The following is a 196,098-nucleotide window of genomic DNA, read 5'->3' as shown; positions in this document are numbered from 1 at the left end:
CTGGCAGATCGCTGGCCCGGATGTCAAACGTGATCGATTCGACGTCTTAAGTCCCTCTACCGAGTTGGACAGCACTCTCGCCCTGAGCAGCACGCGTATTCGACAAGCAATCGGTCAGCTTGATCCTGCTGCTCAAGCAGGAGAACTCCCTGCGATCCTTCGCACAATCCAAACTCAACTCATGAGCGCCCAAAGCACCGAACTGGTGGCCTTGTCGAAAGAGGCACTCGCTCAACTCCGAAGCATGATCGGAGAAACCGACGAATTCGTTTTCCCCAACAGTGGTCTTCGCAGCGTGGAGATTTCGAATCGCTTCTACCAAACTGCGAAGTTTGCTCAGCTCATGCTCCGATTGCGGCAAGATCCAGAACTCCGCGACTCTCTATCCCAAGGCTCCTTAAATCCCGGAAACACACTCCCGGGGGGTCAATTTCAGGCTGCAGACCAGCACGTCCAAGAGTTAACTCTGCGCGACACCTTTCTTGACCCCCTGCTCGCGTCGATCCCCACCGGCATCTGGGCTTTCAGCACCAAACGCCTACGCGCTCCCTACGTATTCACCCTCGGCAGGGTCGTCCAAGACGCGCCCGCAGTCAACCTACGCATGAGCGACATCTTGGCGAAAGATCCGGCCGACCGGGGCACCGTCAAGCCTCTCGATCAAACCGCAGACCCGAAAGCGTGGGGACAAGCCGTCGACTGGTGGTGCATGAAAACCAACGCCATATTTACTCGCGTCGCCGACATCACGGAGTTCACCGACCACAATGACGATGGCGTCTACCTCCCCGAACTGCATCTGATGTGGCTGATGGACACACTCGAAACATTCAAACGGGTTGCCGAGGTCGCAAACTCCTGGCACTCGGCATTCGGAACCACGCTCACCACCTACACCGCTCTGGACCTGATCGCCGAGACCTGGCACGGAACAAACGACATGGCGAAGCTGGTCGAACCCGATACTGTCAGCGACGCGCTCTCCCGAGTACGGGCCTCAATTCCCGTCACACTGCATCCCATCCTGCTGCCTGCCGCCGAAGCCGCCGGCAGAGCACCCGACCTCATCTTCGACGGCTTCTTCCAAAGCAAGCAACACGAATCAGACACTGTCGAGATCGTTCTTCCTCCTTCACAGAAAGGAAGCAAACCACGACGAGAGCAGTGGTCGAAGAAATCCGCGATTCGTCAGCTCGTCCGAGCACGCCGCAACGCCACACACGGCTTCGTAGGTAAACCACACTCAGATCCCAACATCCACGTCCTCACACAACACAACGGAAAACTTCCCTCCGAATTCGCCATGCTCCCCTACCTCCATCTCCTCGACATTCTGTGCAACCCCGACGAACTTCTGAACAAAGCGATTCCCCGATCAATCTCAAAGTTCTTGCCTCGCAAACAGAATCGAGGAACATGACGCGTACCGTCACTCGATCTAGATCAGCGATGTGACGGGGCGTTAGCGAATATTCCTGATCTGTCGGCCATGAACAGCCCCGCACCGCCACCTCAGCGAACACTGGGACATGCCCATCACCGCGTATCACCGCCCCTTTAGGTGAGTCCGGTGCACACGAAAGTTGAACTTAACAGCCATCTGAATACCATTACGGTCAACAGACGCTTTCTGTCTGCACACCAAGATCCTTGGCTCTCACAACGCTGAAAGGCAACGACATGACCGAGACTCCAGTTGCACCCGCTCCCTGTCCCCCCGGCAGACACACCCCAGGCGGAACCTGCGACTGCGTTGCATGTAATCACCACATAGCAGCATTCGCCGCCGACTTCCGCGAAAATGGCACCGGTGTTGAATTGTTTGGCTGCCCGTCGGATCGTCCCGAGGCGCCCTGATATCACAATCGAATTCTCGGTTCGGCGAATGTTGTAAACGACGGTCGAAAGGCCCCGACTGGCAACCTTCCTCGCACCCGCACAGAAGGACCGAGAAACCATCATCCGGGCCAGTCAACCGTGCACGCGGCAATCCTGACGACGCCGCTTTGTACGCTCCGATGATGACAAGACCGGACGATGACGCACTGGAAGCCTGGATCGAGCAATGCGTCGCGCACCTACGAGATGCAGAAAACTTCGATGTCTACAGACCCCACAAAGACGAGTTCCTCCTGCTCTATGGTGTCGCAGTTCGCGTCATGCGCTATAGCGACGCCTACCTTCGCCTAATAAGGTCGGGGTGCGCCGGGGAAGCAGTCGTGCTGGCGCGCACTGCGCTCGAACACGCCGTCACGCTCCAATGGGTCTTCATCGTCGACGGAGGCATCAAACGGTTCCAGATCGATGTCCGCCACGATCGCCACGACCACTACCGCAACCTCGCCAAATGGCTCAACCATCAGGAACTTTCAGAAGCAGCAGATTCACTCGAATTACCACCAGACGGCAAACGGCTACCACCATTCATGAACATGCTCCGGGAACTCGATCATGAGAAATTTCTCGAAATGAGCTACCACATCCTGTCTCAACAAGTCCACGTCACCCACGCCGCCGTAGCTCAATTCCTCGAGCAAGGCGACCAGGAACTGCACATCAACTACGATCCGAAGTACGGCTACCAATACCAGGCGACTTACGTCGTGGCGATCTCATGCATGCTCGCTCGATGGGTCGTAGCAAAGCTCACCGACGACCCCCAACTGCTCGAACTGCTCGACAAAACCTCAGACAACCTCACCCTCCCCATGACTCTCATCGATAACATCGAGGAGAAGAAGCGGCGTAGTGGACTTTCCGAGGCGGCGCCGTAAAAGGTATCCCCGATGATTACCGTCATTTCGGCAGACCGAGATCGCTCAACGGCCCGGCAGGGGGCCACTGAAACAAAGCCCCCAACAACCCGCTGGTCACTCACAAAGCGGTCGGTCGACTGCTCCCGAGACCGCACCCGAGTCTCGGACGTTCCGCAACCGTGACACCCACCGCGCCCGAGGAATTTTAGGTTGTCAACGTCCTCCACTGCTGACTACATACGCTGTGCATGACGTATCGCTATGGAAGACGGCATAACCGTCAGACAGGCAGCCCCGCACGGTATATAACCGATCACCGATGATGAGCGAATGAAAGACGCCAACGACGACGCCCTCTGGGTGCACCGGCTGATCGACGCAGCGCGGCGCGGGGTAGTACTCGACCTACAAGCTGGAGCGCCGGCCACGCAGTACAACCCCTCCACAGCACATGAGTGGCCCCTCGACCGCAGCATTCCCGCCAGCGCGATCCGCACCGTCATGTCCGAAGTGATGCGCGGCGAACACCCTGACCTCGATCCACGCGGCCTACGCATCCAGGGAGCCCGGATCACTGGCCCGGCCGACTTCACTCATATCACCTTCAGCTATCCACTGCATTTCAGCAGGTGTTACGTCGACGAACTACTCGACCTCGGCTACACCAAGCTGGGAGCTTTGCTTCTCTCGAAGTCGCATCTGCATTCGCTGTCCCTCTACGGCAGCACCATTTCAGGCGACGTCGATGCCGACGACATCACCACAACAGGCGAATTCAACGCCCTCGGTGCGACCATCGAAGGTCACCTACTCCTCGATGGCGCAGCGCTATACAACCCTGGGCAGCACGCACTCACCCTCCATCTCACAAAAATCATCGGTACCGTGACTGCTCAACGGATCACCACACACGGCGAAATCCACGCTCAGGCAGTGAGCATCGGTAGCACATTCATCTTGAATGACGCCGTCCTCGACAACCCGTCACACCGAGCTGATCAACACGTGCTCCTACTCGACGGCGCAACCATCACTGGCGACCTACACGCTGAACGGATCACCACACACGGACACATTCGCGCGGTAAATGCGACGATCGGTGGTCAACTCAACCTGCACGGTGCGGGCCTGCACAATCCTGGAAAAGATGTTCTCACCATCGAGGGCGCCTCAATCACCGGTCATGCAGTCGCAGACCAACTCACAACCTACGGCGGGATCGAGGCATTCGGCGCGCACTTCGGTTCCCTGCTCTCACTGAACAGCGCCTTCCTCCACCACCCGCCGCATGGGCCTGGCCAACACGTCCTCAACATCGACGGCGCAACCATCACGGGCGGAATCTTCGCTGACGACCTTGCCACCCACGGCGAAATACACGCAATCAGCGCCAATATCGGCGGCCAGTTCAAACTGAACGGCGCGAACCTCCGCAACCCCTCGCGAGACGCACTAGTCCTCAACAACGCAACTGTCACCGGCGGAATCTTCGCTGACGAACTCGACGTCAACGGACGAATTCTTGCGGTAGGAACCAACATCGGCGGGCCGGTCATCCTCAACGGTGCAGATTTGCGCAATCCTTCGCAGACGCTCATCCTCCTCAACGGCGCAACCATCAGGGGGGAGGTCGTAACTATCGGTCTTCGAGCGCAGGGCTTCATTTCTGCGAGCGCCGCACTGTTCGAGAGCAGTCTCGACCTCGCATACGTGGAGCAGCCCTCGAGGAATACGCCTCATCTCCGAGTCCAGTTGAAAACCGCCACGATCAAGCGTCTCGTCCTCCCCGTAGGCTCCATCCACTCTCTCGACTTGTCCGGATCGAAGATTGAACTGCTCGTCACTCCACTCGGCACAGAACCCAAGTATCGGGTGAACGCGACAGGGTGGACGCTGGGTGATGTCGAAGGGAAAATTCGCACCGATCACAAGGCCGCCACACGGTGGCTTTCACCAGACTCAAACGCGTGGCTTGTCGAAGGCGACAGCCCCCAACCATGGCATGCACTCGCTGCGGTGTACGAGCGCAACGGACACCCCGCAGAAGCCCGGCGACTGAGGTTCACAGCAGCGAACAATGTCACCAAAACCGCTCCCCCAACAACGAAGCTCATGCGGTGGGGCTACCGACTCGTCGCCGGCCACGGCTACTACCCACTCCTCGCAGCACTCTGGCTACTTCTCGTATTAGCCGGAGGCATCACGCTCATCGACATGAACCGACAACACTTCGTGCCCAACACAATCGGCGCCGCCACCACGATCACAACCAGTGCAGCCGAAGGCCCGACAGACACGACCATCACCGGGGCCGACGACTGCTCGACCCACCCAAAATACCCATGTCTGGATTCGTTCACCTACGCCCTCACCGGTGTCATCCCCGCAGCAGCCGGCATCACCCGCCCCGACTGGGCAGTCAGCTCCACCGCGCCGGTCACCGTGAAGCTTGGCCTCCCTGCTTTGAGGATCCTGGCGTGGATCTTCACAGCGATTCTGCTCGCCGGTGTGACCGGATTGCTCCGGAAAAGCTCCTGACCTCGATCTCACCCGCGTGCTCCCATATGGGCACTATGGGCATTTCGGACAAGGAAGGGGGTGGGGGTCATGGCTCATGCCGAGACAGAACGGCTCGGCTCGACACGGCGATGTGCGGGACGCAGCGTCTGTCATCAAATAGGTCGCGTCCGAATACACGGTTTTACAGCGGAGCATCGTCGTTTGATTCGAAGAAAAGGCGAATCATCTCGGCGCGGCTTATCGATGCTCACCGCGTGTACGTGGCACGAAAAAGAGATGATCGGACCGTACGAGCCCAGACGTTCCGGGTGTGACGTGGCTGGTGCGATCGAGGACGTCCCGGAAGCCCCGCCGTCCACAGAAACGGTGGTTACGGTTCCTGCGAAGACGGCGCAACCAGCTGGGCAAGTTCTCGAAGCGCTCGAGTTACGCGGTCGACAAGATCTTCGAACTGTTTACTCGGTGACAGCTTGTCCCAACCCTCGGCAGCTAACGCAGCGCTATACCGTGACCCCTTCAGATGCGCCGCTCCGGATGATCGCATGCTCTGCAATAAGCGAAGCGGACCGCAGAGTTCGTCGACGTCACCACCGAGTTGTTCGATCCACGACTGCAACGCATTCAGGGATGTCTCGGACTTGTCCGCCCCGGCCAGCTTACGAATTGCTTTGACGTCAATGGCATCGACGACTGCTTTGGTCAGCATGAGGAAACTGAGATCGCGCTGGCCTATGGAATCGTTGGTGCACAAGGCCAACCCGCTGAATTCGCGTTCGTCGTGTTCGCCGAGCTTCTTGTACAGTTCGACTCCGTGCGTGGCAAGAACAGCACCGTTGAGGTCACTACGTGCCCGCCTCAAATAGTCGAGATTCGGCCGCGAATCGTCGACATCCCATTGGCCCAGGACATCTCGCCGAAAGCGAGCTTCGGAGACGTGGCCATCACGAGGTGGGACGTTGTGCTGCAGCCAGTGGTCACGTTCGGATTCAGGAAGCTGTTGTTTGATGTCACCGAGCCAGAGCTGTACGAGACCTTCGTCATTGATGTCAAGATCCAGACCCCACAGGTTCAAACACCACAGACGGGTACGGCTGAGTACGTACGTCTGCGTGTCGTCTCGATACCGAGTGAGGACTTCGGCGTCGAAGAACACCGGTGTCAGGAAGTTCGGCTCTCCCGCAGGAGAACGTCCGATGTCGTCGTCGACATCGCACGTCCACCGGACCGGTTCGCCGGTGCCCGAGTCTGCGCCAATGATGAACTCTTGAAAACACTCGGGACGAAGGGTGTCGTCCGGCCCCTCGCCGATCTGTGCGAACGGCAACACGACGTTCTTGCCCACAATGTCGGAGAAGAAGTTCCGTTCAGCCCCACCCCAGCTTTCGGTAGCGCAGAAGTCGATGCTTGCGGTATCCGAACGGTGCTCGAGCGCGATGCGTTCGACGTCGTCGAGGGTCGAGTACACGGTGTGGTGGTGTTGCAGAAGCAGACTCATCTGCCGGGCGGCGAGGTAACGACGCAACAGTGGTGCGCTGACTTTGACGTCCCAACTGTCGTCATCAACACGTGTGGTCGTGACGACGTTATGTTTACGTCCAGCCTCATCTAGACGGATCCAATGCCCACGATCTATCTCGATAAGTCCGAGCCACCACACGAACGACAAGGACAATTCGATGGTGGGCTGAACATACCTGTTGTGGCGACGGGCATGGGCGAAGAAGTGCCGAGTGTAGCCATGGCGAATGTTCGTCAGGCCGTCGTCGAAACCAGGATCGTCGCCGGTCCAATTCCACGAGTTGCCGAGTTTGTCGTCCCAGCTGGTGTGCGTCAAGGCATGTTCGATCGCGTCTTGTTCGACCAGAGCACAGGTGATCGTGCTGTGTTCGCCATTGTCGATGGTGCTGTGCAACACCGAAATCCACCCGGTCGGTGCGGGGTCCAGAAGCCGAAAGAACTTTGTCAGCTTGAGCGGATTGGGTAATGCGTCGTAGCGAGCAACAGCATCAGGATCAGCGTTCGTCCACATCCCCGCATCGTAGGCGTTTTACTCCACACACCAGGCACTCAGCTGACAACCCTTCAGGGGCGAGTGGAAGCATCCGGAACGTCGCTGAGATGGCCGACATCGTCGAGCGAGGACATCGAGCAGCCTGCGCGAAACCGAGCCGAACCCGCGGTCACGGTCAGGACCAAAATTCGGTAGCGGCGTAACACTCACCAGACTAAAGACGCTGCCGCAGCCAGTCGGGCATACTGGGGTCGTTCACTTGCCACGACTGCTGAAACGTCTCGTCGTTTTGCCAGGTGTTCTCGTTCCCATCAAAGGACTTGAACCTGTTGCACTTGTACTTGACGACGGTGTCACCTTCCAACCGGTACTCGTTATAGTAGTAGTTTTGCTTCCCGTAGCCGTTCCACTCTTGGGTTGTATAGATCGTCGTCATGGAGAGAGCGTAGCGGTGGCACGGGTAGGTTCCGCGTGTTCGTGGGAACGTGGGGCCTTGGCCCCTCGTGGTGTCCTGGGCACCACGCATTCGAAGCTCGAATTCCCAGCACTTTGCGCAGCAGCAGGCGAAGCCACCGCCGCCGGAGGGACTGGAGTACGTGCCGCGAGTGATTGTGACAGACAAACTTGGCAGCTACCAGGTCGCGCACCGTGAGTTGATGCCCTCGGTGGAGCATCGCAGTTCGCGGTATTTGAACAACCGCGCCGAAAATAGTCATCAGCCGACCCGGCAGCGGGAGCGGGTGATGCGGCGGTTCAAATCACCTGGCCACGCGCAGCGGTTCCTGTCCGCGTTCGGGGTGATCGGATCGCACTTCCGTCCGAGACGGTATCTGCTTTCGGCCGGTGATTACCGGCGGGTGATGGCTGATCAGTTCGCCGTATGGCGCGAGGCTACCGGTAGCGCCGTCGCCGCCTGAAAAGGCGCCGGCGACAAGGCCATTGTGTCACCACGCATCCGAACACACTGTGCCACCGAACATTCAGGTTAATGTGACAATCCCTACCCAAAGCTCAAACGGCAGCTGATGTTCGGACTCGACCGCCAACCTCCAATACGGATCATCGGTGCGGGAACCGAACTCGTCGCCCTGCGGACTGCTCGCCAACACCGGCGCATCGTCACCACCGACCGCAAAAACCACCTCCGGAGGCTGGTTGCCACGAGGATCGAACGTCACTCGAACCTCGACGAGATCAGACACCCTGATTTGGCGTTCCGACGGTTCTCCCACGTTGTAGGCATTCGCGAAGTCCCGGGCCTTGGTCTGATCGTCCAGCAGGACTGTTGTGAACGGTCCATCGGTGACCACTGCGCTCCCCGAGGCTAACCGGCCGTAGTGCTTGTCCTCGTCGAATCCGAAGGATTCGATCCGCGACAGTGTGATCGACAGGTGGGCTCCGTCGGGCAATGGAACCGCCCCGGACACGTTCACTGTCCGACCATCGATGGTAACGTCCGCGGCCAACACGATCGGCGGAGAGTCTAGGGGTGCAACTCTGAATCTAGTCGCGCCCCTTGCTGCGAGAGAAATTGCCGCCGTGATTGAGGCACGCAATTCACCGTCTATCGCGGCAACTGCACGCATCCTTCTCAGCAACGACGGAGGAGTAGAAATGTCGCCGGAAGACGCCGGTATCCAAGAAATCCTCGACCACATTCGCAAGTTTGCCAAGTATCCTTTCACTCGAACGGAAAATGCGGCTTCATCGGAAGATACCCTCCTGCAACAACCCACTAACGCCCTATGATAAGAATTTCGCGCGAAAAAAATTCTAGAATTACACAGAATTTGGAAAGCGAAATAAGGCGACTCTTTCCTTCAAAAATCGCTTTACCAAGAGCGAATTAATTACTCACCCTGACATGCCCCGTCGATATATCCTAGTTTTCCATCCTCAAGAAATTCGCGAACCAACTCATTGCCACGAAACCACTTTAAAGCAAGCGCCGCCCACTGACGGCTACTAATTTCACCGTCGACTCGAAAAACTTTTCGATAAATTGCATCTTTCGTGACTCCAACCCCAAAGTTGCCCCCGAACTGATTCTCCAAGAGATTCGCATAACTAACCTCATCGAATACCTTAACTGCGCCATCGCAGTGAGTGAAAATCCCGTTCTCCAGATTGCGAATAGCATGAAAATATCTAATCAAAACCTTGCCGTCGACACGCGGACAGACTTCGGAAACTCGCTCCTCAATCTCAAAGTGTTTTAAAAAATTATTGGATTCTTCATCGCCCCTGCACTCACACTTCACAATTACATAGTTGTAGTTCACGCCTCGCGATCCCCCTTCGAAATCGCCCTTCACCACTGTTCCATGAGCCCGCGGATCATTCAACCACTCCTCCGAAGGAATATTTTTTGGTCCGTAGACATGATCCTTCTCGAAGGATTGTAACCACTGCTCTTCAGGCATAATTCGACGCTCATCCAACGCAATTCTGGCGATATTGCCAGAATGACTCGCCTCCACAGCGAGGAGTTCTTCAATCAGTTCGGAATTCATATTTCCCACGAATGAACGTCGAAGCAGCTGATGATAGTGCAACACATGGTCCTTCACTCTTCCGATTTGACTATTGCCACGCACTAAACTCACAAGAACAAGACCGGATTTGTCAAGCCCTGCAAATAGTTCAGGATGCTCAACAAATACTCGACTATTCGAGGAACCTCGCTTAAGAATAACATCTGGTATAGAAAAATACAGAGGGCTCGTTGCCTGCTCTATGATCACTTGGCCGACCGGCTCGAAATCCGCCCCGAACCAAGCGGCCAGATCCAACTTCACAGATTCATCAAGCGTATCAATGTATTCATTCACATGCAGCAAAATTCTTGCATTCAAATCGTCAACGAATGGATATATATTCAAACCCAGAATATTAGGATCAATAGCGTAGTCGAGCATCGCTTGAATCAGGCAATCAAATAACTCATCATCGACTGATGCATCTCGAAGAAACTGCCGTGCATCAATACATTGGAAATTTACCATCCGCTAACTATCCCACAGCTGTGAATATATTGCTAGCGCTCGAATAAACATGCCAGAATCGAAAAATATTCGCCGCCGACTCATACCTATGCCACCAACAAAGATCCGTCCCTCATCGTCGGGTTTTTGAACAGCGGCGTGCAGGCTGTTCGCCGCCAACAAGCGTCGAGGTCAGCTCGGTGACGTCGAACTGCCTCTCAAGGACACAGATAGACGCTAAGCGCCAAACAACTCCGGTGATCGTCTACCCAAAGGGGACGGTCTGGATAGCCCGAGATCAAGCGCGAAGCGCGGTGATCTTGTCGGTCATACTTTAGGCATGACGAACGAGGGTATCCCGATTCAGATCATCACCAAAGGGTTCATCCGCGAGGGTGATCCTAGCGTCGATCCGACTTTCGTGCCCAACGCGATCGACCAGTACTTCCAGCACTGGATCACGCCTCAGCTTGGGGAGAGCGTGGACAGAGACTCCATCACCAAAGCGTTGATCGTTCTCGACGGCAGTGAAGCTCACGTCACCGTCAACGACGATGTGCGGTTCTGGGCGATCGCCGGTGAGCAGGATGAGATTGTCGATCCAACCGAATGTTTCGTCGGACAAATCACCAGCCTTCTCCCTGATGGTGTGGATCCGCGCCTGCGCTGGATGGGCTTTGCAACGGCAATCGGCGGTCGCGCACTACCGCTTGATCTTGTTGGCAATATCGATCGTGTTACACCGCTGCTGGGCAGGGCTCATGATTTCCTGCGTTCCGCAAAAATGAGTCTTGACGCGGATCTACTTGCACCTTCAGTCGAGCAGTTGTTCTCGGCGGCTGAGCTGTCAGTCATGACGCTGATTCAGCTCGACGGCTGGGACGATAAACGGAACCACAAGAATCGGGACAACTGGATTAAGGCCCAGGTAACCGATCGCAAGGTACCGGAGAGCTTTGGCGACATTTACTCCACGCTCTACTCGAATCGGAATAGCGCCCGGTATGGCGAGGACGAGCTGACGTTCGACATTGCCGAGGCGGAGGACTTTATCGGCACCATCGGGCACATGATCGAGTTCGCGCGCTCCCGCCGCAATGACTTGTCGCACGACGACGAATAGACGACTTAGTCGCGCCACTCGATGGTCACGCGCGCCTCCAAACCGGCGAGCTGGTGCACACGCTCACGGTCCTCGAACTGCTCACCGTTTGGTGTGCGAGCGGTCACGAAGTTCGTATCGGCCGCGTTCCCGACGGGGCCAAGGTCAGACACAATGTTCGTCGTGTGCCCGGGCAACCCTCCCCGGATCTGCGAGATGAGGAACTTAAGATGATGATCATGAAGGCCTACGCAGACAACCCCAGTGTCTATGGCGCTCGCAAGATATGAATATCGTTGCGATGCAAAGGTTTCGACGCGGTGGGGTGCACCGTTGATCGTTCACCGAATCACAGGAAAGGCGAGATCGGTAATATCACGAGACACTGGGCACCGTCACGACTGTGTCGGTTTTGTGGGTCTCGCGATCGGAATTAAATGCTCGGCCGCTTACTACTGTGGACCGAATCGAGGCCCCAAATACGTGAATGCCGGCACCTCACTGGTCGCACCAGAATTGGGGGTGTTCCCGCGTCGGGAGTCGCCGACAACGGGAATCGGTCGATTCTCGATGACACAACGCCCATTCTGGCCAGTGCCGAGCTTCGGCAAGTCGCCTTGTTAGGCGTTGCGAACTCCACGCTGCTAGGCATTGTGTGTACAGCACTCGACCTGATCAGGGACGGTCTAGCACTGAAGTCACCTTTCGACGGAAGCCTGTCGACGTCTCGACTTCGGCACGACGCCATAGGGTTATGGCATGTTCCCCTTGAGTAGGTCCGGCCTGATCTAGAGTCCTGATTGCCCTGGTAAGGGCGAAGAAGGGACGACAAGGATCATGGCGGGACGCAAACGTCACTCGGCGGAGGACATCGTGCGCAAGCTGCGCCGGGCCGACGAGTTGGCCGCGGAAGGCAAGAACGGCGAGGAGATCGCCGCTGCACTCGAGGTGTCGGCGGCGACGCTGTACAACTGGCGTCGCCAGTACGGCGGCATGGATGCCGATGCGGCGAAGGAACTCAAGGAACTACGGGAGCAGAACAGCCGGCTCAAGCGGCTGCTCGCCGACGCCGAGTTGGAAAAGGACGCCCTGCGGGAGATCGCGAAGGGAAAATTCTGAGCCCGACCGCCAAACGCGCCGCGATCACCATGCTTACCGACACCCTGCAGATGTCGGAGCGGTCCGCGTGCAAGGTCGTCGGGCTCTCCCGATCGGTTTACCGGCGGTTGCCGTTGGCGCAGACACCGGACGACCCGGATGCCGACCTGCGCGCAGAGCTACGCAGATATTCCCGCAAGCATCCGCGGCACGGCTTCCGTCGAGCGTGGGCATGGTTGCGCTACGACCAGGGCGTCGAGGTGAACAAGAAGAAGATCCACCGCCTGTGGAAGGAAGAAGGGCTGCAGGTCCGGCGTGCCCCGCGCCGCAAACGTGCCGGCCTGTCCTCCGTTCCGATTATCGATGCGGATGCTCCGAATATTGTGTGGGCATTGGACTTCCAGTTCGATTCGACCGTCGACGGCAAGACGGTGAAGATCGCGTCGATGGTCGATGAACACACCCGGATGTCGTTGCTGAACATCGTGGACCGCTCGATCACCGCCGACAGGTTGATCGAGGGCTTGGAGAAGGCATTCGCGATGTGGGGTGGGCCGCCGCTGGTGTTGCGGATGGACAACGGGCCGGAGTTCATCTCGGAAGCGCTGCGGGACTTCTGTGCTGGGTCGGTGGGGATGTCCTACATTCCGCCGGGCACGCCGTGGAACAACGGGTTCATCGAGTCGTTCAACAACCGGCTGCGCGATGAGTGCCTGAACCGCAACTACTGGCCCACTCTGCTCGAGGCCCGTGTGGTGATCGAGGACTTCAAGGACGACCACAATCACCGACACCGTCATTCAGCATTGGGTTACAAGACCCCCGCCGAGTACGCTGCCGGATGCACCCACCGGCACCAGCCCGTGGCGTGCGAGATCGACTGATCGACTACACATAGGAACCGGCTCTAGAACCGACCGGACCGACTATCGGGGACCTGCCAGTTACGTCGGGCACTCGGCGAAGTCACTTCTGTTCCCGTTCGCGCTGCACTGCACGAAGGACCCCGACTCCGATTGAACCGACTAGACCAGCCGTGGTCACAAGCCTTGCCCATCGCGATCGCAGTGCTATCGCAAGTCGAACTCGTCTCGTCCCACGTTTCCACACATAAGGCGGAGACTTTCGAGCTTTCCATCCGTACGGACAAAGCTTTCCATCCGTACGGACAAACTGTGGGAACGAATCGTTGAAAACATCACTGTCAAAATCGGATTCGAACGAAACTCTCAACCAGCGACAACTAGACGGAGCTGGGTAGAGGATCCATGGGTCGACATCGACGACCGAACTAACTCTCACACCTACCCTGACGTCCTAGCCGTAGATGGGGAGCACTTGTGGATTATCGATGCCAAGTACAAGTAGCGCGACGGAGCAAGCGCACCTAGCCGCGACGACCAGTACCAACTGTTCGCTTACAGCCGCCTGGCATCGAGCACCGGCTCGACAAAGATCTCCGCTGTTCTCGTCTACCCAGGCATCCGGGAAGTGCGCCGTTGGTCTCGCGGCGGCGACAACGGCGCAACGCTATATGCGTGTAACGTGCCGTTTCCCCAGCCACCAGACCTGCAGAATTCCCAGAGCTGGGAACAGTACCTCGGCCGGACTGCGAGTCGACTCTCTGGTCAGCTTGATCAATGACTGCTCGTGCAAGCACCACCCACAGCCACTGACGACGACGCCAGGTTCTGCACCAGATCGGGCCAGCGTGTGGATCGACTGCAGTGAAGTGTGGATCGACTGCAGTGAAACGGTCCGTCCGATGATGTGCGCTCCGCCACGTGAGTCATTGGTGCTGCCTGAGTAGCCGACGATTTCGAGGCTACGACAGATCGCGCCCGGTGACTCGTCGCCGATGGAAAGCCTCGGTTGATCCCGCGCTTTCTGACGCCGACGCTCGCGTAGTACCAATGCGGGATTTGAATTAACTGAGATTCAGGATGAGGATCGCATCCTCGTCCCTCGTCGACAACGTGACGTGACAGCACTGATCGTCGACGACGTGGCGGCCGCCACCTTCTGAACGCGGATTCCGACAACGCCTATTGCTGCCGCTGGAGGCCGTGATTGAGTAACGACATTCCTAAGTTCCGATTCGTGGAGGTTGTGTGAGCGTACAGAAAGACGGATTGGAACAGTTCGTCGCCGAGGTGCGTCGCCGAGGCGGGTCTGCAACCCGACTAACGGGCGCGGAGGCGCTTGTCGAGGTCCAGGCGGGTGCAGGCCGCCCCGTGCGAGTAAAACTCAAAACAAAGCGGCGCGGCGATTGGCAAGCGCAGAAGTCCGACGCGAATCCACGACCAGAAAATCCTATTGACGCGTGGGTGTTCGTCGATGTCAACTACCCCATCGGTAGCGCACCCATCGTCGCTGCTGGATGGGTGCGCGATGACATCCAGTCGCAGGTGCAGGAGTGGTTGGCAGCTGATCCACTACGTGATTCTACGAAGTTACGTCATCACAAGATCCCCGAAGCACGAGTCGCCGAGTGGCGCGGCCGTTGGGACATCATCGGTTTCCCGACACCAGCCACGTCATCGGGGGATGTCACCGAAGACAACCTCGGTGCTTGGGTGTTCAAGTGCAACCCCAAAGTGTGGGACCTCCGGCAATACATGAAAGACGGAAACGACTCGATCGACGACTGGAGCGTGGTCGACAACTACCGATCAGAAATGATCCGCAACGGTCAACGCGCCATCCTGTGGGCAAGCGGCCCCGAAGTCGGGCAGACACCACGAGGCATCTGGGGCATTGGATGGACTACAGGGCAACGCTATCCATCAGTTGACGAAACGCAAGGCTACTGGACCGACGAGGACAAAAGGCACAGTGTCCAATGGTTCGCCCCGACGGATATCACCTTGATGAAGGAGCCCCTGACAGCAGCTGAGATCCGCGACTACAGCGGTCTTGAGGACCTGGAAGTATTTCGCTCTCCCCAAGGGGCGAACCCGTCGTGGATATCGAAAGACCAACTTGCACGCCTGCATGATCTTCTCGAGGGGTGGCCTGAACACGAAGCAGGATCGGGCGAACCCATCACGGTTGGTGCAGGAGGAGCCGGATTCGGTGATCCCCAAACGAACAAGATGATCGAAGACGCTGCTGTCGATACCGCCACCGATCACTACACCAACCTCGGCTACGAAGTCGAAGATGTCGGCGCACGCAGCCTCGGCTGGGACCTTACCTGTATCCACGCTTCCGGAGACATCCGCCGAGTGGAGGTCAAGGGTGTTTCAGGGCCGACCCCGTCTATTCTGCTGACCAGCAATGAGATCCGTTCTGCCCGTGAGGACGAGAACTGGGAGCTCGCTGTGGTGACACGAGCTCTGACCAAACCGACGCTCGCGGCGTATACGGCCAGCGAAGTTCTGGAGCACGCAGAGGGCTTCGTCTATCGAGTCGACTTGTAGGTGGCGGCGATCCAAAGAAGGTGCGGCATCCGATTGACGACCCACGTAGCTCGATGTCTGCGCACGGACGTCAGTGTCCACGGCGGGCAGTCGAACTGTCCTCCCGAGTTCACATTTGAGGCACTCGGCTGGGCACGGCATCAGCGTCTGGCGACGCTCTTGCCGCGGAAAGAAACCCACCGAGCTGTCTGAACAGGACAGAGACCGTCGACAGAGCGCACCGCACGGGGAGGACGCGGGTGTGCGAGGCGTGCAGTAGGTAGTTCCGAGGACCACGCCAGCCTACTTGGAAAGAGCGACTCCGGGTCGACGCTCGAAACCACGATGACGAGACCGTACTGTATACGTCCAACGGCACAGTACGAGGCTTGATGTCTTCGCCCGAGCCTGTCTTGAATTCCGTGTACTTACGGCTCGACCCCCGACTGAGATCGACCGGGTACCGCTGCTCGTTCGCTGCAAGTTTGGCGCGGGCTGTGTCAAATACGTCGACACCGACGAAGTCGGCAAGGGATATCAATGATGTTGCAACGGAACGTAGTCGGCGATTCAACTCCAGTTCGGTCATTCGCGACGGCAACGCTGTGTGTGTCGATTCTTCCCATTGGAAGACTTCGAGAACGAGGCCTGTTGATCCGTTCAGTCTGCACACGGCCTGAGCAAGGGCAGCTGGAATTCCAGCAATCGGGCACAGCTCCGAAGTCTCGGTGTGGGACAGAGCGGGGCCGAATGCTTCGGCCGGATCGATGCGCAGGACATCGCAGAGTCGCAGCAGATAAAGCGCGACGTCGCCCACTTCGTTCCGCAACCGTGTGTGGGCGACACCCATGAGCTCGATGGTATCGGTGTCGGTTTCGAAGAGTGGGTCGATTTCGAGGCAGAGCTCTCCGACTTCCCCACCCAACGCCATCGCAAGGTTTTTGGGTGAGTGAAACTGTTCCCAGTCGCGTGCGATCGCGAAGTTGCGTTGCGCTGAGATCAGGTCGTCGAGGGTGCTCACGACGTGTCACTGCACTTCGGTCGATTCTCCCAGCTGCCAAGGTTGGGGTGTGCGGCGCCCGCCAGGAGAAACTAAACGGCTTCGTTTCGGATCGGAACACGCCGGTCCACTAAGTCGAAGCCGTATTGCGCATACGCAGCGGCCAGACCGGCGAAGGCTCCTGCTCCTGAACGGGGCGATCGCTGAAGATCGATAATCGAACTCCTCACGACGCGGTGATCTGCTAGTTACCCGACACAATGCACGCATTCTCGCAAACTGCCATTGACTGCGATCCTCGTTTCTCACTGCCACCTCCGTTCTCACGCGTTTCTCACAACCGGTTATAGTTCGCACGATTCACCGGGACCCGCTTCGCGATCACTCGAACATTGGACACTCATGGCACATGGCGACTTCTCTATGGCTACAAAAAGACTGATTGCTGCACGAGCAGGACACATGTGCTCAAACCCCGACTGCCAACGCCTTCTTGCCGGGCCCGATCTCGAAGTCGCTGACGGCTACATGCGATTAGGGCAAATAGCGCACATCGCTGGAAACAAAGACGGTTCTGCGCGGTACGACGCGTCCATGACACCAGGCCAGCGGGCAGCCGCCGAGAATGGGCTACTACTGTGCGGACACTGCCACGACCATATCGACAAGAACAACGGCGCTAGTTTCACCGTCTCAATGCTCCAAGAGTGGCGAGAAAGCCACGAAAAGACGGTGAGAATGATCTTGGAAAACAATCGGCCGTTCATGCCTTACGTTATCCGCCTCGAACGAGATACACAGGTGGCCCAGCAAGTTCTCGACTTCCTCAACACTCGCGACGCACTGACCCAACAAGAGTTGTTCAGGGAAGACTGGTGGGAAATCGTTCGATCTTTCCTCAATATTAAGAAGGAACTCGCTGACCTGGCGAAGTCGGTCGAGGTTGACAGGCAGATTACGAAACACATTCTCTCCGTGCAGAAGCAAGTAAACACCTTTCTACGTTCAGTGAAGGTCGATAGAACGACCACACAACCCAAGTGCGGCATAAAACGCGCGGAGTTTCACCTGGAGGAGGTGCGCGATCACATCGGCGATGCCCTCGGCGCGTTGGCAGTACGGTACGACCTCGACGTTCCGCATCCCCTCTCGACGATTCTTCCGCGTCAGCTGAAGCTGGGCACCGGCTTTCGCCCATGACCCTCACGCGCGGCAGTAACAAATAGATCGAACTGACACAGGTCCGCGCTAGCGCCCGAGGCCCTACGCCCCGCGGGTCGCCCTTGTGCACGAGGAGGGGCCAGGGCGTTCGACTAGATTTTTCGATGGGCCCGACGGACTTCCGCTGTGATTCACAACGTGACCGGCCATAGAGTCGTCACCGAGCTGCATTCATCATCAACGGGCGAACCGCCCGCCTGTTCGCCGCAACGCACCGCGACGACATCCATTCTTTTCTCCGCACACGACTCGCCCCGAGCGGAACCGATCCGAAGTATTCGGCAATTTCGGCTGTCACCAACGTATTCGGGCACGGACTGCATTGATACCGTCGCCGTACGAATCCACATAGAGTCCCGAACCCGGCACGTATCGTGAGTCCAAGGCGGCGTGATCGTGGGCCATGAACACAACGTCGGGACGTCCCCCGTTATACCGGCTGTAGACGGTGTAATTCCAGTCGTCGGGTGCGTAATCATCGTTCCACTTCAGGCGGGCCACAGGGACGAATCCGGCCTCGGAATAGATCCTCGGTAGTGCTGTGTCGAAACAGTCCAGTCGTCGTCCGCCTTGCTGGACGGCTACGGCGAGCATGGATTTCGCGGCGCTTGGATATTTGCTGTCCCGATGTGAGAAAGCAGAGACGATTTCGTCGTCGTTGAGTGCGATGCCGGAACGGCCGTCGTCGGTCACGAACAGCCGCATATTCTCGTATTGGCCTGTGTTGTAGACGTGTACGGATGAGGCGAAGCGGTTGCTGACTTTGAGCTGTTCCATTTGCTGCTGGTAGAGATCGGCGTCGGAGGGCGCCAACTCGTACAGGTCCGGAGTGCTGTCTCCTCTGTGTCGAAGCTGCTTGGCTCGAACGGTATCGAGCGTGTGGACCTGTGTGGGAATGACCTCGCGGTCACCGATCAGAAGCCGTGGGCTTCGGCTTCCTCGATCGCCAGGTCGTCCCATTCCTGTTCGATCGTCGCCCGTGCGTTGTCCGGCAGTTCCGGCGTCCATCCCCTGCGACGCCAGAACGCTTCGCGTTGCTCCTGTGTCAGGGTCGGTGTCTCGTTCTCGGTCATGGCTATTGTCCTTCGATTCGTCGTGGGTGAATCCTGAGACTGCTCTGATCTGCTGTTGACGTTGCGCTTTGCCTGTTTCGAGGCGATGCTGCAGCTTTTCTCGCTTACCTGGATCGTCCTCCGCGCCGAGCTGAGTGCGCAACTCGGTTTGTCCGCCTGGGGTGGCGTCGTATTCGGAGGATCTGGCGTCGAGGTTTGTTTTCGCAGCGTCCAATCTCTGTCGGTCACGGGTGTCCGCGGGGTTCGCGTCGAACAATGTCTGTGCGGCGTCGAGCCTGCGGCGGGCTCTGTCGAGCCGTGCTCGAACGTGCGGGGTGCAGCGGGGGCCGGGGTACTTCTGGCACATCTATCGGCTCCCCCGATCTGCCGCGTCGACGAGGCGACCGAGCATGGCTCCGAGGTTTTCGGCGGCGATGTCGACGAGTTCGCCTTTATCGGTGAGGTATTGGTCGCGGCGCAGTTCGATCATCACCGAGTACACGTGGGGATCGGTGTTGTAGTGGTCGAGTGGTACGTACGTGCCGGAAAATGGGGTGTCCATTCCGATGTCTTTTAGTGGAGAAAATGCGGCGTAAGCGGCCTCTACAAGCCAAGGCGGCGTGTGGTGTGGGTCGATGCCGATACATAGCGCAGGACGCTCGCCGTCTGGGTGCAACTCGTACGCCGACGGCAATGTCGGGTAGGAGTGGACGTCGATGATCACGGCGCGGCCAGCGGCGGCGATGCGGTCCGTCACCAGGTCGGACATCGCGGCGGCGTAGGGATGGAAGTAGTTATCGAGCAGTGCATCTCGTGTGATGTTGTCGGCGTTGCGCAGGACGTCTCCGTTGCAGGTTCGGGTGTACACCGCGCCGCGGCCGACGGCGTTGAGTTCTTCGCGCTCGTCGGGGAATCGTTCGGGATCGATCACCAGCCGTGAGAGGTCGTTACGCAGTGTCCACGGCTGGAGTGTCACTGATTGCGCAGCGTGCTGTGCGATCACGTCGGTATGCGCGTCGGTGATCTCGTCGAGTTCGGCGGCGAGTTGATCGCCGGTGACGGCCAGGGCCGAGCAGATCTCGGATGGAATGACGCGCGAAGCGTGCGGGACGTGCAAGATCACAGGCGAATATGCGTCGCCCGCGATCAGTGTTCTCGTGTTCACGAAATCTCCTTGGCAAGTGTGGAACTGATGCCGGTTTAGTTGATGACGTCGACGAACCAGCGGCCGTCGAGTTCTTTGGCGGTGATGGTCTGTGGGAACTGTGCGGGCGGCTGGCCGGGGCGGATTTCGGTGAGAGCGACGGAGTAAATCTCGGCCGTGATCGATGTGATGCGCACGCAGTGGGCGGTTCCCGTTGGGACGGTGTCGATTCCGGCTTGGATCTTCTCCTTCGCGGGCAGGGACGTGTCGGGGGTGGCGAGTGCCCGGACGGCTGTTCCGGAGCGGGTGACGTAGTAGGCGTGCTCGAACGCTGCGATGACTCCGGCGCCGCTTTTCTGGTCGCCGGGGTCGGTGCGGCATGCGGTGGCGTCGGTTTCAGCAGCGGCGGGGGCGGGCGGGGTGACGTCGAGGGTAGGTGCCGTTTCCGAGGTGTCTGTCTCGTCGGCGATTCTCTCCTGAGCACGCTCGTCGTTGCCGGAGAGAAGTCGCAGGATGAACCAACCGAGCAGCGCGACCACGACAATCAAGGCAGCGACGTAACGCAGACGAGGCGATCGAGAATCCCTCTTGCGCGGTAACTTCGGCGGCGTCGGAGGCTTGGGGGAAGAAACGGTTGTGGTTGTGCCAGAGCGTGCGGGCATGGGCGCGCCACCGAGCAAATCGATCACTGCGGGGTGCCTTGTCGTGTTCGTCATCGCTGTCGTCCTTTCGGTGCTCGCGCCTGGGTCTGCAGTGGCGCATGGACAAGTTCAGGGCGGGCGGCGCGTTGCCGCCCGTCCTGAACGGCTCTGATCGTGCGAGCTTTACGACGGAATACCCGCGCCGACTGCGTCGCTGATCAGCGAGGACGCCAGGCCGGGAGTGGCGTTGGTGAGGAAGTCCGTGAGTGCGGTGTCGACGTGTTCGATGATCTGCTTGCCTCCGGGCTGGGCTGCGACGAGGTTGCGGGCCTGTTGGTCGATCGTGGGGGCCGTCGCTACGGTATCGCGGACAGTGGTGGCTACGGCCTCACCGATGGGGCCGGAGTTCTCCCACTCTGCGAGCACGTCCTGCGTCTGGCTGGTGACGGCGGGTTGGTCGACGTCGGGGACCTCGATTTCGACGGGTTCACCGAGATCGCCTGCGCCGTACGCGACGGCGGCGGTGAATCCTGCTATTCCTCCGCCCAGACCGCCGAGAACGAATGCGGGGGCTCCGGCGAGGAGGGCGCCCGTACCGGCGCCGACGGCGGTTCCGGCGAGCCCGCCCGCTACCCAGCCGATTCCGGGGACGAAGACGTTGCCCAGTCCGAGGCCGATGTTTCCGCCGACGGTGCCGCCGATCAGCGCTCCTCCGATGGCGAACGGGGTCGCGAGACCGATTCCTCCGGCGAGGGCCCCGGCGGCGGCACCGCCTACCTGAGTGGCGGCGTCGCGGCTGGCTTTGTCGACGGGGACGCCGAAGGAGTTCCAGCCGGTGGCGACTCCGGATTCGATGATGGCGGTGGTGTTGTTGGTCCGTTCGAGGTCGACGTCGGAGACCCAGTTCGGTTGCGCGATGTGGAAGGTTCCGATGCGGAGGGTGTCGCGGGGGGCGATGATCGGTGCGACGACGTCGACGGGGCCGGGGAGATGGAGCTGGGTGTAGTCGGTCGGTGTGGTGTCGGTGTAGGTGGGTGGTGTGTAGGTGTTGGTGTCGTAGTCCCAGTTCGGTAGCGGCTGGTAGTCGACGTTCTGGTATTGCGCGGGTGGGTCGATCCAATAGATGGGTTCGGCGGGGGCTGGAGCTTCTGTGGCCGGCGGCGGGGTGGGTTCTGTGGTCACTCCGGACTGTCCGGCGCCGTCGGTGATTCCTGCTTGTCCTCCTCCGTCGGTGATGCCGGCTTGCCCGGGCGCTGCGAGTGCCGGTGGTGCGAGCGTGATTCCGGCGGATATTGCTGCGGCCGCGACGACGGCGATGATGCTTTGGCGGGCGAGGGCGCGGCGGCGGTGTCGGCCGTGTTGGTGTGCGCGGCGGGTTGCTCGGTTTCCCACGGTGGTGTCGATGCTCATGTGGTGCCTTTCGTTCAGGAGGGTGCGGATGGGTGCCGGCGGGGGTCTGGTGTGCGGAATCCGGCTGATAAATGGGTCAGTCAGCGGTGTGGGCGATGAGGTCGATGACGGTCGAGGCAATCACGGTCAGGGCTTCGGTGGTGCTGCGCCGGAGCTTCGAGGGCGAGATGCGCTCTCCGGAGGCGAAGAGTGGCTCGAACGGCATCCGGGCGACCGAATGGACTCCGGCGTCGAGAAAGGCGTCGACAGCGTCGATTTCGACCATCGGTGCATCCCCGGGTCCGTCGGTGATGACGACGATGGTGCGAGCCATCATCGCCGAGCCTGCGGTGGCCGCGAGGTCGAGGAGCATGCGGTGCGCCGCGGCGGCGGCGTCGCGGCGGAGCGGTACCGGTACGAGGAGGACGTCCGCGCGGCTGGTTGCCCAGTGCCAGCTACCGGCGAGGCGGTTGTTGCCGGTGTCGGCAATGAGGATCTCGCGGTACTGGGACAAGATCTGCGCCGCCGCGTGGGCGTCGTCGTATCCGAGACCGGATCCGTGGGCGCCGTTGTTTCCGGCGACGATGTCGTCCCCGCTCGGTTGGCGGGTGAGGTACTGCGAGAGCGCCGAGGGTCGGATGCTGCCGGGCGCGGCTGTCTCGGCGGCGATCAGTGAAAGCACGTCGTGTCCGCCGCCGGGTGGGATGCTGACGCGGTCGGCGAGGCTGCCGCCGACGTCGGCGACGTCGACGCAGACCGTGGTTGCGGCGCCGCGGTGTTCGGCGATGATCGCGTTCAGCCCCACCGCGAGTGGGGTTTTGCCGACGCCACCTTTCGGGTTGGCGATGGTCACGATCGAAAACCCCGGGAGGGGGCCGGCGATGGATGCGATGGCGGCGCGTCGGCGCATTTCGGCGGACTCGGGTTTCGGGGCGATTCGTAGGTTGAGGACGGTATTGAGTCGACCGCGTAGTCCGGCGCAGGCGGGCTCGTGCGAGCCGGCCGCGATCTCGGGTGCAACGAGCACGGATGTCGAGGTCGGTGTGCGCGCCGCGGGGACTGGCCGGGCATGGGTATCGGCTCCCACGGGTGGCGGTGAGTCGTCGAGGGGTGTCATCGCCACCGTGACCGGTTCGTCGACATGATGATCCGGCCGCGTCTGTGGTGTGTCGGCGGGTGCGGGGATGGGTCCGGTGGGCAGCGATTGCGCCACCTTCCCGTCCGGTGCGACGGTGAGTTGGCGGGAGCGGCCCGCTTCCTGCACGGTGACCTCGACGGGTGAGCCTGCGTCGGCGGAGTGCTGTCGGCTGAACTGTGCGATCACCGCGTGGATCGACTGCCCGTTCTCGGCGGACAGTTCCACCTTCTCGTCCCCTGCCCCGCTCACGAGTGCGGTTCGCTCGGAGGTGATTTCGATGGCAAGGGCCGACATCACGCGGTGGTTCCGGTGAAGGCTCCGACGCCGGAGAGTTCGGTGTCCATTTCGAGGACGATGGTGTCGGCCTTGTCGAGGGCGGCCAGAGCGTCGTCGCGGGCTTTACCGTCGGGGAGTACTTCGATGATCTGGCGGCGGGTGGCGACGGCTCTTTTGATTTCGTCGAGCCGCGGAGCGGTCAGTTCCTGGTCTTCGCTGAGTTTCGGTAGCCATGTGGGGATGGCGTTTTTGAGGACGCGGCGAAGTTCGGTGATGACGGGGTCGCCGCCGCCTTTGGGTGCTGCGAAGGGGTTGCGCAGCACGGTGATGTCGTCGGCGGTGGGGGTGATCGATTGGGAGATGCGGCGGCTCATGGGCGGACCTTTCGGGTGAGAGTTGTGCAGGTGTGTCAGCGAAGTCGAGTCGCGGGGTCAGGGCGCGGGTGCGGTGGTGTCAGGTTCGGGGAGCAGTACGACTTCGTGGGGTCCGTAGGTGATGTGGTTCTTGACCCGTCCGGCGGCGTGGAAGGTCAGGGTGGTTTCGGTGACGGCGCCGCTGTCTTTGTCTCGGATGACAGTGACCGCGGCGACGGTGGCGGGGTGTTCGTTGCCGTGTCCGTCGTCGACGAGGACGGTCATTCCTTGCGTGACCGCGGCGGCGGGTATCGCGTCGGCGAAGTCATCCCCGGCGTCGGCGGCAGGCGTGTCGTCGTGGTGGCCGAGGATGGTGGGCTCGGGAGCTCGGCCGTAGGCGCGGGCAGCGACGGCGACGGAGCGTTCGGATTCGATGAAGTGGCGCAGTTCGGTCGAGTAGAACGCGATGTGCGGTTCCTGCTGGGGCCGTAGCCCTTCGATGATCTTCTTCTCCGAGGTCGAGAGTTGGTTCCATTTGTTGGGGTGCGGGTCGACGTTCGGTGTCCACCACATCTGCGCATCGACGGGCACGCCGTCGTTGCCGAGGGCGACTCCGCGGCCGGGGACGGAGGTGTCGATCTCGCGGCCGATCTGCGAGTCGCCCCACAGCATCATCGCGCCGTCCTGCGAGAGGTTGCCGAGGGAGATGCGGGTGCCGAAGTTGTCGCGCGCGTTGCCCGAGGCTCCGCCGAAGAGGGACGCGTCGGGTCGTTGCACACCGAGCAGGAGCCGGATACCGGCCGAGCGTGCGAGGACGGCGAGATCGGCCCACGCACCGAGTGGGTCGAGTTCTTTGAGGAGTTCGCGGGTTTCGTCGTCACCGGTTTTGGCGAGGCGCTGCCATTTGCCGGAGAGGATGAAGAACTCGTCGAGGACAGCGATCAGGAGCGGAAGTTGGGACGGCTCGATCTTCTTCACGTGAACGTAGTGGTTGCGGGCCATCATTTCGCTGTGCAGGGCACGCACGAGCATCGCGGACCGGACGGCGTCGTAGACGATAGCGGCGCACCCGGGGTAGCCCTCGAGTCCGTCGAGTTCGATCATTTTCGGGTCGACGCCCAGGAACGGGATTCCTCGTCGCGATGCTTCGGTGAGCAGGGTGCGGATCACCGATGTCTTGCCGCCGCCGGTGGGGCCGACGATCAGGCAGTGAGGTTTGTTCGACTTGGTGGAGATGTCCCAGAACATGTTCACCTCCGATGCTGCCGTCGCGTAGGGCAGGTGGCGCAGGTTCTCGTCGACCAATTCGAGAGGGTGATCGACGCGGGTGGGTAGTGGGGCGCGCAGGCTCATCAGGAGATACCCCTCGGCGGGAAACCAGTCGGTGGCCCAGGTGCGGCCGGATTCGTGCTCGCCGGCGAGGGCGGCGAGGGCTTCGTCGACCTTCTTCTGGAATCCGCGTGCTCCGCTGGAGAGGGTGGGTGTGAAGGTGATCTTGAAGGCGGTTTCGACGTCGCCGTCGAGCGCGGCGACGCTCACGGCAGGCTCTTTCAGCGGTCCGTCTTTGAGGGAGTTCGCCAGTGCCTTGTGCCGCGGTGATCGGAGGTCGGGTTGAGTCAGCGTGCGGGTGATGCGGATTCGGTCGCGGTGGGCGTCGTGGACGACGGTGTAGGTCCATTTGCTGGTGTGCCTGCTCGCGGAAGCTCGTACTGCGGTGGTGAATTCGTCTAGCTCTTTCGGACGGATGATGGCGCCGCGTGCCAGTGCGATGGTGGCGTTGCGCAGGGTGGTGATGCCGGGTGGGTATCCGATGGTGATTTTGACCGGGGTGTGGCGGGTGCTTTGCCGGAGTTGGGCGTCGAGTCCGGCGCGGTGGCGGTGGGTGAGGAACCATGCGATATCGCAGGCGAGCAGGGCGAGCGTGAGAGCGGCGAGTGGCCACCGGTATTGGTGGACTGCGGAGACTGCGCTGTCGACCTGGGGGTTCGCGAATTGTTCGGCGAGTTCGAGGAGTCGCGGCGCGAGAAACGCGAGTGTTGTTGCGATGACAGCGAAAGGCGCCCACGCCCTGTACGGGCGGATGGCGGACTCTCCCGCCTGGCCTGTTCGCGCGTGGGGTTTGTCGGAGCCGAAGAGGTCGACGAGAAAGTCTTTGAGCGGGTCCTGCTGGCTTCTGCTCACCGTCTACTCCTCTCACTCGAATCCAGTCCACGACGGTCGTCGCGGGGGTGTGTGGGGGTGCACTGTCACAGACCGCGGGAGCGATCTCAACCCGCCTGTGGATAACTTGTTTCGCGGGCGCGTGGCTGGAGCGTGCGTCACATGCACCGAAGTGCGATACCGGGGCGCGATAAACACCCTCCACCTCTACCCGCTGCTGATTCTGGTTGTGGTGCTGCGCATTACCGATCGAACACCCCGCGAAGGCATCGTTGCTACACCGTTGGGGGACTTGTTCAACCACCTATTCGACGGGCCCGATGACGATGTACATCTCGGGTGGTTTGTGTCTTCCTGCGCCACTGTTCGTCGACCCCTTTCAGGCTCTCGAACCCTCGCTTCGTGAGGTACACAACCCAATGCGCGAACGCCCGAGCACGGTGTGGACGACACTGCGGCAGGCGCCGTGCCAGAATGATCCGGCGATACTCCGTACAGAACCCTGACCAGCAGTTGATTGAAATATGTTGGCATGAAGCAATTTTGAGAAGTACACTCCCCCTAGGCCCGAAGGGCCGGGGGGAGTGACCCCGGAGGGGAAGCGTGAATCGGGCCCCTGAATTCCACCTCCGATCGCGACCTCTGCAGGCACCCTAAATGCGGGACTGTTCGAGCACGGGGTGCGCAGCCTGCCACACGTGCGTGCTGAACACGCTATGCGTGCAGAGCATGCACACCACGCAGGTGGTGGCGGGGAACCGTTCTTCAAACTTCTGATCATGGCCACGGCGCGGGTGCCTCGAGCAAGCTCGAGCAGGGGCGACTCGCACAGCTGGCGGACACATTCCGAAAATGGTTCTGTGCCAGGTTCTTCAGGCGGACGAAACCCACGAAGCGCAGCGAGGGAGACACGTGCGGATCTCCATGGTCTGCGACGGGTCCGTCGACGATGCCCATTCGCAGCTCTCTGCCGCTCCACTGAAGGAACCCTCCCGTCGAGGTCTGGGAAGTCTCCCGCGGACACCCGCAGCGAAGACCGTTCCGTGGCCGCGCTCCCCCTGCATTCGAGGTCGTTCCCGCGATCGCCGAGAGATCCCCGACGGGGTGAATCGCGACACCTGAACACACACCCCCACGCGACGACACGCGCCAGCGCTGATCGACAAACCCGCCAACCGCGGAGCCGAAAAAGTTATCCACAGGTCGCATTGAAATTCCGGCCACCACTCTTCTACGTTTCCGCGCAACCACATTCGTGGGGTCTGGTTACACCACCGTGTTGGAGAGTGCTCATGTTTTCTCTTGCTTCCACCGTGATCGACGTGTCGATCCCGCCGACGCATCCACCGCACGCCGCATACGCGGTGACCCTCGCTCAGTCGACGGACGTCAATACCGGTGGTCTGCGCGCGTGGATCAAGGACAACATCGTCTTCACCATCCTCATCGCCCTCGCGTGTGTGGTTCTCGTCGGTGGACTCAAGGGCAATTTGTCGCGGGTCTTCACCGTCGGTGGACTCGGGTTGTTCGGGCTTGCCTACCTCGGCATTGCGACATCCGAATCGGCGGCCACGGGGATCGGCAATTGGCTTCTCGGGCTCGTCGGTATCTCGACCTAACGCTGATGCCTGCGCAGAGACCATTCGAAGGGGATGCTCGGTGATCGACAACGACGACCTGATGTACCGCGTGGACCGGCACTACCTCGGGCCGACCGGTTATCCACTGCCCGTGCGGATCCGCTACACGGCCGGCATCGTCGGCGTGGTTGCTTTCGTTGTGGTGTTCGTGATCGGTCGCGGAATTCTGCACGTCCCGCTCGGGTTCAAATCGCTGATGGTGATGGCCGTGATCACGGTGTGGCTTACGACTCGGATCGCGACGTTCGTCACCCCGGACCGCCCACTGCGGTCGGTTCTCAAGGCCGCCCTCAACGACCTCGTTGCGCCGCGCCCACCGAAGCGCGGTGCACCCGTGTTCATCTCGCTGCCTGAGCGGTTGACTACAGGAGAACGTGCCGTCGTACCTGTTCGCCTCGACGGTGAGGATCACCGATGACCTTTCCCGAGAACGACATTGCGGCTCTGTTCGATCCGAAGCTCGACGACCCGGTTCCGGTCATTCCTCCCGGTGCCCTCCCGCCGTCGTGGGCAGCAGTGCAGTCACATGCTCCGCAACCGGTGCGTGCGTGGTCCGAAGCCGAACCCGCACACGCTCCGGATGGTTCTGAACACGACCACGGCGAGGACGACACCGGCGGCCACGCCTCCCTTGCAACCGATCCTGACCACGTCGCAGACAAAGCGCTCGGCCGTCAGCGTCGCCGCACAGGCAAGAAACGGGCAAAGTCGGCAACAGATCGCGACAAGGCCGCAGCGAAGAAACGTGCAGACCGCGAACGAAAAGCTGTACGCCTGAAACTGACCGGCACATCAGCGAACATCACCCGCACCGCGACCACGTCCACCGCATGGTTCGTCCAACGCCAGGGGCCGTGGAATTTCCGCACCACCGGAAAGCAGCGCCGCTTCATCCAGGACGAAGCGATCATCCTGACCAATCTGCAGAAGGCCGGCGTCAACAAGGTGCATCGCCGCCTCGTGCGCACCCCGTTCCCCGTCGCACAGTGGGCGGTCGATCACGACACCTGGGCCACCCCGATTCCCGATGTTCCCGGCGCATTGTCATGGGCGGACTACCTGCGCGGGCAGCAGCATGCGATGTTGTGGTCCAACGCGACGATCAAAGGCCGCTACTGGGGTATCGAACTGCCGCAACGCTCCTCACTCGGCCAGGGGTTGGACTGGACCGCCCGGATGCTGCGCCACCTCGCTCACTGGCCACTGCTGGGCAGAGTGTGCACGGGGGTGAACCGCTGGGCCGACGACGCCTTCGACCGGGAGCAGAAGGCCCTTGCCGATCACCTCGCCGCACTCGAACGCATCATGTCCGGCCGCGGTGTGAAAGCAACCCCGGCCACACCGGCCGCGATCGACTACTTGCTGCGCCGATCAGCGACCATCGGTCTCCCTCTGGAAGCTGGCGGTGCGATCGCCGGCGCCGGAGACTGGGAAGAAGCCGACGTCGCCGCCCTGGAAGATCTCACCGACCTCTCCCTCACCCCAGGCGACGGGTACACCACCGTCTCCGGCGTCGTCGACGGCCGCAAGTACACCGGCGTGGTGATCGTGCTGACGATCGGCCGCATGGCTCCCCTACCGATTCCGGAACGGATGTTGCCGTGGCAGATCATCGGGGACCCGTCCGGTGAACCTCTCGAATGGTCCGATCGCATCGAGCTGCACGACAAAGCGAAAACGATCCGCACCATGCGCTCGCTGACCGGCAAGATCGAATCGCAGTTCGACCACTACACCGTCGAACACGATCAGGTCCCGCCGAAAGAGTTGGCGGAGCAGCACGCCCGCGCACAGGACGTGATCTCCGACGTCGAAGAAGACCATTCCGGACTCTCGACTCGAACCACCGGGTGGTACCGCCTTGCGGTGGTCGGCACCGACCCCGACGATGCGCGGCAGAAAGTCTCCGATCTGCAGGAGATGTACTCACCGCACATCGCGCTCGAACAAGAGCACGGCCAATACCAGTTGCTGCGCGAGTTCATACCGGGTGAGCCGCAAGCCAACATCGCCAACAAACGGCACATGGATGTCGAAGCAGTCGCCGCCGGGATGGCGACCGTCAGTGACCGGGTCGGTGACCGCCGCGGCGTCGTACTGGGCGAGACCGGATCCATCTCGCCGCGCCCGGTGATCTGGGACCTGTTCGCCGCACACGAGATCAAGCACAAGTCCGGGCTGACGCCGATCGTCGCCGTACCCGGTTCAGGAAAGACGTTCCTGGCCGGCATGATCGTCTACCAAGCCGTCAGAGCCGGCGCGTACGGCGTTGTCCTCGACCCCTCCGGTCCGCTCGCTGCGTTGGCCGGTCTACCGGAGTTTCGCGACATCGCCCGCGTCTACGCCCTCACCGGTCGCGATTCACGCGCTGGCGCCTTGAACCCGTACCGGGTGATCACCGATCCGCGTCGCGACGATCCCGAGTACGACGCCCGCAACGTCGAGTTCGCCCGGGATGCAGATCCGTTCGCGGCGGCGCAGTCGAAGTTCGATGCGGATATGCGTGCAGCCGCTGCCGAGCGTGTCGAGGTCGCCGTCTCGGTGCTCAAGATGATGCTCACCGAACGGCATCTGCATCTCGAGCACACCGAACCCGTGCTGCACATGGCCGCGAACATGGTCGGCGGCGACAGCAACCACAACCTCCGAGAAGTGTTGGCCGCGATCCAATCCATCGGAGTGAGCGATCCGGACCAAGCCGTCAAAACCTGCGCGAACGGGTTGTACCAGCAGCTCAGTTTGATGTCGGAACTGACCGAAGCGCGTGTGCTATTCCCGGAGGAAGGCACGATCGGCAGTGGAGCGGATGCATTCGACGCCGACATCCGACTGACGATCCTGACGATGCCGGGCCTGCAGCTACCGCCCGGAGGCACGCCGTCCTCGCAGTGGACACCGCAGCAACGGATGACGGCGCCGTTAATGCACATGGCCGCGTGGCTGGCGAACAGACTCGTCTACGAAAAGCCTCGCCACGTGCGCAAGGTACTCTTCCTCGACGAAAACAAATACCTCGAATCCACCGGCGCCGGCCGCACACTCAACCTCCGAATCGCCCGCGACTCACGCAAATTCAAGGTCCGTGCCCTGGTCTGCTCGCAACTTCCGGATGATTTCCTCGGATTGGACGGCAGCGACGACAAGACCGCCCTGACCTACGAGGTGTTCGTCGGTGACGTCGGCGGTGATCCGCACGCAATCGAAGGCGCCCTGAAACTGCTCAAACTACCCACCGGACAAGGGTTCGAGCAGTTCCTCGCTGAACTGGGCAGCGGCGGCGAGGACACACTCGACGAGGACACCGACACCTCCTACCAGGACGAAGCACGGCGCTGGATGATCCGGATGGCCGACGACGTGGAATTGGTGCGTTCGAGCTGGATTCACTACGTGCATCTCGCGCATGTGTTCGCGGCGCTGAATTCCTCGACGGCGAAGAATGCCCTCGGCGGCGCCGCATGAACGCCATAAGGCGGCTCAATCCGCCCTCGGCAGAGCTGGATGAGGCAATCCCTCACCGATCGCGCGTTCGGGCGCTGACCGTCAATCTGGCGCGGGTTCTCGCCGTTCTGGCGTTGGTGCTGGTGCCCCTCCTCGCCCTGGGTGGGCCGATCGCATCTGCCGGCGGATTCGACTGCAAAGACGTCCCCTCCCCCGAGTTCCCGAATTCGGTGATGGCTGCCGAGTTCGATTCCTCGAGCAAAGACCGCGAACCGAAACAGGGCGGCACCGGCTACGAAACCTACGGGTGGGCCGGGTTGCGCTGGTACACCTACGACCTCGGCTGCGGCAACGACCTGGTCCGCGCACCGGACGCAGTCGCGGACACCACCCTGGGCAACACGTTCCTCGCGATCGGCAAGGGATTCGCTGCTGCAGCGTTCTGGCTCGACGACCAGACGAAGACCGGAGCAGCGGCCGAAGAAGCCGGGATTGCCCCGGCGATGGTGCAGTTCGATCAGATCGTCGCCTCGATCTCCAACGGGATGCTCGGTGTCTACGGAACGTGGCTGGGTGTGGCTTTGATGGTGGTCGCGACGATCATCATCTGGAACGCCCTCAAATCAAACGCCGCGGCCGTGACCCGCACCGTCGCGATCGCCGGCGCTGCAATGGCCATCGGAGCACTGTTCGTCGGCGCACCGCAAAAGGCCATCCAGGTCGCCGACGACACCTTCGGATCGGTCATCACCGACACACAAGGTCAGATGCTGTCCGTGTCCGGAAACACCGGAGACCCCCGCAATGTGCTGATCGACAAGATCTTCCTCGACGACTGGCGCAAGGGATGGTTCGGCGCGAATTTCAACGACCAGGAACTGCAACTTGGACCGAAGCTCCGCGACACCCTGGCATTTTCGTACGCGGAGCAGCAGAACGTGGCCGGCGACAACGAGGCTGCAAGTGAGCTTGCGAGCAAAAAGGGAGAGGATTTCGAGAATAATCTGGTTGAGAAGCTGAAAGATTTGAACCTTTCCTACAATCAGTTCCAGGGCAAGGACTCCGGACGCACCGGCACAGGGTTCATGGCGATGATCAAACTCGCCATGCCCTCCATCCTTTGGATCGGTGCATCCATCCTCAAACTCACTGCGCTACTGGCTATTCGACTCGCAATTCTCTTCGCACCGATCTGGGTTCCGATCGCCGCCGCACACGGCGGCACCCTTTCGCGCGTGTGCCGCATGATCGCCACCGCCTACATGTGGGGCGTGGCCGGCGCAGTCATCATCGCGCTGTATCTGATGGCACTGGTCAAGCTGTACGACACCGACAACGGTCTCGTCGACGGCACGTGGCGGCTGTGGTTCATGGTCATCTTAACGGCGGTGTGCTGGTTCATCATGCGGCCGTTCAAGCGGATGACTCAGACCTTCACCCAGAACCAAGCGGGCGCACTCAATCGCAAGGCTCGTCACGCTCAGACGTCGATGAAGCAAAAGTTCTTCAAGGCCGGCAGCGCCGTCGTGGGCGGTCCCGCGGCGTCGATGGTCGAGGAAGGTGTCGGCACGCTTCGGAAGGCGACCAAACGCGGTGGTGACCTCGACAAGGATTCGGTGACACCAGTGCGTCCGGAAGGACGCGAGTTGAATCAGCGACGTCGCCACGAGGTCGACAAATCGCGTGTCGATGCACGCAAGACGATGGATCGCCAACAGCGTCTGACGGATTCACGGAAGGACACCCAGGACGTCCGACGCGGAAGCCTCGCCGATACCGCCAAGAATTCCGCGGGCACCAAGCGGCCCATGTCGGATCGACCACAAACCGCCGGTCCCGCTGCCAAACCTAGCCGCACCGTCGCTCGACAGCTGATCGGAATCGAGGCCGGTTCACCGCGCAGCACTTCGTTGGTGAGTGAGACATGGGACGGGGGTCCGCGGTCGAGTATCGCGCCGATGAAGGTGTTCACTCCGTCCTCGCGGGATGCCCCCACCGGAACTCCGATGCCTCGATCGGGTGCGACGCGCTCGAGCTCGTCGACTCCTCCGCGGTCGACGGCACGACTGTGGACGCCGTCGTTGACCTCAGCAGGTACTTCGTCCGATTCGACCGACAGGTTCAGCTGATGCCCTCCAGCACAGCCAATCCCGTCCTAGCACCGATCCGGCGGTGGGTTCTCTATTCGCGCACCAACCTGACGATCACGATCGTCTCTGCGTTCGGTGTGCTGTTCGTGGCGGGAGCGGTGTTCGGCCAGTCCCCCGCTCCGTCGAATACCGCCTCGAAGATCCCGGCCGCCGCCGCGACGACTGCGACGAACGCAGAATCTGCGGCGCCGGGTCTGAACTACGAGTTGACCGAGGTGACCGAATCCTCGATTGCCGGCAAGTCGATCGCGTCGGTGGCCGAGAGTGCACCGGCGACAGCGATGGCCTACGCGCATGTCTACGTCGATCAGTCGCTCTCGACCAGCGAATGGAAGACCAAGCTGAGCTTGCACACCGCCGAAGCGCCCGGCGTGACTGTGGTCAATGCTCGTCCGATCGTGCCGGTCGCGATCACCGGTCCGACGCGCAGTGAGATCGTGGCCGGCACCGGCGGTGAGAGCGCCGTTCAGGTCATTGTCCCGACGCAGGCGGGGAATCTGCGGGTCACCCTGAAAGCCTCGGACACTGCCAAGGGTTCGACATGGCAGGTCCAGATGCCGCTGCCCACCCTGGACCGCAGCGAGATCGACAAGCTCGGCGCACCTTCCCTCGCGAACCCACCGACCTCGGAAGCTGCCACAACCACCACGACTCCTACATCGCCCACCTCACCGAGCATTACCTTGACCACGACGCCGACATCGACCGCCTCGGTCGCAGTTCCCTCGGTAGACCTCGGACCGGCGCCTGTTCCTGTTCCTGGCCCAATCCCGATTCCCGACCTCGACACACCGCTCCCGGGAACGCTGTGAGTCGCCGCAGTGGAGCGGTGGCCCTGATCGTCACCGCGGCCACCGCCGCGATCCTGGGGCTGTCCGGATGCACCCCTCAGCCGGTGTTCCCCCACAACCGTTGCGGCGGAACCTCGTCGAGCGAGCGAGACGACAAGGGATCCTCTACCGGGAACACCGAACTGAAAGCATCGGGACCGATCACCCAGCCAACTAAGGAGGGAACGACGACGTTCACTTCCCCGTTCGGGCCTCGCTGGGGAACCGAACACAAAGGCGTCGACTTCGCCGGCCCCGTCGGGACACCAATCTACGCGGCGCTCGATGGCGTCGCGGTCAAGGCCGGCCTCGCATCCGGGTTCGGCAACTGGATCGTGCTCGACTCGCTCGTCGACGGCAAACCCGTGAGCACCGTCTACGGCCACATGTTCGACGACGGTGTCCTCGTCACGGAAGGCCAGCAGATCAAGGCCGGCGACCACATCGCGAACATCGGAAACAACGGCCAATCCACTGGCGCACACCTGCATTTCGAATACTGGGACGGGGGACGGCTGCAGGGTGGAACCGCTGTCGATCCGATGACCAAGCTCGTCGGAGCCCCCTCGCCCGCTGGCGAGGCGAGTAGTGATTCTCCTGCCATCGAGCTGGCCGCGTCATCATCGTCGATCGATTGCGCTGGCTTCGGCGTGGAAGGTGGCGGCGATCTCAAAGCCGGATCCGTCCCTCCCGAGATGGAACCGTGGTTCCGCAAAGCCGGATCGCTCTGCCCCCAAATCAAGCCCTCACTGTTGGCAGCAGACGCGAAAGCAGAATCCGGGTTGGTTCGCGGACTGACCTCCGAGAGCGGCGCTAAGGGAATCACACAGTTCATGGACCCGACGTTCGCCTCGTACGGTCAGGACGACGACCGCAACGGCAGGATTTCCATTCACGACGATGGGGACGCGATCATGGCTCAAGGCCGATACTTCTGCACCATCGCGGCCCAGCTCGACGGATGGATCGCCGACGGATCGGTCAAGGGCGATCCGAAATCGCTCTACATCGCTTCTTACAACGCGGGCGAAGGCGCAGTGAAGAATGCGGGCGGAATGCCCAGCGGCGGCGACTACACCACCCAGACACAGCCCTACGTCGCGAAAGTCCTTGCATACGAAGCAGAATTCGCGGCACCCGGCGGTAGCGGCGAACTCGTCGTCTCGCCCGGGTCGGCGTCCGGATCGCAAGTCGTCGAAGCTGCCCGCCAATTCCTCGGCACCCCGTACGTGTGGGGCGGCGGCAACATCAACGGCACCACCGGCGGTGGATTCGACTGCTCCGGACTGACCAGTTACGCCATCTACACGGGAACTGGAAACAAGATCACGCTGCCCAGGACATCCGAACAGCAGTGGAAGGTCGGAGTCGAGATCCCGATCGACCAAGCACAAGCCGGGGATCTGGTGTTCGGTTCGTGGGCCGGAACAGGTCCCGGGCACGTCGGCATCGCGATCGGCGAAGGCCAAATGATCCATGCTCCTACTACCGGGGACGTCGTCAAACAAGCTCCACTGCAGAGCGATATGAAAGCCAGGAGGGTACTGTGAGCAACGCACGCAAGCTGGTTCTGCTTGCCGTCGCTGTCCTCCTTGTCGGTGGACTGGTGTACTTCCTCTCCGGTCGGGGCAACGAGACGGAAACCGAGACAGCCGAGCAGATCGCCCCAGCACCGGCGCCTCTAACCATTTCGACTTCGCCGGCTCCGACAACAATCGATGTCGCCGTAGATCCGGATACGGAGGCGGCCGAAAAAATTGCTCGCCAAGCACTTTCCGTGGCATTCACCTGGTACCCGGCAACGGACCGTAGCCCCACCGATGGATACGCACGCGCCCGGGAATGGTTCACCGACACCCTGGCACAGACCCTGCTCGTCGACACGCACACCGAACGAGGACCAGGAGCACAGTGGAACCAATGGGCCTCCGGCAACGCCAAAGTGGTCGCCGATGTGACTGTGGGTTGCTCCGGCTGCCCACCAGATACCGATGCACTCGTCCGGCGAGTCGCCACCATCCGCCAGACCGTAATTACCGAAGATGAGACCAATCTTGTTGTACCGGAAACGACCGTGTGGGTCACGCTCTCCAAGGAGGTTGATCAGTGGCGCATCGACACCATTCAGTACTGAATAACCCATCCACCGACACAAAGAAGTGGAGGATCGTCCGTCGAAATCCAGTCGATAGACGACTCAAAGAATATAGTCGAATATCACTTGTACACAATACTTTTCATGTCATGCGCTACGCCCATCACGTTAGATCTGTATCGACGAGGAGACTCATGAAAAGACGTATTACTGTAGTCGCGGCGCTCCTTACGTTACTGCCACTCCTGCCTGCATGCTCGACACCAGCGACACAGAGGGTCGCCACCCCCAACCAACCCTCCAGCACAGACGGCGACCGAATCGGGGTCGTGACGCCGGCCGAATCCTCCCTCTGGCCAGGAAACTTAGCGATCGGCGTGGGAGACATCCAAAGCAATCAATTCATCACGACACCGGCTCCCGACCAGGTCCAAGCTAGGTGCATCGGAGCAGGAGACAATCTCACAATCGGCATCACCGCACCTAACGGCTGGAACGCCCTACTTACGCATGGATCCCAAACCATCGCCATCGAGAACAGGGAACTCGACTACCCCTTGCAGGAATTCACCACTCCGCAAAGCGCACTCGACAGCGAGAGCGAATCGAACAACAAGTTCGGAACGACCGACCTCTTCCCGCCTGGCGTGACGTGGGATCTCCCGCAGCTCGGCGACGTCGAGATTCAGTTAAGCCAGAAGACACCGCCCCACTGGCAAATCCGAGCAAGGGAGAGAGTCACCATCGACATGCACGTACGATGCGAAGGGACGTAGCCGCACGCTTAAACCAGGAACGATACCGCCGAGGGCCCTATAACCGGCAATAGCCGATTCTCATTGATACGCCAGCATCTGTGTCCAGTTTCGTTGCCGGATAGTGTGTGTAGGTGAGCTATTTTGATGGTCGGGTTGTCGCAGTGACAGGTGCAGGTGCGGGGGTGGGCCGCCAGCTGGCCATTCAGTTGGCAAGACAAGGCGCGACACTTTCGCTGATCGACCGCGACCAACATGCACTCAATCAAACGATCAGCCTGATAGGCACGCAATCAGGTGTAAGCTGCACGTCGGTTGTGGACGTTTCCGACCGTGACGCTATGCATGCCTGCGCCGCTGAGACATTCGATGCTTTTGGGAGCATTGACGCAGTATTCAACAACGCTGGCGTCCTCTACACCGGGGACGTGCTCGATGCTGAGTTCGATGACTTCGCACGTGTAATGCGGACAAACTTCTGGGGTGTAGTCAACGGATCAAAAGTGTTCTTGCCCTATATATTTCGATCGAATGAGGGAAACATCGTCAATGTTTCCTCTGCATTCGGTTTGATGTCGGCGCCCGGATACTCGGCATACAACGCAGCCAAATTTGCCGTCCGAGGTTTCACCGAATCGCTGCGGCAGGAGATGTTGATTCTGCATCCGCAAGTCAAGGTGTCTTGCGTCTTCCCTGGTGGAATCAAGACCTCGATTGCACGGACTGCCCGTATGGCTGCGCCGATAGACAGACAAGCAGTCATTGAGTCCTTCGAACACAGCATCGCGAGAACCGAACCGGACAAGGCCGCACAGATTATCTTACGTGGCGCAAAACAAGGACGCCCCCGGATACTTGTCGGCTCAGACGCTCGAATCATCGACGTACTGACCAGAATCTCCGGATCTGGATACCAACGCCTGATACCGGCCACGAATAGGGCAAATCGCTCCTAGCCTGCCCCAACGAAGTCCGTATGAGGACATTGCGCCCACCAGCCTGGGACCTTTTTCCGTTATCGACGGTTACATGTACAGAAGAATTTGCGTAGTGTTCGTCTGTTCACAATCCGCGGGGAGAGGAACGTCCACTGTGACAACAAAATGGTTGATGATCGAAACATTCGGCGACGCTGCACCATCCATTGTTGGGTTGGGTAGCGCACCACGGCGATTCATGCCAATCGAGAGAGTATTGAAAAGTAGAGACTCACTCGAACTTGTGAAGCGGATCATCGAGGAAGTCAGTGCTTCACCTGGACAAATTGATCGGAGATCAGCAGACGGGCAACGTCGCCTCATCGTTGAACCCCTGATCACGTTCAGCGGTCGCTTGCATGGAATACATCTGTGGTTCGGAAGATCGAACGAAACAGTACCCGAACATGATCCGGCTGGCGCATGGCTATTCAATCTTACGGCAGGCAAAGCAAGCGGGAGCGTCGCCCTACTGGATTTGTACGGTGTCCCTGAGGACGAACGCCACACAGAGAAGGCGATGGCGGGCGCGTTCACACGATTGCGGACAAATCATGACGAGAGCGACGCACTGTCAAAGATCGTCCAGTCGCAACCCGGAACGGTTCACCAAGCCGTCTGGACGGTGGAGAGGGATGATGGAGAACTGCGAGCAGCTCACTTCTCCTGCCGAATGCTCAAAGAGAACGATCCGGAAACAGGTCAACCCCAAGTGATCTTGCGCGGGATTACTCAAGATATCGGACCAGCAGTAGAAGTAACCTCCGCACCTCCTCCGGTGGTTCTCGAATACAGAGTGCTAGAGGCGGCAACCAATGACGGAGAGTATCGAGCCATCGTCAATCTCAAGACCCTGCAGTTGATTCGATGGGTCGGCGACGCCATGCCGGGACTTGCATGGGAATCGGTTGACGATCAGGTCGAACCCAGCATTCATCCGGACGACTTCCACATTGCACTTGCGATGTCGGAAGGTCTCGCACGGGGCAAGACCCGCGGAGTCATTCGTTTCCGCCAATTGAGCGGAGCCTGGAAAACCTATGCGGTGGAGGCAACTCTGATGATGCTCGACCAGCATACGACGGCAGGCCTGGTCATGATTCGCGAGGCAAGTTCTCCGGAATAGGAGAGGCCCATGCATCTGGCATAGCGCCTTCATCCTCACTGGTCTGAAGATCATCTACGATTTCACCTCTGCCGCAATTGATTCGAAGACTTGGACCAGTCCCGGCCATCAGCGCGTGATGCCGATGAAAATCGACTTCGGCGGCGTCGCGCGCAATGATCACCGAATGTTCAAGCGTTTTGGGACCTAGTACCCAAGATGCTTGCGGCCTATTGCGGTAGAACACTAGGCATTAGTAACGTGCAACTGCGCGCCCTTCAGGGGCTCCGGCAGCGAGTGGTTACAGGTGACTCCGCCAGGTAGCGCGGACGGTACTAGTTACCGCTCGATCCCGCACCTGAGACTCAACCGGAGGCCCGTTTGTGCCGCACACACGTCGACTACCTCAGTTGCCATGTCGATGCCCTTGCTTACCTATGCAGGTACCCCAGCAGGCCGAGTCCTGGCACGCTCGTAGCTTGCATGCAATTCAATTGCACTGATTCCCAAGGCATCCGCCAACTTTTGAGCACTCGCAGGCGTCAAGAGCACTTCGCCTCGCTCTATTCGCGCGATCATCGAGGTGCTGATGCCCGTGAGCTTTCCAAGCTGAGGTTGCGTAAGCCCGAGGAGGATGCGCCAATCTCCGGGGAACCGTTCATCCTCCGGAACTATTACCAGTTCACTCATAGGGACATCAAGCGTGCGGGCAACCAAGGCCAACGTATCAACCTGAGGACTCCGGTTGCCGGACTCCCATTGCTGCACAGTCGCGCCGCCCACCCCAGCGCGACGAGCAAGATCTGCTCGACTGAGGCCTTTGCTCTCACGCGCACGACTAAGTCGCGCGGGTTCGAACCCGCGCATAACACGGCGACTCATGTGGGCATTCCGTTCGTCATTGCTAGACACCATGCCGCACCTCCTCTAGGGTCTAAACGTGCATGACTTTAATCGATGCAATTGTTGTAATAGGTACACGGCAGCAAGTCCGCATCTCACAGCCAAAGGGGTGATCTGACACATCGAAGAAGTTCCCCCGGTCGCTACCAACGACCAGGGGAACGATGTCCAAACGGGTTGGCGCCCGTCCAGAGTGTTCTTCAGTTGCAGAAAGGATTCTGCGATGTCTATCTTAGTGGACCCATCAGGTCCGGATGACGTGTTCCGCAATCGGTATGCAGCTCTCTCCACACTTGCCCTTCGTCGGCTTGTTGCGCGGCATTCGTCGATCGGCGGGCGTTGCGATGGTTGCGGTTTCAGTGTTTCGGAGCTTGTTCCGTTGTGCCCGGAGGCTGCGGCCGCGTTGCGTGAGTTGACGCACCGTGAGGGCAGGGGAACATCTGCGGTCGAGTTGCCGCAGTTCAGTACTGACGATCTTCTTCGGGTTGCTGCTTCGCATCATCCTGATCGGGTTGGTCGGTGCGCGCGGTGCGGGTTCGTTTTCTCTTCGGAGTGCGATGTGTGCCCGACTGTGCGAGCTGTTCGTGTGGAGTTGGAGGTTCGGGGCGTGGTGCCCATTCGCGGTGCCGAGCCCGGCAAAGGGTTGTGCGCGGGAAAGTCACCGTCGTGGGAGATGGATGGCCGCACGGTGGCGGAGTGGCGCCGCGCAATCTCCTCGTGCGAGGCGTGCCCGTTGTTGGCGCAGTGCCGCATCGATGCGGCCGCGTCGGTGGAGCGCGGTGATGGTCCACAGCGAATGATTATGGCGGGCAACGCGTATGACAGTCACGGAAATATCGTCGACGGTGAACGCTTGGGCCTGTACGAGTCGTTGACGACAGCAACGCGCCGGCGCAGGGATGCGGGGGTGGCCGCGTGAGGGCCGCGGTGCCGCCGCCGACTGTGTTGGCGTGCGCGGTCGATCCTCAATCGTGGGATTTGGATGAGGGTTCGTATCGCGCGGGTGTGGATGCGCAGGCTGAGTGTTTCCGGTGCCCTCGTTTGGCGGATTGCCGGAAGGAGTTGTCGTCGATGGTGGCGGCGGATACTCCGCCTCGGTCGATGATTTGGGCGGGTGTGCCGTTCAGTCATCGTGGCCGGCCAATTACCTCGGATGCGGTGTTGCGTTCGTACTACCGGCGGGTCGACGGTCATCGTGGCACTTCTCGTGGGAGCGCTGCGTGACCCCGATAATGGGGTCGTTCGATCCGGTCTTCACACAGCCACTCGACACAGTGGCATCGGAAGAGTCTGCGGCACTGATCTTGACGTCGTTCGAATCAGCGTGGTCCGTGTACGGAATCCTCGCCGACACCCACGGCCATCTGCCGGTACGGGACCGCTACGACCGGTTGTGGATCCTCGTCGAAGTCGCCGGCCGCCTCCGCAGTCGACGCACCTTCATTCACGATCATCCGGACACCGGTGACTCACCTGATGTGTACGGGTTGATCGACGTGGACTCCCGCGCAGTTCTTCATGCCCGCGATCTGATCGACGCCCACGGCCCGTTGAGGGCCGACCCCTCCCATGCCGCGGTCCTCGCACCTATCCGTACCGGTGCGACGGATTCCGCGCAACTTCCCACCTGCACATCAGTCTCGTTCGACGTCACCCGATTGGACTGCCCCACATGACAACACACCGCTTGCTCGACGAACTGAACAGCCCCCACCGCCCCCTCCCGGACATCATCTACGGGATGAGTACCGGGGCCCTCCCCTCCCCTGCCTCGACCGGCCTTCCCGCCGAACGATGGCAATGGCTCGCGGACCTCCTCACCCACCCGCTCTGGGGACTGACCGCGATCGTCGACGGACTCGACCACGTCTGCGCCCCCGTCGCCCGACTGTGCCAACTCACCGCCCACCCCATCCACCCCCTCAACGTGCGAGAACTGTGGGCTGCAGAACAACTCCCCACCACCGAACTCATCGCAGCGCATTCCCCGCACGAGGACGGTCACTGGGAAGTCCTCAACACTGCCCTGGAGCTGATCACCGACGGACTCGACCACTGCAACGGACTCGAACACTCCGGCGTCGAAGCAGTCACCTCAGCATTCACCGCCGTCATCACCGCACAGGACGCTGTCACCGCCCGCACGACTATCACTGCGGCCGTCGAACACTGGATTCATCCCATACGCACCACCGCATCATCTGTTTCCACACAGTTGGGGGCAGCATCATGACAACAACCCCGCATCGATCGCCGCTGATCGAATCCATGATCAGCACCGCCTCCACAGCGCTCCTGAAAGAAGTAGGCATCACCTTCCCCACCGACGCCGAGATGGCCGAGGTACGACAACTCGCCGAAACGATCGTCCGGGACACCGTCGACGCCCTCGCCGGACCTCGCGAGTTGTCGGTCGGGTTACGTGACAACCTCATCGACGTGGCAGATCTCGTTGCCTCCGATCCGGAAACAGCGTCGGTCGATCAGATTCACGAAGTCGCGGTTGCGCTGCGCGGGCTTCTGGATCTGCACATCCCCGTGCGATCGAATCATTCGTGATCGCGCTCGTTCTCGCTGTCGCGTTGGGGTGCGCCGGTGTTGTGGGGGCAGTGTTTTCGCTTCGCCCCACACGTTCCTGACATTCGAAACGCGACAGATCCGCACATCAGAGGTCGGCGTCCGACACAGACCGCCAACGGCAACTGACCTCGATAAACACCCGGCCTGACCCGAACACCGCCAAAAAAGGGAGCCCCGCCACCACACAGCGTGACATCCGAAAGACCTTGACACACAACTCCATAGACGCAGTCCAGAAACGACGAAACCCCCTTACGGGGGTTCGCCACACACTGAGCCAAAGCCAAATCAACAGCAAAGCCATGCCCGGCTCGCTGTCACTGATGAAGCCGAAGTAACCGCTCCGCCTTCTGCACTGCACTACTTCTTCACGCAACTGAAGGGATTTACCTGTGACAGGTACATCTCAGGGTAACGCACACCCTGAACCAGCTTCAACACTTCCACACAACACAATCCTCGACCGCTCACCATCAACGCGCCACACCCCCATCTCCGACGACGAATGGGCCCACGCCGTACAACAAGCCACCGAAAACGTCACCCGCATCGAAACACTCAACCGAACAAGCAACCAACGCGGAAACTCCTGGTCCCTCCCCATCCCCGACGGCACCTACAGCCGTACCCCCACCTGGACCAGCCGCACACACTGGCAACACCAAGTCCGCACCCTCCTCAACTCCCCCACCGGCACGAAACTCTGCACAAACCACACCATCAGCACCGAAGTCGTCTTCGCCGTCGCCGTCATCCACGCCTCCCTCGCTGAGAGCGCAACCGGACGCTCAGTGACCGCCTCACGCGAGACCATCGCCCACCGTGCAGGAGTGAGCGCCTCCACCGTCAAACGCGCCCGCCGAGTCCTCACAGCCCTCGGAGTCGCAGTAGAACTCGTCCGCGGTCGCTACCTCAGCCGCCTCGAAGCCATGGCCGCAGAATCACACCACGGCCCCCTCTCTGTCACGATCAGATGAGACACTTGCAGTGAACGAAGTGCTATCACCGAGGGCATGACTGGAGCGCCACCCATGAGCAGTCCGAACCCCATATCGACGCCCGAAAACTCGGTGGACCCGGCCCCGAAACCAACCCGCCGCACCTTCACCGCCGAATACCGCAACAAAATCCTCGACGAATACAACCAAGCACCGTACGGCGAGAAATCTGCAGTTCTCCGCCGTGAGGGTCTCTACCAGTCGCAACTGCGCGAATGGAGCGGGACACGGGGCAGCAAACGACCTGCCAAAGTTAAGAGTGAAAACATCAAGGGACGCAACAACACTGACGCTGCAGATCGAAAAGAGATCGACCGCCTCACCCGAGCGAATGCCCGCCTTGCCAAGCAATTGACGCAGACGGAGGCCGCGCTAGAGATTATGGGAAAACTTCATACGCTCTTGGAGTCCATCTCCGAGAGCACGGACACGCCGCCGCTGCCGAAGACGCCCTGACCAGTGCGTTCGACGAATTGATGGCGGCGTCGATCCCCACCCGCACCGCCTGCGCGCTGATCCGGCGCTCCCGCGCCACGCACTACCGACATCAGCAGCCCCCGATTCTCGGCCCCAGAAAGCCTCGCACAATCCCGGACAATGGTCAGGCGCTCACCGCCGCCGAACGGGCTCACGTGCTTACGGTCATCAACTCCGACAAGTATTCTGACCTGGCGATTTGTCAGATCTACGCCCGTGAACTCGACGACGGGAACTACTGGTGCTCGACCTCGTCGATGTATCGCATCGCTTCCGAAGCAGGACAAAATCGTGAGCGACGCCGGCTCGCAACGCATCCGGCGAAGGTCAAACCGGAACTGCTCGCCGACGGGCCGTCACAGGTGTGGACCTGGGATATCACCAAGCTCCGCGGACCGACGAAGGGCGTCTGGTTTCACCTGTACGTGTTGATCGATATCTACTCCCGATACAACCCGTCCTGGATCGTCTCGAAGCACGAAAGTGCCCAATTGGCAGAACAATTCATCGCTGAGGCAATTGAACGCAACGGCACCACTCCGCACACCGTCCACGCTGATCGAGGCGTGTCGATGACGTCGGGCTTGGTGTCGGAACTGCTCACCAACCTCGGCATCGTCCGGTCGCATTCACGGCCTCGGATCTCGAACGATAATCCATTTTCGGAGGCCCAGTTCAAGACCTTAAAGTACCTACATGACTTCCCGAAATCGTTTGCATCCCTTACTGATGCGCGAGAGTTCCTGGAAGGATTCTTCAACGAATACAATCACATTCATCATCACTCTGGAATTGGCTGGCATACGCCGGCGTCGGTGCATTTCGGCACGGCGAGTGCCATCGACGAGGCCCGTCAGATCACGTTGACTGCTGCATTCCATGCGAATCCCGCACGGTTCTCGAATCGCCCGGCGCCACCGAAGATCCCGAAGGTCATCTACATCAACGAACCTGCGCTTGAATTCCAAAACACCTGATCGTCAGTGTCTCAGTTGACTTGATTTATACCGGCCGCCGCCAATTCCGCGCTGCCTCCACCTGGGCACTCACCACACCCCGCCCGGTAGCAACGACCGTCACCCCTCCCTTCACAAAACCCAGAAAACCTTCCCGAGCCACACTGCGCACCAACGCATACCGGTCCAAAACCACCACACGGAACCATCCACAATCCGGTCACCGTGACCCCCTATCCCCCTCCGGGGGATTTGCACTTAAAGCTCTTGCTTTCAAGATCTCACCAACGCGCGCACAAACGCACGCGGGCAAGACAACACACCAACCAACAACCACACCCCGACCCCTCCACCTCCAACGCGCAGCAGCCGAACTCATCGCCCACGCACCAACACTGAAACCAGCCGGCCACATCGGAACAATCTGCGACACCCTCCAACAAACCGGAATCGACACCACCCGATGGACCGGCCGCGACATCGCACACCAACTCACCACAGACACCCAACAACGAGGCTGGACATGGCCCAACCACATCCCACGGCCAAGCGAATTCCTACGCTGGCGAACGACCCAACTAGATTGGACCGTCAGCTCGCCGACGGAACGAAGGCTCGAACACGATCGCCTTCGACGCTCGGAACAATCCCAACGACGCGCAGAATTCCGCAAGCGCGATGCGAGCAGAGCGACGGAAACAACCCGAATCGAAATCGTTCGAACCTTCCAAGCAACTCAGACCCCTTTCCGTCGAGAACTCACGACGACCACGCGCTCGATCTCTCATCGTGGGCACACGAACTGAGCGGCAATGTTCGCGAATCGTCTCGCTACCTCGCGCTCTGCCTGCCTCCTGCACCTCGACGGCGAACCTGTCGGAGGCCTCTGACAGGCTCGTACCCAAGGTCGAATTCACAGGGGAAGTAGGCGGGGGATGGAAAACTTGGAGCAGTGGGCCGAAAAGCGAGGGCCTTTGATTGCCATCACAGAAGCAGGCGAACTCGTACGTTCACACCTCGCCTCGAGCTCGAAAATGAGGGTGGTCATCACCGGAGAGTGCCGCGAACTGAAGCCACTAATGTCCGGATGGACCATGGAACTCGCAGTCCCCGTTGACCGAGCCGTAGTCAGCATCCCCGTACAGTTCGACCGCCCAACGACAGACGCAGTACGCAAGTACCTATACCGTCACACACAGCGAAACTTTCTCCAGCACTTCACCGTAGGAGCCGGAGTAACCATCGCCGGCGACCTCACCTACCATCCCGCCACTCACAGGCTGGTCTTGCAGGCACGGCAAGCGCAACCCGAGAAAACAATTCAAGGCCCAGTGAGTGCCGCCGAGAAGCTGCACCTCACCGCCCTGCAGCAGCTGACCCATCGCGGCGACATTCCCAAGGGTTCATGGCCCGAGAAGCTTGAACGTGTCACAGTCCTGTCTCCCGACAAGTCCAAAGCAGTCACCGACATTCAAGCAGTCATCGAAAACAAGGGCAAAGGAACCATCCAATTCCCAAAGTTCACGCATGTACCCGTCTCGATGAACCGCCACACTGTTGCAGAAAAACTCGTCAAGGCCCTCACAGCTATAGACCAAGGAAGCGCCGACCTCATCCTAATCACTCGCGGCGGAGGCCACTGGACCGATCTCTGGTCATTCAACGATCCGGAACTCGCTCGCGCCATACACCAATGCCCAGTACCGGTCATGGTTGCGATCGGACACGCCGCCGATCACACAAGCAACGCGGAACGTCTTGCAGTAGATCGCTTCCCGACTCCAACAGCTTTCGGACACGAACTCGTCCGCAAGCTGTACGCCAGGAACGGCCCGCGCAAGCCACGCGCCGCAACAGTGCCTGCGCCCACCTCACAAACCGCAACCGCACAAACACAACTCGACGCGCAGCGTGAACGCTGTCGAGAACTCGAACAGATGAACGCGGTGAACTCCTCGCACGCGAAGGAATGGCGCAGTGCCTTCCTCAACGAACTACACGCGAGCGGGACCGCGCGAGTGAAAAATCACTGGGCAACCGTCGCACTCGTCACAGCGCTGACCGGCGTTACAGCCGCCATGATCGCCACCGGCATCTCCGAAAACCTAACTGCCACCACCGTCATCCTCATCGCAACAGCCGTCATCGCCGCCTTGTGTTGGCGGCACCGACGACAGGCAGACGCCCCGCCGCGGTCCGCTCGAACATGCACAGTCCCCGTTGAGTCCATCGAATGGATCAGCGCAGCAAGGAAAGCCCGCACTCCACGACGCCACAGAGCTGTTTGGGCGCAGGTCCCTGCCAGCCTCACGAACCCGTGAAATCACCCACTTCGACAACTCGTTCGAGCAACGCCACACATGGATGGTTCAGGCCGTGGCCTTGTCCTTGCCGAGCTGCGAGACCCGCGAGGGGGTGATACCCAGCATGACGCCGATTTCGCGGACGGACAGACCGCGCTGCCGCAGGTCGTGGACGACTACACGTGACTGGCGCGAGGCTTCGTCGACCACTCGCTGAGCGGCTGCGTTGAGCTCCCGGCTGTCAACTTTTACACAGTCATCGCGTTTGCCGGCCAGCAAGAGATTCCCGCCGACGAGGCGAAGGCCATCGAGGAAGCTCCGCCGCAGCGAGGCGGAGCAGCAAACGAACCCGAGGCAATCACCGTCATGCGTGACGCGATCGCCGATCCGGTTGACCCGCTCACCGTGGAATAGATTTCGCATCCCCTGATTTCGGGGGTGTGTGCCTGTTATCAGGCGCACATCCCCGACCTCACAATATGCCCGGAAGATGGTAGATCTGTTCGTCTCGCACCGCGAAATCCATCACTGCCTCGTACGCCTCCGGAAGGGGTAGCCGACACGTTCCATCGACGGGAAAAGCAACCCTGACAGCGCTTCCTGCGGCGTCAACCAACCACACCACAGGTGTGGGAATGCTCGAGGCTGTGGGGCACTCACCGACCCACGGCGATTTGAGTGACTCTCGATTAAGCTGCGCCACAACGTGCGTCATTTCCCCCGTTCCGGTTGTCTGCGAAAGCACTGCCTCGCTCGAATCGTCTGTGTATTCGAGGAATTGGCACACCACCACCGATGTCGGCTCAAAGTTGTCAGGAACCGTGCCCGCAGGAGGTAAAGGATCCGACAACGACTCCGGGGGCTGCACCGGCACAGGGATCGCCGCCGCCAGCACTTCCGGCGCCAAACATGTGGCGCGATCGACCACCACCCCCAATGGCAATGCCACGGGTTCGCGTCGCTCGTCGAGGATTCGGAAGGTGATCACTCCGCCCACTGCGAGAACAACGACCGAAACCATCGTTATGAGCCCCACACGAGATCGCCGCATACCTAACACTATGCCGACCAACTACTGGACACTGGACACGTTCAAACCCGATCTACAAGATGTCGACTTTCACCGGCCTCGCTGGCTCGAATGTCCTGATCACAGGGTGGTCCGGCCAGCGCTCGTTCCAATGATCGGTGTTGAACACAGCGCCTTCTTCAGCCGGGCAGGCTCGTGTGCGGCGTCGACGGTCGGTGCGATTGTTCGCCAGACTGACACCCCTACCTCTTCGCGGATCTCCATCCGTCCTGTGCGCCGTTGGAATCCCTTGCCCAGGGCCGCGACGTCGAGCTGGACGGAAGTCACCCGCCCGCCCCCGCAGTCAGTAACGGATTCGACGAACATCCAGTCGTAGGATTCACTCTCTTAGAACTTGCCGAGGTATCGAGGGATCTCATCTCCCGGCTGCAACTCGCGGACATATTTACTCGGCCACCAGCGTCTACCCCCGTCGACTAGGCACTCCGCATCTTCGGCATGGTCACGCAAGTCCGGAACCGTATCCCGACATGGTCGCCGCCGGCACCGGAACCATCCTTGTGACCACCGGTGGAGGTTCGATCAGTCCGATGCCGTTCCTGGGAAACCTGAACATCGCCGCTGCGGGCCTTCGCAACTGGGTGCTGAACCTGCACAACGCTCTCGAATCCAAGGGCGTCCACGTTGCCCATGTCGGCATCACCGCCCTCATCGGGGCAGGTCATCCGGAGGCAGAACCGGACGTCATCGCGAAGGCATACACGGCGTTGTACGACCAGCGCCAGGACGCCGAATTGCACTACGTCGCCTACGACGCATAACCCCTCTCGCCTCGTCGAACCGAGTCTTCCGAGGAAGACACCGAAGCAGCAGAGCCGATCTGCACGACGTGAGTGCCGCAAAACGATGCCAGAGCCGCGCGTGAAACACGTTCATGCGGAGTCGATATGGGTCGAAAGCATGCCGATCGGCGCGAGTCCGCCGTCCAGCGCACAATCAAGCTTCATCGGTGTCTCCGCAGGTTCATCGACGTCGCGTGAGGCGAAAAGTGTTGCTGCACAGCAGTTGCAGAGGTCTATTGGTAACCCTGCATATCAGAACTCGCCGTATTGCTTCACGCTCACGCCGGCGTACGGGCGGGGTGCAGCCCTCTCTCAGCGTGCAGAAACTATCCCAACCCGAGATGGGGCCTTCGAATCCGTAAGTGCAGACAATAGACGATCGCAGCTGTCGCTGTCGTGGGCAATTAGCCACCTGCCCCACCCGACACCCACGTCCGTGTCGGTCACCGGGCGGGGTGGGGCGGAGTGATCAGGGTGTGGGCGGCTACGAGCTGCCGAACAGGTTCCCCATCTCCACGCTGCCGAAGAACCCGCCGCCGGGAGGCGGGGTCGTGACCAGGGTGACCGGCTCGCCGTCACCGAGATTGAATGCGTCGACGGGCGGGGTGTCGGGGGTCATTGTGCGGAAGGTGTCAGAGTCGCTGCAGCCGGCGACGACGAGGTAGTCGCCGTCGGGCAGCGTCGTGGTGTACGTCGCCGAACCTCCAACGACCGGCACGAACTGCGGCTCGATGATGACGACAGTGGCGGGGTCGTCGGTAACGCGGACCGCGCAGCTCAAACTGATCCCGTCCGAGGCGACACCGGCGAATTGGACAGTGATCACGTTGCCGTTGGCGGTCACCTCGGCGTTGCCTGCGAAAACGACGGCTCCAGCCAGGGCGGGGTTGGCAATCAGAGCAAGAGCGGTCGCGCCGGATACGGCAGCGGCGGCAGCCAGGCGGCGTGCGGGGAAATTCATCAGGGGCTCCTTGCTATGGGTGATCAGGACTGATCGGTTTGATGCTGTCACGGTAGTAGTGTCCACGCGTGTCTTTGCCATAAACCCACTCCCGCGACGAACCGAATCGAGGTGCTCGCCGATGACACCAGAAGGGCGGGAGCATGCCGTCGATGCTCGCTACCGGGTGGTCACGGCGGCAAAAGAATTCGTTCTACGGATGGCTTTCGAGTACTGCATAAACTGGAGCGCGGTTGCGCGGTGACAGCGCGAAAGATGCTGCGGCGCAGTATATGCAGGGGTTAGAGTGACATAATTGTTATCGGCGCAAGTTTCGTTATCGATAAGGCGTAGCCGGCACATTCACCGGCTGCGTTCAACCCACCGCCTGAACGAGGTTCGGGCTACTCACCCGGCTCGACGTGGACCCCACACGGACCGTATTCGTCGACGACGCACAGATCGCCGTCGACGGCGCGGCCGCTGTCAGAATGACGACAGTCCTGCATCACGACACCCGCTCCACCATCGCCCAGCTCGATACCCTGCTCACTTGATTGTCGACACCGATCGAGCTATTGAGCAGCCGTCAGGAGTGCACGGCTGCCGGAGGATCGGCCGACTCCGAGAGCCTTGGCGATGGCGTCGAGGCTCTTCCCTTGTTCGCGGAGGGTGCGGGCGAGTTCGGTGCGCTCGGGTGTCATGACGGTGGGCCGACCGCCGTGTCGGCCTTGCCGGCGGGCGGTTTCGAGGCCGGCGTGGGTGCGTTCGACGATCATGCGGCGTTCCATTTGAGCGAGGGCTGCCATGATGTGGAAAAGAATTCGCCGCCTGCGGTGGTGGTGTCGAATCCTTCTGTGAGGGAACGGAATGCGATGCCGCGTTCGCCGAGGTTGTGGACGGTGTCGATGACGTGGCGGACGGATCGTCCGAGGCGGTCGAGTTTCCAGACGACGAGGACATCGCCGTCGTGGTCACGTAGGTAGTTCAGGCATTCGGTGAGCTGGGGGCGCTGCGTTTTGGAGCCGGATTCGTAGTCGGTGAAGATGCGGATCGCGCCGGCTTGGCGGAGTACATGTTCTTGCAGTTCGGGGTTTTGTTCGAGGGTGGAGACGCGGGCGCATCCGACGATGCTCACAGTCTCGGTCCTTCTGGTCGGCTGCTGTGTTGTGGGATGGTGCGGCTGTTCATGAGTTGCTGGTCGACCTCGGGGCTCCAGTGGGTGTGGAGCTTGGTGGTGTCGAGGTCGGCTAGTTCTCGCTCCGGAGCATCCGGCTTCGGCGTTGGCCGGATCTCGGTCGACTGTGGTTCATGTTGTGGTGCTTCGGGTTTGATCTGACTTGCCCAGGTGCAGGTCTGTTCGGGCATGGTGTCGTAGTGCTCGATCATGGACTGCCAGTGCTCGGGGAAAACCATGGCGTTCTCGCGGGGTGCGGTGGCGATGGAGTCCGTGGGCACTTCGGTGACGGGTTTTATCGCGGGCCGTAGGACGTCGGCGAGGATGGTGCCGCCATCGATGTAGGCGAAGTTGCGGGCGGCTTGGACGGCGTCGACGCTGAGTTCGCGCCATTCGATGGCCCATCCGACATCGCGGGCAGTCGCCGGGGTCCGGGTAGATGCACATCTGCGTGTCGTCTGTCGTTGCAGGGCAGTCTGTCGTTGCAGGGCAGTCTGTCGTTGCAGGGCAGGAGGTTTGGCCGCAGTCGCAGTTCGTCTCGTTGCTCACCGTTTTTCCTTTGCTCGAGGTTGGTGGGTGGTTGTCGTTACTCGGCGTTGACGCACTGTGCGGCGTCGTTGTGCATGCGAGGGCAGGAGTAGTCACCGCACCCGCAAGTCAGTCCGGCGTAGTGGATGGTTGCCGCGCTGTAGTCGTCGCCCTCGGTGTAGTCGTAGTCGTCGCTCATCGGTGACCTTTCGTTCGAGGCTGGGGACTAATCCCGTGCCCCGCCAATTTTTTTGCCCTTCTGGCATAGGAGAGTTGTACCGGCATGAGGTGGCCGGAGCGCAACTGGTGAGCGGAAGAGTTTTTCTGCGAGCTTGCGAGTTCGGGTTGAAAAAGTCTTTCGAGCCGAAGGCCGGAGCGAAGCGGAGTCAGCGGTTGCGCGCAGGTCACCGCCGGTCAAGATCGGAAGGCCAGAAGGGAAAACAAATAGAACGCTTTTCCAGAACGGAGCGAAGCGGAGTTCTCTTCGGGGGACACCGAAGGTGGCCCGCCGCCGGGCAGGCGTCGGGCATCGACGACCGCATGTTTCGGTTCGGTACGTCGTCTCCGCGAGGGTGGATGCGACGTAGCGTGGCGTCATGTCAGCTATCACGATTTACACTGTCGGGCACTCGACGCACCCGATCGACGAGTTCGTCGATCTCTTGGAGACGTACGGGATCAGGAAGTTGATCGACGTCCGTACCATCGCCAAGTCCCGGCACAATCCGCAGTTCGGTGAGGCTGCTTTGGCGGCGAGCGTGCGCGCGCGCAAGATCACGTACCGCCGTATGACGGCATTGGGCGGTTTACGTCATGTACGCAAAGACAGCGTCAACGGCGCCTGGCGAAACGCGTCATTCCAGGGTTACGCGGACTACATGCAGACGGATGAGTTCGCCGACGCGATCGACCTGCTCGTGAAGCGAGGCCACAACAGCGATGCAGCAATCATGTGCGCGGAAGCTGTGCCGTGGCGATGCCATCGCTCGATGATCGGTGATGCGCTCGTGGTGCGCGGTGTCCTCGTCCTCGACATCATGACCAAGAAGTCGGCACCTCCGCATACGCTCACCTCGTTCGCGCGCGTTGACGGGTCGCGTGTGAGTTACCCGGCCTCGTCGGAGACGTCGCCTTGAGCGTACTGGGCTGAGTGGGCGCGGTGACGAAGTGAGCCGACGAGTTTCCGCAGACACGGAAACCCAACTACCCGACGGCATGATCCATTGTTGGTGATCGCGCGCTCGATCCGGCCACGTCCCCGCGCAGTCACGAACATATGCGGTCATTCGCTCTCACAGCGACCGTTGGTACAGGAGGTTCGTTGTCGACTCTCGCCGTGAGGTCGACGAGGTACTGCAGTCGATCACGGAGTACAGATACGTGTATCGAACGGACGCGTTCGTGCTTACCTTCTGGTCGTACCTCACCACTTGTGGATTAGTGCAACCCTGTCAGCAATGCGGAAGACGTCGTGTGCACAATGAATGAATGCCACGTTCAAGCCCCCTTTCCGCTTGGAAGTCTCTTCGCGAAGGTAACGAGCGATTCGTCAACGACGCGTCCATTCACCCGAGCCAGGGAATCATCGACCGCGCGAAACTGGTCAACGAACAGCATCCCACCGCGGTCCTGTTCGGTTGCGGTGATTCGCGCGTAGCCGCCGAGATCATCTTCGATCAGGGTCTCGGCGACATGTTCGTCGTCCGCACCGCAGGTCACGTGCTCGACGATTCGGTGCTCGGTTCGATCGAATACGCCATAGACGTGCTCGACGTGCCACTCATCGTCGTCCTCGGCCACGACAGTTGCGGCGCAGTGAAAGCCACTCTCGATGCCTTGGACAAGAACACGGTGCCCGACGGTTTCATTCGTAGTGTGATCGAACGCGTCGCCCCCTCGATCCTGATGGGCCGTCGCGAGGGATTGTCCACGGTCGACGAACTCGAAGGTCGTCATGTGGTGGAAACAGGGTCGTTGATCATGCAGAGGTCGCGGATCATCGCGGAAAAAGTGGACAAAGGCGCCTGCGCGATCGTCGGCGTCACCTACACATTGTCCGACGGGTATATGCGTCTTCGAGGCACGGTTGGAGACATAGGAGAAACCGTGCCAAATACTGGGGGACTCGACGCCCCCGCTGCCCGCTGACTGAGGGACCTGTCAGCCGGCCTACCGACGCGACTGCGAGCCTTCCAACTAGATTTCGGTGATTTCCCGGTACGCCGACGACCTTGAACGCATCTGATAACGAGGTCACTTCAATGCTTGCCTCGACCCCGGAGATGAGGGAATATGCCGGAACCATTGGCTGAGTTGCTCAGGGACATCCGACGATGCACGCTCTGCGCGGACCACCTGCCGTGCGGACCGCGTCCCGTGCTGCAAGCAGGCTCATCGGCTCGGCTGCGTGTGATCGGCCAGGCGCCCGGCCGCAAAGTCCATACGACAGGCGTTCCCTGGGACGATCCTTCAGGTGACCGTCTGCGCACGTGGCTCGGTCTGACGCCCACAGAGTTCTACGACCCGGACAAGGTAGCCGTCATGTCGATGGGCTTTTGCTATCCAGGCAAAGCCAGGTCGGGCGATAAACCACCGAGATCCGAATGCGCATCTCATTGGCATGAGGCACTGAACGATCGTTTGCTCGACGTCCGACTCACGGTGTTGGTCGGTCAGTATGCGCAGGCACATTATCTACGTGGTCGGCGCAAGCCGACGCTGACCGAGACCGTGAAAGCAGCGAAGGATTACCTGCCGTTGGGGTATCTTCCCCTCCCACATCCTTCTCCGCGCAACCAGCCGTGGCTTGCCAAGAACCTGTGGTTCGAGAAGGACGTGTTGCCGATCGTCCAGACCGCAATTCGCTCGCTCGCCCTGTGAGAGATCTTTTTCCTTCACGTAGAGGTTCAGCGCGAAGCGCGAACACATCTGTGTTCGTCAGTGATCAATTGACCGTCTACATCACCGAACCAATACCGGACGGACCTCTCGGACGCTGAGCTCACCCCGTTCACACGCCGCGCCGGCGCTACACGCTCTCGCGCCTTACACACTGCCCCCGGATGTGTCGCCAACTGCCATTTCACTGAGAGCATGCCGAGGCCGCGCAGCGAGGGGCCGTGTCTCATCCGACATACCAGATTTAAGACATGGTCCCGGGGAGCAGATACCAGGGTGAAGAAGACTTATTCACATGGCGGACATGGCATTCATCAAAGGTGATTGCAGGACGGTTCTCGCCATCACGTCCGGTGGATCATCCATCCCACAGCGCGTGTACGAGGTCGACCCGTCCGCCACGCATGAGCGTCCCTTCGCCGCGCAGTAGGACGAGAGCACTATTGCCGTGACAGGTAGCGGGAGTGCCGTTGGCGTAGACCACGCGATGCCAATGTGTTTCGTCCGCCCAACGGGTCATGACCTGCCCGACTTGGCGAGGATGCGCGTCGACGGTGTCAGCGATCAGTCCGTATGTCATCACTCGTCCTGCAGGGATACGGTCGATGATGTCGAGGACGCGGCGAGCGAACGGCGAGGGGCCGTCTTCGAATATTTCGGTCGACAGCTCAGACATTGAAATACTTTGCTTCCGGGTGGTGCAGGACAAAAGCGTCCGTGGACTGCTCGGGATGCAGCTGCAGCTCCTCGGACAATTCGACGCCGATTCGTTCGGATTCGAGCAACGCAACCAACTTGGCTCGATCCTCGAGATCCGGGCACGCGCCGTATCCGAACGAATAACGAGCGCCGCGGTACTCGAGATCGAAGTAACCGGCAACCTCGGTGGGATCCTGCTCCGCGACGGTGTGACCCTCGGGAAGCACTAGCTCTTCACGGACGCGTCGATGCCAGTACTCGGCCAGAGACTCCGTGAGCTGGACACCGATTCCGTGAACCTCGAGGTAATCGCGGTACGAGTTCGACGCGAACAACTCGTTGGCGAAGTCCGCGATCGGCTGACCCATCGTCACCAACTGGAACGGAAGAACGTCGACCTGCCCGGTCGCTTCTGCGTCCTTGCGCGAGCGAACGAAGTCCGCGATGCACAGGAAGCGGTCGCGGTGCTGGCGCGGGTAGGTGAACCGGAACCTTTCGGGTGCATCCGGTTTCGGCTCGGTGAGCACGATGACGTCGTCGCCCTCCGAGATCGCCGGGAAGTACCCGTACACGACCGCGGCATGCGCGAGGATGCCCTCGGACGTCAACCGATCGAGCCAGTACCGAAGTCGCGGACGGCCTTCCGACTCGACCAGTTCCTCGTACGTCGGACCGTCGCCCTTGCGCTGACCGCGAAGGCCCCACTGGCCGAGGAAAAGAGCGCGCTCGTCGAGCAGCCCCGAGTACTCGGACAGCGAGATTCCCTTGACGATGCGCGAGCCCCAGAAGGGAGGTGTCGGCACCGCGATGTCGGTTGCGACATCGGAACGCTCCGGCAGGACCACGGGAACCGCTGCAGCCTTACGCTTTTCGGCGATGCGCTTGGAACGCTCGTGACGTGCCTTACGCTCGGCAGCCTTCTCGCGAGCAGCGATGGCCTCCGGGCTGTCCGGCGCCGGGCCGCCACCACGCTTGGTCGTCATGATCTGGTCCATCAAGTTCAGACCCTCGAAGGCGTCGCGGGCATAGCTGACGTCGCCCTCGTACACCTCCTGCAGGTCGTTCTCGACGTAGGAGCGCGTGAGCGCCGCACCACCGAGCAGAACCGGGAACTTCTCGGCGACTCCGCGTGCGTTGAGTTCCTGGAGGTTTTCCTTCATCACGACAGTGGACTTCACGAGCAGTCCGGACATGCCGATCACGTCGGCTTTCTTGTCCAACGCGACGTCGAGGATGGTCGCGATCGGCTGCTTGATACCGATGTTGACGACCTCGTAGCCGTTGTTGCTCAAGATGATGTCGACCAGGTTCTTGCCGATGTCGTGAACGTCGCCCTTGACGGTCGCGATCACGATGCGACCCTTGCCGTCCTCGTCGCTCGCTTCCATGTGCGGTTCGAGGAATGCCACGGCAGCCTTCATGACCTCGGCCGACTGCAACACGAACGGCAACTGCATCTGTCCGGAGCCGAACAGCTCGCCGACGGTCTTCATGCCCGAGAGCAAGGTCTCGTTGATGATGGCCAGCGGAGGCTTGATCGTCATCGCCTCGGTGAGGTCGTCGTCGAGGCCGTTGCGCTCACCGTCGACGATGCGGCGTTCGAGCCGGTCGAACAACGGAAGTCCCGCCAGTTCCTGCGCACGGGACTCGCGCGCCGACGCTGCCGAGACACCCTCGAACAGAGCCATCAGCTTCTGCAGCGGGTCGTACCCCTCGCTACGACGGTCGTAGACGAGGTCGAGTGCGGTTTCACGCTGCTCGTCAGGAATTCGGGCCATCGGCAGAATCTTGGACGCATGAACGATCGCCGTGTCCAGACCTGCCTCGGTGCACTCGTGCAGGAACACCGAGTTGAGGACCTGACGAGCGGCCGGGTTCAAACCGAACGAGATGTTCGAGATACCCAGGGTGAAGTGGAGTTCCGGGTACGCAGCCTTGAGCTGACGGATCGCTTCGATGGTCTCGATGCCGTCGCGTCGCACCTCTTCCTGACCGGTCGAGATGGGGAAGGTCAAGGCGTCGACGATGATGTCGGACTCGGCGAGTCCCCAGTTTCCCTTGATGTCCTCGATCAGACGCTTGGCGATGGCGACCTTCGTCTCGGCGGTGCGAGCCTGGCCCTCTTCGTCGATGGTCAGGGCGACGACCGCCGCGCCGTGCTCCTTGACCAGAGTCATGATCTTGTGGAAACGCGATTCGGGGCCGGCGCCGTCTTCGTAGTTGACGGAGTTGACGGCGCAGCGGCCACCGAGGTGCTCGAGGCCGGCTTGCAGCACGGCAGGCTCGGTGGAGTCGAGCATGATCGGCAGCGTCGAGGACGTCGCCAGGCGGCTGGCAAGTTCCGACATGTCGGCGGCACCGTCGCGGCCCACGTAGTCGACGTTGAGGTCGAGCATGTGTGCGCCGTCGCGGGTCTGGTCCTTGGCGATGTCCAGGCACTTCTGGTAGTCCGCGGAGAGCATCGCCTCGCGGAAAGCCTTGGAGCCGTTGGAGTTCGTGCGTTCGCCGATCATCAGGATGCTGGCGTCCTGCTCGAACGGCACCGCCGAGTACAGCGAAGAGGTGCTCGGCTCGTGGATCGGCGTGCGCTGGGCCTTCTCGACCTGACGAACCGCGTCGGCGACCGCGCTGATGTGCTCGGGCGTCGTACCGCAGCAGCCACCGACGAGGCCGAGTCCGAACTCGGAGACGAAACCACTGAGGGCTTCGGCCAATTCGTCGGCAGTCAGCGGATACTCGGCACCCTTGGGGCCGAGCTGCGGCAGGCCGGCATTGGGCATGACCGACACCGGCAGCGTGGAGTACTTGGACAGATGACGGAGATGTTCACTCATCTCGGCCGGCCCGGTGGCACAGTTCAGACCGATCATGTCGATACCGAGTGGCTCGAGTGCCGTCAGCGCCGCACCGATCTCACTGCCCAGGAGCATCGTTCCGGTTGTCTCGACCGTCACGTGCGTGATGATCGGCAACCGCAGTCCGAGTTGCTCCATCGCACGCTGGCTGCCGAGGATTGCAGCTTTCACCTGAAGCAGGTCCTGGCAGGTTTCGACGAGGATGGCGTCGGCGCCACCGTCGATCATGCCGAGCGCAGCTTCGGTGTACGCGTCACGCAGGACTGCGTACGGTGCGTGTCCCAGGCTGGGGAGCTTGGTTCCCGGTCCCATCGAGCCGAGTACGAATCGGGCCATGCCGTCGCGGCCTGGTCCCATCTCGTCCGCTACTTCACGGGCGAGAGCAGTGCCTTTTTCCGCGAGTTCGCGGATCCGGTGAGAGATGTCGTAGTCGGCGAGGTTGGGCAGGTTGCAACCGAAGGTGTTGGTCTCGACGGCATCGGCACCAGCGGCGAAGTACGCACGGTGGATGTCTTTGAGCACGTCGGGACGGGTGTCGTTGAGGATCTCATTGCACCCCTCGAGGCCGAGGAAGTCGTCCAGGGTGAGGTCCGCGGCCTGCAACATGGTGCCCATCGCTCCGTCGCCGATGACAACGCGCTGTTTCAGCGCATCAAGCAGGGCAGAGTTAAATGGGGCAGACATGCCGCCGACAGCGGACTCCGAGGAATCAGTGGCGATCGGATCTTTCGTCTCGAAACCGTTCAATGCATTTACCTAACAGGACGATTGCCATCGACACGTAGAAGTACCGCGAACCGTGCACGCGGGTGATGCGGGGCACAGCTCGCGACCGGAGCATGGTCGATGACGAAGCAGAGTAAGAAATGACGGTCACATCAGTGGCCGCGGTCGGCCGTCGATACTTTCAGATTGTTTTAGCGACCGTCAGCAGTACGCACGAGGCCTCCAGCGCTTCGAGAGAATGCCGAGCATTCGGGACGATCAACAGATCGCCGGATGATCCCTCCCACGCATTTTCGTCCGCGCACAGGCGTACCCGGCCAGTGAGGACATAGACGGTCGCTTCCCCAGGGTTCTCGTGCTCGTCGAGTTTTTGCCCCGCGGCCAGCGCGATGACGGTTTGACGCAGGACGTGTTCATGGCCGCCGTACACGGTACGAGCGCTACGGCCACTCTTCGAGCTTCCCGCCTTGTCGGCGAGTTGGCGAGCGAGCGCTGTCAATGACATCTTCTCCACGATGTTCGCTTTCTTTGCATTTATGCGGTGCTGGCCAGGGATTTCACTCGTTCTCGACTAGTCCGGCCATGAGGAGGTTCCTCAGTTGGTTCATGGGCATTTCGGAGGGCGTTAAATCAGGGCTGCTGCGGCGGGGGTGGGGGATGATCTCGCGCGGTGAGGAACTTGGCGGGGTCACTGCCGGCGCGGGCGCCGCTATCTAACCATCGGGCGAATCCCCTTGGATCTCGACGTTCGATTTCGTCGAGAAAAGCCTCGCGGGTACGCGCGAGGTGCAGGGCGTCCGTGACCGAGGGCGATGTCGAGGGATCGCTCTTCAGGGCGGCAAAGCTCATTCGCCAACATCGGCACAGGGCTTCGTTCGACAGTTGACTGCAGTCCGGCAGCGGATGAAGCGGCACATCGACAGGGCGTGGGTGGATCAGTGTACTCCTCGGCGAGCGCGGCGGTGACTGTGTGCACTCGACACTGTCGCGAAGATAGCAGCATACCGGAGCAGAGGTGATGGCCATCAGCAGTATCAACGGTAAGGCAGCAGCGCCGGCGAGCGTGATCAATCCGATGACAGTGACCACTCCTGCCGCCCACGTAGCACCGTCTCGTAGCGCAATCGGAAGGAGATTTCGCGGTGGTGGGGTAGTACGACGTGTGATCGGTCGCAGCCAGGGTGAACCCCCTCCGATCAACACTGCGGCAATCACCGCCGAGACCAGAACGTCGGTTTGGACGGTGACGGCTGCGGCGATCCCCCCTGAAGCGGCCAGGATGACCGCGGTAATCCACCAGATCATGCGATAGATGCTCATGGGATGTAATCCGTTGTGGTGAGGAAGTTTCCGGCTGTTCATTTCTCGATGCGGTCCGCCGAAACGGGGAACATCTTCGATCGCGCGAGCACGTCAGTGGTCCAACAATGTATGAGGGAGGGGAATGTGACTGTGCGAGTTCGATATTGATAGACACCGGCTGTATGTACCTGGGCATCATTGCCGCTCCAGTTGCGCGAGACACGTATGCGCGGTGTCCCAGGGGGTGAGCGTGCTCTTGATCTGACGTGCGCCGAGTCGTGTCAGAACGCCGCGTATCAGACCGAGATGTAAGGAGCAGACAACGGAGGGGTTCTGTCGGGCGACGCTTTCGAACGGACAGGCGTGCAATCGGATACGCGTTCGGGAAGTCGAGGATTCGAGTTCCGGATCGAACCCCATCTCCGCGAACAAGGTAGTGACGACGACCACCGCATCTTCTGCGGATCGACCGTTTCCGGAGGTTTCGCCGAGATCGTCCAGCGCCCACTGCCGACCCGCAGCCTCGGCGAGCTGTTCCGGATCACCGTCCGCGTGGCGTGCGAAGTGCGCCGCCAAAACGTGGGCCAACTTTTCGTATCCGGAGGTGATGCCGAATCCTGACCCGAGTGGATTCTGTGCCCGGTAAAGCTGGCGCGGACGCCCTCGGATGACGTTGCGCTCGGTGTCCTTCGCGATCAGACCGACTTCGATCAACGCATTGAGGTGGAACCGAACTGTGCTCACATGCAGGCCGCACAGATCCGCCAGTTCGGTGGCGGTCATCGATTCCGCGGCAGCCCGCAAGGCATCCAACAGTTGAACTCGCCGCCCAGACGCCAGCACTGCATGGGTGCCGGCGCGCGCAGAACCGGTTCCCTTTCGTATCGCCATACTGTAAGACTTTAGAGGAAAGATTTCCTTAAAAATAGGCAGTGCCCCCGGAGGTCGCTCATGACATACGTGATCGCAGCACCATGTATCGACGTGTTGGACCGGGGGTGCGTCGAGGAATGCCCGGTGGACTGCATCTACGAAGGAGCGCGGTCGCTCTACATCCACCCCGACAGTGAGACTGTTTGTGCCGGTGTTTTCGGATTTCCTGACCGTTAACGCATGGAGACGAGAGAATGCTGGTGCCGGGAGTTCCCAGTGTTCCTGACCCGCACTCCGATCGACGATCGTATGTCTTTCCTTGGATTTGTCGGTTCCTGGGAACCCCCGGTGAGGCGCTACGCCTCACCGTCGGGGTGACCTGAGGAGAGCCTGCACCACCAGGTGCTCATCACTGTCTTGTCCGCCGGTTCGGTCGATGCGCGGCGCCGCCTTGCTCATCGGTCAACGGAGAGGAAAGCGACATGACAAGGATGCCTGACAAAGCCGATCTCGATCAAGACCGGGAAGTGTTCGCCGGAGTCGATACCCACAAAGAACTGCACGTCGCCGCGGTGATCGATACCGACGACAACGTCCTCGGAACTCGCAGTTTTCCGACCACCCGAAACGGGTATCGAACCATGCTGACCTGGATCGGCGAGTACGGCAATCTGATCCGGATCGGTATTGAGGGCACTGGCTCCTACGGAGCTGGGCTGACCCGCCACCTCGCGAAAGCCGGCGTGACGGTACTCGAGGTGGACCGCCCCGATCGCTCGGACCGCCGCCGTAAGGGCAAAAACGACGACCTCGATGCCATTAACGCAGCGCGTGCAGCCAAAACCAACCGGCGCACCACCACCCCGAAATCGAAAGACGGTGCCGTCGAGTCACTTCGTGTGTTGAGGGTGACCCGAGCCCATTCGGTACGAGAGCGGCGCAGTGCGCTGCAACTATTGCGGATGACGATCATCTCCGCTCCCGACGAGCTGCGCGAGCAGGTCCGCGATCTGACGCGGATGCAGCTGATACGCCTCCTCGCCGCGTGGCGGCCGGATGTCTCGAACGCTACCGATCCTGTGACCGCCTACCGGGTTTCGCTGAAATCCCTGGCTCGCCGCTATCTCGAATTGACCGACGAGATCGCCGATCTCGACGAACTGATCAACCCGATCGTGAAAGCCCTCGCACCTCAACTACTCGAGCGCGTCGGAATCGGTATCGAAGTCGCCGGACAAATGCTTGTCACCGCCGGCGACAATTCCGATCGAATGAAATCCGAAGCCGCGTTCGCGATGCTATGCGGTGTCGCGCCGCTACCCGCATCTTCTGGCATGACCCAACGCCACCGCCTCAATCGCGGCGGTGACCGCCAAGCCAACCGAGCCTTGCATCTGGCCGTCATCGGCCGCATTCGACTCGACCCGAAAACCCAGGCCTACGTAGAGAAGAAAACCAGCGAAGGCCACTCGAAACTGGAAACCATTCGGTGCCTGAAACGCTACCTGGCTCGCGAGGTCTACTACCTCCTCAACCCTGGACCGCAGACCATCACCCCGAACACCCGACACCATCGAAAAGCAGCTTGACTCTCAGGAGAGCATCGAATGCATCGACTGCGGCGCGTGCGAACCGGTCTGCCCGGTCGAGGCCATCTCGTACGAATCCGACGTCCCCGCCCGCTGGGAAGATTTCATCGATGACAACGCCCGCTTCTTCCATCGGCCACTGCCCGGTGCGTCCGAGATGGTGGGATCACCGGGAGGATCCATGAATCTCGGTCGCGTAGGTGTCGATACGGAATTGGTAGGCGGGTACCCGCACTCGAATCGTCCGGATATCGGACCGCCATCTCCCGCGCAGTGAGGAACGGCCATGACTCCCGTTGTGACAGAGCTCCTTCCTTCGCGGCCTTACCCGAAACGGCGGGGGCTCAAGGGCACGTTCCTCTATTCCGCTGCCACTACGACCGATCCCAAACAGCTGGGCGTGATGTATCTGGTCACCTCGTTCGCCTTCTTCATGCTGGGCGGATTGATGGCCCTGCTGATCCGGACCGAACTTGCCGTCCCCGGTCTTCAGTTTCTCTCGAACGAGCAGTACAACCAGCTCTTCACCATGCACGGCACGATCATGTTGCTGCTCTATGCCACTCCGATCGTCTTCGGCTTCGCGAACTACATACTTCCCCTGCAGATCGGCGCACCGGATGTGGCGTTCCCGCGACTGAACGCACTCAGCTACTGGCTGTACCTCTTCGGTGCGCTCGTCACCGTATCCGGATTCCTCACCCCCGGAGGTGCCGCCGACTTCGGATGGACGGGTTATTCCCCGCTGACCAGTACCCTGCATTCACCAGGTGTCGGCGGGGATCTGTGGATCATGGGACTCGCACTGGCCGGCGTCGGGACCATCTTGGGTGGGGTCAACATGATCACCACCGTGATCTGTCTGCGTGCACCCGGGATAACGATGTTCCGGATGCCCATCTTCACGTGGAATGTCTTCATCACCATGATCCTGGTGTTGTCGGCTTTTCCTATTCTCACTGCAGCGCTGATGGGACTGCTCGTGGACCGACACTTGGGCGGGCATCTCTTCGATCCCGCCACCGGTGGTGCGATCCTGTGGCAACATCTGTTCTGGTTCTTCGGACATCCCGAGGTGTACATCGTGGCGATACCGTTCTTCGGTATCGTGTCGGAGATCTTTCCGGTCTTCTCCCGCAAGCCGATCTTCGGCTATCTCGGACTCGTCTACGCGACGATCGCCATATCGGCACTGTCGGCGGCAGTATGGGCACATCACATGTTTGCCACGGGAGCCGTTCTGCTGCCGTTCTTTTCGATGATGAGTTTTCTCATTGCCATACCGACCGGGGTCAAATTCTTCAACTGGATCGGAACGATGTGGAAAGGACAATTGACCTTCGAAACGCCGATGCTGTTCTCGATCGGGTTTCTGATCACCTTCCTCTTCGGAGGTCTCTCCGGGGTGATATTGGCGAGCCCGCCGCTCGACTTCCACGTCACCGATTCGTACTTTCTCGTCGCACACTTCCACTACGTCCTCTTCGGGACGATCGTCTTCGCCACGTACGCCGGGATCTATTTCTGGTTCCCGAAAATCACCGGACGATTCATGAACGAACGACTCGGTAGGTGGCATTTCTGGACGACCTTCATCGGTTTCCACACAACCTTTCTGGTGCAACATTGGCTCGGCGCCGAAGGTATGCCGCGCCGATACGCCGATTACCTGCCCTCGGACGGATTCACCACGCTGAACACGATCTCCACGATCGGTTCGTTCGTTCTCGGCGCATCACTGTTGCCGTTCGTGTGGAACGTGTTCACGTCCTACCGCTACGGCCAGGTCGTCACGGTCGACGATCCGTGGGGGTACGGCAATTCGCTCGAATGGGCTACAAGTTGTCCGCCGCCGCGGCACAACTTCACCGAACTGCCGCGGATCCGCTCCGAGCGTCCCGCATTCGAACTGCATTACCCGCACATGACCGAACGAATGAGGACGGAAGAACATGCAGGTAGAAGGAAGGCTGTCACCTCCGCAGTGAACGAACCGAACTCGATCCCGTCCGGTGAGCCTGATGACCTATGACAGAAGCGGCACGCTACGCACAATTGATTTTGCCGGTCTTCTGGCTCGGGATGGTCGCTGCGATTTCCTTCCTGGAAGCACCGATCAAGTTTAGTGCTCCAGGAGTGAGCCTGGCCATCGGGCTCGGGATCGGCCGGAAGGTCTTCACCGCACTGAACGCCGTGGAGTTGGTTCTGGCACTGATATTGGCGGCATCCTGCATGGCCGCGAAACCTGACGCACCCGCGTTGACGTTCTTCGTGCTGGTCGCACTGGTGCTCGTTGTTCAGGTTGTGGTGATCCGGCCGCGGCTCTGTAGACGGTCCGACCGGATCCTTGCCGGAGGAGACCTACCACGTTCGACGATGCATCTGGTGTACATCGCATTCGAGTTGGTGAAGGTGGTGTTGTTGGTCAGCGTGATCATGTCTCTGTTCCGGGTGTTGTCCGCATGTCTTCACTGACACCCGGACCACTTCGATGAAAGGTTTCCGATGAGCGAATGTATTTTTCACATAGCCCTTGCTGACGACTGGGAGGGCGCTCAACGATTCGGAGAATATGAAGGATCAACCCGCGCAACGACTCTTGATCAAGTCGGCTTCATCCATGCTGCCACTGCTGCGGATCTCGACTATGTTCTCTCGACAGTGTACGAAGACCTCCGACTTCCACTGGTAGTGGTGGTTGTCGATCAGGATGCCCTCCTTGCTGCGGGGGTCTCGATCAGGTGGGACGAGCGCAACCCATCGCCTCCTGGTACAGGCACGCGGGTTCCAGGGATCTTGGGAGCACTACCGCTGGATCCGGACATCGTCCTCGATGTTCTCCCGATCGAGGAAGTCGACGAGAAATGGGTGGTTCCCGACGTGTCCGCATATACGCTCCGAGATGCGACGCGGTAGTCGACAAAAACCAGGTAAGCCGACTTTGCGGCTAATAGTGGTGCGTAGGGTCAGGTCATCGAACAATTTTTTGGTCACCGGTATCTCGCCGGTGTCGCTGACAGCGTTTGGATGTGACCGATGGTCGACTCCACCGATTCACCTACACCGCCGAGTGCGGCTCCCGATGCTGCGCGGACTCCTGCTGTGGCGCACAGCTTCCGCACACAATTGACCCCAGGTGCGGACGTCGTCGACCCCGTCACGTGGGCGGGTTCGGTACCGTACGCCACCGGCATCGCACCTCGCATGCGCATCGGCCACAGCAGATGGTTCAACCTGCTCTGGCTGCTCCCTCTCGGATTCGTCGTCCTGATCGGGGCAGTCGCAGCGGCGCAACACCTGCGCAGCATGTCGTCCGTGCAGGTGTTCATCGAGCAGCATCCCGGTGCGAGTGAGCCCGGTCCAGGCGAAACGTCGGCCCTCCCCGCATGGTTGGGTGCGCAACACTTTCTCAATCTGTTTCTGATGGTCTTCATCATCCGGTCGGGAGCACAGATCCTCACCGACCACCCTCGGCTGTACTGGACTCGCCACAGCACACCTGGCCGGGAATGGTTCCGTATCCAGAAACCTGTTCCTGCCGATCCCTTTTGGACAGCGAAGAAGGACTCGATCAGCCTGCCCGGACAAGTGGGTTTACCGGGGATCCGGCACTCGATCGGCCTGGCCCGGTGGTGGCATCTCGGCACCAACACGCTGTGGCTGCTCAACGGTCTGATCTTCTACGTGTTGCTGCTCGTGACCGGGCAATGGCGGCATGTGATTCCGACCAGCTGGGACGTCTTCCCCAACACCATATCTGTACTTCTGCAATACCTTTCGCTCGACTGGCCGACCGAAGATCACTGGATGGCATACAACGGACTGCAACTGCTCGCCTACTTCGTCACGGTCTTCGTCGCCGCTCCGGTCGCGATGATCACCGGGTTGGGTATGTCGCCGGCGTTGTCCACCCGTTTCAGGCGGGTCAGCAAAGTATTGAGCATTCAAACTGCCCGCTCGCTGCACTTTCTCGTACTGATCTGGTTCCTGGCGTTCATCGTGATCCACGTGGCGATGGTCTTCACGACCGGTCTGCTCCGCAACGCCAACCACATGTACGCGTCGAGGGATGACAACAGCTGGATCGGCTTCACGATCTTTGCGGTCTCGATGGTGGTCGTTATTGTCGGCTGGGTTGCGGCAACCCCGTTCACGCTGCGTCATCCACGGGTGGTTCAGCGAGTGGGTTTCGCGCTCATCGGACCAGCGCAGCGCTTGTTCGAGCACGTCGACTCCAAGCCGGGCGAATACACCGAGAAGGACATCTCCCCGTACTTCTGGCACAACGGGCAGTACCCCGAATCCGAGGAGTACCAAGCTCTTTTGGTCGGCAACTTCGTCGACTACCGGTTGCGGGTCAACGGACTGGTCGAGCACCCGGTGGAATTGGACCTGGCTGACCTCCGCGCACTACCACTACAGGAGCAGATCACCCAGCATTTCTGCATCCAGGGATGGTCGGGCATCGCCAGGCGGGGCGGGGTGTCGATGCAGACGATCATCGACCTTGTGCAACCGAAACCGGGCGCGAAGTGGGTGGTGTTCTATTCACTCGGTGACGGACCGGACGGGGGTATCTACTATGACGCGCACCCGATCGAACAGATGGGATACCACCTGACGATGCTTGCCTACGACATGAATGGAGCCCCCTTGCCGTTCGGCCATGGTGCACCGCTGCGACTCCGCAATGAGACGCAACTCGGTTTCAAGCAGGTCAAGTGGCTCAAGGGCGTGGAGTTCGTCGCGGACTATTCCGACGTCGGTGGCGGCTTCGGCGGGTACAACGAGGATCATGAATTTTTCGGGTACCGGCAATCCTTGTAAACCTGTCCTGCAGACGACTGCTGTGATGTGAGATATTCGTCGACCGCAAAGGTCGATCAACGGACAACGCAAACACGACACCCGGAAAAGGAACAATGCGACAAGCGAAAAGTCAGCCGCACAGCGCTCGCTGACGACGCGGGCGGAAATGCGCGCGCTTCGGAGAGTACGAGGATCCACTCGGACCGATGTTCGACCGGACCGATTCATCGCTGTTGTCACCACCGAGCACCTCGGCGAGGTGGATATCCGGGCTTACCGCGCCCTCAATTCTCCTCTGGTAGTGGAATTTCCATCGGATCCGGGATCGGCCTCGATTCCGTCGCCCCTGAAAAAGCGTTGCCATCTGACTCCTCCGCGACCTTCCGAGGAGAAGCCCGGTAATACAAGTGCCACAAAATCTTCGGCAGAAAGATCGTGGCAGACAGAACCGCGCACCATGGAGCCGAAGCCTCCACGTGCGATCTCGGGCGTGACCGTTGGCGAGTCGCTCGACGCAAAAAATATACGACGGACTTCGGCGGCGGACCGATTCCAGATCAAGTCCACCGTCGCTACCCCCGTTGACAGTTGCCGTTCGGGTGCGATGTACGGTGAGCGAACCACCGGTAGCTTGAGGTTAGCGATAATCCGAATCGTACTGCTACGGTGAGCTACTTGAAAGTTGTTCGTTCTTCATGAGGTCGGGGCCGAATGGAGCTCCATCTGTAATGAAACTATGTAGCACAGTGCATTTCCGGAACGAAAGTCCCTGTACATCATTTGTTCGTCGTTGCGTTCGACGCATCGATCGGCCTCACCGAGATCCGATCGACGCTTGCGGGATCATTGCAGCACCGTTCCGCGTTGCCGGTATCAGCATCAAAGCGGTGGCACCATGACGAACAGGTGTCGGCGCGAAGCGGCATTACTCGCCGTGTTTCTGGCCCAATTCGAACCCGTAGCCGAGGGACAGAAACCGACCGTCACTCGCCTCACCGCACGTGAGATCGACCAGTGGCGAGAGGACTACGCGCAAGCGCTGCAATGGTCAGCTGCAACGAGTTTCAGCGCAAACGACGTCGCCGCCATCAAGGAAATGCGTCGACGGTACGGTTTCACCTCCGCCCTCTGAGCGTGCGCTACGGGCCGATGTGCCCGGTTCGATCTTTCGTCGACAAACCAATTTTGCACGATCGGTGCCGCTTCACAGCGTTCTCGACCATGTCGACGTGATGCGTTGAGGCTTCGGTTGAGATCCCCCTCACATAAATAGTCATCTCAGATACGAATTATGTAGGTTCGGGTCATGCAACTGACGCAGTTCACCGATCTGGGATTGCGCGTCGTCATGCGGTTGGCCGTACTCGACGCCGATGCTTCTCCCAGTACGCGGGTAATTGCGGAGCAGCTCAACGTGTCGTATTCCCATGCCACCAAGGTGGTTACACGGCTCGGTGAGCTCGGCATCGTGACAACCAGGCGCGGCCGCGGCGGTGGGCTTTCCATCACCGAACTCGGCCGCACCGCCACCATCGGCTGGCTGGCCCGACGCCTCGAAGGCCCGGGTGAAGTCGTCGACTGCGAAGGCGACAAGCCGTGCCCACTGCGCGCCGGTTGCCTCCTTCGAAGTGCATTACGCGACGCTCAGGAAGCGTTCTTCGTTTCACTCGACGCGGTCACGATCGAAGACGTCATCCGGCAGCCGTCCAAAACTGTTCTGCTTCGCCTCACCACCCGGAGCGACGAAGCAAGCTGATCAACGTCAATTTCGACCGAACGGAGCAGCTCATGCTTTCCCCACAGTCAACCGAGGTCATTCGCGCCACCCTTCCCGTGGTCGGCGCCGCCATCGGCGATATCACAACCCTGTTCTACCGCACGATGTTCGACGCACATCCTGAACTCGAACGCGATTTGTTCAATCGCGGCAATCAGAAGCAGGGCGAACAGCAGAAAGCTCTCGCCGGCGCCATCGCAGCATTCGCGACGCTTCAGCTCGAGCCGGACAGCGCCAAGGTCGATCTCATCCTTTCTCGTATCGCTCACAAGCATGCGTCGCTGGGAATCACCCCCGACCAGTACGCAATCGTGCACGAACACCTCTTTGCCGCAATCGTCGAAATACTCGGCGATGCAGTCACTCCCGACGTCGCAGCAGCCTGGGACGAGGTCTACTGGCTGATGGCCGAAACATTGATCACGATGGAGCGAGGCCTCTATCAGCTCGTCGGAGTCGAGGCCGGTGACGTCTGGCGGACGGTGCGAATCACCGAACGGGTATTGCAGTCCGCCGACACCGTGTCACTGACACTAACCTCACTCGACGGCAGCGTTCTCCCCACCTTTGCTCCCGGACAGTACCTTTCGGTCGGGGTTACGCTGCCCGACGGCGCCCGCCAGATTCGCCAATACAGCCTGTGTTCGATACCGAGCAGCGCAGACTGGCGGATCAGCGTCAAGCGAATCTCCGGAACTCCCGATGGCGAAGTGTCGAACTTCCTCTACAACAACGTATTCGAAGGTCAAGAACTCTCCGTCACCACACCTTTCGGCGATCTCACCATGCCGGACGACAACTCACCGCTCCTGCTCGCGTCGGCCGGAATCGGTTGCACACCGATGATCGGCATGCTCAATCATCTCGTGGACACCGGCGCTGACCGTTCGGTATCTGTCATCCATGCGGATCGATCCATCGCCGATCATGCTCACCGAGCAGAACTCAGCACACTCGTCGAGAAGATCCCCGCCGCAACCTTGCATCGTTGGTACGAGGATCTCGGCACGCACATACCGTTCGGGTCGGTTCACGAAGGACGGGCCGAACTTCGCGATATCACTATCGAACCGGATACCCAGGCGTTCCTGTGCGGGCCGATGCCGTTCATGTTGGCGATGCGCGCATCGTTGCTCGAACGGGACGTCCCGTCGCAGAATATTCACTACGAGGTCTTCGGGCCCGACAGCTGGGCCAATACCTGAGCGGAGCCGACATGACGGAAGATCAACCGGTGGAAACTCTTTCGCGCTGGTCCGATTCGGGAGCGACGTGGCGGGTTCTACGGCGCGCCCCCACATCGATCACGATCTCACTACGACGCTGCGACGGGGGCGAGGAAGTGCAGCGGCTGACGTCATCCGATCCCGACCTCCTCGCGTGGATCGGTAACCGCTCCACCAGCGAGGACTGACCGAACCAACGCACCCCTCCGGCGGGCACGTTATCCGTGGAATCGTTGTGCGATCAGCTCTCGGGGTAGTTGCTCTGGGCCCGGGTAGGCGACGATGACACGGATGCCGTCGGGATCGCAGCCGTCGACGAAGGTCACTCCACCGACTGTCTGGGTGAAGGTGGAGGCATCATATGCACGTAGACGCTCACTGATGCGCGTAAGTTCCTCTTCTGTATCGGCGGACCACATGACGTAGTGGACGCCGATGTTGCTCATGTTTCGCCGGGATGCGCCCTTTTGCACATACATGTAGATCTGAAAATCATCCGGCGTCAGAAGAAGCACGGCATCACGTTCACTCAGGGCGACACGGCAGGCAAACACGTCGCAGTAGTAACTCACCGACCGATCCAGGTTGGCTACTTGCATCACCGACGAGGTAACTTTCGCGGCAGCACACATTTTTCTCCCCTACTCCCGAACAAGCCAGAGGTCTTCACAGTACCGTCGCACTCGGTGCAGTGGCGCGTGCAGCAGAATCCGCCGTTGAAGTCGGTCAGATCGTCCGCCAACTCCCGCTCCGAGGTGCAAAGTTTCCTCGCCCGCGAGCTCAACGGCAGCCGTTGACGGTATCGCTGACGTGAATGACGGAACGTCCGAGCCGGTCGAGTTTCCAAGCGACGAGGACGGCGCCTCATCCTCGCGTAGGTAGTTCAGGCCTTCGTTGAGCTGGGGCGCCGCGTGGGTATCAGCGGGCACACCCTGCTACCGCTTCAGTGGTAACGAAAAGTGGTCGGTGCCAACTCTTCCGCTGAACCCTACTCTGCGGCCGTCAGGTCTTCGTCGTTCGCGAAGATCAGTCGTCCGTCGTCGAGTGCGATCGCCCACCGCTGTACCGGAGCCCAGTCCCGCCCCACCGAACCTCGGTCGATGATCATGTCCGCGTAGTCCTCGATCACCACACCCGTGCAGGCCACGCTGCCATCAGCATCGAAGCCTGGCACCCTGATTCGTACACGAGAACCCACTGTGAGCACGTCTTCGCTTGTGCCTTTTTTGTCGGTCATCTGCCTGATTCTGGCAGAGCAACTACGTGGCAACCGCATCGGGACTTCGGCCCAACAAGTGGGGGTGCAGTTCGGCGCGTCTGCCGGACGGCGATTATTGCTCGCTGGAACTGTTACCGCAGCACGCCCGAATGCCGGTCAGGCATATTCCTGTCGGTACGCGCTCCTACAGTCAGTCCGGATCGAGTGTCAGGAGCACGCGATGACGTTCGTGAGCGATGCTTCATTGCCGCTGCCAGGCATGCCCGACAGCGCTCCCGCGCTGCCGGCGTTCCAGATGACGTTGATCGGGCAGCCCCAACCGGTACGCATTCCCGAACGTCTGTGGCGTTCCTGGCTCGACGACCCTGCCGTCGTTTCCCGCTTCGAGTCCAAACGCTACCGACGGCGTCAGCATCAGTGCTGGCCGTGGATCGGCGGGGTGTCCTCGACCGGGCATGGCTCCTTCCGGGCGGCGAGCCTGCCGGGGCCGTCGCGGCGTGGGACCGTGCCGGCGCATTTGTTCGCCTACCAGCTCGAATACGGTGTCATCTCGAGGCTGGGCTGGTCGGGCACCGACGACGCGGTGCTGTGTCATCAATGCGACTTCGCCGGCTGCACCAACCCGGCACACATGCAGTTGGGAACCAATCGCAGCAACCGCAGCGAATACGAGCTTCGGCGACGCAACATCGCCAGCCCACTCGCCGACGTCCGCGGACCCGCAGGTCGCACTCGCGGTCCGCGGACCCGCAGGTCGCACTCGCGCCATCGCTACCGCGATCCGTATTGGGATCGAACAGAACATAGGAAGCGACGTCATCGAAGGGTGCATCACTGCGGCCGAGGCTGCAGGACGTCCGCTCTCACTCTGGTAGCGACTCTGCCACTCGATACCAGACGAAGATACGTTTCACTCTGAACGCATCTCGTTGCAGTGCAACGAATTTAATCAACAGAATGACACAATCCAAGTTGTCGACAGTGAGTCGGCAATGCCGATCGGAAAGGTGATTCTTCGGGAGGCAAGCCCGTGGGACCTCGATATCGACGGAGGTACGCTGCGGCATCTGTAAAAAGCGATGTACAACTACTGCCAATTTGTCATTAGATTCGAATCGATATGAAGCAAACCGTGATCAGAGCACGAACACGTCACAACCGGATACGTCACCCGCGCGGAGAGCACACCCAACCGAACAACGCTAGTACATGTAACCTTCATTGCCTGTAACTTATTGCGGTATAACGCTATACATCTCTCGTACGCACGACTAACCATCAAGAGAACGGCACCATGCCGATGACGCTGCTCCATCCGCTCGTTACCGTGATGTGCTCATGACCGCCGACAACGACGCCCACCACAACCTCCACCCCGAATCCGGTCGCATTGCGCACACGTGGTGGGACCGCAAACGCTACTGGTGGCCACTCGGACTACTGATCCCGGCCAGCCCGTTCCTGTCCTGGATACTCGTCGAACATTTACACCTGGGACTGTTCTGGGCCACGGGGGCTTGGATTTTGCTCCTTGTAGTCCCGGTCGTCGACCTCGTCGCCGGCCCCGACGGGCAGTCCCCACCCGACTCTGTGATCGCGGCACTGCAGAATGACCGCTACTACCGGTGGTGCACGTATCTGTTCGTGCCACTGCAATACGCAGGTCTCGTCTTCGCCGCCTGGTGCTGGTCGTATGCCCCGATGGCGACCGGAGAGAAGATCGCGCTCGCCATGACCGTCGGCGTCGTCGCCGGCGTCGGTATCAATGCCGCACACGAACTCGGCCACAAGCGACAACCTCGAACGCTGGTTGGCGAAGATCGCTCTCGCCCAATCGCTGTACGGACACTTCTACGTCGAGCACAATCACGGCCACCACATCAAGGTCGCCACACCCCATGACCCGGCGAGTGCCCGCTTCGGGGAGTCCTTTTGGATGTTTCTCCCTAGCATCGTCGTCGGAGGACTGAAGTCGGCGTGGGGGATCGAGACGGCACGCCTGCGCCGTCAAGGAAAAACGGTGCTGTCCCCGGCAAACAACATCCTCCAGGCGTGGGCCCTGAGCGCTGCTCTGTACACGATCGTGACCGTGACCTTCGGATGACAGATCCTGCCCTGGCTACTGCTCCAAGCCGCTGCGGGCATCACATTCCTCGAAGCCGCGAACTATCTCGAACACTACGGACTCCTGCGCGCCCGGCGAGACGACGGCAGCTTTGTCAAAGCCAGGCCCGAAGACAGTTGGAACAGCGATCATCTCGTGTCCAACTTGTTCCTCTATCAATTGCAACGACACAGTGACCATCACGCGAATCCGCGTCTGCGCTATCAATCTCTGCGCAGTGCTCCAGCCGCCCCGCAGTTGCCGGCCGGGTACGCGGTGATGATCGTCTGCGCCGCCGTACCACCGCTCTGGCGAACCATCATGGATCACCGTGTCTTGGACTATTACGACAACAACCTCGACCTCGTCCACACCGAGGCCACTCGATGACCCACGCCACCCGGAAACCCCACGACGCCGACTGTCCCGGAACGAATCCGGACAACAGCACCGAGGCACAGCGCCATCACGACGCCCGCACCAGACTCATCCGCGCGGCACCGCGTCCGGAGGTCGTTGCCGCCGCGCACTTCCTCCTGCACCAACCAGACGCGCACCTGTACCGGCGCCGCTACCTCGAACTCCTCACCCACACCACCGGCCCCGACGGCACGGTCACCGAATACGCCGCCGCCGAAAAATACCTCCTCAAGGTTCATTGAAATCATGTCGGAGGGTTGAGGTTCCCGATCGATGGGAAGGCGTCCGGCATGCTCAACGACATTCCCCGCTCGCCACCTCACCGACACGGACCTGCCGCGCGGACCGCTGATGTCGTTCTCGATCTTCTCGGACAGACCGCTGTGGACGGGGCGGCGGTATCGGTGTTCTCCGGCACTGCCGGTGACCTTGTCTACGCCACCGACGACATCGCCGCGCAGGTCGACGAACTGCAATTCATCCTCGGCGAAGGCCCGACCGTGGAGTGCTTTCGCCGTCTACGTCCAGAAGTGCACCATCACGACGCGAGCGATCACGGTGCGGACGAATGGCCGACATTCGCCGCGGACGCTTACGCACTGGATGTCCGGACCGTCCATGCGTTCCCGCTAGTCATCGACTCGGTACCCCTCGGGGTTCTGACCGTCTACATCAAGAACCCTCGGTGCCTCACACCTGAGGAGGAGAGGATCTGCGTACGCTGCGCCCGGTCACTGGTCAGCTATGTGTTCACCGACCTTACGCGAACGCCGTATCTTGCTACCGGCCCCTACGGTTTCTCGCGAGCCGATGTGCATATTGCAAGTGGGATACTCGCTGCGCGCCACACCATGTCGATCGACCATGCATTACGTCGCCTGCAGTCGGACGCCCGCGCCCAGCATCGCCGCGTCACGGTGCTGGCACGTGAAGTCATCGCTCATCACACCGAGACGAATACGACATGACATGACATGACATGATCATCACCTTCGCCACCAAAAGCTACTATGTAGCTAACTCAAGGATGGGTGGTGGGCCATGATGGGGAGCGATCACGTGTTCGCCCGCCAGCTCAATGCGCTGGTCGCCCGCTCGGCCGTCCGTACAACCAACACCATGGTTGCGCAGGCACTGACCGATCAAGGTTGTCCGATTTCGGCTCCGTATCTTCCTCAACTTCGTAATGGTGTCCGACGGCGGCCAGCCCCGCGATACATCGAACGGATCGCCGAGTACTTCGCAGTGCCGCTCTCGTACTTCTACGACCTGCCCTACGAGCGCAGCGATGACAGCGGCGAGAATCGAGACCGCGAACGCATGGCGATATCGGAGATTGACGACGACGACGTTCGCCGCCTCCTTCTCCGCGCTCACGGTTTGAGCCCAGAGGCGATGGACCTTCTGTTGCAGTTCGCCGAACGGCTGAACGTACTCGGTTAGGGTCTACGTCCAGTTTCACGTTTAACAGGGGACTATGCGCGCAGTGAGACCACGTCCGGTTGTCGCGCTTCTTTCGCAGCGAGGTTCTCGGTTATCTAGATTCCTGCTTGTCCGCTCAACGCTCGGATGATCTCAGCAGCCACTGTCGTGAGGCGAATGTTCTGTCGCTGCGATTGCGCGGCCAACATCTCGAATGCTTGGTCCTCGGTGATTGCATGCATGACCATCAACATTCCTTTGGCCTGTTCGATGTGTCCGCGCGATTTCATCGCCGCCCGCAGGCCTGCAATTTCGGTTTTCCATTCTTCTCCCCGCCTGGCCTTCCACACCGCACCCTCCACTGCGGCGATGAACACCTGCAGCAATACCTCGTCGATCTCGTCGAAGCCGTGATCGACGAAGCTGTACAGGCCCAGTACCCCGACGTGAACCTCGTCGATGAACAACGGGGCCGAGAGATAGCTGGCGACACCGACCTCGGAGACGCGCTGCGCGAAGTCCGGCCACTTACGAACCACGCTGTCATTGTCTGCACGCACGGGTTGGGCCGTTCGGGCAGATTCCACACCCGGACCCTCGTTTATCCGGTATTGCTCGTGTTCGATGTCGAAAACGCGGGCATCGGTACATGCCACTGTCTTAGGTTTCGTGCCGCGGTGAGGGACAAGAACGACGCCCGCCATGTCGGCGCTCGCGATTGTTGCCACCAGCTGCTGACAGAATGTTTGAATCAGTCTTTCGGATGCACTCGCGCTCACCTGCACACTGAATCTGTCCGGCGACTCGAAGATGTCGTCCGCGAGCGGCTGACCGGACGATGAGATACCGGATGTGTCAGCGGCAGCCTTTGCTGATGAATCGTCCATTTCGGTCCCATCCCGCAGCAGAACTGCGGGTGAGCGTCCTGCGCGTACTCGTCGTCGCGCGGCGCTTGTTTCACCGAGATGTCGATAATACTTCAATAGAAAACACGATTCGATGCTAGGTTCGCGCGGATGCGCGTTCTGGCTCGATGCATACCGAGCACGAGTACGCCCGATCGAGAGTTGGCCCGCCACTTGGATCCGTGGTCCAGGAGGCGGACCATGCGGGTCCGGTTGAGTGTGACCACGAGGCCGAAAAGCGCACGTAAAGTCGAGCCGTAGCACGCTGTGCGTTCGTGGTGGCCCACCGATTGGTGTTGTGAGCATCCGATCGGTGGGCCGTGCGTGCCAGCGAGGACCAACATGCTGACACGCAGTATCTGAGGCCCTGATCGGTGGTTCGTCGTCAGCCACCGATCAGGGCCTACCCTCGTCGATAGGAGAGAGTGCAGTCTTGTCAGGCTCCGTTGCGCGAACTCACCGGTGTGCGCATGTGAGCGGGCAACGATTCTCGCCCCTTCTGCCCAATTCGCCGATCGATGAAACATGGCACCTTCGAGCGTCGATGCCGCGATCGAACCATCGCCTTATTTCCCTGCGGACTGTCCCGCGTTCTCCATCGCTACCGAAATTTCGGCAGAAACCTGGCGAAGGTGATCGAGCCATTGTGCATAGCACCAGTCCTCGGTTTCCGGTAACGCCGGCCCACCATAGTGATCGAGGACCTGACCCCGGCGGCGAGGTAATCGAGGGTCGCTGACACGCTCGATGAGTTCGGGAGCCTCCCAGCCACACGAACAGTGAGCCCGCCAGCCGATGGTCGCACTATCCGGAACATACGTACCGTCCGCGAGTCCTAGCCCACGGACACTGAACGAAACCGCCGCACGGTTTCCCGTCACGATTGTGACGGGAGAGCCTTCATGCACATCATCGACACTCTGCCAACACATTCTGACCTCTATTTGTCACGAGAAACGTGAATTGTCTTGACATGACCCAGATGGCTTGCCATACGGAAGCTCCCACTCTGGCTTCGTCAATGCGACATAGGGCGGGACGAGGTTCTGACGTAGTGAAGGTGGACCGCCAGTAGGGCTGTTTTGATGCTCGATCTCACCACTTCCACCGGGATGTCGTCGGCCTGAGCGATCTGCCGAGATGTCATGGCACGGTAATAACTCCGGTAAAGATCCTTCCTCTCCCGATGTTGCACTGTCGGCCAGAACGACTCCAGCGTTATCTCATGTTCACGAGTTACATTCTCTCCCTGCCGACGCGACTCCTGCGCGTCGGCGAAGTCGTCAGCAATCGGCTGGATGCGTTCGTGCTGCTGAGACCGCATGTCTGCCACTGCCAGTCGATGAGCGATCCGAAGGACCCATGCCGTCGGCGAACCGCGTTCGGCTCGGTATCGGCTGGCAGTCCCCCACACTTCGGCACAAGTTTGGTGTGTGATTTCCTCGCTCCGCCGATGATCATCGATCATGGGGGTGATCAGTCCGTAAACCCGGCCGCCGGTGCGATCGTAAAACTCTGCGAACATCTCTCGCTTACCGTTATGCCACCGCAAGCAGCAAGCGCACCGGGATGCCGTCCTGCACGGCTGTTCCCACCGCATTCACAATGCCGGGTTGTGGCGCCTGCTGCCGGTCACGAGTTCGGACTCGGGCCTTCCAGGTTCCAAGTCAGGTACAGTTTTCCGGATCTGGTTCGGGCGGTGTAGAAGTCACGACCTAACCTCCCTCGTAACTTCCCTCGATAGCCCGCGTCGATGCCTCGGACTGCCGGAGCGTGTCGGTCAGCGTCGCGCAGAACGCCGGTAAATCATCGGGGTTGCGACTCGATATCAACGTATTCGGGCCAGAAGTACAAACGACCACTTCTTCATCCACCCACGTGCCGCCCGCATTCGTGATATCGGTACGCACACTAGGCCACGACGTCAGCGTACGACCAGCGACCACGCCGGCTTCGACCAGCGTCCACGGTCCGTGACATATCACTGCGACAGGCTTGCCTGTGTCGAAGAAACTCCGGGCGAACGCCACCGCTCCTGGATTCATGCGAAGGAAATCGGGGTTGGCTACACCGCCGGGTAGGACGAGAGCGTCGTATTCCGACGACTTCGCCAACTCGACCACCACATCCACGTCGAAGACGTCAGCTTTGTCGAGATGATTGAACGCCTGAATAGTTCCGGATTCTGTCGAAACAATCGACGGCTGAGCGTGTTCGGCAACCAATGCATCCCACGGGTCCGTCAACTCGATCTGTTCGACTCCCTCCGTCGCCACGAGGAATGCCACTTTCTTTCCTGCAAGTAATTGGCTCATGCTTGAACGTCCTCCCTCATCTTTGTCACACACGTTGAGCGACTGCTCAGCTGGATGCGCCCTCGGTGTCGTCGAAGAACGACCATTCGCCATCATGGTGGACTTCCATGCGCCATCCCAGTTCCGAGTTGTCGGCGCGAGAATCCACAAACCAGGCATGCGCATCGTCAGCGCTGTCGATCTCGCGCGTCGCGGTGACGTCGCCTGCAGGACTGATCACTCTGTAAGTAGCCATTCGGGTCGGCTTCCCCAGCCGACGTTTCTTCAATCATCGACCGCGACGACGGCGTATCAACCCGTACCGTCACCATGGACGCTCAGGCGCTGACCCCGCGCGTCGTACGCCGACTGTACGGTTCACACACGAAGTGCGCGAGGCGATCAGAGAGGTCGCTGGTATGCGACCTGAGCCGACAGAAGCAGATTTACGACATGGGGATCCCCGTATCTCGCCTACACGCAAATCGTCGGCGATCATCTCACGCCGGGGGGCGGAGCCATCGGAAGTCCAGACACATTACCACACCCATGCCGATACTCGGCATCACCAGCAACAGAACAAGGTTCAGCACTGTGTTTCCGCCCTTCTATCGAGCCTGCAGTCAGGCCGCCGTCACGCCGCGAAACGCAGTGGGTTTCGATTCGCGTCTTGTCGCAGCCGTGGAATCCTTAGCACGCGGCTGTTCTTCGACATCTCTTGCCACAGAGCGGTCTTCGGACGGCGCGATTCCCACGATCTCGCGCCACCATGTTTGGCGTTCTTCGGATTCCGTCCACACCGCGACATCCACCACGAGTCCTCCTTCCCCGACCTCCGATTTGTTGCCCAACTCACACATCGAGGAAACGTGACTCACCTGCAACGGGTCTACGCAACTCCGGCGGCATTCTGGGTGTGGGCGCGAGAACATCGGGTGCCGCGATGCCCGCCCGGAGGCAGCTTCGTGGGCAGCAAACCACGATCGTCGTAGCGCTGCACATGCAGTCCTTGACTGCTTCCGCCGTTGGCGGCGGTTGCAGCGAGGATGGCCTGGTTGTCGGATTCGAAGAACCCATCACCGGTCGACCCGTCCGCGAGCGTTATCTTGTATCGCTCCATCACGCCACCCTCGTTTTCAATGCAAAACAGTTTTGTAGGCAGGGCTTTCGACATTTCGGCGCCCATCGGCACTGCAGTAGCGCACCTACGAAGAAGACCGGTGCCCGAACATTCGAGTCGACGCCGCACCCAGCCAAGTTCTGAGGTAAATACTGTAGATTTGGGTATATCACTAGGATCAGATCAGTTCAAGATATCGCGGAGAACTTGATCAGGTAGGAGGCACGGTGCCTCATACTTTCCCCGCTATTCCTGGCCTCTATGGAATCTCCGTAGTCACCGAGCTGTCGGGTTTCACCATCGCGACACTGCGCCTCTACGAGCAGCATGGGCTGATCACTCCAGCCCGCACACGGGGCGCACACGCCGTTACAGCAACGCTGACCTCACGCGACTTGGTCGCATTGCGGAACTGATCGCAGACGGCATCAATCTGGCCGGCGTCGGGCGAGTGCTCGAACTCGAAGCACACACCGCCTCACTGCAACCACCATAGAGCCGGATTGTGGTGCGGCATCGGCTCATACTGCACGTCTTATCTGCAGGTTGAGCCAGTCGGAGATCCACTGGATCGCGTTTCGGCCGGCGTTATCAACGACGAAGAAGTTGTAGTTCTGGTGTGCTCCGGATGCGAAGAAGGACGCTGCGTCGAGCCCCTCCTTTACCAGCGATGCAAGGTCATTGGCGCCTTGGGTGCGGGACATCGAGCTCAACGAATCCGCCAGTGCTGGAAGGTCCAGATTCTGTGTCTGAGTAGTCCTGGTGGCCGTCGAGGACTGCTTGCCGAGCAATGTCGGATCAGTCTTCGTAACTTTGCCGGAGAGCATGTTGACCGCGACAGAAGCCAGTTCGAGTCCGACCGGGACGAGGCCGGTCATAGCAGCTCCGGCTCCGAGCGGGTCCGGGAGCTGTCCAGGCGGTGGGAGCAGCTTCTCGACTGCGGCCCAAGTGATTTCCTGAACCTGGCCGACGAGGTTTGCGAGCTTGATGATGTCGACGCCTCCCAGGTTCGACGCGACGAGCGCCGCGACTTGCGAGTAGCCGGACGGATCCGGAATTACCGCCAGAACCTGCGAGACCCAGTTCAAATCGACACCTGCGGCCAGCTTGAGCAACGGGGAGAACTGGTTGTTCAGATCCCCTGTGACCTTATGGGCGCCCTGCGCATCGAGCGCAGCGACCTTCTGGGGGAGAAGGTTCAGGTTCGCCAGGATCGCGGGCATATTTAGGGATGCGACACCGGTTGCGAAGTTGAGGACTTGGTTGACGACTACGGTGGGTTTGAGCACGGAGAGTACTCCGGACGCTGACCCGAGGACATCGCTCGGTGTCGCCAGGAGCGGCGCGATCTGACTATTGAGGGTGCCAGCAGCAGTCGATAGCGAGCTCAGGTCCCGAGATGTCGCCGGCAGTGTCGTGGAGCCCTTACTGGCGAGCGTGCTCGCGGTGTCGGCGATCGCGGTCACTGTCGAGAGCGCACTGCTGAGATCCGATTGGTCGGCCTTGTCTAGAACGTGGCCGGCATTGTTTTGGGCTGTTCCGGCGGGAGCTGCAGCGAGCTGCCCGTTCGCCGCAGGATTGGCGGCACCGGAGCCGAGTAGTTCCGCGAGCGAACTGATGGTGTTCGCCAGAGTTGTCGCGCTGGAGGCGACCTTCTCGAGGTCGACTGTGCCGTCCGTCTTCGAGAGTTCACTGGTCAGATTGCCAGTGGCTGTGGCGAGGCTGGGAAGGTCGGCTTGGGAGAAATCCGAAGCCAGCGCGGTGGCCAGGTGTGAAGTGTCGCCTACCTGGCCGTCAACTCCAGCACTCGGAGCTTTGGTGAGCACCGAACCCAGCGATCCGAGCAGCGGGCTCGAACCTTTTTGGATCGAGCAGTAGAGGTCTTTCGGATCGCAGATCGACGCGACCCGGCCCGACAGCATCCCCATGCCCTGCGGCCGCGGATCGGCGATCCCCTTTCCTGACGGCTTCGGGCCGATGACTGCTTCGCCGTTCGTTCCGGAACCGGGATCGGCGAGAAGCCCGACCGCGAGGACTTGCTCTGCCTTGATGGGGCCGGAGCCGTTGCCGATTTCAGAGGCAAGATCACCTGCGATGTCCGCGCCCTGGGAATAGCCGGTGATGGTGAATTTGGTGTCGGAGCATTTCGTTGCGATCTCGGCGATCACGTCCTTCGCCCTCGTCAAACCATCAGATTTGCTGTCTGCGTAGGTTTTTCCGTTGTCGAAGGCTCGGGCCATGTACGGCAGAGTGTGGACCTGTGCCGCGCTACCGTTCGTGTCCGCGATGCTGTGGGCGATCGGTTTGAGCATACCGACCGGGATCGAGGGATCGGCGTCTTCTGCGGTTTCCCAGGTTCCGGGGATGAACAGGTTGAAAGTCTTCGAGCATCCGTTTGATTGGGCGGACGCGATGCCCGGCGACATCAAAGCGATGGAGGCTGCGACGACTGTTGCCGTCATCAGTATGCATACCGGACGGTGGATGGTCGAACCTAGGAACGGCATGAGAACCTTTCTCTACCAGGGAACACGATGTACCTGTCCGCGCGCGGACAGGCCTGACGCGCCCGATTTCAGGTGAGGGCCGCTATGGTGCTGGACGTATTCACTCCGATAGTGAGACTGTTTGTGCCGGTGTTTTCGGATTTCCTGACCGTTAACGCATGGAGACGAGAGAATGCTGGTGCCGGGAGTTCCCAGTGTTCCTGACCCGCACTCCGATCGACGATCGTATGTCTTTCCTTGGATTTGTCGGTTCCTGGGAACCCCCGGTGAGGCGCTACGCCTCACCGTCGGGGTGACCTGAGGAGAGCCTGCACCACCAGGTGCTCATCACTGTCTTGTCCGCCGGTTCGGTCGATGCGCGGCGCCGCCTTGCTCATCGGTCAACGGAGAGGAAAGCGACATGACAAGGATGCCTGACAAAGCCGATCTCGATCAAGACCGGGAAGTGTTCGCCGGAGTCGATACCCACAAAGAACTGCACGTCGCCGCGGTGATCGATACCGACGACAACGTCCTCGGAACTCGCAGTTTTCCGACCACCCGAAACGGGTATCGAACCATGCTGACCTGGATCGGCGAGTACGGCAATCTGATCCGGATCGGTATTGAGGGCACTGGCTCCTACGGAGCTGGGCTGACCCGCCACCTCGCGAAAGCCGGCGTGACGGTACTCGAGGTGGACCGCCCCGATCGCTCGGACCGCCGCCGTAAGGGCAAAAACGACGACCTCGATGCCATTAACGCAGCGCGTGCAGCCAAAACCAACCGGCGCACCACCACCCCGAAATCGAAAGACGGTGCCGTCGAGTCACTTCGTGTGTTGAGGGTGACCCGAGCCCATTCGGTACGAGAGCGGCGCAGTGCGCTGCAACTATTGCGGATGACGATCATCTCCGCTCCCGACGAGCTGCGCGAGCAGGTCCGCGATCTGACGCGGATGCAGCTGATACGCCTCCTCGCCGCGTGGCGGCCGGATGTCTCGAACGCTACCGATCCTGTGACCGCCTACCGGGTTTCGCTGAAATCCCTGGCTCGCCGCTATCTCGAATTGACCGACGAGATCGCCGATCTCGACGAACTGATCAACCCGATCGTGAAAGCCCTCGCACCTCAACTACTCGAGCGCGTCGGAATCGGTATCGAAGTCGCCGGACAAATGCTTGTCACCGCCGGCGACAATTCCGATCGAATGAAATCCGAAGCCGCGTTCGCGATGCTATGCGGTGTCGCGCCGCTACCCGCATCTTCTGGCATGACCCAACGCCACCGCCTCAATCGCGGCGGTGACCGCCAAGCCAACCGAGCCTTGCATCTGGCCGTCATCGGCCGCATTCGACTCGACCCGAAAACCCAGGCCTACGTAGAGAAGAAAACCAGCGAAGGCCACTCGAAACTGGAAACCATTCGGTGCCTGAAACGCTACCTGGCTCGCGAGGTCTACTACCTCCTCAACCCTGGACCGCAGACCATCACCCCGAACACCCGACACCATCGAAAAGCAGCTTGACTCTCAGGAGAGCATCCAATGCGCCCTGTGAAGATCTGAGCTGTGCGAGGGCCGGGTGATCCTGCGTCTAGCGCGCATCCACGCCCGAGTCGCCGTTCCTGCGAGCTGAGGTGTCCAGTGGAGGCATGTCCGGTGGGCGTTCCCAGCAGCGCTGGGTAAAGATGGATGGGTGAATGCTCCAGCCGAACTGCCCGCCGACTACGCCCAGCTTCTCGACCATCTCAAGTCGCAAGTTCGGCAAGCGCGAGTTCGCGCCACCCGAATCGTCAACACCGAACTGCTCAGCCTGTATTGGGACATAGGGCACGCGATCGTGCAGCGTCAAGAGGCCGAGGGCTGGGGTTCAAAGGTGATCGACAGGCTCGCCGTCGATCTTCGATCGGCCTTTCCCGACATGCGTGGGTTGTCGCGGACCAATCTGAAGTACATGCGGCAGATGGCGAGCATCTGGGGGCGCGATGCAATTGGCCAACAACCTGTTGGCCAATTGCCGTGGGGTCATGTGACGGTATTGCTCGACAAGCTGGATAACCAGTCCGACCGCGACTGGTATGCATCAACGGCTGCTGAACACGGGTGGTCGCGCAATGTGCTGCAAAATCAGATCAACAGCGGTTTACGGCGCAGGATCGGTGCGGCACCGTCGAATTTTCAGGACCATCTTCCGGCCGAGGATTCCGATCTCGCTCAGCAATTGGTGCGTGACCCGTACGTCTTCGATTTTCTCGACATCACCGAACGTGTCGCGGAGCGGGAGCTGGAGTCCGCGCTGATGCGTCGGCTGGAGCAGTTCCTCCTCGAACTGGGACACGGGTTCGCCTTTGTTGGACGCCAGTACCATTTCGAGGTCGGTGATCAGGATTTCTATATCGACTTGCTGTTCTTCAACTGGGTGCAAGCGAGGTTCGTCGTCGTCGAGTTGAAGGTAGGCAGGTTTGAGCCGGAGTATGTCGGGAAGCTCGGCTTCTATGTTTCGTGGATCGACGACAACCTCCGCAACAAGGACATCCACGCCCCGACTGTGGGAATCTTGCTCTGCGCCGGCCGCAACGACAACGTCGTCCGGTATTCACTTGCCGGGACAACTGCACCCCTCGCCGTAGCCGACTACACCTATGAGACTCTCCCCTCCCAGGTTCGCGATCTCGTCCCTACCGACGACGAGATCGCGGCAGCTGTGGAAGCCACTGTCTCCGAACTCGACTCCCAACTGCCCGTCAAACCTGACAACTCCGGCTGAGAGGCGCCATTCGATTCCGAACCTGGCCGACATATCCTCTGGTGCCGAGATCGCTACCGGTGTTTCGCACGAGGGTCTGCGAATGCGATGCCTGGTCCTGCCCGGTGCGTCGAGGGGCAGGGCAGGCAGTTCTATGTCCAGTCGATGTGGACGGATTCGATGGAATCGAAGTGAAATCCGAAAGTGTCGCCGTACTGGTCGAATCCCTTGTTTTCAGGGTAGTCCATCGTGGCGTGACGTTCGAGGATGGCAACCACCCGGGCATGATCGTCGTTGGCCAAAGCCATGGCGAGTTCTCGTGTTTCGTCGAGACTGAAGGGGCTGTCGGAGTTCGCGAAGTCGAGGGTACGCACTCGATAGTCGTAACCTTCTTCGGAACCGTTGCGGACGGACACTCCCCCGCGGACTCGGATGGTGGCCTTTTTGGGTTGCCCGTCGGGTCGTAGGACGCCGGCGCGGTCCATGATGTCTCGGGCTTTGACGTTTTTGAGTTTCTTTTTCGCGTCAGCGCGCAGTTCGTTCGTTTCGCCGGAACGGTAGCGAGCGACCGCTGATCGTGAACGGCCGATTTTCTTTGCGACAGCGTCGATTCCGCCGAGGCGTTCGATGGCGGCTCGCCGTTGTGCACGTTCGGTGACGTCGGGGTGTGGGATTCGTCCTTGCTGCGCCCAGCGGCGCAGTGTTCGGTCAGAGGGTGGCTTTCTTCCGGCGTCGACAGCTGCTTGCCGTAGGCCTTCTTTGCCGATTTCGGTACGGAGCTGGCGTACGGAGACTTTGCTGGTGAGTCCGGCCAATCCCCCACTTTTGACCGATTTAGATTTTTCGATACCGCTGGTCGCTGCTGTCGAGACGGATACGTTGAGTCCGTCTAAGCCGACGGTCTTCTGTGCGGGTTTGGTTGATCGCGGTTTCGGAAGATGCAGGGCCACTATATGTTTCCTTCATCTTCGTCGGTGAACGCAGCTTTGAGTGCGAGGTTGATCTCGTGGGTGTCGCGTGCGTCGGTCAGCATGACGGTTATGTTTTCGGTGAGCGGGGCGCTCTTTTCCAGAGTCATTTTCCCGAGTGCGTCACTCTCGTCTGCGATGTCGATGCCCGGGGGCAGGGGGTAGACCCAGGAGTCGGTGACGGTGCGCAGTGGCCAACGCCCGGTTTCGCGTGCGATGCGCATCGCGACGCGGCGGCCTCGCCAGCGGCAGTGTGCGATGATCGCGGCTCGCCAGAGCGGTTGGTGGTGGTGTTGCATTTGTTTGGCGGTCCACATGTCGGGGTTGACCATTCGGCCGATGTAACCCTTGTAGCAGGCGCCGATGAACCGTTTCATTGCTGTGTCGCCTGTGTCGACGGCAACTTTGCGGGCTTCTCTCAAGATTTTCGCCCACTTGTCGAGGGCTCGACCCTGTTCGGGGTAGACCCATGCTTCTGCGATGTCGAGGTCGTCGAGTTCTGCGCCGATTCCGCCATCGGCGATGGAGGTTTGCAGTGCGTCGAGGCTGACGGTGGTGATCCAGGTCTGCACAGGTTGGTCGGCGAGCATGTGTGGGTGAGGCAACGGTAGAGCGGGTGGGAGCGCCAGCATGTCACCCGGCGGGAGGGTTACACGCCAGAGCCCGAACGGGGTTTTCGATTGCCGCGCAGCGTCGAGCGCGTTCTCGCCGCGAAGATGTCGAGGTTTTCCGTAGCCGAATTCGAGCATGCCAGCGGAAGCGAGGTACGCAGCTCGTTGGTCTATCGATACCAGTTGTGTTGCGTCGGAGAGTTCTTCGAGGTCCGGGATGCGGGTCCATCCGACTGCAGGTTCGAGATCTCCGCGGGGTTCGCCGTCCAGCGGTGGGACCGGTCCACCGACAGTGACGACGATTCCTTTACCGCTGCGGGTGCGGTCGCGTTTGATCTTGTCGACGATGGCGGCGCCGGTGCGTGCTGGGGTGGGGCCGGGTAGCACGCCGAGGTGTTGTGCGCACCAGGCGAGTCGGCGTCCCAGTTCCTGCGCAGCGGGGAGGTCGTCGTCGGGGAGGTAGGTTCCGGCGGTGGGTGATCCGAGGATCCCCATGTCCCCCACGCGATTGCCCCATCCGAAGTCTTTGTTCCAGTAGGTCCACACGTAGGGTTCGATGAAAATGTCGACCATGGATGTGAAGTTCCCGGTGGTGCGGGAGAGGTGAACGACGTGGCCGGGTTCTCCGCGGAGTTCCCATCCTGCGGTCAGCATTGGGGTCAGCGTGGCATGGAGGATCGCGGTGAGTTCTTCGGCCGCGCGGGTGCGGAGGATTTCCATGTCGTCGACGTCGTCTTCGCTGCCTGGGTCGATGATCCATCCGAGCATTTCGCAGGCTTCGATTCCGACTATCCAGATCTGTGCCGGCGCGCCCAGCGGGGTGAGCGTTGCCCATCTGATGAGTTTGTCGAGTTTTTCGATGGAATCGACTGGGCCGGTGAGCGTGTGGCCAGATGGTGCGTAGGTCCCAGCTGCCGTGACAATGACGGCGTGACCGTCTGCCGCCTCGCTGGCGGGAGGAAGGGCGGCCGGTTCGGTTGCGTCGAGTTCTGACGCCTGGGTGGGTTCCGTTTCCATTTCATTGGAGCGCTCATCCGGAGGGGCGACGATGTCGTCGGTCCAGGGGTGCTCCGCAACCCCGGAATCCGTTTCGAGACAAGCGGTGTCGTCAACGTCGAACAGAGAAGGCTGATCGGGTTCGGGAACTTCGTCCGAACGAGTAGCGGATTCTGGTGGCTCGAGCTCGAATAGCGTGAACTGCTCCCCTTTCTTCAGCGCCATGTTTCATCCTTTCCGTTCACTGTCGTCATCATTCGAGATCGAAGGCGGCGCGCACGGCTATGGACAGTGATTCCTCTTGCGCTGGAAGAAGATAACCGATGATGTTGCCGAGTGCACTGACGGGAATGGTGGTGATGTGGTCGCAACTGACCACCGCGTCGGTGGATAGTCCGTTAGCGACGCTGACGGACACCTCAGTGGACAGTCCTCGGATCTCGCCGGTGATGGGCGCTACTGTGACGGTCCCGAGGTGTGGACGGACCATCTCTCGGGTGAGTACGAGGACCGGCCGAACTGTGTCTAGCTTGGCTTCGTGAATTGGTCGCATCAGGTCGAGCCTGTTGGCTGTCGATTCACGGCGTGGTGAGCGAGGGGGCTCAAATCATGTTCGGATGTTGCGGCCGAGAGGATCTCCGCGTCTCGTGCGGCTATCTGACGGCGACGCTCCCGTTCGAGAGCGCGCAACACTAGTGAGGCTCGCGAGGCGGCGCGATGTTCCCTGACTTCGTCGTCGAGAAATTCCACGATCTCGTCCGGTAGTCGTACCGCGATCTGCGTGCTCATATGCTGATGGTACCGAAGTGGGATTCGTTTTGGTACCACCATCGCTTGCGAGTTCTGGAACCGATCATTTCAACGGGAGGCAAGGGCCAATGAAGTACTCAGCGACCCCGACGCGGCACATCTTGCCACGCACACGGTTTCCGCTGTCTTCATCGGTCGATCTCTATCTGGTGTTCTTCAGTCTCAGTGACGGTCCCATCGATGGTTACGTCTCCACGTCGGTACGGCTCGGATCGCTAAAATATTCGCCATGGGACAAAGCACTTCGGGGATTCGGCTCTCGATGTCAGGCACTTTGTCACTCCTCTCGACGACGCGACTGCCTCGCTACCGTCGAGGAATGAGCAGTACACCGTGCACACGGTTGGCGACGTCACCGCGAGGATTGAGTCCGGTTCCTCTCCCCTGCTCACGACCTCGCCAGCGCGCGGACTACGCATCTGAAATCAAATACGCGTTCACTAAGTCGTCGATGCGTGAAGTGAAATCTCCAGAGTCGCCAAGTACCTGTATGACTTGAACTGCGCCGATAAATCCCGCGCACAGATTCGCGGCCAGGCGCTCGGCGGCAGAGGCGGGAAGCTGTCCGTCTGCGATCGCAGTATCGACGAGTCGGCTGACGAGTTCCACCCACTCACGGAACGCGGGTGGGGCAGTATCGAGACCTGCTTCTGTGGTGAGCCTGAGGCCGGCTCGGGCCAGAGCATCGTCGGTTATAAGCGCCGCTGAACCGTTGAAGAATGCAGCCAACTTCTCGATCGCTGGTCTTGCTGATTCGTCGGTTGATTGTCGGATTCCGCCGAGCGCGGTCAACCAGTCGTTGATGAGTTCTCGCGCGATCGTTTCCTTGGAGTCGAAGTGGAAGTACACGGCTCCTTTCGTGGAGGCAGCCTCCGCAACGATGTCGTTCATGGAGGTAGCGGCGTACCCATCGATCGAGAATGAGCGTGCAGCTGCCTTGAGGATCTTGGCCTTCGTCTCGTGCGCTCGCTGTTGTCGGGGTCGCTGGCGCGGTTCGGGCGGAACGATCACGTGGTGTCGGTCGTCTGGGTCGGTCAATGCGGGTTCCTTACCTGCAGTCTGTGGGGACTCTGCTGTGGTCAACCCCTCCATGATGATGCAATTCCTGGCGCTCTGGAACCTTGGCGTTGGCGGGTTGCGGCGCTGCTCACGTTGTAGTGACGAGTTGGTCGGCGAAGTGAACATCGGAGGCTCGCATGTCGATGAGCGGCGGGTTGTCGAAGCCAGCCGCTCGGGCCGCTGTATCGAACTTTTCGTATCGGCGCCACGAGGTCGATGTTGCAACGGGAGGGTTGGACGTCTGGGCGATCAGCTCCCAGGTGAGAGTCGGGTCTGCAAGCTTGCGTCGTGCGGTGTCCTTGACAGCGTCGGGCAGGTCCGATGTGGCAATGAACCATTCGAGTTCGGCGTGCTCCGCCGTCTTTGCGTTCGACGGTTCCGGGTCCACTGAGGACCTCGTTTGTTCGGAGGGGCTCGGGTGCGGAGCGCTTTCCTGCGCGTCATGCGTTTCTGCGACGCCTAAAGAATGCTGGGCTCCTACGGCTGTTTCGTTGCGCATGACGACGCTTTCCGTAGCAACCGTACCCACACCTGCGGCAGCATTGTCGATCTCGATCTTGTAGTCGGAATATGCAATACCCGTTGCTTTGATCAGGATTCCCAGACCGTGCGTGAAGGCGAGTACGAGCACCGGCGGAATGACCGCGATCATGGCAGCAACGGCCGGGTCGAGAGGTGTGTAGCCGATACTCTGACCTGCCGCGACGGCCTGTTGCGCAACTGTTGCGGAGTGGAACGCATGGTAGGCGTTCCCGAGGATGCTGATCGCGACCACCGCAACAGCAACGTAGAAGTACTTGTCGCGTCGATGCATCTTCAGTTTGCTCAGAATGACGATGGCGACGGTGGATCCGAAGATTGCACTGTCAACGATGACGGGAAAGATCCATGCGAGGTTTTCGGGGATGGTTCCTTGGCGCGCGAGGTCCCGTTGGACTGCGAAGGAGAGGACAAATGCGCCTGCGGTGATCCCGGTTGCGATGAAAATCGCGATGAGAAGTGCGGCGATCAGTGCTCCAAGCTGGATCCGCGCTGCGCGCAGACTAAAATCACCCATGATCGGGTTTTCCTTCCTACAAGGGGTGTTCTCGGTCTGGAGTCCCGCTGGTTGCCGCCGGCGGGACTCCTCCTGGTTTCGGAAAACTTTCTCTGGTGGGAACTCCTTGCGTTTCGTCGGCGTTGCGTGTGGTGACGGTTGACAGCGATTTCTGGCGGTCGTATCCGAGAGTCGACTGATGCTTTTTGCGTCGCACTCAAAGCACGTCGGCGATGTCGTTCCAGCTGCGTGCCTGTTGATCTCAGAGGGACGTGGGGTGGTCTGCAATTTTGCGTGAGAATTGCGTGACTGCAGCGGATTGTTCACGCAATTTGCTGCAGGCTTTGCGCTGCCAAGGCTTCTAAGTTCTACAGAACGGACCGTCAGCAGACGAGAGGGACATGGCATAGCGCGCGCACAGCAAGGACTTCCCGCCCCGTCGGTTCTTCTCCCGCCCGCCCCCGACAGCCGTTCTCAATATCGAGGTCCTTGGAATGTTCCCCACATATGCCTACTCGGTTGTCGTGCCAGGCACCTCTAATTAGGTCTTCCAGCCGAAGCACAAGATGTTCCCACCCAAGGGCCGAACTCCACAATCAGGAATTAAGACAACTCATCATGCGTGCACGCAGTGCACGCCATGCACGCGATCCTCTTATAGTCCCCTGGCCTTCAAGTATTCGTCCAGCGCGGCCTCGGTCATCGATGCCTCGCTGATTTCGCGATCGCCAGTCTCGTACCGCAATTTGTCGACGCCACGCCGGAGGCGATCCTTGGTCGAAGGTTTGATGCGCGTGTTGTGGGTCATCGACAACTTCTCCTCCTCATCTTTGCGGGCACTGAGATCCGCTGAAGGCGATGGTGGCGTAGCTGCAGGTGCCGCAGGGGTCGCGTCTCCCCTGGGCGGACGTTCCGGGATGAGTTCAGCCGGATGTGTCTTACGAATTGCAGGTTCCCGCTTCACGCTCATGCCGGGGCTCCGATCACGATGGGCAACTCAGCGAGCAAGTCACTGTAGGCAAGTTGCAGCGTCAATGCTTTCCCACCCTTGAACTGGTGAATCGGAGTGCGATTCGAGTGCGCGTCCTGGCGGGCCGCGAGTTCCGGGATCGATGTCTTGGCGACGAGTGAGCCGTAGGTCTCCCGTAGCTCACTCTCTCTGAACTCATGTTCGCCGGTGGATCGTTTACGACTGATCACGATCTTGTCGAATTCCAGCTTCGGGTTCGCCCGTTTGCGAACGGTGTCGATTGTCTCTTCGAGCTTCTGAACGCCACCGACACTGTCGATTGTGGGTTCAGTGATCGCGACAACGCCATCTGCTGCAATAAGAACCGCGAACAGCACCTTGCCCATATTGGGAGGGCAGTCGAAAAGCACAGCGTCATAAGGAGAAAGGTCGAGCCCTTCGAACGCAACGTCTAGGCGAAACACCAGGTCATTCGACCCATCCGACTCGATTTTGCCGAGCTCTTCGTCTGCGGGAATGAGGTCGACGCCATCCCATGGGGTGGCAATGATCGCCTCGGCTGCAATGCCTTCCCTGGTCTGGTTCATGAGGTGGTAGGCCGTCATCATGCCCTCTTCGAGAGTGACGCCGAGGCCGCCGGTCGTATTGCCCTGTTGGTCCATGTCGACGACAAGTACTTTTCCGCCGACCGCGGTGATGGCGCTGGCAAGCCCGAGAGTGGAGGCCGTCTTGCCTACGCCACCCTTCTGGTTGCCGAGTGCGATTTTGCGTGGCTGCATTGCGGACCTTTCATCGAGGGCGGTGACACTTGCTAGGCGTGCATTGCGTGTAAACCACGCGCTGCATGCAATATGTGCATTGCTTGCTGTGTGCGCAATCCACGCTGCACGTGGGATGCATGCAGACTGTGCGTTACGAGCAATCTAAGCATTGCATGCTAAGTCTGCACCGCTCGCGAAACACGCACATCGTGCATTACGTGCGCGCGTAGCATAACACGCATGCCATGCGTTACATACAAGCCACGCACCCTGTGCGTGTCATGCACCAGTTGCATCAATTGCACTCCTTGCGTTCATTGCGCGCCATGCTCACCACGCGTTCGTTGCAACCAGTGCATGTCGTGCTTGCCACGCTATCCATGCGTTTCTAGCATGTGTTGCGCGCCTTGCACACGATGCATCCCTCGCACTCCAAGCATCCATTACATGCAACGCACGGCACGCTTTGCACGCAGCGCTCGCGATGCTAACTCCGCACGCACGCGGTGCTCTGCATGCTATCCACGCAGCGCACGCAACGCATGCACCACGCGTTATGTGAAGTAGGCACGCATGCCATGCAGCGCTAGCCGAACACGCCTTGCGTGCATTGGACGTCTTTCAATTCTGCATGCAACGTTCGCAGTGCATGCATTGCGTGAACACCCAGAATAGCAGGTCAATGCACTCACTGGCATCGAACGTATCGAAACATCACCCGCGCGCGACACACATTGTTGCGAAAACTCGGCGACAGAAAGCAACTTGGCTGCCACGATTACCAGATAGCGCGACGTTCCAGACACCGAATCGAAATGTGCGACAGTCCGTCTCCGTCAGATTTTCGCGGAAGCCGAAGGGACGCTATTGGGCAGCCAACTAACTAAAGGCGAATATATCGGAATCGGCAATCTCCGATGTGCGCGCAGAACAAATTGCTCAACCGTCGCGAGCGTTCTTTCCCAGCCATCCGCCAATGCATCGCCCTTGCAAGGATGGAAGGAACGGGCCAAACTCGCGAGGCAGGTAAGACAGCCTGCCAATTCAGAAACTTTCTGATGTCCGCGCCGCGGGCATGTCAATGGAAGCCTGTACCCCGCTGAAGGCCAGAACATATTTCATTCCATCAGGGTCCGAACATCGAGGCCAGAAGCACTCACATGAACCGCACGGATCGTGCAGTGAGACATGCATGGGCCGAACAACCGCACTGATCGAGGGGGAGGGGCCCAATTCTATTGAGAGATACAGCAGATTCACTGCAAGTCGGCGTGGTCATCTAACTCACGAAAAAACATTGCGCAATCATCTCAGGACACAACGGGGCCCGCGGTGAAACGAAATTTCTGCGCGAAAGGTAGGTCGCGGTGTGAACCCTGAGGTGTAAGGGCAAGGGACGTGTCGAGATCCGGATCAGTCGTAGTTCGGCCGAGGTCGAATGACCGAAGCGAGTCCGAGCAGACATTAACTTTACGTCACAGTGACGAAATTAGGAGGGGCGACGGGGTAGGGAACATCCGTTTCGTCAGGCTTGATTTCGCCGCTTTGCGAGCAGAACTTTCTGGTGGGTGGGTACATTTCGAATACAGCGACGCATGAATCGCAACGCCGAAACACACGCACTTCTCGACCGAGTGGGGGAGGGGATGGAGACAGCTTCTCGTCTACCAGTATCCCGTGCCCGATGCCGGTGCTGCCGTGTCGACGGCCAGGACCGACGCAAGATGGCCCGCCGTTTCACGCAACAGCGCGCATGCCATACATGCAATGCATGCCTTGCAACGCACGCATTGCATGTATGGCATGCGCGACCAGGATGCCTCGCAAAGCATGCGTCACACGCAGTGATTGCACCATGCTTTTCTGCACAAAAGGCCGTTTACCTGCGCAAATAGAGATGCTCAGTCAGGTACATGTCTCGAAGAGATATGACCGATAGACGATTCGAATACCTACGGGCGCGTCTGCATTGGAGGAAACGGCAGTCGGTTGAACCTCTTCTCGAATATTGAACCCGTACCAACGCCGCGTTCTTCAAGCGCAGAGAAGCGAACCGTCAGCCCGCCATTGTCTGGTTCAAGCAGGGTCAGTTCTCCGAAAATGGCTGTGAACTCCACGTATTAGATCAAAAAGTTGACCTCCTGGATCTTTGTGTCTCGATCAACCTCGCCATGAGTATTTAGACCCCGTGGCGATCAGAGTGCCGTGCCACGGACCGCCACACTTCTTGGCAACGCTTGTCGATCATCGTGAAGCGTGTTTTTCGGACGCGTATTGCTTGGCCGGATTGGGGCCAGTAAAGCCTCAATGCTGCTGCTTGCATGTCAGGTGTGCCCGAATGCTGGCTAGGATCTTGGCGCGGTGCTCCGGGTTCGCTGCCATTTTCGTACGCTGAACATGTGAGCTTTCAAGTAATTCTTGTTCCCTCTTTCGCGCCAGGTCGGCCGATTTACGCTGTTCACTGGGTGATTCTCCGGTCCAGTCGATCCCATCGAGCCTGCGTCTGAGATATGCCAACGGTGAGCTCAGACTTGATCTTGTTGGCCAGATCCACCCCCGATCTGCTGTGTCTCGGGAAAGGGTCTGTGCAATGTCACGTCCTGTCCATCGCGTCGTATCGATCTTGACATCGCGGAGAAGATCACAGATCGCCCCGATATGTCCGGGCGGTCTGAGAGCCGGCGCATGGTTGACGAGTTCGGCTGCAGTCCTCTGAAGTGCCAGAGGCCGGGGTGTGATCCGAGAAGCGCTTCGTTTTTTTGTTGTGAGCTGGGCTCGCGCATGCGCGCGTTGGTGAGTTCTTCCTAACGGAAGAACTTCGAAAGATAAAAAACCAACACTAGATAGGGTGTCAGTTCCTATCGGCCCTGGTCGACTGCTGTGGGGCTGATCGACGCGATTGACGTCGGGCCTCAGAGAGTTGCGAGCCCTGTGGCGGGTTGCTCTTTCAGAGGCGCGAGACGGTCGCGTCTTGGAGAGTTTGCGCTGAGGTGTCGTTGCCACGATTGTTCGAGGGGATGACAGTGACCATGTCGATGCTGCGCGTTGCTGTTGGCCCCCGTGATGGGCTTCAGCAGCCAGAAATTCTAGGGTTTTGAGGTTCCGTCCCCGGACGTGTTCGATGCCCATTCCCAGAGCGATGAGCACTCGCCTGGCGCGGTTGACAGAGGATTCGCTGACTTTGGCGCGGGCAGCGATCGTCGATTTCGCTGCGGAGACCCCGCGGCCGGTGTGGGATTCGGCGAAATGTGCGTGAGCTTGTGCCACTGCGTAAGCCTTGTCGGGCTTGATCAGGTGGCGCGCGCACAGCGCCTTGCCGGCCGGGCTGGTGGTGTGATGCCGGAATTGGCGGAGCCATTCCCTGCGTGATGTCCACACTGGAACGCGTGCTTGTTCCGTTGGTTCGACAGGTAGGGACCAAGACCGTCCTCGCTGGTCAGTGGACTGGTTGAGTTGCCGTGTAGCGGATTCGAGGCGCGCGATACGTGAGAGAGCATTGTCGACTGCCGCTTGCCATTCGTCGACTTCTGTCGATTGAGGGACCGTGGATTGGGTGTCGATGCGCGACACGCCGAAGGTTGGTGATATGGAATGAGTTGGGCTGTATTCAGGGTATGCGCTACCCTGAGACGTACCTGCCATAGGTAAGTCCCTTCCAGGGGATGCAGTACGAGCAGAGAAAGCGCTAACTTTCGAAGCTCACCTCTCGAGAATGTTCGAGAACAGATGTCGGAGAACCTGCCAGTTCTCAGTCGACGTCAAGGACCTGCCAGTCCTTATTTCGCCGCGATGCGGTCCGCTCCCAATCACCCCCTTCGGGGGCCTTTGTGCTTTTCAAGAGGTCTGCGCTGTTTAGTTAGGTATCGGGGCACTTCGTTCGTTGTCGGCTAGGGGCGGCCTCCCTGTCTGCGGATCCGCTGTACGCGCGTTACGGCCGCGGTTGTTCGGGAGGTCTGTTCGATCCGGCGGCCGCACATCGGTACCGCCATGGGTACGGTGCTGGCTTGCTCGGATGGGACACTCGGCACGCAGAAGTGTGATCCGGTCGCCATGAAAACTGAAATGTGATCTGGACGTGCCAAAAATGACACCGTGAACACGTCCGCGAGTATGGCGGAATTGCGTTTCTGCGATATCATCGAGTAAGCACCGCCTCTTCCTTTCGAGGTAATGGTGGTCACCGCCTCTTCCTTCACTGGGTTAGTGGTGGTCAGGGAGCTGGGAAGCTCTCACAACCGCATAAACGGACAGCCCCCGATGCCGCCAAGCCCTGGGGGTTGTTCGCTGTCTAGGTATAGTTCATGCGCCGACCGCAAGTTGCTCGATGCGACGCAGTGATCCAGCTGCCTCGACCTCGAGAAGTCTCAGCTGGTCCGGATGCAGTTTGTCGATGATGTAGTCCGGGATGTCCAGTCCGTGGGTGATGGCCAATATGAGCACGGAGTAATCCCCAGCAGGGATTCCGAGTTCGGCGGCCCGATCCTCGTACACCTTGTGCTGCTTGAGGGGAGCACGAGTCGCGATGTGTCCGCGAGGTCCCTTGTTGTGCTGTGCCATGAGGAAAGACTAGAACCAATCTGTAACTGATACGGGTAGGCGCGCTTGTTCGGTGTGTCGCGTGTGGTTGATGTTGCCATGGAGTTCTGAGGGATTTTGCGGCGGCCCGCCTGACAGCCCGCCGCCGGCCCGACCAGGGAGGGGCTTGACGGACCATCTCTGAGGCTTCGCTGAAGGTGGAGTTTGGGTGCGTTGGCGTCGGCGGTTCGATGATGGGTCTAGCGTCGGAATCGGGTTGGATTCTTCGCGAGCGGATGGAGATGCTTGGCTCTCATGCTGTCAGACGCCGGGGAGGTTCATGTGCGACTGAACGCGGGGAGGGGTTATGTAACCCGCGTGTTGCACGGCGCTTCCGCAGGCTGCTGCCGTGTGTCGTGGAGATGGATGGAGACGGGGGTCTGTGGACAGTCGATGGTGCGTCTGCGAGCTCGATGGCTCGGGGCACGTGTCGAGAGGAGCACCTGAAAGATCCGGAAAGGCACCTTAACCTGTCAGCTGCCGAACGTAGGTTTCCAGCGGGGAGGGTTTGTGCCTTCGTGTTCGCCTGCGAATCGTGACGGGACTTCGGTTGGAGGAGGTCGATCCGCGTATATTGTCACGCGGAACGCTCTTTATCGCAGTTGCGCAGAGGATTTCGTTCACCGGATTCGAACATTAGAGTCGTGCGTCGTTCGACTTCCGTGAGTACATTGCTCGGATCGACGTATTGACGGTGCGCTGTTCGCGCACTCGAAGGAATGCTTCGCATTCCGTCAACATTCGTTTCTCAGGACTCAAAGGTTCCACAACGCCAACAGTTCGGCCCGAAGACTGAGCGAGCGAACGTAATGGTTGGACCGCAGTTGTGCGCTGGGGTACCCGACATCGACTAGATACCTCTCGGTGTCTGCCACAGGAAGCGGTAGCAGGTCGTTGCGAACGCGAAGAAAGCATTGAAATTGACTGGGGGAATCTGGTATTCGATCCTGGTTGGATATCACGACAGCGGGTGGTAATAGCAAGTCGTTGTCCGTGGAGATGCGGATGACGACGTCCCCACGTGCCATGCTGCTTGGTTTTCCGAGTCTGAGTGTTTCGAGTCGGTATCTCACGCTCGGATTGACCGAAAGATGCTTCGTTGAAGTCTGTTTCACAGCTGCGATGCGCACGGAAGAACTGTTTTCGTGATCGCTGTCTTGCCTGATAAAAACTCGGTTGGTCGGAGTAAGGGGAAAGTCGTTGTCGAGGTTCTGCATTCGGCCAGTGATGCCGGGTATGGGTACGGCACGCCCGATCGCCCATTCGCGCGCGGCGTTGTCGATGAATATTTGTTCTACAGCAGTGGTTTCGTCGATATTGTTGATGAACGCGCGACTGTCGGCAACCACTTGGGGGTCATCGGAAATGACGACCGCTTCATGGGTGAATGTGGAATTTTCGGAAGCATTCGGCGAGCCGATTACAGCTCGTTGGTTCGTCACGATGACCTTGGCGTGCAGTGTTGACGACGACAGGATGCGAACGCCCTTGCTGAGGTAATGCGCAAGAACGGCAGGTGAAGTGGCGTGGGCGCGGATCGCCGCGGTAGAAGCATTGACGATCAGAAGGTCTCCACTGCGAAGTGGAAGTAGTTCGGGCGCAAGGTGTCCGAGATAGGGAACAGTGGCATAGCGTGGGCCTCGCGTGCGGATCGCGCAAGTGATGTGTGGCCACGGGTTCGGTCCGTGGAAGCTGGTCCCCATAGCCTAGAACGGTAGCGCGAATCGGGCCCGATTTCTGGCGCCTGCGTGAAAGCTGCCGTTGTTCTGCGTCGTCTCCGGAGCAAAAGAAACTTCCGGATATTTGAGATCTGTCGTGGAGGTCGAAGAATTTTGTAGCGATCAACCCTGCCGGGTCAGACGGCGTTGAACCCCAGTGCGACTGCAGCGCTGTCGATTCGGTGTGCGATTTCGTTACGGGACGGTGGCAGTGATGGCGCCGGACGGGTGGGAAGGGCTTGCTGCTTGTTCGAGCAGCGCCCGCACAGTGCACCGGGAAATTTACCGCGGTACGCGATCCCGCGGGGGTGAGGGCGGGCGTGGTGGATCGTGCGGGCTCATGCCTGCAGGGGCGTGTAGGCCTGAGCGCGTAGGCGCTCGTCGTGTGGATATCGGGTGGCTGATGTAGAGTCGCTGGCGGGCCGAGTCGATTCGTGATTGGTGCTCGAAAAGTAAACGCGCAGAGAATTTCTCGGAATTCTAGTCTAGGTCGAGCGGCGTGGTCTTTATGAACTGATGGACCCGTGCCTCGTGACGGGGAAGCCGGGCGTGTTGGGCTGCAGTGGAGGTTCGTCTACCACTCTTTGGCAGCCTCTTGTCGCGAGTTCAGGTGAGGTGGCGGCTGGGATGCGTCAGCGTGGCTTCGGCGCCCCATCAGATAACAGGCGGTAGGGCCGGCGTGATGGTTGTGAGCGCAACGTAGGACATTGCACTCACTGGAGACGTTGTGGGGAAGAAGATTCCGTTGAGATAGATCCATGAGGTTGCGACGGCACCGGCGATCAGTGCTGCGATTGTCACGGTGGTGGCTGCGCGCTCGCGGAAGAGGAGCATCACGGCCCCGACGCTGGGCTTTCGGCTGGGTCAGCGCGGATAACCTCTGGCTACGGTGCGTGCAAGGATACCGAGCGTGGCTTTGAGAGATCCTTCGGCGATGACGGGAAAGATTCCTGCTCGCCGCCAGGTGGGACCGATATCAGACCAGTCGTAGTACGAGGTCACGAGGGAACTGTGGCCGTCGTCGGCCGGCTCGATCCGATATCCGTAGACGTGCCCCGATCGGAGGCCGGACAGTTCCGAGGATGGTCCATGCTATTCCGCGTTGGGGAACAAAGGTTTTGATCGTCACTGTGACGTCGTACTGTCCCATGGGTAGGTCGCCCAGAGCTTCGCGATCCATGTGGACGACGAATTCGTCGCCGGTCGCGGTCACGAGTTCGCCATCTGCGCCCATCAGCACTCCGGATCCGTCGATGGCGACGTGCCCCTGAGGGTCGCAGAGGACCGCGAAGATCGATGCGGGGTCGGCACCGATGGTGCGCTGTACTTCGATCCGTTCGCTAGTCATGTGGCGAATGCTGCCATACCGCCGATCGGTCACCGAGGTTTCTCTCGTTCGGTGGGTGCATTCATCGGCTTCGGTCGGCGAGGCGGGGTGATGCGCGGACATGTCGGATGCTGTCCACCACGATCAGCCCCGCCACAGCCACTCCGGTGACGGCCACCAGCAGTGGGCTCAGTTTCGTGACAACTGGCGGTCTCGAGTTTGTACTGCACCAGCGTCAGCGGAACCGGAACCACCCCTGCAGCGCCCGGTAACGTGAATTCCGGAACGGGCGGCATCAACATCAACATCGCGAGCGTGGGACTGCCCGGATGTGACCTCGAAGGTCTGCCGGCAACGATCACCACGTCGGGTCCCTGGGCTCTGAACGTCAACGCCGACAGTGGATCACCGATGGGAAGTATCAAAATCCTCAACGGTGGAGCTCGCGTAGTCGCTGGTAGCTGCGTCATCGACGTCACCGCCAGCACTGCCGGCCCCGTGCCCTACGCAACACAACACATACCGTCACCGCCAACAACACCGGAACGGTGAACTTTACCTCCAACGGGGGAAGCGCATCAGGCCGGCAGCAGGGGCCGGAACAGCGAAGATGACCGGGGTGCTCAAGTTCAATTCCACGCCCGGCATCACCGTCACTCCCCGACCCGGAATGTAGTTGCGCCACAGCCACACCCGCCCTAAGAGGGTTATGCGGGTGTGGCTGCGGCGTACTGTTCGCGTAACCGTCCCCTCGGCACAGGTCGCTGCCTGAGCAGGAAGATTCACAGAACACATGATCGTTTGGCCGAGGACCCGCCCGATCTCTCGTAGTGTTTCGCCGCAGCAGTGAAAATCCCAGATCACCTTCTAGTGCTTCACCGAGAACCTCAGTGTCTTACTGCCCATCCACGGTCATGCATCATCTCACCAGTAGTGATGAGCTGACCCTGTTGAGATTAAGATCGTAGTCGGCCGACGAATCGATCCGAATCGACGCTGTGACTCGGAACTTTGTGGCCCAGTGGTAGGTAGAAATGGTCGGAAGCGGCTGTGACGGAACGATTGACGGGCGAGTTCCGAGTGTCGGGACACTTTCAGTGTCCCGCTCGGTGGCGGTCAACTCGATGTTCGCGATAAGCGCTGATCGCTTCAAAACTGCATTCCTGCAGACCGTTCGATCGATTACGCGTGAAGGTGGGACTCACGGTTTTGGGTGAAATTCCGAGTAAGCGTGCTACTACTTTTCCGGAATAGCCTTCGGCAGCCCGTTCGATGATCTGTTCTTCGCGCTTACTTAATCGCATCACGGTCGCCTCCTGCGACGGCATGGATGGCGCGACGGGAGCGACTCACGATTTGCGTCCAGTGAGGACATGGAGGCAAAAACGGTGCACAACAACGTGGTCGCTGCAGATATGGAGTTGCCGAATCCGACTTCATCACGGGTGCAGGGGTGATCCTGGCCGTGCGCGATGATTGCCAGAGTCCGGCGCGGCCGGCGATCGAGTATCGAATCCTGAGCTGGTACCTCGTTCGTCAGATGTGGTACTGCAGATGGATGTGCAGTCGAGTACCTGCTGATTGACTCTCTCCCGGAAGGGAGTCGTCAATGAGTACATCCGTCAACCGAAGCCGTTGGTCGATCGTTGCGTTGTCATGTGCCGGAGCGGCATTGGTGGCCGCGTTCGTTTTGGGCCCGGCCGCGTTGTTACGCGGACGCTATCCGCAGTTCCAGGATTAATCCGTCATGAGTGAGTTGCTCGGTCGCGGCTTGGTCGACTACTGGGGTAGCGGGGTCCGCACTTATCCTCGAGGCTTGGCGGAGATGGTGGACTACTGGTTCGAGTGGCACGCGATCAACTCGCCATCTCGGTGCTGCTGACCACGGTTCTGTGCCTGCTCGCGGCGACTCTGTGGCGACGATCTCTGACGGCCGGCGTCGGTTGCGTGGTCGCGGCGACCACTACGACTGTGCTGTCATTGTTTTCGGTGTTTGTGGCTGTGCTCAACATCCAGTCGACGGCCGCACCCGTAATCGCGCTGCTTCCGATGGTCTCCGCTGACAACGCGGACGGGCAGACAGCGCAGTCTCTGATCGAGAACGGTGTGTAGAGCGGAGACTCCAGACCGCCACTGCTCGAAGATCGGTCCCTGCTTTTCGATGCGATAGAGCGCATATTGAAAAGAGGACCGAGCTCCACCATCTGGCAGTGGTGAAGTTCAGGCACGGTCCCGCTTTGGTGAAATCTAGATGCGGGCTATCGGGAAAATTTTTCACTCCTGGTCTGAAGTGCAGTTGGGACTGGAGTGGACGCTGTTGTGGGGAAGCGGTGTCGTGGATTCCCCGCAACAGCGGTCAGTGGGCGAACGCAGCCCTTTGGGGTCGATCGGCGTTGCTCTTGCGCAGTTGTTCGACGACTTCGTTGATGGCGGTGGCGAGTTTGTACGCGAGATCTTGGCTGAAACCTTCTCGTAGCACGATCCGCAAGACGGCAACATCTTCGGCGTCGGCGGGCATGGTGTAGGCAGGTACTTGGAATCCGCGTGCCCGGAGTTCGTGGGAGATGTCGAAGACAGTGAAGCCTGGGTCGTCGACGACTTCGAAGGACAAGACTGGAATAGCGGTGCCGTCGGTGATGATCGCCATGTTGTCGATCTTGGAGATTGCAGCGGAGAGCATTAGCGCGGTGTCACGGAGCGATTCCATGATTTGGGTGTATCCGGCGACGCCGAGGCGGATGAAGTTGTAGTACTGGCCGACGACCTGGTTACCTGATCGAGAGAAGTTGAGGGTGAAGGTCGGCATGTCGCCGCCGAGGTAATTGACTCGAAACACCAGATCTTCCGGCAGATGTTCTTTCGAGCGCCAGACAACGAAACCGATGCCAGGATAGGTCATGCCGTACTTGTGGCCACTGACGTTGATCGAGACCACACGTGGAACCTTGAAGTCCCACATCAGTTCTGGGTGCAGGAACGGGACGACGAAACCTCCACTGGCAGCGTCGACGTGGAGGGGGACGTCGGGACCGCCGTTTGCGGCGATCTCGTCGAGGGCTTCGGCGATCTCGGCGACGGGTTCGAGTTCGCCGGTGAATGTCGTGCCCAGGATAGCGACCACGCCGATGGTGTTCTCGTCGACGGCGTCACGGACCTGTTCGGGAGTGATGACGTAGCGGCCCTTCTCCATGGGTAGGTATTTCGGTTCGACGTCGAAGTAGCGACAGAACTTTTCCCAGACGACCTGGACGTTGCTGCCGAGGATGAGATTGGGCTTCGTGGTGTCTTTACCTTCTTGTTCGCGGCGCTGGCGCCAGCGCCATTTGAGTGCGAGTCCGCCGAGCATGACAGCTTCGGAGGACCCGACCGTCGAAACCCCCGTCGCGGACGCAGGGTCAGAGGTCAGCCCTTCTGCATGGAAGAGGTCGGCAACCATGTTGACGCAACGAGTTTCAATCTCCGCTGTCGCGGGATACTCGTCCTTGTCGATCATGTTCTTGTCGAATGTCTCGGCCATCAGCTTGTCAGCCTGAGGATCCATCCAGGTAGTGACGAAGGTCGCCAGATTCAGTCGGGAACTGCCATCGAGCATCAATTCGTCGTGGATAAACCGGTACGCCGCTTCAGGATCCGACTCGGCCTTGGGCATTCTGAGAGCCGGAATCGGATCGGTACCGAGCCGTCCCGTGTACGCAGGAGCGAGGGTTTCGGTGGGAGCTGCAAAAATATCTGACATCTTTCTCCTCCAATAGTCGAACGAGCGCTTGCGGATCAGTCGGACAGTCGAGTATCGACTCGAATGTTGTTGTATTGCAGTGAATTACACTTCGATTGACGGGTACAGGCGTTCCATGGTGTAACGCCTGTTGCGGCGAACTGAGAGTGCGCTGATAGTTATCGAGACGAGCAGAATGCCGGTTAGGACGGCGATTGCTGTCCAGAGTCGCGAATCGACGTGTTCGGCGGTGATGAGTTGGCGCAGTCCGTTCACGGTGTAGGTCATCGGGTCGAAGGGATGAATGTATTGGAAGGGTGTAGCTGTAGTGGGCACTGGATAGATTCCGCCGGCGGAGACCAGCTGCAGCATCAGGAATGCCAAGGTCACCACCCGGCCGACTGCGACTCCGAAGAGAGCATTGAACATCTGGATCATCGCCAGGTAGGTCGCCGAGACCAACATCAGGAACAGGATCGTTCCGGGAACGTGTTTGACGTCCAGGCCCACTCCTATGTGTACTACGGCGTACATCGTGATCACTTGGAGGATGCCGATGAGCAGCGCCGGCCAGTACGAAGCCAGAACCGTTCGATAGAGGCCGAGATTACTGACAATTGCACGGGATTGTAACGGGGTCAACAACATCCAGGTAATGATGCAGCCGACGAACAGAGCCAAGGAGAGGAAGAACGGCGCGAATCCAGTGCCGAAAGTGGGTGCCTCGTTCGTGTAGTCCTGCTTGAGTGCGACTGGTGTGGACAGGGTGTCCGCGGTAGCGGTGCGTTGCTCGTCGGTCCAACTCGGAACTTGTCCAGCGCCCTTTGCGAGTGCCTCTGCCAATTGGCCCGAGCCCGATTGCAGCTCCACCATCCCCGAAGCTAACTGATCGGCTCCGCTCGCGAGCTGGTCGCTGCCGTCGGTCAACTGGATGAGCCCGGAGTTCAAAGTCGTGGCTCCGGAACTGAGCTGGTCGGCGCCGTCGCGTAGTTGCCGCACGTCCGAGGCGAGTCCGCCGTTTTGCAGCAGAGCGAGTCCGGATTGCAGGGGACTGGATGGATCCGTCAACTGGTATTCGAGCGCGCGTGCATCATCGCTGAGTCGCGCTATCTCTGCCTGTATTGCGGCAGTGTCACTTTGGGGCTGTGCAACAGCGAGAGGTGTGAGAGCTGCGACGGCCTGTTGTGCGAGCGGGTCGGTGCTGGGTCCGAGAAGGTCAAGCACCCGCTGGATTGCCGGGGAGACCGTAACTTGTGGCGGTTGTGGGAGGCGATCTCCTAGCGCAGTCAGCGATTGCCGCAGCTGCGCCGCTTGGGCTCCGAGGTTGGGCACGTTACCGGAGTCGAGGGCGTTGAGCAATGGATCGGCGACACCGTCGATCGCCGTGGCGAGTTGCCCGGCCCCGGCTGCGAGCTGCGCTGAACCATCGCGTGCGGTGACCATGTTGGTGGCGAGTTCGCCTGCGCCGGAGCTGAGTTGATCGGCCCCACCTTTGGCTGTGTCGATACCGGCTGCGAGGGTCTTCGCTCCGTCGGCAGCCTGGCTCAGGCCCGAACCGGCGGTCTGCAAACCTGTCAGGACCTGGCCGACGCCTTGGGCGCCGATTGACGAGTTGACCTGGTTGATGACCTGTTCGGACGCGTCCTGCCCGATGATGGTGGCCAGATAGTTATTGGCGTCGTTGAAGGTGAAGGTGAGATCGGCCTTCTCGGGGTCGTCGCCGTTGGGGGACTCGACAGCGTTGCTGAAGTTCTCCGGCAAGGTGATCGTGAAATAGTACTTGCCGCTGGAGAGTCCGGCTTGGGCTTCTTGATCCGAGACCTCTGCCAAGTCAAGTTGTCCGGAGGCGATGAGCGATTTGACGACTTGATCGCCGGCGCCGACTTGTTGGCCTGTCGATGTTCGTCCCGAGTCGTTGTTGACAATCGCTGCGGGGATCTTGTTCACCTCGCCGAACGGGTTCCAGAACGCCCACAGGTACATGGCGCCGTAGAGCAACGGTAACAAGATGATGGTGACGATCGCGATTCGTGGCAGGGTGCCGCGGGAGTAGCGTTTGACATCACTGCCCAGAGATATACCTGCGAGCATCAGTTACTTTCCTTCGGTCATGACGCCGATATCTCCGGCCCCGAGCAGTCCGTGCATGTTCACTACTGCGTTGACGCCGGTATCTGGTGGAAGTGTGTTGACGTCTGCGGTGATCACCGACTGGTGCTCACCGAGTGCGACAAGCCGCTGCAGCAAAACGGCTCTTTCGAGATCGTCGGCGAGCTTGTCGACTCGGCCCACCACCAATAGCGGTGGGCGTTTGGTGTTCGCGACGGCGATCCGCAACAACATTTGCTGGATCTCCGGGAGGTCGTCGACGAAGGCATTGAGCGGTGGTAGGTCGACGTCACCAAATGTTCTCGCACACATGTCTGCGACTTCTGTCTCGCTCACGCGGGGAACGAATTTGTACCACGGGGAATCCCATCGCAGTTGTTCGGTCACCATGTCGCGTACGGTGACAGAGGGCCGGACTTCGTCGAGCTCGTTCAGACATGCGATCGCCGAGATGGCCAGTATTCGGCTCGGATTGTCGTAGCCGTGTACCGCTAACGTCCCAGCGGACAATCGCATTCGTCCGCACAGTGCCATCAGCAAGGCGGTTCGCGCCGCTCCGGCTTGGCCGGCAAGAACCGTCACACCACCGGCGTTGATGTCCAAATCGAGTGGACCGAACACGTGCCCCCAGGGCCCATGCACTTCGATGCCCCGGGCCGAGATCAAGGTCCCCGCAGCGGGTTCTGTGGGTGTCTCCCAACTCTCGAAACTAGTTTCAACCAACTGAGGCCTCCAGCCCTGAATGCTGCACGGCGCCACTATCCCTACGCCTATGCGAGACAGTTCCGTTGCGGAATCCGACCGCAGTGGGATCGTCACGCGTTGATATCGCGCCTCGACGAGAGATGGCGACGAGATGTGTCACAGAGTGTTTTTTACGACCTGGCCGTTCTTGACAATGACAGTCAGGCTCTTGTTTGGATCTGCGAGCAGGCTCAGGTCCTCGAGCGGATTGCCGTCGACGAGAAGTACATCCGCCCAGGCACCCTCAGCGATTACTCCGAGTGGCGCCTGTCGGTAGGGGTCGCGTTCGCCGGCGAGGCGGAAGAGTTCAGCATTCCCGGAGGTGAGCATCCGAAGGGCGTCGACATTGCTGTAGTGATCGCCGAGTCGTGCCGCCATTTCGCTCTGCCGCGGTGCGAGTTGCGGCTCGAGCAACAGGTCCGTGCCCCACGCTGTTTTGACACCGTGTTTGCGGGCCCAGCCGTACACATCATCTGTGCCGGTGCAGATTTCGCGATCTTTTTCCGCGCGGTCGGGATCTGGATAGTGATGATCTCCCAGCGCGAAAGGCTGCATCGAAAGCCAGATGTCCTTCTCGGCCATCAGAGCGATCGTCGCCTCGTCGGCGAGATGACCGTGCTCGATGGACTTCACGCCAGCCTCGACGGCGCGGCGAATGCCGGTGACGTTATAAACGTGTGTGGCGACGTAGGTGCCGTAGTCGGTGGCAGCGTTCACTGCCGCACGAAGTTCAGGATCGGTGAACTGAACCGTGTAGAGGGGGTCGTACATCGACGCTGCGCCGCCCGCCGACCATCATCTTGATCTGGGATGCGCCCTTTTTGAGTTGTTCGCGAACCGCAGCGAGCACGCGCTCGGGACCGTCTGCGACGCGCATGAAACCGATCTGCTCGGCGCGAGACTGGTTGCCGCCCAGAGCGGTGGGGCATTCGTAGACGAAGCTGAAGTCGCCGTGTCCGCTGGTTTGGGAGATCGCGGCCTGGGAGGGGTAGATGCGCGGTCCCTCGAACAGGCCTCGATCGATGACCGATTTGATGCTGCTGGTCTCGCCGGCCATGTCCCGGACCGTGGTGAACCCGCGGTGCAGCATGTTCTTTGCTTCAGCTAGGCCGTTGAGTGCGATGTGGGCTTCACTACCGGTCACCATGTCGACGTACGAATTCGCGTTACCGACAAGGTGAACGTGGGCATCGCTCATGCCGGGCATGAGGACTCGATTCCCGCCGTTCACGACAGTGGTCTCGCGACTCGGATCGTCCCCGACAGGCGACTCCGACACCGCGACGATCGTGGTGCCGTCGATCAGAACGTCCCCGGCAACAAGGGACGAGGAGGTGCCGTCGAAGACGCGGACATTGCGAAACAGCAAACGATTTCCAACTCGAGGATTGGCTGTCATAAATCGGACGTTAGCACCCAAAGCGGAGTCATGCTTCGGTAAAGTAAAAAACAATCAGATGGTTTGAATTTGTTGCTGTGTACCCGCCATGGGTGAATCGAAATCAGTGCCTGATGACCTAGGTCCCGATTGGAGGACTTTCTGTACGGAATCCAAGTACACTGCAGCACATGCTGATTCACCCGACCATTCGAATGCAGTCGTGGGGATTCGTGATCGGATCCGCACTCTTCGCGCTCGGGTCGGCACCCTTCCTGTCGGTCTTCTTCGGTGCCGCACTCGCCAACAGTTTCTTCTTCGCGGGCTCCTGGTTCTTTACCTGCGCGGCGTTCGTTCAGTTGGTGCTGGCCGGGCCAGCAACCACCACCGACTCGGGGCGTCCCGCGATTCGGGCGGTCTGGCTGTCTGCGGCTGTGCAGTTACTCGGGACGATCTTGTTCAACGTCAGCACCGGGGCTGCGCTGCACGCGCTGACGCTACGAGGCGAGATGCACTTGGTCTGGAATCCGAACGCGGAGGGCTCGATAGCCTTCCTCGTCTCGAGCGGACTGGCCGTCCTCATCCTGTTGAGGGAAGGAGCTTACTGGGCACCGCTATCGAAGGAATGGCAAAGTGTGTGGCTGAATACTTTTGGATCCATCGCATTCGGAGTCTCTGCGATCGGCTCGTTCGTCTTGCGAGACGGGAACACATTGGATCCGAACATGGCTAATATCGGAACCTTTGTCGGTGCGGTGTTCTTCCTGCTGGCCTCCGCAGTCTTCCTCGGAAAAAGCAGCCGACCGGCGCATTCCATGGCACAAGCAGTCTAGCGCGCCAACCGGCGCTCAATATTGAGAAATTCGGTAAGACGGAGAGGATTGCCGGCTTATCCTCCGGCATTTCCTCGATCAAGAGCTTCGATCCGTATCAATCGGCATGAAGTGGGGCGCTCTCCATGAGTTCGGAAACCAGGAATAGATCCGCACGATCGCTGCTCACCTCCCGTAATCTCCTCGCCTCGCTGTTGGTGGTGCTGTCGCTGATCTTCATCCTCAAGAACCGCGCCGCGACCACGATCTAATTGTTCTGGGTATCTGTGCAGTCCCCGCTCTGGCTCACCCTCGTCGTGATCCTCTTCCTAGGCTGGATTGCTGGCCTGTTGACCACTCGGCGCACGAAAACCATCACCTGAACCTCGAGGATGGACAATGGTCGCAATCCGGAAGGTCACAGTCCTCTGTACTGGTGTTTGGGGATCGCAGATCGCATTGCAGAGAGCGGTCAAAGGGTTCGCCGTCCCGGCCTCCGGTATCAGCGTGGTGGCGGTTGACGCTGCACGTGGACGGGATTGGGAGTTTTCGAGGCGTACGAACGCGATGTCTCCGGGGCTACTGATAGTTCAGCCTCCGCCGCCGAAAGTATCCTATTCACAGCAGTTCTCGACGCTGCCGTGACCGACGTCGATCTTCTCTCGCATCACACTTCGCTAATCCGGTGTGGCGATTCAATTCTGTCGAAATTTGGAGGAACCGCTGAGACCGATACGGCATCCTTCGCCGCTATGGCCGGTTTCGCGAGTGTCATCGGAATGGCTCAGATCAAGCTGCACAAGGAAAAGGGTGGTCGCACCCTGAACTCGCTGCTCGTGCCGTTCCTCAATGCGGCGGCCGCGCCTGCGGCCGGCGAAGATGCGGACCTGGTTGCGGTGGACCAACGTCAAAGATCGCCACCGGTGCCCCGCTGCGTCCGTTTCCAGATCTACGACACCATCAGCTTCTGCCCCGCACAACGTCTTGGCTCACGGTGACGCTGAATCGCACGCACTTGTGGCGTTACTGAAGGCGTTACTGAAGGAAAACTGCCTCGACAAGAGGACACCAAAGGGAAACTCGGCATCTACTCCGGTGAAGAGTCCTATCGCCAGACCTCTAAATGAGATGGGGAACAATGTATTACAGCAGTGGAGACTACGAAGCGTTCGCGCGGCCACGCAAGCCTGACGGGGTGGACGGCAAGACTGCATGGTTCGTTGGATCGGGGCTTGCATCGCTTGCCGGTGCAGCATTCATGATCCGCGACGTCCGGATGGCAGGAAACAACATCACCGTCCTGGAGCGGTTGAAATTGCCAGGCGGTGCACTCGACGGGATCCAGGCGGTGCACTCGACGGGATCAAGGAACCGGAGAAGGGCTTCGTCATTCGCGGTGGTCGCGAGATGGAAGATCACTTCGAATGTCTGTGGGACCTGTTCCGCTCTGTCCCCTCGATCGAGGTCGAGGACGCCAGCGTGCTCGACGAACTCTACTGGCTCAACAAAGACGACCCGAACTATTCGCTCCAGCGCGTCACAGAACGTCAGGGCGAGGATGCGCACACAGACTTCAAGTTCAATCTGAACTCGAAGGCGCAGAAGGACATTATGAAGGTCTTTCTCACTTCGCGTAGCGAACTCGAGAACAAGCGCATCAACGAGGTGTTCGGTAAGGATTTCCTCGCAAGCAATTTCTGGTTGTACTGGCGCACGATGTTCGCGTTCGAGGAATGGCACAGTACTCTCGAAATCAAGCTGTACCTGCATCGATTCATCCATCACATCAAAGGCCTGCCGGACTTGAGTACCCTCAAGTTCACCAAATACAACCAGTACGAGTCTCTCGTGCTGTCGCTGTACACGTGGCTGCTCGATCAGGGAGTGAATTTTCGGTTCGATACCGAAGTCACCGACATCGACTTCGATATCACGGGTGAAGTCAAGCGGGCCAAACGCATTCACTGGAAATCCGAGGGTGTTATGGGTGGGGTCGACCTCGGTGACGGCGATTTGGTGTTGACTACCATCGGCTCGCTCACCGAGAACTCGAACAACGGGGACCATCACACGCCGGCGAAACTCGACGAGGGCCCTGCTCCAGCGTGGGATTTGTGGCGTCGTATAGCAACGAAAGACCCCGCATTCGGGCGACCAGACGTCTTCGGTGGGCACGTCGCAGAAACCAAGTGGGAATCGGCGACAGTGACTACATTGGATGCCCGAATCCCGGAGTACATCGAAAAGATATGCAAGCGTGACCCATTCAGTGGGCGCGTAGTTACCGGCGGCATCGTGACAGCACGAGATTCGAAGTGGTTGATGAGCTGGACCGTAAACCGGCAACCGCACTTCAAACAACAACCCAGGGATCAGATCGTCGTCTGGGTCTACTCACTATTCGTCGACGTCCCCGGTGACTACGTCGACAAGCCGATGCAGGAATGCACCGGCGAGGAAATCACCCAAGAGTGGCTCTATCACATGGGCGTTCCAGTCGAGGACATCCCGGCACTTGCGGCCAATGCGGCGAAGACCGCTTCAGAGATGATGCCCTATGTCACTTCCTTTTTCATGCCCCGTCAGGCCGGTGACCGGCCTGCGGTTGCACCGGATGGTGCCGTCAACTTTGCCTTCCTCGGCCAGTTCGCGGAAACAACACGCGACTGCATCTTCACGACGGAGTACTCGGTCCGCACCGGGATGGAGGCCGCGTACAGCCTGCTCGGGATAGAACGCGGAGTCCCGGAAGTTTTCGGCTCCACCTCATGGCTTCGTTAACCGGATCGTCGAGAGCGGTCGATCTCGGAGCACAACGCGTTGTCGCAGTCCTTGTCGCCGGTGCGGTCGCTGTCGTGCTGTATTTCGTGCTCCCAATTATCACAAGTGGCTGGACCGGGATCACACCCACACAGAAGCGTGAACGAGGCGACTTAAACATACAGTCCTGCAAGGGATTCCGGCGCAAGACGATCGAGTCGGGGACTGTGCTCACTTTGATGCACTGGTTGATCCGGCAGCGGCATTTACGATCCCGCAAAGAGGCGGTTTCCGACTCTTGCTTGCCCCGTTAAGCAATCCGTCCGCCGTTGCGGGCGATCTCGCGTGCAGTCGTGGCCGGGGATCTTCCGAGTGACTTGGCGATCTCCGCCCACTTCGCTGAAATCTACGGCGCTGCTCAGCGTCGATCGCTGACCCTGATGCGTTGACCTTCAAGGATGCCCACGCCGGGCTTGTGTCCTCGATCTGCATGATCGGTGATGTGGTGTGCGATACCAGCTCGTTAGCCGTTCACGAAGCGATCGCGTCGAAATGCGGATCGCAGACCATGACCCACACCCTGTACTCGGCCTTGTCGATGTAATGCTCGGCAGTGGGCAACGCCTGGCAGTACGGCACCGACTGCAGTGGTCAAATGCTGTTCACCGCGCTGGGGCACAGTGCAGTGACACGCTCGCATGGCGGGCTCAGTGCCGATCAGGTTGTCGTGTAGTCCGGTACGCATCTGTGGGCCGGTTTCGTCGCAATCCGCGGGGCCGTGGGACAGGTGACGAAGGTGGGCAAGTTCGTCGGAACGCTGTTCTCCGATCCGGTCGAGGTCGGCACGTTGGATGTCAACGACGAGGGTGTGGAGATCCTCGATTTCGTCGTCCCGGATGTCCCGGCAGGTGGGCATCATCTGGAACTGCGCGGCGACGACGGCAGCGTGTACCGAATGCCGATCCTCGTGACGGATACGCAGGTCACCGATGGACCCGGGGGGCATGTCGTCGACGGCTCGACGGTGCACGTTCCCAGCGGCTCCGGGACGGGAAGCGTCGGCAGCTCTGGCAGCATCTTCGGAAGCTGACGAACCCCCTTCCTATCAGCGATCGTTGTCCCGGTGCCGCGAAGGTACCGGGACAACAGTCGTCTCGGTCTGACGTATCCCCCGGAATCACGTTGGCAGGCACTCAGACGCGGGAGCGTTTCAGCGTTTGCGCCTGCCGCCCAGCGAAGCGGGGGAGGGGTGCACATGGGGGGGCAGTCGCGGGAGACGGGCGTCCCGCCTCCCGTCGAGTGACCAGCCGGTCGACGGGCGCCCGCAGGAAACATAACTGCGAAACCAACTACGGCACAAGGAGTCCCCGATTCCGAGGACGTGTCAGGGGTGTCCGCGGGACCAGAGAAGTCCGGCGAGTGATGCGATCTGTGTGCGGTCGATGCCTGTTCTGACTCCGAATGGGAACCCTGCCGACAGGCCTCTCGATCGCGTGTTCAATGGACGTGGAGTCCTCGGACTCCACTGGCAGGCTGGTATGTCGGGGTCCCGATTGGGCAATGAGCCCCACGCGTTATCGCACTCGTTGTAGCGGAGTGCTTTTCGCGGTCGATGGGGGTGTGCGTGGTGTGGGTTTTCGATGATCGGTGGGCAGGAGGGACAACGGCGCGGGCAAGGCGCCGACCGCGGTGGGAGCCGTCGTCGGGGCTGTGGGCGGCGCACTTGTACAGGGCGCGCGATGGTGCTCGTGCAGGAGCTGACGCTCGCGGGGCGGGATCCAGGGTCCTTCGTAGACGAGGAAGTCGCATCCTCGGCACTGGGTTCGGAAGTAACCTTCGCTCATCGATCGGATACCTTTCGTTATTTCTCGGCGACGAGTCTCTGCCCGCGCGTGGGGGACACCGACGTTCACGATTGCGGGGGGGAAACCGTAGCGTTGCCGCATTCGAGTGAGCGCCGCGATGTCTTCATCATTGACCTGTGTCGCGGCCGCCCAGGCGAGGCTGTCGGCGTAGTCGCGTCGACGCTGTCGTCGTTCCTCGGGCGTGAGTGCCGTAGCGGCAGTGTTAGGGTCGGCGCAGCTCGAATCGGTGTTCTCGAATTGCGCGAGGTACGCGGCGAGGACGGCCGCGTCACGCCGAAATCTACTCAACACTGCTGCCTCGCCTCGACATGGCTGCACTCGCGCCGACTCCACGACGTGTCGGAGGCAAGTTCTATTTCAGGCATGGGACGTCACACTCCATTCGGTCCCGACCTTGTGAAGACAGTGCAATCTTTGATCGGTGCGGACCTTAGCATCACACCGCAGCGGATCAGTTATCTACAAGCTATCGGTTAGGTGGCCGTGCTTCCAACCCTGCGTCGAGATTTTCAGGTAAGCGTGGTCGGGCAGACCCGCGCATCTCGCGTGGAAGACGATGCAGTTACCTGAGTCGAGTTCGGAGAGAAGGACTTTCGCTCGCACACCCGTATCGTTCGCCCCCATTTTTGGGGTCTCGGCAGGCTCTGCCGTGCGTACTACGGTCGAGCAGTCAAGTGGACGACCCAAAAGACGACCCCATCAGGGGCGGCAACGCGGCCTCGGCAGCCTCACTGGCGCCGGTTCGGCCGTCACCGATCTGCAGTGAAAAGGGACAAACGATGCATATTCGAAGGTTTATGGGAACAACAGCAGTGATCGCCGAAGAACCGGTAGACGAGGATTGTCCGTTCCCGTTCCGGCAGAGCTAGGAGTGCCGGCCGGAGTGTTTCGTGGTTGTCGATCCCGCTCTCGGACGCGAACCCAGCGTCCCCGAACTCGCCGCAGAATTACGCGTCGAGCCCGCCGAGATCGCGAACATCGACCTAGCCGGAGATTCCTACCACTCCGCATCCCTGGACGCCGTGGCCTCACACGACGGCGCCTCCATCGCAGACGCCCTCGGTGACTACGACGCAGCACTCGCACCATCGCTCTCCGTCTCGGCAACACCTGAACAACTGCCGGTACTGCGCTCACTGGTGCGGACCGTAGCTGCGCACTACGCACTCTCGCTGGACGGCCTCTCCGACCTCGTTCTCGCCGTCGACGAAGCGGCAACCATCCTCATCACACACACCCCACCCTCCAGCACCCTGACGTGCGCGTTCGACCCGGAAACCGACCCGACCGCTGTGCGCGTAACGCTCTCCACGTCGACAACCGGGCAGATCACCGCCAGCACCTCCTCCTTCGGATGGCACGTCCTCGAAATCCTGACCGACGCAGTAGTCCTCGAACAACTCCCCCCGCCACACCAGGGCAGAACTGGGCCACCACCATCACCCTGACCAAAGGTGTGCAGGGGCCTTCGTGACCCCGACTACCCGGGAAACCAACGAATACACCCACGTCCCAGACCTGTTCGTTAGCGCGGGATGCGGTAACAGCGCCAGAACCTCGCGGGGGCTTGGGTGTATCGACCGTGAACGTATGGCACTTCCCTGGCGGTTGATCCTGCTCAATTCCGACCAGGAAGGATATGACTGTCGGGTCCAAGCGAACTGACGTCTTACTCGGGCCACCGTCGGGATAGCGAATACTCGGTTCAGCGGCTTCACAGGGTCGGTGCCCGTCTTGCGCCTCTCGGCAAGTGGCCGCTCGAAGCGGCATTTCTTTCGGTGGTACCCGGGGCAAAGAACGTCAGCACCGACAGCCTCTACAACGAACACCCGCGCAGAGTTATTCGCGCCGCTGACCAGCGCAGTAGCTTATTTCCTGGTGATGATTGTCCGCAGCACGAAGCGGAACACCACTGCGGTACCGGCTCCGACCGCGATACCGGCTACCGCGTCGCTGAGCCCCGAACGCGGTTGCCGCGAAGTTGCTCTGTCAGTATTAGGAAGATGACCGACAAAAACGGCAAAAGCAAAGATGTGACTGCAGTAGGTTCCCGTGTGCGAATTACGGTGTCAGACTCCGATGCCGGTGGCACCGTGGCATGCACGGGTGTGGTGATCGAGGACTACGAGGACATGGTCATCGACCGCGGTTCGGTGGGGCGGGACTGGGCTCCGGTGCAGCGGTGGGCGATCGCACTCGATGACGGGCGCCTGATCTTCGCGAACGACGACGACCTGACGCCGGCAGAATAGGGCGCATCGGAAGCCCGGAACGCTTTGCGAGTCCATTCGGCAAGAGCAGCGTCAGACCCTGCTGCCCGAGGCTGTTTGGCGGTCGCCTAGCAAACACCACGGAAGCGCAGGTCGAAGTGTCCTGTGGTCGGTGCGGCGGAAATCGTATGCAGGTTCCCGGTGCGCCCCGCGTGCGAGCAATCGGACGATGTTGGCCTGGTATATCTCGGCGTCGGCATGGAGAACGGGATCACTCTCGAGTCACAGGTTTGCAGGATGAATCGGTTCGTCGTACATACGACGGAAGAGTTCGGTACGGACGCCTTTGAGCCAATCTGCTGCTTCCTTCGAACCGGGTTTGTCTTACTTGCTGAGCTGTGTTGCTTATACCAGTTGCCACCAGATCATACTTTGGTACGCTTAAAGTATGACCACGAAATTCACCATAAGTATCCCTGACGAGGATGCGCACCTACTTGACGAGTATGTGCGTGATCACGGACTTCGTGGCCGGTCGGCAGGAATTCGAGCCGCACTCCGCCTACTCTCGACGTCCGGACTCGAACGTGACTACGCCGCAGCCTTTGGTGAAGGTGACGTAGATGAAGTGTGGGACGCTGTCACAGCAGACACCGAATGATTCGCCGCGCGCATATTCACTGGGTGGATCTGGATCCCGCGCAGGGCAGTGAAGCGGCGAAACGACGACCGGCGGTGGTGGTGAGCAACGACCGGGCCAACGCTACTGCAGAAAATCTCGGCAGGGGCGTGATCACCGTGGTTCCGTTGACTACCAATACTGTGCACGTGTTTCCGTTTCAGGTGATTGTCGAGTCCGACGAGTCAGGTTTGGCGCGAGCGTCGAAAGCGCAAGCGGAGCAAGTGCGTTCGGTATCGGTTCGGCGTCTGGATCCTGAACCTGTCGGCAAGGTCGGGATGGAGACTTTCGCCGCACTCGAGGACGCGCTGCGGCTGCACCTCGATCTGCAGTAACTTGGTGCTGTTTGGACCGGGTGATCGCCTCGATCGTCGGGGTGCGGTTGCCGAAGACCCTACGTGGTCTGCTCTGCCCACTCGCTGCTTGCTTCCCTTGCCAGCGCGGCAGTGAGAGTGCGTCCGACGAGCGGCAGGACGACTCGGCTTGCTAGCAATTGGTCTCGATACAGCGAACGAACCGAGGGGCGGAACGCCTAAGGTGTGCTGGTCCATCCGTCCGGGGTGTGAAGTACTCCGTTCACTCGCACTGGAATAGGGGGTCCTACGGTGTCTCCTACTGTGCGGCGGCGTATCTCGTCGAGGATTTGCTTGTTCGACATTTGTTGCAGCGACATCCTGGTCGGGGAGAGAGGGCGGTTCTCTTCTTCGGTCATGTAGCCGGCGGCGATCAGCACGTCTTGTATGGGCGCATCGAACAACACTGCGACCTGCCGAAGAACTTGCGGGGACGGCGATCGCACGATCGTTGCCCAATGACGCAGCAACGACGGATACACCCCTAGCGCCCGGGCAGCCTCCTCGTTGCTCTCGTAGCCCCGAGCATCGATCTGATCACGAATCCACACTCCGAATCCTGTCCGCATGGCCTGAATTTTTTCATGGATTCGTGGACTCGATATCGGTGTGGCGCTGCTTACTGAATTCTCCCGGGGGGCGTGAGTTTGGACGACAGTCCTTCTGTCGTGATGGTGCGAAAAGCTCGGTGGCTAGTCGAGTCGTTCCGACACCGACTCAGGATGCTGCTCCTACGCCGATGCCGCGATGGACACTCAGCGGTCATCGCGTCCACGGGTACGGCGCTGGCCTCTGACTCGGTATCGGCTGAATCACCAGGGTTTTCGTTGGTGTGGTTGCCACCTTGAGCGACGGTCATTTCGGATTCGGGTTTCATCGTCCTTGGTTCGGCACGTACACCGCGTGTCCGGTATCGGGTGCACCACCGCCATACTGCCCGCCTGTCCTGTAATCGCTTCTCTCGGACCTCTGAGTCATCGACGGATTCGCGGATGCACCCCTCATTCAGTGTGCACTCCTGACCTATCACGTCTGTCGTCGGAATAGTGGACGAAGATCCCAAACATTGAGCACTGCAGGAAAACTGGCATTTCGGGTTCGAATTTGGTTAGCATCTTGTTGCTGCGGTGATTCTGAGTGGTCAGTTCGTCCGCGCAGGGCCTGCCCTCCGGCTGTCCACTCGCCGGGGGCGGCGGGCTTCTACCTCGTCCCGATTGTCACACGTTCCGAATATGTCGGGTGCGTGGCGACGGTACAGACCCGGCCTTCGTCGGAGAGTGAGGAACTTGGTATGACCGCCAATGGATCATCTGCCAAAGCGCTTCGTGATGTGCGGCGGGCACAGTCGAGACGAAAGCTGGCGGGCATCTCATGTCTTCGGTCTCTTTACTTCGAGCGCCGGTTGTTTCTTCGTCCGTGGTGATGGCTTGGTCTGTTCACGACGTGGTGGAGTGCCAGCCGGCAGGCCGGGCGAGCGTGATCGTGCTAGGTGAGGCGCGGGTGGGAAGAGTCTTTCGGGACGGGAATCGCGGGGTCGTGGTGGTCAAACATTCGTCCTGCGTGGCTCGGCTTTTGGTGGACTGGACAATCAGAGGAGCCCTGTCTTTTTGAAGAAGCTAGTGACAGCAGCGCTGTCGGTCATGCTGTAGACGTCGATTGTGAGGCCGGTTTCCATGTTGACGTAACTTCCCGATACTTGTCCGGTGGCGCCGTCACTGATGTTGACTCCTGCTGTGCGGGAGTCGTTTTCGACCAGGGTGTAGTTCCCGTAGTCGTATTCGCCGTATCCGAGAAGTGTCTTTTTTGCTTGTTTCAGGTCGAGGCTGGCTGTGAAGCGATTGCCGTATTCGGAGAAACTTTCGGCGAGTTGATTGGATTTTTTGATATCGCAGCTGATCACGAGGGCACCGTCGGTGGTGAAGGTGGATTGGCGACAGTTTTCGGAGACACTGCTCAAAGCTGTGGGGAGGGCCGCCTTGACGGTGCCGGCGTCGGTGACCGGTCCGGCAGTCGTGGTCGTTGAGGATGTGCTGCCAGCGGCTGCTGGATTGTCCACGTTCGAGTTGCCCGGTGACGGGCGCAGAACGATCACGGCTGCCACGATTGCGCCGATGACGACGAGAGCGCCATGATCCTGCCGATTGACTTACCTGGAAACGCGCAGCTTCGAAACATCAGGCACACGCTTCCGGGCAGGGGATGCGCGCGGGCGATGGGCGTTCCCAGCGCCGTTGGACTCGCGCCGCTTTGCACGATCAAGTGACCAACCTGACGGCGCTCGTGGCACTGGAGTTGGTGCAGTGCAGCTGGGAAACCGACGGGCGTTCGACGGTTCGGAGCGTCGGACGATGAGTTGCCGGGGGCCATGTTGTCTTCGTCAAGCGGCAGTCACGGCGAGTGATCGATAGGGTTCATGGTTCTTGAGCATGGCGTAGAGAACATCGCAGCGACTTCCGGCGAGGCAGATGGGCAGATGGGCGGCGGTGTGCTTCTTTCCTTCGACTCGTTTTCGGTCGTAGTAGGTGCGACTGGCAGAATCGTGCAGCACGACGAACGCCGAGAGGAACAGGACGCGTTTGCAGTCGCGGGAGACGGGCGTCCCGCCTCCCGTCGAGTGACCAGCCGGTCGACGGGCGCCCACAGGAAACATAACTGCGAAACCCACTACTGCACAAGGATTTCCTGATTTCAGGGTCATGTCAGGCGCGCCGGCAGCGCCAGGGATGTCCGTTGAGTGATTCGATCTGTGCGCGGCGGTCACCTGTTCTGCTTCCGGGTGGGGAGCTCGCTGGCTGATGATCGGCGCGCATCGAACCTTGGCACCGATGCTGGAGTCGCTCCGTAAGAGAAGCAGCGTCAGTGCTACAGACTGTGCGTCGTAAGGTTGGTCTCTCACGGCGTGCAGAGCCCGCCGGCGTAGCACTCACTTGTGAGCTGGCGGGCACCACCGTTTTCTGGCGGCATTGCCTGAACCGTCTGTATCGACGAGTCGTGGATCACCGTAGAGAATAGATGTGGTGGTCAGTGGCCCGCCGAGGAGAGTGTCGGCTCCCTCGGCGGGCCGGTGGACTTCTGCGGCGAACCGTGCGGTTCGAACACGCCCGAAGCCGGCCGAGGCGACCGTCCTGCGACCGTGAGAACTGGTTCCCGATCGGTGCCGCTCTCAAACAGTGCCGGATCAGGGGCGGCTCTACTTGGTCGCCAACTCCGGGCACCGGTATGCCACTGCTCTTTCAGCGACACGAGTCATCATCTCCGCACTGACCCCGGTCTCGGTCGCCATCGCGGCGGAGACGGCCCCCAGTGCTCCCGGCCCTTGGGCGTTCTCCATGTCCAGACACACGATGTTCGACATCTGCTGCGCCGCCACGACAGTGACCTGCTCCCCGGTGATGGAGGCGAAATCGGCAGCGAGTTGGGCAGCTTCCTCGGGGCGTTGCTGGATTTGCGCTTGCGCGCCCTCGTTCATCATCTCCCCGAATTCGTCTGTAGGAGCGGGGGCGGAAGAAGATGCGCCGACAGTGGGCACAGCAGATTCTTGCAACTCCGGTGGAGTCTCGTCCTTGTCTGCGCACGCGGTGATTCCAACGGCTATCGCGGCAACGACCAGCAACTTCTTCATGCTGGTCATCTCATCAGAGAAACCCGCGCACGGATACCCGAGCTCTCTTTCTGCACGTGGATGCCCTCGTGTGAGTGGGCGTCGATGGTGGACTCGAGGAGGTCGACGGACCACGGGTTCTCCGGAGCAATGACCGATCCTTGAGAGGTCCATTCCGGTTCTCGTAGTCCCGGTGCTCGAAACCAGCTGTGCTGTTCTCTGAACTGATTTTCTTGGCAGGGTCTTCTCGGCGAGACCCCTTTTCGGTCCTCACCCGGTTGCAGCATGAGGCGACGGTTGCGGTGCTCGCACGAGCGTCAGCACGACGGTAGACAGGGTGCCCCTGCGGCTTGCATCTTCGTTGGCATCGGGCAGCCGCGCCAAGCACAGCTCGCGGTGATGCTGTTGGACCTCGTGACGCTCCCGGGGCGTGATCCAGTCACCTTCGTAGACGAGATCTCCGCAGTATCGGCACCGCGTAGAGAAGTATCCTGTGGCCGGATTCGGTGCGTTGATCTTCGAGATTCTGCACTCCTCTCGCGTAGAAGGGGCCCTGCCTCCGTATCGACGTCGCCGTCGTTCCGCCGGGCCTCCCTGGCAACCGCCGCACGCTTCAGGTGGCTGCAGCGTCCCCGTTTCGCGCAGTGGGGCTGCTCAACCGGAGCGTATCGAACGTCATGTGAATCATCAGGGAAGGGACGGCGCGCGAATCTTTCGAATATGTCCCGGGTAGTCCGTCGGAACGGTGTGGTCGAACCCTACGAAGAGTGGAAGGTGTATCGCCGGCTCATCGCATCGAGGGCCGCGTCGTCGTCGTCGGAGAAGGCAGTCGCCTGCGCCCAGATCAACGCTTGCAGGTAGTCCTGATGGCGTTGGAGGAGTTCGTCGGTTGAAAGCCCTGCATACAAGGAATCATTCGGTCTCTCCTTGGCTCTGGCGATGCCGGCGAATTGCGCCAGGTACGCTGCGAGACCAGCAGCGCGGCGACGACGACTTGCAGGCATGGGGGTTCACCTCAGCTTCGGAGCGGACGCGACTACGAAGACCGCGGCGACCTCTCACACATGTACTCATGCAATTTGTCCCCTCCGCTACCCACTCATCGATACTAGAGCTATCGACAGCACATCGACGATCGTTACAGTGAATGAAAAGATGTAATGGATCGCGCGTCGGAACGGCCCCGGAAACGTGTTGGGTCCGGTGCGTCTCGATCCGGGTGATCGGAGGGACTCACCCGCCTGATGTGAAGGCTTTTTCCACGCTGATAGTGACGGACAGTTCGTTCGCCGCGGGTGGTCCTGCGGGTTTTTGGTCGAGTGTGGCGTTGTCGACGAGGGCGGCGAGCACGAACCATCCGAACGATGAACTAAGGGCGTCGACCGGAGAGTGGGTGGTGGCGGTCAGGTATACCCGCAGTGAGTCGGGACCGCTGTCGACGACGCACACCACAGCGCTCGCGCTGCGGGCGTGACTGACGAGAATGGCAGCGGCTTCGTCCACGGCGAGGACGAGATCATCGAGTGAATCTCGCGATAGAGGATGACGAGAAACGATTGTGCGCACCATCGACCGGAGCACCCACAGGTGGTCGGGAGAGGCCGGAACGGACAGCGACAGGGACGAGGCGGTCGGTGAGACGGTCGCCTGCTCGAAGCACATGGGCATGGGGCTCCTGTTGCATGAGAAAGGTTGCGACCCCTGCGATGTCCGCGATCGCACCCTCGAACGAGGAATTTGATCCCCGTCCAGTTAACCGGAATGTGCAGGCCCCAAACATGGGCACAGCTCAGCAAGAAGGGCATGTCGACGGCCATCGTAAGCTCCCCACTGGCGGCCATTTATGGCGCATTTTGTGGCCATGGTTTCTCCCCGCGTACGGCCAGATAGTTCCCCACCTGCTGTGAGTCAGATTCGGTCCCGGCAACGCTGGGTGGATGAAATCGAGCAGGGAGATCATGGAAATTTTGGAGGCGTACGACCTCACGGGTAGTTATCGGGCGGCGGCGGAGCTGGCTGGGTGTGATCACCACACGGTGGCCCGGTATGTGCAGATGCGCGCTGCGGGGCAGCCGCCGGACCGCCGGCGGCATCGAGCGCGGGCGATCGACGACTTTCTGCCGAAGATCGAGGAGTTGGTGGTCCGCTCGCAGGGCAAGGTCCGCGCGGATGTCATCCACGAACGGATCGTCGCGCTGGGGTTCACCGGCGGTGAGCGGACCACGCGCCGGACGGTCGCGGAGGCGAAGGCCCAGTTTCGGGCTGGTCGGCGGCGAGTGTATCGGCCGTGGGTAACCGAACCTGGGCTGTGGTTACAGTACGACTTCGGTGACGGGCCAACGATTTCCGGCCGGAAGACGACGTTGTTCTGCGCATGGTTGGCGTGGTCGCGATTTCGGGTGGTGATCCCGATCTGGGACAAGACATTGCCGACGGTGGCGGCGTGTTTGGATGCGACATTCCGCCGCTTGGGCGGGGTTCCGGTCTATGTCCTCACCGACAACGAGAAGACCGCGACGATCGATCACGTGGCCGGGATCGCGGTCCGCAATCCGGAGATCGTGGAGGTGGCACGGCATTACGGCACGACGCTGCGGACGTGTTTACCTGCTGATCCGGAGTCGAAGGGAGGAAGTGAGGCGACGGTGCGGATCGCCAAAGCCGACCTGTTGCCGAAGGAGGTGAACCTGCGCGAGCAGTATCACTCTTTCGGTGAGCTCGAGTCGGCTTGCCGGCAGTTCTGCACCGACGTCAACACCCGCGTCCACAGCTCTACTCGGCGGCGGCCGGTCGAGCGGCTGGCCGAAGAGTTGCAGCGGCTGCATCCGCTGCCGAAATCTCCGTTCACCGCGGTGTTCGGCACTACCCGGCGGGTGAACTGGGAGTCGACGATCTCGGTGGAAGGGGTGCGGTATTCGGTGCCGCACACGTTGATCGACACTCGGGTCTGGGCCCGCTTCCATGGTGAGGAGCTGATCGTGACCGCCGTCGACAATGATGGCGGTGCAGTCGAAGTCGCGCGGCACCGCCGCGGCCAACCCGGTTCACCGGTCCTCGACAACGACCACTACCCACCCCGCCCAGACCGCGACGCCGCCGACCGGGTGCCCAAGCCTCGTACCGCCGCCGAGCTCGCCTTCCTACAGTTGGGCCAGGGTGCCAACAGCTGGCTGGTCGAGGCTGCCGCCGCGGGAGCGCGCCGCATCAGGGCGAAGATGGCCGAGGCCGTGGACCTTTCGAAGCTGCACTCCCCGGACGCAGTCGACAGAGCGTTGGGGACGGCGGCGATGACCGGCCGGTTCGCCGATCGGGACCTGATCTCGATCCTCGACTACCAAGTCACCCACGAACACGCTGATCCGGTCCGTCGCAGCGAGAACCACACTCTGCAACCGGGCACCGCCGCCTGGTCCACCTTCGGCCAGACACCAGCGCCGGCCAGCCCAGCCACTACTGACGATGAAAGCGATGACGCCTGATGAGCACCCCTTTGCGCACTGTTACCAGCGCTAACGGCGACCCGTTGGCCGAGGCGATCGACCTGACTAAACGCCTGAAACTGCCCCATATCCGCAGGTCCTTGAGCGATATCATCCCGACCGCGAAAGCCCAACGCTGGGACCCCGCCGAAGTCGTGCGGGTTCTCCTCGCTGAGGAAGCCGCCGGCCGGGACCGGGCGAACCTGCACACTCGCCGCAAACGCGCGGGTTTCCCTACCGGCAAGACCTTCGGCGACTGGGACGAAACGAAATCGTCGATTCCCCGCGCCACCCAGGACGCGCTCCGCACCCTGGAGTGGGTCGGGCGGCGTGAATGTTTCTGCGTCTGTGGGCCTTCGGGAACTGGCAAGTCTCACTTCACCGAGGCACTCGGGCAGGCCGCAGTCGAAGCTGGGCTGGCGGTGTCTTGGTTCACCATCGAAGACCTCGGTGCCCTGGTCCGCCGGCACCGTGCCGACGACTCCATCGCCCGAGCCCTGACGAGGATCATCCGCTCCGACCTGATCATCGTCGACGACATCGGTCTGCTCCCGGTCTCTGAAGACGCCGCCGAAGGATTCTATCGCCTCGTCGACGCTGCCTACGAACGCCGAGCGATTGCCGTCTCGAGCAACCTGCACCCCTCCGGCTTCGACGAGATCATGCCCAAAACATTGGCCACCGCCACCGTTGACCGGCTCCTGCACCATGCGCACGTCGTCGTCACCGACGGCGACTCCTTCCGCCTCACCGAAGCCACCACCGGCAAGGGGGTGAAGCCCTTCAGCTAACCCAAATCAGAAAGCGGGTGGGGAAAAACAACTGGCCGCCACCGGGGAGAACCCGTGGCCACCAGCGGGGAGAACTACTGGCCGCCTACGGGGAGAACTTCGTGGCCATTGACAGGGCACATGTCGCTGACCGCCGAGGCGACCCTCTGCGCGTCGGGGTGACAGCGATTTCGTGTCTGCACGTTTTCCCGTCAGCTCAGAACTGCGGTCACTTCGGATTCCATGAGAATTTCAGGTTGGACGATGGACGAGCCGAGCTGATTGCAAGAGGATGCACCGGCACAATCACACCGTGCAGTGCATCGCCCGGACACCGGTGCAGCTCCAGCGCGTGAGAGGCCCTCGGTGGCCGAGGCAGTGATCAGTTTCAGAGAACGACTGAAGGTTCGGCGCGACATCATGACCGAGACGATCGCGTCGGCCGGAGCCGGCATGATGCCTGTGTGTGGGGCGCCGCACTCTCGATGAATTCTGCCGGATATCCGCATCAGCCGCGGAGCCGACGAACTGCGAACCGGATTACGGTTGTCTTTCAGCTAGGTCAGTGCTTCGCCCACCACTTCACGGCTCTGGCGGGTGCCGCCGGCGGAGGCTAATGCCGCGCCGTCGGGATCGGCTTGTTCAGGGGTGCGGGTCCCTGCGTGGTGCAGGTTGGATCGTTGCTTCGAGTCGGGTGAGCCGTTCTTCCAGGGCGCTGGTGACGGCGAGCAGTCCGAGCAGGGTGGGTTCGGTGATGTCGCGACCATGCTGGGCGTGATCGAGCAAGGTGGTGCGAAGAAGCTGGCACATGGCGGCGTCATCACTGATGGGTAGTTGTTCGAGTGCGGCGGTCAGACGCTTGGCGGGGAAGGTCACGGGTAGCTCCTGCACATGTCAATCATGCAGGCACAAGAGATGAAGTGACTGCCTGTCGTGGGGTGGGTGGTGCGCTGGAACCGAGGCGGAAAGCAGCGCACCACGAGCAGGAATGCTACTGCGTCAATGCTGATCGGCTGTTACCCCGGGGGTGAGGAGTGCTCTTGCCCTGCGGTCGGCGGCGACCTCGGCGCAGGGTTGGCTAAGGACGCCGGGCTCTTCGAGGGAACGGCATCGACGGCGTTCAACGGAGTGGCAGATTCGGTGAGGGGCGTAGCAGCAGCTCCGTCTACTTCTCGATGCTCAGCGTGAGTCGAGAGTGCGCCACAGTGGCGGGGTGTCGTCGCCGTCGCTGTTGGCGAGGGTGCGGATTCCGTCGGCGTTCCGGGCGAGGATGTCGGCGAAGTAGGAGCGGTTGGCTTCGTCGAGTCCGTCGGGGAGGTTCGCGCCGCGCAGGATGGATGCCGCGGGCCGCATCGAGGTACCGGGCGATGCGCAGGAGCAGTGGACGTGGGGTGGGAACGAGGGAGGTGCGAGCGTCGGCGGTGATCATGCCGAGGGTCGAGAGCAGTGACAGCCCGGTGACGGCTTCGATGTCGTCGAGGTTGATATGGGCAACTTTCAACGCTTCGGCCAGTGCTGCGGTGGTGAGTCCGACGGCGGCAAACAACATGGAAATACTGCGTTCGAAAGCGATGAGGTCGGCGCCGGGGGCTTCGTCGGAGAGCGAGACCGCCAGTGATTGGGCGAATGCAAGGAGACGCTCATCCGTGAAGGCATTCTGCGCGGTACGTCGGCTGACACCCATCAGTGTCATGTGTTCGGAGATTTTGCGACCTGCACCGGACATCTCGTCGGTTACGCCCGCGTCAGCACTGGGCACCTGACCCTTGGCGGACAGCATGACGCAATCAAGGCTGCCGGTGGCGGGATCGGACCCGCTGCCGACACCGCCACCACGTTCGGCTCGTCCCGGACTCGCTGCTGCTTTCGACTATGTCCGTGGGCTATGGCGTGGTGTTTACCGGGCCGGGGCAGGTGAGCGTCGATAAACGCTCGCCTGCCCCAGGTTGTATCGGGGCCTTTAGATCTGGTTGATCCACCCGATGCGTGAGCTGTCGAAGGAGAGCAGTGTTTCCATGAGCACCACGTACTGTCCGGAGGCTGCCGGATCGTCGAAACAAACGTCGCCCGCGACCCGACCTCCGGGAGCTAGCTCACCCGATTCCAGCGTGGAGCGGCCAGAGACGAACGTCGCGTCTTTTGAGACACCGTTGGGGTCCTGCAATTTCCAATCCCAGTAACCATTGAAACTTTGCTGCTTGTCAGTGCCGTTGACGATGGTGACGTTCGTGCACAGAAGGGAACCACCATATGAACGCTCTGCCGACTCCAGAGGTGCAGCGGTGATTTGAATGCCCTTTTTATCGACGGTCGCTCCGGCGTCGGCGCCGGTGTCCTTGCTCGACTTTCCTGGGAAATCCAAGCTGGCTGCACTTTCGGAATCCGCAGAACTTGATCCGTTGTTATCCACCACCGTCGCCTGCTCGTCATCCCCACCAGCGACTGCGGCCACGCAACCTACGAACAACAATGCAACGATCGCCAGGATGATCCATAAACCCCATCGCTTCTTTTTCGGGGGTTGCTGTGGCGATCCGTATGGCTGCTGCGGCATCCCGTACTGCGGGGGTTGCTGTCCGTATGGCTGCTGCGGCATCCCGTACTGCGGGGGTTGCTGTCCGTACGGCTGCTGCGGCGCATTTTGGGGGTCGCTGCTGTTAGCTGGGTTGTTCGGGTCGGGATTCATGTGTCCTTCTTCTTATGTTCGCAGAGTTCGCTCGCAGCTCCCTTGCGGTTTAAAATTCGACTAGTTCTACCATTGCGATGCGACAAATACCTCTTTTGATCGCAAAATTACGTTTCCCGAAAAAGAATGGTGACGCGGATTTGGGCTTTCCGCTGAGCTGGCCGATGCGCCACGTCTGGACAACCTTCGACCGTACGAGGTGGTGTAAGTGGTTTTCCGTCCGACCGGTCTGGTATTCATAGCGGATGAACAAGACATTCGTAGCTGTCCTCGGTGCTGGCGCGCTACTTCTCGCAGGATGTGGGAATGATGGCGAGGTTGAGGTGGCTGCATCAACGACGACATCCGCTGCGGCGACTACGACAACCAAGGTTTTGACCAAGGATGAGAAGTTCGCTGCGCAGTTGAAGGTTTACGGGATCTACCCAACTGCCGACCAGGTACCACTGTTGATCCCGGCAGCAATCGGCAATTGTGACGCGCTTGTGTCGATGACGGTCCCCGACGATCAAAAGTTCGACAAGATGACTGAGCTGTCTATGCAGCTCGCGAAGATGCAAGGAAAAACCTGGCTGCAAGAGAGAGCTGCAGCAGAAGCGTTTCTTCGTGCATCCGTCGAGGCGTATTGCCCGGAGAACGCCGCTCTGTTGCCAGCGGCCTAACTTTTCCGTAGGGCGTTACGCGAGGGGGACTCGGTGTCGCCAGGGCTGTCGCAATGGTGCACTCTGGCCCGGATAGTGGCTGACTTACACGGATAACTTTAAGCGGGTGAGAGCGTTTTCGGCACTTCACGGACGACCGAGAAACCCTTCAAACTCTCCTTGTAAACAGAAGTGGCCCTTGACTATTGGTCCGCGCGGATCAATAGTGGGAGCCCAATCCTTGTCAGACTCACCAAGACCTCAGTCTTCGGCTTTGGGATGTCCTGCGCGGGGCGGCATTGACCCTCAAGGTGCGGTGGCGCGGTGGCAGTCCAGGGTTGGCCGGTCGAGGGCCTCGCCGCGGACGTGCTCGGGTGCCGGCCCCGAGCAGATGTACCGCGTTTCCCTCCGACAATGCTGATTCTTCGAAGGTGTGTTGCTCGGTGGCTTTGTGGCCATATTCCCGCCCGGCTTTGGCGAGTTTGGTATCTCGTGAGCCGTCTACCGAGTGCTCGCGGACTGGTCACCGGTCTTTCCTTGCGGGCGAGCGCAAAAGGCAGGCTTCCAGATCCCCTGTTGGGAACCGTCGAGAGGAGGCAACGATGGATGATCAGCCGCAACGACGACGGAGCAACAAGTTTCTGATCGACTACCCCCTGAAGGACGTGACTGTCGGTCGACGTTTCGGTGGACTGCCCGAGGGCAAGGGCCGTTGGCAGCGGATCTCACACCTGGGTGTTCTGTGGACGGACGACAAAGAAGCTCTGCAGCTGGGCATACTCAAGAGTCAAGACAATGAGCTGGCGAACGCTCTGCGTCGTCGGATGGTGATGATGGCTGTCGACGGCATGGCCGCGACCGCAGCGTTCGACGTGATCGCCAGCGAGAACGGCAAGTACATGATCGTGCACGGTGATCTCGCGGACCGCGGCGAAGACAACTTCTGGAACTAGCCGACAGTTCAGTCGAGATGAAAATTCACTGTGGAAACGGCGCTCTCAACCAGTGCCGGCCGGGCCCGATTGTCCCAGCGATTGCGCTCTGCCTCGTCGGGGGATGGTTGATCAGGAAGGAACCCGAATCCGTAACCGCCAGTCGAAAACCGAGATCGTTTCTCGATCGGGTCCGAGTAGCCGGTTGTTGAGGTCAAGTGTGGCTACTGCAGAATAAGTCCGGGCCAGGTGGTTAATCTGTTTTTCTGCACTTAATGTATCTCGCGGTCACCCTTAGTTCTTTGTGGAATTTAGGGTGGTCCTTACCTGTGCAGACTGCGACGTAACAACCTAATCCCGTGGATATGGATACTTGCGTAATTTACGATTTGCAATTTCGAGGAAGGCATCAGAATGCAGCCCGATCAGCAGCCGAAAGACGGCGCTACGGTCAACGGACATGGGGCAGGGCAAGAGCGGTCTATCCGGCGCACACGGATCATCGCCGGAGTCTTGGTCGGGCTCATGGCCTTCGGAGCAGTCGGAGCTGGCGGCTACCTCCTCGGTCGATCTCAGGACAACAGCCCGGCGGTGGCTGGTTCAGATACCGTTTCGGTCTCTAGTGATAGCAGAGCTGCCGCACCGACAACAAAAGCACCGTCACGTACGCAGATCACTGCCGCCGACTTTCGTATAGATACGACGGTCCTGACGAAGAAGTGTTTCGGGTCGGCAGGATGTAACGTGACTTACACGATCGAACCAACCTTTCTTGGCGTCACTAGAGATCTTGAAGGTCGAAGCTTCAAAGTGATCTACGAAGTGACCGGAGGAGAAGACCCCGAGATCGGGAACTTCTCGCTGACCGGCACGAACATGCGCTACACCGAGAGCTCACGGATTTCGACCCCGTCGTCCGATGCTGTGTTGACGGCCCAGGTGACATCAGTGGTTGAATCCAGCTAGCTCTGGTTTCAATTTGAGAAGACCGCACACAGAGTGAGCCTTCAGCACAAATAGTGGTGTCTGGAGGCTTGTTCACCTTCATCCTGACCGGATTACGGAGCAGTCCACGGTGGGTAGGTGGGTGAAGTCGGTCTGGACTGAGACATATCTGGCCAACCGACCTGGTGGCCGGAACGTGTCGAAATTGGATCGGTATTCGACGCTTCTGTGAAGCACTTATATCCCCTGTGGACTTGAACAATAATTGGCGGCGTTCTGTGATCGCTATTTGGCGTCATCGGCTACCAGGGAGTCATCAACCGCGACTGAACCCGGCAGAAGTCCCAGCCAAGGCGCCGGGCGATAGAACGTCGCTCTGAATCTTCCGAGGCTGCGTAAGACCTCGGCCGCTGTCTGTCCGCTGTGCATGAGGCTTCGGGCATTGCGTATTGGGCTTTCGGTGATGATTCGCGGGCGAGCGCGTCGAGCGCCGAGAATCATCTATCTTGATAAATTAGTTCGAGACGAACGCTGACACTGCTTTTGGAATTCGAACGACATGAACGACCGAAGGTCGATTTACGAGCAGGCATCTCTTCAGCACGACGGGAACTGGTGGAGCAAAGCAGGGCCGATGTTGGAATCTGCTTCCGCTGTGGCTACTCAGCCTACGGCGAGTCCCGCGGCCACGAGGTCGGGCAGGCCGCGCGCGGCAAGCGTTTCCCAGATTTGGTAGTCGTCACTCGGCGCGATCGCGCCAGAGCAGGGTACAGCTATCACGTTCAAACCCGCATCGCAGGCGCTGCGCAGCCCGGCGGGAGAATCCTCGATGGCGACCGAGCCGGATGTGGGCAGATCCAGCCGTTTGAGGGCGAGCACGTACGGATCGGGGACTGGCTTGTGCCTGGTCACCATGTTCGCCGTCACGATTTGAGCGAAATAGGGTCGTGGTAGCTGTTCCAGGATGTCGATGACATTCATCTCGAGCGACATCGTCACCAGAGCCTGCCGGACGCCATTCTGGTGCGCAGTCTCGAGCATTTCTAGAGCCCCAGGCCGCCACAGGACTCCGTCCTGGCGATTCAGGGTTCGCATCCGTTCAGTAAGTGCCGAGGTGAGCGAGCCTAGCGTGCCTGCCGCTCCGCGTTCCCTCAGCATGCCTGCCAGCATCGGGATAGCACGACCGGAGATATCCACCGGTGACGGCCTCCACTCTTTAATACCCGATTCCTCAGCGATCTCCCAGCAGACGGCCGCCCATCGTTGCTCGCTGTCGATCAGGGTCCCGTCGAGGTCCCAGAGCAGGGCGCCTCCGGACTCAGCGGACACGCGATAGCGATCGCTCGATGCGGCGGCCGGTCTCAGCGTCGAAGAGCTGCGCGTCCTCGTCGCCGAAGCTCAGCGACACGGAGTCGCCTCGACGCACGCGCACGCTCTGGTCGGTACGGACTGCGAGTCTGACATCGCCGACCGTGACCTCCAGGATCCGGGTGGAACCTTCGAAGATAGTGGTGTGCACAATGGCAGTCGCATGGTACCGGCCCGTGCTGTCGATTCGCACGTGCTCCGGACGCACTCCGACCCTCACCTCTCGGGCGGTGGTGCGCTCCTCAACGTCACCGAAGATAGTGCGGTAGCCGCCATCGACTGCCGTTCCAGGGAGAAGATTCATCGGAGGAGACCCTATGAAGCCCGCAACGAACACCGTCGCCGGCTCGTTATAGATTTCATCGGGCGTGCCAATCTGCTCGAAGCATCCCTTGTTGATCACGGCAATCCGGTCGGCCAAGGCCATGGCATCGCTCTGGTCATGCGTGACGTGGATCGACGTCGCCCCCGTCGTCCGCATCAGATCGGCGATTTCCTGGCGCAGCGCGATGTGCAGCTGGGCATCGAGCCCGGACAGGGGCTCGTCGAGTAGCACCAAGCGAGCCTGCCGGGCGAGAGCTCGGGCGAGGGCGACTCGCTGCCGCTGGCCCCCCGACATTTGCCGGGGTTTACGGTCGAGTAGATCCTCGATATCCATCCGCTTCGCGAACTCCAGACCTCGCTGACGCGCCGCGGCACGATCCAGACCCAGGCCGTGCCGAAGGCCGAGGGTGATGTTCTCGAGCGCGCTCATGTGGGGGTAGAGCGCGAAGTGCTGGAAGACGATGGCTACATCGCGTTCGTGGGGCGGGAGATTCTGCTGGGGTTTCCCTCCGATTAGCACGTCGCCGGAGTCAAGCGCCTCGAGTCCAGCCACAATGCGAAGCAGGGTGGACTTCCCCGATCCAGAGGGCCCGAGGATGACGAGGGATTCACCGGCGGCGACCTCGATTGAGACGTCGTTGACCGCGGTTACGCCGCCGAATTGTTTGACTAGATGGCGAAGGGAAACCTCAGCAGACATGTTCGTGCTCCTTTGTTTGTTTACTTCGTGAGTGCGCTGATGCGATCGGCGGTGCTGGGAACGACGTCGTTGACGTCTTCGCCCTGGTCGACCATCGACTGCACCATGTCCTGCAGGTACTGGTTGGTGCGTCCAAGGTTTTCGCCAGCCCAGCCAGATCCGGCAACCGGGGTGCCCTCGTATCGCCAGGCGTAGCCGAGCGGGCCGTCGGCCTCGGGGCGCTGGAGCAGTTCGGCTTTGGCCTCGGTGTCGACCGGGATGTAGCTATTGGCCAGCGAGCTCGTCAGGATGACCTCAGGGTCGAGCATGGCGCCGATCAGCTCGTTGCTGAACGCAGCCCGGCAGGCATCGTCGGAGAGCACCATCCAGCCGTTACCACCCGCGGGGAGCTTCGCGGTGCCGCCGTCAGGGATCGGCATGTCCGAGATAGTCCAGTCGAACGAGTCGCCGATGCTGGCAGCCACGCTCGCGCCCACGGCGGGCGTGGCAAAGAAGTAGGCCACGTTTCCCTGCGTGAACTGGGCGATCGAGTCTTGCCAGCTCACCTGGTCTTCGAGCTTTTCGTCGCCGATGGTCTGATAAATCTTGAGCGCTGCCCGCCCTTCCTCGCTGTCGAAGCCCGCGGTGCCGTCCTTGTTTACGAACGTGCCGCCACCACTGCCGACGAAGGCCTGGACAAACCACCAGGCGATGTTGTCACGAGGGATCTGGATCGGGGTGGAGACGTCCGTCTTTTCCTGGATGGCACGCGCGTCCTCGAGGACTTCAGAGTGGGTGGTCGGCAGTGCGTCGATGCCAGCGGACTCGGCGAGGGTGGTGTTCGTGTAGAGCACGGGCACCGAGATCTGGAAAGGAGCGACGTAAGTCGTACCGTCGACCGTGCCGACGCTGAGATAGTCCCGGTCGTAACTGTCGCGGAGCGAATCAGTGTCAATCGCCTGTGGGCTGTATTTCTCCACCCAGAATTTGAGTTGGTCCAGGCCAAGCATGATCACGTCGGGACGGGATCCAGCGGCGATGTCAGCGACGACCTGCTGCGTGAGTTCGTCGTAGCTGGTGCCCTCGGGAGCAGCCTTGAGGTTGACGGTTAGGCCTGAGTACTTCTTCTCCAGCGTCTCCTTGCCAAGCTCGGCGGCGGCTTGACCTTGGCTGGCGTATTGGGCGGAAATGGTGACGCCGCTCGGATCGCAGGAGCTGACGTCGACCTGCGCGCTCGGAGCGGTCTCCTGGGCGGCCGAGCAGCCGGTCAGGGCGAGTGTGGAGGCAATGAGGCCAGCGCCAAAGGCGAGAGCTCTTCTGGGTACGGGCATGGGGATACTCACAATCTGTGCGGAGGAATGAAGAGGTGGTGAGGAGGTGGATAACGGGAGGTATTTGCGAGGCGTTGGACGTCAGCCCGGGAGTTCGCCGCCGGCTATGCCGCTGACGAACTTGCGTTGGGCCACGATGAACAGCACCACTATCGGCAGGGTCACGAGCAGGGCTGCCGCGGCAAGTTCGCCGTAGGAGGTGCCTGTCTCGGCCTGTTGGAACACTGATAGTGCGAGAGGAGGTGTGTAGAGCGAGCTGTCGCGCGCTACCAACAAGGGCCACAGATAGTCGTTCCAGTGCGTAAAAATCGACAGCACCGAGAAGGCCGCGATCGATGGCATCGACGTCGGGACGACGACACGCAGCAGGGTGGAGAACACGCCGAGGCCGTCGGCCTTCGCGGCCTCGAGCAGTGCGTCGGGGATCGTGACCATGTATTGCCTGAGCATGAAGATCCCGATGGCGCTCGTTGTGAAGGGCAGGACGAGGGCGGCGAAGGTGTTTGCGAGCCCCACCGAGCCGATTCCGAGATAGAGCGGAAGCGCGATGGCCTGGGTGGGGATCAGGAGGCACGCGAGCACGATCGCGAAGGCAGCATCGCGGCCACGGAAGCGCAGCTTGGCAAAGGCGTATGCCGCGGGTATGACCGTCACGAGCTGTGCGGCCAGGATGCCAAGGGTGACGAGTGCGCCGTTGAGCATGGCTTGGCCAGGTGGCTTGGCCCAGGTTCGCTTGGTCCCAAGCGCGGGTGAAGTTGCCGAGGTCTAGGGATTCGGGAAGCAGCTGCAAGCCATCGAGCACGGCCTCGTCGGCAGGAGAGACCGACATGCGAAACATCCAGACGACGGGAAATACCGAGATCGCGGCGAATACGGTGACCGCCACAATCTGAATGCTCCTGCCTATCAAACGTCGGGTGCGGTGTGTGGTGCGCATTAGAGTTCCTTGTCTCCGAGGAAGGCTCGACGGCGAAGCACGCCAATGAGCACGAGAACGACCAGTAGCAGTGTTGACACTGCAGCCGCTTGACCGAGGTCGAAGTAGACAAAGCCGAGTCGCCAGGTCATGGTCAGGATGGTTTCCGTAGCCCCGAGCGGTCCCCCGCCGGTGAGGACGTTGACTGTGTCGAACACCTGCACCGCCTGCAGAACGGCCATGACTGTTGCAAACACGGTCGTCGGTCGAAGCAGGGGCAGTGTTACGCGACGAAACGTCGACCACGGGCCGAGGCCATCGGCGGCGGATGCCTCGTAGAGCGCCGTCGGGATGCTCGTCAAGCCTGCCAAATAGAAAATCATGACAAACGACGTCAGCCGCCAGATTCCAACCAGTGCCACGGTGATCAACGCGTACCTGGAGTCACCAAGAAAGTTGATCGGGGCTAGGCCGACCAGCGCAAGTGCCTCGTTTACAAAACCGCCACGGTTAGCGAAAATCCAGCGGAACACCACGGCCATCGCGACCATGTTGGTGGCGAAGGGCAGGAATAGGAGCACCTGAAGAAGTGGCCTGGCCCGCCGAAACGAGGCAACCAGAAGGGCCAGGCCCAGTCCGAGGACCAGGCTCGGGATGATCGTCATCGCTGAATACAGCACGGTATTCCAGATCGACTCGACAACCGCGGGGTCGGAGAAGAGAGCCGTGTAGTTCTGCAGCCCAGCCCAGCGCCACACAGTTCGGTCGCCGAGGTCGATTTGGAACAGGCTTCCCACGAGCGCAAGAACGCCGGGCAGTAGCAGAAAGAGCCCGATCAGGATCAGCGCTGGCAGGGCAAGCGCCCAGCCGCCGATTCGTATGCCCCTCACAAGCGTTCCCCCGCGAGCGTGGCGAGCGGGTAGGCCGCGAGAAGACCGTCACGATGCAGCGCGACGGCCGTGCCGTCGTGCACGACCAGCGGAGCCAGGATCGGAACTCCGGTGGCGAAGCGGCCCAGCTCGTCACCCGTGCGCGCGTCTAGCGTGACGATGTCACCGTCGAGCGCCGGGATCAGCAGCCGGTCGCCCACCGTGGTCGCCTGGGCGAAGAGCGGATGAGGACTGCGCCGGTAGGTCAGGAAGCACTCGTCGGAGTCGGCCGCAATTTCCGTGCGCCAAAGCTGCTCGCCCGAGACGGGGTCGAGCATCGCGACAGCGCCGCCGGCGTCGACGACTAACACGCCGTGGCTGCCGAGATTGACCCCGACAGGGTTCCACGGCACTGAGGTCGGGTACGACCAGCGTATTGCGGAACCGGACGCCGAACGCCGGAAGACATTCGTCAGTCCAGTGGCGATCAGGTCGCCCGTTGCAGGGTCAACGCTGGGGGTGCGTATCGGCAGGCCGGCGCCGCTCGTCAAGACATCGAACAAGCCTTCAGCCACCACCTCGTTAGAGTTCGCGATCGTCTCGCCCGTTTTCGGGTCAAGTCGTACGGGCGTGCTCGGCTCGGGAAACCCCGCCCAGAGCACCGTCGTCAGGCTGCCGTTCGCTCCCGATCGGTCGACTACCGGGGCGCTGAGGGTGATGAAGATCTGATACGCGGCGATGTCCGATCGCTCCCACACGATCTCGCCTGTGCTCTGGTCGAGGGCTCGGAGTGCAGCCTGGTCGCCAACCAAAACGAGTCCGTCGACGAGTGTCGGTGGGTAGAAGCCAAAGCGCCGAAGCGGGTCCGATGTCGGCCGCTGCCACAACATCTCACCCGTGCTCGGGTCGTGCGCCCACGTCGTTCCAGACACAGTCGAGCTGATGATAGCCGCGGTCCCGGCACCCGCGGGCGCGCTACGCAGCGGAGCGTCAAGACTGGCCTGCCACAGGGGCTTTCCCGAGCAGGCGTCGTATGCGGCCAGCGCGCCGCGGGCCTCATCATCGAGCGCGAGCGGTACGAGCACCCGACCGTCAGCAACGATGAAAGGTGTGCGCTGTCCAATCGCCGGGGTCGATGTGCTCCAGAGTGCCTGTGTGGTGCGGGCCCAACCTGAACGGGTGTCGGATTGTGGAGGATAGGTTTGGTGTGACCCTGTGGTGATCCGCTCGCCGTCCCACACAACGATGCGATATGTGGCCGGAGAGTTGTCTACACCGCCGAACATGGCCGGAGGGGTGTTCACGTGCAGCGTGGGGCCGCTCGCGACGACCCGGGAGGTGTGCCGGTGGCCGGAGAACGTCGCGATCGGGGCACTGGGCAGCCCGTCGAGAATGGAGCGCCACGGCTGGTCGTGACAGAGCATGATCCACGGAGTCCCGGTCGCGAGCATCTCAAGGTCGGCGCGTAGCCAGGTGTCCTGGGTCTCGTGGTCTAGACCGAGTTCATGCGTGAACCAGTCCACGGCAACGACGTGGAGGCCAGGTAGATCAAACGAATACCACCTGGGCCCCAGGTAGTCTTCGTAATGCCTGGGCTCCCCGGAATGGATGGCATAGCCGTTGCGGCTAACCAGATCCGTCGGATCCGGAACGAGATGGTCGTGGTTTCCCGGGATCGCGTAGACAGCCAACTCGGTCGTTGCGGTCGCAGCGACGAAAGCTGCGAATTCTTCGGGCAGACCACGGTCGGTCAGGTCTCCCGTGACGACGAAGGCCTCGAGTCCCGGATGAGCCGCGGCGATCTCGCGGAAGGCCTGCGACAGGCGTTCGCCGGTCCCGATTTCGGCCGGTTGGGGATAGCCGGCTCCCGTGCCGAGGTGGGTGTCTGTGAGATGTGCAAAACGGACGGGCAGCTGCACCGGAGCTGGGCTGAGGGTGAATACCGGGTCGATCGCGCTTGCGCCGACGTACCATCGGTCGACCCGCCATCCAGCCGGCCGGGTAATGAACACGGGTCCGCGGACCTGGTCAATCCGAAATCGCCCATCCTCGTCGGTGCGAGTGACCCGTAAGCCGTCGCTGACGACGACTCCTGGCATCGGTGAGCCTGCATCACTTAGTACGGTGCCTTGCATAATTTCCCTCTCTGCGTCTCTCGGCCGTTAGATGCGGTGAGAGTTAACGACTGCCTCGGATGCGGCGCGCGCTTCGGGCGCGCCTTCGAGCTGCATAGCCAGGACGCTGTAAATGGCGTCGATCAGTGACAGGTGGACGATTCGACTAGTCATGGCCTCGACCCGATAGCGTGTCTCCGAGCTACCCGCGACGAGCAAGAGGTCAGCGAACTCAGCCAACGGTGAGCTGAGGAAGCTGGTGATTCCGACAACGACCGCCTTTGACCTGACGGCCGTGCGGGCGACGTCCAGCGTCGACGTCGTTGACCCCGTGTGGCTGATCACGAAACAGACGTCGCGCTCATCAAGGCCGCGGGCGATCACCTCTTGGGCAATGAAGTCAGGGGTGAACGCGGCGTCGAGCCCAAGTGTCGTGAAACGGTAGGCAGCGTCTGAAGCGAGCGGGGCCGAAGTGCCCACCGCGGCGAAGCGCACGCGACGTGCCTTCACCAGCGCAGTGACAATAGCTACGACTGTGCTCGGGTCAAGATGCGCCGCAGCATCCTCAAGCGCAGCACTATTCTCGCGCAAGGTCCCCAACACGGTCGCGGTAACCGGATCGTCGTCGTGTGTCGCGGCCGGGCGCTGGGGAAGGACGGTCTCGCGGGAGAGAAGCAGCTTGAATTCCTGAAATCCGTGCAGGCCGAAGCGCTGGCAGAACCGCACTACCGAGCCGACGGACGTGCTAGAGACCTGAGCCAGTTCGGTCACCGAATAGGTCATAACCGAATGAGGGTCAGCACGCACCACTCGCGCGATCTGCGCCTCGGATGGCGAAAACGCAGCCGAATCGCGACGGATCTGCTCGAGGATCGGCTGCTCATCAGAGCGCCAGAGCCTCGACACTGTCTCAGGCTGTCTATTCATGGTGCTCACGCTAAGAATCGCGCGTGACCGGTCAGTGACACCCAATCAAACGGCGGATGAACTTTCCAGATACTCGCTGTTCATGGAAAGAAACTCCAGAGACACCCCTCTGATCATCCCAACGCAGAGTTGCCAGTAGTCGCGCAGGAACATTCAAAATCTTTGGTCACCCGGCCGTGAAGATCACCGTACCGAGGGGCCAGGCAGCCGTCCTGGGCTCCGAAAACGCAGCCACGCCCAACACACCGAGACCCCGGAACCGAGCGCCCAGGGCATTTCATTCTTGATCCTCTTCCAGCTGACGTTCCTTCTAAACACCTTTGTGCTGATCGACACGCTGCACAGTTGGTTGAGCGGTTTCGTCAAAGTCAGCGCGGTCGGTCGCATGATCACGACGGCAAGTTCGCGAGCGATATCTGGCTGGCCCTTACCGACGTCGCCGTGATCGTAGCGATCTCCGCGCGTCTGACCGTATGGGCGTACGTGTGGAAGCCCTAAATGTCAGGGTGCACAACTTCCGTGATGCGAACCCTGACTCAGCGTCGAAATTGGTCGCCTTCAGCCACGCTAAGCGCAAGGCGACTTTTCCGGCCGACACTCTGCCTCGGGAATCTAAAGCTTTTCGAGACACGAGTTACCTCTTGCGCGCCTCTGTAGGAGGTGGCGGATTTCCGGGGCGCCATTTGTCTTGGAAAGATGTCTTACCGTGAAATGTCTTTCACGCGCCACTTCTAGCAGTTTCTGAGGCAGAATGGCCGGGTGAGATATCTCGGGTATACGCGGGTCAGCACAAGAAGCCAAGACGCGAAGTTGCAGGTCGACGCCCTGGTCAAGTCGGGCGTGCAGGAGCGGGACATTTTTGCTGACGTCACCTCGGGCAGTCGGACCGCTATTTCACGTCCTGGGATAAAGAAGCTGCTCGAGTACGCCCAGCCCGGAGACACCGTCGTGGTGTGGAGGGTCGATCGCCTCGGCCGGTCCCTCATCGATGTACTCAACACGGTGAAGCTGCTCCGAGAGCAGGACATCCAAGTGAAGAGCATCTCGGACGGGATCGACCCGTCGACAACGTCGGGCCGGCTGATGCTGAACATGCTCGCCACCTTGGCCGAGTACGAACGCGAGCTGATCACCGAGCGTGTGAACGCAGGAATCACCGCCGCCCGAAATAGCGGCACCAAGTTTGGTAGGCCCTTGTCCGATCCCGCGGTCGTAGCCGACAAACTCAAGCTCGTAACCGAGGCCCGGGCGAAGGGCCGGACCGCGGAGGATGCGGCAAAGCTCGTCGGGTGGAGTCGTGCCACTTTGTACCGGCATCAGCAGGCCTTAGCGGCCCGCGAAAGCTCCACTGTGTAGGTGACTTGTGGACGCGGCCGAGCGGTGGCGTGTTCTTCGGCTGCATGTCGAAGACCAGATTCCGCTCGCGGTCCTTGCCCGGGAAACCGGGATCTCCGCTCGAACTCTGCAGCGCTGGCACCAGCTCTACCGCGCAGGCGGCATCGCATCACTTGACGCTCATGCGCGTATAGACAAAGGTGCCCGACGAACCTCAGCAGAGACGGTCGCGTTCATCGAACGACTGGCGCTCAGTCGGCCGCGCCCGAGTCTCGCCACGCTGCATCGTCTCGCCATCACCGATGCTCAGGCGCGTGAGCTGCCGCCGCCGAGCTATGCGACAGTGAGGCAAATCGTCCAGGCCCTCGATCCGGCACTTGTCACTTTGGCGCTGGAGGGGCCAGTCTCGTACCGAGACAAGCACGAGCTCGTCTTCCGGCGCCGCGCGGAACACCCCAACCAGACGTGGCAGTCCGACCACACTGAACTCGACATCCTCATCGTCGGCGCTGACGGAAAACCTGACCGACCGTGGCTGACGACCGTGATGGACGACTACTCCCGTGCGATCTGCGGATACATGGTGTTCAGCGGAGCCCCGTCAGCTATTAACACCGCCCTCGCCCTCCGGCAGGCGATCTGGCGGAAAACCGACCCGACATGGGCAATGTGCGGCATCCCCGACATCCTGCACGTCGACCACGGCTCCGACTTCATCAGCCACCACCTCGAACGAACAGCTATAGCTCTGCACATCAGGATCATCCACTCGACCGTCGGCAGGCCACAGGGTCGCGGCAAGATCGAGCGGTTCTTCGGCACCGTCAACACGGAACTCGTGAGCGCGCTCCCCGGCCACCTCGGGCCGGGTAGCCGGGCACCAACTCCCGTCCTCGACCTTGCCGGGCTCGACCGTGCGATCGGCGAATTCATCGGCACCTATAACGACCGGACCCATCGCGAGTTGGGGATCTCACCGCGTGACGCCTGGGTCGCTGACGGTTGGCTGCCGCGAATGCCCGACAGTCTTCAAGAACTCGACGGACTGCTCCTTACTGTTCCGAAGAACCGAGTGGTGCAACGTGACGGCATCCACTTCCAAGGCCAGCGCTACCTGGCCCCAACGCTCGCTCCGTTTGTGGGGCACACCATCACGATCCGGTACGACCCCCGCGACATCTCCGAGATCCGCGTGTACGACCGGGACAATTTTATCTGCACCGCAATCGACGAGGCCCACCCCAACCTGCGTCTCAGTCTCCGCGACATCGAAACCGCTCGTCGCGCCCGCCGCAAGCAACTGCGCCGCGCGATCAACGATCGCATCCCGACCGTTGCCACCCGCGAGGAACCTCGCGCCCCTGAACCGACAAAGCGGCGGCCGAAGCTGCGCACCTACGAAGAGGACGAGTGATGAACCAGGCATTCATCGTCACCAAAGAACACCGACGCTTCACCGAGTTCGCCAACGCCGTGCGGAAAGAAAAGACCATCGGCATCTGTCACGGCGCTGCCGGCGTCGGGAAGACGAACTCCGCCCGTCGGTACGCGAACTGGGAAGCGCTCGAGCCCTACATCAACGAATGGGGTCCCAGGGGTGATCACGATGCGAAGCATTACGCCCTCGCGAACCGATCCCGCACCGTCTTCTACACACCGGAAGTGCTCTGCCGCCCTAAAGACCTTATGCACGACATCGATCATTGGCAGGTGAAAGTTGGGATTTGCGCCGACGAGCACCTCCGCTCCCTCATGCCGGAGTCGGAAAGGGTCAGGCAGAACGATGTCACCCGCCTTGTGGAACTCCTCATCGTTGACGAAGCGGAACGGCTCACCCCCACCGCCCTCGAGCTGCTCCGCGACCAGCACGATCGCACCCACCTCGCGATGATCTTGATCGGCATGCCGGGCATCGACGAGCGATTCCGCCACTACCCGCAGCTCTACAGCCGCCTCGGATTCTCACACCATTACCGCGCTCTCGGACGCGACGAACTCCTCTTCGTCCTCGATCGCCACTGGAAACGACTCGGCAAGACTCTCGACCCGGAAGACTTCACCGACGCGCAAGCGATTGCCGCCATCGAGCGCATCACCCGCGGCAATTTCCGCCTTCTCGAGCGACTTTTCCCTCAGATCAACCGGGTATTGAAGATCAACCAGCTCGACACCATCACGGACGACGTCATTGAGGCTGCGGCCAGCATCCTCGTCATCGGCAACTAACGACACGGAGCGATCAAAGAAAACCGCCAAAGAGCGGCAAACTCCACATATATCCCCAGTTCGTACTGAGGGTGAGGTGTCGAGATCTCGTGTCGAAAATCTATGTCGAATAAACCGTTGGCTTTGCGTTTTCGACAGACGAGTTTCTTTCAGGCTGCCCACCAGGCGATGACGATGGCGGAGAGGATGCAGCCGAGTATGAGCGCAGGTTCGACTGGCACGCCGAGTCGTTCGTGCAGCCGTGGTCGGTGGGTGCGAGGCGACGCCGGGGTTATGTAGTGGTGCTGACGGGTTGGATCATGGCTTCGAGCCTGGTGAGTCGTTCTTCGAGGACACCGGTGATAGCGAGCAGTCCGAGCACGGTCGGTTCGGTGATGTCGCTGCCTTGTTGCGCGTGTGCGAGCAGCGTCGTGCGCAGGAGCGAACACATGGGGGCGTCGTCGCTGATGGGGAGTTGCTCGAGTTTGGCGGTTAGACGCTCGCCGGGGGAGGCCATGGGTAGCTCCTGCACGTGTGGATCATGCAGGCCGATCGAAAGGGCGACTGCCTGCGCGGTGGTAACGGGTGGTGCGTGGTGCGCTGGAACCGAGGCGGAAGCAGCGCACCACCAGTGTGTGATGTTACTGCGTCATTGCTGGGTGATCGGTGCGCGGGAGGTAAGTGACGGCGCACCCATGGACGCGATGGACTAACTCGGTACCGGTTCACCTGAAGGCGGCGAGGTACTCCTCGGTAGTTCAATGCTCAAGTAGCTGTAACTGTGCGAAGACTGGTAACCGGGGTGGGTGCCACGTAAATTTTCGGGGGCGGCATCACCCGGTCCCCAACGGGTATGGCGAACGCTCCGCCGGTAGCCACCTCTGGTCTATCGGCGGGCGAGCCGCCCGCAGGTTTTGGCGCGAGGACTGCGTTTTCCGCGAGGACTGCGTTTTCGCTGCGCCGGGGGTCAGCGTGGGTTGGGGGTGCGCCACAGGCTCGGGGGGTCGCCGTCTTCGGTGTTGGCGAGGGCCCGGATTCCGTCGGCGTCCTGGGCGAGGATGTCCGCGAATTGCTGTCTGTGGGTGTCGTCGAGTCCGTCGGGCAGGTTCGCACCGTCGGTGATGGATGCCGCGGCGCCGTCGAGGTAGCGGGCGATCCGCAAGAGCAGCGGGCGTGGGGTCGGGACGACGGAGTCGTTCGCATCGGCGGTGATCATGCCGAGAGTCGAGAGCAAGGACAGCCCGGCGACAGCTTCTTTGTCGTCGAGGTTGATGTGCGCGACTTTCAAGGCTTCGGCCAGCGCCGCGGTGGTCAGGCCGACTGCAGCGACGGGCATGGAGATGCTGCGCTCGAATTCGATCAGGTCGGCGCCGGGGGCTTCGTCGGAGAGGGACACAGCGAGGGACTGTGCGAACGCGAGGAGACGTTCGTCGGTGAAGTCTCGCTGTGCGGTCTGGCGGGTGACTCTCATCAGCGTCGCGTATTCGGTGACTTTGTCGTCGAGGATTTTCCGGGCTTCGGTGTCGGTGATCGTGAGCCCGAGATCGAGCAGAGCGGCCCGGAATTCGGCGGATCGGGTGTGGAGCCAGGTGGACCGAGGACTCATCGCTGCTCCCTTGAGGTGAGGCCGTGGTTGTTCAGGTGAGCTTAGATCCGCCGCACATCATGGGAAGGAAGTGGCCGCCGAAACACGCCGGGTGGTCGCAGGTCAGCGGAATCGGGTGCGCTACATTTCCCTCCGCGCCATCTCCGCCCGAGGCGGCGACGGAATGGGGTTCGCCGAGATGTGACCGCACACTTCCCGGTGGGCTGTCCCCTCGAATCGTGTGCCCGGCCCTTCAGAGGGCGCACTCGACCCACTCAGCTGGTACTGACGCCCAGCTGGGTGGGTCACCTAGAGGTGTGCGGCGTGTTTTCCTTTTTGCCGAGTGGGTCCAGGTGACCGTGGCCGAGTACGCAGTGTGTATCCGAATTCGGTCTCCGCAGCGGGTTTCTCGTCGTTCCGTCGAAAATCTGTCTGTATGAAGTACCTACGTCGAATATCGTGTCCATCAGTTTTCGGACGGTACTCGAGTGCGGATGCCCGGACATTCACACCATGGAACTTACCCAGTGAATGAGTGGATGAAAGTCGGGCGAGAGTGTCGAGACCGCCCCCGGAATGGCAGCTCCGACCTGCTTAGGACTGCCGGACTTTCTAAATCAATTGTCGAGTATTTCGCGGCATTGTTCCGGGGTGTTGCCTTGCCGCAGGCAATCCGACCACAGGACCTGGGGATGGTTCGGCGGATTCGTTACTGTCGACGTGCTTGTCGTGGTCCGAGGAGTGCCGGCTGTTGGCGGTGCATCGGTCATTCCGGCGTCGGCCCGAGGATCGGGGAAGGTCATTCCGAGTGAGTTGGTGCACGTGGTTCCGTCGCAGGATCCTCCGTTGGCGGTGATCTCGCTGACCCGGCTGATCGCTGCGGGGCTGGCGCATTCGTCCGTCCAACCGTATGTTCCGTCCGTGAACGCGGTGTTCGGACCGGGCGAGGTGCAGTAGTCGATGTGCTTGGTCACCACCGGCGTTGACGAGTCGATGAATGTCGCCTCCGCTGTGGGCGGTTCGACGATGGTGTCCGTCGTGGTCTCCACCATCGCGGCACTGGAAATCGGTGTGAGCGTCCCTGACGAGCTCGGTGTCGTGGCAGTCGCAGTTGCTCCCTCATACGAGGCAGGTTCGGTGGACGAGCCCTGGTCGCTGCACGCACTGAGCGCGAGAAGCAGGATCGGCGCTGCTAGCCAGGACATCTTCATTGTCATTGAGATCACTTCATTCTGCGGACGGGCCGGCGTGTGGTGGCGGAGAGGACGGGTGTCAGCGGAGCATTTCTGCGTACGCTTGTCGCCGCAGCTGTCGAAGTTGCCGCCCATCGGCCAGTTGCCAGTCCCTCCAACCGTGCCGTTGCCGGCCCATGATGTCCGTCAACGGCGCCGAGGGCGGCCCGTAGCGTTTCCCGTCGACGTCGAGGGCCCCGTCCCGCGTGATCGTTGCGACGTAGGTGAGCCCGCGGCCGGTATCGTGATACGTCAGCTGGTCGCCGACCTGTAGATGGCCGAAGAGCATGAGCTGCAAGATGTCATCGTCGTACGCGATCGGGGCGGAAGACGGCATGATTCGATCGGATTGATGTGTGAGCATTGAGAATTCGGATGTCGAAACGTCGCCGTCGTACGAGATCGGATTCGGCTCGTCAGGTTGTGCGGTTGCGGTGGCTGCACCCGCGAGACGATGTTCCGTTGTAGGTGTCGGTATCTCGACTTTGTCTGCATGTTGGTTTCCCGAGCCCACGAGGTTTCCGATCCCGCGGCCCACCCACCCGAGCCCGGATCCGACTCCTGAGGCACCGGCACCGATCGCTTTGCCGGCCGCGCCGGCGACAGCGCTGCCTGCGGACGCTGCCCGACTTCCGACTTCCGCCAGGGCGTCGACGACGCTGGGACTCTCGTGGTCGGTCCATCCCATGACCTGACTGCCACGTGCCTGCGCGAAGTCGTCGAGGTCGTCCTTGAGTTTGACGATGTCGTGTTTGAGATTGTGGGCGGCGCCCCACCGGAACCCGTCGAGTCGGTGCATTTTTGCAAAGTTCGACAGTTCCGACCGCGCGTGCAGCAACAGTTCGCCGTCGCGTTCGAAATGCTCTGCCAGCACTGTGCGTGCGTCGTCGAGCACCACCTGCAGATGCTGCGGCTCGGTGGCCTGCACGCGCGCGATCCGCAACCGCTGCCACAGATAGAGCGACTGCTCACCGACCACCAACAGGTGCAGGGATTCGCCGAGCCGGTTCTCTTCGATTGCTCGGCGGAGATAGTCGGCGCGGTCCTGGACCGGGCGAGTGGCATCGAACCCGGCCAAGGTGCGTTTGACGTGTTCTCGGAGTCGCTCGATGGTCACATTCAGGGTGGGCCGGAGTCCGGCTACAGATTCCCAGTCTGCGGTCGGCAGTGTTCCGTGTTCGTCGAGGGTGGTGACGAGCCGATCCAGGGTTGTGAAATGACCGACCACGTCACCGACTCGGGAAGCTTGGGCGAGGGCGAGGAGTTGTTCGACTTTACCGTCGACGCGGGCGATCGATTCGTTCACCGATGCGATGGCCGCCGAGAGGGCGACCTGCACCGCGATGAGTTGGAAGGACAGTGCTTGGGTGGGGCCGAGGGACACTTTCTGCCATTGCAGTTGCTGACGGAACTTCCCTGCTTGGTCGACGACGGTCATTCGGAAGAACCCGCTGTCACCCGGCAACGCTTTGTACGTCTTCAATGCCTGGACGCTGTCCGGTGACAGTCGCACGAACTGACCGGCCTGGGCGGCAATAGATTTCGCTCCGACGGCAGCGGCGGCGACATTGGCCATCGAGGTTGTGCTGACGCCGGAAACATCGAGTGCCTCGCCGGCGAGATCGGTCAGGCGCGCGAGGTATCCGGCTACGACCTCCGGGTCCCCGGCAACGAGAATGCCTTCCGGCTCGACGGAGACAGCGAGTTCGCTGCCAGGGCCGGCGCCCTCGAACAGGTCCATTGCAGCAGTGCCTGGTCGAGTGGGCTCTGATGGTGAACTGTTCGACGAGGGTGTCTCGTTCATCGATGTCCGCTTTCTGCTGGTGTGGTGGTTTCCGGTGGAAAGCATCCTGGCGATGTCGGTGATGGCGGCGTCGAATCGTTCCCGTCCGCCGGCCGAGTTCAAGCCACGATCGGAGCAATGAGGAATGTTTCCGGCTCATCCCAATCGGGGGTGTAGGAGTTGGGGTCTGAAGCCGCCGGTCTCGAGCAGGCTTCGGGCGATGTAGTTGGTCAGGTTGCGGAACCCGAGTGCGGAGCCGCGCAGGTGTTCGAGCCGTCCGTTGAGCGCCTCGGTCGGCCCGTTGCTGGTGCCGGGTCGTTCGAAGTAGGCGAGCACGTCAGCGGCTCGCTTCTTCAGGGTCCGGCCCAGGGTGGTGAGCTCGGTGAGCACCTTGGGGACGCCGGCGCTGAGGTCGGTGATCAGCTTCTCCATGAGCTCGCGGCCACGTTGCCGGTCCTCGTGGCGATAGGCGGCGATCATGCGCTGGTAGACACCCCAGGTCGCCTCGACCTCGACGTGAGCGTCATCAACGAACAGCGCGCGTAGCCTGTCGCTCTGCTTGTCGGTGAGCAGGTCCGCGCCGGTGTGCAGCGTGCGCCGCGACTTGTAGAGCGGGTCGTCCCTGAACCCACGGTGCCCGTGGATCGCGAGTTGGACCCGGCGCCGGCACCTGTCGAGGGCGTCACCGGCCAGGCGCACGACGTGGAAGGGATCCATCACCGTGACCGCGTCCGGGATCTCCTCTGCAGCGGCGGTCTTGAACCCGGTGAAGCCGTCCATCGCGACCACCTCGACCGCGTCACGGAAGGCGTCGTCGCGGTCGGCGAGCCAGGTCTTGAACGCCGCCTTCGACCGGCCCTCGACCATGTCCAGCAGCCTTGCTGGGCCGGCGCCATCGCGGACCGGGGTGAGGTCGATGATCACGGTGACGTACTTGTCGCCACGCCTGGTGTGGCGCCAGACGTGCTCATCGACGCCAATGACCTTCACGCCCTCAAACCGCGTGGGGTCGTTGATCAGCAGCCGCTTGCCTTCAGCCAGGACCGCGTTGTTGGCGGTGTCCCACGCGACCCCGAGTCTCTCGGCGACACGGGCGACGGTGAGGTGTGCGACCACGATCCCTTCCAGCGCCCACCGCAGCCCGGTGCGCGAGAGCTTCGCGCGTGGCTCCGCCGCGGCGCTGGTGTCTTGGCGCCACACGTGTCCGCAGTCGGCACAGCGGTAGCGGCGCACTACAACTTCCAGCACGGTCGGTCGCCAGCCCAGCGGCTCGTGGGCCAACCGCCGGATCACGGTGTCACGAGCAGCGCCTTCGCTGCCGCACCGTCGGCACCACTGATCTGGTTCCACCACGCGGCACGCGAGGACCGCACGATCCGGTTCAAGTCGTTGTCCGGTCACGCTCAGACCGAGGCCGTCGAGTCGAGCGAAGGCGGTCAGGTCAGGGCGGCCGAAGCCGGCCGGCGGGGTAGCGTCGGACACGTCGAGGTCTTTCGGATGGATGGCGTAGGAACCTCCGTCGTCGGGAGACCTCGACGTCTATCTGCGGACCGACGCGCCCGGCCGACCTACACCGTCATCTGAGAAGACCCCTGAAATGTCTTCGACGACGACGGGACCGGCGAGGAGGAGGGCGCGGTGAGCTAAAGGAATGGAGCTTGCTCGGCTTCGACGCCGCCGCAAGCTCCGGTGAAACGGTCGGTACTGGTCGGTCGTCGTCGGTCACCACCGGATGGCGGCGTCCCCCACGCTCGGCGTTTGCGCAGGTCAGCGGCTCGTTCGCCCAGTGGGCGCATCAAGCGATAGACGCAAAGCCGACGTGATTAGGTCGTCGGTTCGATTCCGACAGGCGGCTCCGGCGAACAGCCCCTGACCTGCGGAAACGCAGGGCAGGGGCTGTTCGGTTCTGGTGGTCGCGCGATGCGCTGGCCTCACGGCTCTGCCCGACACCGACGTCGCTCTCCTCTGCGACGGACCCCTCGCCGGCTGAGCGCTCGCGGCCGGCATCCTGTCCGTGTGCCGATAGGCCTCGTACCGCTCGGCAACGCAGCGTGGCGTTGCGTCGCGACCTGGCGACGGCTCGGCGGGGCGCGATCGTCTCGTGCGTTGGCGGACTACGGGAGCTTGGACGCGAGGACGTCGGCCGCCAGGATCTCGGGTGCTGCGCCGAGGAGGTGCTGGTTGGCCATCAGGGCTGCGACGATGGCGCCGTTGGCGTGGGCGTCGCGAGCGGCCTCGTCGGGGAATGCATCGAAGATCCAGAAGGTGTCGGCGTGGGTCCTGACCGCGAACCAGACAATCGTTCCTACTTCTTCGTTGGCGAGCGCGACAGCGCCGGCGAGCAGATCGGCGAGCGCGTCGTGCTGTCCATCGGCCGCGACGATCTTGGCGACGAAGGCATACGGAAGTGATGCGGGTGTGGACATGAGGGGTTCTCCTAGGTGTCGAGGTTTCTTGGTGAAGCGAGTTCAGCGTATGACGAGCAAGGGCATGTGAGAAGTGGCGTATACGGCAGTATTGCTATTGTTCGCGCCATGCGTATCGGACTGATCGCGATCGACGGCTGCTTCGGTTCGGCTGTCGCGTCGGTCATCGACATCGTGCGGGTGGCCGACGGAGCCCGCGGTGATGTCGACCCGCGGATCGACCCGATCGAACTCGCCATCCTCGGACCGAAACGGAGAGTGACCACGACGGCATCGATGACCCTGTCGGTGGACCACCCGCTGTCGGAGTCCGCAGAGTTCGACGTGGTCGTCGTCCCTGCGCTTGGAACCCTCACGGCCGTCGCTACCAACGACGCCCTCCAGAGCCGAGATGCTCGTTCGGTCATCGCCTCGCTCGGGCGCCTCGACGACGCGACCACCCGGATCGCCGCGGCGTGCACCGGCGTGTTCGCTGTCGCCGAGACCGGACGGCTGCATCATCGGCGGGCGACGACCAGCTGGTTCCTGGGGCCGGAGTTCCTGAAGCGCTATCCGACCGTCGCCCTCGATCTCGACACCATGGTCGTGGTCGACGGGAACCTCGTCACCGCCGGCGCCGCGTTCGCCCACATCGACCTCGCGCTCTCACTCGTGCGATCGATCAGCCCCGACCTGGCCCAACATGTCGCCAAGCTCCTCATCATCGACGAGCGTCCGTCGCAGGCGGCCTTCGTCGCCTACGAACATCTCCGGCACGAGGACCCGATCGTCGTCGAGTTCGAACGCTTCGTGCGCGCCCGCCTGGACGAACCGTTCAACGTCGCCTTCGTCGCGCAGTCGCTCGGCACCAGCCGGCGCACCCTCGAACGACGAGTCCGTGCGGCGCTCAACCTCACTCCGCTCGGCTTCGTCCAACGGCTTCGCATCGAACGAGCTCGGCACCTCTCAGCAACCACGGACCTCACCTCCGCCGAGATCGCGCTACGGGTCGGCTACGCGAACGCCGAGACTCTGCGCTCCCTCCTGCGTAGGGAGCGACGCCGTTCCTGACCTATCGCCATGCCTGTAGCCGGTGTCCTAGTGCTCGACTGGAACCACCTCTCAGCACGTCGCGTCGACGCTCCTGCGTCGCCCCTGGACGACCCACTCGACACGCCCGCAGCACAGGCCATGTGACGTGTCCCGGCTTCCCGGACGGTCGGGGTTGGGTGGCTGTGATGTCGTTGCGTTCTCGTAGAGGGGGTCAGCAGACTCGATCAGGGTCGATTGGGATGAGACGCGAAGGCGGTCAGGTCAGGGCGGCCGAAGCCGGCCGGCGGGGTAGCGTCGGTCACGTCGAGGTCTTTCGGATGGATGGCGTAGGAACCTCCATCGTCGGGAGACCTCGACGTCTACCTGCGGACCGACGCGCCCGGCCGACCTACACCCTCATCTGGGAAGAGCCCTCAAACCCGTCTACACGGCTCCGTCGGAGCAGGCCGCGCTCGACCGATTCGCAGAGTTCAGTGACAAATGGGAGAAACGCTATCCCGCGATCATCAGGCTCTGGACTAACGCCTGGGCTGAGTTCGTGCCGTTCCTACAATTCGACAACGCCATCCGGCAGGTCATTTACACGACCAACGCCGTCGAGAGTGTCAACGCTCGAATCCGCAGGGCTGTCAAGGCCCGTGGACACTTTCCGACCGAGGCCGCGGCCTTGAAATGCGTGTATCTGGCCATCATGAGCCTCGATCCCAAAGGCACCGCCCGCCAACGCTGGTCCAACCGATGGAAGGCAGCACTGAATGCCTTCGAGATAACGTTCGACGGACGGCTGTCTGCCGGACGAAAGTAGTTAGAAACCAATCAATTACACCGTTTTCTGGACAGACCCGCGAGAAGTGCGACAGCCCACCAGGACTGCGAGGCCTGCGTCCGATTTCCACGCGATGCGTTCGTCCGGGTGCTGTTCGGTGATGGTGGCGTCGAATTCTCGTGTTTGTCCGGCTATTTCGAGGATCCACTGTGTGTGCACATCGTCGGTTTGTCGAATTTCCCGTACTCCGGACATGAAGTGCAGGTCGGGACGGTCCGTGTTCAGATGATGAGGTTCGAAGCGTTTCGTTTTCAGACTCGCAATTGGGGTCAGGTTTCTGGCCACATGTCGTATGCGGGCCATGATTCGCCCGAGCCGGTCGTTGTTGACCCGTCCGGCGGCCTCGTTGAGCTGTAGAGCGGATATGTGCAGTGCGTTGTCAATCGAGGCGTTCTCGGTGTTCGTTGGGTGTCATGCCGGTGGTGTCGCGGAACGCTCGGTAGAAGGTGCGGGGGTCGGAGAATCCTGTTTGTCGAGCGATGAGGGAGACGGGCCGGGAAGGGTATTTTCGTAGTAGGTGCTGGGCGGACTGGATGCGCGCTGCGCGGAGATATCCCATGACTGTGTGGTCGGTTCCCTGGAACAGGCGGTAGAGGCTGCGGCGGGAGAGTCGCATCGCGGTGGCGATGCGTTCGGCGTCGAGGTCGGGGTCTGCAAGGTGGGCATGGATGTAGGCCAGAACCTGATCTCGTCGTAGGAAGGCGGGTATTTCGGCGGCAGAGCGAACCGGTGTGACGAGACTCAGTAGTGATGTGGCCAGTGAGGAGGCGTGAGTCTCGAGCAGTGCGGCGCCGTGGGGATCGCTGTCTTGGTGTTGGGCCAGTTGGGTGAAAAAGGCTGCGACGGCGGACATCGCTCCTGCACAGCTCATGGTCGTGGCCAGGATGTCTGTGGTCCGGTCGATGCCGGCGAGCGCGAAGGCTCGATCGGCGGGCACCTTGACGATGACCTGTTCGTAGGGTGCATCGGCGCGGAAAGCGAAGGGCAGGGAACTGTCGTAGATGACCATGGATCCTGGCGGGACTACTGCAGTGTGTCCGGCCTGTTCGATGACGCAACTTCCGCGCGTCTGGAATGTGGCGAACAGATACTCGTCCTGTTCCCGCCCTTGGGCGATTCGGCTGCGATTGCGGTGTGTCTGCTCGGCGGTGGCTCGTTTCGTGGACAGAGTGAAGTTCGTGTATCGGCCGAGACGGACATCGCCGTAGAAGTCGGGGTCGGCGGGGTCGGTGCTGACGTCGACGTAGGCATGGCGCCGGGCCTCTCGCCAGTAGTCGATGACACCGTCGTCCGGCGCCCGCGAGGTCGACAACGTTTCGAAGTGTGGCAATGAGGGCTCGTCTGCATCAGCCATGGCCGGATCACCTGCCTTACGGATACCACTGAGTTTACTGAGCCGCGCGGGAAAGTCCTGCGGGTCGGGGAGAGAGCGAGCCGGCCCTGTGTCCGCCAGTCGGGGGGCGATCACAGGGCCGGAAATCTACGCGTGCTGCAAAACGCTCAGGCCGTGAGCATTCCGTGCTGTATTGTGCTCAGACCGTGAGCTTTCCGTGCTGGATCGTGCTCAGGCTGGAATCATTCCGTGTGGGTCGATGATGAACTTGCTCGATGACCCCTGATCGAAGGTCTCGTAGGCGGCGGGTGCTTCGTCGAGGCCGATGACCTTGGTGTTGAGCATTGCGCTCAGATACGGCATGCGGTCCCACAGGATCGACATCATCAACTCGCGGTTGTAATGCATGATCGGTGCCTGCCCCGCGGACAGGCGCGGTGACTTGATCCAGGCCTTGCCGAATTCGAGCGGGAAGATGCCTTCCTGTTCGGCCTTTGTCGGTGCCAGAGGGTCGGGGCCGTAGACGCCGATGACGCCGGTGGCGCCGCCGGCACGGGTGGCTTCGAGGACGTCGTTGATGGCACCTGCCGGCTGAGGCTGATTGGACTCCGAGCCGATGCCGTGTGCTTCGGAGCCGACATAGTCGACGCCACAATCGACTTCGCGCTCACCGAGGATGGCCTCGATCTGGTCGGGCAAGGGGATGTCCTGGCTCAGGTCGATGGTCTCGCAGCCGTTGTTCTTGACCAGGTCGAGTCGGTCCTGATAGTAGTCGCCGACGATGATGCAGGATGCGCCGAGAAGGCGTGCTGCTGCTGCGCCGCAGCGTCCGACCGGCCCGGCGCCGGCGATGTACACCGTTGAACCTGGTTTGGCCCCTGCCTCGATGAGTCCGTGAAAGGCGGTGGGAAGGATGTCCGAGAGCAGGGCAAGATCGAGGATCTTGTCCATGGCCTGGTCCTTGTCCGGGAAACGGAGGAGTTGGAAGTCCGCGTACGGGACGAACAGGTATTCGGCTTGTCCGCCCACCCAGTCGCCGAGATTGAAACCGTATGCGCCGCAGGAGACTGCAGGATTGACGGTTTCACAGACATCTGTGCGGCGAGCTTTACAGTTGCGGCATCGTCCACAGGCGACGTTGAAGGGGACCGAGACGAGATCGCCTTCTTTGAGGAACTCCACGTCGGAGCCGACCTCGATGATCTCTCCGGTCATCTCGTGGCCCATGACCATACCCTGGGGGACGGGGAAGGACCCTCGGTAAATGTGCAGGTCGCTGCCGCAAATGTTGGTAGCGACGATTTTCAGGATGACGCCGTGGGGCGCTTTTCGTCCGTTCGGCATCTCCAGCTTGGGGAAGTCGAGTTTCTCGACCTTCATGGTGCCGGGGCTCTCGAACACCACTGCGCGGTTGCTGTCTGCCATGCTGTCGCTCCTAACCTGGGGGATCCCTGCACGCTGCGATTCGGGACCCGGTTGTGGTGGCGTGGCCACCGGGGGACCTTTCGAACGTATGCGCACGTGGCGATACGTGTCAGTGACCTTGCGTGTCAACTGAGTGACGATGTGTGCCAGGAGTGCTGTGGGGTCTGCCGCAAGGCTCCCTTCCTTCGTTATGGTCACCGGCATGACAAACCGTTCCGAACATCTCGCCGAGGCCGATGATCGCTGGAGGCAGGGTGTCGTGGTGCGGGGAGCTCGGCAGAACAATCTCGCCGACGTCGATCTCGATGTTCCTCGAGACCGTCTGGTGGTGTTCACCGGTGTGTCCGGCTCGGGGAAATCCTCGCTGGCGTTCGGGACACTGTTCGCGGAATCGCAGCGGCGCTATCTGGAGTCGGTGGCACCGTATGCCCGTCGGCTGATCGACCAGGTCGGTGTACCCGATGTCGACGTCGTCGAGGGACTGCCACCGGCGGTTGCACTGCAGCAGCACCGAGGCATCGGTAATGCTCGATCGAATGTCGCCAGCGTGACGACATTGGGCAGTCTCGTGCGGATGCTCTATTCCCGTGCCGGGTCTTACCCAGATGACCAACCGATGCTCTACGCGGAGGACTTCTCGCCGAACACCGTGCAGGGCGCATGTCCGACCTGCCATGGCATCGGGCGCGTCTACGAGGTCGATGTCGACAAGATGGTCCCCGATCCCACACTCAGCATCCGGGAGCGCGCGATCGCTTCGTGGCCGCCGGGCTGGCCGGGTGGCAACCTTCGCGACATCCTGGTGTCACTGGGATACGACGTCGACTCTCCGTGGAAGAAGCTGCCGAAGAAACATCGCGACTGGATCCTGTTCACCGAGGACCGCCCCACCGTTCCTGTGTACTCGGGATTTACCCCGGCACAGACTCGGCGAGCGATCAAAGCCGGAACCGAACCCAGTTACGAGGGCAATTTCGTCGGCGCCCGGCGGTTCGTGCTCGATACCTTCGCGAACACCAAGAGCTCGATCGTCAAGAAGCGGGTCTCTGAGTTCGTCACCAGCGAGGTATGCCCGATGTGCCAGGGCAAGCGGGTCAAGGCGGAGGCGCTCTCGGTCACCTTCGAGGGCCTGGATATCGCCGAGTTCGCGTCCTTGCCCCTGGCACGACTGGCAGAGATCGCGCGCACTGTTGTGTCCAGCGACTGGCTACCCGAGGCGGCAGGAGAAGCTCTCGACGAAACCCGACGAGCCGAGGCCACGCGACGACGTGTCGCATCGGGAGGATCGGCGCACACCGCCGCTCCCGACGTGCGACGCACCCCGAACGTGTCAGCGGAAAAACAGGTGGCGGCGCGGCGCCTGCTCGACGACCTCCTCGAAAGAATCCAACCCATCATCGACCTCGGGCTGGGATATCTGTCACTGGACCGGACGACGCCCACACTCTCCGGCGGAGAGCTGCAACGACTGCGCCTGGCGACGCAGCTGTCCTCGAAGCTGTTCGGCGTCGCCTACATCCTCGACGAACCTTCGGCGGGACTGCACCCCGGCGACTTGACGGCGCTGCTGAGAATTCTGCACGGACTTCGTGAGCGAGGAAACAGCGTCCTCGTCGTCGAGCACTCCCTACCCGTCATCCGAGAAGCGGACTGGCTGGTCGATATCGGTCCCGGTGCCGGCGAGAACGGTGGACGCGTGCTCTACAGTGGAACACCCGCCGGGCTGGCCGACGTACCGGACTCGGTCACCGCACGCTATCTCTTCGACACGTCGGAGCAGGTGCGCCGCCAGCGGCGTACCCCCCGCGGGTGGCTTCGCGTCGAAGGCGTCGAGCGCAACAGTCTCCGCGACCTCACCGTGTCTTTCCCTCTCGGGGTCTTGACCGCGGTCACCGGAGTCTCCGGTTCGGGGAAATCGAGCCTCGTCAGCCAGGCTCTACCAGCGTTGATCAACGCTGAACTGGGCCGGCCCGCCGCGCCCGATGCCAACGTCGAACCGCGCGACGACACCGATCTGCTGCTCACCGGAGATCAGGGCGCGGTCCGCGGCCGCATCGAGGGCACGTTGGGAGGGCTCCGTCGGGTGGTCGCCATCGATCAGCGCCCTATCGGGCGCACACCCCGATCCAATGTTGCAACCTACACCGGCATGTTCGACCACATCCGAAAGCTGTTCGCCGCAACACCTGCGGCCAAGAAACGGAACTACAAACCGGGGCGGTTCTCCTTCAATGTCGCCGGTGGCCGCTGTCCGACCTGCGAAGGTGAAGGCTTCGTGATGGTCGAGCTGCTTTTCCTGCCCAGCGTCTACAGTCCGTGCCCGGACTGCAATGGCACTCGTTACACGCAGAGCACACTCGAAATCACCTGGCGGGACCGCAACATCGCCGACGTTCTCGCGATGAGCATCGACGAAGCCCACGCCTTCTTCACCAGTGAGAACGACGTTCTTCGCTCGCTCACCGTCCTACGCGAGGTCGGGTTGGGTTACCTGCGACTCGGACAACCCGCCACCGAGCTGTCCGGCGGCGAAGCTCAGCGTGTCAAGCTGGCATCCGAACTCCAGCGTGCTCAACGCGGCGACACGCTCTACATCCTCGACGAGCCCACTGCTGGGCTCCACCCGTCCGACAGCGACAGACTGCTCGCTCACGCGCAGGGGCTCGTCGACGCCGACAACACCGTTGTCATGGTCGAACTCGACATGCGCGTCGTCGCCCAGGCCGACCACGTCATCGACCTCGGACCGGGAGCGGGCGCCGACGGCGGACGTATCGTCGCCACCGGTTCCCCCGAGCAGGTAGCTGCCACTGCCGACAGTGCGACTGCCCCCTATCTACGAGCGGCGCTGGAAAACACAGGCGCCGGCACTACACAACACTGACCTGACCGCGCACCACCGCCTGGACTGAACGGCGATAAGGATCAACTAGTGATGGCACGACAGGCACCGAAACCCCAAGGCCTGCGTAATCAACTTTCCAACTCTCTCCGGCGTGAGTCCGGCTCCGCGGTGCTGCTGCTGGTGGTAACCGTGATCGCCCTGCTGTGGGCAAATTCGCCGGCTTCGGGCGCGTACTTCGACCTCTGGCATCAAGGCGCCGGATTCGAACTCGGCCCGGTGGCGTTGCACATGAGCCTTCACCATTGGATCAACGACGGGTTGATGGTCGTCTTCTTCTTTCTGATCGGGCTCGAGGTACGCCAAGAGTTCGCCCACGGGTCATTACGTGATCGAACCCGCACTCGTATCGCCGTGATCGCCGGAGTCGCGGGGGTGTGTCTACCCGCCGTCATCTACGCCGTGATCGTCGGCAGCGGAGACAGCCTGCAGGGTTGGGGGGTGGTCGTCGGCACCGATACCGCCTTCATGCTCGGGGCCTTGGCGCTCCTCGGGCCCGCACGATCAGGCCAACTGCGAGTGTTTCTCCTTACCGTCACGGTGGTCGACGACTTCCTCGCGGTGTCCATCATCGGATTCGTATACAGCGAAAACATTCGCCTGATTCCACTGCTCGTTTCCCTGGCATGCCTGACAGCATTGTGGCTACTCGGGCGGGCGCGACAGTGGCGAGCCGCGCCATACATTCTCGTGGTGATCGTGCTGTGGTTCAGCACGATCGAGTCGGGTGTTCATCCCTCGCTTGCCGGAATGGTCGCCGGCCTTCTGATTCCCGCGTACCCGACACAGCGGCACAAGGTGGAGGCGGCTCGAGAACTGTTTCGTGACTTCTGGCAGTCTCCGAGCGCCGCATCAGGTCGTGCAGTGTCACGTGGACTGGCCAAAGGCACAGCCGTCAACGAGCGGATACACGAATACCTCCGGGTACCCACCGCGCTGATCGTGGTACCGATCTTCGCTCTCGCCAACGCCGGCGTCGACCTGCGTGGCGGACTGCTCGTCGAAGCGTTCAGTGCCCGTGTGACCTGGGGAGTTGTGCTTGGCCTGGTTCTCGGCAAGCTCCTCGGCATCGGAGCAGCCACATACATCGCTGTCCGACTCGGAGCGGGCCGATTACCGCAGGGGGTCGGCATGGGCAGTGTGATGGGCGGATCTGCGCTATCGGGGATGGGATTCACCGTATCGCTGCTGATCATAGGTTTGGCTTTCGGCACATCTCCCGAACTGGCCGGGCAGGCGACCGTCGGCGTGCTCGTCGCCATGGTGCTGGCTGCAGTACTGGGTGCGGTGATCTTCCGCGTGGCAGCGACCAAGCTGGGTGAGGCCGAAGCCGATCTCCCCATCGTGCTGGAACCTCCCGTAGATCCCGAGATCGACCACATTCGTGGACCCGAAGACGCCCAGCTGACCCTTGTAGAGTTCGTCGACTTCGAATGTGGATTCTGCGCACATGCCACCGGAGGATGGGACGACCTGCACGTCCACTTCGGCGACGATCTGCGCTACGTGGTCCGTCACCTACCGCTGGTGGACATCCATCCACACGCACTGGTTGCCGCACATGCAGCAGAGGCCGCCGCACGGCAGCACATGTTCTGGGAATGGCTGGACTTCGTGTTCACCCGCCAGAACGCGCTCGCGCGAACCGATCTCATCGGCTTTGCAGCCGAGATAGGACTCGACGTCGACCAGTTCGTCGCGGACCTCGACAGCGACGCGGTCGCCGAGCGCGTACAACGTGACATTTCCAGTGCCCAGTCCAGTGGTGCCCGAGAAACACCGACCTTTTTCGTCGAAGGCTGCCGAATAATCGGAAGCTATGACGCGCGCACCCTCACCAAAGAACTCGAGCACAGCCGCCGAGGCGCTCGCACGTCCCTGCAGTAGACGCCGGAGAGTATCGCCCTCAACGGCACCGTCCTCAACGCCCGACGACTTCGCTCGGATTCCCGATGTGATCGAGACGCTGATCGCGCGAATCAGCCGTCTTCCCCAAACCGTCACCTGCCGCACGTGGTCAGAGAACGCCGACGAAGACGAGCCAGTGGACTGCCGCACGGAATGCGGCAGCGAAGGGCGGGCCGACGAACAGCTCCAAATCCAACATCAACGACGGGGATTCATCGGCAGTGCCCACCGGGCCGGCACGGAGCGTTGTCTCGGACCGCAGACACGCACATCCTCCGGCATGAGCCCGGAAGACACACGCGACCAGATCAGCAGAAAGTTCATCGTTGATGTCTCCTCGCGGTTCCGTGCTCGTCGGAATGCGTGGCGCCGCGGGACTCGAGCTCGTCCTGAACGAGTGCCAACCGGATTTCGTCGCATCGAGTCCGATCCTTCTGCTCAGCGAGCCGGGCAGCTTCCTCGACCAGCTCGGAATCCGTCATTCCTCGCCTGACATCCTTCACCGCAAAACCTCTCGAATAGTTCGTTTCGGTGTGGATACCCAATTACCTGGCGATCAACAGACGCCGACCGGCAGCCCGCGATGTCGGATGGTCGCTAGGTGATCTCAGTGTCGACGCCGTCCAGGTTGCTGCAACTTCGCCTATTTAGATGGCGGAACTATCCTCGCGGCGTCCTACGGCTCGCGATCAAACCAGTCATCGACGTGCCGCAGTGATCGCTGCGGCACCCCGCGGTGCCGCCATGGCCTTCTCCGAGCACTAACAGACCGTGGTCGAGCACTACGACACCATGCCTCAACAGACCTACACGTGGTCGAGTTCGATCAAACCCGAAGCATCACAGCAAAACCCGAACTCGGCCAAGTTGCGCACCTTCTTGGAGTCCTGAGATCGGTCACCAGCTCATGAATAGCCGCACCGTCCCACACATGGCAGCAGAGGAGAAGGACTGAGACTGTGAGCACCATCGGATACACCGGTGTCTTAGAACAAACCCCGAACTGCAGCAGTACGCACTCCGCCAAGCCGGAGCGATCTGTATCTTCACCGACTGCGAATCCGGCTCGAAAACGCAGCGACCCCAGCTCGCCGAACGCCTGAGCTACCTACGCGGGAATGACGGTGTCGTCCTCGTGGTCTGAACTCGACAGGCTCGGACGATCCGTTTGTCGCCTCATCGGCACGTCCACATTCTTTGCGAACACTGCTCCGTATTCCGTTCTTTCGCAGAAGGATTCGGCACAACCACCGGCGGGGTCGTGAATTCTTCTCCCGCATCATGGCCGCTCTCGCCCAAAGGTGGGCACCACATGATCGTCGAATGCGCTCACGCCGGCCTCGAAGCCGTCCGGCGCCAAAGCCGACACGGTGCCCGCCCAACCGTCATGACACCCGAACGTACCGAACGGGCCCGCTCCCTCTGTGAGCAAGGCAAGAGTCTCGACGCTATCGCCTCCATGCGGGGTGTCGGCAGATCTTCGATCAGCAGAGCGCGTTGACTTCCTCTGGTGGTAGCGGACTTTCACAAATCTGGCGAGAGCACATGATCGGTGCCGGTCGACTACTCGGTGATGATTGCCCGTCAGCTTTGTCGCGTGTCGGGGTGGGGCGGTATGGAACCGTGGATCGAACCTGGTTGCACCCCTTCGACAGCCGATTCGGTGTCAATCTGGCTTTCCGCTGATCTGTTTGACCTGCTTCGTGAGGTCGCCGAGTGTCATCGCCACTCCAGAAAACGTTTCGGAGTTCTCGCGACGTGGCGGTGGTAGCCGGCCGATGAGATCGGGTTGGTAGGTGTGGGGGAGTGCTGCTCCCGGACTGTCCGCACGCGCCCGGGTTGCTAGTTGGTATCGACCGGGAATCCGACCAGGTGCATACCGGTAATGCGGTTTATGGTGGGAAGTGCGAGGCCGCACGGATATTGACCGCGCACGAAAAGGGCTGTCTGGGTTGTGTGCTCAACGCAGATGGCATCCCACCGCCCCGGCTCGACGTGCAGGGCCGGGGTCCTGGGGGTGTGCGGTCGTTGAAATCGCCGCAGCTGCCTTGTTCGTGCCAAACCATCCATCCGATTCGAGAGCTGTTGCAAGTCAGCATGAGTCGGTCGGAACGTTTCGTCGGACCGGCATCGTCAACTTAACTGGGCCTCCGTCAGGGATGATCAACGGATGAGTCGGGGAGACGAGACAAAGGTGGATTCGACGCGGTCACTCTACAAACGGCACCGCTATCCTGCGGAGATCATCGCGCACTGCGTGTGGTTGTACTACAGGTTCGCCTTGAGCTTGCGCGACGTCGAGGAGTTGATGCTCGCCCGTGGCATCGTCGTCTCGTACGAGACGATCCGTGCATGGTGCGCGAAGTTCGGGCCCGAATACGCGCGTGGCCTGCGCCGACGCGCTCCCGAACCTGGCGATACATGGTTTCTGGACGAGGTGTTCGTCAAGATCGGCGGCATCCGGAAGTACCTGTGGCGGGCGGTCGATCAGGAAGGAAACGTCCTCGACGTCTTGGTCCAGTCACGACGCAACGCGAAGGCTGCGAAACGTTTCTTCGGTAGGCTGATGCGCAAGCAGGGCCGGGTACCGAGGGTGCTGGTGACCGACAAGCTTGCCAGTTACGTTGTGGCGCATCGGGAGTTGATGCCATCGGTCGAACACCGGCGCTCGAAGTACCTCAACAACCGGGCCGAAAACTCGCACCAACCCACCAGGCAACGAGAACGCGCCATGAAGTTCTTCCGTTCACCGGGCGCAGCGCAACGGTTCCTGGCGGTGTTCAGTGCGATCTCGCCGCACTTCCGGCCCGGGCGACACAAGCTCACCGCGAGCGATTACCGCTCCGAAATGACCAACCGATTCGCCACCTGGAACGACGCCACTGGCGTACTCGCCGCCTGAACCTGGTTTCTCACCAACAGAATCCGCCCCAGTATGATCGAATATTGTTGATTCCCAGTCATGTTCAGTTAAGTTGACAAAGCCGCGACGTCCATACCTGCGTTCTTGTACATGATGCCCCGCATCGAGCAGCCACTCGCCGAGATGCGCGAGACGGGCACCGACCCCTGTGAAGCCGCTGGACACCTTTCGGTGCCGGCGGCTTCGTCATGTCCGCAGGGGGCTCAGTGACAGAGCCGCGGACAGCAGTCACGCCCACCTGCACGTTCCCTCCGCGTCGTCGAGGTCACTGAGCGCCGGGTGGGATTCGGGGTGATGATGTCGAATATGTCCGATATAACTGCCATATTCGGCGCAGGGCTGAGTCAAGAACGAAAGGGGACATGCCGTGCCGGACGACATGGGTGTGGGGCCGACGACGAAATCCGGTGCGCCGCACCGGGTGGGAGGATTCCGTTATCGCCGCGTGGGGATCGGTGGGAGTGGTCGGACGCCGTCGCTCGGATGCACGGCTACGAGCCTGGTGCGATCGTCCCGACGACGGAATTGATTCTCTCCCATAAACATCCCGAGGACCGGCCTCATGTCGCTCAGACGTTGGAAGCGATCCGCACTTCCGGGGGCTCGTTCAGCAGTCGGCACCGCATCGTCGACACGAAAGGAAGGACACGCTCGGTGGTTGTGGTCGGGGACCGGCTCGTCGACGAGTCCGGCGAGATCATCGGCAGTTCCGGCTTCTACATCGATGTCACCGAAACTCTCGGGGACACGGTCAAGGAATCGGTGGACGAGTTGGTCGCCGAGATCTCCTCCTCTCGCGCGGCGATCGAGCAGGCCAAGGGCATGCTGATGCTTGTTTACGCGATACCGGCGGACCGTGCGTTCGATGTTCTCGTCTGGCATTCGCAGGAAACGAATATCAAGGTCCGCGATGTCGCAGAGCGCCTCCTGGCCCGAGTGGCGGCGGACTTCGAGGTCCCCGCAACTGTCCGCACCCATTTCGATCATGTCCTGTTGCGCAACTGACAACAGGGCTAAGCTCGTGTGACGGCACATCAACTGGGTGGTTGACGCCATGATCATTTCCTTCTCGAGTGCAACCACCACGCTCCCACCTAGGCAGCTGATCGCATCCGACCAGGCACAGGAGCAAATCTCGCGTGACGTCCTCCGAACGATCGTTTCCCCGGCCCCGCTTCACCTTCGTTGTCGGTTTCGGCGATACCTGATCAACTGCCGGTACTGCGCTCACTGGTGCGGACCGTGGCCGCGCACTACGCACTCTCGCTGGACGGGTTGTCCGACCTCGTTCTCGCCGTCGACGAAGCGGCAACCATTCTCATCGGCCACGCCCTGCCTTCCAGCGCCTTGACGTGCACGTTCGACGCAGACACCGACCCAGCAGCTCTACGGGTGATGCTCGCCGCGTCGGCACCCGGGGAGATCACCACGAGCACCTCGTCCTTCGGATGGCATGTCCTCGAGATCCTCGTCGACGCAGTAGTCCTCGAGCAGGTCCCACCAGCCTCACCAGAGCAGAACTGGGCCGCGACGATCACACTGACCAAGGGTCTGCAGGCGCCTTCGTGACCCCGCCTGCCCGGGAAGTCAACGAATACTCACAGGTCACCGATCTGTTCCAGCGTCTCGCCGAAATGCCCGCCGACGTCCCCGCTCACGAGCAGCTTCGCACCGAGATCATCGAAACGTGCCTACCTCTCGCCCATCACATCGCCCGCAGGTATCGAGGACGCGGTCAATCACACGAAGATCTCGGTCAAGTCGCCAGCGTCGGCCTGGTCAGCGCGGTCAATCGCTTCGACCTGGCAAAGGGCAAGGATTTCTTGTCCTTCGCCGTCCCGACGATGATGGGTGAGGTGCGCAAGCACTTCCGTGACCGAGGATGGGACGTTCGAGTTCCCCGCTCACTCCAGGAAAACTACCTGGCACTGAAAAAAGCTCGCGCCTCGCTCACCCAGACTCTCGGACGCGAACCCACCGTTCCCGAACTCGCCGCAGATCTCGGCGTCGAACCCGCCGAGATCGCGAACATCGCCGCCGCCGGAGATTCCTACCATTCCGCTTCCCTGGACGTCCCGGCCTCACCCGACGGCGCCTCCATCGGAGACACACTCGGTGACTACGACGCAGCACTCGACGGCATCGACAACCACGAAACACTGCGGCCGGCACTGATGGCATTGCCCGAACGAGAACGAGTAATCCTCGTGTATCGATTCTTCGGCGAATTGACGCAAGCGGAGATCGCCGAGAAAGTCGGTCTTTCCCAGATGCACGTCTCACGCTTGCTCAGCCAATCCCTCACAGCCTTACGCAAAGAACTCGGCAGCCTCGCCTCGTAGTGGCGTTGCAACAAAGACAGAGACCTGGGGTGCCGCAACCGGGACGCGTTGGACAGTGAAGGCATCGCCCGGGTTGGTGGCGTAACTGGCGCGTTCCTTCCACAGCAGCTCTGCCGATCGGCAGATCCTCGAAAGATCTCGGCGCCCAAGGACGCCTGCCCGGATCTCCTGACTTAGGCCAACGGTCGAAACCGTGACGGCTCGCCGGATCCCAGATCAATGAAACCCGGCGAGCCGTGCCGTACCGTGCCCTGGCCCGGCAGAGCTGAGGCACGGCACCAGTGATCCACCGAACGCGAAATGGGGGATCGGCTATCCGGTGGATCCTCGACTCACTACCCCCGCTGCCCGCCATGTAAACGCCGCATCGAATCGTGAGCCGAAACCATCAGTTCTCGAATGCGGTGATGCTCCGGACCAGTGACGACCGGCGGATGCGCAGTATTCGTCGACGTCGACGGCGATGTACACCGACGACCTTCAGGCTGGCGATCCGCGGAACCCTGCAGTGCACGAGGGAGACGTACTGCGCGCCCGGTTGCGCTTGATGCCTTGCGGCACTTGATGTTCGCCGCGGCTGGGGAAGGGGCCGGCTAGCCGAGGACGCAACAGCAATTCTCAATATCCGGACTGGACGATTTTTTGGCCTACCCGGGGCGAGGGCGGTGTCTGTGGGCGGTTCCTCGGTGCCCTCCTTGCGGGAGATGCGTTGCGAAGAGTCGACGGTCGTCTGCGTACCGTTCGACGGCGATCCCACAACTCGTGTCCGAGTTCGCCTCTGTGGCTGCCCTGATCGCATCGTTGTGCGTCGTGGGTTTCCCACCGGGTGTGCTCCTCGGCGGTTCTGCACATGCTCCTCCATGAAGGCCGACGGTAATGGCGGACCGAAGAGGGTGCCCCTGGATGAACTACCCGAGCGCCTCTACCGCGCGCGCGGGTTGTTGGCGGTGCTATGACCGATTGTCTTCGAACCTTCTCGCAGCGTGAACGACCCTGCGACCTAGGCGAACCCGAAGACACACCCTGACCGTGGCTTCCACGTCGACTGCTGCGATGTGTATCAGTTGACAGAGTGGGTAGCTCGAAAATCATGAGTACCGTGACCGAATCCGTAGATGTCAACGTCCCCATCTGTACCGCCTACGACCAGTGGACTCAATTCGAGTCGTTCCCCCACTTCATGTCCGGAGTACGGGAAATTCGACAAATCGACGATGTGCACACACATTGGATCCTCGAAATAGCCGGACAAACACGGGAATTCGACGCCACCATCACCGAACAGCACCCGGACGAACGCATTGCGTGGAAATCGGACGCAGGCCCCGATCATGCGGGTGTGATCACCTTCCACCGATTGGACGACTCGCACACCAGGGTGACAGCACAGATGGACATCGACCCTGATGGCTTCGTCGAAAACATTGCCGACAAACTCGGAGTCCTCACCCACAGAGTCAAAAAGGACATGGGGAGCTTCAAGGAGTTCATCGAATCCCGCGACCAGGAAACAGGCGCCTGGCGGGGAAACATCGAACGCCCGGACCAGATACGCCCCGACGAAGTCTGAACTCCCGCACCCCGCAGGCCTGGGGACTGCTGCGGCAGGAGTAGGCGCGGGCCACCGGAAGCGCGATCGCCCATCGGCACGGTTCCCCCGCAGGGGGTTACTACGGCTTCCCGAGTCCTACACGTGCGTGCCGAGGGTGCCGGTGTCGTTTGCCACGTGAGGACGAACGAAGCCACTGGAAGTCCAGGCACATCACCACGGTCAGACCGACACCTAACATCACGAGTAACAGAACCACGTTCACCATCGCCACTGCTCCCTCTGACATCGAATTAGCCACTCACACCACGCAAGGCAGAATTCTCAGACGCATTCCGGACGCGTACGTTCCGGTAGCTGGACTCAGGCAGCGGTCACGCCATGAATCGATCGGACCGATACGCGCATCCTCGACGTCGCGGACAAACCACGTGCGATCGGTTCTTCCGCCTCGAAACGCTCGATTGCGAGTGCGAGGCCCATGACCTGTCGCCACCACCGTTCACGTTCCTCGGATTCGGCCCACACAATTACATCCATCACTGTCTCCTCATCAACCCTGGGTTTGTTACCCAGGTCACAGATTTTGGAAACGTAGGACACGCGAAATTATGCAATGGAGAGAAGCGGGGACTCGCGGTGTGTCGCCGATAACCAATCCTCCTCGAGGCCTCCGAAAACAGATCCGAAGACACGAAACGAGTACAGCCGAAAAAGGAGCTTGCGAACTGACCCGCAGTCCAATCCACTCGGCCCCCGTCGACGTCAATGCGGTCACTTCACAGGCTGCACAACACTTCTCGTGGGTGTGTTGATACGGCTGCGAGCCGTTGCGCTCAAACACAGGCGACAGGGTCAGGAACCTGACCGTACGCCGCTGCAGGCGAGGAACATGATCAGCCCGCTGCGGATTCGGATGCCGCCCCTGAGGCGAAGTCCGAAGCCGAACGACGCCTATGCTCGGTATAAGATCTCGCGAGAGAGTGGAGCCAGATATGAGTCCGAACAGCACCTGGCTCGACACCCGAACAACCCAACTACGGGGCACGCTTCTCGGTCTGGGGCTGACGATCACCGACTCCCAGGCCCGCGTACTGCTCAACGACAAACTCGACGACTACGCCCGCCTGATGCACGTCACCCGCCGCACCGCCCAACGACACTTCACCGACGAACAGCTCGCCATCTTCGCCAACTCCCTCGCGGCGGCCATTTCCGACGAAGCACCCGGCGAGCCCATGACCGAATTCGAACGCACCATCCCCATGCCCACCAACGCACTCGGACTGACCATCGCCGCCCTGGCAGAAGCGCTGAAAGTCGCCCACGGCAACCTCGAAGAGCACTCTCTGACCGACGGCTTGTCCCACCTGTCGACTCTGGGCATGATCGCCGCCGACGCCCGCACAAACACCCGCACCGGTACCGTTCCCATGCCCCGGCCGCTGCTGCTGCGGATCGCTCGCTTTCTCGACAACACCGCGAAAATGGTCAGCGAGGGAGCGAACCTGCCCGACGGCCTCGACGAAAACGCGCGAGCACCCTTCGTCACCACCCTCCAACAAGACGCCGACGGACTACGCACCCTCGCGAACACCGAAGACGGTCACTCGCCGAAACTTTGGCGTATCCCTGCCAGTAGCGAAACATCGCCCCGTCGCGAAAAAGCCAATCGACGTCATGCCGCAGTCGAAACAGAGCCGAACGCCGCAACGGAAGGCGCGCGCGGGGATTCGATCCGCAGCGGACGACCTCGCCCCACGGAATCTTGACCTGCCAACACATGTGAGGAGTTACTCGTGAGGCCTATCGCCAGTTTCAGCGCCATGTTCGTGTGGGCCATCCTGCTCATCGCCGTCGTCGGCATCGCCGTGAGCCTGACCCAAGGGGCGTGGGCTCCCACCGTCGCCTGGGCGATCGTGGCAAGCGCGGCCGCGGCTGGTCTGATACGTCTGCGACACCGGCAGATCGGTAGCACCCGTACATTGAGAGCTGTTCCCGCGCGGCGAATACATCGCGCCAAGCACGACAAGAACGATCACATCTGACACATCCCACCGACTCCGACGGCTCCCCTCCGCGGCCCAGATCGCCCCGCCGGCATTCGTAAGCGCCCAGGGGGACGGGCCTTGGGGCCTTGCGTCTGACGAATCCCCGGAATGGTTATCGAGTACAGCTCAGCGTGTTGAAAGCTGGCCTGTTGAAGTCAGTACTGCTGTATTCATTACTGCGCGTTCGTCATTCACCACCGACTCCGCGGTCCGTGGGAAATCGGTAGACCCGAATTCCGCCCTCGCGATCGGTGTATTGAATGCTCCAGAGCGTGCGATCCACCTGCCCCAACTCGATACTCCGGACAGCTTCCTCCAAGGTCGGGTACTCAGCAGTGCGCTGCGCAGCACCGTCGTAGAGAAAAGTGAAATGCATTCGATCCTCGTCCTTTCTTCCCAGTCAGGTCAGGCTGCGACCGCGACCGGCCGGGGCGCAAAGGAAGACGAGGCTCGCAGTTTCGCGAGACTTTGGGCGAGGAGCCGAGAGACGTGCATCTGCGACACTCCGATCTTCTCCGCGATCTCCGCCTGAGTCAGTTCCCCGAAGAACCGGTAAATCACGATGATGCGCTCACGCTCGGGCAGAGCGAGGAGCGCCGGCCGCAGCGTTTCCTGATTGTCGATGCCGTCGAGGGCAGCATCGAACTCTCCCAACGCATCTGCGATCGATCGACCGTCACCGACGGCGGCTGCATCGAGGGACGCTGCATGATAGGAATCGCCGGCAGCAACGATCTCCGCGACCTCGGCGGGCTCGACTCCGAGCTCTTTCGCCAGCTCCGGCACCGTCGGCTCACGCCCGAGATCCTGCGTGAGCGCGGTGCGTGCTTTGTTGAGCGCAAGACAGTTTTCCTGCAACGAGCGCGGCACCCGCACATCCCATCCACGATCCCGGAAATGCTTACGCACCTCCCCCATCATCGTGGGAATCGCGAAGGCGAGAAAGTCTTTGCCCTTGGCCAGATCGAAACGGTTCACCGCACTGACCAGACCGACGCTGGCCGCTTGGACGAGATCGTCGAGCGCTTGTCCGCGGCCGCGATACCGCAAGGCGATATGGCGAGTCAGCGGTAGACATAGTTCGATGATCTGCGTGCGCAGACGCTCGCAGCGTGCGTCGTCTCCCGGCAGAGAAGCCAACTCTTCCAGCAAGCCCGCGACCTGTGCGTATTCGGCGTCCTTCATGTGCCGGCTCACGCTATCACCCACTTCTGCCGGGTGGTCGTTGCTCGTGCGTATCGTGCTGCGGGCATCGTCTTCTCCTTCACAGTCGCGCTCACGGGTTGATCGCCTGCAGGACTACGCGGAATGAGGCCGCCGCGACCAGGGCGAACGCCACTCCGGTCAGCGGGCCGGCAAGGACGGATCCGACTGCGCCCAAGATTCCGGCGATCACGATCACCAGGACGAGATCGAGCGTCACCCGCCGCCACCAACCTCGGGAGGCGACAGGGGTCGTGATCGGCGATCGCCGCTGCGCAGAAGTCCGCCCGACGTCATATGAGGAGGTCATGGCAGTTGTCATTCACACTCCCGGGGTCCACATGCTCACACACAGCTGTCTGTTCCGATGTCGTAAATCTATACCAACTGATGCAGATAAGCGACAATTAGAGCGGCAGGGAAAGCAGGGTCGAAGGCGCCGTGAGCAATCTCCCCTTGGGCTCACCTGCACATTCAGGCGAGTTTCCGTTCTTACCGGGCGGGTACGTTCTAGCCGTGACTATGTTCGGTTGCGCGAAAATCTGCAGTGCTGACCATCAGATTTGCAGCATCGGCCGGCGAAGGGATAGTGATGAGCCGTGTTAAAGTCGAGTGATATCCGGTTGGGCTGAGGGAGTAGTGCTGTGGCAGTGACAGATGCAGCGCACGTCCATGCTGCCTACGACCGCCGTGGGGTGTACGGGATTTCCGTGATGTCGGAACTGTCCGGCGTCGGCCCGCAAACATTGAGACTGTACGAGCGGCGCGGACTGCTCACCCCAGCCCGCACGGGCGGGGGAACCCGCCGCTACAGCGAAGCAGACCTGGCCACGTTGACACGTATCAGCGCGTTGATCGCCGACGGCATCAACCTGACTGCGATCGGTGTCATCCTCGACCTGGAAAACCGGAACGGGATCCTGGCCGAACAGATCGCTCAGCTCAGTGGGATGCCCGCGGAGGAATCGCCTTCCGAGCGCGTCCCGGAAGGCGGTGACCCCGCGTCGGCGTGAGCGATGGCGCCGAAATCCGCATCGGCAGCGATCACATGCCCCTCCGATTCGAGCTGGTCGATCGCCGCATCGAACGCGTCGATAAGCCACGGCTTCTGCGCCTGCGCGAGCGAAGTTTCCGTATTGTCGTCACCGGTCTGCACGATGTGCACCCACCACGAACCGCTCGCATCGGGCTCGTCCCACAACCCTCGCGCAGAATTGGTGGCCAACACGTAGCGGTTGTACTCGAGATCCACACGAATGGCGTACTGCCCGTCCACATTCACCACAGCAGCGGGCCGCTGCGACGCCGCAGCCAACGCGGTCAGCGCGTCGTCGTACATTTCCGAGAACTTCTTCGTCAACGGCACAGTGCAGTCCTACTCATCGAGGCCCCATGCAGACCGCACAAGGTAAAAGACAGCCCGTTGCCACAGCCATGACCAGCCCGTTGCCACAGCCATGACGAAGAACTGACATCCACCCTAACCCCACGAGGCCCACATCAGTGGGAAGCATCCCACTCCGCGATCACCTACCGTCCCGTCGAAAGCCGGAAGAGGACCGAACCCTGTCGAACTGCATACCGATCTCGCGGCAAAGCTCCTCATCACTGACGGCGCGGTCCCCGAAAGCGATCGCGCCCACTGCAGTGCCGTCGATGACAACCTCGCCGACGACACCGACGACCGCACCGTCCTCACGGCAAGCGATGTCCCGCCCCGCGCGAATCACCTGCTCGATCACCGACGCACGGTCGAACCCTGCACCGCCGCGGTAGCGGTGGACACCGGTTTCCTCGTCCCGCACCGACACGAACCAGTCCACCTGCATCGCCCTCACATTCCTCCCCTGCACCCCTCACCTACTTCTACCGCGTGGGGAGCGTATCCACCACCTCGGCCGCGAGCACCGTCAGCCGAATACTGCATTGCCGAGACTGCTCGACGAACACCTCGAACACCTCAAACACCTCGATCCTCACTGATACTGTGCAGCACCATCAGCATTCCCTCGGCATGCTCGAAGCCTTGCGCGTACCGCCATCCCAGCCTGCACACCCCCGACCTCCGCAGGACCCGCACTCCGCCGCCGGAAGAGGTTGGTATGCCAATGGGCACGGCTTTGTCAACTTAACTGAACATGACTGGGAATCAACAATATTCGATCATACTGGGGCGGATTCTGTTGGTGAGAAACCAGGTTCAGGCGGCGAGTACGCCAGTGGCGTCGTTCCAGGTGGCGAATCGGTTGGTCATTTCGGAGCGGTAATCGCTCGCGGTGAGCTTGTGTCGCCCGGGCCGGAAGTGCGGCGAGATCGCACTGAACACCGCCAGGAACCGTTGCGCTGCGCCCGGTGAACGGAAGAACTTCATGGCGCGTTCTCGTTGCCTGGTGGGTTGGTGCGAGTTTTCGGCCCGGTTGTTGAGGTACTTCGAGCGCCGGTGTTCGACCGATGGCATCAACTCCCGATGCGCCACAACGTAACTGGCAAGCTTGTCGGTCACCAGCACCCTCGGTACCCGGCCCTGCTTGCGCATCAGCCTACCGAAGAAACGTTTCGCAGCCTTCGCGTTGCGTCGTGACTGGACCAAGACGTCGAGGACGTTTCCTTCCTGATCGACCGCCCGCCACAGGTACTTCCGGATGCCGCCGATCTTGACGAACACCTCGTCCAGAAACCATGTATCGCCAGGTTCGGGAGCGCGTCGGCGCAGGCCACGCGCGTATTCGGGCCCGAACTTCGCGCACCATGCACGGATCGTCTCGTACGAGACGACGATGCCACGGGCGAGCATCAACTCCTCGACGTCGCGCAAGCTCAAGGCGAACCTGTAGTACAACCACACGCAGTGCGCGATGATCTCCGCAGGATAGCGGTGCCGTTTGTAGAGTGACCGCGTCGAATCCACCTTTGTCTCGTCTCCCCGACTCATCCGTTGATCATCCCTGACGGAGGCCCAGTTAAGTTGACGATGCCCACACACATGCCAGACGTCGTGACTGACCTTCTCCCCGAATCCGACTTCGACGCGACCAAACTGCGAGGACAACGATGAGACGGCACCTGTACGACGCAGACCATCAAGCATTTCGTGAGGTAGTGGCCGAGTTCGTGAAGCGCGAGGTCGTTCCGCATCTTAATCGCTGGGACGAACAGCGGTTCATCGATCGCGACACGTGGATCGCTGCCGGTAAACAGGGCATCGTCGGTCTTGCAGCACCGGAGAACTACGGCGGCGGTGGCGGAACCGACTACCGTTTCCGCGCAGTAGTCATGGAGGAATTCGCCAAGGTGCACGCCACCGCGCTTTCGTCGAGTTTCTCGCTCCAAGATGACATCGCCATCCCGTACATCAAAGAGCTCGGCAACCAGGACCAGCTCGCTCGGTGGATGCCGTCGATGGCGACAGGTGAGCTGATCGGCGCGATCGCCATGACCGAACCTGGAACCGGCAGTGATCTTAAGGGGATTCGCACCTCCGCTACCAAAGTCGCAGGCGGCTGGCTTGTCAATGGTTCGAAGACACTGATCACCAACGGTATCCAGAGCGACATTGTCATCACCGTCGCGCGCACCGATCCAGAAGGCGGCGTGAACGGTTTCAGCCTGCTGGTGGTCGAGCGAGACATGCCGGGATTCATTCGTGGACGCAAACTTCAGAAGATCGGCCTGCACGCGCAGGACACCGCCGAATTGGTCTACGAGGACGTGTTCGTTCCCGAGGCGAACGTGCTCGGCAGAATCGGTAGCGGATTCGGACAATTGAAGGCCAAGCTGCCCCTGGAACGGCTCAGCATCGCGGTCCACGCTCTGGCCGTCGCGGAATCGATTCTGCGCGAGACCATCACGTACGTGCGAGACCGAACGGCCTTCGGCCAACGGATCGCCGACTTCCAGAACACGCAGTTCGAACTCGCCGAGATCCAAACAGAGGTGAATATCGGCGGAAATTTCGTCGATCAGGCAATCCTCGCCCTGAATGCTGTCGATTTAGTCGATGTCGATGTCGATGCGGCACAGGCGAAGTGGTGGTCCGCAGATCTCCAGAACAGAGTTATCGATCGCTGCCTGCAACTTCGCGGAGGGTATGGATTCATGATCGAGTACCCCGTCGCACGGGCCTACCAGGATGCTCGGATTCAACGAATCTTCGACGGAACCAACGAGATCATGAAGCAAATCATCGGCCGTTCCCTGGTAGGGCCGGCGTGACCGTAGACGTAGGGATCGACGGCCAGGTTGCACTCGTCACCGGGGCAGCCACAGGGCTCGGATTCGGCTTCTCGAAGACGTTGGCACGATCTGGTGCCATTGTCGGGTTGGCGGGGCGTCGTCCAGACCGGTTGGCCGACGCGGTGGCTCGGGTCGAGACCGAGGGCGGCACCGCATTCCCGGTGACACTCGACGTCCGCGACCCCGATGCAATCGAGGCCGCGATGGAGCACATTACCCAAATTTATGGACCGCCACAGATTTTGGTCAACAATGCAGGTGTGCCGGACGCAAGACGAGCACATCAAATGCCGTTGGAGTTGGTCGACACGGTCCTTGAGACGAACATTCGTGGGCCGTGGCTGCTGGCGACCGCGGTCGCCTCGCGACTCATTGCGGCCGGGCTGGAGGGTCGGATCGTCAACGTGTCGTCGATGTCGGCATTCGACTATCGCGGAGAGGGAGCTGCTCTCTACTCGGTCACGAAAGCGGCGATGAGTCGTATGGCGGAGGTTCTCGCGGTGGAGTGGGCGGCATACGGTATCAACGTGAATGCAATCGCTCCCGGAGCGTTCGCATCCGAGATGATGGACGCGATGCTGGATCGGGTGGGCGACATCACTACCTCGTTCCCGCGGAAGCGCCTCGGGGATCCAGCGATGCTGGAGAGCACCCTTCTCTATCTGGTCTCACCGGCATCCCAGTATGTCACTGGCACCGTCATCAAGGTAGATGACGGCCAGTACCCACGCTGATCTCCGCGGATTGGGCGTGTGCTCGGCCACTACAGGTAGAACCCATGAGCCGGCACAGACCAGAACGAGCGCATCCCGAGTATCCCGATTACGGATGTCAGTCAGGGCCGACATCCGTAATCGGCGAAACCACCCGTCTAGGGGTCGCGTCTCGTTGGTTGAAGCGAAACAGGCCGAACCGGTTCACCAGTCGAGCGGCTCATGCAGTTGTGTTCACCGGGAAGTTACGATGCGGAGGTGTTAGGCACAGAGGAGAATGCGCGGCTTCTGGAGAGTAGGGCGCGGTCCTCGTCGAAGTCTGGCGGAACGACCGAGGCAATCTGGTGTCACAACACCTCGGAAGCGTCGTAGAGCTCGTGGGCGCGGCGTGTCATCTCGGCCTTGTGGTAAGCGGGGAACATGCCCACTGCCGGCTTGACATCCCGCAGGACTTCCTTGGCGACGACGACTTTGTGGACCTCCGTTGGGCCGTCGGCGAGGCCGACATGGAACGAGTGGATGACCCACTCCGCGAACGGCATCTCGTGGGTCAGCCCTAGCGACCCGTGGAGATGCAAGGCGCGGGAGGAGATGTCGTGCAGGAGTTTCGGCATCGTCGCCTTGACCGCCGAGACGTTCTTGCGGATCGCCTTCCAGTCGTTGCCCTGATCGGCCAGCCATGCGGTCTCGAGGATCAGCAGACGGAACTGGCGCAGCTCGACCCAGCTGTCGGCGATCTTCTCCTGCACAAGTTGCTTCTGTGAGAGCTGCTCGCCCTTCGTCTCGCGCGAGACGACGCGCTCGCACATCATCTCGAAAGCGCGCGTGGCCTGAGCGAGGGTACGCATCGCGTGATGCATGCGGCCACCGCCGAGCCGGACCTGGGCGACGACGAAGGCATCGCCTGGTCCACCGAGCATGTTCTCCTTCGGGACACGGACGTCCTTGAATCGCAGGTGGGCGTGCGAATCGTCGCGTTCCCCGTAGAAGCCGTAATTCTTGATGTTCTCGATGCCGGGCAGGTCGCGGGGGACGATGAACATCGACATGCGGCGGTACGGATTCTCGGTGTCCGGGTCTGTCACCACCATGAGGATGAAGAACGCCGCGTGGTCGGCTTCGGAGGCGAACCACTTCTCGCCGTTGATGACCCACTCATCACCGTCAGGCTCGGCATGGGCTGTAAAGACCAGGGGGTCGGCACCGCCCTGCGGTTCGGTCATCGAGAAGCATGACACGATCTCGTTCGCCAGCAGAGGGTAGAGGAAGGTCTCCTTCTGCTCGTCGGTGCCGTAGTGCGCGAGGATTTCGGCATTGCCGGAATCCGGTGCCTGGCAGCCGAAAACGATCGGGCCGAAGCGCGACATGCCGAACTTCTCGTTCATCAGTGCGAGTTTGAGCTGACCGTAGCCTTTGCCGCCTAGTTCGGGGCCCAGGTGGCAGGCCCACAGGCCGCGAGCTTGGACCTCGGCCTGCAGCGGCCGGACGAGGCGGGTGAACTCGGGGTCATGAATGTTCCACTGGCTGCCCAGTAAGTAGTCCAGTGGCTGGACCTTTTCGCGCACAAAAGTGTCGATCCAGTCGAGCTCAGGTTGAAATTCGGGATCGTTCTCAAAGCTCCACATGTTGGCTGTCCGTTCAGTCGAGTATCGCAATGACGTTAGGTCAATTGAATTAAAAGCACAATCAATTGCTTTATTAGGTGCCTGGGGTGGAGGTTCCGAACCTTGGAACGTGGTCTGGCCGACGCTCGATCGGTCCGAGAGACTGACGGTCCGTGAGACAACAGGAGGTTGACGATGAGTAATGTCCAGGTGGACCCCGGACCCGTGCTGTCCGTGTCGGATACGCAGCTCCGCCAGATCGAGCAGTTCCTTTTCGACGAGGCACAGGTACTCGACGAATGGCGGCTGCACGAGTGGCTTGAGCTCTTCACCGCAGATGCCCACTACCTCATTCCTGCCACCGACCGCCCCGAGGGCGACCCGAGCCGAGACTTGTTCCTAGTGCAGGACGATCGGTTCCTTTTGGAGCAGCGTGTCAATTCGTTGCTGACCCGCGCTGCTCACGCGGAATACCCACACTCGCGGACGACCCGGATGATCTCCAATATCCGGGCGACGCACGGTGACGGCGGGCGTATTCGCGTCCGAGCCAACTTCGCCGTCTACCGCGTCCGTAACGGTGTCATCGACACGTACGTCGGCCAGTACCGCCACATCCTCGAGTACGATGCCGAACAGGTCCTCAGGTACGTCGAGCGCAAGTCCGTGCTGACCTTGGATGCTCTCCGCCCTCACGGCAAGGTCAGCATCATCCTGTGAACCGTCTCGAAGGCAAGGTCGCGATCGTCACCGGTGCCAGTGCCAACATCGGGGGATCGCTGGCCGCCGGGCTGGCTGCCGCGGGGGCCAAGGTCGTGTGTACAGATATGTCGGCCGAGGTTGCGGCAGCGACCGTGAACCGGATCGAGGACGCGGGCGGTGAGGCATTCGCCGTGACCGGCGACGTCACCGATCCCGATCATGTGGCGGACGTCGTCGCCCAGGCGCTGGAGCGTTGGGGGCGTATCGACGTCCTGGTCAACAATGCAGTCTGGTTCAACCAGAAGGGGCTCTTCACAATGCCTCTCGAGGAGTACCGCCGTCAGATCGACATCATCCTGGGTGGGGCCTTCCTGTTTACTCGAGCGGTCGGCCAGGTGATGATCGATCAGCAGATCGCAGGCAGCATCATCAACGTCCTCTCAACCGCGGCGTGGCAGGGTCAGCCTGGAAATATTGGCTACAGCACCGGTAAGAGTGGACTCATCAACTTCACCCGTTCGGTCGCGATGGAGCTCGCCGAGTATGGCATCCGTGTCAACGGCTTCACCCCGACTGCGACGCAGCCGGAGGACCCGAAGTTGGTGGCGCGGATGGCCGCGATGACGAGCCAGCCCAGCGCCTACCCGATGGACTTCACCGCCCAATTCCCGATGAAGCGGCTGCCGACGCCGAGCGACTACGTGCCAACGGTCGTGTTCCTTGCCTCGGACGATTCCCGGATGATCACCGGCAGCAACATCACGGTTGATGGGGGCGCCACTGCAAAGTATTGGCCGTGGAGGCCTCAGCAGGACTGACCAAACCAATAGCACCGAGCAAGGAGAAAAATGTGTGTGCTGCCATTATCGCCGAACTCGGAGCTGCGCCGGTCCTCGGTGAGAGACCCGAACCGATCACCGGTAAGGACGGCGTTCTCGTGCATAGTTCTCGTGCATAGTTCGACCGCCGCCCTCAATCCGGCGGACCTGGATATTCGCCTCGGGCATTCGCCCGACGCCGTTCGTTCCCTGGACCGAAGCGGTCGGTAGAACGTCCGACGGTGAGCGGGTCTACCTTTATCCCGCACTGCACCCCCACGGGGCGTTAGCGGAGCAGGCTGTGGCGCATGCAGGGCAAGTCCAGCAGCTCACAGACGACATCGCCGACGAACAAGCCCTTTGCCTCGATGTAGAGGGTACGACCGCTTGGCTCGCACTGACATACAAGGCCGGAATCCCGCCCGGGGAGTCGGTACTGGTGCTTGGGGCGACCGGCAGTGTCGGCCAGATCGCCGTACAGGCTGCCAAGGCTCTCGGGGCGCGCCGTGTCGTCGCTGCTGGTCGTGACCGAGAAACCTTGGACGCCGTGCAGGATCGCGGAGCAGGCGCTGTGGTGACGCTCGACGAGGCCTACGAGGGCAGACTCGTCGGCGCCTCCGAAGGGGGCTTCGACCTCGCCGTCGACTTTCTGTTCGGCGCGCCTATGGCAGCCGGCATCCAGGCGACCCGCGTGGGCGGCCGAATCGTCAACCTCGGGATGCGAGCCGGCTGGACCGTCGAACTCCGCGGGATCCCCCTCAAAGAGCGAGACCTGTTCTCCTGCAGCATCGGCATGGTGCCGATCGATGTCAGGGCGCGGGCCTTCGGCGACCTGAGTCAACTGGCGCTCACCGGTGGAATCCACGTCGAGTCCGAGCGTACGGCCCTTGCCGATGTCGCCGAGAGGTGGAAGCGCCAGGCAACCAGCCACACTGCAAGCTGCTCGTCACACCTTGAGGGTGGACCTCGGCTCAGCTGGTGGCGGCGGGCCACGATCGTGTAACTCAGGTGCAATGCCGTCCGAGTCGGCCCGTGTCACCACTACCGTCCGATTTAGCTACGCATGAGAGGGGACTGGCGGTCTCGAAAAGTCCTGGGCAGAGAGAGCGTGTGGATTCACGGCCCGTGAGGTCGTACGCCCGCGCGTCTCGGCATAGACGGGGATCCGTCCTCGGTCTCGATGACCAGACGTACGTCGAAGACGCCAGCCCCGTTCAATCTGATAACGATCCAGTCTGCACCGGACCTACCCTTGACTCGTCGGGCCAGGACCGTAGAAGTATCCGTCAAGTAGTTCGACGATCGTGTGCGCCGTTCGGACCGCTGCTGATCACCATTGGTGCCGCCACTTCAAGCTCCGCGGTTGCCAGCTCCCCGCGGCGCAGCGTCGGCTCGTCGCTATGTGTCGTCACGGCAAATCACCTTTTGCAAGGCGATAGTGCCCGGGACAGGTCCACTCGATGTCGTTCTAGGTTTGCCAACGTGGAGCCGGACGGGATCTACAGTGCGGGCCACCGGCTCCAGCGGTCGGGACGGTACGCATGGTGACCGCGATATGGGCCCCGGGCGGTGCGCAGGCGTTCCAGCGGTCGGAACCTTGGGTGCCATTTATCGGACGCTGATCCCACCATGACCACTAACTACGGCGTTACTTACATCACACCGACTCGGCTGAACTGACAGCGACGCTCCCGTCGCACCAGCATGCTCTGGGTAGGTGGTAGCGGTGAGGAAGAGGGCCCACATGAGCATCGACATGATAGAACCACTCACGCTCGGCCAGGAGGTCAACGCACCTCGTCAACCGACTGAGACCATCGCGCAGTCCTCCGCGTCGAAGGCGCTGGCACTGCTCGAGGCCATCTCCAAAGCTCGCGGAAACTCCTTCGGCGTCACCGAGGTCGCGGCAGACATCGGTGTCCCCAAGAGCACGGCCCACCGGTTGCTCAAAACTCTCGAGGAGCACGGCTTCGTCGGACGCACCGGCTCGCGCTACCGCGTCGGCGGCAGCTTCTTCGAGCTCAGCGAAGCGGCCCGCTGGTCGGAGTTCGGCGAGCTGCGTGACGTAGCGCCCGGACCGCTCAACTGGCTGTTCGAGCGCTCGAACGCCGACGCCGTTCACCTGGCTACGTTGAGCGGTCGCGACGTGCTCTATCTCGACAAGATCACCAGGCCGGCCGGAACCCGGTTGCCGAGCCGAGTCGGCGGCCGCTTTCCGGCTACCTGCACGGCACTGGGAAAAGCGATCCTCGCACATAGCCCGCGTGCGACGGTCGTGTACGTCATCGGCCAGCCGCTGACCCGGGTCACTCCGTACTCGGTCTCCCTACGCAAGCAGTTCGTCGACCAGCTGGGCAAGGCACAGACGGAGGGATACGCGATCGAGCGAGAGGAGGCATGCCACGGAACGATCTGCGTTGCTGCCCCGGTACTGCACGCCGGAGTAGCCATTGCCGCGGTCTCGCTGAGTGTTCCGACTGCAATTGTGATGCGCGTTGGCGACACCGATCTGGGTGCCTTAGGCCGGCTCGCGGTCGATGCTGCTGCTCGAATCGCTCACTTGCTCCCTCTCGATTGAAAGAGGTCCCTGTCTCCGTCGACGCTAACCCGTATATCCGTCGACACCGACCCTTCCATTGCCGAGTGCGTACGGCACTTTCCGAATCACCTCCACTCCCTCCGACTGAAAGAGTTCCCTGTGTCCGTCGACATCGACCCATCCATTGCCGAGTACGTCCGTCGCTGGGCAACCACCAGGTCCGATGCACCTTGTATGAGCTGCGACAACGTGACCCTTACGTGGAGCGAGCTCCACGACCGGGCCAGCCGGCTCGCACACGGGCTCGCTGAGACCGGCGTCGGACCGCAGGACCGAGTCGTGTTCCTGGACAAAAATAACCTGGAGTTCTTCGAGATCACCGTCGGGTCCGCGATGGCCGGCGCCGTGACCGCAGCAGTCAACTGGCGTCTCGCGCCCCGCGAGATGCTGCAGATCATCAATCACTCCACGGCCAAGGTGCTGTTTCTGGGAGAAGAGTTCGTCGAGCAGTACGAGCAGTTCTGTGACGAAATGACGACGGTCGAGAAGGTCGTCGTTATCGGTAAGGCGCCGGGCCTGGAGAGTTACGAGGACTGGCTCGAGCGACACGTCGCGAAGGATCCCCTTGTACCCGTCCGATCCGACGAGACAGCGATGCAGATGTATACCTCGGGTACCACGGGCCTGCCCAAGGGCGTCCTGTTCAGCAATCGCGCCGTGCTCGCGACGGAGGGCATGGCTGAGGTGCTGCGCGTCGACGAGACGTCGACTCTGCTGATCTCAATGCCGGTCTTCCACTCGGCGGGAGCAAGTCTGGGGATGCTGGGCATCCGCACGGGCGCCCACAGCGTCATCGCCCGCGATGCCGCTCCCGCCACGTTGTTGTCGCTCATCGCGCGGTGGCGGATCACGATGACGACGCTCGTCCCGGCCGTGCTCAAGATGCTCATCGAGTCGCCCGAGATAAACCAGCACGACTTCTCCAGCCTGGACACGATCGCCTACGCCGCTTCGCCGATTTCACCGGAGCTGCTGCGACGGTGCCTGGAAATCTTCGATGCCCGCTTCCTGCAGATCTACGGTCTGACCGAAACGCAGAGCGCCACCAATCTGCTCCCTGAGGACCACCTCGACCCCGAGCACCCCGATCGGATCCTTTCGGTCGGCCGGGCAATTCCCGGCGTCACTCTGCGTGTCGTTGACCCCGCGACGGGCGACGACGTCGACGACGACGTCGTCGGCGAAGTTTGGATTAAGGCGCCAACCAACATGCACGGATACTGGCGGAATGAGGAAGCAACGCGAGACGCGCTGACGGACGATGGCTTCGTCAGGACCGGCGACGGTGCCTCGATGCGCGATGGTTACCTCTACCTGCGTGACCGGCTCAAGGACATGATCGTGAGCGGGGCGGAGAACGTCTACCCGATCGAGATCGAGAACATCCTGATCGAGCACCCTGCTATCAACGACATCGCCGTGATCGGCGTCCCGTCGAATCGGTGGGGTGAGACGGTCAAGGCGATGGTTGTTCTGAACACCGGTGCGACGCTGACTGAGGACGAGGTCATCGCCTATGCCCGGGCCAACCTTGCTGCCTACAAGTGCCCGACGTCCGTCGAGTTTCTCGACGAGTTGCCACGCAATCCCTCAGGCAAAATCCTCAAGCGCGTGCTGCGCCTGCCGTACTGGAACGACGTCGAACGCCACATCGGCTGACCGACGGAGTTCCGACGTTTAGAACGTCCCGTGACTTGCGGTGGTCCGGTGGGACACGATCGATGGACAGTAGACGAGAGGGTCAGCGCCGATGAGCACAGCCGTTCCCATGATCACACCCACGTATACCGACGTCACGGCCGTGGGGGGTGTGTGGCAGATCGCGCAGATCAACCTGCCTGGCACTCCCCGCGGCGCCGTGATCCTGCTGTGCGAGCCGGACGGGCTGGGCGACCAGTCCGTCGAGCTGATGAACAGGCTGGCGGAGCACGGCTACGAGTCGCTCGCCGCGAATGTGACGGCTACCGACCCGGAGCTCCTCGGCGACGACCGTGCACTGGCGGTCTTGCGTGCATTCGTGGCGCACCTCGGGGCGCGAGGCTGGCGCGAGGAGCAGATCGGCGTAGTCGGCTACGGCTTCGGCGGCCGGATCGCCCTGCGTGCAGCTGCAGATCTAGACCTCGGCGCTGCCATCAGTGTCTCGCCCGTCGGCATGACCCGCGGCAACTGCGTCCGGCCCGCGCTGCTCCACGCTGCTCGACCGGTCTCGACGCCCTGGCTGGGGATGTTCGGAGCCGACGACGAGGCCGCGCCGGCTGAGGCCGTCCGACTCCTGGCCGAGCGGCTGACGGATCCTTCGCCGGCCTACACACAGCTTGTGACTTATCCCGGAGTGGACGGTGACTTCTTCCGTGAGTCGGCTGATGCCTTGGGCCACGCGGCGATGTTTGACTCCTGGCAGCGCATCATCGAGTGGTTCAACCTGCGGGTCGTGCCGCGCTCCTCGCCGTATGCCGAGATCTGGTCCCTCAAAGAAGCCATGAGTGACTAACACGGGTCCATTCGACTCCCACAGAGGGTTCCGCCAATCGGAACGTCCCCTATCCAGTGCCGTGTGACACAAGGCACGTTGACCAGCATCGATGTTGCGGAAATTTGGTCTCCGCAGCATTCAGAGCACCGAGAATGCAAAGGAAGTGTGCTGATGTCGCAGTTCATCGACGACGATCGTGAGATGCCGAGGTTTCGGGTCAACCGCCAGGCAATGGTCGATCCGGAGGTCTTTGCCAAGGAGCGCGACCAGATCTTCAACCAAGTCTGGCTCTACATCGGTCACGAGACCGAGCTAAAGAAGCCAAACGATTTCAAGACACGCAACGTCGCGGGTCGTCCGTTGATCTTCGGTCGTGATTCCAAGGGCAAGATCCAGGTCTGGATCAACTCTTGCCCGCACCGTGGCGCGATGATCTGCCGCGAACCTGAGGGCAATGCCCGGTTCATGACGTGCTTCTACCACGGCTGGAGTTTCAGCTCCGGGGGTGAACTCGTCTCGATGCCGGGCGACACGTCGTATGGTCCGGACTTCGAGCGCCCTGGCCTAGTGGCCCCAGCGAAGGTCGACTCTTATCGCGGGTTCGTGTTCGTGAGCTTCAACCCCGACGTCGAGCCGCTGGTCGAATACCTTGCCGGCGCAACTGACTTCATCGATCTGGTCGCGGACCAGTCCGAGGAAGGCATGCGGGTCCTCGAGGGCACGCACGAGTACTCGGTCAAGGCCAACTGGAAGCTGCTCGTAGAGAACAGCGTCGATGGCTATCATGCGGTCTCGACGCACCAGCGCTATTTCGAGATGGTGATGGCGTCGGGGGTCGAGATCGACAGCGCCAAATTGGGGCAGTCCGTCGGCCTCGATCTGGGCAACGGACATGCCGTCATCGCAGGCGGACCCGCGACAGGTGGACTGTTCGGACGCCCGCTCTCCAAGGAGGGTACTGCCGAGAGGGACTCGCGCTTCGAAGAGTTCCGCGCGAAGTACGGCGACGAATGGCTCGATCGGATGTCCGGGTCCCGCAACCTGGTGATCTTCCCCAACCTGGTCATCATCGATTTGGTCATGGGCGTCGTGGTCCGCAAGATCGACCCTCTCGCACCTGACTACATGGAGGTCTCGGCCTGGGAGCTCATCCCGCCCGAGGAGGGCGACGAGCTTAAGCGCCAGCGTCTTGACAACTTCCTGACGTTCTGGGGTCCGGGCGGTCTAGCCTCCCCTGACGATGTCGAGGCGCTCGAGACCTGCCAACGGTCCTTCGCCTCGTCTAAGGAGCTGCCATGGTCGGACGTTTCGCGAGGCATGGCAGGGGAGGACCAGCCCGTAGGATCCGACGAGCTGCAGATGCGGGCATGGTGGCGACGTTGGAACGCCCTGATCACCGGGGAGGTCCTGCCCGGTGAGCAGCACAATCCGCCGCCTGCGAGCTACACCGCACCCCGCAGGGTCCCGGAGCAGCAGCCCACTACCTAAGTTGTTCAAGAGAGACACAGATGCCCACCAGTCGCGACTGGTGGGCATCGCCGTTTGGGATGCCTACATCGATGCAGGATGGCGCCGAGGTGTCGCGCGGCAAGTTCGACATATACGCCGGGGTTACCGTCGATCACTGCCCCCGGGATTTCTTCTTGACGACATCAGGCGGATCAGCGAGTTGGGTGCGAATTCAGCGCCCGGTAGGGACTTATCGAGTGGGCAGCGACCGAGGCAGTGCGATCCGATACGCGCTCAGTTCAGAATCGTGAAGCCGTTGCCGATCAGGACACAGGCTTCGATCACGGCGCCATGGACGACGCACTCGTGAGTGACCCCGCCTCGGTCAGAGGGCTCGATGGGCCATGTAACACCGCATCGCCCTGGACGTGGGCGCCGGCACGAATGTAGATGGGGCCGTAGTCTGCGCTGTACCAGATCGAGGCGTCTTCCACGCCGATGAACGTGGCAGAGGCGCGCTGAACATGGAGGGACGGACGTCAGGGTTCAGGCTCTCTAAGGGGAAGATCTAAGGGGAAGAGTGGCGCCCGTAAGGTAGGGCCGTGACGGTTGGAATCGGTCCGGATTCCTCAGGACGGAACGGTGATCGACCGGCGTCACGGGTGGGTCACGAGCCGTCCCACGACCTTGCCACGCTCAAGTTGGGCGTACGCCTCGTTGAGGTCGGCCAGGTCGACGACGGTTGTCTCGGGTCGCAGCTGCCCATGCGCGAGCAGATCGAGGACTTCCGTCATGTCCGTGGCGGTCCGACCGAAGGAGCCACGCAGGGTCTGGCGGCCCAGTATCAGACGGTGCGTGTCGACCGTCACGGCGGTCGCGGCCATCCCGACCACGACGACCCGCCCGCCGGTACGCACGACACTCAGGGCTTGCTCTGTTGTGGATCCGGTGCCGGCGAAGTCGACGAGTACATCCGGCCGAACGTCACGCAACGCCTCGACCTCGGTGAAGCAGTCGGTGGCTCCAGCCGCGCGTGCTGCCTCGAATGTTAACGGGTTGATATCGACGCCGTAGACAGTGCTGTCGAGCAACGCTGCTGTCCGCACACCGTTGAGACCGAGACCTCCCAGTCCGATGATCGCGACGGTTTCTCCGGCGCTGACGCCGGCGGTGGTTCGGACAGCCGAGTAGGAAGTGGCGATCGAGTCGGTCGAGACTGCGGCCTCGTCGAAGCCGACACCATCGGGGATAAATTGCAGCTTCTCGTGCGGCACCGTGACGTACTCGGCGAATCCGCCGTCGATCGTCAGGCCCGGCGCAGCGCGAGGGATCATCGGTCCGCCGGAGATGACCCGGTCGCCTACCGCGAATCGGGAGGGGACCCCGTCACCGAGTTCGAAGATCGTCCCGGCGATCTCGTGACCGAGCGTGATCGGGGCGGTGGTGGTGAGCAGTTCACCCTCTTCTGTGGACATTGTGTGGGTCAGCGAGCCGTCGAGAATATGCAAGTCGGAGTGGCACAGGCCAGCGGCTTCGACGCGCAACACGACCCAGCCAGGCGCTGCGTGCGGCAGCGGAATGTCCCGCAACTCCATGGGTCGTCCGGCGGCGATCATACGCATAGCTCTCATTGGGAATATGCTGCCCGATCGCGGGAGAGATCGGCGGTAGGCGTTCCACGGTGCGAAACATCGACGGAGCGTGATATGCGGCGCATGGTTGCGATGCCCGACCGTTCCACATGTCGGAATTAGTGCTTTGCGTCACGGAAGTCTCAAGGGAGGCTTCAGGCGATCACACGGTCGACTCCTTGTCCGGCAGCCACCGGCATGCCGGGGAGTTCCGATGAAGCGCCGTCCTGTGATGGCCGCTCCGCGTCGGGCGCAGTAGCAAAAACAGTCCCCGCGGTGTCCTGTTCCATCCGGTGGAACCGTTTGTGACACCTCTCTGTAACCCACATCACACTGACGCTAGGCGGATGGCCAGAGTGCCTTCGCTTACCTAAGCGCCGCGCACTATGCCACACGAACCACGGGAGACCACATGAAGCAGTCCCTGGCCACCGCTACGAGGAGAACGCCATGAGTGAACTCGTCGTCGACGACGTCTCGATGCACTTCGGCGGGATCAAGGCCCTCGACGGCCTCTCGTTCACGATCGGCAGCGGCCAGATCTGCGGCCTGATCGGACCCAACGGCGCCGGCAAGACCACGCTGTTCAACTGTGTCAGCCGGATCTACCAGCCGAGTTCGGGCAGCATCAAAATGGATGGTGAGGAGCTCCTCGCCGTGCCGGCTCACAAGATCGCAGGTCACGGCGTCGCGCGCACCTTCCAAAACCTCGGCCTGTTTCCGTCGCTGACATTCCTTGAGAACACGATGGCCGGCGCCTATTCCCGTGGCAGGGGAGGCTATGTGCGGTCTCTGCTCCGCTTCGGTCAGGCGAAGGCGGAGAAGCAGCTCCGGAGCGAGGCGTTCGAGTTACTTGAGGTCCTCGGTCTAGCGGATCTCGCTTTCCTACCTGCTGCCGACCAGCCTTTCGGCACCCTCAAGCGGCTCGAGCTGGCACGGGCGCTCGCCGCCAAACCCAAGCTGCTGCTGCTCGACGAGCCCGCCGGTGGACTGACCCACAGTGAAGTGGACGAGCTGTCCAGCACGATCACGCGCGTCCGCGACGAGTTCGATCTCTCGATCCTGCTGGTCGAGCACCATATGGCGATGGTCATGGGAATTTCCGATCTGGTCGTCGCAATGAACTTCGGCAAGAAGATCACCGATGGCACACCCACGGAGGTCCGTTCACACCCCGAGGTCATCTCGGCCTACTTAGGAGCACCCGCCGCATGAGTCTTCTCGAAGTCGAGGACCTTTACGCCAACTACGGTGCCGCCGATGTCCTGCACGGGATCAACCTGACCGTCGAGAAGGAGGAGGTCGTCGTCATTCTCGGAGCCAACGGCGCAGGCAAGACGACGACCATGCGCGCCATCTCCGGCATGATCCAACGACGTGGGCGGGTGACGTTAGACGGAAACGAAATCTCCACAGCATCGCCCGACGCGATCGTGCGACTTGGACTAGCGCAGGTCCCGCAGGGACGTGGCACGATCGCAGACCTCACAGTGGAGGAAAACCTTCGGGCCGGAGCGCACGTGCGCTCAGACAAGAAGGGGATCACCGGCGACATCGCGCGGTGGTTCGACACCTACCCGCGCCTGGCGGAGCGGCGCAAGCAAAAGGCCGGCCTGTTGTCAGGTGGCGAGCAGCAGATGCTCGCGGTCTCTCGCGCCATGATGAGCCGTCCTCAACTGTTGCTGTGCGACGAGCCGAGCCTGGGCCTCTCGCCCAAGCTCACACAGGAACTTTTCGTCTCGCTGTCGCAGATCAGCAAGGAGATGAGCATGTCGATCCTGCTCGTCGAGCAGAACGCCACCATGGCGCTCGGCATCGCCGACCGCGGCTACCTGATCGAGGTAGGCACGATCGCCTCATCTCGACCGGCATCCGAACTCGCCGGTGACGACGCCATCCGCGCCGCATATCTCGGGTACTAGGAGAACTGACTCATGGACCTCTTAATCGCCCGCATCATCGACGGGCTCAACAACGGTGTGATCTACGCCTTCCTCGCTCTCGCGCTGGTATGCGTCTACCGCAGCACCAAGCACCTCAACCTCGCCCAGGGGGAGATGGCGATGTTCAGCGCCTTCATCGCATTCGCATTCACCCAGATAGGTGTCCCGGTCGTGTTCGCGATCCTCCTGGCCGTCGCAGCAGGTGCGATCGGTGGCGGACTGATCGAGCGAGTACTCGTGCGGCCGCTGGGCGACGACGCCGACTACTCGATTCTGCTGGTCGGAATCGGAATCTTCCTGGCACTCAACGCAGCCGCGGGATTGATCTGGGGAGGCGAGCCGCTGGCCTTCCCCAGCTTGCTGCCTTCCGGCCCCGACGACTACCTCTCTATCTTCGGCGCGCGGCTGCGTTATCAGCAGCTCTTGATGATGGTGCTGTTGGGACTCGTTCTTGCAGGCATCCTCGCGTTGTTCAAGTACACCAAGCTGGGCCTGGCGATGCGCACAGCGACCAGCAACCCCGAATCCGCGAAGCTGCTGGGCATCCGGGTCAACCGGATCAACGCGTTGGGCTGGATCATGGCTGCCGCCGTCGGTGGACTGTTGGGTCCGCTCGTGGCGCCCAGCACGACACTGACGACGTTCATGATGTTCAACTTCCTGATCTACGCCTCCGCAGCGGCCACTCTCGGTGGCTTCGATTCTCCGGGTGGCGCGGTCCTGGCCGGGCTGATCATCGGCGTGCTCGAGAGTCTCGCGGGTGGCTACGTGTCCTTCATCGGCTCGGACCTCAAACTGGCCGTGGCACTCGTGCTGCTGCTCGGGGTCCTCATGGTCAAACCGTCCGGGCTTTTCGGGTCCAAGCGAGTGGAGAGAGTCTGATGGCACTTCCGATTACCGTTCACGAAGGCACGGCCGCACACCGCGGGCTCACCCTCGGTCGCATCATCCTCGTCGTGGTCGTCATCCTCGCGCTGCCGTACGTCGTTGCGCCCTACCGGCTCGACCAGATCACCGGTGCACTCATTCTGGCGATCGCCGCCGTCGGCCTTAACCTGCTGTCAGGATTCGGCGGGCAGATATCGCTGGGGCACGCGGCTTTCTTCGGATTCGGCGCCTACACGACTGGCATCCTGGTGACCGACTACGGTTGGTCGGCCCCCCTGGCCTTCGTAATGGGCATGCTGGTGTGTTTCATCGTGGGTGTCCTGGTCGGGCTGCCGGCTCTGCGGCTCAAGGGCATGTACCTCGCACTGGTAACGCTGGCAATCGGCGTGATCTTCCCGAGTCTCGTACGCCGGTTCGAGTCACTGACCGGAGGCTCTGCCGGCTTGTTCGGCATTAAGTTCGAAGCCCCGGACATCGCCTACTTCTCCGGTCGCTCCGGTCAGGTGATCTGGCTCTACTACGTGGCAGTCGTCGCTTTGCTGCTGGCGTGCCTGGCTGTCTGGAACATCATGCGGGGGCGGACTGGGCGCGCCATCGTGGCCCTTCGCGACAACGAGTCGGCCGCGATCGTCATGGGTGTCGACCGCACAGTTGTGAGGACAGTGCTGTTCGGGATCTCGGCTGCGATCGCCGGACTCGCCGGCGGGATCTTCGCGGTCGATACCGGCATTCTAACCCCCGACAGCTTTTCGCTGCTGTTCACGATCTACCTCCTCGTCGCGATGGTCCTGGGTGGTCGCGCGAGCTATTGGGGACCGATCATCGGCGGCTTCGCGATCTACTTCCTGCCGCTGTGGACGGGCGAGATCACCGAGGGCCCCGCTGCCGGTGTGGTCTTCGGTGTCCTCATCATCGTCATGGTCTTCACTCTCCGTGATGGCGTCATCGGCGGTCTCAAGAGGCTAGGCGCAAGGTTCCTTGTAGTTGAGCCGTCACAGCCCGCGTCCAGCGTGAACCTCAGCGAGAACGGTCGAATGGGGGACGCTGGGGTCTTCGATCCAGACGCAGTGCTGGCTGATTCGGAAGAGATGTCGGGCGTGCGTCGGCCGTGACGGACCGCGTCTGACCACACAGATTTCTCGGGGCACCGCAGATGCACGTCGCGGGACCCATTCGCTCGGTGCGCTTGATGAGGGCGCACTGCTGACAGGACCACATGGTCAACCTGGCAACCTCCCGGTCCGTTCCCGGACCAGTCTTCGAAGGAGCACAACATGTTCACACATCACAAACACTTGGCGGGAGCAGTGATGGCTCTTGCCTTCCTGGTCACAGCCTGTAGTTCACCGAGCAGCGGCAGCGAAGGCGTCACGGACGTATCCAGCGAGGCGAATTCGGCAGCGGAGGCACTCGGTATCGACCTAGCCTCCTGCCCAACCGACGCGACCAAGCCATTCGGTGCGACGGTCAAGGTCGGGAACACGATCCCGCAGACGGGACCGGTTGCACCCGCCTTGGGAGTTATCGGGCCGGCTATGAAGGAGGCGTTTCGTCAATTCAATGAGACCTCGGGTCTCGGCGCGACATTCGAGCTGGTCCAGAGCGATGACGCATTCACACCCGACAAAGCACTGACCGCGACGCAGACGTTGCTGGACAAGGACGGTGTTGACATGATGACCGGCGTCATCGGCACGGCTCAGGTCGCGGCGGTTCGGGGAGTCCTCGGCGGGGAGTGTGTGCCGCTGTTGCCTGGGGTCTCGGGCGGCAAATCCGCCAACAATCCCACCGAGTATCCGTGGACGTCGGCGTTCACCCAGCCGTCCGCACTCGACGCGCGGATCATTATGGCCAGCATTAACGAAAACCATCCCAACGGTACGAATGTCGCAGTGCTGTATGCCAACAACGAGTCGGGCAAAGATTATCTGAGCGATCTCGAAAAGTACGCCGGCAAGAGCAAGATCATCAAGACCGAGACCATCGAAGCTACCGAGACCGGGTCACCCTCCTCGCAGATCACGACGCTGCGCTCTACAGGGGCCAACGTGCTGATCGCAGTTCCAACGGCTGCTCAATGTGCGTCAACGATGCAGGAGGTCGCCAATCAGGGTTGGGAGGCGGATCGTTACATGACGTCGGTATGCGCGAGCACGACGTTCGACGTCGCCGGTGCGGCAGCCGACGGTTGGCACGTCACGACGTATGTGAAGGACGCTACGCGAGGTGAGTTCGTCAACGACCCGGTCGTCGTCGCTGCCATTGAGTCCATCAAGAAAGCCTCGCCCAATACACCGATCACAACGACGACGCTGGGTGGCTTTCTCTACCCGCAGCCCTTCTTCGAAGCGGCCAAGGTTGCGGCGAAGTCGCCGCTGGGCCTGAGCAGGCTTGGAATGATGTCGGCGTACACGACCTTGGACTTCCAACCCACCCTCCTCATGCCGGGTGTGCGGTTCAAGCTTGACGGCCTCGATGACCAGGTTGCGATCGAGGCGTCTTATCTGACTGCTTACCACTCGGATACCAAGTTGTTCGAGAACGTCAAGTTGTACGACTTCGAAGGGCAGATGACGATGGGCTAGTCGGTTCGAAGGGCAGACGACGGGCTAGTCGAGCGTCATCACTGAGCTACTGGCCGGGCCCATGGGTCTGACACCCACCGCGCTGCACATTAGGGATGAGACATATGACTGATTCACACCGCGCGATTCTTCTCACCGACCGGCCACGGGGGAAGCTGAACGTCGGACACTTCCGTGAGATAACTCTTCCTCCGCCGGGCGAGCCGGGTCCGGGTGAGGTTCTGTGCAGGACGATTCTACTTTCGATCAGCCCAGGGAGCCGTGCGTGGATGCAGCAGTCGACCTATCGGGACGAACTGCGGGCTGGCGAACCGATGAGTGGGTACACCTTGGCCGAGGTCGTGGCGGAGAACGGCACGGGAATTACACCGGGCACGATCGTGTCCTGTGAGGGAGCGTGGCAGACGTACTCTCTACTGCCGGCAGCTTCGGTTCAGCGAGTCGATGTGCGGGGACCACTGACGCACCACATGTCCGTCTTCGGTGCCACCGGACTGACAGCCTACTTCGGGATGCACGGGCTAGGCACGCCACGCCGTGGCGAGACAGTGGTCGTGTCCGCTGCCGCCGGAGCCACTGGATCGGTGGCGGGCCAGATCGCACGGCGAGCGGGAGCAAGGGTCGTGGGTATCACAGGAAGCGACGCAAAGAATCGTTTGCTTGAAGCCGAGCTGGGATTCGATGCCACGGTGAACCATCGAAGCGCGTCCTTCGAGAAGGACTTGGCCGAAGAGTGCGGAGGTGGGATAGACGTCTACTTCGACAGCGTCGGCGGTCGTATCTTGGAGACTGCCCTGCACAATATGAACCTGCACGGTCGAGTCGTGTGCTGTGGTGCGGTATCTCAGTACGACGGTCCGGCTGGATCTCCAGGTCCAGCGAATGTTCCCACCGTGCTCGTGACGAAGAGACTCGCGATGCAGGGCTTCATTGTCTTCGACTTCGCGGAGTCGTTTCCCGCCGCACTCTCCGACCTCGAGGCCTGGGTTTCCGCCGGCGATGTGAAGGTTCTCGAGGACGTCCGGGAGGGCCTGCAGTCGGCCCCGTCCGCGCTGGTCGACTTGCTGAGCGGAGGCAACGTCGGCAAGTTGATGGTGCGGGTTGGTCCAGACTCCTGAGTCTCGACGTTCACCCGCTCCGCCGCCATCGATGACTCCCGTGCCGAGAAAGTTATTCTCGGCACGGGAGTCGCCTTCAGTCGCCGAAGCGGGGAAGCAGATCGTACTGTTCAACCGAGCTGTCGAGGATGCGGAACCCCTCGGTGGCGGTGACCTGGTCGAGTCCGGCCACGACCTCCTCGATCGAGAGCGTCCGACTCGACAGTCCAGGTACCGCGGCGCTGAACAGCAGGGCTGCGCGTCCTCCGCCGGCGGCCAGTGTCTGGCCGGTGAGTTCACACGATGCGTGGGACAGATAGGCCATTACTGGGGAGACGATCGACGCTTGTAGGTACCGCACGTCGAGATCGGGTTTTTTCTCGAAATACGCCTTGGCGTATCCGGTCGCCGCAACAGGCGCCAGCGCGTTGATCCGGATGTCGAGGTCGCGGTTGTCCAGCGAGGCGGCCTTCGTGAGCCCGACGACGCCGGCCTTGGCGGTCACGTAGGGCGCCGATCCGGGCGCGCCGAACACGCCGAGAGCCGACGTCGTGTTTACGATCCGGCCATATCCCTGACCACGCATGTGCCGCAGGGCCTCCCGCATTGTCCAGAATGTTCCGAGCAGATGGACGTTCAGAGTCTCAACAAAGCACTCTGTCGAGACCTCCTGGGCGGTACCGGTCCCGCCGGCTCCGGCGTTGTTGACCAGGATGTCGATGCGTCCGAAGGCGTCGACGGTCTGCCGGACGAGACCGATCGACTCGGCTTCGGCACCGACGTTTCCAGGGGCCGAGACGGCCGTCAAGCCCTCGTCGCGCAGCTGTTCGGAGACGATTTCGGCCAGTGATCGGCCGTCGTCGGTGCTGCTGATGTCATTGATCACGACCTTGGCGCCCCGCTCGGCCAGCAGTCGCGCGTGGGCCAGTCCCAGTCCTGCTCCCGACCCGGTGATCAAGGCGACCTGACCGTCGAAACGATGCTCGGCGGTGCTCATGCGGAGAGGGATTCGACGGTAATGTGACCGGCGATCGGGCGGCCGAACGCGTACGCGGACTGGATCGGATTGTAGTACTCGCGAACGTGCTTGATCAGGCCGTTCTCGGTGACCATCTTCATGATGTAGCGGTTGCGGTAGTCACGGCCGGTGGCCATCGTCAGCTTGCCGTACGTCTCGAGAAATACCGTCATGCCGTCTGCAGACAGTGTGATCTCGCAGTTGCAGGGCCCGGCGCTCTCGCCCTCGGCGTTGAACGCGACGGCCCAGAATTCGGTCGCCGCGTCGATGCCGGAGTAAGAGCGGAACTTGCCCTTCTCGACCTGCCCTGACTCGCTGAACGGGATCTCAACCAGGATGTCGTCGGTCATGCAGCTACGGACAGCCTCAAGATCCTGCGCGTCGATGGCTTCGTTCCAGCGGCGGAACACGTCGAGGGTTGCCTTGGGGCCTTCGGTTCTGGCGAGGACCTCGTGAAAGTCTGGTTTGAGCTCGGTCATGGTCTCTATCGTCCTTACATCGTGGTCGGCGGTGGTATGGCATCAGGCGTTAGGAGCGGGGGAGTTGGGCGACGCTGTACAAGCCCGCGGCTCGGCCGAAGACACCGGCCTTGCCGAGCCCGGTGCCGCTGAGATAGGTAGCGCCGTGGAAGCCGCCGACTACCTCGCCGGCAGCGAAGAGCCCCGGGATCGGCTCGCCGAACACGTCGACGACGTTCAGTTGCTCGTCGACCCGGACTCCGCAATAGGTCGTGGTCAGACCCGAGCGGCAGGGGAACGCGTAGTAGGGCGCTGTGTCGAGGTGGCCGCCTTGAGCGCTGCCGTAGTCGCTCAGCAATCGGCCGAACTCGGGATCGACGCCCTCGTCGACGAAGCCGTTGTAGGCATCGATCGTGGCGCGCAACTTGGACGGCTCGATCTGCAGCTTCTCGGCGAGTTCCTCGACTGTGTCGGCGGCGATGACATATCCGTCGGCCAGAGCGGACTTGAAGTCCGCTGGCGTCGGTGCGACCTGGGAGCGGTTCATCATCGAGTCGTCAAACACTTGGAAGCCGATTCCCTCGGGCTGCTGCACGCAGATCGAACTGATGATCTTGTAATTGAGGTTCTCGTCGACGAAACGCTTGCCGTCGCGATTGACGATGATGGCGCCCTGGGAGTTGGGGTACAGCAGGCGAGGCTCGTTGTGGGGGTCCTCCGACAGGTCTGGGTAGTTCTTGATCGACGCGCCGAAGGAAGCTTCGACGTACCCCATGTCAGCGAGGTCGGCGCCGACGGCCCATGCCATGCGCAGCCCGTCACCCGTATTGTCTACCCCGCCCATCTTCGTCGCTTCGGCCCACTGAGGGGCGAAGGTCTCGAGCAGTTCGCGGCTGCGGGCGAACCCGCCGCTCGTCAGGATCACAGCGGAGGCGTGCACCACAACCTCCTGCTCGGCACGGTCGAGGACGACGCCGGTTATGCGTCCTTCCGCGTCCTGGACGAGCCGTCGAGCAGAGCTGGAAGACCAGTAGTAGGTGTGGTCGAGCGCCATGAACTTCTCGTGCATGACCTTGGTCGCGTGGCCCTGAGGGGCCGCATGCATGCGTGAGACCGCGTCGGTGCCGGTTATCGTCAAAGTGAAGTCGACGCCGTGGCCACGCATGAACTCGAAGGTGTCGAGCTGGTGATCGAGGTAAACCTGGACGGGCGCCGGATCGTTCTTACCCCGCCCGGCGGTAAGGATCGACGAGCGCAACTGCTCGTTGTCATCCTCGACGCCGGCGGCTGCCTGGAGGCCGGTGCCGGCGAACAGCATCCCGCCGCCAGCCTTCACCGACGAGCCACCGTACTGCACGCCTTTCTCTAGTAGCAGAACCGTGGCGCCGCCCTCGGCGGCGGACAGTGCCGCTGTGTTCCCCGCCAGGCCGGCTCCGACGACGATGACGTCGAATGTGGCGGGCTGCGACTCGTGGTTGCTCATCGGTTCACTCCTGATCGGGACGGATCTGATGGAATGGCGTGCGTCACTGCCGCCGATGCTGCTCGCAGTCAAGGATTTTCGACACCGAATGTTCCGGAGGGCGAAACCGAGCTGCATCACAGGGCGGCCGACCTGTTAGTCCTTGCTTATGTTCTCTCCCAGCCCGGTTGCTCCGGTGGCAGTCATTCCAGCATGGTTTCAGCGGGTTCTGGCGCAGCGCGCCGTCGTCCACGCGCTCGACGTCGGCGGCATCACGGTGACCTGTCGATCCTGGGGCGAGCGCGGGGCGCCAGGCGTGGTGCTGGTGCACGGCGGCGCGGCGCACGCCCGCTGGTGGGACCACATCGCGCCGATGCTCGCGACCACACACCGCGTCGTCGCGCTGGACCTGAGCGGTCATGGCGACAGTGATCGCAGGGAAACATACTCGCTTGAGGCATGGGCGGGCGAGGTGATGGCCGTCACCCGAGACTCCTTCGATGCACCGCCCGTCGTGATCGGGCACAGCATGGGTGGCATGGTGACCCTCGCCGCCGCGACGTGGCATGGCACCGACCTCGCGGGCGCGATCATCATCGACACACCGATCCACGAGGCCACACCGGAGGAGGCTGCGGCACGAGACAAGGTCGCGTTCGGGCCACAGAAAGTCTTCGCGACGCGTGAGGAGGTCGTGGCGAGGTTCCGGGTTATCCCTGAACAGGACACCGAGCCGTACATTTTCGACCATATCGCCGAGCACTCCGTCCGACAGGTCGACGGTGGCTGGGCGTGGAAGTTCGATCCCGCAATCTTCGCCCACGAGCCGCTGCGTCCCAGTGAGCTGTCTCGGCTTCAATGCCGTGTCGCGCTGCTCCGGCCGGAGCGGGGGCTGGTGGATGCCGCGATGGGCGAAATGATCGCTGAGCGGCTGGGGGGCAGGGCCCGGGTCATCGATATCCCCGCTGCGGAGCACCACGTCATGCTCGATCAGCCGATCGCGCTGGTCACCGGGCTGAGGGTGCTGCTTACTCGTGACGTTTCCGCCGAGTGAAACGATCCCTGTCGGGTTTCCGGGTACCGAACCAGACTGAGCGTCTGCCGAGAGAATTTCCGGCCGATGACGAGGAGGTCGACACCCGATGGAAGACACGCAGACAATGAAGCGCCAGTTAGCCTGCGCCGTAGATGATCTCATGCCGGGCGAGTCCATGACCCTCGATGGTGGCGAGATCGCCCTGCATCGGGCCGAGGACGGGACGTTCTTCGCAACGGCGGACAGTTGCACCCACGAGAAGTGGTCACTCGGCAGTGAGGGCGAGATTGAGGGCAGTGAGCTCGTCTGCCCGCTGCATATGGCGCGTTTCGAACTGGCCAGCGGCAAGCCGTTATGTCTGCCGGCGACCATAGCGCTTGCGACCTATCTGGTCGAGATCGACGGGAGTCAAGTTTTCGTCGTCTCCTGACGTGGCAGGCCCACGCCGGGCAACACCCGCGGGTGTTGCCCGGCTTAGCTGCCGCTGGAGGCGACATCCTCTCGCGCCTTGGCATCGCGCTCGGCCTGCGTGAGGTGGCCAACCGCCTGCTCGGCCCAGCGGTCGACGTCATCGGGCAGGATCTCACCGCGCCAGAACACGTGCAGGTCGGGCCGCACCAGCAAAAGCGGGCACTCGTAGGCCGCACGGACGTTCGCGTCGTCGATCCGCAGGATCTCCAGAGGTGCACCCAGCCTAGCGAACTCCGCTTCGACGGCTCTCGTGTCGGACGAGCCGGTCAGGTCGATGAACGTGTAATCCTGGCCCAGGGCGTCCTGCATGGCACGGCCGTCCTGGAGCCAGATGTGCGGGATACGAACCCCCGGACGCGTGTGCGCAGTGTAGGTC

At 61.1% G+C, this 196,098-nt stretch carries 188 protein-coding genes and 13 pseudogenes (1 of these 201 cut by a window edge); 105 read left to right on the top strand and 96 right to left on the bottom strand.

The features are described 5' to 3' along the window. The first annotated feature begins 181 nt into the window (after positions 1-181). From G4D79_RS30510 to G4D79_RS30500, 3 genes are all read left to right on the top strand, one after another. A complete protein-coding gene (locus G4D79_RS30510; RefSeq protein WP_214514802.1) occupies positions 182-1,420 on the top strand; it encodes a hypothetical protein in 1,239 nt (412 codons plus the stop codon). Positions 1,421-2,021: 601 nt separating this feature from the next. Beyond that, entirely contained in the window at positions 2,022-2,774 is a 753-nt protein-coding gene (locus G4D79_RS30505) for a DUF5677 domain-containing protein (protein ID WP_214514801.1), read from the top strand. 312 nt (positions 2,775-3,086) lie between these two features. Next, complete coding sequence (locus G4D79_RS30500) at positions 3,087-5,294, top strand: hypothetical protein (protein WP_214514800.1); 2,208 nt, start codon at positions 3,087-3,089, stop codon at positions 5,292-5,294. A 352-nt stretch (positions 5,295-5,646) separates the two neighbouring features. Here the strand turns inward: G4D79_RS30500 and G4D79_RS30495 are convergent, their stop codons facing one another. Further along, the gene (locus tag G4D79_RS30495; RefSeq protein ID WP_214514799.1) at positions 5,647-7,305 is read right to left on the bottom strand and encodes a hypothetical protein; all 1,659 of its coding nucleotides are present in this window, start codon (positions 7,303-7,305) and stop codon (positions 5,647-5,649) included. Positions 7,306-7,501: 196 nt separating this feature from the next. Next, positions 7,502-7,723, bottom strand: coding sequence for a hypothetical protein (locus tag G4D79_RS30490; RefSeq protein ID WP_214514798.1), 222 nt, complete (start codon positions 7,721-7,723; stop codon positions 7,502-7,504). Positions 7,724-7,886: 163 nt separating this feature from the next. Here G4D79_RS30490 and G4D79_RS30485 point away from each other — a divergent pair. Next, positions 7,887-8,204: pseudogene (locus G4D79_RS30485) on the top strand (DDE-type integrase/transposase/recombinase); the annotation flags it as partial. A gap of 63 nt (positions 8,205-8,267) precedes the next feature. On the opposite strand, the gene G4D79_RS30480 reads toward G4D79_RS30485, so the two are convergent. Then, entirely contained in the window at positions 8,268-8,720 is a 453-nt protein-coding gene (locus tag G4D79_RS30480; protein WP_214514797.1) for a hypothetical protein, read from the bottom strand. 106 nt (positions 8,721-8,826) lie between these two features. On the opposite strand from G4D79_RS30480, the gene G4D79_RS30475 reads away from it, so the two are divergent. Next, positions 8,827-9,036, top strand: a complete 210-nt coding sequence (locus G4D79_RS30475) for a hypothetical protein (protein WP_214514796.1) — start codon at positions 8,827-8,829, stop codon at positions 9,034-9,036. Between the two features lie 101 nt (positions 9,037-9,137). Here the strand turns inward: G4D79_RS30475 and G4D79_RS30470 are convergent, their stop codons facing one another. Beyond that, positions 9,138-10,292, bottom strand: coding sequence for a hypothetical protein (locus G4D79_RS30470; RefSeq protein ID WP_214514795.1), 1,155 nt, complete (start codon positions 10,290-10,292; stop codon positions 9,138-9,140). 319 nt (positions 10,293-10,611) lie between these two features. Between G4D79_RS30470 and G4D79_RS30465 the strand changes: the two genes are divergently transcribed. From G4D79_RS30465 to G4D79_RS34785, 3 genes are all read left to right on the top strand, one after another. Then, a complete protein-coding gene (locus G4D79_RS30465) occupies positions 10,612-11,394 on the top strand; it encodes a HEPN domain-containing protein (protein WP_214514794.1) in 783 nt (260 codons plus the stop codon). An 816-nt stretch (positions 11,395-12,210) separates the two neighbouring features. Further along, positions 12,211-13,355 (top strand): IS3 family transposase gene (locus tag G4D79_RS30460; RefSeq protein ID WP_374223451.1). Its coding sequence is split into 2 segments (ribosomal slippage): positions 12,211-12,475 and positions 12,475-13,355, totalling 1,146 coding nucleotides; the frame shifts between segments, so codons are not numbered across the junction. Positions 13,356-14,582: 1,227 nt separating this feature from the next. Further along, positions 14,583-15,893: a protein NO VEIN domain-containing protein gene (locus tag G4D79_RS34785; protein WP_214514793.1), complete on the top strand. Its 1,311-nt coding sequence runs from the start codon at positions 14,583-14,585 to the stop codon at positions 15,891-15,893. A gap of 109 nt (positions 15,894-16,002) precedes the next feature. On the opposite strand, the gene G4D79_RS30450 is transcribed toward G4D79_RS34785, so the two are convergent. Continuing rightward, positions 16,003-16,893: a nucleotide pyrophosphohydrolase gene (locus tag G4D79_RS30450; RefSeq protein ID WP_214514792.1), complete on the bottom strand. Its 891-nt coding sequence runs from the start codon at positions 16,891-16,893 to the stop codon at positions 16,003-16,005. A gap of 381 nt (positions 16,894-17,274) precedes the next feature. On the opposite strand from G4D79_RS30450, the gene G4D79_RS30445 reads away from it, so the two are divergent. Beyond that, positions 17,275-18,072 carry a hypothetical protein gene (locus tag G4D79_RS30445; RefSeq protein ID WP_214514791.1) on the top strand — a complete coding sequence of 266 codons (798 nt, stop codon included), beginning with the start codon at positions 17,275-17,277 and terminating at the stop codon, positions 18,070-18,072. A 315-nt stretch (positions 18,073-18,387) separates the two neighbouring features. Here G4D79_RS30445 and G4D79_RS30440 read toward each other — a convergent pair whose 3' ends face one another. From G4D79_RS30440 to G4D79_RS30405, 8 genes are all read right to left on the bottom strand, one after another. Beyond that, positions 18,388-18,906: a hypothetical protein gene (locus tag G4D79_RS30440; RefSeq protein ID WP_250888062.1), complete on the bottom strand. Its 519-nt coding sequence runs from the start codon at positions 18,904-18,906 to the stop codon at positions 18,388-18,390. A gap of 101 nt (positions 18,907-19,007) precedes the next feature. After that, a complete protein-coding gene (locus tag G4D79_RS30435) occupies positions 19,008-19,166 on the bottom strand; it encodes a hypothetical protein (RefSeq protein WP_198931703.1) in 159 nt (52 codons plus the stop codon). 346 nt (positions 19,167-19,512) lie between these two features. Continuing rightward, complete coding sequence (locus tag G4D79_RS30430; RefSeq protein ID WP_214514790.1) at positions 19,513-20,310, bottom strand: N-formylglutamate amidohydrolase; 798 nt, start codon at positions 20,308-20,310, stop codon at positions 19,513-19,515. Positions 20,311-20,345: 35 nt separating this feature from the next. Then, a complete protein-coding gene (locus tag G4D79_RS30425; RefSeq protein ID WP_214514789.1) occupies positions 20,346-21,005 on the bottom strand; it encodes a hypothetical protein in 660 nt (219 codons plus the stop codon). A 108-nt stretch (positions 21,006-21,113) separates the two neighbouring features. Then, positions 21,114-22,340 carry an insoluble domain protein gene (locus G4D79_RS30420; RefSeq protein WP_214514788.1) on the bottom strand — a complete coding sequence of 409 codons (1,227 nt, stop codon included), beginning with the start codon at positions 22,338-22,340 and terminating at the stop codon, positions 21,114-21,116. 76 nt (positions 22,341-22,416) lie between these two features. Further along, positions 22,417-23,751, bottom strand: a complete 1,335-nt coding sequence (locus tag G4D79_RS30415) for a ParA family protein (protein ID WP_214514812.1) — start codon at positions 23,749-23,751, stop codon at positions 22,417-22,419. Continuing rightward, on the bottom strand, positions 23,751-24,107 hold the full coding sequence (locus G4D79_RS30410; protein WP_019749726.1) for a hypothetical protein: 357 nt from the start codon (positions 24,105-24,107) through the stop codon (positions 23,751-23,753). Before G4D79_RS30410 ends, G4D79_RS30415 begins: the two co-directional genes overlap by 1 nt. A 57-nt stretch (positions 24,108-24,164) precedes the next feature. Then, a complete protein-coding gene (locus tag G4D79_RS30405; RefSeq protein ID WP_214514787.1) occupies positions 24,165-26,267 on the bottom strand; it encodes an FtsK/SpoIIIE domain-containing protein in 2,103 nt (700 codons plus the stop codon). Positions 26,268-27,538: 1,271 nt separating this feature from the next. On the opposite strand from G4D79_RS30405, the gene G4D79_RS30400 reads away from it, so the two are divergent. The 10 genes from G4D79_RS30400 (at position 27,539) to G4D79_RS30355 (ending at position 39,260) form a co-directional block, all read left to right on the top strand. Further along, positions 27,539-27,865: a hypothetical protein gene (locus tag G4D79_RS30400; RefSeq protein ID WP_214514786.1), complete on the top strand. Its 327-nt coding sequence runs from the start codon at positions 27,539-27,541 to the stop codon at positions 27,863-27,865. 40 nt (positions 27,866-27,905) lie between these two features. After that, positions 27,906-28,304 carry a hypothetical protein gene (locus tag G4D79_RS30395; RefSeq protein ID WP_214514785.1) on the top strand — a complete coding sequence of 133 codons (399 nt, stop codon included), beginning with the start codon at positions 27,906-27,908 and terminating at the stop codon, positions 28,302-28,304. Continuing rightward, positions 28,301-31,348, top strand: a complete 3,048-nt coding sequence (locus G4D79_RS30390) for an ATP-binding protein (protein WP_214514784.1) — start codon at positions 28,301-28,303, stop codon at positions 31,346-31,348. The genes G4D79_RS30395 and G4D79_RS30390 overlap by 4 nt, the downstream gene beginning before the upstream one ends. After that, positions 31,345-33,456 (top strand): hypothetical protein, encoded by a 2,112-nt coding sequence (locus G4D79_RS30385; protein ID WP_250888061.1) that lies wholly within the window; start codon positions 31,345-31,347, stop codon positions 33,454-33,456. The genes G4D79_RS30390 and G4D79_RS30385 overlap by 4 nt, the downstream gene beginning before the upstream one ends. Then, positions 33,456-34,289 (top strand): hypothetical protein, encoded by an 834-nt coding sequence (locus tag G4D79_RS30380; protein WP_214514783.1) that lies wholly within the window; start codon positions 33,456-33,458, stop codon positions 34,287-34,289. The genes G4D79_RS30385 and G4D79_RS30380 overlap by 1 nt, the downstream gene beginning before the upstream one ends. Next, entirely contained in the window at positions 34,286-35,857 is a 1,572-nt protein-coding gene (locus G4D79_RS30375; protein WP_214514782.1) for a peptidoglycan DD-metalloendopeptidase family protein, read from the top strand. The genes G4D79_RS30380 and G4D79_RS30375 overlap by 4 nt, the downstream gene beginning before the upstream one ends. Next, the gene (locus G4D79_RS34780; protein WP_308252622.1) at positions 35,854-36,441 is read left to right on the top strand and encodes a hypothetical protein; all 588 of its coding nucleotides are present in this window, start codon (positions 35,854-35,856) and stop codon (positions 36,439-36,441) included. Before G4D79_RS30375 ends, G4D79_RS34780 begins: the two co-directional genes overlap by 4 nt. A gap of 290 nt (positions 36,442-36,731) precedes the next feature. Further along, a complete protein-coding gene (locus G4D79_RS30365) occupies positions 36,732-37,178 on the top strand; it encodes a hypothetical protein (protein WP_250888060.1) in 447 nt (148 codons plus the stop codon). Positions 37,179-37,291: 113 nt separating this feature from the next. Next, on the top strand, positions 37,292-38,113 hold the full coding sequence (locus G4D79_RS30360; protein WP_214514780.1) for an SDR family oxidoreductase: 822 nt from the start codon (positions 37,292-37,294) through the stop codon (positions 38,111-38,113). Between the two features lie 136 nt (positions 38,114-38,249). Continuing rightward, positions 38,250-39,260 carry a GAF domain-containing protein gene (locus G4D79_RS30355; protein WP_070797584.1) on the top strand — a complete coding sequence of 337 codons (1,011 nt, stop codon included), beginning with the start codon at positions 38,250-38,252 and terminating at the stop codon, positions 39,258-39,260. Positions 39,261-39,674: 414 nt separating this feature from the next. Here the strand turns inward: G4D79_RS30355 and G4D79_RS30350 are convergent, their stop codons facing one another. Beyond that, the gene (locus tag G4D79_RS30350; protein WP_058228566.1) at positions 39,675-40,106 is read right to left on the bottom strand and encodes a helix-turn-helix domain-containing protein; all 432 of its coding nucleotides are present in this window, start codon (positions 40,104-40,106) and stop codon (positions 39,675-39,677) included. A 259-nt stretch (positions 40,107-40,365) separates the two neighbouring features. Here G4D79_RS30350 and G4D79_RS30345 point away from each other — a divergent pair, with 259 nt between their 5' ends. The 8 genes from G4D79_RS30345 to G4D79_RS30310 all read left to right on the top strand — a co-directional run bounded on the left by G4D79_RS30345 (position 40,366) and on the right by G4D79_RS30310 (position 47,474). Next, entirely contained in the window at positions 40,366-41,061 is a 696-nt protein-coding gene (locus tag G4D79_RS30345; RefSeq protein ID WP_214514779.1) for a hypothetical protein, read from the top strand. A 301-nt stretch (positions 41,062-41,362) separates the two neighbouring features. Continuing rightward, positions 41,363-41,818 (top strand): hypothetical protein, encoded by a 456-nt coding sequence (locus G4D79_RS30340; protein ID WP_250888059.1) that lies wholly within the window; start codon positions 41,363-41,365, stop codon positions 41,816-41,818. Next, a complete protein-coding gene (locus G4D79_RS30335; RefSeq protein WP_214514777.1) occupies positions 41,815-42,375 on the top strand; it encodes a hypothetical protein in 561 nt (186 codons plus the stop codon). The genes G4D79_RS30340 and G4D79_RS30335 overlap by 4 nt, the downstream gene beginning before the upstream one ends. Next, positions 42,372-42,701 carry a hypothetical protein gene (locus G4D79_RS30330; RefSeq protein WP_214514776.1) on the top strand — a complete coding sequence of 110 codons (330 nt, stop codon included), beginning with the start codon at positions 42,372-42,374 and terminating at the stop codon, positions 42,699-42,701. Before G4D79_RS30335 ends, G4D79_RS30330 begins: the two co-directional genes overlap by 4 nt. A gap of 413 nt (positions 42,702-43,114) precedes the next feature. Further along, positions 43,115-43,699, top strand: a complete 585-nt coding sequence (locus G4D79_RS30325; RefSeq protein ID WP_214514775.1) for a hypothetical protein — start codon at positions 43,115-43,117, stop codon at positions 43,697-43,699. A gap of 54 nt (positions 43,700-43,753) precedes the next feature. Then, a complete protein-coding gene (locus G4D79_RS30320) occupies positions 43,754-44,176 on the top strand; it encodes a hypothetical protein (RefSeq protein WP_214514657.1) in 423 nt (140 codons plus the stop codon). Between the two features lie 20 nt (positions 44,177-44,196). Next, the gene (locus G4D79_RS30315; RefSeq protein ID WP_021344381.1) at positions 44,197-45,174 is read left to right on the top strand and encodes a DDE-type integrase/transposase/recombinase; all 978 of its coding nucleotides are present in this window, start codon (positions 44,197-44,199) and stop codon (positions 45,172-45,174) included. A 1,073-nt stretch (positions 45,175-46,247) separates the two neighbouring features. Further along, the gene (locus tag G4D79_RS30310; protein ID WP_214514774.1) at positions 46,248-47,474 is read left to right on the top strand and encodes an exodeoxyribonuclease VII large subunit; all 1,227 of its coding nucleotides are present in this window, start codon (positions 46,248-46,250) and stop codon (positions 47,472-47,474) included. A gap of 48 nt (positions 47,475-47,522) precedes the next feature. Here the strand turns inward: G4D79_RS30310 and G4D79_RS30305 are convergent, their stop codons facing one another. From G4D79_RS30305 to G4D79_RS30295, 3 genes are all read right to left on the bottom strand, one after another. Beyond that, the gene (locus tag G4D79_RS30305) at positions 47,523-47,879 is read right to left on the bottom strand and encodes a hypothetical protein (protein ID WP_076949115.1); all 357 of its coding nucleotides are present in this window, start codon (positions 47,877-47,879) and stop codon (positions 47,523-47,525) included. 49 nt (positions 47,880-47,928) lie between these two features. Continuing rightward, positions 47,929-48,507: a hypothetical protein gene (locus G4D79_RS30300; protein ID WP_143541280.1), complete on the bottom strand. Its 579-nt coding sequence runs from the start codon at positions 48,505-48,507 to the stop codon at positions 47,929-47,931. 99 nt (positions 48,508-48,606) lie between these two features. Beyond that, on the bottom strand, positions 48,607-48,813 hold the full coding sequence (locus G4D79_RS30295; RefSeq protein WP_250888058.1) for a hypothetical protein: 207 nt from the start codon (positions 48,811-48,813) through the stop codon (positions 48,607-48,609). 203 nt (positions 48,814-49,016) lie between these two features. Here G4D79_RS30295 and G4D79_RS30290 point away from each other — a divergent pair, with 203 nt between their 5' ends. After that, positions 49,017-49,307, top strand: a complete 291-nt coding sequence (locus G4D79_RS30290; RefSeq protein WP_214514773.1) for a hypothetical protein — start codon at positions 49,017-49,019, stop codon at positions 49,305-49,307. Between the two features lie 505 nt (positions 49,308-49,812). Here the strand turns inward: G4D79_RS30290 and G4D79_RS30285 are convergent. After that, complete coding sequence (locus G4D79_RS30285; RefSeq protein WP_076949118.1) at positions 49,813-50,289, bottom strand: hypothetical protein; 477 nt, start codon at positions 50,287-50,289, stop codon at positions 49,813-49,815. A gap of 121 nt (positions 50,290-50,410) precedes the next feature. Here G4D79_RS30285 and G4D79_RS35125 point away from each other — a divergent pair, with 121 nt between their 5' ends. Further along, on the top strand, positions 50,411-50,533 hold the full coding sequence (locus G4D79_RS35125) for a hypothetical protein (protein WP_256718328.1): 123 nt from the start codon (positions 50,411-50,413) through the stop codon (positions 50,531-50,533). 157 nt (positions 50,534-50,690) lie between these two features. After that, on the top strand, positions 50,691-50,825 hold the full coding sequence (locus tag G4D79_RS35120; protein ID WP_256718329.1) for a hypothetical protein: 135 nt from the start codon (positions 50,691-50,693) through the stop codon (positions 50,823-50,825). Positions 50,826-50,843: 18 nt separating this feature from the next. Here G4D79_RS35120 and G4D79_RS35325 read toward each other — a convergent pair whose 3' ends face one another. The 4 genes and pseudogenes from G4D79_RS35325 to G4D79_RS30270 all read right to left on the bottom strand — a co-directional run bounded on the left by G4D79_RS35325 (position 50,844) and on the right by G4D79_RS30270 (position 52,172). After that, positions 50,844-51,047, bottom strand: a complete 204-nt coding sequence (locus tag G4D79_RS35325; RefSeq protein ID WP_308252621.1) for a helix-turn-helix domain-containing protein — start codon at positions 51,045-51,047, stop codon at positions 50,844-50,846. A gap of 6 nt (positions 51,048-51,053) precedes the next feature. After that, positions 51,054-51,406 (bottom strand): annotated as a pseudogene (locus G4D79_RS35320) (recombinase family protein); the annotation flags it as partial. Next, positions 51,403-51,726: a hypothetical protein gene (locus G4D79_RS30275; protein WP_076949119.1), complete on the bottom strand. Its 324-nt coding sequence runs from the start codon at positions 51,724-51,726 to the stop codon at positions 51,403-51,405. The pseudogene G4D79_RS35320 and the gene G4D79_RS30275, both read right to left, overlap by 4 nt. Before the next feature lie 305 nt (positions 51,727-52,031). After that, positions 52,032-52,172: a hypothetical protein gene (locus tag G4D79_RS30270; protein ID WP_179090822.1), complete on the bottom strand. Its 141-nt coding sequence runs from the start codon at positions 52,170-52,172 to the stop codon at positions 52,032-52,034. A gap of 397 nt (positions 52,173-52,569) precedes the next feature. Here G4D79_RS30270 and G4D79_RS30265 point away from each other — a divergent pair, with 397 nt between their 5' ends. From G4D79_RS30265 to G4D79_RS30255, 3 genes are all read left to right on the top strand, one after another. Then, positions 52,570-53,109 carry a DUF488 family protein gene (locus G4D79_RS30265; RefSeq protein ID WP_076949120.1) on the top strand — a complete coding sequence of 180 codons (540 nt, stop codon included), beginning with the start codon at positions 52,570-52,572 and terminating at the stop codon, positions 53,107-53,109. Between the two features lie 352 nt (positions 53,110-53,461). Further along, positions 53,462-54,121: a carbonic anhydrase gene (locus G4D79_RS30260; protein WP_076949121.1), complete on the top strand. Its 660-nt coding sequence runs from the start codon at positions 53,462-53,464 to the stop codon at positions 54,119-54,121. A 144-nt stretch (positions 54,122-54,265) separates the two neighbouring features. Then, positions 54,266-54,853, top strand: a complete 588-nt coding sequence (locus G4D79_RS30255) for a uracil-DNA glycosylase family protein (protein ID WP_076949122.1) — start codon at positions 54,266-54,268, stop codon at positions 54,851-54,853. A gap of 376 nt (positions 54,854-55,229) precedes the next feature. Here G4D79_RS30255 and G4D79_RS30250 read toward each other — a convergent pair whose 3' ends face one another. The 5 genes from G4D79_RS30250 to G4D79_RS30230 all read right to left on the bottom strand — a co-directional run bounded on the left by G4D79_RS30250 (position 55,230) and on the right by G4D79_RS30230 (position 61,344). After that, on the bottom strand, positions 55,230-55,547 hold the full coding sequence (locus G4D79_RS30250) for an MGMT family protein (RefSeq protein ID WP_076949123.1): 318 nt from the start codon (positions 55,545-55,547) through the stop codon (positions 55,230-55,232). After that, entirely contained in the window at positions 55,540-59,109 is a 3,570-nt protein-coding gene (metH, locus tag G4D79_RS30245; protein WP_214514772.1) for a methionine synthase, read from the bottom strand. The genes G4D79_RS30250 and metH overlap by 8 nt, the downstream gene beginning before the upstream one ends. A gap of 223 nt (positions 59,110-59,332) precedes the next feature. Beyond that, positions 59,333-59,665: a cupin domain-containing protein gene (locus G4D79_RS30240; RefSeq protein WP_076949383.1), complete on the bottom strand. Its 333-nt coding sequence runs from the start codon at positions 59,663-59,665 to the stop codon at positions 59,333-59,335. A gap of 116 nt (positions 59,666-59,781) precedes the next feature. Continuing rightward, positions 59,782-60,471, bottom strand: coding sequence for a hypothetical protein (locus tag G4D79_RS30235; RefSeq protein ID WP_076949385.1), 690 nt, complete (start codon positions 60,469-60,471; stop codon positions 59,782-59,784). Positions 60,472-60,648: 177 nt separating this feature from the next. Further along, positions 60,649-61,344 (bottom strand): metalloregulator ArsR/SmtB family transcription factor, encoded by a 696-nt coding sequence (locus G4D79_RS30230; protein ID WP_076949382.1) that lies wholly within the window; start codon positions 61,342-61,344, stop codon positions 60,649-60,651. 60 nt (positions 61,345-61,404) lie between these two features. On the opposite strand from G4D79_RS30230, the pseudogene G4D79_RS34775 reads away from it, so the two are divergent. The 11 genes and pseudogenes from G4D79_RS34775 to G4D79_RS30180 form a co-directional block, all read left to right on the top strand. Then, positions 61,405-61,533: pseudogene (locus tag G4D79_RS34775) on the top strand (ferredoxin family protein); the annotation flags it as partial. A 275-nt stretch (positions 61,534-61,808) separates the two neighbouring features. Beyond that, positions 61,809-62,915, top strand: a complete 1,107-nt coding sequence (locus G4D79_RS30225; RefSeq protein WP_082920510.1) for an IS110 family transposase — start codon at positions 61,809-61,811, stop codon at positions 62,913-62,915. After that, positions 62,863-63,192: a ferredoxin family protein gene (locus G4D79_RS30220; protein WP_374223455.1), complete on the top strand. Its 330-nt coding sequence runs from the start codon at positions 62,863-62,865 to the stop codon at positions 63,190-63,192. Before G4D79_RS30225 ends, G4D79_RS30220 begins: the two co-directional genes overlap by 53 nt. Before the next feature lie 9 nt (positions 63,193-63,201). Continuing rightward, the gene (gene ctaD, locus G4D79_RS30215; RefSeq protein ID WP_214514771.1) at positions 63,202-64,947 is read left to right on the top strand and encodes a cytochrome c oxidase subunit I; all 1,746 of its coding nucleotides are present in this window, start codon (positions 63,202-63,204) and stop codon (positions 64,945-64,947) included. Then, positions 64,944-65,390, top strand: a complete 447-nt coding sequence (locus G4D79_RS30210; RefSeq protein ID WP_214514770.1) for a hypothetical protein — start codon at positions 64,944-64,946, stop codon at positions 65,388-65,390. Before ctaD ends, G4D79_RS30210 begins: the two co-directional genes overlap by 4 nt. Positions 65,391-65,420: 30 nt before the next feature. Then, positions 65,421-65,831 (top strand): DUF952 domain-containing protein, encoded by a 411-nt coding sequence (locus G4D79_RS30205; RefSeq protein ID WP_076949378.1) that lies wholly within the window; start codon positions 65,421-65,423, stop codon positions 65,829-65,831. Between the two features lie 120 nt (positions 65,832-65,951). Then, positions 65,952-67,742, top strand: a complete 1,791-nt coding sequence (locus G4D79_RS30200; protein WP_214514769.1) for a molybdopterin-dependent oxidoreductase — start codon at positions 65,952-65,954, stop codon at positions 67,740-67,742. Between the two features lie 877 nt (positions 67,743-68,619). Continuing rightward, the gene (locus G4D79_RS30195; protein WP_076949377.1) at positions 68,620-68,856 is read left to right on the top strand and encodes a hypothetical protein; all 237 of its coding nucleotides are present in this window, start codon (positions 68,620-68,622) and stop codon (positions 68,854-68,856) included. Between the two features lie 174 nt (positions 68,857-69,030). Further along, entirely contained in the window at positions 69,031-69,480 is a 450-nt protein-coding gene (locus G4D79_RS30190; protein WP_076949376.1) for an Rrf2 family transcriptional regulator, read from the top strand. A gap of 32 nt (positions 69,481-69,512) precedes the next feature. Further along, the gene (locus G4D79_RS30185) at positions 69,513-70,706 is read left to right on the top strand and encodes a globin domain-containing protein (protein ID WP_214514768.1); all 1,194 of its coding nucleotides are present in this window, start codon (positions 69,513-69,515) and stop codon (positions 70,704-70,706) included. 11 nt (positions 70,707-70,717) lie between these two features. Then, complete coding sequence (locus tag G4D79_RS30180) at positions 70,718-70,915, top strand: hypothetical protein (protein WP_214514767.1); 198 nt, start codon at positions 70,718-70,720, stop codon at positions 70,913-70,915. Positions 70,916-70,945: 30 nt separating this feature from the next. Here the strand turns inward: G4D79_RS30180 and G4D79_RS30175 are convergent, their stop codons facing one another. Continuing rightward, positions 70,946-71,359: a VOC family protein gene (locus G4D79_RS30175; RefSeq protein ID WP_214514766.1), complete on the bottom strand. Its 414-nt coding sequence runs from the start codon at positions 71,357-71,359 to the stop codon at positions 70,946-70,948. A 356-nt stretch (positions 71,360-71,715) separates the two neighbouring features. Further along, positions 71,716-71,964 (bottom strand): hypothetical protein, encoded by a 249-nt coding sequence (locus tag G4D79_RS30170; RefSeq protein WP_214514765.1) that lies wholly within the window; start codon positions 71,962-71,964, stop codon positions 71,716-71,718. A gap of 202 nt (positions 71,965-72,166) precedes the next feature. Here G4D79_RS30170 and G4D79_RS30165 point away from each other — a divergent pair, with 202 nt between their 5' ends. The 5 genes and pseudogenes from G4D79_RS30165 to G4D79_RS30145 all read left to right on the top strand — a co-directional run bounded on the left by G4D79_RS30165 (position 72,167) and on the right by G4D79_RS30145 (position 75,913). After that, positions 72,167-72,865 (top strand): hypothetical protein, encoded by a 699-nt coding sequence (locus G4D79_RS30165; RefSeq protein ID WP_374223450.1) that lies wholly within the window; start codon positions 72,167-72,169, stop codon positions 72,863-72,865. 419 nt (positions 72,866-73,284) lie between these two features. After that, positions 73,285-74,440: pseudogene (locus tag G4D79_RS30160) on the top strand (alkane 1-monooxygenase). Further along, the gene (locus G4D79_RS30155) at positions 74,437-74,712 is read left to right on the top strand and encodes a hypothetical protein (protein ID WP_214514814.1); all 276 of its coding nucleotides are present in this window, start codon (positions 74,437-74,439) and stop codon (positions 74,710-74,712) included. Before G4D79_RS30160 ends, G4D79_RS30155 begins: the two are co-directional and overlap by 4 nt. Positions 74,713-74,760: 48 nt before the next feature. Further along, positions 74,761-75,438, top strand: coding sequence for a GAF and ANTAR domain-containing protein (locus tag G4D79_RS30150; RefSeq protein ID WP_214514764.1), 678 nt, complete (start codon positions 74,761-74,763; stop codon positions 75,436-75,438). Between the two features lie 73 nt (positions 75,439-75,511). Then, a complete protein-coding gene (locus G4D79_RS30145) occupies positions 75,512-75,913 on the top strand; it encodes a transcriptional regulator (protein ID WP_214514763.1) in 402 nt (133 codons plus the stop codon). Between the two features lie 95 nt (positions 75,914-76,008). Here the strand turns inward: G4D79_RS30145 and G4D79_RS30140 are convergent, their stop codons facing one another. The 5 genes from G4D79_RS30140 to G4D79_RS30120 form a co-directional block, all read right to left on the bottom strand. Continuing rightward, a complete protein-coding gene (locus G4D79_RS30140) occupies positions 76,009-76,779 on the bottom strand; it encodes a GAF and ANTAR domain-containing protein (RefSeq protein WP_064442771.1) in 771 nt (256 codons plus the stop codon). Positions 76,780-77,815: 1,036 nt separating this feature from the next. Further along, positions 77,816-78,322: a sigma factor gene (locus G4D79_RS35480; RefSeq protein ID WP_214514762.1), complete on the bottom strand. Its 507-nt coding sequence runs from the start codon at positions 78,320-78,322 to the stop codon at positions 77,816-77,818. A 190-nt stretch (positions 78,323-78,512) separates the two neighbouring features. Then, the gene (locus G4D79_RS30130; protein ID WP_214514761.1) at positions 78,513-79,112 is read right to left on the bottom strand and encodes a type 1 glutamine amidotransferase domain-containing protein; all 600 of its coding nucleotides are present in this window, start codon (positions 79,110-79,112) and stop codon (positions 78,513-78,515) included. A 46-nt stretch (positions 79,113-79,158) separates the two neighbouring features. Continuing rightward, positions 79,159-79,347 (bottom strand): hypothetical protein, encoded by a 189-nt coding sequence (locus G4D79_RS30125; protein WP_214514760.1) that lies wholly within the window; start codon positions 79,345-79,347, stop codon positions 79,159-79,161. 633 nt (positions 79,348-79,980) lie between these two features. Then, complete coding sequence (locus G4D79_RS30120) at positions 79,981-80,211, bottom strand: hypothetical protein (RefSeq protein WP_214514759.1); 231 nt, start codon at positions 80,209-80,211, stop codon at positions 79,981-79,983. Positions 80,212-80,438: 227 nt separating this feature from the next. Between G4D79_RS30120 and G4D79_RS30115 the strand changes: the two are divergent. Continuing rightward, positions 80,439-80,707: pseudogene (locus tag G4D79_RS30115) on the top strand (MerR family transcriptional regulator). Positions 80,708-80,732: 25 nt separating this feature from the next. Here the strand turns inward: G4D79_RS30115 and G4D79_RS30110 are convergent. Continuing rightward, entirely contained in the window at positions 80,733-82,718 is a 1,986-nt protein-coding gene (locus G4D79_RS30110) for a cutinase family protein (protein WP_214514758.1), read from the bottom strand. Between the two features lie 400 nt (positions 82,719-83,118). On the opposite strand from G4D79_RS30110, the gene G4D79_RS30105 reads away from it, so the two are divergent. After that, positions 83,119-84,225 carry an IS110 family transposase gene (locus tag G4D79_RS30105; RefSeq protein ID WP_082920510.1) on the top strand — a complete coding sequence of 369 codons (1,107 nt, stop codon included), beginning with the start codon at positions 83,119-83,121 and terminating at the stop codon, positions 84,223-84,225. A gap of 169 nt (positions 84,226-84,394) precedes the next feature. Then, the gene (locus G4D79_RS30100) at positions 84,395-85,465 is read left to right on the top strand and encodes a YhcG family protein (protein WP_003941261.1); all 1,071 of its coding nucleotides are present in this window, start codon (positions 84,395-84,397) and stop codon (positions 85,463-85,465) included. A 131-nt stretch (positions 85,466-85,596) separates the two neighbouring features. On the opposite strand, the gene G4D79_RS30095 is transcribed toward G4D79_RS30100, so the two are convergent. The 8 genes from G4D79_RS30095 to G4D79_RS30060 form a co-directional block, all read right to left on the bottom strand. Then, a complete protein-coding gene (locus G4D79_RS30095; RefSeq protein WP_214514757.1) occupies positions 85,597-86,394 on the bottom strand; it encodes a hypothetical protein in 798 nt (265 codons plus the stop codon). Then, positions 86,394-88,244 carry a hypothetical protein gene (locus G4D79_RS30090; protein ID WP_214514756.1) on the bottom strand — a complete coding sequence of 617 codons (1,851 nt, stop codon included), beginning with the start codon at positions 88,242-88,244 and terminating at the stop codon, positions 86,394-86,396. Before G4D79_RS30090 ends, G4D79_RS30095 begins: the two co-directional genes overlap by 1 nt. Positions 88,245-88,272: 28 nt before the next feature. Beyond that, positions 88,273-88,572 carry a type II toxin-antitoxin system PemK/MazF family toxin gene (locus tag G4D79_RS30085; RefSeq protein WP_214514755.1) on the bottom strand — a complete coding sequence of 100 codons (300 nt, stop codon included), beginning with the start codon at positions 88,570-88,572 and terminating at the stop codon, positions 88,273-88,275. Further along, positions 88,572-88,808, bottom strand: coding sequence for a YlcI/YnfO family protein (locus G4D79_RS30080; RefSeq protein ID WP_007733686.1), 237 nt, complete (start codon positions 88,806-88,808; stop codon positions 88,572-88,574). The genes G4D79_RS30085 and G4D79_RS30080 overlap by 1 nt, the downstream gene beginning before the upstream one ends. 432 nt (positions 88,809-89,240) lie before the next feature. Continuing rightward, positions 89,241-89,867, bottom strand: a complete 627-nt coding sequence (locus tag G4D79_RS30075; RefSeq protein WP_248671245.1) for a TetR/AcrR family transcriptional regulator — start codon at positions 89,865-89,867, stop codon at positions 89,241-89,243. 109 nt (positions 89,868-89,976) lie between these two features. Further along, the gene (locus G4D79_RS30070) at positions 89,977-90,945 is read right to left on the bottom strand and encodes a DUF2637 domain-containing protein (protein WP_214514754.1); all 969 of its coding nucleotides are present in this window, start codon (positions 90,943-90,945) and stop codon (positions 89,977-89,979) included. Positions 90,946-91,579: 634 nt separating this feature from the next. Further along, positions 91,580-91,732: a hypothetical protein gene (locus G4D79_RS34770; RefSeq protein WP_007733689.1), complete on the bottom strand. Its 153-nt coding sequence runs from the start codon at positions 91,730-91,732 to the stop codon at positions 91,580-91,582. A 158-nt stretch (positions 91,733-91,890) separates the two neighbouring features. Then, on the bottom strand, positions 91,891-92,673 hold the full coding sequence (locus G4D79_RS30060) for a ParA family protein (RefSeq protein ID WP_007733691.1): 783 nt from the start codon (positions 92,671-92,673) through the stop codon (positions 91,891-91,893). Positions 92,674-95,776: 3,103 nt separating this feature from the next. Here G4D79_RS30060 and G4D79_RS35115 point away from each other — a divergent pair. Next, a complete protein-coding gene (locus G4D79_RS35115; RefSeq protein WP_256670376.1) occupies positions 95,777-95,911 on the top strand; it encodes a hypothetical protein in 135 nt (44 codons plus the stop codon). 1,043 nt (positions 95,912-96,954) lie between these two features. Here the strand turns inward: G4D79_RS35115 and G4D79_RS30055 are convergent. The 4 genes and pseudogenes from G4D79_RS30055 to G4D79_RS30040 all read right to left on the bottom strand — a co-directional run bounded on the left by G4D79_RS30055 (position 96,955) and on the right by G4D79_RS30040 (position 100,296). Beyond that, on the bottom strand, positions 96,955-97,212 hold the full coding sequence (locus tag G4D79_RS30055) for a hypothetical protein (protein WP_007733695.1): 258 nt from the start codon (positions 97,210-97,212) through the stop codon (positions 96,955-96,957). A gap of 773 nt (positions 97,213-97,985) precedes the next feature. Beyond that, the gene (locus G4D79_RS34765) at positions 97,986-98,933 is read right to left on the bottom strand and encodes a phospholipase D family protein (protein ID WP_250888055.1); all 948 of its coding nucleotides are present in this window, start codon (positions 98,931-98,933) and stop codon (positions 97,986-97,988) included. A gap of 669 nt (positions 98,934-99,602) precedes the next feature. Then, complete coding sequence (locus tag G4D79_RS30045) at positions 99,603-99,785, bottom strand: hypothetical protein (RefSeq protein WP_152440002.1); 183 nt, start codon at positions 99,783-99,785, stop codon at positions 99,603-99,605. A gap of 27 nt (positions 99,786-99,812) precedes the next feature. Next, positions 99,813-100,296: pseudogene (locus tag G4D79_RS30040) on the bottom strand (polyketide cyclase). 252 nt (positions 100,297-100,548) lie between these two features. On the opposite strand from G4D79_RS30040, the gene G4D79_RS30035 reads away from it, so the two are divergent. Beyond that, entirely contained in the window at positions 100,549-100,827 is a 279-nt protein-coding gene (locus G4D79_RS30035; protein WP_214514752.1) for a hypothetical protein, read from the top strand. Between the two features lie 542 nt (positions 100,828-101,369). Here the strand turns inward: G4D79_RS30035 and G4D79_RS35475 are convergent. Next, entirely contained in the window at positions 101,370-101,579 is a 210-nt protein-coding gene (locus G4D79_RS35475; protein WP_374223454.1) for a LuxR C-terminal-related transcriptional regulator, read from the bottom strand. Between the two features lie 305 nt (positions 101,580-101,884). Between G4D79_RS35475 and G4D79_RS35110 the strand changes: the two genes are divergently transcribed. Together G4D79_RS35110 and G4D79_RS30025 are read left to right on the top strand one after the other, a co-directional pair. Then, entirely contained in the window at positions 101,885-102,016 is a 132-nt protein-coding gene (locus tag G4D79_RS35110; protein ID WP_284731211.1) for a hypothetical protein, read from the top strand. 104 nt (positions 102,017-102,120) lie between these two features. Next, positions 102,121-102,387, top strand: a complete 267-nt coding sequence (locus G4D79_RS30025) for a hypothetical protein (RefSeq protein WP_214514750.1) — start codon at positions 102,121-102,123, stop codon at positions 102,385-102,387. 244 nt (positions 102,388-102,631) lie between these two features. Here G4D79_RS30025 and G4D79_RS30020 read toward each other — a convergent pair whose 3' ends face one another. The 4 genes and pseudogenes from G4D79_RS30020 to G4D79_RS30005 form a co-directional block, all read right to left on the bottom strand. After that, on the bottom strand, positions 102,632-104,011 hold the full coding sequence (locus tag G4D79_RS30020) for a glutamate decarboxylase (protein WP_214514749.1): 1,380 nt from the start codon (positions 104,009-104,011) through the stop codon (positions 102,632-102,634). Positions 104,012-104,095: 84 nt separating this feature from the next. Next, a complete protein-coding gene (locus G4D79_RS30015) occupies positions 104,096-106,081 on the bottom strand; it encodes a YhgE/Pip domain-containing protein (protein WP_214514748.1) in 1,986 nt (661 codons plus the stop codon). Between the two features lie 3 nt (positions 106,082-106,084). After that, positions 106,085-106,822, bottom strand: coding sequence for an ATP-binding cassette domain-containing protein (locus G4D79_RS30010; RefSeq protein ID WP_250888054.1), 738 nt, complete (start codon positions 106,820-106,822; stop codon positions 106,085-106,087). A 138-nt stretch (positions 106,823-106,960) separates the two neighbouring features. Further along, positions 106,961-108,242, bottom strand: a pseudogene (locus tag G4D79_RS30005) (amidohydrolase family protein). A gap of 170 nt (positions 108,243-108,412) precedes the next feature. Here G4D79_RS30005 and G4D79_RS30000 point away from each other — a divergent pair. From G4D79_RS30000 to G4D79_RS29985, 5 genes and pseudogenes are all read left to right on the top strand, one after another. Beyond that, positions 108,413-109,054 carry a hypothetical protein gene (locus G4D79_RS30000; protein WP_214514747.1) on the top strand — a complete coding sequence of 214 codons (642 nt, stop codon included), beginning with the start codon at positions 108,413-108,415 and terminating at the stop codon, positions 109,052-109,054. Positions 109,055-109,179: 125 nt separating this feature from the next. Further along, a complete protein-coding gene (locus G4D79_RS35105; protein ID WP_284731210.1) occupies positions 109,180-109,305 on the top strand; it encodes a hypothetical protein in 126 nt (41 codons plus the stop codon). A 480-nt stretch (positions 109,306-109,785) separates the two neighbouring features. Continuing rightward, positions 109,786-110,031: a hypothetical protein gene (locus G4D79_RS34760; protein WP_209448889.1), complete on the top strand. Its 246-nt coding sequence runs from the start codon at positions 109,786-109,788 to the stop codon at positions 110,029-110,031. 125 nt (positions 110,032-110,156) lie between these two features. Continuing rightward, positions 110,157-110,402 (top strand): annotated as a pseudogene (locus G4D79_RS35315) (oleate hydratase); the annotation flags it as partial. Further along, a complete protein-coding gene (locus tag G4D79_RS29985; RefSeq protein ID WP_308252623.1) occupies positions 110,288-111,814 on the top strand; it encodes an oleate hydratase in 1,527 nt (508 codons plus the stop codon). The pseudogene G4D79_RS35315 and the gene G4D79_RS29985, both read left to right, overlap by 115 nt. A gap of 289 nt (positions 111,815-112,103) precedes the next feature. On the opposite strand, the gene G4D79_RS35470 is transcribed toward G4D79_RS29985, so the two are convergent. Beyond that, a complete protein-coding gene (locus tag G4D79_RS35470) occupies positions 112,104-112,178 on the bottom strand; it encodes a hypothetical protein (protein ID WP_374223453.1) in 75 nt (24 codons plus the stop codon). 411 nt (positions 112,179-112,589) lie between these two features. Between G4D79_RS35470 and G4D79_RS29975 the strand changes: the two genes are divergently transcribed. Then, positions 112,590-112,883, top strand: coding sequence for a hypothetical protein (locus G4D79_RS29975; protein WP_214514746.1), 294 nt, complete (start codon positions 112,590-112,592; stop codon positions 112,881-112,883). Between the two features lie 484 nt (positions 112,884-113,367). Here G4D79_RS29975 and G4D79_RS29970 read toward each other — a convergent pair whose 3' ends face one another. Beyond that, positions 113,368-113,946: a hypothetical protein gene (locus G4D79_RS29970; RefSeq protein ID WP_214514745.1), complete on the bottom strand. Its 579-nt coding sequence runs from the start codon at positions 113,944-113,946 to the stop codon at positions 113,368-113,370. Between the two features lie 527 nt (positions 113,947-114,473). Beyond that, positions 114,474-114,566 (bottom strand): annotated as a pseudogene (locus G4D79_RS29965) (RNA polymerase sigma factor SigF); the annotation flags it as partial. On the opposite strand from G4D79_RS29965, the gene G4D79_RS34750 reads away from it, so the two are divergent. The 4 genes from G4D79_RS34750 to G4D79_RS29945 all read left to right on the top strand — a co-directional run bounded on the left by G4D79_RS34750 (position 114,549) and on the right by G4D79_RS29945 (position 116,882). Beyond that, the gene (locus G4D79_RS34750; RefSeq protein WP_250888053.1) at positions 114,549-115,106 is read left to right on the top strand and encodes a hypothetical protein; all 558 of its coding nucleotides are present in this window, start codon (positions 114,549-114,551) and stop codon (positions 115,104-115,106) included. The pseudogene G4D79_RS29965 and the gene G4D79_RS34750 sit on opposite strands and share 18 nt — an antisense overlap. 555 nt (positions 115,107-115,661) lie before the next feature. Further along, on the top strand, positions 115,662-115,910 hold the full coding sequence (locus G4D79_RS29955; RefSeq protein ID WP_054828509.1) for a hypothetical protein: 249 nt from the start codon (positions 115,662-115,664) through the stop codon (positions 115,908-115,910). Positions 115,911-116,316: 406 nt separating this feature from the next. Next, the gene (locus G4D79_RS29950) at positions 116,317-116,529 is read left to right on the top strand and encodes a ribbon-helix-helix domain-containing protein (RefSeq protein WP_209448893.1); all 213 of its coding nucleotides are present in this window, start codon (positions 116,317-116,319) and stop codon (positions 116,527-116,529) included. Beyond that, positions 116,526-116,882: a type II toxin-antitoxin system PemK/MazF family toxin gene (locus G4D79_RS29945; protein ID WP_007728191.1), complete on the top strand. Its 357-nt coding sequence runs from the start codon at positions 116,526-116,528 to the stop codon at positions 116,880-116,882. The genes G4D79_RS29950 and G4D79_RS29945 overlap by 4 nt, the downstream gene beginning before the upstream one ends. A 197-nt stretch (positions 116,883-117,079) precedes the next feature. Here the strand turns inward: G4D79_RS29945 and G4D79_RS29940 are convergent, their stop codons facing one another. From G4D79_RS29940 to G4D79_RS29915, 6 genes are all read right to left on the bottom strand, one after another. After that, entirely contained in the window at positions 117,080-117,469 is a 390-nt protein-coding gene (locus G4D79_RS29940) for a helix-turn-helix transcriptional regulator (RefSeq protein WP_214514744.1), read from the bottom strand. Positions 117,470-118,488: 1,019 nt separating this feature from the next. Then, complete coding sequence (locus tag G4D79_RS29935) at positions 118,489-119,001, bottom strand: hypothetical protein (protein WP_214514743.1); 513 nt, start codon at positions 118,999-119,001, stop codon at positions 118,489-118,491. Positions 119,002-119,277: 276 nt separating this feature from the next. Continuing rightward, positions 119,278-119,565, bottom strand: a complete 288-nt coding sequence (locus G4D79_RS29930; RefSeq protein WP_214514742.1) for a hypothetical protein — start codon at positions 119,563-119,565, stop codon at positions 119,278-119,280. Positions 119,566-120,090: 525 nt separating this feature from the next. Further along, positions 120,091-120,531, bottom strand: a complete 441-nt coding sequence (locus G4D79_RS29925) for a hypothetical protein (protein ID WP_024488231.1) — start codon at positions 120,529-120,531, stop codon at positions 120,091-120,093. 728 nt (positions 120,532-121,259) lie between these two features. Then, on the bottom strand, positions 121,260-121,505 hold the full coding sequence (locus tag G4D79_RS29920) for a hypothetical protein (protein ID WP_214514741.1): 246 nt from the start codon (positions 121,503-121,505) through the stop codon (positions 121,260-121,262). A gap of 229 nt (positions 121,506-121,734) precedes the next feature. After that, the gene (locus tag G4D79_RS29915; protein ID WP_214514740.1) at positions 121,735-122,169 is read right to left on the bottom strand and encodes an ATP-binding protein; all 435 of its coding nucleotides are present in this window, start codon (positions 122,167-122,169) and stop codon (positions 121,735-121,737) included. 269 nt (positions 122,170-122,438) lie between these two features. Between G4D79_RS29915 and istA the strand changes: the two genes are divergently transcribed. Continuing rightward, the gene (gene istA, locus G4D79_RS29910) at positions 122,439-123,980 is read left to right on the top strand and encodes an IS21-like element IS1415 family transposase (protein WP_030538069.1); all 1,542 of its coding nucleotides are present in this window, start codon (positions 122,439-122,441) and stop codon (positions 123,978-123,980) included. Continuing rightward, on the top strand, positions 123,980-124,771 hold the full coding sequence (gene istB / locus G4D79_RS29905) for an IS21-like element IS1415 family helper ATPase IstB (protein WP_003944771.1): 792 nt from the start codon (positions 123,980-123,982) through the stop codon (positions 124,769-124,771). The genes istA and istB overlap by 1 nt, the downstream gene beginning before the upstream one ends. A gap of 621 nt (positions 124,772-125,392) precedes the next feature. On the opposite strand, the gene G4D79_RS29900 is transcribed toward istB, so the two are convergent. The 3 genes from G4D79_RS29900 to G4D79_RS29890 all read right to left on the bottom strand — a co-directional run bounded on the left by G4D79_RS29900 (position 125,393) and on the right by G4D79_RS29890 (position 127,436). Then, positions 125,393-125,626 carry a hypothetical protein gene (locus tag G4D79_RS29900; RefSeq protein ID WP_214514739.1) on the bottom strand — a complete coding sequence of 78 codons (234 nt, stop codon included), beginning with the start codon at positions 125,624-125,626 and terminating at the stop codon, positions 125,393-125,395. A 289-nt stretch (positions 125,627-125,915) separates the two neighbouring features. Next, positions 125,916-126,530: a hypothetical protein gene (locus G4D79_RS29895; RefSeq protein WP_250888052.1), complete on the bottom strand. Its 615-nt coding sequence runs from the start codon at positions 126,528-126,530 to the stop codon at positions 125,916-125,918. Between the two features lie 180 nt (positions 126,531-126,710). Beyond that, positions 126,711-127,436 (bottom strand): DUF4352 domain-containing protein, encoded by a 726-nt coding sequence (locus G4D79_RS29890; RefSeq protein ID WP_214514738.1) that lies wholly within the window; start codon positions 127,434-127,436, stop codon positions 126,711-126,713. A 245-nt stretch (positions 127,437-127,681) separates the two neighbouring features. Here G4D79_RS29890 and G4D79_RS29885 point away from each other — a divergent pair, with 245 nt between their 5' ends. The 3 genes from G4D79_RS29885 to G4D79_RS29875 all read left to right on the top strand — a co-directional run bounded on the left by G4D79_RS29885 (position 127,682) and on the right by G4D79_RS29875 (position 129,975). Beyond that, complete coding sequence (locus tag G4D79_RS29885; protein WP_214514737.1) at positions 127,682-128,098, top strand: DUF732 domain-containing protein; 417 nt, start codon at positions 127,682-127,684, stop codon at positions 128,096-128,098. Positions 128,099-128,679: 581 nt separating this feature from the next. Next, entirely contained in the window at positions 128,680-129,030 is a 351-nt protein-coding gene (locus G4D79_RS29880; RefSeq protein ID WP_214514736.1) for a hypothetical protein, read from the top strand. A 393-nt stretch (positions 129,031-129,423) separates the two neighbouring features. Then, positions 129,424-129,975, top strand: a complete 552-nt coding sequence (locus G4D79_RS29875) for a hypothetical protein (protein WP_214514735.1) — start codon at positions 129,424-129,426, stop codon at positions 129,973-129,975. A 642-nt stretch (positions 129,976-130,617) separates the two neighbouring features. Here G4D79_RS29875 and G4D79_RS29870 read toward each other — a convergent pair. The 7 genes from G4D79_RS29870 to G4D79_RS29840 all read right to left on the bottom strand — a co-directional run bounded on the left by G4D79_RS29870 (position 130,618) and on the right by G4D79_RS29840 (position 138,482). Then, complete coding sequence (locus G4D79_RS29870) at positions 130,618-131,283, bottom strand: HAD family phosphatase (RefSeq protein ID WP_214514734.1); 666 nt, start codon at positions 131,281-131,283, stop codon at positions 130,618-130,620. Next, positions 131,273-132,346: an ABC transporter ATP-binding protein gene (locus G4D79_RS29865; protein WP_045245710.1), complete on the bottom strand. Its 1,074-nt coding sequence runs from the start codon at positions 132,344-132,346 to the stop codon at positions 131,273-131,275. The genes G4D79_RS29870 and G4D79_RS29865 overlap by 11 nt, the downstream gene beginning before the upstream one ends. A gap of 20 nt (positions 132,347-132,366) precedes the next feature. Beyond that, positions 132,367-133,656, bottom strand: coding sequence for an ABC transporter substrate-binding protein (locus G4D79_RS29860; protein ID WP_158505496.1), 1,290 nt, complete (start codon positions 133,654-133,656; stop codon positions 132,367-132,369). Positions 133,657-133,737: 81 nt separating this feature from the next. After that, the gene (locus G4D79_RS29855) at positions 133,738-134,358 is read right to left on the bottom strand and encodes a carbohydrate ABC transporter permease (RefSeq protein ID WP_048809524.1); all 621 of its coding nucleotides are present in this window, start codon (positions 134,356-134,358) and stop codon (positions 133,738-133,740) included. A 234-nt stretch (positions 134,359-134,592) separates the two neighbouring features. After that, positions 134,593-135,462 carry a carbohydrate ABC transporter permease gene (locus tag G4D79_RS29850; protein ID WP_045245719.1) on the bottom strand — a complete coding sequence of 290 codons (870 nt, stop codon included), beginning with the start codon at positions 135,460-135,462 and terminating at the stop codon, positions 134,593-134,595. Continuing rightward, positions 135,459-137,576 (bottom strand): PQQ-binding-like beta-propeller repeat protein, encoded by a 2,118-nt coding sequence (locus tag G4D79_RS29845; protein ID WP_084603745.1) that lies wholly within the window; start codon positions 137,574-137,576, stop codon positions 135,459-135,461. Before G4D79_RS29845 ends, G4D79_RS29850 begins: the two co-directional genes overlap by 4 nt. 27 nt (positions 137,577-137,603) lie before the next feature. Next, a complete protein-coding gene (locus G4D79_RS29840; RefSeq protein ID WP_214514733.1) occupies positions 137,604-138,482 on the bottom strand; it encodes a MurR/RpiR family transcriptional regulator in 879 nt (292 codons plus the stop codon). 759 nt (positions 138,483-139,241) lie between these two features. Here G4D79_RS29840 and G4D79_RS29835 point away from each other — a divergent pair. The 3 genes from G4D79_RS29835 to G4D79_RS29825 are packed head-to-tail and all read left to right on the top strand — an operon-like array spanning position 139,242 to position 142,043. Continuing rightward, entirely contained in the window at positions 139,242-139,838 is a 597-nt protein-coding gene (locus G4D79_RS29835; RefSeq protein ID WP_214514732.1) for a recombinase family protein, read from the top strand. 7 nt (positions 139,839-139,845) lie between these two features. After that, positions 139,846-141,231, top strand: a complete 1,386-nt coding sequence (locus G4D79_RS35310) for a Mu transposase C-terminal domain-containing protein (protein WP_214514731.1) — start codon at positions 139,846-139,848, stop codon at positions 141,229-141,231. After that, a complete protein-coding gene (locus tag G4D79_RS29825; RefSeq protein ID WP_214514730.1) occupies positions 141,231-142,043 on the top strand; it encodes an AAA family ATPase in 813 nt (270 codons plus the stop codon). Before G4D79_RS35310 ends, G4D79_RS29825 begins: the two co-directional genes overlap by 1 nt. 271 nt (positions 142,044-142,314) lie before the next feature. On the opposite strand, the gene G4D79_RS29820 is transcribed toward G4D79_RS29825, so the two are convergent. From G4D79_RS29820 to G4D79_RS29795, 6 genes and pseudogenes are all read right to left on the bottom strand, one after another. Further along, the gene (locus G4D79_RS29820) at positions 142,315-142,539 is read right to left on the bottom strand and encodes a hypothetical protein (RefSeq protein ID WP_003943993.1); all 225 of its coding nucleotides are present in this window, start codon (positions 142,537-142,539) and stop codon (positions 142,315-142,317) included. Between the two features lie 450 nt (positions 142,540-142,989). Then, positions 142,990-143,628: a hypothetical protein gene (locus tag G4D79_RS29815; RefSeq protein ID WP_065353011.1), complete on the bottom strand. Its 639-nt coding sequence runs from the start codon at positions 143,626-143,628 to the stop codon at positions 142,990-142,992. A gap of 596 nt (positions 143,629-144,224) precedes the next feature. Beyond that, complete coding sequence (locus G4D79_RS29810) at positions 144,225-144,812, bottom strand: hypothetical protein (RefSeq protein ID WP_214514729.1); 588 nt, start codon at positions 144,810-144,812, stop codon at positions 144,225-144,227. A 67-nt stretch (positions 144,813-144,879) separates the two neighbouring features. After that, entirely contained in the window at positions 144,880-146,580 is a 1,701-nt protein-coding gene (locus tag G4D79_RS29805; RefSeq protein WP_214514728.1) for a hypothetical protein, read from the bottom strand. A gap of 102 nt (positions 146,581-146,682) precedes the next feature. Next, a pseudogene (locus G4D79_RS34745) lies at positions 146,683-146,778 on the bottom strand (uracil-DNA glycosylase); the annotation flags it as partial. Next, positions 146,779-148,104, bottom strand: coding sequence for an ISL3-like element ISPfr2 family transposase (locus G4D79_RS29795; protein WP_214514726.1), 1,326 nt, complete (start codon positions 148,102-148,104; stop codon positions 146,779-146,781). 176 nt (positions 148,105-148,280) lie between these two features. Between G4D79_RS29795 and G4D79_RS29790 the strand changes: the two genes are divergently transcribed. Beyond that, complete coding sequence (locus G4D79_RS29790) at positions 148,281-148,445, top strand: hypothetical protein (RefSeq protein ID WP_156888995.1); 165 nt, start codon at positions 148,281-148,283, stop codon at positions 148,443-148,445. Between the two features lie 291 nt (positions 148,446-148,736). On the opposite strand, the gene G4D79_RS29785 is transcribed toward G4D79_RS29790, so the two are convergent. Further along, on the bottom strand, positions 148,737-149,048 hold the full coding sequence (locus tag G4D79_RS29785; RefSeq protein ID WP_003941073.1) for a putative quinol monooxygenase: 312 nt from the start codon (positions 149,046-149,048) through the stop codon (positions 148,737-148,739). A 108-nt stretch (positions 149,049-149,156) separates the two neighbouring features. Between G4D79_RS29785 and G4D79_RS29780 the strand changes: the two genes are divergently transcribed. After that, positions 149,157-150,098: a GlxA family transcriptional regulator gene (locus tag G4D79_RS29780; RefSeq protein ID WP_058228536.1), complete on the top strand. Its 942-nt coding sequence runs from the start codon at positions 149,157-149,159 to the stop codon at positions 150,096-150,098. A gap of 388 nt (positions 150,099-150,486) precedes the next feature. After that, positions 150,487-150,885: pseudogene (locus G4D79_RS29775) on the top strand (transposase); the annotation flags it as partial. Between the two features lie 72 nt (positions 150,886-150,957). On the opposite strand, the pseudogene G4D79_RS34740 reads toward G4D79_RS29775, so the two are convergent. From G4D79_RS34740 to G4D79_RS29765, 3 genes and pseudogenes are all read right to left on the bottom strand, one after another. Beyond that, positions 150,958-151,101 (bottom strand): annotated as a pseudogene (locus G4D79_RS34740) (cyclase); the annotation flags it as partial. Between the two features lie 184 nt (positions 151,102-151,285). Next, a complete protein-coding gene (locus G4D79_RS29770) occupies positions 151,286-152,260 on the bottom strand; it encodes a helix-turn-helix domain-containing protein (RefSeq protein ID WP_214514725.1) in 975 nt (324 codons plus the stop codon). Positions 152,261-152,470: 210 nt separating this feature from the next. Then, positions 152,471-153,664 carry an alcohol dehydrogenase catalytic domain-containing protein gene (locus tag G4D79_RS29765; RefSeq protein ID WP_003943355.1) on the bottom strand — a complete coding sequence of 398 codons (1,194 nt, stop codon included), beginning with the start codon at positions 153,662-153,664 and terminating at the stop codon, positions 152,471-152,473. A gap of 202 nt (positions 153,665-153,866) precedes the next feature. Between G4D79_RS29765 and G4D79_RS29760 the strand changes: the two genes are divergently transcribed. Further along, on the top strand, positions 153,867-156,548 hold the full coding sequence (locus tag G4D79_RS29760; protein ID WP_051649789.1) for an excinuclease ABC subunit UvrA: 2,682 nt from the start codon (positions 153,867-153,869) through the stop codon (positions 156,546-156,548). A gap of 51 nt (positions 156,549-156,599) precedes the next feature. Next, positions 156,600-158,453 (top strand): Na+/H+ antiporter NhaA, encoded by a 1,854-nt coding sequence (nhaA, locus tag G4D79_RS29755; protein ID WP_250888051.1) that lies wholly within the window; start codon positions 156,600-156,602, stop codon positions 158,451-158,453. 341 nt (positions 158,454-158,794) lie between these two features. Here the strand turns inward: nhaA and G4D79_RS29750 are convergent, their stop codons facing one another. Further along, a complete protein-coding gene (locus G4D79_RS29750) occupies positions 158,795-158,956 on the bottom strand; it encodes a hypothetical protein (RefSeq protein ID WP_176741975.1) in 162 nt (53 codons plus the stop codon). A 491-nt stretch (positions 158,957-159,447) separates the two neighbouring features. Here G4D79_RS29750 and G4D79_RS35465 point away from each other — a divergent pair, with 491 nt between their 5' ends. The 6 genes and pseudogenes from G4D79_RS35465 (at position 159,448) to G4D79_RS29720 (ending at position 165,309) form a co-directional block, all read left to right on the top strand. Then, a complete protein-coding gene (locus G4D79_RS35465) occupies positions 159,448-159,618 on the top strand; it encodes a recombinase family protein (protein WP_134930223.1) in 171 nt (56 codons plus the stop codon). A gap of 1,026 nt (positions 159,619-160,644) precedes the next feature. Continuing rightward, positions 160,645-161,376, top strand: a complete 732-nt coding sequence (locus G4D79_RS29740; RefSeq protein ID WP_155289649.1) for an IS6 family transposase — start codon at positions 160,645-160,647, stop codon at positions 161,374-161,376. A gap of 400 nt (positions 161,377-161,776) precedes the next feature. Continuing rightward, positions 161,777-162,402, top strand: a pseudogene (locus G4D79_RS29735) (PAS and ANTAR domain-containing protein). 180 nt (positions 162,403-162,582) lie between these two features. Further along, complete coding sequence (locus tag G4D79_RS29730) at positions 162,583-162,966, top strand: ATP-binding protein (protein WP_374223448.1); 384 nt, start codon at positions 162,583-162,585, stop codon at positions 162,964-162,966. A 65-nt stretch (positions 162,967-163,031) separates the two neighbouring features. After that, a complete protein-coding gene (locus tag G4D79_RS29725; protein ID WP_250888080.1) occupies positions 163,032-163,739 on the top strand; it encodes a SigB/SigF/SigG family RNA polymerase sigma factor in 708 nt (235 codons plus the stop codon). Positions 163,740-164,829: 1,090 nt separating this feature from the next. Next, on the top strand, positions 164,830-165,309 hold the full coding sequence (locus G4D79_RS29720) for an SRPBCC family protein (protein WP_214514722.1): 480 nt from the start codon (positions 164,830-164,832) through the stop codon (positions 165,307-165,309). A gap of 342 nt (positions 165,310-165,651) precedes the next feature. On the opposite strand, the gene G4D79_RS29715 is transcribed toward G4D79_RS29720, so the two are convergent. Further along, positions 165,652-165,828 (bottom strand): hypothetical protein, encoded by a 177-nt coding sequence (locus tag G4D79_RS29715; RefSeq protein WP_003943357.1) that lies wholly within the window; start codon positions 165,826-165,828, stop codon positions 165,652-165,654. Positions 165,829-166,283: 455 nt separating this feature from the next. Between G4D79_RS29715 and G4D79_RS29710 the strand changes: the two genes are divergently transcribed. Further along, positions 166,284-167,060 carry a hypothetical protein gene (locus G4D79_RS29710; protein WP_003943377.1) on the top strand — a complete coding sequence of 259 codons (777 nt, stop codon included), beginning with the start codon at positions 166,284-166,286 and terminating at the stop codon, positions 167,058-167,060. Between the two features lie 27 nt (positions 167,061-167,087). Beyond that, positions 167,088-167,336, top strand: coding sequence for a hypothetical protein (locus G4D79_RS29705; protein ID WP_003943394.1), 249 nt, complete (start codon positions 167,088-167,090; stop codon positions 167,334-167,336). Between the two features lie 190 nt (positions 167,337-167,526). On the opposite strand, the gene G4D79_RS29700 is transcribed toward G4D79_RS29705, so the two are convergent. The 3 genes from G4D79_RS29700 to G4D79_RS29690 all read right to left on the bottom strand — a co-directional run bounded on the left by G4D79_RS29700 (position 167,527) and on the right by G4D79_RS29690 (position 168,864). Continuing rightward, positions 167,527-167,715, bottom strand: coding sequence for a hypothetical protein (locus G4D79_RS29700; protein ID WP_042926415.1), 189 nt, complete (start codon positions 167,713-167,715; stop codon positions 167,527-167,529). A gap of 29 nt (positions 167,716-167,744) precedes the next feature. Beyond that, entirely contained in the window at positions 167,745-168,524 is a 780-nt protein-coding gene (locus G4D79_RS29695; RefSeq protein ID WP_003943395.1) for a SigB/SigF/SigG family RNA polymerase sigma factor, read from the bottom strand. 91 nt (positions 168,525-168,615) lie between these two features. Then, on the bottom strand, positions 168,616-168,864 hold the full coding sequence (locus G4D79_RS29690; RefSeq protein ID WP_128638082.1) for a hypothetical protein: 249 nt from the start codon (positions 168,862-168,864) through the stop codon (positions 168,616-168,618). 328 nt (positions 168,865-169,192) lie between these two features. On the opposite strand from G4D79_RS29690, the gene G4D79_RS29685 reads away from it, so the two are divergent. After that, positions 169,193-169,555 (top strand): MerR family transcriptional regulator, encoded by a 363-nt coding sequence (locus G4D79_RS29685; protein ID WP_370852719.1) that lies wholly within the window; start codon positions 169,193-169,195, stop codon positions 169,553-169,555. Here the strand turns inward: G4D79_RS29685 and G4D79_RS29680 are convergent. The 3 genes from G4D79_RS29680 to G4D79_RS29670 all read right to left on the bottom strand — a co-directional run bounded on the left by G4D79_RS29680 (position 169,480) and on the right by G4D79_RS29670 (position 171,474). Beyond that, positions 169,480-169,908, bottom strand: coding sequence for a hypothetical protein (locus tag G4D79_RS29680; RefSeq protein WP_003943386.1), 429 nt, complete (start codon positions 169,906-169,908; stop codon positions 169,480-169,482). The two genes, G4D79_RS29685 and G4D79_RS29680, sit on opposite strands and share 76 nt — an antisense overlap. A gap of 160 nt (positions 169,909-170,068) precedes the next feature. Further along, on the bottom strand, positions 170,069-170,371 hold the full coding sequence (locus G4D79_RS29675; RefSeq protein ID WP_064442824.1) for a hypothetical protein: 303 nt from the start codon (positions 170,369-170,371) through the stop codon (positions 170,069-170,071). Positions 170,372-170,742: 371 nt separating this feature from the next. Continuing rightward, the gene (locus G4D79_RS29670; protein WP_155289649.1) at positions 170,743-171,474 is read right to left on the bottom strand and encodes an IS6 family transposase; all 732 of its coding nucleotides are present in this window, start codon (positions 171,472-171,474) and stop codon (positions 170,743-170,745) included. A gap of 119 nt (positions 171,475-171,593) precedes the next feature. On the opposite strand from G4D79_RS29670, the gene G4D79_RS29665 reads away from it, so the two are divergent. Together G4D79_RS29665 and G4D79_RS29660 are read left to right on the top strand one after the other, a co-directional pair. Continuing rightward, on the top strand, positions 171,594-172,754 hold the full coding sequence (locus G4D79_RS29665) for an acyl-CoA dehydrogenase family protein (protein ID WP_214514721.1): 1,161 nt from the start codon (positions 171,594-171,596) through the stop codon (positions 172,752-172,754). Then, positions 172,751-173,509 (top strand): SDR family NAD(P)-dependent oxidoreductase, encoded by a 759-nt coding sequence (locus G4D79_RS29660; protein WP_054781252.1) that lies wholly within the window; start codon positions 172,751-172,753, stop codon positions 173,507-173,509. The genes G4D79_RS29665 and G4D79_RS29660 overlap by 4 nt, the downstream gene beginning before the upstream one ends. A gap of 326 nt (positions 173,510-173,835) precedes the next feature. On the opposite strand, the gene G4D79_RS29655 is transcribed toward G4D79_RS29660, so the two are convergent. Beyond that, positions 173,836-175,113: an acyl-CoA dehydrogenase family protein gene (locus G4D79_RS29655; RefSeq protein ID WP_054781253.1), complete on the bottom strand. Its 1,278-nt coding sequence runs from the start codon at positions 175,111-175,113 to the stop codon at positions 173,836-173,838. 174 nt (positions 175,114-175,287) lie between these two features. Between G4D79_RS29655 and G4D79_RS29650 the strand changes: the two genes are divergently transcribed. From G4D79_RS29650 to G4D79_RS29640, 3 genes are all read left to right on the top strand, one after another. Further along, entirely contained in the window at positions 175,288-175,812 is a 525-nt protein-coding gene (locus G4D79_RS29650) for an aromatic-ring-hydroxylating dioxygenase subunit beta (RefSeq protein WP_054781261.1), read from the top strand. Beyond that, positions 175,809-176,612, top strand: a complete 804-nt coding sequence (locus tag G4D79_RS29645) for an SDR family NAD(P)-dependent oxidoreductase (RefSeq protein ID WP_054781254.1) — start codon at positions 175,809-175,811, stop codon at positions 176,610-176,612. The genes G4D79_RS29650 and G4D79_RS29645 overlap by 4 nt, the downstream gene beginning before the upstream one ends. Positions 176,613-176,913: 301 nt before the next feature. Next, positions 176,914-177,615 carry a zinc-binding alcohol dehydrogenase family protein gene (locus G4D79_RS29640; protein WP_054781255.1) on the top strand — a complete coding sequence of 234 codons (702 nt, stop codon included), beginning with the start codon at positions 176,914-176,916 and terminating at the stop codon, positions 177,613-177,615. A 283-nt stretch (positions 177,616-177,898) separates the two neighbouring features. Here G4D79_RS29640 and G4D79_RS35090 read toward each other — a convergent pair whose 3' ends face one another. After that, entirely contained in the window at positions 177,899-178,024 is a 126-nt protein-coding gene (locus G4D79_RS35090; RefSeq protein WP_256083121.1) for a hypothetical protein, read from the bottom strand. 332 nt (positions 178,025-178,356) lie between these two features. Between G4D79_RS35090 and G4D79_RS29635 the strand changes: the two genes are divergently transcribed. The 4 genes from G4D79_RS29635 (at position 178,357) to G4D79_RS29620 (ending at position 183,172) form a co-directional block, all read left to right on the top strand. Then, a complete protein-coding gene (locus G4D79_RS29635) occupies positions 178,357-179,190 on the top strand; it encodes an IclR family transcriptional regulator (RefSeq protein ID WP_151097243.1) in 834 nt (277 codons plus the stop codon). 120 nt (positions 179,191-179,310) lie between these two features. Further along, positions 179,311-180,870, top strand: coding sequence for a long-chain-fatty-acid--CoA ligase (locus G4D79_RS29630; protein ID WP_214514720.1), 1,560 nt, complete (start codon positions 179,311-179,313; stop codon positions 180,868-180,870). A 91-nt stretch (positions 180,871-180,961) separates the two neighbouring features. Then, positions 180,962-181,702 carry a dienelactone hydrolase family protein gene (locus tag G4D79_RS29625; protein ID WP_214514719.1) on the top strand — a complete coding sequence of 247 codons (741 nt, stop codon included), beginning with the start codon at positions 180,962-180,964 and terminating at the stop codon, positions 181,700-181,702. A 153-nt stretch (positions 181,703-181,855) separates the two neighbouring features. After that, positions 181,856-183,172 carry an aromatic ring-hydroxylating dioxygenase subunit alpha gene (locus G4D79_RS29620; RefSeq protein WP_151097237.1) on the top strand — a complete coding sequence of 439 codons (1,317 nt, stop codon included), beginning with the start codon at positions 181,856-181,858 and terminating at the stop codon, positions 183,170-183,172. A gap of 617 nt (positions 183,173-183,789) precedes the next feature. Here G4D79_RS29620 and G4D79_RS29615 read toward each other — a convergent pair. Further along, positions 183,790-184,764, bottom strand: coding sequence for a zinc-binding dehydrogenase (locus G4D79_RS29615; protein WP_054780795.1), 975 nt, complete (start codon positions 184,762-184,764; stop codon positions 183,790-183,792). Between the two features lie 450 nt (positions 184,765-185,214). On the opposite strand from G4D79_RS29615, the gene G4D79_RS29610 reads away from it, so the two are divergent. The 6 genes from G4D79_RS29610 to G4D79_RS29585 all read left to right on the top strand — a co-directional run bounded on the left by G4D79_RS29610 (position 185,215) and on the right by G4D79_RS29585 (position 191,298). After that, the gene (locus tag G4D79_RS29610; RefSeq protein WP_151097235.1) at positions 185,215-185,979 is read left to right on the top strand and encodes an ABC transporter ATP-binding protein; all 765 of its coding nucleotides are present in this window, start codon (positions 185,215-185,217) and stop codon (positions 185,977-185,979) included. Continuing rightward, entirely contained in the window at positions 185,976-186,686 is a 711-nt protein-coding gene (locus G4D79_RS29605) for an ABC transporter ATP-binding protein (protein WP_214514718.1), read from the top strand. The genes G4D79_RS29610 and G4D79_RS29605 overlap by 4 nt, the downstream gene beginning before the upstream one ends. A gap of 12 nt (positions 186,687-186,698) precedes the next feature. Next, positions 186,699-187,589, top strand: coding sequence for a branched-chain amino acid ABC transporter permease (locus G4D79_RS29600; RefSeq protein ID WP_151097231.1), 891 nt, complete (start codon positions 186,699-186,701; stop codon positions 187,587-187,589). Beyond that, a complete protein-coding gene (locus tag G4D79_RS29595; protein WP_151097229.1) occupies positions 187,589-188,707 on the top strand; it encodes a branched-chain amino acid ABC transporter permease in 1,119 nt (372 codons plus the stop codon). Before G4D79_RS29600 ends, G4D79_RS29595 begins: the two co-directional genes overlap by 1 nt. Before the next feature lie 162 nt (positions 188,708-188,869). Continuing rightward, positions 188,870-190,180, top strand: a complete 1,311-nt coding sequence (locus G4D79_RS29590) for an ABC transporter substrate-binding protein (RefSeq protein ID WP_214514717.1) — start codon at positions 188,870-188,872, stop codon at positions 190,178-190,180. A gap of 95 nt (positions 190,181-190,275) precedes the next feature. Beyond that, entirely contained in the window at positions 190,276-191,298 is a 1,023-nt protein-coding gene (locus G4D79_RS29585) for an NADP-dependent oxidoreductase (protein WP_308252620.1), read from the top strand. A gap of 76 nt (positions 191,299-191,374) precedes the next feature. Here the strand turns inward: G4D79_RS29585 and G4D79_RS29580 are convergent, their stop codons facing one another. Genes G4D79_RS29580 through G4D79_RS29570 form a run of 3 tightly spaced genes read right to left on the bottom strand, consistent with a single transcriptional unit; the run spans position 191,375 to position 194,236 of the window. Then, positions 191,375-192,274, bottom strand: coding sequence for an SDR family NAD(P)-dependent oxidoreductase (locus tag G4D79_RS29580; RefSeq protein ID WP_214514715.1), 900 nt, complete (start codon positions 192,272-192,274; stop codon positions 191,375-191,377). Next, entirely contained in the window at positions 192,271-192,774 is a 504-nt protein-coding gene (locus G4D79_RS29575; RefSeq protein ID WP_151097221.1) for a nuclear transport factor 2 family protein, read from the bottom strand. Before G4D79_RS29575 ends, G4D79_RS29580 begins: the two co-directional genes overlap by 4 nt. Positions 192,775-192,823: 49 nt before the next feature. Then, positions 192,824-194,236, bottom strand: coding sequence for an FAD-dependent oxidoreductase (locus G4D79_RS29570; protein ID WP_214514714.1), 1,413 nt, complete (start codon positions 194,234-194,236; stop codon positions 192,824-192,826). A 148-nt stretch (positions 194,237-194,384) separates the two neighbouring features. On the opposite strand from G4D79_RS29570, the gene G4D79_RS29565 reads away from it, so the two are divergent. Both G4D79_RS29565 and G4D79_RS29560 read left to right on the top strand, forming a co-directional pair. Continuing rightward, positions 194,385-195,269, top strand: coding sequence for an alpha/beta fold hydrolase (locus G4D79_RS29565; protein WP_214514713.1), 885 nt, complete (start codon positions 194,385-194,387; stop codon positions 195,267-195,269). 88 nt (positions 195,270-195,357) lie between these two features. After that, complete coding sequence (locus tag G4D79_RS29560; protein WP_054780805.1) at positions 195,358-195,681, top strand: non-heme iron oxygenase ferredoxin subunit; 324 nt, start codon at positions 195,358-195,360, stop codon at positions 195,679-195,681. 44 nt (positions 195,682-195,725) lie between these two features. On the opposite strand, the gene G4D79_RS29555 is transcribed toward G4D79_RS29560, so the two are convergent. Further along, positions 195,726-196,098, bottom strand: the end of a protein-coding gene (locus G4D79_RS29555; RefSeq protein WP_214514712.1) for an FAD-dependent monooxygenase. Its footprint extends 1,286 nt past the window's final position; only the last 373 of its 1,659 coding nucleotides appear in the window; the start codon falls outside the window, past its right edge — the gene reads right to left on this strand; it ends in the stop codon at positions 195,726-195,728.

This window comes from Rhodococcus sp. WY5, from assembly GCF_018588185.1.
Taxonomy (GTDB): Bacteria; Actinomycetota; Actinomycetes; order Mycobacteriales; family Mycobacteriaceae; genus Rhodococcus_F; species Rhodococcus_F qingshengii.
The sequence above is the reverse complement of the archived record's forward strand: the minus strand, read 5'-3'. Positions and strand labels throughout refer to the sequence as shown.

What these genes read in the sequence shown, in the direction of transcription:
- G4D79_RS30510 (WP_214514802.1), top strand. Translation starts at nt 182, where the DNA reads ATGAGCGCCCAAAGCACCGAACTGGTGGCCTTGTCGAAAGAGGCACTC.
- G4D79_RS30505 (WP_214514801.1), top strand. Translation starts at nt 2,022, where the DNA reads ATGACAAGACCGGACGATGACGCACTGGAAGCCTGGATCGAGCAATGC.
- G4D79_RS30500 (WP_214514800.1), top strand. Translation starts at nt 3,087, where the DNA reads ATGAAAGACGCCAACGACGACGCCCTCTGGGTGCACCGGCTGATCGAC.
- G4D79_RS30495 (WP_214514799.1), bottom strand. Translation starts at nt 7,305, where the DNA reads ATGTGGACGAACGCTGATCCTGATGCTGTTGCTCGCTACGACGCATTA.
- G4D79_RS30490 (WP_214514798.1), bottom strand. Translation starts at nt 7,723, where the DNA reads ATGACGACGATCTATACAACCCAAGAGTGGAACGGCTACGGGAAGCAA.
- G4D79_RS30470 (WP_214514795.1), bottom strand. Translation starts at nt 10,292, where the DNA reads ATGGTAAATTTCCAATGTATTGATGCACGGCAGTTTCTTCGAGATGCA.
- G4D79_RS30465 (WP_214514794.1), top strand. Translation starts at nt 10,612, where the DNA reads ATGACGAACGAGGGTATCCCGATTCAGATCATCACCAAAGGGTTCATC.
- G4D79_RS30445 (WP_214514791.1), top strand. Translation starts at nt 17,275, where the DNA reads ATGGCACATGGCGACTTCTCTATGGCTACAAAAAGACTGATTGCTGCA.
- G4D79_RS30435 (WP_198931703.1), bottom strand. Translation starts at nt 19,166, where the DNA reads ATGACCGAGAACGAGACACCGACCCTGACACAGGAGCAACGCGAAGCG.
- G4D79_RS30425 (WP_214514789.1), bottom strand. Translation starts at nt 21,005, where the DNA reads ATGACGAACACGACAAGGCACCCCGCAGTGATCGATTTGCTCGGTGGC.
- G4D79_RS30420 (WP_214514788.1), bottom strand. Translation starts at nt 22,340, where the DNA reads ATGAGCATCGACACCACCGTGGGAAACCGAGCAACCCGCCGCGCACAC.
- G4D79_RS30415 (WP_214514812.1), bottom strand. Translation starts at nt 23,751, where the DNA reads ATGTCGGCCCTTGCCATCGAAATCACCTCCGAGCGAACCGCACTCGTG.
- G4D79_RS30410 (WP_019749726.1), bottom strand. Translation starts at nt 24,107, where the DNA reads ATGAGCCGCCGCATCTCCCAATCGATCACCCCCACCGCCGACGACATC.
- G4D79_RS30400 (WP_214514786.1), top strand. Translation starts at nt 27,539, where the DNA reads ATGTTTTCTCTTGCTTCCACCGTGATCGACGTGTCGATCCCGCCGACG.
- G4D79_RS30390 (WP_214514784.1), top strand. Translation starts at nt 28,301, where the DNA reads ATGACCTTTCCCGAGAACGACATTGCGGCTCTGTTCGATCCGAAGCTC.
- G4D79_RS30385 (WP_250888061.1), top strand. Translation starts at nt 31,345, where the DNA reads ATGAACGCCATAAGGCGGCTCAATCCGCCCTCGGCAGAGCTGGATGAG.
- G4D79_RS30380 (WP_214514783.1), top strand. Translation starts at nt 33,456, where the DNA reads ATGCCCTCCAGCACAGCCAATCCCGTCCTAGCACCGATCCGGCGGTGG.
- G4D79_RS30350 (WP_058228566.1), bottom strand. Translation starts at nt 40,106, where the DNA reads ATGCGCGGGTTCGAACCCGCGCGACTTAGTCGTGCGCGTGAGAGCAAA.
- G4D79_RS30345 (WP_214514779.1), top strand. Translation starts at nt 40,366, where the DNA reads ATGTCTATCTTAGTGGACCCATCAGGTCCGGATGACGTGTTCCGCAAT.
- G4D79_RS30335 (WP_214514777.1), top strand. Translation starts at nt 41,815, where the DNA reads ATGACAACACACCGCTTGCTCGACGAACTGAACAGCCCCCACCGCCCC.
- G4D79_RS30330 (WP_214514776.1), top strand. Translation starts at nt 42,372, where the DNA reads ATGACAACAACCCCGCATCGATCGCCGCTGATCGAATCCATGATCAGC.
- G4D79_RS30320 (WP_214514657.1), top strand. Translation starts at nt 43,754, where the DNA reads ATGAGCAGTCCGAACCCCATATCGACGCCCGAAAACTCGGTGGACCCG.
- G4D79_RS30315 (WP_021344381.1), top strand. Translation starts at nt 44,197, where the DNA reads ATGGCGGCGTCGATCCCCACCCGCACCGCCTGCGCGCTGATCCGGCGC.
- G4D79_RS30310 (WP_214514774.1), top strand. Translation starts at nt 46,248, where the DNA reads ATGGAACTCGCAGTCCCCGTTGACCGAGCCGTAGTCAGCATCCCCGTA.
- G4D79_RS30305 (WP_076949115.1), bottom strand. Translation starts at nt 47,879, where the DNA reads ATGCGAAATCTATTCCACGGTGAGCGGGTCAACCGGATCGGCGATCGC.
- G4D79_RS30300 (WP_143541280.1), bottom strand. Translation starts at nt 48,507, where the DNA reads ATGCGGCGATCTCGTGTGGGGCTCATAACGATGGTTTCGGTCGTTGTT.
- G4D79_RS30290 (WP_214514773.1), top strand. Translation starts at nt 49,017, where the DNA reads ATGGTCGCCGCCGGCACCGGAACCATCCTTGTGACCACCGGTGGAGGT.
- G4D79_RS30285 (WP_076949118.1), bottom strand. Translation starts at nt 50,289, where the DNA reads ATGAATTTCCCCGCACGCCGCCTGGCTGCCGCCGCTGCCGTATCCGGC.
- G4D79_RS35125 (WP_256718328.1), top strand. Translation starts at nt 50,411, where the DNA reads ATGACACCAGAAGGGCGGGAGCATGCCGTCGATGCTCGCTACCGGGTG.
- G4D79_RS35325 (WP_308252621.1), bottom strand. Translation starts at nt 51,047, where the DNA reads ATGATCGTCGAACGCACCCACGCCGGCCTCGAAACCGCCCGCCGGCAA.
- G4D79_RS30270 (WP_179090822.1), bottom strand. Translation starts at nt 52,172, where the DNA reads ATGAGCGACGACTACGACTACACCGAGGGCGACGACTACAGCGCGGCA.
- G4D79_RS30265 (WP_076949120.1), top strand. Translation starts at nt 52,570, where the DNA reads ATGTCAGCTATCACGATTTACACTGTCGGGCACTCGACGCACCCGATC.
- G4D79_RS30260 (WP_076949121.1), top strand. Translation starts at nt 53,462, where the DNA reads ATGCCACGTTCAAGCCCCCTTTCCGCTTGGAAGTCTCTTCGCGAAGGT.
- G4D79_RS30255 (WP_076949122.1), top strand. Translation starts at nt 54,266, where the DNA reads ATGCCGGAACCATTGGCTGAGTTGCTCAGGGACATCCGACGATGCACG.
- G4D79_RS30250 (WP_076949123.1), bottom strand. Translation starts at nt 55,547, where the DNA reads ATGTCTGAGCTGTCGACCGAAATATTCGAAGACGGCCCCTCGCCGTTC.
- metH (WP_214514772.1), bottom strand. Translation starts at nt 59,109, where the DNA reads ATGTCTGCCCCATTTAACTCTGCCCTGCTTGATGCGCTGAAACAGCGC.
- G4D79_RS30235 (WP_076949385.1), bottom strand. Translation starts at nt 60,471, where the DNA reads ATGAGCATCTATCGCATGATCTGGTGGATTACCGCGGTCATCCTGGCC.
- G4D79_RS30230 (WP_076949382.1), bottom strand. Translation starts at nt 61,344, where the DNA reads ATGGCGATACGAAAGGGAACCGGTTCTGCGCGCGCCGGCACCCATGCA.
- G4D79_RS30225 (WP_082920510.1), top strand. Translation starts at nt 61,809, where the DNA reads ATGACAAGGATGCCTGACAAAGCCGATCTCGATCAAGACCGGGAAGTG.
- ctaD (WP_214514771.1), top strand. Translation starts at nt 63,202, where the DNA reads ATGACTCCCGTTGTGACAGAGCTCCTTCCTTCGCGGCCTTACCCGAAA.
- G4D79_RS30210 (WP_214514770.1), top strand. Translation starts at nt 64,944, where the DNA reads ATGACAGAAGCGGCACGCTACGCACAATTGATTTTGCCGGTCTTCTGG.
- G4D79_RS30205 (WP_076949378.1), top strand. Translation starts at nt 65,421, where the DNA reads ATGAGCGAATGTATTTTTCACATAGCCCTTGCTGACGACTGGGAGGGC.
- G4D79_RS30200 (WP_214514769.1), top strand. Translation starts at nt 65,952, where the DNA reads ATGGTCGACTCCACCGATTCACCTACACCGCCGAGTGCGGCTCCCGAT.
- G4D79_RS30195 (WP_076949377.1), top strand. Translation starts at nt 68,620, where the DNA reads ATGACGAACAGGTGTCGGCGCGAAGCGGCATTACTCGCCGTGTTTCTG.
- G4D79_RS30190 (WP_076949376.1), top strand. Translation starts at nt 69,031, where the DNA reads ATGCAACTGACGCAGTTCACCGATCTGGGATTGCGCGTCGTCATGCGG.
- G4D79_RS30185 (WP_214514768.1), top strand. Translation starts at nt 69,513, where the DNA reads ATGCTTTCCCCACAGTCAACCGAGGTCATTCGCGCCACCCTTCCCGTG.
- G4D79_RS30180 (WP_214514767.1), top strand. Translation starts at nt 70,718, where the DNA reads ATGACGGAAGATCAACCGGTGGAAACTCTTTCGCGCTGGTCCGATTCG.
- G4D79_RS30175 (WP_214514766.1), bottom strand. Translation starts at nt 71,359, where the DNA reads ATGTGTGCTGCCGCGAAAGTTACCTCGTCGGTGATGCAAGTAGCCAAC.
- G4D79_RS30170 (WP_214514765.1), bottom strand. Translation starts at nt 71,964, where the DNA reads ATGACCGACAAAAAAGGCACAAGCGAAGACGTGCTCACAGTGGGTTCT.
- G4D79_RS30165 (WP_374223450.1), top strand. Translation starts at nt 72,167, where the DNA reads ATGACGTTCGTGAGCGATGCTTCATTGCCGCTGCCAGGCATGCCCGAC.
- G4D79_RS30155 (WP_214514814.1), top strand. Translation starts at nt 74,437, where the DNA reads ATGACCCACGCCACCCGGAAACCCCACGACGCCGACTGTCCCGGAACG.
- G4D79_RS30150 (WP_214514764.1), top strand. Translation starts at nt 74,761, where the DNA reads ATGCTCAACGACATTCCCCGCTCGCCACCTCACCGACACGGACCTGCC.
- G4D79_RS30145 (WP_214514763.1), top strand. Translation starts at nt 75,512, where the DNA reads ATGATGGGGAGCGATCACGTGTTCGCCCGCCAGCTCAATGCGCTGGTC.
- G4D79_RS30140 (WP_064442771.1), bottom strand. Translation starts at nt 76,779, where the DNA reads ATGGACGATTCATCAGCAAAGGCTGCCGCTGACACATCCGGTATCTCA.
- G4D79_RS35480 (WP_214514762.1), bottom strand. Translation starts at nt 78,322, where the DNA reads ATGTTCGCAGAGTTTTACGATCGCACCGGCGGCCGGGTTTACGGACTG.
- G4D79_RS30130 (WP_214514761.1), bottom strand. Translation starts at nt 79,112, where the DNA reads ATGAGCCAATTACTTGCAGGAAAGAAAGTGGCATTCCTCGTGGCGACG.
- G4D79_RS30125 (WP_214514760.1), bottom strand. Translation starts at nt 79,347, where the DNA reads ATGGCTACTTACAGAGTGATCAGTCCTGCAGGCGACGTCACCGCGACG.
- G4D79_RS30120 (WP_214514759.1), bottom strand. Translation starts at nt 80,211, where the DNA reads ATGGAGCGATACAAGATAACGCTCGCGGACGGGTCGACCGGTGATGGG.
- G4D79_RS30110 (WP_214514758.1), bottom strand. Translation starts at nt 82,718, where the DNA reads ATGCCGTTCCTAGGTTCGACCATCCACCGTCCGGTATGCATACTGATG.
- G4D79_RS30105 (WP_082920510.1), top strand. Translation starts at nt 83,119, where the DNA reads ATGACAAGGATGCCTGACAAAGCCGATCTCGATCAAGACCGGGAAGTG.
- G4D79_RS30090 (WP_214514756.1), bottom strand. Translation starts at nt 88,244, where the DNA reads ATGGCGCTGAAGAAAGGGGAGCAGTTCACGCTATTCGAGCTCGAGCCA.
- G4D79_RS30085 (WP_214514755.1), bottom strand. Translation starts at nt 88,572, where the DNA reads ATGCGACCAATTCACGAAGCCAAGCTAGACACAGTTCGGCCGGTCCTC.
- G4D79_RS30080 (WP_007733686.1), bottom strand. Translation starts at nt 88,808, where the DNA reads ATGAGCACGCAGATCGCGGTACGACTACCGGACGAGATCGTGGAATTT.
- G4D79_RS30070 (WP_214514754.1), bottom strand. Translation starts at nt 90,945, where the DNA reads ATGGGTGATTTTAGTCTGCGCGCAGCGCGGATCCAGCTTGGAGCACTG.
- G4D79_RS34770 (WP_007733689.1), bottom strand. Translation starts at nt 91,732, where the DNA reads ATGACCCACAACACGCGCATCAAACCTTCGACCAAGGATCGCCTCCGG.
- G4D79_RS30060 (WP_007733691.1), bottom strand. Translation starts at nt 92,673, where the DNA reads ATGCAGCCACGCAAAATCGCACTCGGCAACCAGAAGGGTGGCGTAGGC.
- G4D79_RS35115 (WP_256670376.1), top strand. Translation starts at nt 95,777, where the DNA reads ATGCCCATTCCCAGAGCGATGAGCACTCGCCTGGCGCGGTTGACAGAG.
- G4D79_RS30055 (WP_007733695.1), bottom strand. Translation starts at nt 97,212, where the DNA reads ATGGCACAGCACAACAAGGGACCTCGCGGACACATCGCGACTCGTGCT.
- G4D79_RS34765 (WP_250888055.1), bottom strand. Translation starts at nt 98,933, where the DNA reads ATGGGGACCAGCTTCCACGGACCGAACCCGTGGCCACACATCACTTGC.
- G4D79_RS35475 (WP_374223454.1), bottom strand. Translation starts at nt 101,579, where the DNA reads ATGCGATTAAGTAAGCGCGAAGAACAGATCATCGAACGGGCTGCCGAA.
- G4D79_RS35110 (WP_284731211.1), top strand. Translation starts at nt 101,885, where the DNA reads ATGAGTACATCCGTCAACCGAAGCCGTTGGTCGATCGTTGCGTTGTCA.
- G4D79_RS30020 (WP_214514749.1), bottom strand. Translation starts at nt 104,011, where the DNA reads ATGTCAGATATTTTTGCAGCTCCCACCGAAACCCTCGCTCCTGCGTAC.
- G4D79_RS30015 (WP_214514748.1), bottom strand. Translation starts at nt 106,081, where the DNA reads ATGCTCGCAGGTATATCTCTGGGCAGTGATGTCAAACGCTACTCCCGC.
- G4D79_RS30000 (WP_214514747.1), top strand. Translation starts at nt 108,413, where the DNA reads ATGCTGATTCACCCGACCATTCGAATGCAGTCGTGGGGATTCGTGATC.
- G4D79_RS35105 (WP_284731210.1), top strand. Translation starts at nt 109,180, where the DNA reads ATGAGTTCGGAAACCAGGAATAGATCCGCACGATCGCTGCTCACCTCC.
- G4D79_RS34760 (WP_209448889.1), top strand. Translation starts at nt 109,786, where the DNA reads ATGGCCGGTTTCGCGAGTGTCATCGGAATGGCTCAGATCAAGCTGCAC.
- G4D79_RS29955 (WP_054828509.1), top strand. Translation starts at nt 115,662, where the DNA reads ATGACCGACAAAAACGGCAAAAGCAAAGATGTGACTGCAGTAGGTTCC.
- G4D79_RS29950 (WP_209448893.1), top strand. Translation starts at nt 116,317, where the DNA reads ATGACCACGAAATTCACCATAAGTATCCCTGACGAGGATGCGCACCTA.
- G4D79_RS29945 (WP_007728191.1), top strand. Translation starts at nt 116,526, where the DNA reads ATGATTCGCCGCGCGCATATTCACTGGGTGGATCTGGATCCCGCGCAG.
- G4D79_RS29940 (WP_214514744.1), bottom strand. Translation starts at nt 117,469, where the DNA reads ATGCGGACAGGATTCGGAGTGTGGATTCGTGATCAGATCGATGCTCGG.
- G4D79_RS29925 (WP_024488231.1), bottom strand. Translation starts at nt 120,531, where the DNA reads ATGACCAGCATGAAGAAGTTGCTGGTCGTTGCCGCGATAGCCGTTGGA.
- G4D79_RS29920 (WP_214514741.1), bottom strand. Translation starts at nt 121,505, where the DNA reads ATGCCTGCAAGTCGTCGTCGCCGCGCTGCTGGTCTCGCAGCGTACCTG.
- G4D79_RS29915 (WP_214514740.1), bottom strand. Translation starts at nt 122,169, where the DNA reads ATGCCCATGTGCTTCGAGCAGGCGACCGTCTCACCGACCGCCTCGTCC.
- istA (WP_030538069.1), top strand. Translation starts at nt 122,439, where the DNA reads ATGAAATCGAGCAGGGAGATCATGGAAATTTTGGAGGCGTACGACCTC.
- istB (WP_003944771.1), top strand. Translation starts at nt 123,980, where the DNA reads ATGAGCACCCCTTTGCGCACTGTTACCAGCGCTAACGGCGACCCGTTG.
- G4D79_RS29895 (WP_250888052.1), bottom strand. Translation starts at nt 126,530, where the DNA reads ATGCTGTCCGCCAAGGGTCAGGTGCCCAGTGCTGACGCGGGCGTAACC.
- G4D79_RS29890 (WP_214514738.1), bottom strand. Translation starts at nt 127,436, where the DNA reads ATGAATCCCGACCCGAACAACCCAGCTAACAGCAGCGACCCCCAAAAT.
- G4D79_RS29885 (WP_214514737.1), top strand. Translation starts at nt 127,682, where the DNA reads ATGAACAAGACATTCGTAGCTGTCCTCGGTGCTGGCGCGCTACTTCTC.
- G4D79_RS29880 (WP_214514736.1), top strand. Translation starts at nt 128,680, where the DNA reads ATGGATGATCAGCCGCAACGACGACGGAGCAACAAGTTTCTGATCGAC.
- G4D79_RS29875 (WP_214514735.1), top strand. Translation starts at nt 129,424, where the DNA reads ATGCAGCCCGATCAGCAGCCGAAAGACGGCGCTACGGTCAACGGACAT.
- G4D79_RS29865 (WP_045245710.1), bottom strand. Translation starts at nt 132,346, where the DNA reads ATGTCTGCTGAGGTTTCCCTTCGCCATCTAGTCAAACAATTCGGCGGC.
- G4D79_RS29860 (WP_158505496.1), bottom strand. Translation starts at nt 133,656, where the DNA reads ATGCCCGTACCCAGAAGAGCTCTCGCCTTTGGCGCTGGCCTCATTGCC.
- G4D79_RS29855 (WP_048809524.1), bottom strand. Translation starts at nt 134,358, where the DNA reads ATGCTCAACGGCGCACTCGTCACCCTTGGCATCCTGGCCGCACAGCTC.
- G4D79_RS29845 (WP_084603745.1), bottom strand. Translation starts at nt 137,576, where the DNA reads ATGCAAGGCACCGTACTAAGTGATGCAGGCTCACCGATGCCAGGAGTC.
- G4D79_RS29840 (WP_214514733.1), bottom strand. Translation starts at nt 138,482, where the DNA reads ATGAATAGACAGCCTGAGACAGTGTCGAGGCTCTGGCGCTCTGATGAG.
- G4D79_RS29825 (WP_214514730.1), top strand. Translation starts at nt 141,231, where the DNA reads ATGAACCAGGCATTCATCGTCACCAAAGAACACCGACGCTTCACCGAG.
- G4D79_RS29820 (WP_003943993.1), bottom strand. Translation starts at nt 142,539, where the DNA reads ATGGCCTCCCCCGGCGAGCGTCTAACCGCCAAACTCGAGCAACTCCCC.
- G4D79_RS29815 (WP_065353011.1), bottom strand. Translation starts at nt 143,628, where the DNA reads ATGAGTCCTCGGTCCACCTGGCTCCACACCCGATCCGCCGAATTCCGG.
- G4D79_RS29810 (WP_214514729.1), bottom strand. Translation starts at nt 144,812, where the DNA reads ATGTCCTGGCTAGCAGCGCCGATCCTGCTTCTCGCGCTCAGTGCGTGC.
- G4D79_RS29805 (WP_214514728.1), bottom strand. Translation starts at nt 146,580, where the DNA reads ATGGACCTGTTCGAGGGCGCCGGCCCTGGCAGCGAACTCGCTGTCTCC.
- G4D79_RS29785 (WP_003941073.1), bottom strand. Translation starts at nt 149,048, where the DNA reads ATGTCCACACCCGCATCACTTCCGTATGCCTTCGTCGCCAAGATCGTC.
- G4D79_RS29780 (WP_058228536.1), top strand. Translation starts at nt 149,157, where the DNA reads ATGCGTATCGGACTGATCGCGATCGACGGCTGCTTCGGTTCGGCTGTC.
- G4D79_RS29770 (WP_214514725.1), bottom strand. Translation starts at nt 152,260, where the DNA reads ATGGCTGATGCAGACGAGCCCTCATTGCCACACTTCGAAACGTTGTCG.
- G4D79_RS29765 (WP_003943355.1), bottom strand. Translation starts at nt 153,664, where the DNA reads ATGGCAGACAGCAACCGCGCAGTGGTGTTCGAGAGCCCCGGCACCATG.
- G4D79_RS29760 (WP_051649789.1), top strand. Translation starts at nt 153,867, where the DNA reads ATGACAAACCGTTCCGAACATCTCGCCGAGGCCGATGATCGCTGGAGG.
- nhaA (WP_250888051.1), top strand. Translation starts at nt 156,600, where the DNA reads ATGGCACGACAGGCACCGAAACCCCAAGGCCTGCGTAATCAACTTTCC.
- G4D79_RS29750 (WP_176741975.1), bottom strand. Translation starts at nt 158,956, where the DNA reads ATGACGGATTCCGAGCTGGTCGAGGAAGCTGCCCGGCTCGCTGAGCAG.
- G4D79_RS29740 (WP_155289649.1), top strand. Translation starts at nt 160,645, where the DNA reads ATGAGTCGGGGAGACGAGACAAAGGTGGATTCGACGCGGTCACTCTAC.
- G4D79_RS29725 (WP_250888080.1), top strand. Translation starts at nt 163,032, where the DNA reads ATGCCCGCCGACGTCCCCGCTCACGAGCAGCTTCGCACCGAGATCATC.
- G4D79_RS29720 (WP_214514722.1), top strand. Translation starts at nt 164,830, where the DNA reads ATGAGTACCGTGACCGAATCCGTAGATGTCAACGTCCCCATCTGTACC.
- G4D79_RS29715 (WP_003943357.1), bottom strand. Translation starts at nt 165,828, where the DNA reads ATGGATGTAATTGTGTGGGCCGAATCCGAGGAACGTGAACGGTGGTGG.
- G4D79_RS29710 (WP_003943377.1), top strand. Translation starts at nt 166,284, where the DNA reads ATGAGTCCGAACAGCACCTGGCTCGACACCCGAACAACCCAACTACGG.
- G4D79_RS29700 (WP_042926415.1), bottom strand. Translation starts at nt 167,715, where the DNA reads ATGCATTTCACTTTTCTCTACGACGGTGCTGCGCAGCGCACTGCTGAG.
- G4D79_RS29695 (WP_003943395.1), bottom strand. Translation starts at nt 168,524, where the DNA reads ATGAAGGACGCCGAATACGCACAGGTCGCGGGCTTGCTGGAAGAGTTG.
- G4D79_RS29690 (WP_128638082.1), bottom strand. Translation starts at nt 168,864, where the DNA reads ATGACAACTGCCATGACCTCCTCATATGACGTCGGGCGGACTTCTGCG.
- G4D79_RS29675 (WP_064442824.1), bottom strand. Translation starts at nt 170,371, where the DNA reads ATGCAGGTGGACTGGTTCGTGTCGGTGCGGGACGAGGAAACCGGTGTC.
- G4D79_RS29670 (WP_155289649.1), bottom strand. Translation starts at nt 171,474, where the DNA reads ATGAGTCGGGGAGACGAGACAAAGGTGGATTCGACGCGGTCACTCTAC.
- G4D79_RS29665 (WP_214514721.1), top strand. Translation starts at nt 171,594, where the DNA reads ATGAGACGGCACCTGTACGACGCAGACCATCAAGCATTTCGTGAGGTA.
- G4D79_RS29655 (WP_054781253.1), bottom strand. Translation starts at nt 175,113, where the DNA reads ATGTGGAGCTTTGAGAACGATCCCGAATTTCAACCTGAGCTCGACTGG.
- G4D79_RS29650 (WP_054781261.1), top strand. Translation starts at nt 175,288, where the DNA reads ATGAGTAATGTCCAGGTGGACCCCGGACCCGTGCTGTCCGTGTCGGAT.
- G4D79_RS29635 (WP_151097243.1), top strand. Translation starts at nt 178,357, where the DNA reads ATGAGCATCGACATGATAGAACCACTCACGCTCGGCCAGGAGGTCAAC.
- G4D79_RS29625 (WP_214514719.1), top strand. Translation starts at nt 180,962, where the DNA reads ATGAGCACAGCCGTTCCCATGATCACACCCACGTATACCGACGTCACG.
- G4D79_RS29620 (WP_151097237.1), top strand. Translation starts at nt 181,856, where the DNA reads ATGTCGCAGTTCATCGACGACGATCGTGAGATGCCGAGGTTTCGGGTC.
- G4D79_RS29615 (WP_054780795.1), bottom strand. Translation starts at nt 184,764, where the DNA reads ATGAGAGCTATGCGTATGATCGCCGCCGGACGACCCATGGAGTTGCGG.
- G4D79_RS29610 (WP_151097235.1), top strand. Translation starts at nt 185,215, where the DNA reads ATGAGTGAACTCGTCGTCGACGACGTCTCGATGCACTTCGGCGGGATC.
- G4D79_RS29605 (WP_214514718.1), top strand. Translation starts at nt 185,976, where the DNA reads ATGAGTCTTCTCGAAGTCGAGGACCTTTACGCCAACTACGGTGCCGCC.
- G4D79_RS29600 (WP_151097231.1), top strand. Translation starts at nt 186,699, where the DNA reads ATGGACCTCTTAATCGCCCGCATCATCGACGGGCTCAACAACGGTGTG.
- G4D79_RS29595 (WP_151097229.1), top strand. Translation starts at nt 187,589, where the DNA reads ATGGCACTTCCGATTACCGTTCACGAAGGCACGGCCGCACACCGCGGG.
- G4D79_RS29590 (WP_214514717.1), top strand. Translation starts at nt 188,870, where the DNA reads ATGTTCACACATCACAAACACTTGGCGGGAGCAGTGATGGCTCTTGCC.
- G4D79_RS29585 (WP_308252620.1), top strand. Translation starts at nt 190,276, where the DNA reads ATGAGACATATGACTGATTCACACCGCGCGATTCTTCTCACCGACCGG.
- G4D79_RS29580 (WP_214514715.1), bottom strand. Translation starts at nt 192,274, where the DNA reads ATGAGCACCGCCGAGCATCGTTTCGACGGTCAGGTCGCCTTGATCACC.
- G4D79_RS29575 (WP_151097221.1), bottom strand. Translation starts at nt 192,774, where the DNA reads ATGACCGAGCTCAAACCAGACTTTCACGAGGTCCTCGCCAGAACCGAA.
- G4D79_RS29570 (WP_214514714.1), bottom strand. Translation starts at nt 194,236, where the DNA reads ATGAGCAACCACGAGTCGCAGCCCGCCACATTCGACGTCATCGTCGTC.
- G4D79_RS29565 (WP_214514713.1), top strand. Translation starts at nt 194,385, where the DNA reads ATGTTCTCTCCCAGCCCGGTTGCTCCGGTGGCAGTCATTCCAGCATGG.
- G4D79_RS29560 (WP_054780805.1), top strand. Translation starts at nt 195,358, where the DNA reads ATGGAAGACACGCAGACAATGAAGCGCCAGTTAGCCTGCGCCGTAGAT.